The sequence below is a fragment of the Nocardiopsis alba genome, assembly GCF_000710955.1.
GTDB classification, from domain to species: domain Bacteria; phylum Actinomycetota; class Actinomycetes; order Streptosporangiales; family Streptosporangiaceae; genus Nocardiopsis; species Nocardiopsis alba.
In genome coordinates this window covers 190,445-377,801 of sequence record NZ_BAZE01000006.1, presented here as the reverse complement: position 1 = coordinate 377,801, position 187,357 = coordinate 190,445, and the positions used below count along the sequence as shown (strand labels likewise).

Genomic DNA, 187,357 nt, shown 5'->3' with positions numbered 1-187,357 from the left:
GTCCCTATCCGCTGTGCGCGTTGGAGACTTGAGAAGGGCTGTCCCTAGTACGAGAGGACCGGGACGGACGAACCTCTGGTGTGCCAGTTGTCCTGCCAAGGGCATGGCTGGTTGGCTACGTTCGGGAGGGATAACCGCTGAAAGCATCTAAGCGGGAAGCCTGCTTCGAGATGAGGTCTCCTGCCTCCTTGAGAGGGTAAGGCTCCCTGTAGACGACGGGGTTGATAGGCCGGGTGTGGAAGCCTTGTGAGGGGTGGAGCTGACCGGTACTAATAGGCCGAGGGCTTGTCCGCTGCAGATAATTGGATGTTCGCGCACATTTTTCACGGATTTTTCCCCGTGCCTGCCTGGTGGGTGTTGGTGTGGGGGTTGGTTTCCGTGGTGGTTATTGCTGGAGGGTCACACCCGGTCTCATTCCGAACCCGGTCGTTAAGTCTCTTTGCGCTGATGGTACTGCCCTGTGGTGGGGTGGGAGAGTAGGTCGCTGCCACGGTTTTTCTTGGAGGAAGGGGCGCCCCTGTTGTGGGGGTGTCCCTTTCTTTTTTGTGTGTTGGGGGGTGCCTTGGGGTGCCCCCCTTTTTTTGTGCCTGTGTTGTGGACAAGCACACCGTCCCGGCTGTCGGCTTTGGTGATGCGGGTTCGTCCCATGTCGTAAGCTGGAGGGTACGAGTACTTCTGTGCGCTGCTACTGGTCGAGGTGGCAGCGCTTTTGATTGTTGACGGACGGGTTGGATGACTGAGGACAGCCGATCGGGAGACCGCCAGGACTCCGGGGCAAACGACCACAGCGGTAGCCGCTCCGGTGGGCCTGGCGGTCGCGGACGGGGTGAGGAGTCCCGTTCCCGGTCCGGCTACAGGGACTCCCGTGACGACAGGGGCCGCGAAGGACGTCGTGACTTCCGTCGGGACGATCGCGGTGGCCACCGTGACGACCGTCGTGGGGGCTATCGCGATGACCGCGGTGGGTTCCGTGGCGACCGGGACCGTCGCGACGACCGGGGCGACGACCGTCGTGGCGGTTACCGGGGTGACCGTGACCGTCGTGATGACCGCGGTGGCTACCGGCGTGACGATCGCGACCGCGGTGGGTTCCGCGACCGCGATCGGCGTGATGACCGTGGTGGATATCGCGGGGACCGCCGTGATGACCGTGGCGGCTATCGAGGCGATCGCGATCGTCGGGACGACTCCCGTGGCGGGGACCGCGGTTTCCGCGGGGACGACCGCGGCGGTTACCGGGGTGACCGGGACCGTCGGGACGACTCTCGCGGTGGAGAGCGCCGTGATGGCGGTCGTGACTTCCGTAGGGACGACCGTGGCGGCTTCCGCGGAGACCGTCGCGATGACCGCGGCGGTCACCGGGGCCGTGACGACCGGGGCGACGACCGTCGTGGCGGTTACCGGCGTGACGATCGCGACCGTCGTGACGATCGCGGTGGGTTCCGGGGTGACCGTGACCGCCGTGACGACCGCGGTGGCTACCGGCGTGACGATCGCGACCGTCGTGACGACCGTGGCGGCTTCCGTGGAGACCGTGACCGCCGCGATGACCGCGGGGGGTTCCGCGGGGATCGTGACCGTCGTGACGACCGTCGTGGCGGTCACCAGGGCGGCCGGGATCGCCGTGACGACCGTGGCGGCTATCGGGGTCGTGACGATCGTCGTGACGGCGGCCGGGGGCGTGACTTCCGCCGAGACGACCGTCGTGGACCGCGTGAGGACCGCGACCCGGCCGACATCGCCCCGTCCCTCCCGGAAGAGGCGACCTACGACCAGCTCGACGGCGAGATCAAGCGCGATCTGCACTCGCTGCCCAAGTCCCTGGCCGAGCTCATCGGTAAGCACATCGTGGCGGCCGGCATGCTGGTCGACGAGGACCCGGAGAAGGCCTACCAGCACGCGGCCTACGCCCGCCGTAAGGCCTCTCGACTGTCCACGGTCCGTGAGGCCTCGGGCATCGCGGCCTACACCGTCGGCAAGTGGCAGGAGGCCCTGGCCGACCTGCGCGCGGCGCGGCGGATGAGCGGTCGGGACAACTTCCTCGCCGTCATGGCCGACTGTGAGCGTGGCCTGGGGCGCCCCGAGCGCGCGTTGGAGATCGCCTCCGACCCCGCCGCGGGGAACCTGGACACCGCCGACCGGATCGAGCTGCGGATCGTGGCCGCCGGTGCCCGTCGCGACATGGGCGACACCAAGGCCGCCTTGGCCGAACTCCAGGTGCCGGAGCTGAAGGAACGTCGTGCCCGCCCGTATGTGGCGCGTCTGTTCTACGCCTACGCCGACGTCCTCGAAGAGCTGGGACGCACCGACGACGCCCGTGAGTACTTCGCGAGGGCCTCGTCGGTGGACCGTGAGGGCGTGACCGACGCCGATGAGCGTCTGGCCGTGCTCGAGGGTGTGGAGCTGGTCGACATCGACGTCGAGGACGGGATCGTCTGGACCGACGTCGAGGAGGACGGTGGGTCCGAGGAGTTCGTCGAGGCTCCTCGTGACCGTCGTAACGACTCCGAGGACCGCGGCGACCAGGGTGAAGAGCGCCGTGAGAGCGACGACCGTCGTGACGAGCGTGAGGACGACGGTGGTCGGGACGACTCCGAAGAGCGTCCCGAACCCGAGAAGCGCCCCGACTCCGAGGAGCGTTCCGAGAGCGAGGACCGCTCGGAGGACGAGACCCGCGATGACCGTCCCGAAGAGGAGGTCCGAGAGGCCCCCTCCGAGGACGAGGGTCGTGAGGACGACCGGGACCGCGACAGGGACTGATCGGTATCTCGGATCACTCCGATGAAGCGCCGCCGAACGGCTTCGAGCCGCTCGGCGGCGCTCTCGTGCGTCTGGGGGAGCTCCCCGAGGAGTACGACTCGGTCGTCTGCCTGACCTATGTGGGGGAACGACCGTTCCTGGTCCGTCACCGCCGGCGGGGGTGGGAGTTCCCCGGCGGGCATCGTGAACCGGGGGAGGACCTGTACGCCACGGCGCGTCGTGAGGCTCGGGAGGAGGCCGGCGCCACTCTGGGGGAGATCCGGGTGGCGGGTCATTATGTGCTCGCCGGTGGGCACGTCACCGTGGTCACCCATGCCCCGGTCCTGGGTGTGGAGCCGTTGACCGGGCTGTTCGAGACCGTCGAGGCACGTGCCTTCGATCGTCTGCCGTCGGACGAGGAACTGTCCTGGTCGGATGGGCTGTACGCGTATCTGATCCGGGCCCTCGGGCTTCCCGGTGCTCCGGAGCAGGGTCCGACGTAGGTGGCCTCGGACCCGATCACGGTGTGACCGGGGCGGGCGGGGTCCGGGGAACGCGTCCGGTTCTCCGGTGCCCGGACCCCGCGCGGGTCAGGCCCGCTCCTCCTCGGCCTTCTTCCGAGCCTGTTCCTGCTCTCGTGCGAGCCGATCCAGCCAGTGGACGATGCCGCTCACGTTGGCCTCCGGACCGCTGAGGGTGTCCAGGACGGCGACGGTCCCGGGGGAGGCCTCCGGCGGGTTGGGGCGGTAGCGCGAGATCACCTTGTCGCGCACCATCGCGATGGCGTGGTCCAGGTCGCCTCCGGTGTCGTGGGAGTCGCGTACGGTCTCCACCCACAGGCGCAGCTCTCGCTCGGCGCGGTCCATGGTGGCCTCGACCTCCGTCAACGCGCCGAAGTGCGAGAACATCAGCCTCTGGGCGCCGATGTCCCCGAACAGCCGCAGGGTGCGCAGGCAGGCGTCCATGTCGAAGTCCGGCGGCGGGGTGGCCGGTCGCAGGTCCCCGGTGAGCGGGTTGTAGACGCCGAGGGCGTCACCGACGTATAGGTCGCCGGTGCCGGTGTCGACCAGGCCCATGTGGTGTTTGGCGTGACCCGGGGCGTAGTGCGAGACCAGGCGACGGCCGCCGCCCAGGTCGATCTCTCCGGTCTCGGAGACCGCGCGGATGCGGGTCGCCTCGGTGGGGCTCATGTGGCCGAAGAGGGTCTCCAGCCGGTCGCCCCAGACCATCGCGGCGCTGGCCATCAGCCGGCTCGGGTCGGCCAGGTGGCGGGCGCCGCGCTCGTGCACGACGATCTCGGCGTTGGGGAAGAGCGCCGCCATGTCGCCGGTTCCGCCGGCGTGGTCCAGGTGGATGTGGGTGACCACGATGGTGGCCAGGTCCTCGGGGGCCAGGCCGAGCCGGACGACGGCGTCGCGCAGCACCGTGGCGGAGGCCGCGGTGCCGACCTCGACGATGCAGGGCCGTTCGGTGCGGATGAGGTAGGCCGACACGACGCCCGGGTAACCGGCCAGCATCGTGTCGATGGCATAGATCTCGTCCCCCAGCGGGACGATCCCCTCGGGCGGTTCGCTGACGTCCACGTCCTTGTGCACGGCGGGCACCCCTCTTCTACGAACGATGTGCGGCCCGTTCGCCGGGCCGGGTCCGACTCTAGAACAAGGGTGTCATGGCTGTTCGGGGCGGGGTCGGGAGGTTGTCCACAGATTCGATTCGGGTCTTCTCCGCCGGGGTGGTTCCGGGGATCCTGGGATCAGCGCGCGCGTCAGGTGTTCCTCGACGTTAGGAAGTCCCTCGTGTCCATTCGACGTCTTCTCGCCCCGGTTCTCGACGCTCTTCTCTCGCTGTTCTCCCCTGCGATCGGCGCCCTCTCCATCGCCGGTCCCTCCGGCCCCCGTCGACTCGCCCCCGTCTCCTGTTCCGGTCCGCCACCCGGTGACGGGGGACGGAGGGGTGTGGTGTCCGGGGCGGACGAGGGGGACGGTCCGACGGCCGTCTCCGTCGTACCGGAGGTGCCCGATCGGGACCGAGGCCACCGTAACGAGGTGGTCGTGGTGGGTCGGATCACCGCGCCGCCGAGGGTGCGGACCCTGCCCAGTGGGGATCGGCTGGTCAGTTGGCGGATCGGGGTGGCCCGGCCGCGTGATCCGAGCCGTCCGGGGGCGACGGGCAGGGTCGATTCGTTGACCCTGGTCTCCTTCGAGGAGCGGATCGTGGACCGGGTCTCGGGGTGGCGTCGGGGCTCGGTGGTCCGGGCCACGGGTGCTCTACGCCGTCGGATCTGGCGGGGTGCCCTCGGGGTGCGCAGTGTCCTGGAGGTGGAGGTGGCCTCCGTGTCCCCGATCGGGGATGGGGAACGGTGAGGGCGCCGATGACCCCCGGCCGGGGCGGCGCCCGTCCGCGGAGGTCACAGGCCCAGGGCGCGCAGGGCCTCGACGACCGACGGTCCGCTGGGGTCGACCTTCTCGTCCGACCAGACCGCGACGCACAGGGCACGCAGGCCGTCCAGAGGTTCTCCGGCACCGGAGACGTGTACCGTTCCGTCGGTGGTGGTGATGGTCCAGCCACGGCACAGGGTCTGTTCGCCGTTCCGCTCCGGCGCGGGGTGGGTCCGGTTCATCCCGGAGATGTCCCAGGCGAGGTAGCGGGGGCGTCGGTGGGGCGGGGCGGCCACCAGGTCCCGTGGGGTGGCGACCCCGGACAGGACCAGCAGGCCGGCCGCGCCGTGGGTGGTGGCCCCTTCGATGTCGGTGTCCAGGCGGTCGCCGACGATGAGCGGGTCGGTGGCGCCGGTGCGCAGCATGCCCTCTTCGTGGAGGGGGCGCATCGGTTTGCCGGCGACGACCGGTTCGACCCCGGTGGCGTGCGCGATGACACGGACGAAGGCGCCGTTGGCGGGGGTGTGGCCCCATTCTCCGGGCGCGGTGGCGTCGGCGTTGGCGGCCACGTAGAAGGCGCCGCGCGCCACGGCGAGCGCCCCCTGGTCGAGGAGGTCGCGGTTGATGGAGCGGGAGTAGCCCTGGACCACGGCCACCACCGAGGGGTCGTCGACGGTGACGGGGCGCAGCCCCATGCGGCGTACGGCCTGGCGCAGGCCGGTGTCGCCGACGACCAGGACGTCGGAGCCCTGCGGGTGGCGTTCGGCGACCAGACGGGCGGCGGCCTCGGCGGAGGTGACGACGTCGGAGGGGAGGGCGGGTACGCCCAGCTGGGTGAGGTGTTCGGCGATGCGCGCGGGGGTGCGGCCGGCGTTGTTGGTGACGAAGGCGACCTTGGCGCCGGCGGCGCGGGCCTTGCCGATGGCCTCGGGGGCGGCGGGCACGGCCTCGGGGCCGATGTAGACGACCCCGTCCAGGTCCAGGAGCATCGCGTCGTGGAGTTCGTCGAGCGGGCGGTCGGCTGCCTGGAGGGACATGGAGGTCGGTCCGTCTTCTGTGCGGTGGGAGTGGTCGCCTCCAGGCTAGGCCATGGCCTTCGTCTCGTTTCCCGTGGTCCGGGCTCCTCGTGGACGGGGCCCTTCCTCCCGGTGCGGTCCGCGGTGTCCCCCGGTGGTCCCGTTTCCGGACGGGGCGGTGTGGCCCTGCCCGCACGTGTCTCAGCGTGGGCGGTGTTCGCTCAGCCAGGAGGTGGCGAAACCCACCGCCTCGGCCAGAGGGAAGAGGCGTGCTGTCGCGGCGCCCACGGGGCCGGTCGTCACGATTCCGGTCTCCTCCAGGGCCGTGCCCAGGGCGGGGAAGTCGTCGGCGTTCAGGTCCACGTCGGTGACGGTGACCCATTCCCGGCGGCCGGTCTCGGTGCCGATCGCGCAGGAGGTCTCGGCGCGGCGTGGGTTCGGGATCCGGTATTCGGCCAGGTGGAAGGCGGTGCAGGAGTCGTATCCCACGCCCAGGAGCAGGATGTGGGCCCGCTTCTGTTCCAGACGGGCCAGGGGAGAGCGCTCTCCCAGGGCGGAACCGAGCGGGTGGGGGTGCATGAGGTGTTCGGCGTCGGGTCCCAGGGCGGCGAAGGAGGTCTGGGGGTGGGGGCTGCGTACGGCGCCGGAGCGGGTGCGCACGGCCTCGGAGATACGACCCATGTGGGAACCGGGTGTGTGGAGCGGGTCGAAGGCGGGGGTGTGTTCCCGAATCGTGGGCCACCACGAGGCGGGCACCGGGGGCGCGCCCCATCCGGAGGGGTCGGTGTTGTCCGAGGTCTGGGTGGGCACGACCAGGGTTCCGTCGGGCCCGAGGGCGTCGGTCAGCGCCTGGACCACGGCCTGCTCGGATCCGCATACCCACCCCAGGGAGCGGAGGGAGGAGTGGATCAGGAGGGTCAGGCCGGGTCGGACGCCCAGTCGGGCGAGGTCTCGGGCCAGGCTCACGCGGGTTCTGGGACCCTCGGGGTCCGTGCCGGGGTCGGCTGTGGACACGGCGTCGCTCCTGTTCGGGTGGGGTGGATGTTCAGCCTGGCAGAGGTGATGGTCTCGGCGCCGGCGAATATCGCGGGGAGGGCCGGTGGAGAGGCCGCCCCGCCGGTCGGCGAGGCGGGTTCCGGGGCGGGTCAGTCCAGGGTCCGCATGACCAGGCCGGTGCGTGGTTTGGGGCCGAAGGAGGTGGATTTGCGCGGGGTCAGCTCGCCCTGGTCGGTGAGGGCGTAGATCTGGTCGATCCGCATAGGGGGGACGATGACGGCGGTGCCTCGGGTGGCGCGGGCCAGTTCCACGGCCTCGTGCGGGTCGTCGTGCACCATGCGGACCCGCCTCTCCGGGTAACGCCACAGCGGGAGCAGTACCTCGTGCAGGGCGGCGGTGGCCAGGTGTCGCCAGGCGGTGGAATGCCCGGGAGAGGCCTGCTCCAAGGTGGTCTCGTCGAACCCGTGGACCATGTGGGTCTCCCCTTCGGGGGAGGCCAGTAGGAGTGCGGGCGCCTTGGTGCGGTTCGGGATGGCGGGGTCCGGTGCCGGGACGGGTTCGACCAGGGCGACGGTGCGGGCGGCGGCCAGGGCTCGTTCGGTGTCCAGCCCGGGAAGGACACGGTGGATCGAGCCGAGTCGGGGCGGGTGGGTGTCGCTGTCCACCAGCAGGGCCAGCCCGTACCCCCAGTCGGCCTCCTCGTGTGCGGAGCGCAGGCGCCGGTAGGCGGCGTAGCGGTGGTGTCCGTCGGCGATGAGGGCGGAGCGTGCGGCCAGGTCGTCGGAGACACGGCGGTGGAGTTCGGGGTCGGTGATCGCCCAGAGCCGGTGGTGGGCGCCGTCGGCGGTGCGGGTGGAGATCAGAGGGCGTTCCCGTGGGGGGATCGTCTCGGTGATGGTCGTGGCGGCCCCGCCGCCGCCTCGGTAGATGAGGAAGATGGGTTCGAGGTTGGTGCGGGTCTCGTCCATGAGGAGGAAGCGGTCGCGGACCGGGGGTTCGGCCACGTTCTCGTGCGGGCGGACGGGGCTCGGGTCGGTGTCGTCGTCGGGGAGGCGCAGGGCGCCGATGAGTCCGCGTTGGGTCTCGCCGTTCGGGGTGACCTGTTCGTACACGTACAGGGCGGGTTCGGGGTCTCGGACGAGTCGGCCGTCGGAGATCCAGCCGTGGAGTCGTTCGGCGGCGCCCCGGTAGCGGTGGGCGGTGGTGTCCTCGCCGGCGGTGTGCCGGGACAGGGCGTAGGGGAGGGTGACCCTCGCCGCGTTGTAGGGGTCGGAGCGTTGGAGTTCGCGGGCCTCGCGGGCGTCGGGGATGTCGTAGGGCGGCGCGAGGAGGCGGGAGAGGTCGAAATCGCCGTCGATGAAGCGATCGACGTCGGGGGCCGCGTAGCGCAGTCCCCGGAAGGGGGCCAGGTCAAGAGGTCGGCGTGGCATCCCAGAAAGGTACCCTCCCGCGGGCGGCGGTCGTGGGCGGTCGGGGGAGAAGGGGGCACGGTCCCGGTCGCTCGGGGCCCTCCCGCTCGGGGAGGGCGGGTGTGCCTCTGCTCACGTGGGCGGTGGCGGTGTTCTCGGCCCGGGCGCGTCCTTCACAGGAGGCGGCGCATGCGCAGGAGGTCGCCGACGCTGGCGTTGACCTTGAGACGTCGGCTGACCAGGGCCTTGGCCGGGTCCAGGCGGTCCTCGGCCAGGGCCACGAGGTCGTCGCCGGAGACGGTCACCTTGACCTGGGCGGGGCCGCCGGGGGAGGTGAGCGGGCGGTGGACGATGTCGGTGAGTCCGTCGACGGTCAGGCGCATGTCGAAGGCGGTTCCCAGGTCGGGGACGATCACGCTGATGGTGCGTTCGCGTATGTGCTCGCGGCGTTCGGCCTCGGGGCGGGCGAGGATACGCTCGTTCGTTCGGGCGATGCCGTCCAGACACGCGTCGATGCTGCTCATAGGCTCATGATGCCCTATATGGGGATGGTTCCGCCGTTGTTCCGGGTGGAGAGGGCGGAGGGCGGGTCGGTCGGTTCGCGTGTCATGGGAGCGCCGGGCCCGGTAGCGTTGGTGTCGATCCCCGGAGCACGAGGCCCCTCCCTCCTGCCTTCGTTCCCTTTCCTTTTCTCCTTCGGCCCCATCAAGGAGTACGTCATCATGGTCGTCGACGCGGTACGCACCTATCTCGATGCCGCCAATGGCCTCACCGAACTCTCCCGCAAGCAGGCGGTCGCGGCCGCCAAGTCCCTGCTGAAGGCGAACGGTTCGGTCTCGCCGCAGGTCGCGGAGGCCGATGGTCCGCCTCCGCGTCTGGGGCAGAACATCCAGGCTCTGGCCGGTGAGTTGATCGAGACCAGTCAGGCCAACCGGGCGGCCATCGCCGATCTGGTGCGGGCCGAGGTGGAGAGCGCCCTGGAGCGGATGGACATGGTGCCGCGCTCGGAGTACGAGCGTGTGGTGCGCCGGGTCGCGGAGTTGGAGCGCAGGATGGCGGCTCGTCAGCCGGTGGAGCGGGTCGCGGCCTCGCGCGGGGAGACCTCCTCGACGTCGCCGGCCCCGGTCGAGGGTGAGGATGACCGGCGGGAGCCCGTGCCGGCGCCGGAGGCTTCGGTGGCGGCCGACTCCGAGGCGGCCGCGTCGACGGTCGGTTCCGAGCCGGTGGAGGAGACGGCGCCCTCTTCCTCAGAGTCCGCGGTCGAGGGGTCCTCGGCCGGGGAGGAGCGTTCCGAGGGTTCCGACGAGGGGTCGGAGGAGGCCGCGGAGAGCGAGGCCTCCGACGCTTCGAAGGGGGCCTCGGCCACCCGCGCCAAGAGCCGGGCGGGCAACGCCAAGACCGCCAGGGCCAAGACGGCTCCCAAGCGCGGGGCCAAGGGCAAGGGCGGCAAGAAGTAGTTCGGGTAGGGTCCCTCCGAGTGTGGTGGGACGACGGTCGTGAGAGGGCGTCCGGTCGTGGACGTGGAAGGGGGGGCGTGCCTCGATGAGCACCGAGGAGGAGGCCGAGGCCTTGGCGGAGCGTACGCTCGGCGCCACGCGGGAGCGTTTGGCGGAGTTGGACGCGCTGCCCACCCACGAGCACGTCGCGGTCTTCGACGCCCTCCAGCAGGAACTGTCCGGTGTCCTGGGAGCTCTCGGGCAGGGCTCCCAAGGCGCGCGATAACGCCCGGTACCCTAGGTGACCATGGCAAAACGTAGTCGGCTCGACGCGGAACTGGTCCGCCGCGGTCACGCACGCTCCCGAGGCCACGCGGCCGAGATCATCGAGAACGGTTTCGTCCGTGTGGCGGGGATGGTCGCCTCCAAGGCCGCCACCCAGGTCGGGACCGACCAACCCATCGTGGTGCGCACGCCCTCCGACGAACCGCCCTACGTCTCACGTGGCGCGCACAAGCTGATCGGTGCCCTGGACGCCTTCGAACTGTCGGTGGACGGTCGTCGGGCGTTGGACGCGGGCGCCTCCACCGGTGGGTTCACCGATGTGCTGTTGCGTCGTGGGGCGGCCCATGTGACGGCGGTCGACGTCGGTTACGGCCAGTTGGCGTGGGCATTGCGCAGTAATGAGCGGGTCAAGGTCATGGAGCGGGTCAACGTCCGTGAGTTGACCCCCGAGCAGATCGACGAGCCCCGTCCCGATCTGGTGGTGGGCGATCTTTCGTTCATCTCGCTGAAGTTGGTGCTGGGGCCGTTGCGCGACTGCGTCGATCCCGGTGCGGACTTCGTGATGATGGTCAAGCCCCAGTTCGAGGTGGGGCGGGATCGTGTGGGCGCGGGCGGTGTGGTGCGCGAGCCGGCGTTGCGCGCCGAGGCGGTGACGGACGTGGCCGCGCACGCGCTCACGTTGGGTCTGGGCGTGGTCGACGTGGCGGCGAGTCCGTTGCCGGGGCCTTCGGGGAACGTCGAGTACTTCCTGTGGATGAGGGCCGGGGCCGACCCGTTGGATCCGGCCCGGTTGGAGCGCGCGATCGAGGAGGGGCCGTCCTGAGGGGGCGTGGCCGCTCGTCGTAGGAGTCCGGTAACGTGACCCGGCCGGGTCCGCACGAGGCATCCGGTCTGCACCAGACCCCCTGTCGGGGCGTGAACGTGAGGGGACGGCGATGACCGGCGGACGCAGTGTTCTCCTGCTGGCGCACACCGGGAGGCCGGCGGCCGTGCGCAGCGCGCGGTTGGTCCATGAGCGGCTCAGCGGGGCCGGGTTGACGGTCCGGATGCTCGAGGACGAGGTCCGGGAGTTGGCCGCCGTGGGTTGTGAGCTGTCCCCGGTGGAGGCGGTGGCTCCGGAGGTGGCCGCTCACGGGGTGGAGCTGGTCATGGTCCTGGGCGGGGACGGCACCCTGTTGCGCGCCGCGGAGCTGGCCCGCCCCGCGGGGGCGCCGCTGTTGGGGGTCAATCTCGGGCACGTGGGTTTCCTGGCGGAGGCCGAGCGTGAGGACCTGGGGGCCACGGTGCGCAGTGTGGTCAACCGCGACTACGTCGTGGAGGAGCGGATGACCCTGGACGTGGCGGTCTTCAACGGGGGCCGTGGCGATGGGGATCCGCCGGTGCGGTCCTGGGCGTTGAACGAGGCCACGGTGGAGAAGGCCGATTCCCGCCGCATGTTGGAGATGGTCCTGGAGGTGGACGGGCGTCCCCTGTCCAGCTGGGGCTGTGACGGTGTGGTGTGCGCCACCCCCACGGGGTCCACGGCGCACGCGTTCTCCGCGGGCGGTCCGGTGGTGTGGCCGGACGTGGAGGCCCTCATGGTCGTACCGATCAGCGCGCACGCCCTGTTCGCCCGTCCCCTGGTGGTGGGGCCGGAGGCGACGGTGGCGTTGGAGGTGCTTCCGGACACCACGCCGGGCGTGCTCTGGTGTGATGGACGGCGTATGGTCGAATTGCCCGTGGGGGCACGAATCGAGATCACCCGTGCCGATACGCCGGTCCGTCTGGCCAGGCTGCATCGCGCCCCGTTCACCGACCGGTTGGTGGCCAAGTTCGGCCTCCCGGTCGCCGGCTGGCGGGGTCGGGTCGAGCACGAACGCTGAGTGCCGGCGTAGGCACACGCACAGGGCGTCAACTATTCAGGAGAGGGATCGGTGCTCGAAGAAGTCCGCATCCAAGGCCTCGGTGTCATCGACGACGCCGTGTTGGAGCTGTCACCGGGTCTGACCGTGGTCACCGGTGAGACCGGCGCGGGTAAGACCATGGTCGTCACCGGGCTGGGGTTGCTCTTCGGTGGGCGGGCCGATCCGCAGCGGGTGCGGCCCGGCGCCGGTCGCGCGGTGGTCGAGGGCCGGTTGACCGTTCCCGAGGGCGGTCGGGTGGCCACCCGGGTCCTGGAGGCCGGTGGCGACATCGACGACGACGTTCTCATCCTCAACCGTACGGTGTCGGCGGAGGGCCGTTCGCGGGCGACGTTGGGCGGGCGTTCGGCGCCGGTGAGTCTGTTGGCGTATCTGGCCGACGACCTGGTGGCGGTGCACGGTCAGTCCGATCAGCAGCGGTTGCTGCGGGCCGAGCGGCAGCGGTCCTCGTTGGACCGTTTCGCCGGGGACGACCTGGTCAAGGTCCTGAAGCGCTATTCGGTGGCCTACCGGCGGCACCGGGAGGTGGCGGCGGAGCTGGAGGAGTTGGTGGAGCGGGCGCGTGAGCGCGCGCAGGAGGCCGATCTGCTCCGGTTCGGGGTGGAGGAGATCACCGCGGCCGAGCCGGTGCCGGGTGAGGACGCCGAGTTGTCGGCGGAGGAGACGAGGCTGGCGCACGCCGATGGGCTGCGGGTGGCCTCGACCACCGCGCACGAGGCGCTCACGGGCGATCCGGCCGCGGCCGACGTGCAGGCCGACGTGGTGGGGCTCTTGTCGGCGGCCCGGCAGGCGGTGGCCTCGGTCAGTGAGCACGATGAGGATCTGGCCTCAATCGGGAGCCGGTTGGACGAGGCGTCCTACATCATCACCGACGCGGCCACCGAGTTGGCCTCCTATGCCGAGTCGGTGGAGGCCGATCCGGCCCGGCTGGCGGTGGTGCAGGAGCGTCGTGCCCTGTTGACGCAGTTGGCGCGCAAGTACGGCGAGACCACCGACGAGATGTTGGCGTGGGCGGAGAACGCCTCCGCGCGGTTGTCGGAGCTGGACGGCGACGACGAGCGGATCGAGGAGTTGCGGGCCGAGGTCGAGGAGTTGGCGGCCGATATGGCCGAGGCGGCCGGTGAGCTCACCGAGATCCGTGAGGCCGCGGCCGAGCGTTTCGGGGAGGCGGTCACCGAGGAGTTGACCGCGTTGGCGATGCCGCACGCCCGGGTGAGCGTGCGGATCACCACGGGGGAGGAGTTCGGCCCGCACGGTCGTGACGAGGTGGAGCTGTTGTTGGCCCCGCATCCGGGGTCGGCTCCGTTGCCGTTGCACAAGGGTGCCTCCGGTGGTGAGCTCTCGCGGGTGATGTTGGCGATCGAGGTCGTGTTCGCGGGCGCGGATCCGGTGCCCACGTTCGTGTTCGACGAGGTGGACGCCGGGGTGGGCGGTAAGGCGGCGGTGGAGATCGGGCGGCGTCTGGCCCGGTTGGCCCGTCGTGCCCAGGTCATCGTGGTCACGCACCTGCCGCAGGTGGCGGCGTTCGCGGACGCCCATCTGGTGGTGGAGAAGTCCACGGAGGGGCTGGTCACCGAGAGCGGTGTGGTCCGTCTGGATCGGGACGGTCGGGTGCGCGAGTTGTCCCGGATGCTGGCCGGTCTGGAGGATTCGGAGCTGGGTCGGGCCCATGCCGAGGAGCTGTTGGGCAACGCCGACCCGGATCGGGCGTATCCGAGGGCTTGAGGGGGTGTCGCCGGTGTCCTGAGCGGACACCGGCGACGTTTTGCCCCGAAAACGCCGATCGGCCGACTGTTGTAACTCTACGTGAGTGAGTTCTGACAGTATGCCAGCGATGAAGGTATCGGATGCGCTCAGCGCGACAGTCATGCGATTCCGACGCTCTCGGGCGGAGACCTCCACCGGGCTGGTCGCTCCCGTCCGCTCGGACCGTCGTACCAAGAACCTGACCAAGCGGCTGCGCCCCGGCGACATCGCCGTGATCGACCACGTCGACCTCGACCGTGTCAGCGCCGAGGCGCTGGTCGGTTGCGGGGTCGGCGCCGTGCTCAACGTCGCCCCCAGCATCAGCGGCCGCTACCCCAACCAGGGGCCGGAGTTGATCGTGGGCGCGGGGATCCCCCTGCTGGACGACGTCGATCCCGAGGTCTTCACCCGTGTGCGCGACGGGGAACGGTTGCGTCTGGAGGGCGACACCCTCTATCGGGGAGAGGAGGTCGTCGCCCGAGGCGTCCTCCAGGACCGGGAGACGGTGGAGGAGGCCATGCACCGGGCCCGTGCCGGTCTGGCGACCCAGTTGGAGGCCTTCGCCGCCAACACCATGGCCTACCTGCAACGCGAGCGCGATCTTCTGTTGGACGGGATCGGGATCCCGGCGATCGGTACCGCGATGGAGGGAAGACACGTCCTCATCGTGGTCCGCGGCTACCACTATCGCGAGGACATCGCGGCGCTCAGACCCTACATACGCGAGTTCCGCCCGGTCATCATCGGTGTGGACGGCGGAGCCGACGCGGTGATCGAGGCCGGATACCGGCCCGACATCATCGTCGGCGACTTCGACTCGGTCTCGGACCGTTCCCTGAGCAGCGGCGCCGAACTCGTGGTGCACGCCTATCGGGACGGTCGGGCGCCCGGACTGCAACGGCTGCGGGACCTGGGGCACGACGCCGTGGTCTTCCCCGCGACCGGCACCAGCGAGGACGTGGCGATGATGCTCGCCGACGGGGCGGGGGCGAGCATCATCGTGGCTGTGGGCACCCACGCCACGATGGAGGAGTTCCTCGACAAGGGTCGCGCCGGGATGGCCAGCACCTTCCTCACCCGGCTCAGGGTCGGCGGCAAGCTTGTCGACGCCAAGGGCGTGAGCCGTCTGTACCGTTCCCGCATCTCTCCGTGGGCACTGCTGGGCCTGGTGGCCGCGTGCCTTCTGACCATCGTGGTCGCCGCCTACTGCTCACCGGCCGGCCAGGTCTACCTCACCTTTCTCGCGGCGCGCTGGGACGCGTTCGTGTACTCGCTGACGGGGCTGTTCACGTGATCGACTTCCGTTACCACCTGGTGTCCATCGTCGCCGTGTTCCTGGCGCTCACCGTCGGGCTGGTCCTGGGCACCACGATGCTCCAGGACCCGCTGCTCAACACGCTCCAGTCCGAGACCGCCGACCTGCGCGGGCAGAGCGAGGAGCTCAGGGCCGAGCGCGACAGCGCCGATCGGCTCAACGAGGGGGCCGACCGTCTGGCCGACGCCGTCGGCGACGACGTGTTGGAGGATCGGCTGCGCGACGTCGGCCTGGTCGTGATCGGCGCTCCCGGGGCGGACGAGGACATGGTGGCCTCTTTGGAGGAACGGGCGGAGGCGGCGGGGGCCGACGTCCAAGGGCGGGTGTCCCTGGAGGACGCCTTCGTCGACGACGGTGGCGCCACGTTCGTCGACGAGCTCGCCCTCCAGGTGTCCCTGACCCCCGAGGACCTGACCGGCGGCCCCTACGACAAGGCGGGGGTCGAGCTGGGTCGGGCGTTGGCCGTCGGGCTCGACGAGGAGACGGAGACCCCCGAGGCCCCTGAGGAGGGGGCGAGCGAGGGCCCCCGCGAAGAGGACGTCGAGGAGAGCGCCCGCCCTTCCGACGAGGACGATTCCAAGGGCGCCGAGGCCGTCCTGGCCGCCTTCGAGGAGGGCGGCCTGATCAGCGTGCGGGGGAACCCGGCCCGGTCCGCCGACGCCCTGCTGGTGGTCGCCCCGGCCGGGGCTCCGGAAGGGGAGAGCGAGGCGGCCAACACCCTCCTGACCGGGTTCACCACGGCGTTGAGCGAGACCGTGGGCCCCACGGTCCTGGCCGGGGGCACCGAGGCCGCCGGTGAGGGCGGTCTGATCGCCCGTGCCCTGGCGGAGGAGGCCCCCTACAGCACGGTGGACGTGGCCGGTCGACCCACCGGTGACGTGGTCACGGTGCTGGCCCTGGCCGGGGCCCTGGAGGGGACCCGGGGGGCCTACGGCATCGGCGAGGGCGTCTCGGGTTTCCTGCCCGAACCGTTGCCCGGACCGATCGCGAGCGAGGACCCCGAGGCCCCCGAGGCCGACGCCTCCTCGGGCGAACAGGACGAGGCCCGTCGCTCCGCCTCCGGAGAGGAGGAGTGACCGTCGTGTTCGACCGGATCCCGACCCTGGCCGCCCGAGGGCTGACCGGGGTCGTCCTGGGCGGGCTGGCCGCCCGCTCCACCTACCGTCTGATCACCCGGGGGCCCGGACGTTCCGAGGCCTGGCGGCGGACCAACTTCCGGGGGAGGACCGTCACCCTCAAGGAGGGGCCGGCCCTGGCCTCCGGTGTGTGCGCGGCCTCCGCGCTGGCCCCGGGGGTGTCCCCGCGGGTGCGCGCGGCCTCGATCGTGGCCGCCGCGGGCGCGGCCGGGTTCGGCGCCTACGATGATCTGGCCGGATCGGACCGGGCCAAGGGGCTGCGCGGCCATCTGGGCGCGTTGCGTCGCGGCGAGGTCACGACCGGGGCGGTGAAGATGGCGGGGATCGGGGCGACCGGGATCGTGGCCGCCGCCCTGCTGCGTCGGGGTCCGTTGGACACCTTGATGGACGGGGCCCTGATCGCGGCGGGCGCCAATCTGATCAACCTGTTCGATCTGCGTCCCGGCCGCGCGGTGAAGTTCGCGCTGCTCACGGCGGCACCGGCTCTGGTCACCCCGGCCGCGCCCCTGGTGGGCCCGGTGTTGGGCGCCTCGGCGGCACTGTTGCCCGATGAGTTGGCCGAGCGTTCCATGTTGGGCGACGCCGGGGCCAACGCCCTGGGCGCGGCCCTGGGTGTGGCCGCGGTGGCCCAGGCCTCGCGCCCGGTCCGGGCGGCACTGCTGGGCGGGGTGGTCGGTCTGACCCTGGCCAGCGAGGTCACCAGTTTCTCCCGGGTGATCGAGCGGGTGCCGGCGCTGCGCCGTCTGGACCGCTGGGGGAGGAACGCTCCGGAGGTGACGGGTGGGCGGGGTACGTGAGGACCGGCCGGTTCGTGACGGCGAGGTGACCCGGGGGGTCGCCGCCGCGGCCGCGCTCATCGCCGTGGTCACGGTGGGGGCGCGGCTGGCCGGTTTCGGCCGTACCGTCGTCTTCTCCCAGACCGTCGGCGACACCTGTCTGGGCACGGCCTACGTGACCGCCAATCAACTGCCGGCGGTGTTGTTCGAGATCGTCATCGGCGGGGCCCTGACCGCCATGGTCGTGCCGGTGCTGGCCGCCGCGGTCCGCAACGGCGACAGGGACCAGGTCCGCCACACCACGTCCGCGCTGATCACCTGGGTACTGCTGCTCTCCCTGCCGTTGGCGGCGCTGCTCGCCCTGGCCTCGGTGCCGGCGATGGCGCTGATGTTGGGCGGGGCGGGCGGTTGCGACCACGCCGCTCTGCTCTCCCTGGCCTCCCGGATGCTGATGGTGTTCGCGCCCCAGGTGGTCTTCTACGGGCTGGCCGCCGTGCTGTACGGGGTGTTGCAGGCGCACCGCAGGTTCCTGGGGCCGGCGTTGGCCCCGTTGGTGTCCAGTCTGGTGGTCATCGCCGCCTACCTGGCCTTCGTGCCCCTGGGGGAGGGGCACCGTCGGGATCCGGCGGGGCTGCCGCTTCCGGCGGAGCTCGTCCTGTCGTTGGGCACCACGTTGGGCGTGGTGGCGCTGTTCGTCACGGCCCTGGTGCCGGCCCGGGGGCTGGGGTTGCGGCCGCGGCCGTGTCTGACCTTCCCGCCCGGTGTGGGGGCCAGGGTGCGGGCCCTGGCGATGGCCTCCCTGTTGCCCCTGGTGGCCATGCAGGTGTCGCTGCTGGTGGCGGTGGCGCTGGCCAACTGGGGCGGAGGCGCCGGGGCCGCGGTGCTCTACAGCTACGCGTGGGCACTGTTCACACTGCCCTACGGGGTGATCGCGGTGCCCATCGCCACCAGCGCCTTCACCGAATTGACGGTGGCCCACGCCGAGGACGACCGGGAGGGGTTCGCCCGGCTGGTGTCGGCCTCGGCCAAGGCCGCGGTGGTGATCACCGCCGCCGCGGGCACCGCTCTGGCCGGCGCGGCCGGCCCCGTGGCGTCGGTGTTCGCCCAGGTCGATCCCCTGCCGTTGGAGCGGGCCCTGCTCGCCTACGCGCCGGGTGTCGTGGGGTTCGCGCTGGTGGCCCTGCTCGGTCGTGCCCTGTACGCCTCCCACCACGGTCGTCGAGCCGCCGCCGCGCAGGTCGTGGGCTGGGTCGTGGTGATGGTGTGCGCGGTCGCGCTGGTCTCGGCGTCGCCGACGGGGTGGGCGATCGCGGGCCTGGGGGCGGGTACCGCCATCGGGCTGAGTCTGGCGGCGGCCCTGCTGTGCGTCGGGGTGGTCCGCGCGCACGGACGTGCCTGTCTGGTGGGGCTGCCCCGCTCCCTGGCCGCCGCGGTACTGGGCGGGGGCGCCGGTACGGCGGTGGGCCGGTTCGTGGCCGAGATCGCTCCGCAGGGGGGCACCGGTGCCGCGGTGGTCGCGGCGATGGGCGCCGGATGCGCGGCGCTGGTGGTCTTCGGTTCGGTCGCGGTCCTGGTGGACCGCACCGCCGTGCGAGCGGTGGCCGATCGGGCCCGGAACGTACTCGAACGTAGGAGGGGGACGCGGTGAACGACCGGATCGCGTTGGTGATCGGGAGCAGTACCGGAGGTGTGGGTCGCCACGTGCGCTCGCTGGGGGAGGGGCTGCGTCGGCGGGGTCACCGGGTGGCGGTGGTCGGGCCGCCCGAGGCCGATCGGGAGTTCGGTTTCTCCGAGGCGGGCATGCGGTTCTCGGAGGTGCGGATCGGCCCGTCGCCGTCGTGGAACGATCCGCGGGCGGTGGTGCGGCTGCGGGCCCTGTTGGGCGGGGCCGACGTGGTGCACGCGCACGGTATGCGGGCGGGGGCGTTGTGCGCCCTGGCCGGAGCGCGCCCGTTGGTGGTCACCGCGCACAACGCCCCGCCCTCGGTCTCGGGGCCGCTGTCGGCGGCCTTCCCCGTGCTGGAGCGGATCGTGGCGGCCAGGGCCGATCTGGTGACGGGGGTCTCCGGCGACCTGGTGCGCCGGCTGCGCGCGGCGGGCGCCGCGGACGCCCGACCGGCGGTGGTGGCGGCTCCGGACACGGGCGGCACGATCAAGGGGCGGGAGGAGACGCGTCGGGATCTGGCGGTGACCCCGGAACGCCCTCTGTTGTTGACCGTGGCGCGTTTGGCCGAGCAGAAGGGGCTGGACGTGCTCTTGGAGGCGGCGCCCGCGATCGCCGACCGCGCGCCCGAGCCGGTGGTGGCGATCGCCGGGGACGGTCCTCTGTGGGGGAGGCTGCACGACACCGCCGCCGAGATGGACGCGGACGTGCGCATGCTCGGGAGTCGGAGCGACGTGGCCGATCTGTTGGCGGCCGCGGACCTGTTCTGTCTGCCCTCGCGCTGGGAGGGGCCCTCGTTGGTGATCATGGAGGCGTTGCGCGCCGGGCTTCCGGTGGTGGCGACCCGGGTCGGTGGGATCCCGGACCTGTACGAGGGCACGGTGGAGATGGTGCCGCCGGGGGACGCCGGGGCGTTCGCCGCGGCGGTGGGGCGTGTGCTGGACGATCCCGAGTACGCGGCCGATCTGCGGGCGCGCTCACGCGAGGCGGCCCGGAACCTGCCGGACGAGGAGGACGCGGTGGAGGCCGCGTGCGCTCTGTACAAGGCGGTGACGCGGGGGTGAGCCCCGGTCGCCTTCGGACGGGGCGGTGGCCGGCGGAACGGTCTGGTGAATGTGTCCCCGGGGTGGCCCCGGTACCACCGGGCCGGCGATTTTCCTTACCGATCTTTTGATGGCATGCTGATCTTCGGCTCGTGTGGCGTACCCTGGTCGGGTGCGCTTCATGCGCCTACTTCACCACGTGAGGGGAGTATCCCTGTCGCGGCGGCGCCGTCATCACGGAGTACAAGGGCGTGCTCCCGGTTCCGTCGGTCCACACCGTTCCGGTGTGGGCGGGAGAGACCTCCGGTTCGTTATCGTGCGCGCACAACGCTCGCGCGCACCGACCGGAGGAGAATCCGTCCGTGAACGTTCCCCTGTGGGTCTGGGCTGCCACGATCGCGGCCATGATCCTGATCCTGACGCTGGATCTGATCATCGTCGACCACCCCTGGAGCAAGACCAAGGGTCCCAAGGAATTCGGGATCAAGCAGGCCGCCTGGTGGGCTGTCTTCTACATCGGTATCGCCGTGGTGTTCGGCCTCGGTCTCATGTACTTCGGCGGGGCGACCTCGGGCGCGGAGTACTTCGCCGGGTTCGTCACCGAGAAGAGCCTGAGCATCGACAACCTCTTCGTCTTCTATCTGTTGATGACGGCGTTCGCGGTGCCGAAGAAGTACCAGCACGAGGTGCTGCTGGTCGGTATCGTCCTGGCGATCATCATGCGCGGCGTCTTCATCGTCCTGGGCGCCCAGGTCATCAACGCCTGGAGCGAGGTCTTCTACCTCTTCGGCGTCTTCCTCATCTACACCGGCTACAAGATCGTCCGTGACCACGTGAAGGGCGACGAGGAGGAGAAGGACTTCACCCAGACCCCCGCGGTCCGTCTGGTGAAGCGCTTCTGGCCGGTCACCGACGACTACCACGGCGCCAAGCTCACGGTGAAGCTCGACGGCCGTCGTCACGTCACCCCGATGCTGCTGGTGATCGTCGCGATCGGCGTCATCGACCTGGTCTTCGCCGTCGACTCCATCCCGGCGATCTTCGGTCTGACCCAGGACGCCTACATCGTCTTCACCGCCAACGCCTTCGCCCTGATGGGTCTGCGCCAGCTCTACTTCCTGCTGGCCGGGCTGATGGACCGTCTGGCCTACATCAGCTGGGGCCTGTCGGCGATCATGGTGTTCATCGGTGTGAAGATGATCCTGCACGCGCTGCACGAGAACGGCGTCCACGTCATCGACATCGGCATCGGCACCTCGCTGACCGTCATCATCGGCATCATGACCATCACCGTCGTCGGCAGCCTGATCAAGTCCCGCTCGGACTCGAAGAAGAAGACCGAGAGCGAGGCGATCGAGGGTTCCTGACCCCGGCCGGATCCGGCCGGATCCGATCGAGGAGATCGAGCCGAACCTCGTCGTTTCGAACGGCTGTTCGTCTATAGTGGTGGTGTTCTGACGCCGGAGCGTCATGGGCACCACCACTCTCTTCTGGTGGAAGAAACCGTCATGGGCGATCGTTGGTCTTGTCGGACGGGGTAGGGATCTCCTCCTCCCCGCTTCCCCTCAGCGGCCCGGCCCCGAGGCCGAGGCGGCCCTGATGGGTCCGCGACCGCCGTACCGCGAAGCCGCACGGGTCAACCGACGTCACGCGACGTGGTTGGACGTCCGGTGCGTCACAGCCGAAGGATGTCTCACTCGATGGTCGAACAACTGGTGGTGCGTGGAGCACGGGAGCACAACCTCAAGGACGTGTCCCTGGATCTGCCACGCGACTCCATGATCGTGTTCACCGGGCTGTCCGGATCGGGCAAGTCCTCGCTCGCCTTCGACACGATCTTCGCCGAGGGCCAGCGCCGCTACGTCGAGTCCCTTTCGGCGTACGCCCGCCAGTTCCTCGGCCAGATGGACAAACCCGACGTCGACTTCATCGAGGGCCTCTCGCCCGCGGTCTCCATCGATCAGAAGTCGACCAGCCGCAACCCGCGTTCCACGGTCGGGACCATCACCGAGGTCTACGACTACCTGCGCCTGCTCTGGGCCAGGGTGGGCGTGCCGCACTGCCCCGAGTGCCACCGCGAGATCGCCCGGCAGAGCCCGCAGCAGATCGTCGACCGGGTCATGGAGATGACCGAGGGCACCCGTTTCCAGGTGCTGGCCCCCGTCGTGCGCGGCCGCAAGGGCGAGTACGTCGAACTCTTCAAGGAACTCCAGTCCAAGGGCTACACCCGCGCGGTGGTCGACGGCGAGGCGGTGCGGCTGGACGAGGCGCCCAAGCTGGGCCGCTACGACAAGCACGACATCGCGGTGGTCGTGGATCGGCTCAGCGTCAAGCCCGGCTCCCCGGGCCGGCTCACCGACTCGATCGAGACGGCGCTGAAGCTGGCCGGCGGCACGATCGTGCTGGACTTCGTCGACCTGGACGCCGAGGACCCCGAGCGCGAGAAGGTCTTCTCCGAGCACCTGTACTGCCCCTACGACGACCTCTCCTTCGAACAACTCGAACCGCGCTCCTTCTCCTTCAACGCCCCCTACGGCGCCTGCCCCGACTGCTCCGGTCTGGGCACCCGCATGGAGGTCGACGCCGACCTGCTGGTCCCCGACCCGGAGAAGACCCTGGCCGAAGGGGCGATCTCGCCCTGGTCGGGCGGGCCCAACAGCGGCTACTGGGAGCGGATCCTCACGGCGTTGGGCGAGGCGATCGGCTTCGACCTGGACACCCCCTGGGAGCGTCTGCCCCGCAAGGCGCGCAAGGCCATCCTGGAGGGGCACGGCACCCAGGTGCACGTCAGCTACCGCAACCGGTACGGGCGCAGCCGCTCCTACTACACCGAGTTCGAGGGGGTCGTCCCCTGGGTGCGGCGCCGCCACTCCGAGGTGGAGAGCGACCACACGCGCGAGCGCCTCGAGGGCTACATGCGCACGGTGCCCTGCCCCACCTGTGAGGGGACCCGGCTCAAGCCGGTGGTGCTGGCCGTGACCGTGGGCGGTCGCTCGATCGCCGACGTCGCGTCGATGTCGCTGCGGGACAGCGCCGCCTTCCTCGCCGACCTGACGCTCTCCGACCGGGACATGGTCATCGCCTCCCAGGTGCTCAAGGAGATCAACGCCCGGCTGGGGTTCCTGCTGGACGTGGGTCTGGACTACCTGAGCCTGGCGCGTTCGTCCGGTTCGCTCTCGGGCGGCGAGGCCCAGCGCATCCGGTTGGCCACCCAGATCGGTTCGGGGCTGGTGGGCGTCCTCTACGTGCTGGACGAGCCCTCCATCGGGCTGCACCAGCGCGACAACGCCCGCCTGTTGGAGACGCTCCAGCGGCTGCGCGACATCGGTAACACGCTCATCGTGGTCGAACACGACGAGGACACCATCCGCGCCGCCGACTGGGTCGTGGACATCGGCCCCGGCGCGGGCGAGCACGGCGGCCACGTCGTGGTCTCGGGCATCGTCGACGAGCTGCTCACCTCGACCGACTCGCTGACCGGCGACTATCTGTCGGGGCGGCGCGCCATCGAGTTGCCCAAGCTGAGGCGGCCGGTCACCAAGGGCCACGAACTGGTGGTCCGAGGGGCGCGGGAGAACAACCTGGACGGGATCGACGTGACCTTCCCGCTCGGGGTGTTCACCGCGGTCACCGGTGTGTCCGGTTCGGGTAAGTCCACCCTGGTCAACGAGATCCTGTACAAGGCCCTGGCCAAGGAGCTCAACGGCGCCCGCGACGTGCCCGGTCGGCATCTGCGGGTCAACGGCACCGGCAAGGTCGACAAGGTGGTGCACGTCGATCAGAGCCCGATCGGTCGTACCCCGCGTTCCAACCCGGCCACCTACTCCGGGGTCTTCGACCACGTGCGCAAGCTGTTCGCGCAGACCACCGACGCCAAGACCCGCGGCTACCAGCCGGGCCGGTTCTCCTTCAACGTCAAGGGCGGCCGTTGCGAGGCCTGCGCGGGCGACGGCACGCTCAAGATCGAGATGCAGTTCCTGCCCGACGTGTACGTGCCCTGCGAGGTCTGCCACGGAGCCCGGTACAACCGGGAGACCCTTCAGGTGAAGTACAAGGGCAAGAACATCTCCGAGGTGTTGGACATGCCCATCTCCGAGGCCCTGGAGTTCTTCGAGCCGATCAACGCGATCCGCCGCCACCTCCAGACGCTCAGCGACGTGGGGTTGGGCTACGTGCGGTTGGGGCAGCCGGCCACGACCCTGTCGGGCGGTGAGGCCCAGCGGGTCAAGCTCGCCGCGGAGCTTCAGCGCCGTTCCACCGGGCGCACCGTGTACGTGCTGGACGAGCCGACCACGGGTCTGCACTTCGAGGACATCCGCAAGCTGTTGGGCGTGCTCGACCGGCTGACCGAGAGCGGCAACACGGTGATCGTCATCGAGCACAACCTCGACGTCATCAAGACCGCCGACCACGTCATCGACATGGGCCCCGAGGGCGGTTCCGGCGGTGGCATGGTCGTGGCCCAGGGGACCCCGGAGGAGGTCGCCGCGGTCGCGGAGTCCTACACCGGTCGTTTCCTCGCCAAGATGCTCTGACCCTCTCTTCGGTCCGTTCGGGGCCCGCGTCGCCCTCCGGTGACGCGGGCCCCGCTCCGTACCCGGCCGCCCTGCCACGTGAGGGGCGGGATCGGGCACTCCGGGCGGGCTACTACAGTTCGTAGTGGACTGTCAGGCGCAGGTGAGGAGCGTTCGGTCGTGGCCGGAAAGAGGACATGCGGGTGCGGGGTGAGCAGGCGGCGTCTGCTCGGTACGGCGGGCGCGGCGGCGGCCGTCACCGCTGTGAGCGCCTGTGGCGAACCTCCGGACCCCCAGGAGATACGCCGCGGTCACGTGATCGGTCAGGTCGACGAGGTGCCCGAGGGCGGCGGGGCGGTCTTCAGTCAGAGCAAGCTGGTCGTCACCCAGCCCGAGAAGGGCGAGTACAAGGCGTTCAGCGCCTCCTGCACCCACGGTGGATGCACCGTGCAGGAGGTGGAGGACGAGGTGATCCGCTGCCTGTGCCACGGAAGCGAGTTCGACATCACCTCGGGCGAGCCGGTCACCGGGCCGGCCCAGGAGCCGTTGGAGCCCTTCACGGTCACCATCGATGGTGAGGACATCATCCTCGACTGACACGGTCGGTGGACGTCGACGCGAAGCGGCCCCGTCGAGTCGGACTCGACGGGGCCGCTTCGTACGTCGGGGAGGGGGTCAGACCTCCTCGGGGTCGCCCGAACGCGCGTCGCCCGCGTCGTCGTGGGCCAGGGCGGAGGCCGCGACGCTGCGGCGGAAGGCCGAGGTGGGGAAACGCGAGGCGTAGGAGGAGTCCTCCTCGCCGCCGACGAACTCGGTGCGCTTGCGCGGCAGGGACTCCGGGTAGTGGGTGGTCAGCCAGGTGATGAGATGTTCGCGGATCTCACAGGCGATGTTCCACTGGGCTCCGGTGTCGGCGGCGGTGGCGACCACGCGCACCATCACCTCGCCGCTCTCGCTGATGTCCACGACCTGGCAGGACCAGCTGCGCCCGTCCCAGTGATCGCTGGAGGTGATCAGACGGCCGGCCTCCTCGCGGAGTTCGGCGATGGGCACCTCCCAGTCGAGGGGGAGCTGCACCTTGGCGGTGATGTTGGTGCCCGACTTCGTCCAGTTCTCGAAGCTGGTCGTGGTGAAGTTGGCGACCGGGACCACCAGGCGGCGCTCGTCCCAGATCTTGATGGTGACGTTGACCAGGCTGAGCTCCTCGACCCGGCCCCACTCGCCCTCGACCACGACCACGTCGCCGATGCGGAGGGCGTCGCTGAAGGCGAGCTGGAGTCCGGCGAACAGGTTGCCCAGGGTCGACTGGGCGGCGACACCGGCGACGATACCGATGATGCCCGCGGAGGCCAGGAGTCCGGCGCCCAGCGCCTTCACCGCGTCGAAGGTGAACAGGATGGCGGCGATCGCCAGGACGACGATGATGGAGGTGATGACCCGGCGCAGCAGACGGACCTGGGTCTGGAGGCGGCGTGCCCGGCGGTCGGCGTCGCCGTTGCTCGCGGACAGGCGCTGGAGCACCATGTCGGTGGCGGCGTAGGCGAGGCTGATGCCCAGGGCGGTCAGCGTGCCGATCATCAGGATCTGCATCGCGTGCTGGATGGTCTGGTAGGTGCTCCAGCCGACGTCGCCCACGCTGGGCAGCGCCAGGTTGGCGCCCACCACGGCCGCGGCGGTGTAGGCGGTCACCGCGGATCGCGAGACCACGTATCGCGCCATCGGCCAGATCTTGCCCAACTTGTGGTTGAGCAGCCAGTGCAACGCGAAGACCAGGGCCATGGAGAGCGCAATGGCGATGCCGATCGCGATCCAGTGCTCGACGGTCACGATGTGGAGCCCCCTTGTCGTTCGTCTGTTCGTCGGGTGCGGGCCCGGGTGTCGGGCCGAGAGGAGGGAGGGATCCCCGCCTCGGGGAGGGTGGGTGTCGCGGGTGTCGCGGTCCACGTGCCGGAGTGGGCGAACGTGGCCATCAAGGTCTCCTCCTTGATGCTGAAAAGGCCCGATGAAAGAGGTTTTCGAGTCCTTTGGGACGAGAACGCGGTCTTTCCGGGTCGAGGTCCCTTACGTCGGGAAGTCCGTCGGTACCCGCCCAACCTAGACTATGTGGATACCCAATCGTGACGTTTGCGGGAAGGAGCACCCGGAAGTGAGACGCGGCACTGTGCCGTTCGCGCCGACGAGTGGCCGTCTGTCGCCGTGACACATCAGAATGGGGGCATGGCTGCGACTCCTCACCTACGACCCGCGCCCGGATCGATCCCCACCGAGCCGGGCGTCTACCGGTTCCGCGACGCGTCCGGCCAGGTCATCTACGTGGGCAAGGCCAAGAACCTGAGGTCGAGGCTGTCCTCCTACTTCCGTGACTTCGCGGGCCTGCATCCGCGTACCCAACAGATGGTCTCCACCGCCGACGACGTGGACTGGACGATCGTCGGCACCGAGGTCGAGGCCCTCCAGCTCGAGTACTCGTGGATCAAGCAGTACAATCCGCGCTTCAACGTCAAGTATCGCGATGACAAGAGCTACCCCTACCTCGCGGTGACGCTCAACGAGGAGTTCCCGCGCGTTCAGGTGATGCGGGGCGCCAAGCGCAAGGGCGTCCGTTACTTCGGCCCCTATTCGCACGCCTGGGCGATCCGGGAGACCGTCGACCTGCTGTTGCGGGTCTTTCCGGTGCGCACCTGCTCGGCCGGGGTCTTCCGCGGGGCGCGCAACAGCGGTCGCCCCTGCCTGCTCGGTTACATCGGCAAGTGCGTGGCCCCCTGCGTGGGCCGTGCCTCACCGGAGGAGCACCGGGACCTGGTGGAGGACTTCTGTGCCTTCCTGGCCGGTGACACCGGACGGTTCCTGAAGGAGCTCGAAGGGCGGATGAGGGAGGCGGCCGGCGAGCAGGAGTACGAGCGGGCCGCGCGTCTGCGCGACGACATCGAGGCCCTGCGCGCCGCTCTGGAGAAGCAGGCCGTGGTCCTGCCCGACTCCACCGACTGCGACGTCATCGCCATGGCCGACGACCCCTTGGAGGCGGCGGTCCAGATCTTCCACGTGCGCGGCGGACGGATCCGGGGGCGACGCGGTTACGTGGTCGACCGGGTGAGCGACGCCGACACGGGCGAGCTGATGCAGACCTTCCTGCGCCAGATCTACGGGGCGCTGGACGGGGACGAGGAGACCGAGGGCACGGGCACCTCCGTACCGCGCGAGGTCCTGGTCTCCCATGAGCCCTCCGATCGGGAGGCGGTCGCCGTCTGGTTGTCGGAGCATCGGGGATCGACGGTCGACCTGCGGGTGCCGCGGCGTGGGGACAAGAAGTCCCTGATGGAGACGGTCGATCGCAACGCACGTGAGGCGCTGGCCCGGCACAAGACGCACCGCGCGGGCGATCTGAGCACGCGGAGCCGGGCCCTCAACGAGATCCAGGAGGCCCTGGATCTGCCGGAGGCGCCGTTGCGCATCGAATGCTTCGACATCTCCAACCTCCAGGGCGAGCACGTGGTCGCCTCCATGGTGGTCTTCGAGGACGGGCTGGCCCGTAAGTCCGAGTACCGCCGCTTCTCGGTCCGCGGCAGCGGTGTGGGCGGCTCGGAACAGCACGACGTGGCGGCCATGTACGAGGTGGTCTCCCGGCGTTTCCGCCGCTATCTGGAGGAGAGCTCCCGGTCGGGCGAGGTCGCCAGGATGGGCGGCCCCGACGACCAGGGGGCCGGCACCGGGGGAGAGGAACCGACCCCCGGTAGGTTCGCCTATCCGCCCAACCTGGTGGTGGTGGACGGCGCCCTTCCCCAGGCCCGGGCGGCGCGACGCGCCCTGGACGAGTTGGGGATCGAGGACGTGGCCGTGTGCGGGCTGGCCAAACGCCTGGAAGAGGTGTGGCTGCCCGACGACGAGGACCCGGTGATCCTTCCCCGCAACGGGGAGGGGCTCTATCTTCTGCAACGGGTGCGTGACGAGGCCCACCGCTTCGCCATCCGCTATCACCGGCAGAAACGTGCCAAGGCGCTCACCGGCAGCAGCCTGGACGAGCTCGCGGGGCTCGGTCCGGCGCGGCGGAGCGCCCTCATCAAGGAGTTCGGTTCCGTGAAGCGTTTGGCCTCGGCGAGTGTCGAGGAGATCGCGGCCGTGCCCGGTATCGGCCCCAAGCTGGCCGAGGCCGTGCACGAGCACCTCTCCGGTGGCCCCACCGGAGCCGGTGACGAGGGTTCAGGGGCGACGAGAGACCGGAAGACGGACGGGGGAGGAGACACATGACGGTCGAACTGGGTGGGGAACTGCCACCCGAGGTGGTCATCGTCACCGGGATGTCCGGTGCGGGACGGAGCACGGCGGCCAGGGCCCTGGAGGACCTGGACTGGTTCGTGGTGGACAACCTGCCGCCGGGGCTGCTGCCCACGATGATCGAATTGGCGGGCCGTACCCACGGGGCGGTGCCCCGGGTGGCGGTGGTGGTGGACGTGCGTTCGCTGGCCTTCACCGAGGACCTGCTGTCCACGGTGGAGGGGCTGCGCAAGCGCGACATCGTCGCGCGCGTCCTCTACCTGGAGGCCTCCGACGAGGCCCTGGTCCGTCGGTTCGAGGGGGTGCGCCGCCCCCACCCGCTCCAGGGCGACGGGCGGCTCACCGACGGCATCTCGCTGGAGCGGGAGACGCTGCGGGCGGTCCGGGGCGAGGCCGACCTGGTCATCGACACCTCCCAGCTCAACGTGCACCAGCTCAAGGCCCGGGTGATCGGGTTCTTCGGTGAGAGCGACGAGGTGCGCACCCGCGCCAACGTGGTGTCCTTCGGTTTCAAGCACGGTCTGCCGGTCGACGCGGATCTGGTCCTGGACTGTCGTTTCCTGCCCAACCCCCACTGGGTGCCCGAGCTCAGGCCGATGAACGGGCGCGACGAGCCGGTGCGCGACTACGTGCTCTCCCAGGACGGCGCCAAGGAGATGCTGGAGTCCTACGTCGACGTCCTCAAGCTGATCATCGCCGGCTATCAGCGTGAGGGGAAGCACTACATGACGTTCGCGGTGGGCTGCACGGGGGGCAAGCACCGCAGCGTGGCGATGGCGGAGCAGTTCGGCGAGCGGTTGCGGGGTCTGGGGGTGGACGTGCACGTGGTCCACCGGGACGTCGGAAGGGAGTGATCCACGTCCGCCCGGTGTGGTGAACCGAATCGCCAAGAGTGGCGTCTTCACTTACATTGGCCCGATCGCCATCGGCCCCGGCCCGGGAGGGCCCGGGTCCGACGGGGCACGGTGGCGGGTCGATCGTTCGTACGCCGTCGAGTGACGGTAGGGGCCGGAGTGTCCGAGGGACCACGGGACGAGGGGGCAGGCCGAAGGCATGGCGAAGAGCACCGCGCCGGACGGGCCGGACGGGGACGACGACTCGCGGCCACCACGGGTGGTCGCGCTGGGGGGCGGGCACGGCCTGTACGCCTCGTTGTCGGCGCTGCGCAGGGTGACCACGGACGTCACCGCGATCGTGACCGTCGCCGACGACGGCGGATCCAGCGGGCGGCTGCGCAGGGAGTTGGGGGTGCTGCCACCGGGTGATCTGCGGATGGCCTTGGCGGCGTTGTGCGGGGACGACGAATGGGGGCACACCTGGACCCAGGTGCTCCAGCACCGTTTCCGTTCGGAGGGCGAGCTGCACGGCCACGCCGTCGGGAACCTGCTGATCGTGGCCCTGTGGGAGCTTTTGGGCGATTCGGTGGCGGGGCTGGACTGGGTGGGGCAGTTGTTGGGCGCCCACGGTCGGGTCCTGCCGATGTCCTCGGCCCCGCTGGAGATCTCCGCCGAGGTGGAGGGGGTGGACCCCGAGCGTCCGCACGAGCTCACCACGGTGCGCGGCCAGGTGGCCTGCGCGAGCACCAGTGGTCGGGTGCGATCCATCTCCCTGCTTCCGGAGGAGCCGCCGGCCAGTCCGCAGGCGGTCAAGGCGGTACGCGAGGCGGACTGGGTGGTCTTCGGGCCCGGTTCGTGGTTCACCAGTGTGCTGCCGCACCTGCTGGTGCCGGATCTGGCGCACGCCCTGGTCACCACCCGGGCCAAGAGGCTGGTGGCCCTGAACCTGTCGCCCCAGAAGGGCGAGACCGACGACTTCCGGCCCGAGACCTACCTGGAGGTGCTGCGCGAGCACGCCCCCAAGCTGGGGGTGGACGTCGTGCTGGCCGACACCGGGACGGTGGAGGACCCGCTGCCGTTGGAGGCGGTGGTGGGCGAGCTCGGAGGGCGTCTGGAGCTGGCCGAGCTGAGCATGGGGGACGGTGGCCCCCGGCACGATCCGGACCTGTTCGCCACGGCTCTGGAGCGAATCCTGGTGGATTGACGGGTTCGTCGTGACGGTCCCCGGGGAAAGGGGGCCGCATGGCCGAACAGCACCGCGTTCACCTGGAACGCGTCTACGACGAGATCCACGCCGAAGAACATCCCGACCGGGAGGGGGAGGCCCCTCCCGGTCCGCGTTTCCTCGTTGACCGGCTCTGGCCGCGCGGGGTGCGCAAGAGCACCTTGGAAGAGGTCCGGTGGGTCAAGGACGTGGCCCCCGACCCGGAGCTGCGCTCCTGGTTCGGACACGACCCGGACCGTTTCGCGGAGTTCGCCGAGCGGTATCGCACCGAACTCGAACAGCGGCCCGAGGCGCTCGAACCGATCCTGGAGGCCGCCCGTCGGGGTCCGGTGACCCTGCTCTACGCGGCCAAGGACACCAGACACAACCACGCGGTGGTCCTCCGGGACCACCTGGAGTCGCTGTTGGCCCCCTGAAAGTCGGGGGAGCAATTGACCGCACACCGACACGAAGGCCGACACGCCGCCTGTGAGCAGGGACAGCGGATCGGCAACACGCCGTCCAGGGGTCGGCGGGAAGGCCCGCGTCACGTAGTCTGCGACGAGAAAGCCGCCCGGTCCTCGGGGGTCCGGACGGCGGTACCGGTGTCGGTGTACGACACCAGGGTTCCTGGCAGCTCAAGGGGAGGATCGCAGCGATGGCGATGACCGGCGTGGTGAAGGACGAGTTGAGCCGGCTGGCGATCCTCAAGCCATGCTGCCGTAAGGCGGAGGTGTCCACCATCCTCCGCTTCACCGGGGGCCTTCACCTGGTGGGCGGTCGGATCGTGATCGAGGCCGAGCTCGACACGGGCGCGGCCGCGCGACGCCTGCGCAAGGACATCTCGGAGGTCTTCGGCCACGAGTCCGAGGTGGTCGTGCTCTCCCCGAGCGGTCTGCGCAAGGGCAACAGGTACGTGGTCCGGGTGATCAAGGACGGCGAGTCCCTGGCCCGGCAGACGGGTCTGGTCGACAACAACGGTCGTCCGGTGCGCGGTCTGCCCCGGCACGTGGTGGCGGGCGGGGCCTGCGACTCGGAGTCGGCCTGGCGCGGTGCCTTCATCGCGCACGGTTCGTTGACCGAGCCGGGACGCTCGATGTCGCTGGAGGTCACCTGCCCGGGGCCGGAGGCGGCGTTGGCGCTGGTGGGGGCGGCTCGTCGGCTCAAGGTGCACGCCAAGGCCCGTGAGGTGCGGGGCGTGGACCGGGTGGTCGTCCGTGACGGTGACTCCATCGGCGCTCTGTTGACCCTGTTGGGCGCCCACCAGAGTGTTCTGGCCTGGGAGGAGCGGCGGATGCGCCGTGAGGTGCGCGCGACCGCCAACCGTCTGGCCAACTTCGACGACGCCAACCTGCGTCGTAGCGCGCGTGCCGCCGTCGCGGCCGGAGCGCGGGTGGAGCGGGCGTTGGAGATCCTGGGGGAGGAGGCGCCCGATCACCTGGTGGCCGCGGGACGGCTGCGTCTGGCGCACAAGCAGGCCTCGCTGGAGGAGCTGGGCCAGCTCTCGGTGCCGCCGCTGACCAAGGACGCCATCGCCGGTCGTATCCGCAGGTTGTTGGCCATGGCCGACAAGCGGGCGAGCGACCTGGGCATCGAGGGAACAGAGGCGAACCTCACTCCGGACATGCTCGTCCCCTGACCCGGTGTCGGGGCCGGTCGGAGCACGAACGGCCCCGAACGCGCGATCGGCGATCGTGTGCACCTTTGTTAACTGGGAAAACTCAGGGATAACTTCCGAAAATGGTATAGACCTCTCCGCTTCACGGTGTCAGGATGGGTGCGACTCCACGAGGAGTGGAAGGGCTGTCCGCCGAGGGGGGCGAACGGGTTCCCGCCGGCACTCCGATAGGCTCTTTGTGAACACCTGTTACACGTTCACGCTGTTCAACGTGGTCGACCCGGACCGTACCGGTCGGGGTCCCGAGCGCGGGCGTACGGGTGAAACTGCTGTGCGATATATGAGGAGATTGGTTCCGTGACCATCCGTGTAGGCGTCAACGGCTTCGGTCGGATCGGCCGCAATTTCTGGCGCGCGGTCGCCGCCGGCGACAGCGACATCGAAATCGTCGCGGTCAACGACCTCACCGACACCAAGACGCTCGCGCACCTGCTCAAGTACGACACCGTGCTCGGCACCCTCCAGGGCGAGGTCGAGGTCGGCGACGACTTCATCCGCGTCGGCGACAAGAACATCAAGGTCCTCGCCCAGCGCGACCCGGCCCAGCTGCCCTGGGGCGAGCTGAACGTCGACGTCGTCGTCGAGTCCACCGGCATCTTCACCAAGGCCGAGGACGCCAAGAAGCACATCGAGGCCGGCGCCAAGAAGGTCATCATCTCCGCCCCCGCCAAGGGCGAGGACATCACCATCGTGATGGGCGTCAACGACGACAAGTACGACGCCGCCTCGCACGACGTCATCTCCAACGCCTCCTGCACCACCAACTGCGTGGCGCCCATGGCGAAGGTCCTCAAGGACGCCTTCGGCATCCAGCAGGGCTTCATGACCACGGTGCACGCGTACACCAACGACCAGGTCATCCTGGACTTCCCGCACAAGGACCTGCGTCGCGCCCGCGCCGCCGCGCAGAACATCATCCCCACCAGCACCGGTGCCGCCAAGGCCACCGCCCTGGTGATCCCGGAGCTCGCCGGCAAGCTGGACGGCATGGCCATGCGCGTCCCGGTTCCGGACGGCTCCGCCACCGACCTGGTCGTCACCCTGGACCGTGAGGTCACCAAGGACGAGGTCAACGACGCGTTCAAGGCCGCGGCCGAAGGCCCGCTCAAGAACGTGCTCGTCTACACCGAGGACGAGATCGTCTCCTCCGACATCGTCGGCACCTCGCCCTCGTGCACCTTCGACGCCAAGATGACGATGGTCTCCGGCAACACCGTCAAGATCCTCGGCTGGTACGACAACGAGTGGGGCTACTCCAACCGCCTGGTCGACCTGGCCAAGCTGGTCGGCGCCGGCCTGTAACCACGGGTCCCCACGACTCGTGGCCGCACACGCGTGACCCGGCACCCCTTCCGCCCCGCGCGGTGGGGGTGCCGTCGCGTCCACGCCCGCCCGGCCCACCGTCCGGGAGCTTCAGACCCCACCAACCCCAACGAGGAGACCAGCATGCGGACGATCGACGACCTCGACGTCTCCGGAAAGCGCGTGTTCGTCCGGGCCGACCTGAACGTGCCCCTGGACGGTGACCGCATCACCGACGACGGGCGCATCCGCGCGGCCCTGCCGACCATCGACAAGCTGCGCGAACGCGGTGCCCGCGTCATCGTGGCCGCCCACCTGGGTCGCCCCAAGGGCGCCCCGGACCCCCGCTTCTCCCTGCGCCCCGTCGCCGCCCGTCTGGGCGAGCTGCTCGGCACCGAGGTCGCCTTCGCCACCGACACCGCCGGAGACTCCGCCCTGGAGACCTCCGCCGCGCTGAAGGACGGCCAGGTCGCCCTGCTGGAGAACGTGCGCTTCGAGCCCGGCGAGACCAGCAAGGACGACGCCGAGCGCGGTGAACTCGCCGACCGCTTCGCCCGCCTCGCCGACCTGTACGTCGGTGACGCCTTCGGCGCCGTGCACCGCAAGCACGCCAGCGTCTACGACCTTCCGGCCCGTCTGCCGCACGCCGTCGGCGGTCTGGTGCTGACCGAGGTCGAGGTGCTCAAGAAGCTCACCAGTGACCCGCAGCGCCCCTACGCCGTGGTCCTGGGCGGCTCCAAGGTCTCCGACAAGCTCGGCGTCATCGACAACCTCCTGGGGACCGCCGACCGTCTGCTCATCGGCGGCGGCATGGTGTTCACCTTCCTCAAGGCGCAGGGCTACGAGGTCGGTTCCAGCCTTCTGGAGGCCGACCAGCTCGACACCGTCCGCGGCTACCTGGAGCGGGCCGAGCGCGAGGGCGTGGAGATCGTCCTGCCGGTGGACGTCGTGGCCGCCGAGAAGTTCTCGGCCGACGCCCCCCACGCCGCCGTCGACGTCGACTCCATCCCGGCCGACCGGATGGGGCTGGACATCGGCCCCAAGAGCCGGCACCTGTTCGCCGAGAAGCTCGCCGACACCAAGACCGTCTTCTGGAACGGCCCCATGGGCGTGTTCGAGATGGAACCCTACGCGGGGGGCACCCGGGCCCTGGCCCAGGCGCTCATCGACTCCGACGCCTTCACCGTCGTCGGTGGTGGCGACTCGGCCGCGGCCGTGCGCGCCCTGGGCTTCGACGAGGCGGCCTTCGGTCACATCTCGACCGGTGGCGGCGCCAGCCTGGAGTACCTGGAGGGCAAGGCCCTTCCGGGCATCGACGCCCTCGCCTGACGTCATCCCCGTCGGGCCGGTACGGGGTCCCGGCCCGACGGGTACGACCCCCGCCCCGTGAACAAGAGAAGACTTTCGAGGAAGGGACGACGATGGCCAAGCGCATGCCGCTCATCGCGGGCAACTGGAAGATGAACAACAACCACCTCGAGGCGATCGCGCTGGTCCAGAAGCTGGCCTTCGCCCTGAACGACAAGGACTACGACAACGCCGAGGTCGTCGTCCTGCCCCCGTTCACCGACATCCGCAGCGTGCAGACGCTGGTGGACGGGGACAAGCTGCGCATCGGTTTCGGTGCCCAGGACATCTCCGCCCACGACAAGGGCGCCTACACCGGTGAGATCTCCGGTGCGATGCTGGCCAAGCTGGAGTGCTCCTACGTCCTGGTCGGCCACTCCGAGCGTCGTGAATACCACAATGAGGACGACGCCTTGGTCAACGCCAAGGTCAAGGCCGCCTACAAGAACGGGATCGTCCCGATCCTGTGCGTGGGCGAGGGCCTGGAGGTCCGCAAGGCCGGTGCCCAGGTCGAGCACGTCCTGGCCCAGCTCGACGGCGCTCTGAAGGAGATCACCGCCGAGCAGGCGGAGAAGATCGTCGTGGCCTACGAGCCCGTGTGGGCCATCGGTACCGGTGAGGTCGCCACCCCCGAGGACGCCCAGGAGGTCTGCGCGGCGATCCGTGCCCGTCTGGCCGAGCTGTACTCGCCCGAGGTCGCCGACGCGGTGCGCGTCCTCTACGGCGGCTCCGTCAAGGGCGACAACGCCCCCGGCATCATGGCCAAGGCCGACGTGGACGGCGCCCTGGTGGGCGGTGCCTGCCTGAAGGCGGACGAGTTCGCCAAGGTGATCCGCTTCCGCGAGAACGGCTGACCGAACGTCTCGTCTTCCCCGCCTCGTCACGCTCCGATGTCCAAGCGTGACGGGGCGGGTGTCCGACAGGTGCGTCGTTCGGGCTAGACTTCGCTGAGGGGATGGCCGTGCCTCGCGGTTTCTCCTCCCGTGTCGACGCCGGCGCGGTAAAATCCGATAACGTCCCCGGTCTCCTCCTTCCGTGGCCCGTTCCCGGACGGCACCCCCATGTCGTTGTCGGTGCGGGTGGGGAAAGGGGGCCGAGGAGTCCATCCCCCCGCTGCGGGGTCGAGCTACGGGTGAGCGTGTGATCCTCGGTCTGTCCATCTTCGTGATGCTTCTCAGTGTGCTGCTGGTCCTCCTCGTGCTGATGCACAAGGGCAAGGGCGGTGGTCTCTCCGACATGTTCGGCGGGGGTGTCACCTCCTCGCTCGGCGGGTCCTCCGTTGTCGAGCGCAACCTCGACCGGATGACCATCGGTGTCGGGGTCGTGTGGATCGTGACGATCGTCGTTCTCGGCCTGCTGATCAACCGCGGGTAGCGCGCCACCGGCCGCGCCGGCCCCTCGTTCTAGTCAAGCTCGCCCGAGTCGTCGGTGAGCGAGTTCGCCGAAGGAGTTTTTCGTGGGTAGTGGCAGTGCCATCCGTGGCAGCCGAGTCGGAGCCGGCCCTATGGGCGAGGCGGAGCGGGGCGAGGCCGCTCCGCGGATCCGGGTTCCGTTCTACTGTGCGAACTTGCACGAGGTCGTCCCCAGCTTCGCCAGCGAGGCCGCCGTCCCCGACGAGTGGGACTGCCCGCGTTGCGGTTTCCCCGCGGGCAAGGACAAGGCCAACCCGCCCTCGCCGCCGCGCACCGAGCCCTACAAGACGCACCTGGCGTACGTGAAGGAGCGTCGTAGCGAGGAGGAGGGCAAGCTCATCCTGGACGAGGCCCTCGCCAAGCTGCGCGCCGACCGCGCCGCGGTGGAGGCCCACATGAAAGCCTCCCAGAACTGATCCTCGCGATCACCGTGTTCCGTTCGGGGTCCGCCTTCGGGGGCGGGCCCCGACGTGTGTCCGGGGATCGGGCGCGTATACGAGTCGGGTATCGATTTTCTCATTCCGGGGACCGGTGTGGTTGGTGGGGCCTACGATGACCGACACACCCCCGAAGTCCCCTTCCTGAGGAGTTGGTGTCGATGTCAACGTGCCCCACCGGCGGAGACCACGACTGGATCCTCGGCGACGATCGCAAGTTCCAGTGCGCCAAGTGCGGCGCTCAGAGCGCGAGGCGATTCTGAGGGACCTCGCCCGGCTGGGCGGTCCCCCTCTCCTCCGGTTCGTTCTTGGCCTTGGCCCGCCAGGTCACCGGTTCCCCCAGGCTCTCGGCCACCCCCTTCGCCCACCGTTCCAACGGCGCGAACCTGTCCTCGCCCTCCTCGTGGAGCATGGTCAGGCCCCGATAGACCACCCCGTCCTGGACCAGGACCTCCCCGTTCACCAGGAGGGCCGTCTCGTACTCACGTGTGCCGCGTCTCATGGCAGGACTGTAGCGTCCGACGCCGTCGGACACCGACGGTTCGGTCGGACCGCCCGTTCCCGTGAGAAGGCCGACGGAACGGGGTGTGCCGGCGCACCGAGCACACCGAAGGCTTGAAAGAATGGGGGTATGGCTTCCCCCGAACCCTCGGACGTCCCCCCTGACGAACGGGGCGTCCCCTCGGATCTGACCCGGCCACCGGCGAGCGTCTCCCACCTGCGCCGCTATGTCAGCCTGCGCGGGCCCAACGCCCGTATGTGGATGACCGCCGCCTACTTCTCCGCGTCCCTCACCCTCGGATTCCTGCTGGTCGTCGGCTCGATGCTGTGGCACGTGACGCGTGAGGAGGCCACGGTGGGCTCGGTGTCACTCTGGGCCATCGCCGGCCTGGTCATGTTCTTCCTCGGCCCGGGGAGCAACGTGTTCCTCGTGCGCGGTCTGCCCCAGCGGATCACCAGTCAGGGCATCAGCGCCGACAGCGACGGCGTCACCCTCCTCCAGGAACGCAAGTGGTGGTTCCCCGGAGAGGGCACCTTCGTCTCCTGGGAGGAGATCCGCCGGATCCGCGAGGTGCACATCGGCGGTCGCCGGGTCCTGTACTTCATCGAATTCGCGTTGGACACCCACCGCACCGACCCGGAGCTTCCCGGGTGGGCCGAGAGCGCCGAGACCCTGGATCTGGAGGCCGACCCCGAGGCGGCCACGCAGTTCTACGTGCAGGTGCCCAAGGACCGCAAGGAGCACATCCTGCGGATGGTGGAGCGCACCGCGCCCCTGCCCTCCATCGTCGAGCGCAGCGCGCCCCTACGGTGACACGCGTCCGCTCATCCGCCGGGTGAGCTCCCCGGCCGCGTCGCGCACCCGCGCGGCCAGGGCCCCCGGGGTGACCGGCCGCGCGCTCGGCACGGTGAGACTGATCGCCGCCACCGGGGTGCCGTTGTGGTCGGAGGCGGCCGCGGCCACGGACAGGTAGCCGTCGGTGACCTGTCCGTCCTCCATCGACCACCCCTGGCGGCCCTCGTCGGCCAGTATCGAACGCAGTTCTCCAGGGGTGCGCGGCCCCTTCCCGGTGCGATCGGTGAAGGCGTCGGCCCCCGGATACAGCGCGCGCACCTGTGCCCGCGGCAGCCGGGCCAGCATCGCCCGTCCCGAGGCGGTCAGGTGGGCGGGCAGTCGTACCCCCACCCCGGTGATCAGGGTGGGCGCGTGGGGCGGCTGTTCCTTGAGCAGGTACAGGGTGTCGGAGCCGTGCAGGACGCCCAGGTGGGCGGTGGCCCCGGTCGTCTCGGTGAGCTGGTGCAGCAGGGGGCGGGCCAGCCGTTCGATCCCGTCGTGGCGCAGGTAGGCCGAGCCGATCTCGAACGCGGCCACGCCCAGGCCCCACCGGCGTTCCTCCGGAAGGTGGGTCACGAACCCCTCCTCGGCCATGGCCTCCAGCAGTTGGTAGACGCTGGAGCGAGGCAGGCCCATCCCCGAGGCGATCGCCGAGGCGGACATCGGCCCGGGCCGCGCGGCCAGGAAACGCAGCAGCCGTAGAGCCCGTGTGGCCGCCGGAACATGACTCATGCCCCGATGGTCTCATGAACCTGAATTGCTTCATTATGGCGCTAGAATGCTTGTGATTTGGCGCCTTTTGTTTCCCCGATTGGGGTGAATTGTTGTTACCATGGCGCCATGGCTGCTATTCAGATCAAGGACGTGCCCGAAGAGGTCAGAGACATCCTGGCCGCGGAGGCCAAGAGGTCGGGCCGGTCGCTCCAGTCCTACCTGCTCGGTGTTCTGGAGAAGGAGGCACGGTTCGCTCGGAACAGGGAGATCGTGGAACAGACACCATTGCCCGGCGCCGATCTCAGCATGGAGGAGATCGTGGCCGCGGTGCGTGAGGCCCGAGGAGACGGCGTGACCCGGGCCGAGGACGGAGCCGCGTGATCGTCGTCGACACATCGGTCCTGATCGATCTCTATCTGGGGTCGCGAGATCACACGTCCACCCTGGCTCGCAGGGTGGTCGGAGCGGACAGTGAGTGGTACGCGCCGAGTTATCAGCCCTTGGAGCTTCTCAACTCTCTCCGAGGGCTGGTTCTCGGAGGGAAGGTCGCTCCGGGCGACGCCGAGTCCGCTCGTAAGCTCTATGGCCTACAGGCCATCACCCACGTCGATGTGGTGGGCTCCGTCGCGGACAGGGTGTGGGAGTTGCGGCACAACCTCACCGCGTACGACGCCGCCTACGTCGCGGTGGCCGAAGCCCTGGACTGCTCCCTGGTCACGGGCGACGTGCGTCTCGCGGCGGCCCCCGGCCTCAGATGTGAGGTTCGAGTGATCCGCTAGGTACACGGCGAGGTTGTCCGGGATTTCGGACGGAACCCGCGTGCCGGCACTTCCGAGGCGGTGGCCGAAGAGGTCGAATGGGGGTATGTCCACAGCAGTTTCTTCCGTCGCCGTCGGTGGAGCCCCGCTCACCCCGGCCCAGGTCCTGGCCGTCGCCCGTGACGGCGCCCACGTCGTCCTCGGTGAGGAGACCCGTAAGGCCGTCCACCACGGCCGGGAGCGGGTCGAGTCCCTGGCCCGGGCCGAGACCCCCACCTACGGGGTCAGCACCGGGTTCGGCGCCCTGGCCATCCGACACATCGCTCCCGATCTGCGCGCCCGTCTCCAGCGCTCCCTCATCCGCTCGCACGCGGCCGGGGCCGGCCCCGAGGTGGAGCGCGAAGTGGTGCGCGCCCTGATGCTGTTGCGTCTGCGCACGCTGGCCTCGGGCAACACCGGGGTCGAGCCGGTCACGGTCGAGACCCTGGCCGGGCTGCTCAACGCGGGGATCACCCCGATCGTCCACGAGTACGGCAGCCTGGGCTGCTCGGGCGACCTGGCGCCGCTGTCCCACGTGGCGCTGGCCCTGATGGGCGAGGGCGAGGTCCGCGACGCCTCCGGAACGCTCCGTCCCGCCGCCGAGGCGCTGGCCGAGGCCGGCATCGCCCCGGTGGAACTGGGCGCCAAGGAGGGCCTGGCCCTGATCAACGGCACCGACGGCATGCTCGGGATGCTGGCCATCGCCTGCATGGACCTGGAGCGGCTGCTCAAGGTCGCCGACATCACCGCCGCCATGAGCGTCGAGGCCCTCCTGGGCACCGACCGGGTCTTCGCCGCCGAACTCCAGGCGCTACGTCCCCATCCCGGGCAGGCCGCCTCCGCCGCCAACCTGCGCGCGCTGCTGGCCGACTCCCCGGTGGTCGCCTCCCACCGGGGCCCGGACTGCAACCGGGTCCAGGACGCCTACTCCCTGCGCTGCGCTCCGCAGGTCGCGGGCGCCGCCCGCGACACGCTCTCCCACGCCCTGCTCGTGGCCGGGCGCGAACTGGACAGCGTCATCGACAATCCGGTCGTCCTCGACGACGGTCGGGTGGAGTCCAACGGCAACTTCCACGGGGCGCCGGTCGCCTACGTGCTGGACTTCCTGGCCGTGGCCGTGGCCGACGTGGCCTCCATCGCCGAACGGCGCACCGACCGCATGCTCGACGTGTCCCGCTCCCACGGGCTGCCGGCCTTCCTCGCCGACGACCCCGGTGTGGACTCCGGGCACATGATCGCCCAGTACACCCAGGCCGCGATCGTCTCCGAGCTCAAGCGGCTGGCCGTTCCCGCCAGCGTCGACTCCATCCCCAGTTCGGCGATGCAGGAGGACCACGTGTCCATGGGCTGGTCCGCCGCCCGCAAGCTGCGCCGCGCGGTGGACGGTCTGACCAACGTTCTGGCCGTGGAGCTGCTCACTGCGGCCCGAGCCCTGGACCTGCGCTCGCCGCTGGAGCCGGGGCCGGCCACCGGCGCCGTGGTGCGTCTGGTGCGGGAGAAGGTCGCCGGCCCGGGCCCCGACCGTTACCTGGCCCCCGAGATCGCGGCCGTGGCGGCCCTGGTCGCCGACGGCTCGGTCGTCGACACCGTCGAGTCCGTCACTCCGCTCGCCTGACCCCCCGAAGGAGACACAGATGAGCAAGGCACGTACCGTCCGCGCCGCCCGCGGCACCACGCTGTCGGCCAAGGGCTGGCAGCAGGAGGCCGCCCTGCGGATGTTCCACAACAACCTCGACCCCGAGGTGGCCGAACATCCCGAGGACCTCGTGGTCTACGGCGGTACCGGCAAGGCCGCCCGCGACTGGCGCAGCTTCGACCGGATCACCGCCTCCCTGCGCGACCTGGAGGGCGACGAGACCCTCCTGGTGCAGTCCGGCCGTCCGGTGGGCGTCATGCGCACCCACGAGTGGGCGCCCCGGGTGCTGATCGCCAACAGCAACCTGGTGGGCGACTGGGCGAACTGGCCCGAGTTCCGGCGTCTGGAGGCCGAGGGCCTCACCATGTACGGGCAGATGACCGCAGGTTCGTGGATCTACATCGGTACCCAGGGCATCCTTCAGGGGACCTACGAGACCTTCGCCGCCGTCGCGGCCAAGCGCTTCGGCGGCTCGCTGGCCGGAACGATCACCCTCACCGCGGGGCTCGGCGGCATGGGCGGGGCCCAGCCGTTGGCCGTCACGATGAACGACGGCGTGGCGATCGTGGTCGAGTGCGACGGCAGCCGCATCGACCGCCGGATCGAGCACCGCTACCTGGACGTGCGCGCCGACGGTCTCGACGAGGCGCTCGAGTTGGCCGTGCGCGCCCGCGACGAGCGCCGACCGTTGTCCATCGGGGTGCTCGGCAACGCCGCCGAGGTCTTCCCCGAGCTGCTGTCCCGGGGCGCGCCGATCGACATCGTCACCGACCAGACCTCGGCCCACGACCCGCTGGCCTACCTGCCGCTCGGGGTTCCCTTCGGTGACTGGAAGGACCTGGCCGCCGCCAAGCCGGAGGAGTTCACCCTCCGGGCCCGCGAGTCCATGGCCGCGCACGTGGAGGCGATGGTCGGCTTCCAGGACGCCGGGTCCGAGGTCTTCGACTACGGCAACTCCATTCGGGACGAGGCGCGCGAGGGCGGCTTCACCCGGGCGTTCGACTTCCCCGGTTTCGTGCCCGCCTACATCAGACCGCTGTTCTGCGAGGGCAAGGGCCCCTTCCGCTGGGCCGCGCTCTCCGGCGACCCGGCCGACATCGCCCGCACCGACCAGGCCGTCCTCGACCTGTTCCCGGAGAACGAGCACCTGGCCCGTTGGATCCGCATGGCCCGGGAACGGGTCGCCTTCCAGGGGCTGCCCGCCCGAATCTGCTGGCTGGGTCAGGGCGAGCGGGCCGCCGCCGGACAGCGGTTCAACGAGCTGGTGGCCTCGGGGGAGATCTCCGCGCCGCTGGCGATCGGTCGCGACCACCTGGACACCGGTTCGGTGGCATCGCCCTACCGTGAGACCGAGGGCATGCGGGACGGTTCGGACGCCATCGCCGACTGGCCGCTGCTCAACGCCCTGGTCAACACCTCCTCCGGCGCCTCCTGGGTCTCCATCCACCATGGCGGCGGCGTGGGCATGGGCCGCTCCCTGCACGCCGGCCAGGTCAGCGTCGCCGACGGCACCGACCTGGCCGCCGCCAAGCTCGACCGGGTCCTGACCAACGACCCGGCCATGGGCGTCATCCGGCACGTCGACGCCGGCTACGAGAAGGCCGAGCGGGTCGCCGAGACCCACGGGATCCGCGTGCCGATGAGGGAGGGCGAGTGAGCTTCGACCGTCTCTGGGCGGATCTGCTCCCCATCGGACGCTCCACCGACGGCGGCGGCTACCACCGGTACAGCTGGACGGGGGCCGACACCGATGCCCGCGCCTGGTTCACCGAGGCGGCCGCCGCCCGGGGTCTGGACGTGCGCACCGACCGCAACGGCAACCTGTGGGCCTGGTGGGGCGCCCCGGGGCCGGGGGCCGTGGCCACCGGCTCCCACCTGGACTCGGTCCCCGACGGGGGCGCCTTCGACGGACCCCTCGGGGTGGTATCGGCCCTGGCCGCCGTCGACGAGCTCCGAGCCCGGGGGTTCGTCCCCGAGCGTCCGCTGGCCGTGGGCGTGTTCGTCGAGGAGGAGGGCGCCCGGTTCGGCGTGCCCTGCCTGGGCAGCCGCCTGTCCACCGGCGGTATCGACCCGGACCGGGCGCGTTCCCTGACCGACGCCTCGGGTGTCACCTGGGCGGCCGCGATGGAGGCGGCCGGTCTGGACCCGGAGGGGATCGGCCCCGACCCCGGCCTGGCCGAGTCGTTCGACGTCTTCGTCGAGCTCCACGTCGAACAGGGGCGTGCCCTGGCCGACACCCCGCACGCGGTCGGCGTGGCCGGTTCGATCTGGCCGCACGGGCGTTGGCGGATGGACTTCACCGGTCGGGCCGATCACGCGGGCACCACCCGTCTGGTCGATCGGGCCGACCCCATGCTGCCGTTGGCGCACACGATCCTGGCGGCGCGTGCCCTGGCCGAGAGTCACGACGCCCGTGCCACCGTCGCCAAGGCGCACATCACCCCCAACGGCACCAACGCGATCCCCTCGCTGGTCAGCGCCTGGCTGGACGCCCGGGCCGCCGACGAGGCGGCGTTGACCGCGGTGGTGGAGGGCGTACGCGAGGCGGCGGAGAAGGCCTCGCGCGACCACGGGGTCGTCCACACGATGGCGGCCGAGTCCACCACGCCCCTGGTGGAGTTCTCCCACTCCCTGCGCGACCGTCTGGCCGCCACCCTGGGCGAACGCGTCGCCGAGGCGGACGGTCCGGTACCGATCCTGCCCACCGGCGCGGGTCACGACGCGGGCGTGCTGTCCGCCCACGTGCCCACCGCCATGCTGTACGTGCGCAACCCCACCGGGGTCTCCCACTCGCCCCACGAGTGGGCCGACCCGGAGGACCGCCACGCCGGGGTCCGGGCTCTGGCCGACGTCCTCGCCGACCTGCTCTCGACGCCGGGAGGGGGCGCGTGAGCGTTCCGGAGGGCCCCCGGATCCCGGGGGAGCGCCGCTACTGGTGCGAACACGCGTGGACGGGCGGCCCCACCGCCGAGGCCGGCGTGCTGTTGACCGTCGACCCCGGAGGCCGGCTGACCTCGGTCACCGCCGGTACCGAACCCCCGATCGACGCCGAACGCCTGTCCGGGCTCACCCTGCCCGGGCTGGCCAACGCCCACTCCCACGCCTTCCACCGGGCCCTGCGCGGCCGTACCCACGCCGACGGCGGTTCCTTCTGGACCTGGCGGGAGGTGATGTACCGCGCCGCCGAACGGCTGGACCCCGAGTCCTATCACCGGCTGGCCAGGGCCGTCTACGCCGAGATGGCCCTGGCGGGGGTGGCGTGCGTGGGCGAGTTCCACTACCTGCACCACGCCCCTGGCGGACGTCGTTACGCCGACCCCGGTGTCATGGGGCACGCGCTGACGTCCGCCGCCGCCGACGCCGGGATCCGGATCACGCTCCTGGACGTGTGCTATCTGGCCGGCGGGCTCGGCGAGGACGGTGGACACCCGCCCCCGACCGGCCCCCAGCTGAGGTTCGGAGACGGCACCGTCGACGCCTGGGCCGAGCGGGTCCGCGGCACCCGGGTCGAGGGCGCCCACGCCAGAGCCGGTGTGGCGGCCCACTCGGTGCGGGCGGTACCGGCGAAGGACCTGCCCGAGGTGGCGCGCGTCGCCGACTCCGGAGGGATGCCCCTGCACGTCCACGTCTCCGAACAACCGGCCGAGAACGCCGCCTGTCTGGCGGCGTACGGCCTCACCCCGACGGGGGTCCTGGCCGAGGCCGGAGCGCTCACCGAACGCACGACCCTGGTCCACGCCACCCACCTCACCGACGCCGACGTCGACACCGTCCGCGCGCACGGCGCCGCCGTGTGCCTGTGCCCGACCACCGAACGCGACCTCGCCGACGGGCTGCCGCGTACCGGCGACCTCGTCGCCGGCCCGAGGCCGGTACCGCTGAGCCTGGGCAGTGACCAGCACGCCCGCACGGACCTGTTCGAGGAGGCGCGCGGGGTGGAACTGCACGAACGTCTGCGCACCCACCGCAGGGGCACCCTGGACGGCGGTGCGCTGCTGCGCGCGGCCACCGTCGACGGGCACGCCGGGCTCGGTTGGACCGACGCCGGGGCGCTCACCCCGGGTGCCCGGGCCGACCTGGTCAACGTCCCCCTCGACGGGGTGGGTCTGGCCGGGGCCGACCCGGACCGGGCCGTGGACGCCGTGGTCTTCGGGGCCACCTCGGCCGACGTACGTCACGTGATGGTCGACGGCGTCTGGATCGTCCGCGACGGCGCGCACACCCTCGTCCCCGACACCGCACGCGAACTCGACTCCGCGATCAAGGAGCTGCTGTGAGCCACCACAGGACCGGAGGGGCCGGCACCGTCCTCGTCGACGGCATCGCCACCCTGGTCACCAACGACCCGTCCCTGGGGAAGGGGGCGCTCGGAGAGATCTCCGACGCCGCCCTGGTCATCGAGGAGGGACGTATCGCCTGGGCGGGAGCGCGCGCCGCCGCGCCCGCCGCCGACGCCAGGGTGGACGCCGCCGGACGCTGCGTCATCCCCGGTTTCGTCGACAGCCATTCGCACATCGTCTTCGCGGGGGACCGCAGCCGCGAGTTCGCGGCCAGGATGAGCGGGGAACCCTATTCCGCCGGAGGGATCCGAACGACGGTCGCCGCCACCCGGGCCGCCTCCGACGCCGAACTGGAGGAGCGGGCGCGCCGGTTCGTACGCGAGGCCCACGGGCAGGGGACCACCACCCTGGAGGTCAAGTCCGGGTACGGGCTCACGGTCGAGGACGAGAGGCGCTGCCTGGAGGTGGCCTCCCGCGTCACCGACGAGGTGACCTTCCTCGGCGCGCACGTGGTCGCCCCCGAGTACGCCGACGACCCCGACGGCTACCTCGACCTGGTCACCGGCCCCATGCTCGACGCCTGCGCACCTCTGGCGCGCTGGGTGGACGTGTTCTGCGAACGCGGGGCCTTCGACGAGCGGGCCTCGCGGCGGGTGCTCACCGCCGGGATGGAACGCGGACTGCTGCCGCGCGTCCACGGCAACCAGTTGGGCGAGGGGCCGGGCGTCCGGCTGGCGGTGGAGGTGGGCGCCGCCTCGGTGGACCACTGCACCTATCTGTCGGCCGAGGACGTGGAGGCCCTGGCCGGGGCGGCCGAGCGTCCCGAGCCCACGGTCGCCACCCTGCTGCCGGGGGTGGATTTCTCCACTCGCCAGACCTATCCGAACGCGCGCGCGTTGATCGACGCGGGCGCCCTGGTGGCGTTGGCCAGCGACTGCAACCCCGGCTCCTGTTTCACCTCCAGTCTGGCGTTCTGTATCGCGGTGGCGGTGCGGGACATGGGGATGACCCCGGACGAGGCGGTCTGGGCGGCCACCCGAGGCGGGGCGATGGCGCTGCGCCGTACCGACGTGGGCCACCTGGCCCCCGGGGCCCGCGCCGACCTCACCCTCCTTGACGCCCCCAACCACCTGTATCTGGCCTACCGGCCGGGGGTGCCCCAGGTGGCCGCGGTGTGGAAGGACGGTGAACTCGTCTCCGGCCGCCCCTGATCGGGCCCGGAGAACGAGAACGGGGGCGGTGTCCGCCGATGGCGGTCACCGCCCCCTTCGCGCGTCGACGCGATGAGGCCGTCGTCCCACCGCTCCCTCGGGGCGGCGGGGGATGGGTTCTACTTGTCGTCGCTGTCCGCGTCGGCGCTCTCGGCCGTCTCGGCGGTCTCGGCCGGAGCCGGGGACGCCTTCTTGGTGGCGCGACGCTTCTTCACCGGGCGGGAGTAGTCGACCAGGGGCTCGAAGCGGGCCTCGTGCTCCTTGAAGCACTCATCGCAGGCGTCGACCTCGCGAACGGAGCCCTCCCAGGCGAACTGGACGACCTCAGTCGCCTCGACCTTCTCCTCGCGAACGGCGTGGGGATCGCAGTACTTGCGCGTGAAGACCTCGGTGACCACGGCGGGGATTTCCCTTCGATATGGCGTGAACAGTGCGGACCCCGTGATCATACACCTGTACGAAAGCGGAGGCCGGTGTAGAGCCGGCCTTCCGCCTTGGTGTTCGGGGTCGCCCCGAAGCCTAGCGAAGACGGAAGGGTCGCTGCGCCTTCGAGCGACGCGCGTGCCCCGGGTGACCAGGCCCTCCGTTCACGGTGTTCGGTTGTGATCCCCGTCGCGCGGCGCCGGGCCCCGATGGGTTCCGCCGTGGTTTCGGAAGGTGTTCCGTCCGATTCCCTATTTTCGGTGCGGTTATTCTCCGGTCGGCCGTTTTATGCATTCTGTGAACACGGCGGGCGGGCTGTGGTTAGTGTGATGGCCCATCGGGGCGTGACCGGCGGATACGAACGCGAACACGCCGGATCGAGACGACCGATCCGCCCCGTGCGCCGGACGCCGAGACGGCGTTCGGGCAGGGCCGTGCGCCGTGGGGGAACGGCGCGCGGGAACGAACCGGACCGTCCGCGGTGGCGGGAGCGATCGTTGGGGGACGACCGTGGTCGAATACATGGAGGGCACGCCGAAAAGGCGTGATGTGCGAGAAGGGGAACGACACCGGCCCGGAGGAGGGGAGACGCGTTCCCGTGGCGGGCTCGAGGCCGATACGGCACGCGTCTGCGAACGTGTGTCGATCGATCCGCGTTTCGTGATGCTCCGGCGGAGGTTCGCCGTTCAGACCGCCATTCTGGTCGTGCTCTTCCTCGGTGGCTACATGTCCTATCTTCTTCTTTCCGCCTACGCGCGCGATTTCATGGGGATTCCGATTATGGGGCCGATCAATGTGGCGCTGCTCCTGGGAATCGGGCAGTTTCCGCTCACCTTCCTGCTCGCCTGGGCCTTCCACCTGTTGTCCGTCCGCACCCTCGACCCGTTGGCCGAGGAGCTCCGGGTCGGGTTCGAGGAGGACGTCGAGGGGCGGGTGATCGACTGATGCCCTCCCTGCCCGCGGACCCGACCGAGGCGATCGTGGGGTCGCTCGGTGTCACCCACCTCTGGACCCTCGGACTGTGCGCCCTGTTCGTCCTGGTCACCCTGGTCATCACGGTCCGTGCCAGGCGCACCACCAAGGGCGCCGTGGACTTCTACGCCGGTGGTCGGGGCTTCTCCGGAACCCAGAACGGGCTCGCCCTGACCGGGGACTACCTGTCCGCCGCCTCCTTCCTGGGCATCGCCGGGATGATCTCGCTCCAGGGCTACGACGGTCTCCTGTACTCCATCGGCTTCCTGGTGGCCTGGCTCCTGGTGCTGCCCATGGCCCAACTGACACGCAACACCGGCCGTTTCACCATGGCCGACCTGCCCGCCTTCCGGATGCGCCGGATGCGGGTCCGGCTGGCCTGCACCATCTCCACCGTCACCGTCTGCGTGTTCTACCTGGTCGCCCAGATGGTCGGAGCGGGTGCCCTGGTGTCCCTCCTGTTGGGGCTGCGCGACGGCGGCACCTTCCTGGGGATGAGCGCGGCCGAGGCGCGGACGGGGGCGATCGTCCTGGTCGGCGTGCTGATGATCGTCTACGTCATGTACGGCGGGATGAAGGCCGCCACCTGGTTGCAGATCATCAAGGCCGTGGTGCTGCTCTCGGCCACCGGGCTGCTCACCGTCATGGTGCTGGCCGTGTTCTCCTTCGACCCCCGCGCGCTGTTGAGCGGGGCCGCCGAGGCGAGCGGTCACGGACAGGCCTTCCTCGAACCCGGGCTGCGGTTCGGGGTCGAGGTGCCGGGCGAGGGCGCACGGACCTTCTTCGACAAGATGGACCTGATCAGCCTCGGCCTGGCGCTGGTCCTGGGGACGGTCGCGCTGCCCCACATCCTCATCCGTTTCTACACGGTCCCCGACGGCAGGGCCGCCCGTTCCTCGGTCAACCGCACCATCGCCCTGGTCGGCGCCTTCTACCTGATGACCCTCGCCCTGGGGTTCGGCGCGGCCGCCCTGGTGGGTTCCGAACGCATCATGGCGGCGGACCCCTCGGGCAACTCGGCGGTCCCGCTGCTCGCCGAGGAGCTGGGTCGCAGGGCCGCCGGGCCGGTGGGCGCCGCGGTGCTGCTCGCCCTCATCTGCGCGGTGGCCCTGGCCACCATCCTCGCGGTGATCGCCAGCCTGACCCTGGCCTCCTCGTCCTCGATCGCCCACGACCTGTTCGGGCACATCCTCATGTGGGGGCGGCCGCGCGAGTCCCAGGAGATGGGGGTGGCCCGTCTCTCGGCCTGTGTGATCGGGGCGGTCGCCATCGCCCTGGCGGTCCAGGCCCAGGGGCAGAACGTCGCCTTCCTGGTGGGGCTGGCCTTCGCGATCGCCGCCGCGGCCAACCTGCCGGTCATCGTGTTGACCCTGTTCTGGCGCCGGTTCAACACCGCCGGGGTGGAGGGCGGTATCTACGGTGGGTTGGCGGCCACCCTGCTGCTCATGCTGCTCTCACCGGTGGTGTCCGGCAAGGTCGACCCGCGCACGGGGGAGAGCCTGTCACTCCTGCCGGTCGGGATCGACATCAACGTCTTCCCCCTGGAGAACCCCGCGCTGGTCGCGGTGCCGGTCGGTTTCCTCTGCGCCATCGTGTGCAGTCTGCTCTCCTCCGAGCGGGGCAACGCCCGGTTCGCCGAGATGCGGGTCCGCTCCCTCACCGGCCGAGGGGCCGACCGTGACTGATCCGGTCTCCCCGGCCCGGGCCAGCGCGGCCGTCACCTCGTCGAGGAAGGCCGGCACACCGGGCAGCCCTCGCGCGATACGGGCCCACTCCCGGCGCATCCGTTCCGTCCACTCCTGGACCGGCCGGTCCGGTGAACGGCGCAGCGAACGCAGCATCGCCCAGGTCGTCACCGCCACGAGGGGGCGGGCCAGGCCGCGTCCACGCACGTCCAGCCAGGCCTCCACCGGCCAACGCCCCTCCCTCTCGGCTCCGGGCACGGCCCGACCCGAGACGCCCACCAGGGGATGGGACACCTCCAGACGGATCGGCTCCAGATCCCTCTCGCCCGTGGCGGCCGCGAACCAGCCGGGCAGGTCGATCGTCACCTCGACGTCGACGCGCAGCATCCGGGAGCCCTCTCGAAGTAGGCCTCCCGGGGTGGGGAACCGCGTCCGCGAGCGTACGGTGAGGGTGCCGGCGGGCAGGTCGTGCTCGACCCGGCCGGTGGTGGTCGCCTCCTCGAACCCCGACCGCGCGGGATCGTCCCGCATGGCGAAGTCGAAGGCGCGCAGACCGTCCGTCTCCCAGGAGACGACGGCCAGATCGGTGCCCACCCAGCCGTCGACCTCCTCCTCGCCCTCCCCGACCTCGTCGGGTTCGGCGATCTCCGACTCGGGGACGGTCTCGGTGTAGAGGTAGCGCGCTCCGGGCGCGAGGTGTCCGCCCGACAGCAGCTCCAGGGTCCGCGTGCCGGGAACATCCTCCCGGGCGTCGTGCGGGTCGGAGGCCGACAGACCGAGTTCGCGGGCCCGCTCCTCCAGTCGCTCCATCTCGGCCTCGTCGGGGACCAGGAGTCGCCCTCGAACGTCGAAACGGGCGGCGGCCAGAGCCCGGTACACCCCGTCGATGGCGTCGAGGAGGGCCTCCCGGTCCAGGACGTCCAGGTCCAGGGTGTGGCGAGGGCGGGGCATGAGCGCTCCGTTCGAGATGGAGGATGGGCCCGCTCATTGTGGTCCCCGCGACGGGTGATGGACAAGAGTCCACCTCTTTCTGGCGAGGCAGATGTGGAAAAGTCGCCCCGAGCGGGCACCATGGTCGCGGCCGTCCCGCGATCCCGTACCGGAGGGATCGTCGTACGGGGCGGGCCGGGACTGTCCGAGAGGAGTACCCGGCAGGGCGAGCACGGCGGGCGGCCGCCGTCACGACCGCGGAAAGGGGTGGGGCCGGTGCCCAGACGGTGGACCGTGATCCTGAGGGATCGAGCGGACACGGCACGGCCGATCCGCCCGGAGGACTGTCATGGCCTGCTCAACCACTGGTGGCCCCAGTCCGAACGGGAGCACACCGCCGCCAAACGCTGGGCGATGAACGGCTGGCCCCTGCCCCTGGGGAACCGGCTGTACCACTGGACCCTCACCTGGCTGGACGACGTCTCCGCGCCGCTGGACCCCGCCGATCTGATCGGTGTGCCCCAGCGGATCGGCGACCATCTCCTGGAGCCGCTCTCGGTCACCCCGACCTTCGAACGCTCCTACGCCGAGATGCTCACCTCCGAGCCCGGCCCCGTGACCGTACGCGGGGCCGAGGTGCACGCGCTGACCCCGGTGGTGACCACCACGCGTGACAACGCGGGCGAACGGATCCCGCACATCTGGCCCACCCCGCGTCGTCTCTTCGGCGCGGTGCACCGTTCGGGCGGGGAGATCGTCGGTGGCAGCGGGGCCCTGGGCGCGGTGGCCCGTTTCGCTCCGAGGGATCTGGCGACCCCCTGGCTGGAGGAGGCCCTGGTCGAGCTGGCCCGGGTCCGGCGAAGCCCCCTGCCCGGGGAGGACGTCCGACTGGCCGAACACGCCCACGCGGAGAAACGCACCGTGCTGGGCTGGCTGGGCGGTCTCCGGCTGGACCACGGGACGGGAGGTCGACGGCCCGGACCGACCTTCGAGGTCCTTCTGGAGCTGCTCGAACTCTCCGGGATCGGCAAGTACACCGCCCAGGGTTTCGGGGCGGTCCGGGTGGACACGGTCACCGGCGGCCGCGTGACGGTCGAGGTCCCGGCACCCCGCGCCGGGAACGCCGAGCCGAACCGCCCGCGCCGGATCGGGGGCAGGGTCGACCTCGCCTCGGTCCGCTCCGCCTCCGAGCCCGAGGAGTTCGGCGGCACCCTGTTCGATTGACCCCACGACCACCGGTTCCCGCTCGAGGACGGCGGGCGGGGATCGGTGCGGTACACGGCGGACACCGCGCCGCCGTGTACCGTCGGCTCCCACCCCGTGGACGGGGGTGGGAGCCTTCCTCATGTCTCAGCCGGTCCTCTCGCCGGGAACGGTCGGCGGGCCGCCGGGGCGCTCGCGCAGGGAACGGGCCAGGTCGAGCAGGGGGGCCACGAGATCGTCCGGGACCAGGGCGGGGCCGGTGAGCTTGGTCGCGGAGGGGCGTTCCCGATCGGAGAGCCGGAGTGGTTCGGGGCGGTGTGGGGTCGGCATCGGCGGCCTTTCTCGAAGAGGCGTCCGGCGGGTCCTTGAGCGGTGCGGGGGCGGGCCCGTCAAGGTGGTCTCTCGGACAGTCACCGTCCGTGGGCGATCCCGGGGATGGCCGGAAGGGGACACCGAGATGACGGTGGAGCGCGTCTCCTGATATCCGTGGTGATGCCGGTACCACCGTCCGCGAAGGGCCTCTGGACCGTACACGCCTCCGACCCCGGAGACACGAGGAACACACCACGGTGACCCCTGCCCCCGTCCACCACAGAACATCGAACGCGCGACCGGAGGAACCTCCCCCGGAAGACGGCGTCCTCGTCGGCGTCGACCTTCGAGGGATCCAGGACTACGTCTACAGCGGTCGGCGCATCCTGGACGCGGTCGGCCGGGCGGCCCTGGTCGCCGAACTCACCGACACCTCCGACCCCGTCCACGGCGTGGCCGACCTGATCCCCGAGCGGTGTCTGATCCTGCGGGACGCGGGAGGCGCACTCACCGCCGTCCTCCCGGACCGGGAGAGCGCCCGCCACCTCGTCTCCCGCTACACACGCAGGCTCCGGGACCGGGCCGGGGAACTCACCCCCGTGGTGGCCCTCGTGCCCTTCGGCGCGCGGGGGCCGGCCGACGGGGGCGGGCCGGAGGCGCCCGACCTGGACACCGCGCTGGCCGTCTTGCCCGCGCGTCTGCGTCGTGCCCGCAGGTACATGTCGGCCCTGCACACCCCGGCGCACGGCTACGGCGTCACGGCGATCTGCTCGGTCGGAGGGGGACCGGCCGAATCGGTGGACAGCAGCCGCTCCGAACACGATCGGGTGGCGGCCGACGTGGTCCGGGCCCGGGGGATCGGGCGCCGGTGGCACCGGGAGCACAGCCGCGCCTGGCTGACCGACGCGGTCACCGCCTCGGGAGACCCGAACCTGGCCCTGCCGATGGAGGTGGACCGGCTGGGCCGCGACCACGGCGGGGTGAGCCGGGTCGCGGTGGTCCACGTGGACGTCAACGGTCTGGGCGCGACCCTGGCCGAGTACCGGGACCGGGTCGGGGATCCGGACCGCCCGGGGTCGGGGGCCCTGGCCCAGCGCTCCCTGTCCACCAGGATCGTCGGCCTCACCGAGGGGCTGGCCCGCGCCCTGGTGCGGGCGGTGGCGGCCACGGTCCGGGTCGACCCGGGGGAGGCGCCGTACGTGCCGGACCGGTGGCACGGCGGCCGCATCACCCTCGACCACGAGCCTCCCGGACCGGTCCGGTTGCCGGTCCGCCCGATCGTGGTGGCCGGGGACGACCTCACCGTCCTGTGCGACGCGCGTCTGGCGTTGAGCATGACGCGGTACGCCATGGAGTGGCTGGACGCCGACCCCGAACGGATCGAGGACCCGGAGGACCCCCGTGCGGCCCTGCACCGTGTCCTGGCCACCGCGCGCGGCATGAGCGGACGGACCGTGGTGAGGGGCGGGCGGCGTCACGTCACCTTCGTGCCCACGGTCGGTGTCGGGATCGCGGTGCAACCGGTGGGAGCGCCCCTCTCCCTCGGCTACGACCTGTGCGAGACGATGTGCCGTATGGCCAAGGACGACCGCGCGGCGCGGATCGAGGAGGATCCGGCCGCCGCCGAGGAGCACGCCGTGGCCTGGACGACCCGCTTCGACGGGGTGGACCGGGTACGAAGGCGCCTGGAGGCGGACCTGCGGGAGGAGCCTCCGCGCACCGCCCGTCCGATGAGCGGAGGCGAGTTCTTCCGCTTCCTGGACCGCTATCTGCGTGCGGGCGGCCCGCTCGCCGACGACACGGCCCGGAACCGGGGCTGGTTGGTCTCCTCCCTGGTCCCGCTGCTGGAGTCGGGGGCCGATCCCGCCCCCGAACTGGCCCGACGGGCTCGCGCCACCGGGCGTCCCGTCGCCCTCCCGAAGGACTGGAGCAGGGGGGAGCTGCTCGACGCGGTCGGTGTCATGGACCTGTACGCGGATCCCGGGCTGGCCGAGACCTCGTGCCGGGGCGGGGGAGGGGGCCGATGAGCGTACCGGATCGGATCCTGGTGCGGTTGGTCTCCCCGGCCCTGTTCGTCGGCTCCAGCGCCGATGGCACGGCCGCCGACACCGACGTGGTTACCGACGAGCACGGCCTCCCCCATCTGCCCCGCCACCGGCTGGCCGCCCGTCTCAGGGCCGGCGCGGTCTCCGCCTCCGCGGTCTTCCCGGAGTTCGCGGGGACGGTGCACCGCCTCTTCGGCCGGGGGCGTTCCCACGGGAGGGATCGGATCCTGCGGGTGGGGCACGCGGTCACCGGCGACGAGGTGCGGTCAGCGGTGGCCCACGCCCTGGCCGGTCGGTCCGAACCCCTGCGCTCCCGGCTGCGCCGTTCCGTCACCGAGGCCTACACCACCCTGGAATCGGGGGTGGAGATCGGTCCTCACGGGGCGCCCGAGGCGGGCCGGCTGCGCACCGACCGCGTCCTGTCGCCCGGCCTGGTCCTGACCGCCGCCCTGACCTGGTCGGTTCCGCCCGCCCCCGACGACCGGCGCTGTCTGGCGATGGCCTGTCTGGCCACCGCTCAGATCGGGCTCAAGGCCACGCGTGGCAGGGGTCGGGTGGACGTGCGGCTGGCGTTCCCCGAGGACCCCGACCCGCACGCCACCACCCTGGCGGAGGCCGGGATCGCGAGGTCGGGGGACGGGGAGGTCGTCCCATGACCTGCCCGACCGAGGAGACCATCGCCTACCTTCCGCTGCGCTACGTCCTCACCGACTCGGTCGCGGTACGGACCTCCTATGATCCGCTGCGTGTGGACTCCGAGGGCGTGGTGAGCGGCCGGGCCCAACGGGGCATGTTGGCGGCCGCGCTGTCCAGGGCCGGACGCGAACGCGAGCTGACCGAGTGGGTGGCGCGGGGCGACCGGGTGCGCTTCGCCCCGGCCCACCCCAGGATCGAGGGGGGCGGCGGAGCGGTGGTCGCCCTCCCGGCCCCCGCCCACCTGTACGTTCCGGGAAAGGACGGCGACACCCTGGTGGACGCGTTCGCCGGCGGCACCGACGCCCCCGGCGTCCCCTACCGGGCGCTCAGGGAGCCGGTGACCGTCGACCGTTCTCGGCGCGCGAGCGTGGACACCACCGCCGAGCGCTACCTGGGCCGTTCGAGCTCGGGGGAGCGAGGCCGGGGCATGCCCTTCTTCACCACGAGCCTGGACCCGGGGCAGGTCTTCGAGGCCCGGTGGCAGTTGCGCGGCCCCGATCCCGACTTCGTGCGAGGGCTCGCCGAACGGATCCTGGACGTGCTCGCCGAGGCCCGCGGGTCCCTCACCCTGGGCGCGGCCGGCACCCGCGCCCACGGCGGGGTCGAGGTGGGCCCGGTGGACCCCGACCGCCCTCTGTCCCCGGATCGGGTGGACCGGCCGGAGACGCCCTTGTGGAACGGCGGAGAGGTCGATCTCCTGCTGATCTCCCCGGCCCTGACCGTGGGGGAGCAGGGGCAGCATCGTCCGCACGCCCTGGTGCCGGCGGTACGCGAGCTCTGGAAGCGGCGCGTGTCCGAGGCCGATCCTCCCGAGGTGGTGGCCGCCCACGTCGAACCGGTCCTCGTGGGCGCCTACCACCGCGCCTATCGAGGCCCCATGGCGCAGCGTTGGGCCGCCGCGCCCGGATCCGTGGTCCGACTCCGGGCCGGTCGGGCGCCGACCCCGGAGCTGGTCCGGGAGCTGGAGTCCCACACGTTGGGGGAGCGGGCCGTGGACGGGTACGGCCAGTTCGTCCTCCTTCCCACGCCCCCGCCCGGAGCCGCGCCGCTTCCGGAGGCCTCGGCCCCCCGACCCGAACGGCGTGAGGGCACCGTCACCCTGACCGACGGTCGGGTCCTGCCGGCGCCCGACCCCCGTGACCACGACCGGTGGCCGGACGATCTCTACGACACCCTGCTCTGGAACGCCGCCGTCGGCCCGGTCCGCGACCACGCGCGCGCCTCGGCGCGCGCCCTTTCCACGTCCGCTCACGGAACCCTGCGTCGGCTGCGAGAGGTGATCTCCGATCCACGCCGTTCCCCGGACGAGGCGCTCACCGCCCTGCGCGCGACCCTGGACGCCTCCGCCGGGACGGGGGACGCCCTCCACCGCCGTCTCGCGGGACTCTCCGGTGGGGAGGCGGCCCTTCGCTGGTGGGCCTCCTCGCGCCCGGAGGACGCCCACGGGTCGGCCTACGCGCGGGGGATCGCCGCCGTGGACCTGGCCCTGGCCGACGGCCTGCCGCCGGCGGAACGCCCGAGCGGCCTGTCGGAGCGGGCCGAACGGTGGGAACGCCGGGACGCGGCACGGCTGTGCCTGCTGTGGGTCGCCTCGTGGCTGGCGGAGGCGGTGCGCGCCCCGCGGGAGGGCACCCGCCGGGGCGAGGAGGGACCACGATGACGGAGGTGCCCAGAGACCCCGACCTACCTCGACCGACCGCGGTGGTCTGGGAACTGACGGCCCGGCTGTGCCTGCTCACCGACGCCCACATCGGGGCGGCGCGGTCCGTGTCGGGGCACGGGAGCGAGAACGACGGGGTCCTGCCCCTGGACCGGGATCCGATCACGGACGCGCCCCGTCTGAGGGCGACCACCCTCGCCGGGCTGTTGCGACACGAGCTCACCGCCCGCGCCGACCACACGGGGGCCGTCGGCCTGTTCGGCGGCGGGGGCCCCGTCTTCGCGCCCAGCGCCCTGGACCTGGACGACGCCCACGCCGAGCGGGCCGAGGCCATCCCGGTGACGGTGCGGACGGGGATCCGGGTGGCCCCCGACACCGGCGCCGCCCTCCCCGGCCGTATGTGGAGGCGGGAGATCCTGCCCGCCGGCACGCTGTTCACCTGTCACCTGCGCCTGTGGGTCCCCGCTCTCGCCCACGAGGCCCGACTCCTGAGCCTGCTGCTCCTGGCGACCCGCGGTCTGGAGGGGGAGGGACCGGGGCTCGGGATCGGGGCCCGTACCGGACGCGGCTACGGGGCGGTCCGCGCCACCCGGTGGGCCGCGCGCCGCCACGACCTCACCGACGCGCGCGGGTGGTCCGGTTTCCACGCGCGCGACTGGGCCGAACGCCACCGGCAGGGCGTCGAGGCGCTCACCGAGAACCCCGGAAGGCTGGCCGACCTCGTGGACCTCGGTCTGCGCGAACACGGCCGGGACGCGGTCGCCGCGCACGTGGCCGCCCGGGCGGCGCTCCCGGATCGCGCGCGTCGCGCCGAGCTCCGTATGGAACTCCACGTGGCCGAACGCGCCGCCCCGCCGGCCGGGCCCCCCACCGGACCGGAGGGGTTGCGGCCCGGGTTGCTCCTGGTGGGCGGGGATCCGGCGGAGGACACACGCCCCGGGGTCGACCGCTCCCACCGTCGGCGCCCCGTGGTCACCGATCCGGACACGGGGGCGACACGGGTCGAACCCGTACTCGGGGACACGGCCCTGTTCGCGCTCCTCAAACGGATCGGGGGCCGATTGGCGCGGGACGCGGCCGAACACCTGGGCGCCCCGGGAGAACGGTGGCGGGCCTGGCACGGGAGTTGGTGGGGAGCGGACTCCGCGCGGACCTCCTCCCCCGAACCCGCCGCGACCCACCACGGCGAGGCCGTGCCCTCCCGTGTCCGGTTGCGGTCCGTCCCCGTCCTGGCCGGCGGGGCGCCGCTGACCACCGCGCGTCGGACCGTGGACGCGCTGTTCGGAGACACCGTCGACGGCCGGCTGTTCACCGCCGAAGCGCACTGCGGCGGCTCGGCCGAGGTCGTCCTGGACGTCATCGGACCCGACGACGCCGTGCGCGGGCTGCTCGCCCTGCTGGTGCGGGAACTGGCGACCGTACCCTTCGACGGAGCGGGCGCGGGGACCGGCGGCGGCAACGGGGGGCTCGTCGCCACCCGGGCGGTCCTGACCACCTACGGCGACCCCTCGTCCCCAGTGGAGACCGAAGGGGACGACGAGGGGGACCCGGTGGACCTCATGGCCGTGTTCGCCGACCCCGAGGGGGAACGGGCCCACGTCGTACGCCGCTGGGTCAGGGCCCTGCACACGCGTCTCACCGGACCGGAGGAGGACGAATCACGATGAGCCCCCACGCCCACGAGCCGCCCGCCCCGTTCGGGGTCGAGGTCGACCGGCTCGACACGGAGGAGGTCGACGGGGTCCTGGACGACGTGTTCGTCCACGGAAGGCGCTGTCGACTCCTGGACGAGTCCGGAGCGGGCCCCGGCCCCCAATGGCTCCTGGCCGAACTCGGCGACGGACGGATCACCGGCTCCTGCCCCGGAGACCGTTGGCGCCGTTCGGACGGGCCGGGCACCGCCCATCTGTCCGCTCCCTCCCTCGACCCCGGTGTCGACCGGTGGCGGATCCTGGAGGTCCTGGTCTTCTCCGCGCACGCCCAGATCCGGTTGGGCGAGGCCGCCGACACGGGATGGATCGCGATCGATTCCACCGAGGAAGGGCCCGAGTGGCTGCGTCCGCGCGACCGCTCCTTCCTCCTTCAGGGCTGGACCGGCGACGACCACGGACGCACCCTGGAGGGGGAGACACCGATGGCGATCACCCGGGAACCCTCGGGCAACGAGGCGGTCCTGCCCGCCCCTTGGACGGTGTTCTCCGGTCGCCTCCGTCACCGTTCCGGGTCGGACCGGGCCGCGCTGGAGAGCCGGGGGACCTGGTTGACCGTCCGCGAGTACTGGGCTGCGGACCCCGACACCGGCGCGGTCGGCGTGGCCTTCCACCGGCTCACCGGCGTCCACAACGGGACCAAGCCCACCGGGCCGGAGTTCGACGTGGGAACCGGCGATCAGATCGAAGAGGGCTGAGGATGGACCCCCGACACATCGCGGCCCGCGTCTCTCGGAACACCGCCCCCCGCCCCCGAGGCCGGGCCACCGCGCCCTACGGCCTGGTCCGGCTGGCCGAGGCCCCCGTTCCCGCCGCCGTCCTGCACGACGGGTACGACACCCACGACCTGCCGCGCTCCCACGACCGCACCGTCCCGGGCACGAACACGGGTTGGATCGAACTGACCCTCACCACCCTGACACCCATCTTCGTGGGCCGGACCGGGGAGGGGGAGGGGCCCTCGCGCTCCTTCCGGCTCCCGGACGGGGACCGGCTCCTGCCGGCGATCCCCGGCACCTCCCTGCGCGGACTGGTGCGCAACACGCTGCGCATGCTCACCGGTGGCGAGACAGGCCCGGTCGACACCCCCATGCTCTTCTTCCGCGCCCCGGTGAGGGAGGGCGGCGCCGACGCCTCCGCGCGCTCCCGCCGGGTGCGCGCCCGACAGCACGAGCACTACCGTCGTCGGCGATCGGGGACCCGCACCGCGCAGGGCTTCCTGTACCACTCCCCTCGGGAGGGGCGCTGGTACGTCGTGGAGGTGCCCGCCACCCCCTTCGGACGCGAACGGGGACGGGCGCTCAAACTGCCCTTCCGTGTGTTGCGGGAGAGCCTCGCGACCTGGGACTTCGGGGTCGACCACTTCCCCGATCCGCCCCGGGACGGGACCTACGTCCCCACCACCCACGCGTCGCACGGGCGCCTACAGTACCGCCGGGTGTACGCCGTCCACCGCTCCGGCCGTGACGGGGTCGCGGCCGTCGCCCCCACCGAGGAGGAGGCCCGCGCCCACCTCGAACGGGGGCGGGGCGACGGAGAGGTGGTCCCCGCTCTGATCGTGCTGACCGGGGTCGCGGCCGAGAGACGGCGCAACGCCTACCTCTTCCCGCTCCCGTCCGACCGGAGCAGGGGACGTCGCCCCGTCCCCGACGCCCTGATCGAGATGTTCGAGTCCGCGGCCCAGATCACCGACTACCAACGGGCGGCCTTCCCCGACACGTTGGGTACCGAGGAAGGCGACCCCGAACGCCCCCCGGTGGCCGGGGGGAGGGGCGGAGGCCTGCCCAGACGGGGCCTCGAACCGGTCTGGTTCGACGTGGACCCCTCCGACCGGGTCGTGTCCTTCGGCCGTTCGGGCGGTTACCGGATCGCGGTCGGCGACGAGAACCCGATCCGAAGGGCCGTCCCGGAGGCGGTCCTGCGGCCCGGGGACGACGACCCCGACCGGGCCGGTCGGACCGTGGACGTGTGCCGCGCGATGTTCGGCGACGTCGACGTGTTCGCGGGGGAGGCCGGGGCCCTCAAGGGGAGGGTGTCCTTCGGCAACGCGGTCGCGGACGACGTCGCCGCCGACCTCACCGACCCCGACCACCCCGACGGCACGGTCCTGCGGGTACGTCTGCTCTCGCCCCGACGCGGCTGCTTCGCCAACTACCTGGTGCAGGGGCCGAACGCGGACGAGGGGGAGCGCCCCGACATCGTCACCTGGTCGCACGAAGGGGACGTGCGCCTGGGCGGATACAAGATCTACCTGCACCGTCACCGGCCGGTGACGGGCCCCTTCCCCTACGACGCGCGCTCCCTGAGGGAGCTGGGGATCGAGATACCGCCGCCGGGCGGAGGAGGCCCCGGCCGGACCCACCGCGACATCGTCCCCCTGCGGGACGGGCTCGTCCTGCGCTCCCGGATCACCTTCACCAACCTCACCGACGCCGAACTCGGGGCCCTCATGCGTGCCCTGCTCCTCGACAATCCGGTCGACGGAGGGGACCCGAACGATCCCGAACACGCGCACAAGATCGGGATGGGCCGCTCGTTGGGGATGGGAAGCGTCCACCTGCGCCCCGAGTTGTACCTGGTGGACCGAGGGGCCCGCGCCGCCGACCTGTCGCTGCGACCCGACGCCGGGGTCGTCCACGCCGACGAACGCCGCGTCCGGGAACTGCTCGACGCCTTCTCCGCGGCGCTGGTGGCCCACCGCCTTCCGGGGGAGCCCTCCCCGGAACGGTGGCGGGAGGTCGACCAAGCGGTCGATTTGTGCCTGGCCACCCGGTGGCGGCGGCGCCTCCCCTGGGAGGAGACCGCGGTGATGTCGGCGGGCGGGTTCGCCGAGTACCCGGTCCTGCCGCCGCTGACCGAGCGGTTCCGGCGGGCGGGGCTCAGCCCCGAGAGGTGATCGTCTCGGCCAGCGCCTCCAAGAGGTCGGCCCGCAGGTCGGGGTCCTCCCGCGCGTCGCGCCACCGCTCCGGGACGGCGGGCCCCTCCACCAGCAACCGGCACAGCAGGAGGTCGAGCGAGCCGGTGGGGTCGGCGTCGAAGGCGGCCCGGTGGGCCTGTGCCTCGGCGGTCAGCTCCCGGGCCAGCCAGGACAACCACCGCTGTTCGTCACGGCGCAACACCTCGCGTCGATCGCCGTCCTCCTCCCACGGCGAGGTCTCGGGGACCGGGGTGTAGGGGGCGCTGCGGGCACGGCCGCGGGCGTGCTGCACCAGGGTGAAGTGCGCGGGCATGAGCGTGGACATCCGGCCCAGGACACCGGTCAGACGACGGGCCAGATCCTCTCCGGTCAGCTCGGGCAGCAGCCCGCGCAGCAGCAGGCGGCGCCGCTGGTCCGGGGTGCGCCCCGGGTCGGCGTCCTTGCCCGAGGCGAGTTCGGCCAGCTTGCGCAACAGGTAGTCGCCGGTGGCGGTCGAGACCATCGGCGGTTCCTTTCCCACGGTCATCGGTCGTCCGTACAGGTCGGCCACGGGAACGGCGCTGCCGTCCTCGGTGAAGGACACCGACTCACCGGGGGTGATGTCCTCGGGAAGGTCGGCGGCGGGGTTACCGCGCCCGGCGGTGAGCACCAGCATGGCCAGGGCCTCCTGCTCGACCACGTCGGTGGCCACGTGGGAGACGTCGCGTCGCTGGGCCCACCGGCGGGGGCGTTCGGAGAAGGCGCTGCGGGCCTTGCCGTTGGGCGCCGGGTGCGGGTAGACCCGCCGCAGGTTCTTGTACGAACGGTCACGGCGCACGTCGTCCAAGGCGTCGCGGAGCCGGTGCGCGGCGGTACGGTCCACCCCGTCGGGGCCGGGCCTGGCCCGCCCCATGCGCACGGCGAGTACCCCGTGCGGATCGCCGCCGTGCTCGGAGCACGGACAGTGTTCGACGCACAGGTCGATGTAGTCCCAGAACTGTTGGGTGTGCTGAGCGCAGCCCTGGGCGGTTCCGTCGGTGGAGCACGGCCCGCATCCGAGCACGCGGGTGAACACGCGCAGGAAGGTGGCCGAACCGTACAACTCCCAGGCGGAGCAGTGGTGCTTGCTCACGAACTCTTCTCCCCGGATACTCCGGGGCCGGGATGCCTCCCCAGCCCTTCCGGGAAGACGTGCGGACGAGTCGCGAACCCTGTGCGACACCCCCGGGTCAGCGGGAGGTCATATAACAAAATAGGGCCGATGAGGGTGAAAAGTCAATTGTCGATGGCCATTATCGAAAAGCGGGAACGCCATTTCCTTTCGTGAATCGGTCAGGACGGAACAGGGGTACCAGGGGGAACACGGGTCCGTTCCGTCGAGGTCACACGGATGTGTCCGAGAGAGTGCGGTGAGAACCGGACCGGCCGGCAGCGGGGGTCCACCGGAACGAGAGAGATCGAGAGGCCGCCGTATGAGGGTGATCAACCTGACCCCGCACGAGGTGAGAGTGGTCGACGAGGAGGCCCGGGTCATTCGCACCTGGCCCAGCGCGCCCCGCCCGGCCAGGGTGGAGGCGGCGCGGGTGCCGCTCAGGGACCTGGACGGCATCCCCCTCATGGCCGAGAGACGGACCAGGGCGGCCAACCTGCCCGAACCCCGGGCAGGGGTGTGGTTCATCGTCTCGTCCGTGGTCAGTTCGGCCCATCCCGAACGAGGAGACCTGTTGGTCCCCTCCGACCTGGTCCGGGACGGCAGAGGGGTCGTCACCGCCTGCCGTTCCTTCGTGGTCGTCTCCGATTCGGTGTGCGGGGCCCGCCCCCTCCCCTTGGCGTCGACCGCCCCCGGATGAGTACGGTGGGGGCGTCCGCGACCACCCGGAGACGATCGGCGCACGGATCGCCCCCATCCCCTGGGAGAGGAGAACGTGGACGCACCCGGAGCCGCCATCGTCCTCGTGGGCCAGAACCCCACACCGGCCCTCCTGGCCTCGTCGACGCTGCCCGTGGAACGGCTGTTCCTGGTCTGTAGCGACGGCACCTCGCCGGTGGCCCACCGCGTCGTCGACGCGGTCCACCGCCTCCACGACGACCGTTCGGCGCGCGCGCTCAGCGTGGGCCCGGATCCGCACGACCCCCGTGCCGTCACCGCGGTCCTGGAACGGATCCGCCGCGAACTCGACGGACGCCCCTGGTACCTGGACTACACCGGGGGGACCAAGATCATGAGCGTGGTCGCGGCCCTGCACCACGAACGCTCGCTCCCTCCCGGATCCCGAGGGTTGCGCCGTTACCTCGACCCGCACGGCGCCCCGTCACGGGAGGACCCCGGTCCGGACCTGAGCACGCTGGCCGCGATCCACGGCGCCCACTGGGCGGAACGGCGCGACCCCGAGCCGGTGCGGATCTACCTGCGCGGCGGCGAGGACGCCCTGCGCGAGGCCTACCCGAGGCTCCCCGAAGGCGAGGTGAACGGTATCTCCGCCGAGGGGCGCGTCCTGTCCCACCTGCGCCGCCTGACCCGCGGCCGCGACGACACCGAGGTACTGGGATCCCGCCGGATCGTCGACCCCTACCGGCCGGGCGGCTCCATCGCCGACTTCGACGTCCTCTTCCGCCACCGGCACCGGGTGCTGTGCGTGGAGGTCAAGAGCCGGGCCGAGGACGTGGTGGCCCGGGCCGGATGGACCGTGGCCAAGGCCCGCCGCGTGTTCGGCGGCGCCGCCCGGATCCTCTTCGTCTACGCGGGGCCGCCCGTCGACGACCTGCGGGAACGGCTCACCGCCTACAACCCGGCCCTGTCGGCCCGCAACGTCCACGTCTGGCACTTGGACGCGTTCCTGGCCAGGATGACCACGTTCGAGGCCCTGCGCCGCGCCTTCCTGCCCGAGAGCCCCCCTCGCCCCCGAGAGGCCACCGATCCGGAGGACCCGCGCACGCCCTCCACACCGCCGGCCCCACGACCGCGCCATCCCGCGCCGGAGGAGGGGCCCCTGCTCGTCACCCCGCTGGGCGGCAGCCGGTTGGGCGCCCTGACCGCCCTGCACGCCCACCGCCCCTCCCGGGCCCTGGTCCTGCCCTCCCGGCAGAGCCTGCGCACCAAGGTGCGCGAGGCGGCGGCCCGCACGCTGTACGCGGTCGAACACCCCGGAGCGGAGGCGCCCGACGACGCGACCCTGCGTTCGGAGGGCTACCGTGATCGGGTGCGGCTGGCCGCCGACCCGGTGGACGGGTTCGACCCCGCCGCGGTGACCCGGAGCGTGGGCGCGTGGATCGACCGAGAACGCGACGGGGACCGGCCGGTCGTCGTCGACTTCACCACCGGGACCAAGGCGATGAGCCTGGGACTGGCCGAGGCGGCGCGCGGGGCCGGAGCCTGCGCCACCTACCAACTGGCCAGGGAACGGGCCGTGGTCTGCCTGGAGCACGGGCGTCGGGAGCTTCGAGGACGCGCCCGCCCGGACTGGTCGCTGGTGCTGTCCGGTTACGAACCCCTCGACGGGGCGCTGCGCGACGTGGTGCGGGGGCCGGCGCTCGACCAGGTCGATGTGGAGTTGCTGGACCTGGCGGCGCGCTCCCTGATCGAGGCCTCCTCCACCGGGTGCCGGGTGTGGTGGGACCCCTCCCTCGCCGACGGACAGGCCTTCCTCACCGCCCGTGAACGTCCCGGCCTGGCCCTGGCCTTCGACGATCGCGTGGTGGGTCTGGCCGCCCCCGGATGGAGACGGCGCCGCACCCCCGAAGGGCCGCTCCGCGCGGTGAGCCCGGGAGGCTGGGCGCAGAGCGTGTTCGCCGCGACCACGCACCTGGCGGTCCGCTGCGACGTGGCCGGAACGCTCCTGGCGCTGACACGGCCCGGCCGTGACGTGACCAGGGCGGGGGAGCTGGTGGACTGGATCGCGCAGGGCCCGACGGGGGAGACCGCGAACGAGGGGATCCGCTTCGGGGACCCCCACCGGCCCATGGTGGTGGAGGTCGATCCGGCGGCGCCGCCCGCCCTGCTCGGCACCGACGTCGGAGGGCTCTGAACAGGGCACGGGTCTATCGGCGGATCTCCCTTCGACGGTTTCACCACCGAACGTGCTCTTCCTCCCATACCGGGAACGCAACCTCCGAAGGGGGTGGAACGTCTCATTCCCCGCGCGTCACCGGAGCACCGATGCGCGACTCTCGGAACACGGGGGCCGCGCGGACGGCGCGAGAGCGGAAGAGGAATCGAGAACGTGCGTTTCACGGGTGTCATGGTCCTGGGCGGTGTCGCCACACTGCTCCTGGCGGGATGCGCCCCGCCGAGTGCCGCTCCGGAGGAGGACGGCGGGCCCGCCGACTTCGCCTTGGGCACCATCGACTGGGAGCCCTGCAAGAACGAGGAGGAGTTGGCCGAGGCCCCCGAGTGGGACGGCGACCCCGAATGGCTGGAGACGCTGGAGTGCGGGACCCTCGACGTCCCCCTCGACCACGCCGATCCCGGTCAGGGGACCATCGGGCTCGCCATGGTCCGACGCCCCGCCGAGGGGGCGGACGAGGACCGGATCGGCTCCCTCGTGCTGAACCCGGGCGGGCCGGGCGAGACCGGGGTGGACCTGCTGGACTTCCCCATGTTCGACGACCCGATCCTCTCCGCCTTCGACCTGGTCTCCTTCGACCCGCGCGGTGTCGGTGACAGCGGCGGCTTCGCCTGCGGAGACTGGTTCGCCCTCGACGAGGCGCGTAGCGCGGTCGAGGACCCGACCCGGGTGAGCGACGCCGAGCTGGGCGCTCTGGAGGAGGCCGCCCGCGACTACGCCGACGACTGCGCCGAAGAGGTGGGGGAGGACTTCCTCGCCGCGATCGGCACGGTGAACGTGGTGCGCGACCTGGACCTGATCCGTGAGGCGCTGGGCGACGAGCGGCTGAGCTACGTGGGCTTCTCCTATGGCACCTACATCGGTGCCCTGTACGCCGAGATGTACCCGGAGAACACCCGCGCCCTGGTCCTGGACGGGGCGGTGGAGACCGAGCGTCCCAACGTCGAGGTCGCCGTCGACCAGGCCGAGGGCTTCCAGTACGCCTGGGACCTGTTCGTCGAGGACTGCTCCGCCGCGGGCGAGTGCCCCTTCTCCGACCCGGCCGCCTCCGAAGGGTGGATGGCGGACCTGCTGGAGGACCTCGACGCCGACCCGCCCATGGCGCGGGACGTCGAGGTGGACGGGGCGACCCTGATGTCGATGATCTCCCAGCAGCTCTACTACGAGAACTCCGGTGACCTGCTGGCCGCCACCCTGACCGCTCTGGACGAGGACACTCAGGGGGCGGGCGAGTACCTCGACGTCCTCTACGACGACACGTTCGCCGAGTACGAGGAGGAATCCGACGACTGGTCGGACAAGCCCGGCATGACGTGGGCGGACGAGGAGGCGGCGCTGACGGCGATCAACTGCGCCGACCGGACCGACCCCACCGACGCCGACGCCTACCGTCGCGCCGCGCAGGAGGCGGCCGTGGACTCCCCGCTCTTCGGCTCCGACCTGGTCTGGGAGCAGCTCCCCTGCGCCTACTGGCCCGACACCGAGGAGGCGCCGAGCGGCTTCACCGCGCCCGACGCCCCGCCGATCGTCGTGGTCGGCACCCTGGGCGACCCCGCCACCCCCTACACCTGGGCCGAGGAGCTGGCCGGGCAGCTGGACTCCGCGGTCCTGCTCACCTACGAGGGCACGGGCCACACCGCCTACGCCTACGGTGACCCGTGCGTGGACCCGGCGGTGGACTCCTACCTGCTGACGGGCGGGATGCCCGAGGAGGGGCTGTCCTGCCCCGCCTGGGAGTGGTGAGGACCCGCTAGGGAGAGGGCACGTCCCTCTCCCACCCGGGTAAAACACACCAGAACGGACTATTGACCCGCTTGTCGGCATGTTCGCCATGCGTGTCTCGACGATCACTCAGAGTATGTGAATCTCGGTCGTCGGGGGTCACGGATGAGGTCGGTTGTGCGGGTGCGCGTTACGAAGACGGGGGCGTTCGGGCTCGGAGCCCTGGCGGTGGTCGTGGTCGCCACGTCGATCACGGCCCACGCCGACGTCGGCGGGGACCACCCCTTCCACGGACAGAGCATCGCCTGGGAACCGTGCCTGACCCCCGAGGAACTCGCCGCCACCGAGACCGTCGAAGGCGATCCCGACTGGCTCCGCCGTCTGGAATGCGGGACGGTCACCGTCCCCATGGACCACGGCGACCCCGAAGGCCGGACCCTGGACCTGGCGCTCGTCCGCCACCCCGCCCAGGGGCCGGCCGACGGGCGCCGGGGCTCCCTGGTCTTCGAGTTCGGCGGGCCCGGGGTCTCCGGCGTCGACACCTTCCTCGCCGGCTCCCTGCCCCTGGGGCGGGAGATCCGAGACTCCTTCGACCTGGTCTCCTTCGACCCGCGCGGCGTCGGCGACAGCGAAGGGTTCTCCTGCCCCCTCCTGCGCGTCATGGACCGCCCCCTGTCCGAAGCGGACCGGATCGGCGCCGCCGAGGTGGAAGGCGACCTCCTCACCGACATGGAGAAGAGCGCCCACGCCCTGGCCGCCGCCTGCGAGAAGGAGGCCGGCGCCGACTTCCTCGCCACCATGGGCACCGTCAACGTCGCCCGCGACCTCGACATCATGCGCGACGCCCTGGGCGACGAACGACTGAACTACGTGGGCTTCTCCTACGGCACCTACATCGGTGCCCTGTACGCCGAGATGTACCCGGAGAACACCCGCGCCCTGGTCCTGGACGGCGCCGTCCAGACCGAACGCGACGTCGTTTCCGAGGCGGTCGAACAGACCGGCGGACTCCAGACCTCCTGGGAGGCCTTCGTCGCCTTCTGTCTGGACCGGGCCGAGCCGTGCCCCTTCACCGGGACCGACTCCGCCCTCCGGGAGATGGAGGGGATCCTGGACGGCATCGACGCCGAACCCCTCCGTGTCGCGGACCGCACCCTGGACCGGGACGGGTTCCTCGACCTGCTGCGCGGCGCCCTCTATACCGAGACGCTCTGGTACGACACCGCGGGCCTGCTCGCCCGACTGGCCGAGGGCGAACGCGACGACTTCGTCCACGACTACCTGCTCGGCCTGCTGCGCCGGGGCGGTGACGAGACCCCGGGGATGGAGGAATCGGCCCACCTCGCCGTCCGATGCGCCGACCACGCCGCCCCGACCGACGTGCGCGACTACCAGGAGGGCGCGATCCGCGCCACCCGCCTCTCCCCGCTCTTCGGCGGCGACGAGGTCTGGCGCAAACTGCCCTGCGCCTACTGGCCCGACACCGAGATCGCCCCCATCGGGGTCACCGCGCCGATGGCCCCGCCGATCCTGGTCGTGGGCACCCTCGGCGACCCGGCGACCCCGTACACGTGGGCGAGGGAGATGGCCGACCGGCTGGCCACGGCGACCCTGCTCACCTACGAGGGCGGCGGCCACACCGCCTACGCCAAGGGCCACCCCTGCGTGAACGAGGCCGTCGACGCCTACCTCCTCCGGGGCGAACTCCCCGAGGAGGGCACCGTCTGCCCCACGGGTTCCTGAGCCTCCCTCCCGAGTACCGATGGCCCCTCCCACGGGGCGGGAGCACCGGACGAGCGAGAATCGGAGAAGGACGACACCGAACGAGGGAGCGCGGCATGGACACCGAACGGTCGCACGAACCGATCACGAGGACCACGCCCCCTGTGTGGCTCGCGTACGCGGCCTCCGGTACCGGACTGCTCCTGGGCGCGGCGCACCTGACGGTCACCGGGGGCCTCCTGCTGAGCGAGGCCCGGAACCCCACACCCGGCTACCTGGCCTGGATGTTCGTCCCCGTCCTCATCGCCCTGGCCATCGCGGCCGTGCCCTTGACGCTCATCGACCCCCGCCGGGCCCGCTCCCCTTGGCCTCGACGTGCCTGCGGTGCGATCGCCGTCCTCACGGCGGCTCTCGCCCTCTTCGGGCTCGCGCCCCTGGCCTTCGGAGCCGCCCCGCTCTCCCTCTTCCTCGGCCCGGGACCCTACGCCCTGACCTGCGCGGTGGCCTTCACCGCCCTCACCCTGAGCACCCGCAGGCCCCGCCCGTAGGGGTGGAGGTATCTCGTAGGGGTGGAGGTATCTCGAGGCGCATCGCCTTCCCCGACTCCCTCATGTCCCTGATCCCGGGGTACCGGAACTTCATAGGTGTGGCGAGGGCACTCGAACGGGAGATCGCCGAGAGGTCGATCCGTTTCCCGAGACGGACGACGCCCACGCCGAAGAGCGTTATCGATGGGGTCTTTCCACATTCCTCGGCATTCTGGCCTCGTACAGCCTGCTCTTTCTTCTCGGCTACGTGATATTCGTCTGAGCGACGGGCGAGCCGGGGGAGGGGGCCTCCTCGTGTTCCTCTTCCCGATAACGGGCCGGTGGGACACCGAACTCCCGCTTGAACGCTCCGGCGAACGCGAACCGGGAGGCGTAACCGGCCCTGGCGGCGATGGTGTCGATCGAGGTGTCCGTCTCGCGCAACAGCCGTGCGGCGAGGGTCAGCCGCCACCAGGTCACGTAGGTCAGGGGCGGCATGCCCACCAGGGAACCGAAGCGGCGGGAGAAGGCGGCCCGGGACAACCCCGCGCGCTCGCCCAACCCCTCCACGGTCCAAGGGTGCGCCGGATTCAGGTGGACGGCCCGGAGCGCGGCGTGCACGGCCGGGTCCCGGAGCGCCTCGGTGAAACCCCGCCTCTCTCCCTCCTCACCCGTGCACTCCTCCAGGTGGGTGCGCAGGATGTACACGAGCATCATGTCCAACAGGTGCGGTACCAGGGTGTCCGCGCCCGGACGTTGCGAGCCCAGCTCCCGACCGAGCAGCCCCACCGCCAGCGGCAGTTCCGAACGTCGATCCGGGCGGGCCGCCAGATGGACCACGGAAGGCAGGTCCGCGAGCAACGGATGGGGACGGGCACCTCCGGAGTGGTAGAAGCCGCTCACCGTGACGCAGGACAGCTCACTCGCGCCCTCCTTTCCCAGGGCGCCTGAGGTGGCGGCACCGAAACGCTGGAAGGGCTGTGGCAGACGTTCCGAACAGACCAGGTTCGGGACGGGCTCACCGGGCGCGGGACTCAACAGTCCGTCCCGCCGCCGTAGGAAGTCCACGCAGCCCAGGTCGGCGGGGGAGACGTCGGGGCCACTGGCCAGGGAGTGTTCGTCGCCCCTCGGCAGGAAGACCACGTCACCGGGGCCCAAGGGGATCGAAGGCCGCCCGTCCATGAACAACCGACACGAGCCCTGGAGGATCACATGGAAGCCGGACCCCGGCGGCTCCGAGCCGGTGAAACGCATGCCCCATGGGGCGTACCACTCGACCCGGGCCGAACGGGGGTGTCCGGTGCGCACGGTGGAGACGACATCGCTGAGTACATCCATGCCCTCAACGTATCCGCGATGCCCCTTCGGAAAGACGATCACTGATAGATCGGAGCTTTTCGCGCATAGAAAGTCTCGATAGGGGGCCGTACGGTCGTAGACGTTCCGAAACGACCCGAAGGAGTGTCCATGACCGTCACCGAACCCCGCACCTCCGCCCCGACCTGGCGTCCGCGTCTGTTGGGGGTGGTCGCCGCCACCGTCGCCAACATCGTCCTCATCCTCCTCGCGCCCCTGTTCGGCGCGAACATGGAGATCATCGGCCCCGATGGGGAGACCGCGGTCGTCGGCGTCCAGCACTTCGCGCTCTTCACCGCGGTGTTCGCCCTGCTCGGGTGGGCCGCGTTGGCCTTGGCCGAACGCCTCTTGGGGGCGAGCCGCGGACGACTCGTATGGACGGTCGTGGCGGTGCTCTTCACCCTGCTGTCCTTCGTGCCGTCCCTGTCGGTCGGAGCCACCGTCGCCACCGAGGTCGTCCTCGTCCTGTCGCACGTGGTGGTCGCCGCCATCGTCGTCCCGGTGTTCCGGCGCACCCCCGAGCCTGCCTGACCCCCCGGTCCTGGCAGGGATAGGCCCCAGCCTCGGTCAGACGGGGACGGCGGCCAGGGACTCCGGTTCCTCCGTGACGGAGGCGCCGGAAGGCGCCTTCTCGAAGCGGGAGGGGAACGGGAAACGGTCCCGGAGGAAGTCGTGGACCATGCGCGTCGCGGCCTCCCGTCTCTCCGGCGGGGTGGCGACATCGTTGAGGCAGAAGAAGTCGACCTCCTCGGCCTTCTCCAAGGCCGCGAGTCTGTCGGTGGCGTCCGGGGCCCCGATGTCCACGTATCGCATGCGGTACTCGCCGGGCACGGCGCGTCCGGTGAACATCGCGTAGTGGTGGTGCATGGTCGCGGCGAACCCCACGTCCTCCAGCGACCGGAAACGGGAACGGGTGGTGCGCTCCACCTCTCGGTGGTAACGCTCCTCCAGTTCCAACGCCACCTGCCTGATCTGCGGGTGAGGGGTGTGCTTGAACTTGTGCGTGATGTGGCGGCCGAAGTCCCGGGCGAACAGCTCACGTACGTTCTTGCCGGCCGAATTCGGCGCGGGTTCGCCCGTCACCGGTTCCCCGATACCGAACTGGAAGGGGGAGAAGGGCACCCGCGCGATGCCGTTGGCGTGGAAGAACCTCTCGGCCTGCACCGGGCGGGCCAGGAACACGTCGTCGTTGAAGTACAGGTACCGCTCGGCGAGGCCGGGGATGTGGTGCAGACGGGCACCGATGGCGTGCGAGTTGAAGGTCGGTAGCGCTTCGAGGTCGAGGATCTCCCGGTGGTCCACCACGGTGATCCCCTCGGCCTCGGTGTCCAACCAGTGGGGCACCTGGTCGTCGGTGACCAGGTGGACATGGCGCACGAACGGCGCGTACATCTCCAGCGCCCGCAGGGAGTAGCGCAGCTCGTCGCGATCGGTGAACCGGGAGGCGTTGGTCGCGCGGCCGTCGGCGCCGACCGTCTCGCCGCGATGACGGGCGCGCTTGGCGGCGTGCTCGGGGTCGTCGCCGTCGACCCAGGTGTAGACGACGTCGATGGGGAAGTCGACCTCGTCGGTGAGCTTCCAGGTGAAGGGCTCGAAGGTGGGGTGCTCTCGACCGGCGACGGTCAGCGTGGCCGGCTTCCTGTGGGAGGAGGGCAGCACATCGGCGACCTTGTTGCGGGTGGGCGCCACCAGGGAATCGGCGAGCACCTCCGGCGGGGCCTGTACTCGCAGGCGCCCCAGGATCTCCTCGAAGTCCTCGCGCTCCGACAGTCGGGCTCCATCACGCCAGAACTGCACGTCGCAGCCGTATTCGAAGCCGCCCAGTACACGACCGGTCGGGGAGAGCAGGGGTTCGGCGAAACGGATGATCAACCCCGACTTGATCCGTTCGTCCAAGGCTCCGTCGACGTAGGCGGAGAAGGAGTCCACGACCCCGCCGGCCCCGGGTTTGATCGCGAAGACCGCGCTGCTGCGATACAGCTCGCGCATGGCGTCCAGGAAGGGCTTGCGGTCACGCCTCCGCAGACCGACCACGTGTCGGAGCGGAGACCGCCCCCTCACCAGGAAGTGTTCCAACCCCGCGTGTTCGAGGGCGGCGGTGACCAGCGCGAGGTTGTGCGCGGAGGCGCCCACCGAGGTGAAACGGTCCAACGTCCGGCCCAGATACTCGGCTTCGTCCAGGGCGAAGGGGGCCACCTCGGGGTCGTTCTCACGCAGTTCCCGACGGCGGGCGGCGATCTTGGCCAGGCGTCGTTCCTCGGCGGCGCGGGCGTCGGCCTCCCGCTGCTCGGCGGCCCGTCGTTCCCGGGTCGCCGGAGGCAGGAGGCGCTCTCCGGTGCGCTTGATACGAGAGGACATCGACATGGACATCGCCCCTTCCGTGGTCGGGCCGTCGAAGGTGGAGTCCATGGATGCCTGGTTCCACGCGGGCCGCAGTGAGGACGGACGGGTCGGATCATCCGTTGTCCCGAAGGTGAACGATGAGACCTTTTCTTCTCCTACGGTCCGTCGCGGGTCTCTGACCATGTGTTCATCTGTCGAGATGAGAGTGGGGTCGGGTGTCCTCTGGGATGGCGTTCAACGGGGAACTTCGGTTCGGTTTACACGTTGACGTGGCCGGATGTGGACAACATAAAGATTCCGCATGTCAAAGTGGTTCTTGGTTCCACTTTCGTTCGGCTGGAGAGACGCTCGATTGTGGCGGCTTATAGGCACTGGCTAATGTCCTGATCTGGCCCCTGGGTGCGGTCGTCGGTCCTCGGGTCCTCACATCCCTCACAACCCTGGACAGGCATCCCCCATGCGTCGCCCCTTGACCCGTGCGATGGCGGTCTCCACCGCCGGCGCTCTCGTGCTCTCCCTGATGTTCACGCCGCCGGTGGCCGCGGAACCCGATCCACCGGATCCGTCCGACTCCGAACAGCAGCAGGAGTTCGACGCTCTGGCTCTGGCCGAGCAGAGCGGTGAACCGGTGGAGATCCCTGGGTTGACCGATGAGAAGACCCGTCATCTGGCCAACCCGGACGGATCTTTGACCGCGGAGATCTCCGCGCTTCCGGTGCGGACCCGCTCCGCCGATGGCTGGGTGGACATCGACACGACACTGGTCAAGGCCGAGGACGGCATCGTGCGTCCTCGGGCCGCCGGTATGGACATCGCCTTCTCCGGCGGTGGCGATAAGGAGATGGCCCGTATCGGGATCGGTTCCAACAGCGTCTCTCTGGGATGGGTCGAAGAGCTCCCAGAGCCGACTCTGGACGGGGACCGGGCCACCTACCCTGACGTGCTGCCGGATGTGGATCTGGTCCTGACCGCGGGAGTGGAGGGTTTCACCCAGGTCCTGGTCGTGCACACCCCTGAAGCCGCCCAACTCGCCGAACTAGCCGAGCTGGAACTGCCGTTGGACACCACCGGGGTGACCATGAGCGCCGACGAGCACGGCAATCTCGACGCGACCGGTGATGCCGGTGGGCAGAGCGTGTTCTCAGCCCAGGCCCCGGCCATGTGGGATTCCACGGGGCAGGAAGAGCGGAGCCAGGGAGAGGACCCGACAGTGGCGGCGCCTTCTGGTGCCCGGATGGAGTTGGTGGACACCTCGGTGGAGATCGACCGGATCCGCTTGATCCCGGATCAGGCCATGCTGGTGGACGAGGCCACCGAATACCCGATTTACATCGACCCCTCAGTCAGCGCGAGCCGTCCCAACTGGGCCTACGTGGATCGGGCCTATCCCAACCAGTCCTACTTCAACAGATCTTCAGAGGACAGCGTCGGTGTGGGGCGGGTGGAGTGGGACCGGGTCTATACCCGCCGGGCGTTCTTCCAGTTCACCGTGATGGGGCGCACCAACCATCCGAACACCATCATCAACTCCGCTACCTTGCGCACCGAGGTCGACTGGTCGTGGGACTGCAACAGCAACTCCTACATCCAGTTGCAGCGAGTGGGAGCCTTCAACCGCAACACCACCTGGAACAACCAGCCCTCCACTCAAGGAGGGGTCCTGGACACCCAGAACGTGCGTGGCGGTTGGGCCACCTGTCCCTCGTCCAGCGGTGTGGAGTTCGACGCGACCACCGCCTATCGGTGGGGGGTCAACAACAACGCCTCCCACATCTACCTGCGGCTCAAGGAACGCAACGAGTCCGGGACCGCCGCCTGGCGCCGCTTCGATGTCAAGAACAAGCCGCCGGTGCTGGTGGTCAACTACAACCACCCACCGGAGAAGCCGGTCACCTCCACCATCTCCGACTCCCTGGGCGGGGTCTGCCAGACCGACCGCACCCAGCCTCGGTTGATCAACGACACCACGGTCAGGTTCAACGCCCAGATCCGGGACCGGGACTCCTACTGGGTGGGCCAGCAGGTCAAGTCCCAGTTCGAGTGGAAGCTCACCGGTGTCGATGAACGTCTGGGCACGGCCGACTCCGCGTACGTGACGGTCGGTAAGTGGTCGGGCGGCAGCTATCGGCCGGCGACCGCAAGAAACCTTCCCGAGCGGGAACTCATCGCCTACCGGGTACGCGGCCATGACCGCTCCAACTGGGGACCGTGGTCCTCGTGGTGCTTCATCGAGATCGACACCACCAAACCCGACACCGGACCCGAAGTCACTTCCACCGACTACCCGGCCGGAGACGAACTCCACGGGTCGGTGGGTCGTGCGGGTGAGTTCACCTTCACCAACAACGGGGTCGACCAGGCCACCTCGTACCACTACAGCGTCAACGACGCCACGTGTGCCACCGAGATCGAACTCGATTCACCGGGAGCATCGGTAACGGTGCCGATCACTCCGCGCCGGGACGGCCCCAACCTCATCCACGCGCGTATCACCGACGCCTACGGCAACTCCTCCGAATGCGCCTTGGTGTACATCTTCACGGTCGCACCGCCGACCGATCCGGTCTCCTACCTGCCTTTGGACGAAGGCCAGGGCACGACGACCGAGGATGTCATGAACGGAGATCGCGTACTGGAGGCCACCGGTGATGTGGATTGGGTGCGCGGGCGAGTAGGCCCCATCGAAAACGGCACCCAGCGACTGGAGGGCACGGCGGTGGAGTTCAACCCGGCCTCCGGGCATCTACGCACCGATGGTCCGGTGGTGGACACCAGTGAGGCCTTCTCAGTGTCGGCTTGGGTGCGATTGGAGGAGGGAGCGACCGAGAACCTCGCTGCCATTGCCCAAGACGGAGACCGTAACAGTGGTTTCTATCTCGGATATCAGCACTCCGGAGGCGGACGTTGGGTCTTCAAACAGGCCCCCCGGGACGCGGATGACACTCAGGTGACCCACCGGGCACTGTCCACCGACCAAGCACAGATCGGTGTGTGGACACACCTGTTGGGCACCTTCGACCCTGAAACCGGTGAAGTCTCTCTGTACGTGAACGGTGACAAACAAGGCACTGCGATACAGGAGACTCCTTGGAACGCCGAAGGTGACTTCGTGATCAGCGGTGCCAAGTACCGCGGTGATCACATCGGAACCTGGCTAGGCGCCATCGATGACGTCCGTGTATGGGACCGCGTCGTCTTCGACGAGCCCTTCGTCGAAACCGAAGAGGCTCGTTCCGAGGTGTGGGAGCTGGCCAACCGTCCCACCGCTTTGGAAGGGCGATGGAGGTTGGACGAGACGGAGGGAACGATCGCGACCGACTCCTCCGACCATGGCTTGGACGCCACCTTGGAGGCCGATCCCCTCACCGCGTGGAACCAGGCCATGAACGAGGTCACCTTCGCTCCCGGCGTCAGCCTGGACGTGACGGTCGAAGAGCACCTGCACACCAACGGCCCCGCCCTACGCACCGATCGCAGCTACAGCGTCGCGGCCTGGGTCCGGTTGGACGAAGTCGGTCACAACTCCACCGCGGTGGCTCAGAACGGCACCGACCACAGCGCCTTCTACCTCAGCTACCAGCACACCTTGGACTATGACAACTGGGTGATGAAACTGCCGCCCGAAGACCGAACAGGCGCAAGCGGATGGCACCGTTCCCTGTCCGAACACAGTCCGCAGTTCGGTAGGTGGACTCACTTGGCGGCTACTTACGATCACACTCTCGGCGAGGCCACCCTGTTCATCGACGGTGTCCCCCAGGAACCGGTCGAGGTTCCCGAAGCCTGGCACGCCAACGGTCCGGTGATGATCGGCGGGGCCCGGTTCGAGAAGGAGTTCTTCGATCCCTGGGCCGGGGACATCAGTGACGTCCACCTGTACCAGGGCGTGCTGACCCAGGCCGATATCAGCGGCGTGATGTTGGGATACCTGCCCGTCTCCTGACACCTACCGCCCCCCACCTGAGCCCTTTGATCTGCCCGGCAGGCACGCACCTGCCGGGCGGGAGGAACCCGCTGTGTCTGACATCCCCCGGGCCGTCACCCCTCGTCGCGGCCGCAAACCACTCGTCTCTTTCGTCTCGCTGCTGCTGGTGACCGGTCTGGTCTCGGCGCTGCCTGCCTCCGCGTTGGCCTACAACACCCGCCCGGACGTGGATCTGGGAGAGTCCGTGGACGGAAGCCCGGCGCCGGCCCCGGTGATCGAGGTCGACGCCACCGTGGCCGATGCCGCGATCTCCGCACTGGACCAGGCTGATTGGCCTGAACCGGGCAGCGTGGTCTTCGACGAGACCGACTTGGCGCCACACGCCCTCAGCGGCAGCGCTGATCAGCAGCCGGTGCGAGTGGGAGGTGCGGACGCCGAGGAATTCGAGTCCTGGCTCTCCCCGCTGCCCGAGGAGAGCGAACAGGCAGCAGAATCCGAGACGGCTGAGGAGGAACAGGAGCAGGGGCCGACCAACGAGCGTCGGGTCCCGGCCGAACCCGGGACCGAAGAGGCGGACGAAGAGACACAAGAGTCTGCGGGCGAGAGTGCTGAGGAGCCGACCGAGGCCGAGGCCGAACCACAGAGTTCGGAGCCCGCGCAGGACAGTGAAGCCGAACCGGTTGAGGAAAGTGACCTCGAAGAGCTCACTGAGACCGAAGAGGAAAGCGCTCCGGCCGGTCCGGTGGCCTCTGCCGCGGTGGAGGTACTGGATCGGGCCGAGGCCGCTGATCTGGGCCTGTCCGGACTAGCGCTGCGCGCCACCCGCACGGACGGTTTCGATCAGGCCGGACCGGTGCGGGTGGAGGTCGACTACTCGGGTTTCGCCTCCGCTTATGGGGCTGACTACGGTTCCCGGCTGGACTTGGTCGCGCTCAGCGAGTGCGAAGAAGGCACGGGGTGTTGGTCCACCCACGAGCTGGAGTCGGATAACGACGCCACTACCCAAACGTTGACCGCTCTGGCCCCGGCCACCGGTGGGGGAGTTCTGTTGGCCGCGGTGGCCTCCGGTGACGGAGAGGAGGGCACAGGGGACTACTCGGCCACCTCTCTGAGTCCCTCCTCTACCTGGAACGTGGGCATCCAGTCCGGGGGATTCTCCTGGAACTACCCGATCCAGACCCCCAACGTGGCCGGTGGCCTCCAGCCTGAGATCAGCCTGGGTTATTCCTCCCAGTCGGTGGACGGGCGCACCTCGGGCACCAACAACCAGACCTCCTGGATCGGTGAGGGGTTCGACTACCACCCCGGCTACATCGAACGCCGCTATCAGACCTGTCAGGAGGACGACACCGATATCCCCGATCAGTGCTGGTCCCATCACAACGCCACGCTGAATCTGGGAGGGCGCTCCACCGAACTGGTCTATGACGATGGTGACTGGACCCTCAAGAACGATGATGGTTCCAAGGTCGAACGCCTGACCGGAGCCACCAACGGGGACAACGACGGGGAACACTGGAAGGTCACCACCGTTGACGGCACCCAGTACTACTTCGGGCTCAACCGTCTGCCCGGCCACTCCTCGGGGGACGAGGAGACCAACTCGGCCTGGACCGTGCCGGTCTTCGGCAACGACTCCGGTGAACCCTGCTACAAGTCCAACCTGGACGATGCCTGGTGTGACCAGGCATGGCGCTGGAACCTGGACTACGTGGTGGATGTGCAGGGCAACGCTCTGGCCCACTACTACCAGGCCGAGACCAACAACTACGGCCTCAACTTCAAGTCAGACCCGGTCGAGTACGATCGCGGCGGCCACCTCAAGCGCACCGCCTACGGGCTGCGTGACGACGCCGCTCAGGCCACGGCCCCGGCCCAGGTGCTCTACACCGTGAGCGAACGCTGCGTGGACACCGACTTCGGCTGTAAGGCGGCCGACCGCAAGGAATCCAACGCCGAGTACTGGCCCGACACCCCACTGGATCAGGACTGTGAGAAGGACTGCGCAGGGCAGCACTCACCGACGTTCTGGACCACCAAGAAGCTGAACAAGATCACCACCCAGCTCCACGACGGCGACGATTACGTGACCGTGGACTCCTGGGAATTGGAGCACTCCTTCCCCGAACCGGGGGACGGCACCGACCCCGCCCTGTGGCTGGACTCCATCACCCACACCGGCCACACCGGCGAGGGCAGTGAGACCAAACCGGCCGTCACCTTCGCCGGAACCCCGATGCCCAACCGCATCGACTCCACCACAGACGGCCTGGCGCCGATGAACAAGTGGCGCATCACCGCCATCTACACCGAGACCGGTGCCCAGGTGGACGTGTCCTACGCCGAACCCGACTGTGAGGAAGGCAAGGAGCCCAAGGCGCACACCAACACCCGACTCTGCTACCCGGTGGTGCGCTCTCACCGCCCCGGGGCCGATGACATCACCGACTGGTTCGCCAAGTACGTGGTCACCGACCTGGTCGAGGTCGACCTGGTCGGCGGTTCCCCGGACGTGATCACCAGCTACGACTACGTGGGGGACCCGGCCTGGGCGTACATGGACGACGACGGGTTCGTGGACGAGGACAAACGCACCTGGTCCCAGTGGCGCGGCTTCGATCGGGTCATCGAACGTTCCGGTCACCCGGACGAGACCCGTACCGAGATCGAGCACCTGTTCTACCAGGGCATGCACGGCGACCACCAACCCTCCGGGACTCGCAGCGCCAAGGTGGTCGACTCCACCGGCACCAGCGTTAACGATGATCCGGTCTTCAACGGCCAGACCCGCGAGACCATCGTCCGCAACGGCGTGGACGGGGAGGTGGTCTCCAAGACCATCACCACACCGTGGAAGAAACGCACCGCCTCCACTTCCCATGACTGGGACCTGGAAGCCCATCTGACCAACACCGAACAAGTCGACACCTACACCGCCCTGGCCGACGGGTCCTTCCGCCAGACTCGCACGGTCAACACCTTCGATGACTACGGCATGGTCACCTCGGTCCATGATCAGGGGGATGTGGACCTCGCCGATGATGACTGGTGCACCACCACGACCTACACCCGTAACACCGGCCTGCACCTGCTCGACCCGGTGGCACGCACCCAGACCGTGACCGCGGCCTGCGGACAGGACGCCTCCTACCCCGACGACGTGGTCTCCGACACCCGTACCCTCTACGACGGGGGAGGATTCGGAGACTCGCCGACTCGGGCCAGACCTACCGAGACCCAGCGTGTGGCCGACTATGACGGCGATACCCCCGTCTACCAGACGGTCACCGAGACGACCTTCGATGACTTCGGGCGCGCCCTTGAGGTGACCGATGCCGAGGGCAATACCACCACGACCGCCTACACCTCCGCTGTCACCGGTGGCCTCGATATCAAGGTGGAGACCACCAACGCTCTGGGACACACCAGCGCGGTCGAGTACGACGAACGCTCTCAACCGATCGCCGAAACCGATGCCAACGGCAACCGCACCGAGCTGGTCTATGACCCTCTGGGCCGGATGACCGAAGTGTGGCTGGCCGACCGGCCCCGCGAGCGATCCTCCTCTCCGTCGATGCGGTTCGAGTACCACCTGTCCAAAGACGAACCCACCGTCGTGACCACGCACACCCTGAACGCGAAGGATCGCTACACCACCAGCCACCAGATCCTGGACGGGCTACTTCGCGAGCGTCAAAGCCAGGCCCCCGCCCCCGGTGGCGGCCGGGTGCTGACTGACACCTTCTACGACAGCCGCGGCAACGCCATCATCTCCCGTGAGCCCTACTTCAACGAAGACGACCCGGGCGGGGAGCTGTTCGTGGTGGCCAACCACGATGAGATTCCCCGCTGGATGCGCACCGTCTATGACGGGGCCGACCGTGCCACCGACAACGTCCAGATGTCACGCGGGGTGGAACAGTTCCGCACCACCACACAGCACCAGGGTGACCGCACTTTGGTGAGTGAACCCGAAGGCGGCACCGGCACCACTGCCATCACCGACGCGCGCGGCAACACCGTGGAGCTGCGCAAGCACCACGGCCCTGCTGCGGAGGGAGAGTTCGACTCGACCTTCTACACCTACACTGCTCGCACCGAACTGGAAACGGTCACCGACCCGGGCGGCAACACCTGGACCTACGACTACGACCTACGTGGCCGCAAAGTCTCCGAGACCGACCCCGACACCGGGGTGAGCCATATGGTCTACGACGATCTGGACCGCTTGGTGCGGACCACCGACGCACGCGGACAAAGTCTGGCCACCGTCTACGACGAACTGGGCCGCCGGACCGAACTGCGTGACGGCGATGGTGACCTGCGGGCCGAGTGGACCTTCGACACCGTGGCCATCGGTCAGCTCAGTGCCTCCATCCGCTATGAGGAGGGGCAGGCCTACACCACCAGGGTGATGGGCTATGACCCGGTTGATCGGCCCCGCGCCCACCAGATCAACATTCCCTCCAGCGAGGGCGAACTCGCGGGCAACTATCTCTTCCGCACCACCTACTACCCCGATGGCAGTGTGCAAGCCATCGACATGCCTGCCGCCGGGGCGTTGCGCGCTGAAGGGGTCAAGCACGGCTATGACGAGCTGGGCAATCCCACGACGCTCTCAGGGGCGGACCATATCGTCACCGAGACCGTCTACTCCAAGATCGGCAACCTCGCCCAACGCGAGTTCCATCGTGGGGTCCTGGGCGCCGATAAGACCTGGCAGAACTTTAACTTTGATCAGAAAACCAATCGACTCGCCTATGCCAGCGTCGTCCCACAGATGGGACAGGGCTCGCTCTCGACTCAGACCTACGACTACGACGACCGCGGCAACCTGCTCTCCATCAACGATGAGCCCACCGGCCCCGAGCGTGCGTCGGATGTGCAGTGTTTCGACTACGATCACCTGCGCCGCTTGACCCAGGTCTGGACTCCCGACACCACGGGGGAGGAGGCGTGTGCTGCCGAGCCGCAGGTGAGCGAGTTGGGCGGGGCGGCCCCGTACTGGCACGAGTTCACCTACGACGCCATCGGCAACCGGGTCCAGGAGATCCAGCACGGCCCTGGCGGCGGTATCACCCGTGACTACACCACCCCCGACGAAGGCCAGGGTCCGGCCCACGCCATCACCCAGGTCAACGAGGCCGGTAGCACCGGCAACAGCATCCACTCCTACGAGTACGACCAGGCCGGCAACATGGTCTCCCGCAACAGCGGAGATCACGATCAGAGTCTGGAGTGGGGGCCCGAGGGCGAGCTGACCAAGGTCACGGGCGATCTGTCCACGACCGAGTACGTCTACGACGCCGATGGTGAGCGTCTGCTGCGCCGGGCCAATGGCGCGACCACCCTGTACCTGCCGGGGATGGAGGTGACCTGGGACGAAGCCGCGGGAACCGAGGAGGCGACCCGGTACTTCTCCCACGCCGGTGAGACCGTGGCCGTACGGGAGAACGATGGCTCCCTGCACTGGATCATGTCCGACCACCACGGCACGGGACAGATCTCCGTGGACGCCGTCTTCTCCGAGGTCTCCCAACGACGGATGACCGTCTTCGGCCAGGATCGAGGGACCACCGGCACATGGCCCGGTGAGCGCGGTTTCGTCGACGGCATGATCGATGCCTCCACCGGACTCACCCAGCTCGGGGCACGTGCCTATGACGCCGATCTAGGGCGCTTCATCTCCGTGGACCCGTTGATGGACCTGGTCGATGCCCAGACCATGAACGGCTACGCCTACGCCAACAACAGCCCGGCGACGTACTGGGACGGATCTGGTCTATCCGCGTGTACCCCGGCCGATGGCATCTGCATGGAGATCGGTGGTAACACCACCGTTCACTACAAGAAGGGCGGGAAGAGTCACGTCCAAACCTGGAACTACCGTCCGAACACTGGGTGGCGAAAGATCACGCACACTCAGTACTGGAACTCTTCATCTGGATCCAGAACCAACTACTATAGCGCGGGGTCGGGCTGGAGTGGTTGGAGGACGGTGGTCAAGCCACCGGTTCCCAAGAAGAACCCGTTCGTTAACGCAACTGTTTCGGTTGAGGACCAGGCTCTCAACGAGGCGAAGTCAAGCAACGATTCCAATTTTTGGCAGCGTTCAGGTGATTGGGTCAATGATAATTGGGATTCCATTGCATTGGGGGTTGGTCTCGGGGTTTGTATTCTTGCAAGCGCGGGGAGCTGTCTTCTTGCTGGGCTGGGCTTGGCTGCCGTAGGGGGAGTCGTGGATCACTATCTAGGTGACGGTTTCGATCCATTGAAAACCGCAAAGAATCTCGCATGGGCATTTGCTGGAGGCGCCTATGCAAGAACTGTGTCCGGCAGTTTTAAGGGAATGTTTTCTTCGAATATTGTTCGCACCACCACGTCGAGGTGGGTGCAGAGCCCTAGGTCTGGCAACCCTCAAAGGAGAAGTGGTAGGTACGAAGCCGGTCCTTCGGTCACTGATGTGGGTGCCACGGCCCTAAATTACGGACACAATTTCGCTCAATTTATGACTTTCAATGGTCATGGAAAGTATTGATCTAGTGCAGATGTCGCGTACCTCGTTGTTCGGTGAACGGTCATGACTCTTAGAAATCCGTGGCTGTGCGTGCTGCATGTAGGCCTTGCCCTGTTGTTCTTCGTTGTCCTGCTGATTGTGGTCATGGGGGGTGCTTCGGGCTGGTCGGACGTGCTTCTTATTTCACTCCTTTCCGGTGTGTTGGTCTGGCTCAATGTCAAATACTCCTTTGATGTCTTTATTCGACTGGAGGGGGGTAGGGTTGAAGTGGTGAATTACTTCAAGAAGTATTCAATTCCGGTTTCGCTGATTGAAGAAATCGAATGCGATAACAGAATTTCTGTAAAACTGAAAGACGGAACTAATTTCGACAGTGCGGCTTTTTCCGAGTCGCTCTTCAGTCTGATTGCAGGCGGGGCCACTTCTCGTTCTGTGGGTGAAAAAATAGGAGCTTTTCTAGTGGAGGGCAAAAAGAGGGGGGGTGGGAGTGTTGGAGGGGATTTTGTGGAGATTGAATATAGAGCAAGTTTGATCTTGGGGGCTGCTTCTATTGTTTTTTCGCTTGTTGTTTATTCAATTTTCTTCGGGTTTTTGGGGGTCTAACTGAATTTTGGCCTGGGGTTGACCGTTGCTGAGGTTGAATTATTGGGGTCACCGCTCTTGATGAGCTGTCCTGCCTGGGGTGGTGTCATACAATCGTAGCAAAACCGCAGGTCGCATGGGTTGCTCATGCAAGAACGACGGATGCTTGCCCTTGCTGAACGCGAGGAGATCGCGCTCGTCCACACACGAGGCGAATGCGTACGCATTCGCCCACTTGATCGGCCGGGATCAGTCGCGAACCACGCCGTAACACCAGCAAGCGCGGATACCGGGCCACCACCGCCCACCACCGCGTCAAGACCCGCCGCACCTCCTTTGAGGAATGTCCAGCATTCATGAGCGACTGCGATGCTTGGGCCCGAAGCTTGCCGCTGCTACCCAGATCCACCCCGCCTTGGTCATGTGACAAATTGTTGCGTTTCATGCCTTTTAGGTAAGGGGCTTTGGCTGAATCGGCCGATATGGCCGGAAGGCGATAGGGCGTGCCCGGGGTCATGGGGGTCCGCGTGGCGATGTCGGGATGGCTATGGGGCGCCAGTGGGCGGACGCGGGACGGGTTCGCAGGGTCACAGAACGGCGAAGTGCTCCACGAGATGGACCTCACCTGAACTGACCTTGGACTGGGTATTCCCTCTGCTGGTTATGCTGTTAATATCGCCAGTGGTGCTACATTTGGGGATCCTGTTCCGTATGGGAACCCGTTTGCGAGGAACTAGCTTTGGCTGAGGGAAGAGAGGTTTTTCGGAGTGTCGGAACGCTGCTTCTCGGGGCGGTTGTGACATTCCTTGTCTGGCTCCTTTTCTCCTTGGCTGTGATCGGTGAGGGCTTCGGGGTTTCAGGGGTCCTTGTTATGGCGAATATTTTCGCCTTCTTTGTCTGGGTTGAGTTGAAGGTGGTGTTCTGGAGGAATGTTTCCTTGGAGGATGGCGAAGTGGTGTTGCGTGGATATTGGACAAAGACTCGTATGGGGGCTGGTCGAATTGATCGAGCCTGGGTCGGCGGAGGGGCGCTTCTGATTGAGTTGAAGAATGGTGATATATTGGATGTCTCGGCTTTTCGGGGTTCCATTATTTCCTCTATTTTTGGAAGCCCCAGTGCTTCTCGGGCTGCCGGGAGGATCGAAGAAGTCTGTAGGTCCGATGCTGTAAAGAGTGATGGCGATATATCGACTTCCTTGCATTTGAATATCTTGTATGTTCCGGTGATTTGGATTGCATCTTTTGTCTATTACTGGTTCTTGAGTGGGTTTGTTGTTCACTGGTGATTTATGTTGGGTGCTGGTGTGGGGGTGGCTCGGTTGCGGTTGGATCGCTGGCCGCGAGGGCGATGTCGAGTTCCTGTAGTAGCCCGTGGGGAGGGCGTCGGGGGCCTCTTGGGATCTAGGGGTATTGAACTTGGAGGATTCCAGATTGCGCCTGGGGGAAGTCGGCCTCCTGCGCCTTGATGAGTATGTTTGTGGATTGTTCGCGAAAAGCAGTAGAAGTCTTTCTAGGCTTTTGCTGGAAATCGAGGTGAAGGTTTATTCTGGAAGTGCCACTGCTCGGGATGCGATCTGGCTTTCGTGTATCAGGTTTGCAGTGTCTTTCTTCATGATTTTTACTGTGCCGTTGGTGTTCGGGATTATTGGATCCTTTGTTCGTGAGGTTCAGGTTGAATTGGCGCTGGTTCTTTCGGGTGTCGCTATATTTGCCGCATCGCTGAGGGGGTAGTTTTCTGCTGCCGGGTTGTTGGATCTGGGTCTGCTTTTCCTGCAGGGTCGTCTCCTGGCGGGGAAGAGAGGGTTCCGGTTCGTCGACCTTCATCGCAGGCTTCGTTTTGTTTTCCCGGTGGTTTCTCTTCTTCTGGTCGGTTATCTTTTTGTGACTGGAGGGCTGGGGGTGTTCATCGGTCTAGGGGTATGAGGTGTCCGGGTCGGGGGGATGTGGTAGCCCTGATGATCGTCGCCTTCTCGACCACCGCGGCGGGTGAGTCGGAGGTCATGTCGCGGGATTCGGGGCCTTGCTCCGAGTCCTCCGTGTGGGAAGGGTCGGGTCGCCAGGAGGTCCTGTGTGTGGCGGTGGGGCTGGGGGTGTTTCCTCGTCCACGCTCCGTCAGGGGGATCTGACCATGCGTTCATCTGCGGAGATGAGGGGGTGCGCATCGTGTAGATCCGACTTGGTTTACACGTTGACGTGGCCGGATGTGGTCGGTGTAAGGATCCCGCATGTCAGGTGTGGTTCCCGGTTCCACTTTCCTCGAGGTGCGGCGATAAGCGATTGTGGAGCCCTATAGATGCCGGCTAATGTCCTGATCCAGTTCCCAGAGGCGAGTCTCATGCGCTGGGTTCTCACATCTCCCATGAACCTGGACAGGCATCCTCATGCGTCGCCCCTTGCTCCGCGCGACGGCGATCTCCGCCGTCGGCGCCCTCGCCCTCTCCCTGGCATCGGTCTCCCCGGTGGCCGCCGAGAAGCGGGCGGACTTCGACACGACCTCGGTCAGGCCCGCTTCCGGGCCCGAGGTGACCTCTACCGACTACCCGGCCGGAGACAGGGCCCACGGCTCGATCGGCCGGGCGGGTGAGTTCACCTTCTCCAACAACGGTGTGGCCTCTGCGGCCGCCTACCACTACAGCGTCAACGACGCCTCCTGCTCGACCAAGATCACCTTGGACGAGCCGGGCGCGAGCGCGACGGTGACCATCACCCCGACCAGGGACGGCCCCAACCTCATCCACGCTCGAACCACCGACACCCACGGCAGCTCCTCGGCGTGCGAGCCGGTGTACCGATTCACCGTCGCACCGCTCTCGGATCCGGTGGCCTACTTCCCCTTGGACGAGGGCCAGGGCATCACGAGCACCGATGTGATGGATCGGAGCCGCACGGCCACCGCGCTCCAGGACCTGGAGTGGACACGCGGTCGTGTCGGAGCCCGGACCGGTCAGTCCTACCGGCTGGAGGGAACGGCCGCCCAGGTCGGTGGGAACTCCATGCTGGCCACGGACGGACCGGTCGTCGACACCAGCGGATCGTTCTCGGTCTCCGCCTGGGTCTACCTCGACGAGCTGCCGACCGGGAACGCCACCGCCGTTGCCCAGGCAGGGGAGTCGGGTTCCGGTTTCCAACTCGGTTATCAGGGTGGTGACGCCCAGAGCTGGGCCTTCGCGATGGCGTCGAACGATGGTGACCCCGCCACATGGACCTACGCCGACGCCACGACCCCGGTGGAGACCGAGGTGTGGACCCACCTGCTCGGGATCCACGATGCCGACAGTGGTGAGATCGCCCTGTACGTCGACGGTGTGGAGCGGTCCCGTGTCGAGCATGCCGGTGCCTGGAACGCCGAGGGCGAACTCCTCTTGGGCGGCGGAAAGCACGAGGGGGAGCTGACCCACCAGTGGCCCGGCGCGATCGACGACGTCCGTATCTGGGACAGGCAGGTCTTCGACGAACCTCTCGCCGGCGACAGGGAGGCGCGCTCCGAGGTGTGGAAGCTGGCCAACCGCCCCACTGCGCTCGAGGGGCGTTGGATGCTGGAGGAGACCGAGGGCACGATCGCGGCCGACGCCTCCGACCACGGCCTGGACGCCACCCTGCACGCGGACCCGCTGACCGCCTGGAATCAGGCCATGAACGACGTGACCTTCGCCCCCGGTGTGAGCCTGAACGTGGCCGAACGGGAACACCTGATCACCGAGGGACCGGCGATCCGGACCGACCGCAGCTACAGCGTGGCCGCCTGGGCTCGACTGGACGAGGTCGACCACGACTCCGTGGCGCTGGCCCAGGGCGCCTTCACCCTCGGCTATGAGCATGCTCCGGGTGGTGGGAACTGGGTGCTGAAGGTGGCCTCGGCGGACGGTGCGGGGGCGAGCGAATGGCACCGTGCCCGGTCGTCCCACCGGGCCTGGCTCGGGAAATGGACCCATCTGGCCGCCACCTATGACCACAGCCTGGGACAGGCGACCCTCTACGTCGATGGTGTGGCGCAAGGGACGGTGGAGATCTCTGAGGCTCTGCATACCGGTGGCCCGGTGACGATCGGTGGCTCCTGGTCCGAGGGCGGGCTCTCCGACCTCTGGTCCGGCGACCTCGGTGACGTCCACCTCTACCAGGGGGTGCTCTCGAGGCACGACATCAACAACGTCTACGAGGGTCTGATCCCCACGAGTTCCCTTTGAGCGAGGCTTCATAACACTTTCCGGTTCACGAAACCCGGCGGCCATGGCCGCCGGGTCTCATGTCACAGCGCATCGCTCTTCGTGAAGTGATGATCGAATGGAAATTCGCTTCTCTGGATCGGGGGATCTGATGTGAAATGGCTGAAGTCGGAAAAGGAGCCGGTCTTCGTCAGTGTTGCGATGGTCGTCTTTTTCACCGCGATGCTGTCTTGCTATTATATTTTCCGGGGAGTCTTCAACTGGACGTTCTTTTCCTGGTTGATCGTTTGGATCTTCTTGCTGGTGTTCACCATCTGGAATTATTCGACGTATGGTCGGGGTTCGAGTGATGAATGAGGTTCTCGGTGGGCCGTCTCGTGTCCCGTTCTGAAGTCGCTTCCTGGGTGCTCGGATCTCTCTGTTTCGAAGAACAAGGGAAGGATCTGCTTTGCCCCTCTTGTTGTATCTTCTCGCCTCTCTTTCGTTCACGGTGATGCTCGGATTCCTGATCGCAGAGAGAAGGGGAAGAAAGATCAAGCCGGCGGAACGCCTGGTGGTCTTGTTGGTGCTCCTCTCCGTGCTCGCGCTCTCCTTCTGGGAGCTCTACAGATATTGAACCGAGGAGATCGTCGTGGTGAATGTGGGAGAGCGGCAGAGATGAGGGGAGCCGACCGTGGCGCGTGACGAAGGAGGTGCCAGGCGAACGATCTCCCAGGCGAGGTCGACCTGGGCCGAATGGGTTGTGGCGTTTCCACCCATGCCCCCCACCCGCGGTGACATGAACGTGTTCTCCCTGGTCACCGCTCTCATGGCCCCGGCCCTGTTCGCCGTGTTCGGGATACTGGCGCTCGATCACAAGTACGGGCTGGGCTCTTATGGGAGCGGCGCTCATGTCTGGCTGGCCATTCTGGCCTTCTGGCAGATGGCGGCCTGTTGGATAGGACTCTCATCGGGGTGGGTGGGGAGGAGGTTCCCGGAGGCCGAACGCTATGCTCGCGCGTTCGTCATCGGTCTATGGGTGCTGAACGTCCCCCTTCTTTTTTTCGGGGCCTGGTTCTTCCTGACCGCGGGGGCTCCACTGCTGCGACTGATCCCTCTGGGAGTGGCGGCCCATCTCTGTCTCGCCCTCTCGGTGGTCTCCTTCTTCCTGCCGGCCTCGAAGAGGGTCGAGCCGTGAGCCCGGCGGCGGATGTCCTGATGAACGTGGTCGCGGGGCATGAAGGTCGTCGCGCCTCTGCTGAGGGCCTTGAACGGTTGACGATCGATCCCGGGAGGGTCTCTTGCGCACGATCGCCCTGCTGAACTGCGGGCTCTTCCTGTTCCTGCTGTCGCGTTTCCAGCTCGCCCACCAGCGGGAGGGGCACGGGTTCTCGCTGGTTCTGGCGGTGGTGATGGTGGTCCTGTTGCTGGTCCACCTCTTCGTGTTGCGGGACGGCCGCTTCGACCGCCGGCTCTCGGCCTGGGCGACCGTGCCCTACGGTCTGTTCGTCGCGGCGATGGGGGCGTTGGTCCTCTACGGCCTCCTGGGGGCGGAACCGTACCGGCACACGTTCGCGATCTTCGGTCTCGGAGCGTTCTTCCTCTTGGCCCCGCCGGTTCTCGCCCTCTCCGCGAAGAGAACGGAACCCCCGCCCTCCGCCGCCTGACGGCAGCGGGGAACGCGAAGGCGCCCCGGGGGGAACTCCCACCGGGGCGCCTTCGTGTGGAGGGCTTACAGCTGCGCGGAGGCCGCCTGGTCCAGCCAGAAGACGGTCCGCTCCGCGCCGCGCGCTCCGGCCACGGGGGCCCGGTCCACGCTCGCGTCGGACAGGCCCAGCCGCACGGCCTCGGCCTTGGACTCACCCGCGGCCAGCACCCACACCTGGCGGGCGGTGCCGATGGCGCACAGGGTCAGGCTGATCCGGGTGGGCGGCGGCTTGGGGGAGTCGTGGACGGCCACCACGGCCGCCTCGTCCTCGTGCACGCCCGGCAGACCGGGGAACAGCGACGCCACGTGGGCGTCCGGGCCCAGACCGAGCAGGCACACGTCGAACTCGGGCACCGGGCCCTTGCCCCGCGCGGCCACGGCCAGGGCCTGCGAGTAGGTGGTGGCGGCGCGTTCGGCCTCGGCGTGGTCGGTGCCGTCGGAGGACGGCATCGGGTGCACCTGGTGCGCCGGGATGTCGATGTCGGCGATGAGGGCCTCGCGCGCCTGGGTCTCGTTGCGCTCGGGGTCTCCCTCGGGGAGGAAACGCTCGTCGCCCCACCACAGGTGCACGTGGGACCACTTCATCCCGCAGGCCAGCGCCTCGTCGCGCAGGGCCGCGAGCGTGCGGATGCCGACCCCGCCACCGGTCAGGACCAGGTGGAAGTCGCGCCCCTCGGTCTCGGCGCTCACGATCAGCTTCGCCAACCGCGAGGCCGCGCTCTGGGCGAGCTGCTCGGCGTCGATGGTGCGGACGATCTCCGGTTCGCTCATCTCATGCTCCGCTTCCGGCGAGCATCGGGCCCAGGTGGCGGGCCGCGCTCGCGTAGGTCTCGTCGGCGTCCAGTCGGCGCAGCTCCTCGGCCAGGGCCTGGGAGGCGCCGCGTCGGGCCAGGGCCACCGTCTGGTCCGGCTGGCCGAACCTCGACAGGATGGCGACCTGGCCGTCTCTGCGGGAGATCGTGATGTCCCCCTGGTCGGTGCTCAGGCACACCTCGGTCAGCCCGGGGCCGTGCGAGGTGGCGCGCTCCACCGGGACGTCGAGGCGTTCGGACAGCCACGACGCCAGCAGTTCGGCGCTCGGGTAGTGCGGTTCGGCGGTCACCCGGGCCGAGTTCACCCAGCCGCACGGCTGGTCCATGGCGCTGGCCAGCAGCGAACGCCACGGGGTCAGCCGGGTCCAGGTCAGGTCGGTGTCGCCCGGACGGTAGTGGGCGACCCGCTCCATCAGGTCCTCCAGCGGGTTCGGGGCGCGCAGGGCGTCGGTGATCCTGCGCTGGGCCAGACGGCCGACCGGATCGTCGGCCGGGTCGAGCGGCCCCTGGCCCGGCCACCACACCACCACGGGCGCGTCCGGAACCAGCAGCGGGGTCAGGACCGAGTCGGGGTGTTCGCCCAGGGGCCCGTACAGCCTCAGCAGCACCGCCTCGCCGGGGCCGGAGGTGCCGGGCCTGCGGATCTCGGCGTCGATGGCGGGCTCGGCCTTGGGGTCGCGGCGGATCAGCGCCACGACCCGGGACGGGTGTTCGCGTCCGGCCTCGGTGGCGGCCCGGACGGCGTCGTAGTGGTCGGCCTCGTCGGTGACGATGACCAGGGTCAGAACCATGTTCATCGCGCCGCCGCCGACACTGAGACGCTCGGACATGAGCGCCTCGGTGATCTGCGCGGTGGTGGTGCGCGGCAGGTAGAGCGTCATCGGTTCCTCCCGACGCGGGCGGTCATGGGCGGCGCCACTGGCGGCCGTCCCTGGCGAGCAGTTCGTGGGCGGAGTCGGGCCCCCAGGTACCCGAACCGTATTGTTCGGGGCGGCCCTCCTTCGCCCAGTAGTCCTCCACCGGGTCCAGGATGCGCCACGACAGCTCGACCTCCTCCTGGCGGGGGAAGAGCGGCGGGTCGCCGATCAGCACGTCCAGGATGAGCCGTTCGTAGGCCTCGGGGCTGGCCTCGGTGAAGGACTGCCCGTAGGTGAAGTCCATGCTCACGTCGCGCACCTCCATGGAGGCGCCGGGCACCTTGGAGCCGAAGCGCAGGGTGACGCCCTCGTCCGGCTGGATGCGCAGTACCAGGGCGTTCTGCCCCAGTTCGCTGATGTCGGAGCGCGCGAACATCTGCTGCGGAGCGGCCTGGAACACCAACGCCACCTCGGTGACGCGGCGGCCCAGCCGTTTGCCGGTGCGCAGGTAGAAGGGCACCCCGGCCCAGCGGCGGGTGCCCACGTCGAGCCTGAGGGCGGCGTAGGTCTCGGTCACCGAGTCGGAGGGGATGCCCTCCTCCTCCAGGTAGCCGCGCACCGCGGCGCCGCCCTGCCAACCGGCGGCGTACTGGCCCCGGGCGGTGCCGGTGGACAGGTCCTCGGGCAGGGAGACCGCGGAGAGCACCTTCTCCTTCTCCGCGCGGATCGCGTCGGCGCTGTAGGAGACGGGCTCCTCCATGGCCACGAGCGCGAGCAGCTGGAGCAGGTGGTTCTGCATGACGTCGCGGGCGGCGCCGATCCCGTCGTAGTAGCCCGCGCGTCCGCCCACGCCGATGTCCTCGGCCATGGTGATCTGCACGTGGTCCACGTAGCCGCGGTTCCACAGGGGCTCGAAGAGGGTGTTGGCGAAGCGCAGCGCCAGGATGTTCTGGACCGTCTCCTTGCCCAGGTAGTGGTCGATGCGGAACACCGCCGACGGCGGGAAGACGTCGTCCACCACGGAGTTGAGGTCGCGGGCGCTGGTCAGGTCGTGGCCGAAGGGCTTCTCGATGACCACGCGCCGCCACGGGGTGACCCCGCCGGTCCCCTCGCCCTGTTCGGGCTCGGCCAGACCGGACCTCTTGAGCTGGGTGACCACGGTCGGGAACAGCTTGGGCGGCAGCGAGAGGTAGAAGGCGTAGTTGCCTCCGGTGCCGCGCGCGGCGTCCAGCTCGTGGACGGTCCGGGCGAGCTCGTCGAAGGCCGCGTCGTCGTCCAGGTCGCCCTGGACGAACCGCATGCCCTCGCTGAGCTGGCGCCACACGTCCTCACGGAAGGGGGTGCGCGCGTGCTGACGCACCGCCTCGTGGGCCTCGTGGGCGAAGTCCTGGTCCTCCCAGTCCCGGCGGGCGAACCCCACCAGACCGAAGCCCGGAGGCAGCATGCCCCGGTTGGCCAGGTCGTAGATGGCGGGGAGCAGTTTCTTGCGGGCCAGGTCGCCCGTCACGCCGAACAGCACCAGCACGCTGGGCCCGGCGATCCGGGGGAGCCTTCGGTCCAGGGCGTTGCGGAGCGGGTTGGGTACCGCTCCCGGCATCACCGGTTCTTTCAAGAGTCTCTTTCTCCTGTCGAGCGTGGCCGATGCCTCGGTGGACGGGCACCCGTGCCCGCGCGGATCGCGCACGGGCACGGGCGGTGACGAGGGTGCCTCGAGGGCCGCACGGGCTCCGGTGCGACGGAGGCCCGTGGATGCGACCTAAGCGAGCTCGTCGAGCTTCATGGTCAGCCGGCCGAGCAGGCTCTCCCAGGAGTCCACGAACTTGACCACGCCCTCGTTCTCCAGGTGGAGGACGACGTCGGCCATGTCCACACCGGCCTCGCGGAGGGCGTCCATGTCGGCCTGGGCCTCGGCGTAGTGCGCCCGGACCGTGTCCCCGGTGATCTCACCGTGGTCGGCGGTCGCGTCGAGGGTGGCCTGCGGCATCGTGTTCACGGTGCCGGGGGCCACCAGGTCGGTGACGTAGCGGGTGTCGGAGTAGGACGGGTCCTTCACCCCGGTGGAGGCCCACAGCGGACGCTGCGGGGTGGCGCCCTCGGCGGCCAGCACCTTCCAACGGTCGGCGGAGAAGACCTGCTCGTAGTCCTGGTAGGCCAGCCGCGCGTTGGCGATGGCGGCGCGGCCGAGCAGACGCTCGGCCTCGTCGGTGCCGATGGCCTTCAGTCGCTTGTCCACCTCGCTGTCGACGCGGCTGACGAAGAAGGACGCCACGGACTGGATGCGGGACAGGTCGTGGCCGTTGGCGCGGGCCAGCTCCATGCCCTCCAGGAACGCCTCCATGACCTCCCGGTAGCGCTCCAGGGAGAAGATCAGGGTGACGTTGACGCTGATGCCGTGTCCGAGCACCTGGGTGATCGCGGGCAGACCCTCGACCGTCGCCGGGATCTTGATCATCAGGTTGGGACGGTCGACCAGCCACCACAGCGACCGGGCCTCGGCGATGGTGCGCTCGGTCTCGCGGGCCAGACGCGGGTCCACCTCCAGGGAGACCCGGCCGTCCACGCGGTCGGTGGCGTCGTACACCGGGCGCAGGGTGTCCGCGGCCCAGCGGATGTCGTAGGCGGTCAGCATCCGGACGGCCTCGCCCACCGAGACACCGCGCACCCCGAGGGCGTGCACCTGCTCGTCGTAGGCGTCGCCCTCGGCGAGGGCCTTGTCGAAGATGGTGGGGTTCGAGGTCACCCCGGTCACGTGGTGGGTCGACATCAGTTCGGCGAGGTTGCCGGTGCGCAGTCGGTCCCGGCTGATGTCGTCCAGCCAGATGGACTGCCCGGCCTCGGCCAGATCCTTCAGTGCGGTGCTCATGTCCTTCTCACGCCTTCCCTGCGCTTTGTCCTGGGCCCGCGCCGCGCACGGGCGGCGGCCCCGCCGGGGAGCTCTCCCCGGCGGGACCGCTCCGTCAGCGTCCGACCTTGGCCAGACTGTCGCGGACCGCCGCGACGACCGCCTCGGAGGTGATGCCGAACTTCTCGTAGAGGGTCTGGTAGGGCGCGGAGGCACCGAAGTGCTCCAGGCTCACCGAGACGCCGGCGTCGCCGACGTAGGAGCGCCAGCCCATGGCGATACCGGCCTCGACCGACACGCGGGCGCGCACCGAGGAGGGCAGCACCTGCTCGCGGTACTCCTCGCTCTGCTCCTCGAACCACTCCACGCACGGCATGGAGACCACGCGGGTGGGGGTGCCGGCCCGCTCCAGCTCGGCGCGGGCCTCCAGCGCGAGGGAGACCTCGCTACCGGTGGCGATGACGATGGCCTCGGGGGTGCCCCCCTCGGCCTCGGCGAGCACGTAGCCGCCCTGGGCCGCGCCCTCGGCCGGAGCGTGGACCTCGCGGTCCAGGACCGGGACGTTCTGGCGGGTGAGCGCCAGCGCGGTGGGACGGTCGGTGCTCTCCAGCGCCTTGCGCCAGGCCACGACGGTCTCGTTGGCGTCGGCGGGACGGATCACGTCCAGGCCGGGGATGGCGCGCAGCGCCCACAGGTGCTCGATCGGCTGGTGGGTGGGGCCGTCCTCGCCCAGACCGATGGAGTCGTGGGTCCACACGTAGGTGACCGGCAGCTTCATGAGCGCGGCCAGTCGCACGGCCGGACGCATGTAGTCGCTGAAGACCAGGAACGTGCCGCCGTAGGGACGGGTGGGGCCGTGCAGGGCGATGCCGTTGAGGATCGAACCCATGCCGTGCTCACGGATGCCGAAGTGCAGCACGCGACCGTACGGGTTGCCGGGGAACATGCCGCTGGCCCGGTCGAAGGGGAGGAAGGAGGGCTCGCCCTTGGGGGTGGTGTTGTTGGAACCGGCCAGGTCGGCCGAGCCGCCCCACAGCTCGGGCAGGATCGGCGCGACCGCGCTCAGCACCTCGCCGCTCGCCTTGCGGGTGGCCATCCCCTTCTCGCTCGCCTCGAAGGAGGGCAGCGACTCCTCCCAGTCCTCGGGCAGCTTGCCCGACTGGAGCCGGTCGAAGAGCTCACCGTGCTCGCCGGCGCCCTTGCGCCAGGCGTCGAAGGCGACCTCCCAGGCGGCGTGGGCCTCGCGGCCCCGGTCCAGTGCCTTGCGGGTGTGCTCGATGACGGCGTCCTCGACCGCGAACGGCTCGTCCGGAAGGCCCAGGATCTCCTTGGTGGCGGAGATCTCGGCGGCACCGATGGCGGCGCCGTGGATGGCGCCGGTGTTCTGCTTGTTGGGCGCCGGCCAGCCGATGACGGTGCGCAGACGGATGAAGGTCGGACGGTCGGTCTCGGCCTTGCCGCGCAGGATCGCCTGGTAGAGGCCGTCGACGTCCTCGACGTACTCGCCGGTGGCGGTCCAGTCGACGTCCTCGACGTGCCAGCCGTAGGCCCGGTAACGGGCCATGACGTCCTCGCTGTGCGCGATGCGGGTGTCGTCCTCGATGGAGATCTGGTTGTCGTCCCAGATCATGATGAGGTTGCCCAGGTTCTGGGTGCCGGCCAGGGCGCTGGCCTCGTGGCTCACGCCCTCCTGGACGTCGCCGTCGGAGCAGAACGCGTAGACGTGGTGGTCGAAGGGGCTGACGCCCGGACCCGCCTCGGGGTTGAACAGGCCGCGCTCGCGGCGGGCGGCCATGGCCATGCCGACGGCGTTGCCCACACCCTGGCCGAGCGGGCCGGTGGTGGTCTCCACGCCGGGGGTGTGGCCGACCTCGGGGTGACCCGGGGTGAGGCTGTCCCACTGGCGCAGCGACTCCAGGTCCTTCAGGGTCAGGCCGTAGCCGGCGAGGTAGAGCTGGATGTACAGGGTGAGGCTGGAGTGTCCGATGGACAGTACGAAACGGTCCCGGCCGACCCAGTCGGGGGCGGCGGGGTCGTGGCGCATGACCTTCTGGAAGAGGAGGTAGGCGGCGGGAGCGAGGCTCATCGCGGTACCGGGGTGACCGTTACCCGACTTCTCTACCGCGTCCATCGCCAGCGCCCGAACCGTGTCGACGGCACGGAGGTCGAGGTCCGACCACTCCAGATTCTGCGGGGTGTGGGCGTTCACGGACTTTCGTTCTCCTTCTCGGGCACCGGAGGCACCCGTTTCCGGGGCGGGTGGTGGTCGTGTGTACTTGTTGTCCGCCGGGATCGACGGACGACCCGCTCGTGGGGCGGGCCGAGAGGGGTGTGCGAGGGCGGGGTCGCTCGGCGTCGGGCTGTGGACGTCACGCGGCCCCGAAGCACGTGTCCGGTCCGTGTTCGCACGAGGTCGGTGGAACACGGACGGGGCCGTCTGCGAGCCTATCGTCCGCGGCAGGGGATGTGGGTGCCCGACACCTCCCGCACCGGCTGGTGGAGGGGGCGTGGGGCCGGATCCCCGCGCTCGGTGGGGCGCGTGGCACGCTGGAAGCGTGGTGGGGCTTGTGCGACCCTTCTGTACACCCGAGGGGCGGCGAGGTCTCGGGCCGAAGGTCCCGGCCGGCGGGGCACCCGTACCCAGGGGGCAGGTCTCCGGTGCGCGCGAGGAAGTACTACAGTATGTCGTTGACGGGGTTTTCGCTGATCCTGACGCTTTGTCGGTCCGATCGACCCCGCGTGGCGAGCAGTGTCGAAATTCCCTAAGAGTTGTCGAGGTATCCGCGTGTCTGAAACCGAGCCGGCCCCCCAGGGGACAGGAGTGCTTCCGGCCGTGGGGACGCGGCACCCATGACACTCACCAACCGTTCCCCGCAGGCCGGATCGCCCACCCCCGAGGCCCCCCGTAAGGCCGCCCTGGGTGACTACGTCCGTGCCTATGTCGCTCTCTCCAAGCCCCGCGTCATCGAGCTTCTGCTCATCACCACCATCCCGGTGATGTTCGTGGCCGCCGGGGGTGTGCCGCCGCTGTGGACCGCGGTCGCCACCCTGCTGTTCGGCACCATGTCGGCGGCCAGCGCGAACGCGATGAACTGCTACATCGACCGTGACATCGACCGTGAGATGCGTCGCACCCGACAGCGTCCGGGCGCGATGGACCTGGTCACACCGAAGGGCGCCCTCATCTACGGGCTCGCCCTGGCGATCGGCTCCACCGTCGGCTTCCTGGTGTTCGTCAACGTGCTGTCGGCGACGCTGTCGGTCTTCGCGATCCTCTTCTACATCTTCGTGTACACGATGCTGCTCAAGCGTCGTACCGCGCAGAACGTGGTGTGGGGCGGCATCGCGGGCTGTATGCCGGTCCTCATCGGTTGGGCCGCGGTCACCAACAGCCTCGACTGGGCGCCGTTCGTCCTCTTCCTGGTGGTGTTCTTCTGGACGCCTCCGCACACCTGGACCCTGGCCATGCGTTACCGCGAGGACTACGCCGCCGCCAAGGTGCCGATGCTCCCGGTGGTCGCCGGCGACCGTCGCGTGCTGCTGGAGACGGTGCTGTACAGCTGGGCCACGGTCATCGTCTCGCTCATCTTCTGGCCGGTCGCGGGGACCACCGTGTTCTACGGTGCGGTCGCCCTCATCCTGGGCGCGCTCCTGGTGGTCCAGGCCCACCGCCTGCTCAGCCGCTCGATGGCGGGGGTGAGCGGGGCCAAGCTCAAGACCATGGGCTTCTTCCACCTCTCCAACGCCTACCTGGCGCTGCTGTTCACGGCGGTCACCATCGACCCCCTCATCGCGCGACTGCTCGGCTGAGCGGTCCCGTAACGACGCGGACGGCGCCCGCCCCGGATCCTCGGGGCGGGCGCCGTCGTTCGTGGGTGAGGGTCAGGAGACGGGGCGGCGGCTCCACGCGAGTACGGCCGCCCACACCACCAGGGCGACCAGGACCAGTGCCAGGGGGACATGGGCCTGAAGGGGGCCGTAGGTGCCCAGCGCGGCCTGGACGAAGCCCAGGGCGAAGGCGGCCAGGCTCAGCAGGAGGACGTTCAGATCGACGCCGGAGCCGCGGCCGGCCCCGAACCACACCATCGCCGCGGCCAAGAGCTGGACGGCGGCGGTCACGTGCACCGCGTAGGCGCCCCCGTTGTGCAGGGGCAGGGCGGTCGCGTCGAACGTGACGAGCCGTCCGGCGGTGACGAACTCCCACACGAGGGCGGCCACGGAGGCGAGGACCGCCACCCGCAGCGTCCATTCCCAACCGGAGACGGTCCTGCGCGGGGTGATGTCCTTCTCCATGCCAGAGGCCTTCCTCACGGGTTCGATCGTTCCCCACCATCCTGTCGCACGTGGGAGGGGGACCATACCGCCCCCGACCGGGGCGGACGGCACGCCCGCGAGCCCGGCAGACGATACGATCTGTGCTCATGCCCCGACTCGACAGCAAGGCCATTCTCCAGGGCCGCAGATCCCGTTATTCGATGACCCTCATCCTGGGCACCGCCATCAGCGTGGTGTGCATGCTCGGGATGCTCGGGTACCTGTGGATCCTGGCCATGGCCGGGGGAGCGGCCGCCGGGATCGACGGTGCCACGGGCTTCGTGGTGAGTCTGGTCGCGGCGATCGTCCCGGTCACGATCCTCGTCCCGCTCATCCTCATGCTCGACCGGCTCGAACCCGAGCCCGGCTGGGTGCTCTTCTTCGCCTTCGTCTGGGGCGCGGGGGTGGCGGTGCTCGCCTCGCTGCTGCTCAACAGCTGGGGCATCGCCTACCTGATGGTGCCCCTGTTCGGGCAGAGCGTGGGCGACTTCCTCGGCACCTCCATGGTCGCCCCCGTGGTCGAGGAGAGCGCCAAGGGCATGGTCCTGCTCCTGCTGCTCTGGCGGCGCCGCAACGAGATCGACACCTTCACCGACGGCGTGGTCTACGCGGGGATGGTGGCCACCGGTTTCGCCTTCACCGAGAACATCCTGTACTTTCTCGGCGCCTTCTTCGACGGCAGCCTCGTCGCGACCTTCGCCATCCGCGGGGTGGTCGCCCCCTTCGGCCACCCGATCTACACCGCCATGACCGGCCTGGGCGTGGCCTACGCGGCGATGCGCACCGGCGGTGGACGTTTCCTCGCCCCGATCGCCGGCTGGGTGCTGGCGGTGCTGTTGCACGGCATGTGGAACGCGTCGACGATCTTCGGCTGGTACGGCCTGGGTCTGGCCTACCTGGTGCTGTTCGTGGTGCTGATGGGCCTGCTGGCCATCGCCGCGCGCGACCGCCGCAGCCAGGTGGCCGCCATCGACCGCTACCTTCCGCCCTACATCTCCACCGGCCTGGTGACCCCGGCCGACATCACCATGCTCAGCTCCATGAGCGGGCGCCGTCAGGCCAGGGACTGGGCCGCGCGCAACGCCGGTGCCCGGGGGCGCGCGGCGATGAAGGACTATCAGCTGGCCGCCACCGAGCTGGCCCTGCTGCACCGCAAGATGGACGCCGGTGTGCGCCGCACGGACTGGAAGGTCAGTCGGGACTCGTTCCTGGCCCTGATGCACGTGGCCCGGGACACCTTCCTGGGGCACGTGCCCCGGCCGGTGACCCCGGGCTGGGCGGAGACGCCCACCGACTCCGGGTTCCTACGTCGCGCCGACTTCGCGCACGTCATCGCCCAGGCGCAGGCTCAACAGAGCTACGTTCCCCGGCACGGTCAGCCTCCTCGCTGACCTCCTCGCCCGGAGGGGTCAGCCGCGTGGTGGCGAAGTACAGGCGGGAGATCACGACCCAGGTCAGACCCGAACCGAGGACGTGGAGCACCACGAGCGCCTCGGGCAGCTCCAGGGCGTACTGGGTGTAGCCCAGGACGCCCTGGAGGAGGACGATCACCAGCAGGATCACGCTGTTACGGCGGGCGGGGGCCCCGGCGCCGCCGCGGAAGGCCAGGATCACCGCGGCGGCGGCGCCGACCAGGGTGAGCCAGGCCAGGGCCGAGTGCACCCGGGTGACCGAGGGCAGGTCCAGCGCCCAGCGCGGGGCGGCGGCGTCCCCGCCGTGCGGGCCGGTACCGGTGACCACGGTGCCGGCGATCAGGAGCAGGAAGCCGACGACGACCAGGCCGATGCTCACGGTGTGCAGCATGGGGCCGACCACGATCCGCGGCCGTCCCTCGGGCTCCTGGCAGCGCACGTACAGCGCGACGGTGATGAAGACCATCACCATCGACAGCAGGAAGTGGGTGGCCACCGAGGCCGGGTGCAGGTCGGTCCACACGGTGATGCCGCCGACCACGCCCTGACCGAGGACGCCGAAGGGGATGATCACGGCCAGCCGGAACAGGTCCTTGCGGCGCGGGGTCATGCGCAGGACGGCGATCAGGGTGATCACGGCGACCGCCAGGACCACGAAGGTCAGCGTCCGGTTACCGAACTCGATGGCGGCGTTCAGGGCCGCGTGACCGGTGTCGATGGGCACGAAACTGTCGGGCGTGCACTTGGGCCACTCCGAACAGCCCAGCCCCGAGGAGGTGACCCGCACGGTCGCGCCGGTGACGGCGATCCCGGCGTTGACGGCGACGTTGCCCAGCGCCCAGGCGCGCAGCGACCGCGAAGTGGGGTTCCAGATGGTGCGGGCCAGGAGGGCCAGGGCCAGGACGCCCACGAGCGCCACGGCGATCTGCCATCCCCAGAGGGGCACGCCGAGGAGGACGATGTCGTCGATCTCGTCCGCCGCGAGCGGGGGAAGGGTGTGCGCGGCCGTGGTCACGGCGGCCGGGGAAGCAAACATACGACAGACTGTAGTACATCGTTCGGGGTCGTCCGACGTGGCCCCGCCGTCCGCCGCCACCTGCGGAGACACCGGGCTCCGAGCGGACGAGCCGTCGGGGATGTTCGTGATCCGCGCGTGAGGCGGTCTCTCCACCGGATCTCTCGGAAGGAGACGTTCACCGGCCGACGGCCGAGGACCCCTTCTCGTCTCTCGGCCCGGCCGGTCGCGACGGCCGTTCCCGGCTCAAGCCGTCCCCTCCGGGGCGCTCAGCGCGTCGGAGGAGAGGCCGAACAGGGTTCCGAAGGCCTCCGAACCCTCCGGGGTCACCATGACGGCACGGGGTACGCCGGTGCGGACGATCCATCCGGAGGAGAACGCGTGGGAGCAGAACGCGGCCGCCAAGGCGCCGGCGAGGTGGAAACGGCGTTCCGTCCAGTCCAGGCAGGCACGCACCGCCGGACGACGGGCACCGGGTGCGGTCGCCAGCCCCAGCTCCGCGCTCCACTCCTCCCCGGCCGGGGTCAACGCCAGCCCCCGCCCCTCGGACAACAGGCCCCGCTCGATCATCGCCTCGGTGATCAGTACGCCCAGTCGACCGGCCAAGTGGTCGTAACAGGTCCGGGCCAGAGCCAGATGACGCCCGCGAGAGCGTGCCCTCAGCGAGGGTGACGGAGGAGCCGCCTCCGGCCCCAACGCGGCGAGGCGTTCGACCAGTTCGGCGATCTCGGGCGAGGCCAGGCGAACGTAACGATGGCGCCCTTGCCGTTCCTGGAGCAGGAGTCCGCCCGCCACCAAGGCGTTCAGGTGCCCGGTCGTCGTGGAGGCCGCCACTCCGACGTGGCGCGCCAGCTCTCCCGCGGTCCAGGCCCGTCCGTCCAACAGGGCCAGACAGAACCCGGCTCTGGTCGGATCTGCCAGCAGAGCCGCGATCTTCGCCAGCCCGGGGGCGACACGCTCGGTTTCCATGGGTCCATTGTCCCCATCGACGTTTCGGTCCGCGCCGAAACGTCCGGTCGTTAACGTCACCGTCCATGACCACCGCCACGCACCGGAACCCATCGGTCGACCCCGGATCCCACCGCGAAATCGAACCCCGCGTCCTCTACTTCGGCACCCCCGTGGCCCTCGTGTCCACGCTGAACGAGGATGGGACGCCGAACCTGGCGCCCATCTCCTCACTGTGGGCCCTGGGCATGCTTCTCGTCGTGGGGCTCGGCGCGACCGGACAGACAGCCCGCAACCTCGAGGAGCGCCCCGAGATGGTGGTGAACATGCCCTCCGCGGACCTGTGGGAACGTGTGGAGCGTCTGGCTCCGCTGACCGGGCGGGATCCCGTTCCGGAGGGGAAACCGCCGGGGTGCCGTTTCGAGGCCGACAAGTTCGGCGCGGCGGGCCTGACGGCGACGGGATCGGTCCTGGTCGGTCCGCCTCGGGTGGCCCAGTGCCCCTTGCAACTCGAGACGAAGGTCCGGCATGTGCGGGCGGACGACTCCGGCGAGCACGTCATCGTCGAGGCCCGGGTGGTGCGCGTCCACGCGGAGAAGGGCGTCATCGTACCGGGAACGCATCACATCGATCCCGCGAGCTGGAACCCCTTGATCTACAGCTTCCGTCACTACTTCGGCCTTGGAACCGAACGGGGATACTCCCATCGTTCTCAGACCCCGACCCGTGGTGCGGGCGGGCGCGCTCCGGAGCCCTCACGGGCCTGAGGTCCGCGCGGCCGTGCCGGCCGTGTCGATGGCGCGGGGGAGAAGGGGGAGAGAACATGGGAGGAGCCGCCCCCGCAAGGTGAGGGGCGGCTCCGGGCACCGATCTATCGAAGGTGCGTCAAGCGTTGTAGTTGGCGATGCACTGGCTGAGCAGGTTGAGGTCCAGGTTGATCAGCCCCAGAGCGTTCTGCTCATCGATACATGCCTGATAGACCTCGGAGTTGTGGCCACCGGCCGAGGCGGCGCCGGCGCCCATACCGAGGAGTCCCGCCGCGAAGAAAGCGGTCAGGGCGAGCTTGGCGACGATACGCATGGGTGTTCCCCTTCGAATGCGGGTGCAGGAACGGGTCGGCCTACCCACCGGCAACAATTACCGCCGGCCTCGAAGCGGAAACGCTCCGCACTCGTGGTTTGCCCTGAACATGAAGGTGTTCTGCCGAATCGATGGTCGTAGGGCCGGACCCGTGGTCGGGCATTGCCCACGCCCTTGCCTTCCCCGGCCCTACGAATCGTCGCGGCGGACCTCCCCCTGCGTGCCGGACGAGGCCTTGGCGGCCTCACGGGAGGAGGTCCGGGTCGAACCGGCGCTCGCGATGATCACACAGGCGACCGCGGCCCACTGCCACACGGTCAGCAGTTCGCCGAGCAGGAGCAGACCCACCAACGCGGCGGCGGCCGGTTGCAGACTCATCAGCACGCCGAACACGCGGGGCGGCATACGGCGCAGGGCGTTCAGTTCGAGGGTGTAGGGGACCACGGAGGAGAGCACTCCGACGGCCAGACCGAACAACAGCAGACGCCAGTCGAGCAGGGAGGCGCCTCCCTCGGCGATCCCCGCCGGGGCCATGACCAGGACCCCCACCACGCTGGCGATGGCCAGGCCGGAGGTGCCGTCGAAGCGACGTCCGGTCGCGGCGCTGAGCAGGATGTAGCCGGCCCAGGCCACCGCGGCCAGTACCGCGAACAGCACGCCCAGCGGGTCGAGGGAGCGGAACTCCACGCCGAGGGCGGCGACGCCGAGCCCGGCCATCCCCGCCCACACCAGGTCGACACGGCGCCGCGAGCCCACGATGGCGATCAGCAGCGGCCCCAGGTACTCGATGGTGACCGCGATACCCAGGGGGATGCGGGCGAAGGCCTGGTAGATGAAGAAGTTCATGGCGGCCAGGGCCACGCCGTAGCCGACGACCACCATCCAGTCGGCCCGGGTGCGTGCGCGCAGCACCGGCCGGGCGACGAGGACCAGAAGGATCGCCGAGGTGAGCAGACGCAGCCACACCACGGCTGCCGGTGGCAGCGCGTCGAACAGGTTCTTGGCCACCCCGGCGCCGGTCTGGACCGAGACGATGCCGACCAGTACCAGCCAGACCGGGGGCAGAGAGTCCAGCAGGTTACCGCGGGTGGGGGCGGCCGTCGCTTCGGTCCGAGAACGCATAATGGGTCATCCTACGTTTTCCGGTGTCCGGTCGGCCTCCCCCGGGTCCCTTTCGACGGGAGCGGGCGCCGGTACGCGCGGTTCCCACACCAGCGCCAGCAGGAGCAGACACCAGGCCGACGCCACCAGCGCGGGCTGCAACAGGGTCATGACCAGGCCGATCACCGTCAGGTCCCCCCGTCCGAAGAGGGTCTGGAAACCGAGCCAGAGGAACGGCAGCGCCGCCGCGAACAGGTTCACGACGAGGGCTGTCCAGGCCAACCACGCCCGCGCGGGACGACGCCACCACAGGAGGACGCCGCCCACCAGTACCAGGAACAGGGGAGGGCCCAGATAGCGGACCACGATGAACCAGGGCACTCCGATGCTCTCCATGGGCGATCACCCTATCCACGATCGATCGTGGCCCCCGAACGTGCGTGAGGTGGGGGATGTGGTGTGAAATGGTTCGGTTTCATCCCGAAGGAACGTCCCCGCCCGCAGGAGAGCCCCGCCATGTCCCGAAGCAGCGCCCGCCCGGACGACCTCCAGGACCGGGAACCGCCCCGGTGGCCGGTTCTGGCCGGGGCGACCGCCCTGCTTCTGCTCGCCGGTCTCGGCGGCTACACCGCCGGTGTGTTCGTCTCCGAGAACCGCGCCCAGGTCGAGGAGATGTGCGTGGTCTCGGGCATCCTCGTCCAGCCCGAGGGCGCCCCTGACGAAGCCGAGGAACCGGAGGAGGAGCCCGAGGAGGAGACCCACCCCGCCGGGATCGACCCCGAGGTCTCCTACGCCCTGCTCAGCGTGCACGGAGGGCGGGCCGTGGACGTCGCGGGCGCGGCGCAGGACAACGGCGCGCACGTCCACCTGTGGGACCGCCACGACGATGAGCATCAGCAGTGGCGCTTCGTCCCGGTCGACGACGGCTTCTACGAGATCCTCGGCGTGGCCAGCGGCAAGCTGCTGGAGTTCCCAGCGACCCCCGATCCCGAGACCGGTGAGGGTGCCTCGCTGCTCAGCCGCACCGGCGCCCCCGAACAGCAGTGGCGGGTGATCGAGGTGGGCGACGGCGTGGTCCGGCTGGTCAACCGGGCCGACGGGCAGGCCCTGGGGAACCAGGACGGTGAGGAGGAGAACCGGACGCTCCTCACCCCGGCCGAGGACGAGGGCCACCCGCACCAGCAGTGGCGTTTGGTCCCGGTCGGCTGACCCCTCCAGGGGACCGTGTTAGAGTCCGGACCGTGTTCTCCCTCTGTGCGTAGATCGACGCCCCGCCGCGACACCGTGTCGCGGCCCTTCGGCGTCCACGCACCTCCGCGGCGCCCGCGCGCCGCCTCTCCATGGAGAACACCATGTCCTCGCCTGCCCCGGGCCCCTCCTACCGTGCCGTCCTGCGTGTCACGGGGGCTTGCCGTCTCCTGATCCCTGCCCTTGTGGGCCGATCGTCCTACGGCCTCGTCTCGCTCGCCCTGGTCCTGTCCGTCGTCCACGCCACCGGCTCCTACGCCCACGTGGGGGTGGTCGTCGGGGTCTTCGGCGCGACCGTCGCCGCCCTGTCCCCGCTGCGCGCCCGTCTCATCGACCGCCACGGCCCGTGCGCCGCCCTGCCACCGATGGCGGCCCTGTTCGCCCTGACCCTGCTCGGTCTGGCCGTGACCACCTGGAGCGAGGGAACGGGCCCCGGCGTGCTCGTGGCGCTCGCGGCGGTGGCCGGGGCCTGCGCGCCGCCATTGGGGCCGGTCACCCGGAGCCTGTGGAGCCACCTGATCGCCGAGCGGGCCCTGCTCCAACGTGCCTACAGCCTCGACACGGTGGTGGAGGAGCTCATCTTCCTGGGCGGTCCGCTCCTGCTCGGAGCCCTTCTGCCGTGGTGGCCGCCCCCGATCGGTCTGGTGGTCGGCGCTCTGCTGGTGTCGACCGGAACGTGGGGGCTGGTCACCTCTCCGGTGGCGCGTTCGCTGTCCCGAAGGTCCCCGGAGAGGTCGTCGGCCCCGGCCCCGGCCCCGGCCCTGGATACGGACGTGACGCCGCGTCCCGTCGCCCGCGGCGGCCTTCTCACGGCGGTCGCCCTGTCCGGGGCGGCCGGTATCGCTCTGGGGGCGACGGCGCTGATCAACGTCGCCTTCGCCGAGCAGCACGGGCGGGTCGAGACCGTCGTGTTCCTGGAGGCCCTCCAGACCGCCGGCGGGGTGATCGGCGGCCTTCTCTACGGGGCCGTCTCCTGGCGGGCCGGTTCCCGGACCAGGCTCGTCCTGATCTCTCTGGCCCTGGGCGGGGGAGTGGCCGCCGCGACGTTCGCGCCCGGCGTGGCAGCCCTGACCGCGTTGCTCTTCGTGGTCGGTGTCGTCGGAGCGCCCCTGATCACTACCTCCTATCTGCTCGCCGACGAGTCGGTGGCGGCGGACCGCCGGACGCGTGCGGGGAACTGGGTGAACACCGCCCATAACGCGGGGTCCTCGGCCGGCGGGGCCGCGATCGGCGCGCTCCTCACCCTGGTCCCGCCGAGTACGGCCTACACGGCGGCGGGCGGGGTCCTGGTCGTGGTGGCGGTGGTCGTCCTGCCGTTCTCGATCCCTCGGAGGCGCGTACGCCCCCTCAGGGGATCATCATGGGCCGTACCGTCCGCCACGTCCGCTCGTCGGCGGCGGTGAGCAGGAGACGACCCTCGCCGTCGGGCCGGTAGGGCTCTCCTTCGGGACGGAGACAGACCCCGCCGGCCTCGGTCAACAGCAGGCTTCCGGGGGCGTGGTCCCAGGGCCGGGTCCCGGAGAACAGCATGAAGTCCAGCCCGCCCTCGGCCAGACGGGGGTAGTCCACGCCGACGCAGCCGGATCCCCGCTCGAGCCCGGCGAGGGCGGGCGCGGACCCCTCCACGTGCGCGCGTTCGGCGGTCGACAGGGAACGGCCCCGCGCCGCCCCGCGCAGAAGAGCGGGGTCGGCGGGCGCGGGTTCGCGTCGGACTCTGCGCCCGTCGCACCAGGCCCCCGAGCCGAGCTCGGCGACGTGGACACGGTCCAGGGTCGGGCGCAGGATCCAGGAGACGATCGACCGACCCCGGTAGACCAGCGCGACCATGACGGCGAACCTCTCGTCGCCGTGGACGAAGTTGCGGGTCCCGTCCAGGGGGTCGACCACCCAGACCCGGGGTTCGGCGAGCAGGGCCCGCGTCAGGCCGGGGTCGGAGGAGGCGGCCTCCTCGCCCACCACCGGCACGTCGAGGATCTCGCGCAGCCTGCGGGAGATGATCTCCTCGGCCTCTTGGTCGGCCACGGTGACCAGGTCGCCGGGCGCCTTCTCGGACACCTCGCCCTCGGCCAGTCGACGGAACCGGGGGAGGACCACCGTCTCCGCGGTCTCACGGAGGATCTTGGTCACGGTGTCGATGTCGATCGTCATGGCCGACAGACTACGGCCGTGGCGCGGTACGGGCCGGTGCCGGGCCTACTCCCAGCGGAAGAGGCGGGAGGCGGCCAGGCCGCCCACGACGGTCCACACGGCCAGGACCGCGAAGACGCCGAGCCCGGGGGCCGCCCCGTGGGAGAGCACGTCGCGCAGCCCCGAGGCGAGCGCGGTGATCGGCAGGACGGACACGGCCCGCTCCATCACGGCGGGGAAGCCGGTGGTCGGGAACAGGACGCCGCCCAGCCCCAGCATCAGCACGTACACGAGGTTGGCGCCGGCCAGGGTCGCCTCGGCCCGCAGTGTTCCGGCCATCAGCAGCGCGAGCGAGCTGAAGGCGGCGGTGGCCAGGAGCACCAGGGCGACGGCGGAGAGCACCCCGGTGAGGGAGAGCGCGGGGGACCAGCCCAGGAACAGCGCGACCACGGTCAGGACGGTGATCTGGATGGTCTGCACGGCCAGCACGGCCAGGGTCTTGGCGGCCAGCAGGCCGAACCGCGACAGGGGGGTGGCCCCCAATCGCTTGAGGACCCCGTAGCGCCGTTCGAAGCCGGTGCCGATCGCCAGCCCGGTGAAGGAGGTGGACATGACGGCCAGGGCCAGGATGCCGGGGGCGAGCGTGTCGACCCGGGGCCCCTCGCCCACGTTCAGGACGTCGGTGAGGCTCAGACCCACCAGCAACAGCACGGGGATGACCATGGTGAGCAGGAACTGCTCGCCGTGGCGCAGCATCACCCGCAGTTCCATCCCGGCCTGGGCGGCGACCATCCGCCACATCGGCGCGGCCCCGGGGTTCGGGGTGAACAATCCGGGGTCGGAGGCGAGGGTCGGTGTGTCGGAGGCCGTCGGAGCGGCCGTGCCATAGGTGTGCTCGGTCATCAGTCGCGCAGTTCCCGGCCGGTGGTTTCGAGGAAGACGTCTTCGAGGGTACGCCGTCGTACACGCAGGTCCTCGGCGAGGACGCCGGCGGAGGCGCACCAGGCGGCGACCGTGGCGAGGAACTCCGGCCCGGGGGCCTCGGCGGCGTGCGTGGCGACGGTGTACTCGTGACGGCCGCCGGCGACGATCGACGTCACCTCGCCGCCATCGGGCAGGGCGGCGCGCAGGGCCTCGGAGTCGATCGGGGTCTCGGTGGAGAAGCACACGTCGCGTCGGCCGCGGGTGAGCTCGGCCGGGGTCCCCTCGGTCACCACGGAGCCGTGGTCGATGATCACGACGTGGTCGGCGAGACGCTCGGCCTCCTCCATGTGGTGCGTGGTCAGGATGACCGCGACACCGGCCGCGCGCAGGGCCGAGACCAGGTCCCAGGTGGCCATGCGCGCCTGCGGGTCCAGACCGGCGGTCGGCTCGTCGAGGAAGACGATCTCGGGGCGGCCGACGACGGCGCAGGCCAGGGAGAGGCGTTGCTGTTGGCCGCCGGAGAGGCGGCGGAACGGGGTACGACCGGCCGAGGTCAGCCCCAACCGCTCCAAGAGCAGGTCGGGGTCGATCGGGTGGGCGTGGAAGGAGGCCATGAGGCGGAGCCATTCGGCGGCCCTGGCACCGGTGGGCACCCCGCCGGACTGCGGCATCACACCGACGCGGGGCTTGAGCTCGGCGGCGTCGGTCACCGGATCCCGACCGAGGACCCGCACGCTGCCCCCGTCGGCATGACGGAAACCCTCGCAGATCTCGATGGTGCTGGTCTTGCCCGCTCCGTTGGGGCCGAGCAGGGCGGTCACCGCGCCGCGGCGCGCGGTGAACGAGAGGCCCGTGACGGCCGTGGTGGCGCCATAACGCTTCACCAGGTCGACGACCTCGAGGGCGGGTGTGTCCATGGGGCCTGAGTTTACGTGCGTCCCGGTGCCGGGCTTCACCACCCCGCCCGGAGGGGGAGAGGCGTGATCCGGGGCTCGGGGGATCGTGGGGCGGACGAGACCGGGTTCCGGGGGAATGGCTCCGCCCGCTTTCCCGTTGTTCACATCCGTTGACCCGTTTCCCCTGGTCCCCGCGGAGTCGACACGGTGCCCCCTGAGAAAAATTCGCTCGAATGGCGAGACCCGAGTCTTGTCATTCGAGAAAGCACGTGCGGAGGAAACCGCTCGTGAGAGGGCTCCGGGCGGCCGGCTCGAGCGAATCTCCAGCTTAGGCAAGCCTGACCTTCGTGATGAAGCGCATCGTATCGGGTTTGCCTCGGTGGACTTATTTAAGCCACACTGATGTTGTCAAAACCACGAGCCGGTAGCGAACGAGGGGGGAGGAGCATGTCCGAGGCACGCCATGCCCCCCGTCCCCTGAACGGGCCCGACCACGGTACCCGCGCCCGCGTCGCCCGGCTCATTCTGGAGAAGGGTCCGATCACCGCGTCCGCCCTGGGCGAGCGGCTCGGTCTGACCCCGGCGGCGATCCGCCGCCATCTCGACCACCTGGCCGGCGAGGGCATGATCGAGGCCCGTGACGCCCGACCGGTGCACGGACGTCGACGCAGAGGGCGCCCCGCCCGCGTCTTCGCCATCACCGAGGCCGGACGCGACGCCTTCGTGCACGCCTACGACGACCTGGCCACCGAGGCCCTGCGTTTCCTCGCGAGGACCGCCGGACCCGAGGCGGTCGGGGAGTTCGCCCAGAGTCAGGTCGCCGACCTGGAGCGGCGCTACAAGCCCATGCTGGACGCGGTTCCCCCGGAGCGACGTGTCCTGCTACTGGCCGAGGCGCTCTCCAACGACGGCTACGCCGCCACCGCCGGCCGGGCTCCGGCCCCCGGAGGCGGCGACCAATTGTGCCAACACCACTGCCCCGTCGCGCACGTGGCCGCCGAGTTCCCGCAGCTCTGCGAGGCCGAGATCGAGGCCTTCGCGCGGCTTCTGGGCACCCCGGTGCGCAGGTTGGCCACCATCGCCCATGGCGACGGTGTGTGCACCACACACGTCACCCCCCGGGGAGACGGCGACGGCGGGGAGCACCACGTCCCCGCGACCAACACCGCTCGCCGTACGGCGAGCGGAGGATCGCAACACCACAAGGACGTCTGAGTCCAGGAGGAGTCCGCGCATGACTTCTGTCGCGCACCCCGAGCTCGAAGGGCTCGGAACATATGAGTACGGCTGGGCCGACTCCGACGAGGCCGGGGCCACGGCCCGTCGTGGTCTGAACGAGGAGGTCGTCCGGGACATCTCGGACAAGAAGAGCGAGCCGGAGTGGATGACCAAGCTCCGTCTGAAGTCGCTCCGGCTCTTCGACAAGAAGCCGATGCCCGACTGGGGCGCGGACCTGTCCAAGATCGACTTCGACAACATCAAGTACTTCGTGCGGTCCACGGAGAAGCAGGCCACCTCCTGGGAGGACCTGCCCGAGGACATCAAGAACACCTACGACAAGCTGGGCATCCCCGAGGCGGAGAAGCAGCGTCTGGTCGCCGGTGTCGCCGCTCAGTACGAGTCCGAGGTCGTCTACCACCAGATCCGCGAGGACCTGGAGGAGCAGGGTGTCATCTTCCTGGACACCGACACCGCGCTCAAGGAGCACCCGGAGATCTTCGAGGAGTACTTCGGCTCCGTGATCCCGGCCGGCGACAACAAGTTCGCCGCGCTCAACACGGCGGTGTGGAGCGGTGGCTCGTTCATCTACGTGCCCAAGAACGTGCACGTGGAGATCCCGCTCCAGGCCTACTTCCGGATCAACACCGAGAACATGGGTCAGTTCGAGCGGACGCTGATCATCGTCGACGAGGGCGCCTACGTCCACTACGTCGAGGGCTGCACCGCGCCGATCTACAAGTCGGACTCGCTGCACTCCGCGGTCGTCGAGATCATCGTCAAGAAGAACGCCCGCTGCCGTTACACGACCATCCAGAACTGGTCGAACAACGTCTTCAACCTGGTCACCAAGCGCGCCATCGCCGAAGAGGGCGCGACCATGGAGTGGGTCGACGGCAACATCGGCTCCCAGGTCACCATGAAGTACCCGGCCGTGTACCTGATGGGCGAGCACGCCAAGGGCGAGACCCTCTCGATCGCGTTCGCGGGCGAGGGTCAGCACCAGGACACCGGCGCCAAGATGGTGCACTGCGCGCCCAACACCTCCTCCAAGGTCGTCTCCAAGTCGGTGGCGCGCGGTGGCGGTCGCTCCTCCTACCGCGGCCTGATCCAGGTCCAGGAGGGGGCGCACCTCGCCAAGTCCTCGGTGGAGTGCGACGCCCTGCTGATCGACACGATCAGCCGTTCCGACACCTACCCCTACAACGACCTGCGCGAGGACGACGTCGAGCTCGCGCACGAGGCCACCGTCTCCAAGGTCAGCGAGGACCAGCTCTTCTACCTGATGAGCCGGGGGATGGGCGAGGAAGAGGCCATGGCCATGGTCGTTCGAGGATTCGTGGAGCCCATCGCCCGGGAGCTCCCGATGGAATACGCGCTGGAGCTGAACCGTCTGATCGAGCTCCAGATGGAAGGATCGGTGGGTTGAGTTGACGACCACGAACACGGAGCCCAAGGCGCACAGCCACGGCCTGGGACAGATCCCGGTCTCCAAGCTCGACACGCACGGCTCCAGCGACGTGAACGACTTCCCCGTCCCGAACGGGCGCGAGGAGGAGTGGCGCTTCACCCCGCTGCGCCGCCTCAAGGGTCTGCACGACTGGAAGGGGACCGCCGACGGCACCGACGAGCTCGTCATCGACGCCCCCGAGGGCGTCACCGTCGAGAAGGTCGGCCGTGACGACGAGCGTCTGGGCAAGGCGGGTCTGCCCGTCGACCGCGTGATCGCGCAGGCCTACAGCTCCTTCGAGCAGGCCACCGTCGTCACCGTGCCGCGCTCGCTGGTCGCCGACAAGGCGATCACGATCGACCGCAAGGGTCTGGGCGGCACCGCCTTCGAGCAGATGGTGATCGACGTCCAGCCGATGGCCGAGGCCACGATCATCATGACCGCCACCGGCACCGGTGTGCGGGCGGGCACCCTCGACATCCACGTCGGTGAGGGCGCCAGGCTCACCCTGGTCAACCTCCAGGAGCAGGACGACGACGCCGTCGAGGTCGGTCAGCACAACGCGCGGATCGGCAAGGACGCCAGCTTCAAGTCGGTCGTCATCACCCTGGGCGGCGACCTGATCCGTCTCTCCCCGCGCGTGTCCTACGAGGGCCGCGGCGGCAACGCCGAGCTCTACGGGCTCTACTTCGCCGGGGACGACCAGCACCACGAGCACCGCTCGCTGATCGACCACAACCTGTCCCACACCCGGTCCCGCGTGGACTACAAGGGCGCGCTCAGCGGCGCCGGGGCCCACACGGTCTGGATCGGTGACGTGATCATCGGCGAGGGCACCGAGGGCACCGACTCCTACGAGCACAACCGGAACCTCCAGCTCACCGACGACACCCGTGTCGACTCCGTGCCGAACCTGGAGATCTTCACCGGTGAGGTGCAGGGGGCCGGACACGCCAGCGCCAGCGGTCGGCTGGACGACATCCACCTCTTCTACCTGTGCTCGCGCGGCATCCCCGCCGAGGAGGCCCGGCGTCTGATCATCCGGGGCTACTTCCTGGACATCGTCAACCGGATCGACGACGAGGACCTGCGCGATCACGTCATGGAGAAGGTCGAGCGAAAGCTTGCCGCACATGAGTGAGACCGACGGCTGGACCAAGGTCGCCGAGCTCGACGAGATCCCCGAGGAAGGTGTCCTGGGGATCGAGACCGACGACGAGACGCCCATCGCGCTGGTGCGCACCGAGGGTGAGATCTACGCGCTGCGCGACGTGTGCTCGCACGCCGAGGTCCGCCTCTCGGAGGGCGAGGTCGAGGACGGGACCATCGAGTGCTGGCTGCACGGTTCCTGCTTCGACCTGAAGTCGGGGGCGCCGATCAACCCGCCCGCGACCCGGCCGGTTCCCACCTACGACGTGAAGATCGACGGCGACGACGTGCTCGTCTCGCTGGATGAGAAGAATTCCTGAGGCTTGAAATGACGAAGTTCGAAATCCGCGGTCTGCGTGCCGACGTCCTCATCAGCGAGGACGAGCGGCAGGAGATCCTCAAGGGCGTCGACCTCACCATCAACTCCGGTGAGACCCACGCCATCATGGGCCCCAACGGCTCCGGCAAGTCCACCCTCGCCTACGCGATCGCGGGCCACCCCCGTTACGAGATCACCGAGGGCGAGGTCCTCCTCGACGGTGAGAACGTCCTGGAGATGGAGGTCGACGAGCGGGCGCGCGCCGGCGTGTTCCTGGCGATGCAGTACCCGGTCGAGGTCCCGGGCGTCTCCATGTCCAACTTCCTGCGCAGCTCCGTCAGCGCGGTGCGCGGCGAGGCCCCCAAGCTCCGGCAGTTCTCCAAGGAGCTCCAGGGCGCGATGAAGGACCTGTCCATCGACTCCTCCTTCGCCGCCCGCGGCGTCAACGAGGGCTTCTCCGGTGGTGAGAAGAAGCGTCACGAGATCCTTCAGCTCGAGCTGCTCAAGCCGAAGGTCGCGATCCTGGACGAGACCGACTCCGGCCTGGACGTCGACGCGCTCAAGATCGTCTCCGAGGGCATCAACCGCGCCCAGGCGGCCAACGACATGGGCGTCATGCTCATCACGCACTACACCCGCATCCTCAACTACGTGAAGCCCGACTTCGTGCACGTCTTCGCGGAGGGTCGCATCGCCGAGTCCGGTGGCCCCGAGCTGGCCGCCGCGCTGGAGTCCGAGGGTTACGAGCGGTTCGTGAAGGCGGGCGCGTAACACATGAGTGATCGCGAGCTGGGACGGCTCGACGTCGCGGCGATCCGGGAGGACTTTCCGATCCTGTCCCGGACCGTCCGTGACGGGCGCCCGTTGGTGTACCTCGACTCCGGGGCTACCTCGCAGAAGCCCCGTCAGGTGCTGGACGCCGAGCGTGAGTTCTACGAACGCCACAACGCGGCGGTGCACCGGGGCGCGCACCAGCTCGCGGAGGAGGCCACCGACGCCTACGAGTCGGCCCGTGAGACCATCGCGTCCTTCATCGGTGCCGACTCGGGCGAGGTGGTGTTCACCAAGAACGCCACCGAGGCGATCAACCTGGTGGCCTACGCCATGAGCAACGCGGCCACCGCCGAGGACGGGCTGCGACGGCTGAAGGTGGGCCCGGGCGACGAGATCGTCGTCACCGAGATGGAGCACCACGCCAACCTGGTGCCCTGGCAGCAGCTCTGTCAGCGCACCGGCGCGACCCTGCGCTGGTTCCCGGTGACCGACGAGGGTCGCCTGGACCTGTCGGACCTGAACGAGATCGTCAACGAGCGCACCAGGATGGTGGCCTTCGCGCACCAGTCCAACGTGCTCGGCACCGTGAACCCGGTCGCCCCGATCACGGCGCGGGCCCGCGAGGTCGGCGCGCTGGTGCTGCTGGACGCCTGCCAGTCGGTGCCGCACATGCCGGTCGACGTGGCCGCCCTGGACGTGGACTTCCTCGCCTTCTCCGGTCACAAGATGCTCGGCCCCAACGGGATCGGTGTCCTGTGGGGACGGCGCGAGCTGCTGGAGGCGATGCCTCCGTTCATCAGCGGCGGCTCGATGATCGGAGTGGTGCACATGGACCACTCGACCTGGGCGGAACCGCCTCAGCGTTTCGAGGCCGGTGTGCCGATGGCCCCGCAGGCCGTCGGTCTGGCCGCGGCCTGTGACTACCTGTCCAAGGTGGGTATGGATCTGGTCGCCGATCACGAGCGCGCGCTCACCGAATACGCCCTGAAGCAGATCGGGGCGATCGAGGGCGCGAGCATCGTGGGGCCGAACGAGATCGCCGACCGGGGCGGCGCGGTGTCGTTCGCGGTGGAGGACATCCACCCGCACGACCTGGGCCAGGTCCTGGACGACAGGGGGGTCGAGGTGCGGGTGGGCCACCACTGTGCCTGGCCGCTGCACCGTAAGCTCGGCATCGTCGCGACCACGCGCGCGTCCTTCTACCTCTACAACACGATGGAGGACGTGGACGCGCTCGCGGAGGCGATCCGGGCCGCCCAGAGGTTCTTCGGGACCCGGGCCTAGTAATCGAGGATTCTGCCTGATCATGCAGTTGGACGCGATGTACCAGGAGATCATCCTGGACCACTATCGGAACCCGCATCACAAAGGGCTGCGGGATCCGCACGACGCCGAGGCGCACCACATCAACCCCACCTGTGGGGACGAGGTGACGCTGCGGGTGGCGTTGACGCCCGCCTCCGGGGCGACCGGTCTGGACGAGAAGGCGATCGTCAGCGACGTCTCCTATGAGGGGATGGGCTGCTCGATCAGTCAGGCCAGCACCTCGGTGCTCACCGACCTGCTGATCGGCCGGTCGGTGGCCGAGGGGATGGAGACCCTGAACGCGTTCACCGAGATGATGCAGTCCAAGGGCAAGGGTGAACCCGACGAGGACGTGCTGGAGGACGCGGTGGCGTTCGTCGGCGTGTCCAAGTACCCGGCCCGGATCAAGTGCGCCCTGCTGGGGTGGATGGCCTGGAAGGACGCGGTCTCGCAGTCCTTGGAGAAGGAAGGCGCCTGAATGAGCGAGAACGAGAGCACGACGACCGAGACCGCCGAGAAGCCCGAGGCCGCTCCGCTCTCTCCTGAACAGGAGAAGCTGGCCGAGGAGATCGAAGAGGCGCTCAAGGACGTCATCGACCCCGAGCTCGGGGTGAACATCGTGGACCTGGGTCTGCTGTACGGGGTGAACGCGGACGACTCCTCGATCACCCTGGACATGACCCTGACCAGCGCGGCCTGCCCGCTGACGGACGTGATCGAGGACCAGGCCAACAGCGCCCTGGACGAGTTCGAGCGCGACGTCAAGATCAACTGGGTCTGGATGCCGCCGTGGGGTCCGGACAAGATCACCGACGACGGTCGGGACCAGCTGCGCATGCTGGGCTTCAACGTCTGATCCGATCCGACGTGCGAACGGGCCGGGACCTCATGAGGTCCCGGCCCGCCGTCGTTCCTCATGAGGCCCCGCGCCCCGGGGCCGCGAGGGGGTGGGGCAGGATATCGCCATGGCCCCCTCCGTCGCCGTGTCCGGCGCCTCCGTTCGACGATCGACCTCCGCCTGGTGGATCCCCGTGTGGGTGCTGTCCGCCCTCGCCTCGTTGGGCGTCGCCCTGGTGACCCAGGGCTCCCTGTTCCTCGTCTCCCAGGACCACCCCGCCTGGTGGGGTCCGTGGGTCTTCTTCTGGCTGTGGCCCACGGTGTGGCTGCTGATGACGCCGGTCGGTGTCACCCACTTCGTTCTGGTGTGCACGCGCCGTGCGAGCGTGATGCGCCGTCGCCTGCTGATCGCGCAGGTCGTGGCGATGTCCCTCTACCAGGTCACGAGCTGGGGTCTCTTCGCGGCCGTCGGACTCACGGAGGGCTTCTACGCGGCCTGAGGGCGATGCCGATGGGCGTCCGTATCGTTCGAGTGCGCCGGGCCCGGGGTCTCACCAGAGGGGGGGGAGTGGGCGAGTTCGTGGACCCGGTGCGCGACCTCGTGCGGGGTGCGGGCCGGGCGGTGGAAGGGGATCAGCACGTCGTGGTCGCCATCGGACCCCTCCATGCGGAGGCGCAGCCCGTAGCGGTCCACCCCCAGGGGACGTGGCCGGCCCTCGGGCAGGGGGACCGGGCAATGGCGGACGACCGCGTGCAGCAGGTCGCCGTGGTCCCGCTCCAGGTGGCGGAGCCAGGGGCCTTCCCAGCGGTCGAAGGGGTCCGCCCGCAGGGAGGTGAACTCCTCCGGGGACAGCAGGTGGCAGCCGTCGTTGTCGGAGTACATGATCAGGTGGGGCTCCAGGACGACCATGGTGCGTCCGTGGCCCAGGTCGAGGAGGCGTTCGTCGGGATCGTCCTCCACCGCCTCGAGGGCCAGGTCCCGGGCCCGCCGGGCGGAGGGCAGCCGCAGGTTCCCGTTGATCCAGAGCAGGGAGCGGACCCGGTCGCGCAGGTCGACGGGGGCGGTGTCGGTGAACTCGATGGTGACCTCGTGGCCCTCGGGGCCGAGCAGGGCCAGGAGACGGTGCCGGTCCGGGATCAGCAGGGTGACCTCGCCGTCGGGGCCGGTGTGACAGGCGGGGCCGGTCAGGTGCAGGGACGCCTCGGAGGTCGTCACGGTCGCCGGGTTCGGGCGGGCCAGGACGGAACGGGCCCGCTCGACGGGGGACGGGGCCAGGGTGTTCGGGGACAGGAGGATCACCTCAGCTCTCTTAGGTAAGGCTAACCTACATCTTCCCTCGTGCTCTGTCACGCCCGGAACGTGACGAATCGGCCCGTGAACACCGCGAGCACGACGAAGGCCCGCGACCGATACGTGGTCGCGGGCCTTCGACGAGACGGCTCTAGCGAGCGGCGAACATGCCCGAACGCAGCTCACCGGCGATGTCCTCGTCGCCGCGCAGGGACAGGACGTCGAGCAGCGCCCGGGGCTCGGCCAACGACTCGTCGCCGTTGTCGGTCACCCGGCGGGAGAGGATGCGCAGGGCCTCCTCGGTGGACGCCGGAGCGGTGTAGCCGATCAGGTGCAGGGCCCGGGCGGCGGGGGAGTGGCCGCTCAGATCGCTCACCGGCAGCTTGCGCGCGTCCAACCGATCCCCGGTCACCGTGATGAAGATACGGTCGCCGGGCTGGGCCGCCTGCCGACGCAGGAGCGGACGCAACGAGTCGAAGGCCGGTTGGTCGCGCCAGACCAGCACCAACAGATCGGCGCCCGGGGCGGTCAGACACAGCAGACGACCCGGCTGGAGACCCAGGTGGGTGGCGTACCCGGGGGGCACCGCCACCGGGGCCCCGTTGAGGTGATCGGCGGTGATGTCGATGCGGTGCCACCAACGCCCGTCCGGGGCGCGGAAACAGCGGGCCGACAGGGCCGGTTCACTGGCTCCGCGCGGCGGCGGGTCGTGGACGAGCCCCACCGGAGGGACCGGAGCGGGCGGGGCCATCGTGTTCGCGCGCAGCGGCGGGGCCGTCCCCTGGATCTGGTCGGGTCTTTGCGGGGGCCCGGTCCGTACGGGCGGAGGGAAAGCGGGCTCGGGGGCCGGGGCCTCCGGGCGGCGGCGGATCGGCAGCCCGTTCTCGGTGGTGGCCCCGGACCCGTCCGGGGAGTGGTCGCCACCGGGGGCCTCCACGGGCACGGAGGTGTCCACGTGCACACGGCCCTCGCGCAGGCTCACCCCCGGCGTGCTCAACAGCCAGGCGCGCAGCTCCTGTTGGCGGACACCGATCCGACCCAACCGGATACCGGCCTCGGTGAGGTCGGGGGCGTCCCCCAACAGCTCACGGGTCTGAAGGCGCAGACGGTTGGGGTCGTCGGCGATGAGCCACCCGTTGTGCATCCGCCGATCGGTGAACAGGGTGATGATCACGCGCCACAACGGGGTGTGCAGCGTGGGCACGTCCACCGGATGATCGGGGTGGGCGTTGATGAGCCGGTCGATGGTGGTGGCGGCGCCCAACTGTTCGGACAGCTCGCGCAGGTGTTTGGTGATGGCCGCGCCCTCGGGAGAGGCGAGCCAGCGCAACAGCCGCTCCTCGACCTTGCGCTGGGCGCCGCGGATCTCGGTGACGTCCACCGAGATCTGCTCGGACAGGACGCGGATGCTGATGGGGTCGGTGGCGAAGAGCCGTTCGGCCGCCACCGTCCGCTCCAACTCGGGCCAGGAACGGACCATCTCCTCGACCAGGTCCACCAGTGGGTGGCGTCCCAGGACGGGTGCGGGCGGCTGTTCCTCGGGCTGGTCGCGCATGGCCTTGGGCGGGCCGAAGCTGGGCCGGCGCAGGGTGCGTCCGGGGCCGAGCAGGGAGCTGCGGAACTGGGAGCGCAGGTCGCCCAGGCCCGAACCGGAGGGCTTCTCGGGTTCGGGTGCCGGGGTGGTGCCGGGGATCATCGCCGCCGAGCTCACCATGCCGCCGCCGACCCGATTCGGGGAGGGCGGAACGGTGTCGCTCGAGGAGGGCATGGTCTCGGCCGCGGAGCCGGACACCTCCTCGGGGGACCGCTCCCGCTCGCGCTGGTCGCGATGGGCCCGGAGCGCGCGAAGGGTGCGGATCGCCCGGGTGGCCGGGCTCTGCGGCGGGTTCGACCCCTCCGCGCCCTCCTCGGGCGAGTCCGGGACACCGCTCGCCCCGGTGGCCGCGTCGAGGTAGTCGAGGGCGCTGCGCACGTGTTCGGGCGCGGTGTCGGGGAGCCAGTTCGAGATGGTGCGCACGGCCTCCAGCATCAGGGCGGGAGAGGGCGTGGGGCCGCTCGGCAGTTCACAGCAGGGTTGGAGGGCACGCCAGGCGACGGTGCTGACGATGTCGAGGACACCGCATTCGTCCAGAGACCAGCCGGAGATCTCCTGAGGGGTGGCGGAGATCAGGTGGTCCCAGTCGCCGGCGGTGGCCACGACCGCGCCGCGTACGGGTTCGGAGAGTTCGGAGCAGTCCACGGGTCTGCTGCGCAGACTCGGGAGGAACTCCTCTAGGGGGACGTGCTCCCACTGCTCGACGGCGAGCCTGGCCAGGCCGTGAGCCAACCAGGGAGGACCGGCGATGTCCAGGACGCGGGTGACCGGAAGGGAGCGCCACCAACCGTCGATGAGCCGGTCGTGTCGGAGCAGGGGTGCCACGTCCGGCGACCTCGACCAGCGCAGTGCCGGAGCGAGGTCGACGAGGCAGATCGGAGAGACGGCGTTCATCCGCTGGGGACCTCGACCTCCTGGTGTCTGCACGTGAATTGGGGAGGAACCGCACGGGCCTTCGGTTCGATGCACCACAGTACGCGCCCTGAGCCCTGAGGGGGGACGGGCCGGTGAGTGCTCCGAGCGGGTCGCGTGGGGGAACAGCGGGTCGGAGTCGACGGTGCCGTGAGTGCTTCACGAGATCGTACGTGCCCGGGACGCACATGGGTAGTCCCGGGGGACCCGGTCGACGGAAGATGGATCGTGACCACGGTGTGCGGTCTCCGTGACGGAGGGGATCCACGATGAGAGCTCAACGAAATGTCGAAAAGGTATGTGAGCTACCCCATAGGCGTCCTGAGGCTCTTCACGTGTCCTTCGTCCGTTGCCCGTACAGAGAGACCCCGCTTCTCCGACACGACGCCCGGAACGAGTACGGGCGCGTGCCGAGAACCAGGGCGAACAGGGCGGTCCAGTGGTCTCCGACACGCACGAATCCGGCTCGCCGATGTCGAGCGAGGGTATGCTGGATGGGCACTTTCCTCGCCCGAGCGCCGTTCGGTTCCGGTGTCCACGGCCGGTCCCGGACCGACGGCGCTCGGACACGCACGGGGCAGCGGCAGACCGCGACCCGCCACGACTTCCGCTCCCTCGCCCCGGTGCTCGACAGGCGTGGGGCGGTCGATCCGGATGATTGGTTGACGTGACAGACCTTGAGATGAATCCCCCCGCTGCCGGTGCCGTGGACAGACCGCAGGTCATTCGGTCCTACGTCGCCATCGGCGACAGCCTCACCGAGGGGATGGAGGACGACAGCGGACCGGGCGGCGAGTACCGGGGTTTCGCGGACCGTCTCGCCGAGCACCTCGGCACCCTGACCCCGGACTTCCGTTACGCGAACCTGGGCGTGCGCGGCCGGCGGATGCGCCACATCTTCGGCGAACAGCTCGAACAGACCCTGGAGTGGAAGCCCGACCTGGTCACCGTGCTGGCCGGGGGCAACGACGTCCTGCGGCCCGGCAACGACCTGGACGAACTGGCCGAACAGTTCGAGCAGGGCGTACGCCGTCTGCGCGACGCGGGGATCCGTGTCGTGATCCTGGCCGGACACGACACCGGTTGGATCCCCGTCCTGCGCCTGTACCGGGGGCGTATCGCGGTCTTCAGCATGCACATGCGCGCGGTCGCCGAACGCACCGGCACCGAGATCGTCGACCTGTGGGCCCTCAACGCCCTCAACGACCCTCGTGCCTGGGGCGACGACCGCCTGCACCCCAACGGCGCCGGCCATCAGATCGTCGCCGCCCGGGTCGCCGACCTGCTCGGACACCCGATGGGACCGCGCGAGTCCTGGACCGACCCCTGGGCCACGCCGCCCCGCCAGCTTCCGCGCATCCTGCGTCGTCGGGAGAACCGCCGCTGGGCACGCCAGTACCTGGTGCCGTGGTTGCGTCGTCGCGCCATGGGCCGCTCCTCCGGCGACGGTCTGCTTCCCCGCCGCCCCGAGCTGGACTACCTCTACGACGAGGAGACCCGCGAGCGACTGCGCCGGGAGCTGGAGCGGGCCGAGGCCCTTCCCCGACAGGACGATCGCTCCGTCGAGGACGCGCGGCCCACGATCAGCCCCTCGGGGGTCAAGGGGCCCGAACCCCTGCGCTGAACGCCTCACCACGGCCGACCGACGGGTCCCGCGCCCCACCGGGCACGGGACCCGCGCGCGGTCGTGGGCCGGAGCGGCCGTTCAACGTCGGGACAGGGACTGGATGAGGTCGCTGACGTGCACGACCCCCAGGCACTGGCCGTAGGGGTTGGTCACGATCAGGTCGTCGTAGACACGCTCACGGTCCTGGCCCGCCACCCGGAGGGCGGCGATCGCCGAGGTCCAGGCGGGAACGGTCCGAGGGGACTCGGCCAGGCGCAGGGCCGGGCGCTTGGCGTGCAGCGCGTGGCCGTACCGTCCGGTCACCGACAGCAGGAACCGCGTCCGGTCGATCACCCCGATCGGTTTGTCCTGGTGGTCGATCAGCACCACGCTGTTGAGCGCGGTGTCGCCGGTGAAGGCCTCCAACACCTGCCCACCGGTGGACTCGGCGTCGAAGTCGACCGGGGGGACCATGAACTCGGTGACCCGGGGCCCGGCGTCGGAGTCGTCCAGGGCGGCGGCCGTCGGCTCGGGCACCGGCGTCACCTTCTCGCCGGGGCGCCAACCCGGATCGGCGAAGAAGTCGCCGCTCCCCAAGCGGACCCCGCACGCGCGCAGACGCACGACCTCCTCGCTTCGGGACACCTCGGCGGCCAGGGCGTACACTCCGCCGCTGCGGCCGATCCGGGTCAGCCCCTCCACGATCCCGCCGTTGCGCTGATCGCCGTCGATCCCCGACACGAGTCGCGGGTCCAACCGGATCAGGAAGGGAGCGGCCTCCACCACCAGATCCGGCCGGGCCATCGCGGTGCCGAAACCGCACCGGAACCCCCGGGCGCGCAGCCCGACGACCCCGGCCAGGATCCGTCCACGGGGCAGATCGACCAGGTCGGGTGTGAGCATCAGGGTGACGTCGCGCGGACGACGACCGGCCCGGCGCAACGCGCTCTCGGCCAGGGAGGGCAGATCGGCCCGGTCGGCGAGGGCCGCCGAGGGCAACGGCAGGATCAGCGGGAGGGGACTCTCGGCCCCGACACCGGACCTGACCAGGGAGGAGAGCCATTCGGTCGAGAGCGAGGCCACGCGCCCGCTCCCGTCGGCCCGTTCCAACCCTCGCGGTACGGGGACCACGATCTCCACCGCCACGACGGCGCCGGAGTCCAGATCCACGATGGGGCGGAAGGAAGGGCCGCGGCCGGACCCCGATCCGCGTTCCACGGCGTCGGGCCCCGGGCGTGTGTGCTGGTTGCGCAGGGTGGACACACCACCATCGTGGCCCGAGGACGGCACCGACCTGAAGCCCTGTTCGCGGCTGTTCAACGGTTCTTGGCCCGCGGGGCCACACCCGTTCACCGCCCGAGGGGAGGACCGGTGGGATACGACGATGGGCGCCACCGGTGAGGGTGACGCCCATCGGGTCGCCGTGGATCGCGCGCGGGGTCAGGCGCGGCGGAAGGCCAGGGCGATGTTGTGTCCACCGAACCCGAAGGACTCGTTGACGGCGGCCACGTCGCCGCCGGGCATCTCCCGGGGCTTGTCGCGGACGATGTCCACGACCACCTCGGGGTCGAGCTCGGAGATGTTGATCGTCGGCGGGATCAGACCGTCGTGCAGGGCCAGGATCGTGGCGATCGACTCCACCGCGCCCGCGCCGCCCAGCAGGTGGCCGGTCATGGACTTGGTGGAGGTCACCGAGACCCGGTCCGCCACGGAGTCGCCCAGGGCCGCGCGGATCGCGCGGGTCTCACCGACGTCGCCGGCCGGGGTGGACGTGGCGTGCGCGTTGACGTGCACGATGTCCTCGGCCTTGAGGTCGGCGTCGGCGAGCGCCTGGGTGATGGCCCGGGCCTGACCGGCGCCCTCGGGGTCGGGCTGGACGATGTCGAACGCGTCGTCGGTGTACCCGACACCGGCGGCGTGCGCGTAGACGCGGGCACCGCGCTTGGCGGCGTGCTCGGCCGACTCCAGGACCAGGATGCCGGCGCCCTCGCCCATGACGAAGCCGTCGCGGTCCTTGTCCCAGGGGCGGGACGCGGTCTGCGGGTCGTCGTTGCGCGTGGACAGCGCCCGCATGGAGGCGAAGGAGGCGATGTTCAGCGGGTGGATCGCCGCCTCGGTGCCGCCCGCGATGACGATGTCGGCCCGCCCGGCGCGGATCATGTCCACGGCGTTGCCGATGGCCTCGGCGCTGGAGGCGCAGGCGCTGACCGGGGCGTGGGCGCCGGCGCGCGCGGTGAACTCCAGGGCCACGGCGGCCGAGGGGCTGTTGGGCATGAGCATGGGCACGGTGAACGGGGAGACCCGCTTCCAGCCCTTCTCACGGAAGGTGTCGTACTGCTCCAGGATGGTGAGGATCCCACCGATACCGCTGGAGACCACCACACCCAGACGCAGGGGGTCCACCTCGGGGGCGCCCGCGTCGTCCCAGGCCTCCTGGGCGGCGATGAGGGCGAACTGCTGGGTGCGGTCGAGTCGACGCAGCCGGGGGCGCGGGAGCTTCTCGGAGGGCTCCTGCGCGATCTGCCCGGCGAAGTGCACCGGAAGCTTCTCGTGCCACTCCTCCGGCAGCGAGCTGATACCGGACCGGCCGTCGAGGAGCGCGGACCATGTGGTCGAGACGTCACCCCCGAGGGGGGTGGTGGCGCCGAGGCCGGTGACGACGACATCGGTCTTTGGCATGATCCGATCGCCCTTCTCGTGGGTCGTTCCCGGGCGGGGCCGGGAGTCGTGGCGGATGAGGTCGCCCCGGGTCGGGGCTGTGGGGCCGCCGTGACCCGGTAGGGGTCGGCGGCGGCCCGGACAGGCTACTTCTGGATGAAGGTGACGACGTCCTGGACCGTCTTGAGGTCCTTGAGCTGGTCGTCGGGGATCTCGACGTCGAACTTGTCCTGGGCGGCGACGGCGATCTCCACCATGGACAGCGAGTCGATGTCCAGGTCGTCGACGAAGTTCTTCTCCGGGGTGACCTCGGAGGCCTCGGTGCCGACGATCTCCTCGATGATCTCGCCGAGGCCCTTGAGGATGTCCTGCTCGCTGTATTCGGTGGCCATGTCTTGTTCTCCTTGCTTGACGAGTTCGATGTCGGGAACGGGCCCGTGCGCCACGGGGACCCCGTTTCCTCGGGTCAGGGGACGCGAATCACCTGAGCGGCGTAGACCAGGCCCGCGCCGAAGCCGAGGGTGAGCACGATGCTCCCCGACGGCAGCTCTCCACGCTCGACCATGCGCGAGAGCGCGAGAGGGATCGACGCGGAGGAGGTGTTGCCAGCGGTGACGATATCGCGGGCCACGAGTGCTCGGGGCGCGCCCAGCTTGCGGGCGATGGACTCGACGATCCGCAGGTTGGCCTGATGGGGGACGAAGGCGGTGAGCTCGGAGGGCTCCACGCCCGCCCGCTCCAGGGCCTCCAGGGCGACCTTGTACAACTCGGTGGTGGTCCACCGGAAGACGGCCTGCCCCTCCTGGTAGAGGTACTTGCCCTCGCGCAGGAAGATCTTGTCGGCGCGCTCGCCGGACGAGCCCCACACCACCGGCCCGATCCCGTGCTCCTCGGAGGCCGAGACCACCGCGGCGCCGGCGCCGTCGGCGAAGATCACACAGGTGGAGCGGTCGTCCCAGTCCACCCACTCGCTGAGCTTCTCGGAACCGATGACCAGGACGTTGCGGGCGCTGCCCGCCCGAACCGCGTCGGAGGCCAGCCCCAGCGCGTAGCAGAAGCCCGCGCAGGCGGCGTTGACGTCGAAGGCGCCCGGGGCGGAGATGCCCAGCGCGGCGGCGACGGTGGCCGCGGTGTTGGGGATCTGCTCCTGGACGGTGCAGGTGGCGACGATCACCAGGTCGATGTCCTCGGGGGACATCCCGCCGGTGGCCAGGGCCTTGCCGCCGGCGGCGATCGCCATGCTCGCCACGGTGTCGTCGGGGCCGGCGATCCGGCGTTCCCTGATACCCACGCGGCTCTGGATCCACTCGTCGCTGGTTTCGACGCGCTTCTCCAGGTCGGCGTTGGTCACCACGTTGGAGGGCTGGTACTCGCCGAAGGCGCGGATCGAGGCGCCGCCCGGGGTGCTCGGGACGTGGAACATGGTCAGCCTTCCTGGGTGGTGCCCGCGGCGGGGGCGCCCGCGTGCTCCTTGATGAGGGCGCCGGCGCGCTCGAGGTCGTCGGGCGTCTTCACCGCGAGGAGCTCGATGCCGCGCAGCGCGCGCTTGGCCAGACCGGTGAGCGTGCCGGCGGGGGTGAGCTCGATGAGCGCGGTCACCCCGAGGTCGGACAGCGTCCGCGTGCACGCGTCCCAACGCACCGGAGAGGAGATCTGGGAGACCAGCCGGTCCAGGTACTCGGCCCCGCTGTCGACCACGGCGCCGTCGGCGTTGGAGAGCAGCCGGACGGTGGGGTCGGAGGGCGTCGTCGCCTCGGCGGCGCTTCGCACCCGCTCCACGGCCGGGGCCATGTGCTCGGTGTGGAAGGCGCCGGCGACGGCCAGGGGGCGCAGGCGGGCCCTGGCGGGCGGGTTCTCGGCGAACGCGGCCAGTCGCTCGGCGGTGCCGGCCGCCACGATCTGGCCGGAACCGTTGTCGTTGGCGGGGGTCAGCCCGGCGGCCTCGATGGCGGCCAGGACCTCCTCGCGGTCGCCGCCCAGGATCGCGGTCATACCGGTCTCGGTACGGGCGGCGGCGTCGGCCATGCCTCGACCGCGCTCGGCGACCAGGGACAGCGCCTCCTCGGGGGAGAGGACACCGGCGAGGGCCGCGGCGGTGAACTCGCCCACACTGTGGCCGGCGGTGGCGTCCACCTGGTGGGGGGCGGCGGGCAGGGATCCGAGCAGGGCGGAGGCCGCGGCGAGGCCGGCGCCGACCAACAGGGGCTGGGCGACGGCGGTGTCGCGGATCTCGTCCGCGTCCGCGGTGGTGCCGTAGCGCACCAGGTCCAGACCGGTCACCTCCGACCAGGAGGCGAACGTCTCGGTCATGCCGGGAAGTTCGAGCCACGGGGAGAGGAAGCCGGGCACCTGGGCGCCTTGGCCGGGAGCAACGATTACAAGCACGACATCAACCTTGCCCTGTAGGAGATCACCAGTTGGATGGGGAGGGACACGAAGTTCGCACGACCCCGTTTGTAGAGGATCCACAAAACATGGTCATGAGCCGGTTCGTTCCCTCGAAACCGGTGGAAGAGGTCACTTCTCGACGTTACGCCCCCCGCGCGGGTCCCGATGGAGTCCTCGCGCCCGACGCGGGTGACGGTCGACACGTACTGAGGGGGAGGAGGCGGGACCTCGAGGGATGCGAACCTAGGACGGTGAACACCGAATCCGAACAGCCCGAGGCCCGTGGGCCCGAGGACGGGGCGGACGAGCCGGTCGGGGGAGTTCCCGAGGACGAGATCCGCGCGGAGACCGTACGCCGTCTGGAACGCTCCATGGGGACCCTGGGCACCGCCGCCGTCGCCCGTATGGAGGAACGGCTCTCATGGTTCCGACGGATGTCGGCCCAGGACCGGTCCTGGATCGGGTTGGTGGCCCAGTCCGGTGTGGCGGCCTTCGTGGACTGGTTCCGCGACCCGAGCCGGGGGCGTCCCGCGATCACCGTGGAGGTGTTCGGCACCGCCCCCCGTGAACTCACCCGTTCGGTCTCCCTTCAACAGACCGTCGACATGATCAGGGTGGTCATCGAGGTCGTGGAGGGCCAGGTCGACGATCTGGCCGCCCCGGGGGGCGCGCAACAGCTCCGTGAGGCCATGCTGCGCTATACCCGGGAGGTGGCGTTCAGCTCCGCGAAGGTCTACGCCCGCGCGGCCGAGGCCCGGGGCGCCTGGGACGCCCGGCTGGAGGCGTTGATCGTCGACGCGCTCCTGCACGGGGACCGTGAGGACGGTCTCCAGACCTGGGGGTCGGCCCTGGGGTGGTCGCACACGCCCGTGATCGCGATGGCCGGCGACATCGGCGACGAGGACGGGAACAAGGTCCTGGACGACCTGCGCGCCGCCGCCCGACGCCTGGGGCACGACGTGCTCGCCGGACTCCAGGGACGCCGTGTGGTCATGGTGGTGGGGGTGGGGGACCGCTATCCGGCCGAGGACCTGCCCGCGGCCGCCGCCGAGCCGCTGGCGGGGCTCTTCGGGCCCGGGGCGGTGGTGGTCGGGCCGGCCGTGGCCGACCTGCGTTCGGCGGGCGCCTCGGTCAGCGCGGCCGTCAACGGGTTGCGCTCCGCGGTGGCCTGGCCGGACGCGCCCAGGCCGGTCCTGGCCGACGACCTGTTGCCCGAACGCGCTCTGGAGGGGGACGTCGAGGCGCGGCGCCAGTTGGTGGAGGAGGTCTATCTGCCGTTGCGGGGGGCCGGCTCTCCACTGTTGGACACGCTCTCGGTGTACCTGGAGCACGCCTCCTCGCTGGAGGCCACCGCGCGGATGCTCTTCGTCCACCCCAACACGGTGCGCTATCGCCTCAGTCGCATCGCCGAGCTCACGGGGCACCCGCCCTCGGACGGCCGGGGGTCCTTCGTGCTCCGCGTCGCGGTGGCGCTCGGGAGGTTGTCCGAAACCCGCAATGAATGACTCGAATGACCGATATCAGCCAAAAGCGCGACAACCGAAAAGATCCGTCGTAACCTGATCGTTGTCTGTCAGAACAGCGCCCTTGAGGAAGTTTCACCGGCGTCGGGTATGTCTGTGACTGCCCGTGTGCGCCCGGGGACTACGCGAAAAGGGATAGCTTTGATACAGGCGGGTCGCAGGAGGAGCCGCGGAGACGACGAGGATACTCGGGCGCCGCTCCCCTCCCCGCTTCGTCACGACGTTCTTGGGGGGTCCAACGCTGTGGTCGAGCGACCGAGGAAGAGGTTCCGGGTACTGCGCCCGGTGATCGATTACGTTCTTCAGCCCACTCAGGAGGGGGAGCTCCGCAGAAGGGTCCTGTTCTGGATCCCGGCGCCGCTCCCGGTGGTCGGGCTGGTCTACTTCCTGGTGGGCGGTGACCTCTCCGCCCCCGGATGGACGATACTGCTCGCCGGAAGCGTGGGCGTGGGGACCCTGGTCATGGCCATGGTCGTTCCCCCCACACCGCTGCCGGAGGGGCTGGCCCCGCCGGTCTCGGCCCGCAGGTCGTTGCACCGGTACCGACAGTTCGTCCAGTTCAGGGTCGCGCTGGCCCTGGTGCCGATGGTGGTCGGAGCGCTCGCCGCGCTCTCCGGCGGCGGGATGTACCCGCTGTTCGTCGCGCTGGCCCTGGCCTGGCCGCAACTGTTGCTGGCCCTGCCCACCTTCTTCACCATCACCCGGGCCCGCCGGGCCATGGAGTCCCGGGGCACCACCGCCTACCTCTGGCACGCCCTGTCCCGCCCGGCCAAGGTCACCTGGCCGATCGCCACGCCGCTGGCGCGCTCCTACCGCTCCTGGCGTGTCGAGCGGGCCCGTCGCCTGGCCCAGGAGAAGGAACAGGACATCGAGCGGGACCGGGCCTGGAAGGAGGCCGTCGACTCCGAACGCGCCGCCCCGACCGAGCCGGTCGTCCCCTCCGCCGAAGAGGCCGAGGCGGAGAACGGCGGACTCCGACGTACCCGCAGACTGCACGCACTGCCGGAGGAGAACGCCGACGCCGACAACGAGCCCACGGCGCTGATCCCGCAGCCCGAGCACCTCGGTGAGGAGGGAAAGGGAGCAGAGGGTGAGGACACCTCCTCCCGGACCTTCGGGGCGGGCTCCACGGTGCACCGCGCGGCGAGCCGGCTCCTGGAACAGGGCGGTGCCCTGAGCCTGAGGGTGCGCGACCGGCGTCGCGGCCAGGCCAACCGTCGTCCGCCCTCGCACAAGCCCTGAGGCGGACCGGCCTCGGACTTCGACCCCGTCCGACGGTCATCGCGGCGGCGCCCCGATCCGGGGCGCCGCCGTTCGCGTGTTCGGGGCCCGTCTCACAACTCCAGGACCGACCGGACCCGGGGCGGGGCGCCGTTCTCTCCCCCGGGGCAGTGGTACCAGCGGGCGCGGGCCCCGCGACCGTCGAAGTCCACCTCCCCGATGGTGTTGTCGAAGTAGGGACGATCGGTCAGCCGCCAGGTCAGAGAAGGACGGCGTACCCCCGCGGCCCGGGACATGATCGCGCCCGCCAGGTGGAACGGCGCGCTCGCCGACAGCGCGGCCACCCTTCGCATGACGGGGGAGAGCCGGTTGCACAACGCGGAGGAGACCAACTGGGTCACCCGGGAACCGTCCTCACCCGCCGTTCGGAGCCGGACCCGCGCGGCGTAGGAGAAGTGCACGTCCCCGCTCAGGATCAGGACGGTGGCGGGCGCCGGCCCGCGCTCGCCCCGGGCGACCTCGGAGATCGCGTCGGAGAGACGGTGGAGGGAGTACTGGAAGGCGCCCCAGTGCTCCAGGTCCAGGGCCTGCCGCAGCCGTTCCCCGGGGCCGCGGGCCGCCCGACCCCAGGCTCCCGCGCACACGGCCTCGTTCCAGGCCTCCAGATGCTGCACGGCCGGCGGCAGCAGCACGGGGACGGTGGAGGCGACGACCACGTGTTCGGGGCCGCCGGTGAGGTGCTCGTCCAGCCAGTCGTGCCCCTCGGCTCCCAGGATGGAGCGTGAGCCGTCGGAGGGGTCCCCCTCGCCCAGAGCCCGTCCGCAACGCGTGTCGAGCATCAGGACGCGCACACCGCCCACGTCGTACCGGTGGCTCCAACGGTAGGAGGAGGGGTCGTCGTGGGCCCTCGAAGCGAAGGAGTCGAGGGTGTCGGCGGCGTCGGTACCCCGGTCACGGTGCTCGCACAGGGCCGCCCACAGGGGGTCCTCGGCACGGGCCGCGGGGGAGAGATTCCCCACGTGCTGGTAGATCCAATAGGCGCCCAGACCGGAGGTCGCCCTCGTCCGCCACCAGGGGAGGGCGTCCATGGACCGGCGCCAGGCGGCCGAGGTGTTCCAGTCGTCGCGGACGTCGTGGTCGTCGAAGACCATCAGGGTGGGGACCGTCGCGAGCAGTCGGCGGACCAGGGGGTCGGACCAGGCCTGGCGGTACAGCTCGGCGTACTCGTCGTAGTGCACCACCTCGTCCTCGGGCGCGCCGTCCCGGTCCCGCTCGCGTACACGCCGCAGGAAGGCGCGCATGGGCTCTCGGAGCTCGTCGGCGTAGACCTGGTCGCCGATGAGCAGCAGCACCAGGTTGCCCTCGACCTCCTCGCGGGCGAGCCGTCGGGCGGTGGCCCGGAGCAGATCGGGGCCGTGGCGCTCCGCCTCCTCGGCGGAGCCCTCCTCCGTGGGGGTGCGGCAGGAGCCGTACAGCAGCCGGGTGGTCGCCTTCTCGTCCAGGGTGCGCAGGACGGCGGGCGGGAGGTCGTCGTCGGAATCGGTCTCGGGCCAGACCCGGATCCCATCGAGGAGGACCTCGTAGGGCAGGGTCGCGCCCGGCCGAAGATCCTCGATTTCGCAGACGGCGTAGTGGTGGCCGTGGACCGTGAGGGTGCGGGAGGTCCGGACCCCGCGGCCGGACACGCGAATCCCTACGTCACAAGGGGCGTCCGTCTCCACCCACACCGTCGCCGTGCTGGTCCCCACGTGTCGGAGCAAGGGGCCCAGACGTAACGAGGCGGTCATCCTCTCCCCTTCGTTTCGCCTGATTTCTCACATGTTGTCGATGAGTATGGCCCCCATCGGGAGCGTCCGTCATCCACGGGTTTCCCCCGGGATGGTTGCACCGGGGGCCCGGCTGCGCGAAGGTGGCGCTATGCGGACACAGATCCTTGAGCTGCACACCGGTGGATCGGAGAGCATCACCGATATCACCGGGGCATGCGGCGACTTCGTGGCCGAGAGCGGAGGCGACGGACTGCTCAACGTCTTCGTCCCGCACGCGACGGCGGGCGTGGCGATCATCGAACTGGGGGCGGGGTCGGACGACGACCTCCTGGCCTCCCTCGACGACCTACTGCCCGCCGACGACCGATGGCGCCACAAGCACGGATCCCAGGGGCATGGACGCTCACACGTCATGCCCGCCTACATCGCGCCCCAGACGACGGTCCCGGTCATCTCCGGGCGGCTCGAACTGGGGACCTGGCAGTCCATCGCCATCGTCGACCTGAACGTGGACAATCCGGACCGCAGGGTCCGGCTGTCCTATCTCAGGTCCGGGTAGCGCCTTCGAGGCGCACCCCATCCCGTGCCCACGGAGTTCGTACACGCGTTGACGGGGAAAGGCACTAGCGTGTGAACTAGGCCATCAGCGATGGTTACGGACCCACGCGACGGGCGGTGAAGAGCCCGACATCGTTGTGACAACTGCTTCGTGCAGGCAAAATTGAGAAAACCCATCTGTGGAGGAGAACTTTCGTGAGCGCGACCGCGGGCCAGGCACAGAGCGAACGCGGCTTGGCTGACCGACTCGGATTCAAGCCGGGTCAGGTGGTGCAGGAATTCGGCTTCGACGACGACGTCGACGAGGGACTGCGCGCATCCATCGCCGAACTCACGGGCGAGGCGCTGGTCGACGAGGACTATGACGGCGATGTCGACGCCGCGCTGCTGTGGTGGCGGTCCGATGAGGAAGACGACCTCACCGACGCGCTGATGGACACGGTGACCACCATCGCCGACGGGGGGACCATCCTGGTCCTGACCCCGAAGGCCGGGCGTGAGCTGCACGTGTCCCCCAACGACGTCGCCGAGGCGGCCACCACCTCGGGGCTGTCGCAGACCAGTGCCGTCAGCATCGGAGCGGACTGGTCGGGTACCCGACTGGTCGTCCCCAAGCGGTGACGGACCTCGCCCGCATCGGGTGAGAGCGGCGTCGCGCGCCCCCATGGGCGCGCGGCGCGTACGGGGCGCCCGCCGAGCGGCGGGCGCCGAATCCGGCCTGCTCCGACCAGAACGAAACGGACATGACCGTCATCAGCACGGGCGCGGCCGCGCCCGATTTCACGCTTCAGGATCAGTACGGCCGGGACACCACCCTGTCGGCGTCGAACGAGGGCCCGACCCTGGTGGTCTTCTATCCGTTGGCCTTCTCCGGAATCTGTTCCGGAGAACTCTCCGAACTGCGCGAGCGTCACTCCGAGTTCGTCGAACTCGGGGCCACGATCCTGGCGGTGTCGGTGGACTCCACCTTCGCCCTGCGCACCTGGTCGGATCGTGAGGACTTCCCCTTCGCCCTGCTGTCGGACTTCTGGCCGCACGGTGAGGTGGCCCGGCTCTACGGGGTCTTCGACGCCGAACGAGGCGTGGCCCGTCGAGGCACCTTCCTCATCGACGCCGAGGGGAACGTGCGCTGGTCGACCCTGACCCCCATCTCGGAGCCCCGGAACGTGGACGAGTACCTGGAACGGATCCGCGCCCTGGCGGGGTGAGCCCCGCACGGCGGACGGCCCCACGAGAAGGATCCTCCGCCCTCCCCGCGGGGCCGTCGCCCCGGAGGCCCTACTCGATCGTCCAGGTGCCCCTGCGGTGGTTCCTGGCGTTACCGTCGGGGTCGTAGCCGCCCTCGACGTTGCCCGCGACGTCCACCGCGAACCAGTGGACGGTGGTGGTCTCCTCGATGGTCAGGCTCTCCGGCCCTCCGCGCACGCCCGTCAGCTCCAGCCGGGGCGAATCGAAGGTCGGGCGGCCACCGTCGAGCGTGTAGTAGATCTCGGCGGTCTCGTTGGTCCCGAAGGAGATCTCCACCGGACCGTCGTACCCGCCCGGACGCGGCGTGACCTCCGAACGCGGCCGATAGCGGTCGTTCTGGTGCTCCAGCGCGACCTCCAACATCCCGTACAGCCCGTCGGCGTACTCCATGCCCTGGGCGTGGGCCTCCTCCCACGGAGGCTGGAAGCCGGCCTGGCCCAGCTCGAAGTTCCAGGCGAAGACGTCGTGCTCGTACCAGAGGTGGTCGCCGGAGTTGCCGGCCGCCGAGTACATCACGTCGATGATCGGTCCGGTGCGCGCCGGGGTCACCACCGTGCCCCGGTGCCCCTTGATCGCGCCCAGGATGCTCTCCGAGGCCTCCCAGAAGTAGGTCTCCTCCATGGCCGAGGGCCGAGGCGTGGAAACGCGTCCATCGGCGATGTAGGCGCCCGGGGACCACATGAAGTAGTCGCCCGAGGAGTGGATGTTCATCGAGAACGCGATGTTGTCGTGGGTGTCGACCAGCCAGTCCAGGTTCCGGCTCTCCGGCTGCGACAGCGGCCCCTCCTCCTCGGGGCCGGCGAAGGTGCCGCCGGTGCAGTCGAAGGACGCCCCGGCGTAGCCGTCCCACAGGGTGTAGGTGCCGTAGTTGCGGTTGATGTCCACACCCCACTGGCCGCCGCCCTGGACGGCCCACTGGTCACGGGGGCCGTCGGTCGGGCAGTGGTTGACCATGTTCTTGCGCTGCATCGGGGAGTCGTAGAACGAGTGCTTCGCGCCGTCGGGGTTGACCGAGGGCAGCAGGAAGATGTCCAGCTCGTCCACCAGCTCGGTGGTGGTCTCGTGGACGCCGTAGTTGCGCACCAGGCGTTCGGCGGTCTCCAGGGTCACCAGCGGGGTCTGCCACTCGCGGGCGTGCTCCTGGGAGTAGCCCAGGACCCCGGTCTTGGAGCCGTCCCGGGTGGCGCCGATACGCAGTCCGTACACCGTGGCCGGTTCGCGGGAGACCTCCTCGGGCGCGCCGAGACGGTCGTCGGCCCGGACCCGCTCGGCCTCCACGACCCCCTCACCGGGGTCGCCCCGGAAGGTGAAGGCACGGACCAGATCGCCGGCCTCGGCGTTGACCGCCGCCACGACCTCGGCCGCCGTGGTGGTGATCGCGCCGGTCCCGTCCGTGGCCGGCCGGACGAGGATCTCGTCGCCCTCCACGTCCACCGACAGGGCCGCGTCGGGCTCACCGTGGTCGATCAGGTCGACGACGATGTCGTTGCCGCCCTCGTGCCCGTAGGCGAGCGACTCCACGATCACACCGCGCTCGGCGCCCCGCCCGTCGGGCCGCACACCGAGGATCGCCTGGGCGTGCCGCCGGTAGCCGTCGGTCAGATGGGGGAGCTCGACGACCTCGGCGATGTCGGGGTACTCGTCGGCGATCCGGTGGATCCGGTCGTAGAGCTCGTCCGGGGTCATGTACGCGTTGACGAAGTCGGTGTAGGGCAGCGGGTCCCCGGGGGTCTCGGGGTCCGGTAGCCAATCGGTGACCTCGGCCTCGGCGGTGGCCCCCGAGGGGTCGGTGACCCGGATCCGTTCCGGGCGTTCCTCCACCTCGGCCTGGCCGCGGTGGTACAGGTACACGCCGACGTCGACGAAGGGGGCCAGGGTCTGGGAGCCGCCGTCCCCGGGTTCGGTGCCCGGACCGGCGTCCCGCTCCACGGTCAGCCGGAAGTCCTCGTCCTGGCCGAGGGCGGAACGGACCTCCACCGACAGGAAGTCGCCGGCGCGCCCCTCGAAGTAGTCGGCCCTCAGGATCTCCAGGTCCTCGCCGGTGGACCTGATCCCCACCTCGCCGTCGGAGTCGCCCTCCGACCGCAGCCGCTCGATGGTCGCCTCGCGTTCGGCGAGACGCTCCTCGGCGTCGGACTCGGTGTGGACCACGTCTCCGAAGGTGAAGTCGGCGTAGACGTCCTGGTCGTAGGGGCCGACGACGGTCCGGGCGACGAAGCCGCCCCCGTCCACCGGATCCAACTGGGCGATGTCGCCGCCCAGTTCGACGAGTCGCTCCAGCTCGTCGCGGTCCTCCAACAGGATCTCCACCACCGACGTCTCGTCGAGGTCGAGCGTGGGCTCGGCGGCCACGGGCACGGCGGTCGGCAGCAGCAGGGCCGCGGCCGCTCCGAAGACGAGCCCGGTCCGGCGCGCACGCCGGGTCCCGGTCGATGTCACAGGCAGTCCCATCCGGGTCCTTCCCGCTCGGCGCGGAGTGGACGTGGCGCCCCTCCGCGAGATGTGACGCCCCCGCCGTTCGGGCGGGGGCGGAGGGGTACGGACGGACCCGGCCGCGGCACCACGGGACTGCGCTCACACCATGGACAGGGGCGAAGGGGCTCGGGAGGGGAACGGGGGAACGGGGGGACGTGGGGGAGCGTCCGGGTGACGGCGCGGCCGCCGTCGTGTACCCGAGAACGGCTGTGCGTTCGAGGCTGCCGTGCCGTCAGGGGTACGTCAAGACCGGTGAACGCGAAAAGTCGCCCCGGATCCTCGCGCGGTCAGAGCGCGCCCAGGGCACCCGCGCCGAGGAGGAGACCGAGCCATCCCAGACCGATGATCAGGGTGACCCGCTGGATCAGCCCCGCGTTCGGCGCCTCCTTCTCCCAGGCGTTCGCGAAGACGAGGGTGCCCGCGCCCACGACCACCCCGGTGACCCCCGAACCCCAACGCCAGACCGGATCCTGGAGGGCGAACGCCGCGATGAGCGCCGCCGCCGGCAGTGAGAAGAAGACCACGGCGCCCAGATTGTCGTGGATACGATGCGCGCGCCCGGTCTCCTCCGGGGTCCCCTCGGGGGCACCCGGCGGGTAGCCCCACATCGGATCCATCCGGAACACCCCGGACAGCAGCAGCCCGACCCCGAACAGGCCGATCGCCGCGGAGAGCGGCCAGACCGCCCAAGAGCCGGAGCTCACGGCCCAGGGCACCGCCACCGAGGACACCGCCACGAGCAGACCACAGACCAGGAAGTCGACCGTCTGGATCCATCCGCGCGGCCCCAGCGCCAGGGCGCTGACCGGGTGACGGAGGGGGTCGTAGCCCGGACGGGTGAGCCCGTCCACGAGGAAGACCACCACGAAAAGGAGACAGCCGGCGGCTCCGGCCCAGAGCATCGGGATCATAGGGCCGCCTCCGAGCGGGCATGAGCGGGGGAGGGACGCGACGGGGGGTCGGTGCGCATGGCGGGATCCTACCCGGGCTCCGTCCACTCGGCCGGGCGGGAGGGAACCGGGCACAACGGGCGCCGCGAAGGGGTATGATCACTCGCGACGCATCGGGCGCGTAGCTCAGTTGGTCAGAGCAATTGCCTTACAAGCAATAGGCCAGGGGTTCGAGTCCCTTCGCGCCCACCGAACGCACGAGGCCCGGGTCACCACCACGGTGGCCCGGGCCTCGGTCGTTCCCGGTCAGGCCGCCGCCTCCAGGTCCAGAAGGGTCCGCTTCGCGTCCAGGCCGCCGATGTAGCCGCCCAGACCCCCGTCGGTGCGCAGGACCCGATGGCAGGGCACCACGACGGGCAGCGGGTTCGTCGCGCAGGCGGTGCCCACGGCGCGGACCGCCCTCGGGTTGCCGACGAGCTCGGCGACCTGCTTGTAGGAGCGGGTGCGGCCATAGTCGATGTGCGGCAGCCGGCGTTGCACCTCCCGGCGGAAACCGGACGACAGCGCGAAGTCCAACGGCACGTCGAACACGTGCCGTCCGCCCGCGAAGTACTCCTCCAGTTCCCTCGCCACCGTGTCCAACCGGCGTGGCGCCTCCAGCACCCGTGGGCCGACCCGCTCCGCCAGGGTCTCCAGGGCCGCGTCGAACCCCTCGCTCTCGAACGCGACCCGTACCAGGCCCCTCTCGGTCGCCGCGAGCAGCAGCGGCCCGACGGGGGTGTCGAGGGTGCGGTAGGCGACCTCGAGCAGACCGAGGTCCTCGGCCGCCCCGGACAGGCGGGCCCGCAGCCGGGCCAGATCGCCGTCGGCCACCGGGAACAGGGTCCGCGTGTCCGCTCCGGTACCGGTCGTCCGAGGCCCGTCGTCGTTCGTCATGCCGGTCATCGGGATGCCCCCTTCGTTCGTTCCGCCGCGCGGTAGGTCCGTCTCAGGCTCTTGACGCCGTCCGCCGCCGCGCGACGTACGGCGTCGGCGCCGCCGCCGATCAGCGCGGCCGTTTCCGCGTGGGGGAGGCCGCCCAAGTAGTGGTAGGCGACGGCGAGCCGTTGCCGCTCGGGAAGGGCAGCGACCGCCTCCCACAACCCGTACTCGTCGCCGTCGGCGGGATCCGGGGCCGAGGGAGGTTCCGGTGGCTCGTCGGTGGGGACCGCCCGCCGCTCCCGGGCACGGACGACGTCGACCGCCCTGCGGTGGGCGACGCGCACCAGCCAGGCCTCCGCGTTCGTGTCCTCGTCCAGATCGGGCCAGGCCCGCAGCGCGGCCAGGAAGGTCTCGGACCAGGCGTCCTCCGCGTCCGGCCCCGGCCCCAGGACGGCACGGCACACCCGCAGCACGGTCGTGCCATGCCGTTCCACGGCCACATCGAACGGAGTTCTCATCCTCACCGCACCCCAGGTCGTGTCTTCTGGACCATTCCTCCACGGCCTCCTTCTTCGTTCCTCACCCTGTAGTCGTCTCCGGGCACCGGAACGTGAGACGGGATCGTCGGGTTCTCTCGGATCGCCCTCTCGGGAACAACCCCGCGTCGGCCGTCGCTGTGGCGATCGCGGGCATCGAGAGGAAGGACCCGGATGGCAACCCCCGAACACGAGGTCGACGTCGTGGTGATCGGCGCCGGTCAGGCCGGACTGGCCGCCGGCTACTTCCTGAGGCGGGTCGCGCGCCGTGAGGATCTCGACTTCGTCGTCCTGGACGCCGGGGCCTCCCCGGGCGGCTCCTGGACGCACTACTGGGACTCGCTGCGGCTGTTCTCCCCGGCCGAGCACAGCATGCTCCCCGGATGGTGGATGCCCCCGGAGGAGGGGCACGAATACCCTTCCGCACGTCATGTGGCCCGCTACCTGGCCGAGTACGAGAGGCGTTACGATCTGCCGGTCCGACGCCCGGTGCGGGTGGGGCGTGTGGAGCGCTCGGGGGAGCGGCTCGCCGTGGTCTCGGAGCAGGGGACCTGGAGGGCCCGTCGAGTGATCAGCGCGACCGGGAGTTGGAGCGCGCCCCACGTCCCAGCCCTGCCGGGCCGTGAGCTCTTCGAAGGGGAACAGGCGCACACCGTCGACTACCGGAACCCGGATCGGTTCGCAGGACTCCGCGTCGCCGTGGTCGGCGGCGGCAACTCCGCGGCGCAGATCCTCGCCGAACTCTCCCTGGTCGCCCAGACCACCTGGATCGCCTCCCGGCCGCCGCGTCTTCTGCCGGACGACGTCGACGGCCGGGAACTGTTCTCCATCGCGACCCGGCGTCAGCGCGCGGCGGAGGAGGGGCGAAGGGTCGAGGGGGTCGAGGACCTGGGCGACGTCGTCGCCGTGCCGAGCGTGCGCGAGGCCCGTGACCGGGGCGTTCTCGAGGCCGAGCCGATGTTCGAGAGGTTCACGCCCACCGGCCTCCTCTGGGCCGACGGCACCGAGCGGAGGTTCGACGCGGTGCTCTGGTGCACCGGCTTCCGCCCCTCCCTGGGCCACCTGGCCCCGCTCGGTGTGCTCGACGCCGACGGCCGGGTGGCGGTCGAGGGCACCCGATCGGTCCTCGAACCCCGGCTGCACCTGCTCGGATACGGGGACTGGACCGGCGCCGCCTCGGCCACGATCATCGGCGCCGGACGCACCGCCAAGGGCGCCGTCGCCGAGGCCACCGACCCCCTGGTCTGAGGCCGGGGGTCGGCGTGTGGTCGTCGAGAACGTCTCAGGCCCTCGTTAGTCTCCGAATCGGTCACCGAGAACACATGGAGGTCTTCGATGTCCATCGTCACCACCGATATGGCCATGTCCCTCGACGGGTACGCCGCCGGGCCCCGGCAACGGCGTGAGGCCCCCTTCGGAGACGGTCCGAGCGGCGAGATCACGCGCTGGATGTTCGACGCCGCCGAGGCGAACGCGGCGGAGCTGGAGGCGGTGACCGGAGCCGCGGCGTACATCATGGGGCGCAACATGTTCGGGCCCGACCGGGGCGAGTACGACCTCGACTGGCGGGGGTGGTGGGGGCCGGAACCGCCCTACCACGCGCCGGTCTTCGTGCTGGGACACCATGAGCGGGAACCGCTCACGCTCTCCGACACCACGTTCACGTTCGTCACCGGGGGGATCCACGAGGCGCTCGATCTGGCCCGAGAGGCGGCCGAAGGAGGGCGTATCGACATCGCGGGCGGTGCGCGGACCGTGAACCAGTACCTCGCCGCCGGTCTGATCGACGAGATCCGCGTCCACGTGACCCCCGTGATCATGGGCGAGGGCACCCGGTTGTTCGAGGGGGTGCGCGGTGTACGCCTCGAGCAGGTCGCCGCCCGCGGCTCCGATCTGGTCTCCCACATCACCTACCGGGTCCTGCGGGACTGAGCGCCCGGCCTCGGCCACATGGCGTCGTCATGCGGATGTCCCGCGCATCCGGGAGCCGTGGCCGGGCGGCGTAGGATGGGCCCGAGAACGTGGCGAGGAGGACATGGTGCCGCTCAGCAGGGCCCGACGACAGGAGCTCAACCGGGCCAAGGTGCTCGCCGCCGCGCGGGAGGAGTTCTCCGAGCGCGGGTTCCGCGACGCCGGCATCGACCGCATCGCACGACGGGCCGACCTGACCCGAGGGGCCGTCTACTCCAACTTCCCGGGCAAGCGCGCCCTGTACTTCGCGGCCCTGGCCGAGGCGGCCGAACAGGTCCCCTCCGGGCGGGCCGGGGCCACAACCGAGACCGAGGCGCTCGGCGCCTACGCCCGGGCCTGGGTCACCCGGCTGCCGATCGGGGGCACCGACGAGCGGGCCGGGGCCGAGTTCATGTCCCAGATCACCGCGGATCCTCGGTTGGGAAAGGTGTTCGCTCAGCTCGTCGCGGTGGAATCGGTGCTCCTGGGCACGGCCCTGGAACGGTTGGGTCCCGGCGGCCGGCGGGTCCGATTGGCGCGGAGCGTGCTCACCACCCTGCACGGGGCCGGACGCCTGGCCGTCGCGGCGCCGGGGTTCACCGACCCGTTCACCGTCATCCGCGCATGTGAGCACCTCGCCGAACTCGACTTCGAGGACGAGCGTCCGCTGCCGCACCTGGCCCACGTCCCGGAGGCCCGGCCGGTCGACGAACCGTGGGAGCCGTGGACCGTCCCCGACCTTCTGACGAGGAGGCGGGCGAAGGTGGCCGAGGGCGTCCTCCTGGTGTTGGGGCTGCACCGGCTGGAGGCGTTGGAGGACGCCTTGAGCGCCGTGCCCGAGGGCACCCCCGTCACGTTGGTCCCGGTCACCTCCGAACCGGGCGAACTCCTCCCCCTGGTCCGTCTCTCCCTGGCCGAGATCCGGGTCCGGCTGTCCCGCTCCGTCCCGGCCTCCGCCCGCCCGGCCCCGCGCATCACGCTCGACCAGGACCTGGCGGCCTTCGCCGGGGTGGTCGCACCCGACGACGAGACGGAGGAGGCCCTGCTGCTGCGCGGCGGCCGGGTGGTGGCACGGGCCTCGGGGCGGGGCGCGGGCCACGCGGCGGCGGTGTTCCGCGACGGTCTCGTCCCGGCCGGGCGCTGAAGGGGCGCGTCGCCCGGGTCTCTCCTCCGAATGACACGCCGAGGGGAACACGGTCCTCCGGCCTCCCCGGTGTGAGACTGGGGTCCGGGAGGTGACGGTATGGACGGGGCGACCCCGCTCAGCGAGAGCGAACTCCTCTTCGAGGAGCTCGTCAGGTCCGTGCACGCCTGCGAACCCATCGAGGTCCTGGAGGCCGCGGACCGCTACGGCAGGGCGATCGGTCTGGGCAAGATCACCGTCCACCTCGTCGACCTGCAACAGCACCTGTTGGTGCCGCTCACCGGCGGGCCCATACTCGACATCGCGACCACCGTCGCGGGGGAGGCCTACCGGTACGACGCCCTCAGGTTGGTCGAGGGCGGCGCCGAGGAGCTCAGTCTGTGGCTGCCGCTCAAGGACGGGGCCGACCGCATGGGCGTCCTGCACATCCGTACCCCGTCCCTGGACGAGCCGACCCTGCGTCGCTGCCAGACGCTCGCCGCGCTCCTGGCCCTGGTCATCACGTCCAAACGCGCCTACAGCGACACCTACGTGCGCCGTACCCGTGCCCGTTCGGTGCGGCTGCGCACCGAGATGCTGCGGGCCTTCCTGCCGCCGCGCACCCTCGGCACGGCCCGCGGGGTCTCCACCGCGGTCCTCGAACCCGCCTACGAGCTCGGCGGCGACGCCTTCGACCATTCGGTCACCCGCGACGAGCTGCACGTCGTCATCCTCGACGCGATGGGGCACGATCTGGCCTCGGGGCTGACCGCCTCGGTGGCCATGGCCGGGGCCCGGGGCGCCCGCCGTAACGGAGCCGACCTGTCGCAGTTGACCGACAGCGTGGAGCAGGCCCTGGTCACCTGGTTGCCCGAGCGTTTCTGCACGGCGGTCTTCGCGACCCTGAACCTGGCCGACGGCCTGTTCTCGTGGTCCAACTGCGGGCACCCCGCGCCCCTTCTGATCCGCGGTGGCTCCCTGGTCGACGGGGCCATGTGCCGCACGCCCGAGCTTCCACTGGGTCTGGACGGCCTCGTCCCGAACACCCCGCCCCGCACCGTCCATCGGATCAGGCTGGAGCCCGGGGACCGGGTCCTGCTCTACACCGACGGTGTCACCGAGGCGCACGATCGGGAGGGGCGGATGTTCGGCCTGGAGCGTTTCGCGGACTTCGTGATCCGCGCCGCGGCCGCCGAGGAGCCACCGCCCGAGACCCTGCGCCGTCTCATCCACTCGATCCGCGATCACCAGGGGGAGAGCTTCACCGACGACGCCACGATCATGCTGGTGGAGTGGACACCGGAACGGCGGGTACCGCCGCCTCGGAGCGTGTGAACGGACCCCGGACGGCGGTACCCGCCGTCCGGGGCGTGGGGGGCTTCACCAGAGGGCGAGGACCCGGCTGGGTCCGCCCGAGGCGTCCAGGCCGGGCAGTACGCCCACGGTGAGCAGGGCGCCGAGCGGCGGCAGCCGGTCCAGCCCGGTCAGCGCCTCCAGCCCCCAGCGGTCCGCGCGCCCGATCACCTCGTGCGCGGGGAAGTCGGTCGAGACGCCGGGGTCGGAGCTGAGGGTGTCGACGCCGAACCCCCTCACGCCCCGACGTTCGATCAGGTACTCGCAGGCCTCGGGGGAGAATCCGGGGAAGTGCCATACGCCGTTCTCGTCCACACCGCGGACCGCGTCGTCGCCCTCGGACCAGCGCTCGCTCCATCCCGAGCACATGAGCACCGCCGAGCCCTCGGGGATCCGTCCGTGCAGACGCTCGAACGCCGTCACGTCGTTCACGCCCACCGTCGTGTCGGGGTCCTCGGCGACGCGTTCGCGAACGTCGATCACGACCGCGGGGACGACCAGTTCGGCCGGGTCGATGTCGGGGACCAGTCGCCCGCCGCCGATCACGTGCCCCGGGGCGTCCAGGTGGGTGCCGCTGTGCTCGGTCAGGGTCCACTTCTGGACGTAGAACCCGAACTCCCCGTCGGCGGGCGGAGGGGAGAGGGTCTCCCGCACGGGCTTGTTCTCGTCCCAGGAGGGCATGCCCGGGGCGAGGGTGTGGCTCAGGTCGGCCACGTGACCGAAGCCGCGGTGCGGGGGCCGTGCACCGACCCGGGGCGGTGACGTCTCACCGGGCGCGGCGTCACCGGTGCGCGAACGTACGGTCTCACCTGTTCCGTGCAGACACATGGCTCTTCCTGTCTCTCGTGTGCTCTCGGGGCGCTCCGGCCGAGCCGTGTCCGTCAACCCGACGGGGACGACGATCGATCGGAGGGGTCGGGATCGCGTGGCCTCGGCGGGGGCGGGGACACCGCGGTCAGCTCGCGCGCGGGCCGCAGCGCCAACAGCGCCGTTCCCACCAGCAGGGTCGCCACTCCGCCCGCCAACAGCACCGTCCGCGTTCCGAGCACCGCGGCGACGGGGCCGGCCAGGGCCTGGCCCACCGGGAGCATCGCCACCGAGCCGGCCACCTCGTAGGCGTGGATGCGTCCCAGGACCGGCCCCGGGACCTGCGTCTGCACGCTGGTCATCCACATCACCCCCCAGAAACCCATGGCGGCGCCGCTCACCACCGCGCCCAGGGCCAACCACGGGGCACCCAGTCCCAGGCCCACCGTCACCGAGTACACACCGGCCCCGAAGAGCCCGATGGTCCCGGCGCGCAACGGATGGCGCGGGCGGATCCGCATGGCGAGGACCCCGCCCAGAGCGGTGCCTCCGCCCAGGGCGGCGCTCACCAGACCGTACACCTGTGCCCCGTGCCCGAGGATGATCTCCGAGGAGGTCAACGGGATCTGTGGCCCCCACAAGGTCACCATGAGCACCATCCACAGCAGGATCACCGACCACATCCAGGTCCGTGATCGGAACTCGTGCCACCCCTCCACCAGGTCGGCGAGGTACCCGGGTCCCTCTCCACGCCGTCGCGCGGGCTCGCGCAGCCGGATCAGACCGAGCAGGAGAGCGCCCACCGCGTAGGTGCCCGCGTGCACCGCGAAGACCCCGGCCGCCGACACCGTCGCCACCAGGACCCCCGCCACCGCCGGGCCGATCAGCATCGCCAGCGCCTCGGCGGTGCGGATCGCGCCGTTGGCCCCCTGCACGTCCCGGACCACCCTCGGCACCACCGAGGCCACCCCCGGCTGGAAGGCGCCGGCCGCGATCCCGTTGACCGCGCCGATCAGACAGATCTGCCACAGGACCACGTGACCGGTCAGGAACAGTACGGCCGCCGTCCCCTGGGTCACCACGCGTACCAGGTCGGCGGCGACCATCATCCAGCGCGCGCCCCAGCGGTCGGAGAACACCCCGCCGAAGATCACGAACCCCACGAAGAACACGGTGAAGGTGGCCATCGCCAGACCGACCCCGCTCGCCCCCATCCCGTGCGCGAGCAGGCCCGCGGCCAACGCCACCGGGAGCATGCCGTCCCCGGTCTTGGCCACCGCCCGTGCGGCGAAGAAGAGGGTGAAGTTCCGCGACCACACACGCGGACCGGCCTCCTCGAGCGGTTCGCGAACCCGGGCGACGTCCCGGTCCGGCTCTTCCCCGGCTTCAGCTCCGCCGTGCTCCATGGGCGCCTCTCCGTCGCCCCCGCGTCGGTCGTGAGGGCCCGTGCACCCTACCGGTCCAGACCGGTCCACTCCAGGGATTTACGACCTCGGCGATCACCGCGCGGAGCCGCCGCGATTCCCTTCCCCAACGGGTGCCCGGAGCGATTGAATGGGGGCCGACCACGAGAAGAGAAGGAACCCATGCCCGAACCCAGCGCCGAATGGTGGAAGTCCGGAGTCGTCTACCAGATCTATCCGAGCAGCTTCAACGACAGTGACGGCGACGGTTTCGGGGATCTGCCCGGGATCATCGAGAGGTTGGACCACCTGGAGCGCCTGGGCGTAAGCGTGGTGTGGCTGTCGCCGGTCTACCCCTCGCCGTGGGACGACAACGGCTACGACATCAGCGATTACACCGACATCGACCCCCGCTTCGGGACCCTGGACGACTGGGACCGGCTGCGGGACGGGCTGCACGAACGCGGCATACGTCTGGTGATGGACCTGGTGGTCAACCACACCAGCGATCGGCACCCGTGGTTCACCGCCTCGCGGGCGGGGGAGGACGACAGACGCGACTTCTACTTCTGGCGCCCCGGCCGTGAGGACGGACCGCCCAACAACTGGGGCGCGGTCTTCTCCGGGCCGGCCTGGAGCCGGAGCGAGGGTGACGACGAGTACCACCTGCACCTGTTCAGCCCCTCCCAGCCCGACCTGAACTGGGAGAACCCCGAGGTGCGCCACGCGGTGCACGATGTGGCCCGGTGGTGGCTGGACCGGGGCGCGGACGGTTTCCGGATGGACGTCATCAACTTCATCTCCAAGAACCCGGCCCTGCCGGACGGGCCGGTCGTCGGCGATCACGGGCTCTTCACCGAGCACTCCATCAACGGCCCGCGCCTGCACGAGTTCCTGCACGAGATGCACCGGGAGGTCTTCACCGGACGGGACACGCTCACCGTGGGGGAGATGCCCGGGGTGAGCGTGGAACAGGCCCGGATCCACACGAACCCGGCCAACCGGGAGCTGGACATGGTGTTCCAGTTCGAGCACGTGGACCTGGATCACGGTCCGGGCGGCAAGTTCGACCCCCGCCCGCTGGATCTGGTGGAGTTCAAGGCCTCGATGAACCGGTGGCAGAAGGGGTTGGGCGAGGTGGGCTGGAACAGCCTCTACCTGAACAACCACGACCAGCCCCGATCGGTGTCGCGTTACGGCGACGACGGCCGGTACCGGGTGGAGTCGGCCAAGACCCTGGCCACCACGCTCCACATGATGAAGGGCACCCCCTACATCTACCAGGGGGAGGAGATCGGCATGACCAACGCCCACATGGACGACATCGCCGACTACCGGGACCTGGAGACCCTGAACCACTACCGCACCATGGTGGCGACCGGGCGGGTCGACCACGAGACCGCCATGGCCGGGATCTCCCGGATGAGCCGGGACAACGCGCGCACCCCCATGCAGTGGGACGCCTCGGAGCAGGCGGGCTTCACCTCCGGTACCCCCTGGATCAAGGTGAATCCGAACCGCACCGAGATCAACGCCGAGGCGGCGGTGGCCGACCCGGACTCGGTCTTCCACCACTATCGGCGTCTGATCGAACTGCGCCGCGAGGACCCGATCGTGGTGTACGGGCGCTACTCGCCGCTGATGGAGGACGACCCCCGGGTCTTCGCCTATACCCGTGAGTGGGAGGGACGGTGCCTTCTGGTGCTGGCCAACTGGAGTGATCGGGAGGCCTCGGTGGAGGAGGTCGAGGACGTGGTGCGACCGGAGGGCCGGATGCTGCTGGGCACCCATCCCGAGCCCGAACGGGTGCTCGCCCCGCTCCGCCCCTGGGAGTCCCGCGTCCACCTGTTCGACTGATCCTCGGGGCCGCCGTCGGGCCGTGCCCGGCGGCGGCCTCCCCGATCCTCCGTGGAACCGGCACGCGGAGCCGGTCCGTCAGTACGGTGTCGGTATCAGGACGAACGTGGAGGGAACCGTCATGAGGGTCGTCATCGTCGGAGCGGGGGTGGGCGGTCTCGCCCTGGCCCGAGGGCTGGTCGGGGCCGGGCACGAGGTGGAGGTCCACGAACGCGAGGGCGGTCCGCCGGCCGTCGAGGTCGGGATCGGGTTGCGGTCGAACGGCGTCGCGGCCCTGGACGCCCTGGGAGTGGACGTGTCCGGCCTCGGCCGTCGCCTGGACGGGATCGAGGTCAGGGACCCCTCCGGGCGGGTGCGGCACACGCTCGACACGGACGCGATCGGCGCGCGTTTCGGGCACGCGTGGCGCGCGATGCCCCGCCGGGACCTGTTGGAGACGATCGCCGACGGTCTTCCCGAGGGCACCGTGCGCTCCGGTCGGATCTGCACGCGGGTGCGGGAGAACCTCGACGGTACGGTGAGCGCCCTGTTCGGGGACGGCAGCGCCGCCACCGGCGACGTCGTGGTCGGGGCCGACGGTGTGCGCTCGGCGGCCCGGCGCGACCTGTGGGACGGAGACCCCTCCCGTCCGACCGGTCGGGCCGGCTGGCACGGGCTGACCGCCGTACCCGGCGAGATGGCGTCGGGGACGGTCGCCGCCGTGGTCCGGGGGCGTCAGGGCGAGTGCGGGATCATGCCGGCCGGGGACGGTCTGGTCCGATGGTGGTTCGACGTGCGCTGGCGTCCCGGGCTCCGGGCGCCCCGTTCTCCGATGGGCGTGCTGCGCAGGCTGTTCGCCGACTGGGACGACCCGTGGACGCGCGCGGTCCTGGACCAGGGCGACGGCGTCGAGCCGGCGCTGTTCGAGTACGTGCGGCACCGGGTGCCGAAGGTGTGGGGGAAGGGCGGGGCCACCCTCCTGGGCGACGCGGCGCACCCCTTCTCCTCCGCGGACTCGCCCGGTCCGGATCAGGCGTTGGAGGACGCCTGGGCGCTCACCGAGGTCCTCGGCGCGGCCGGGGCCGGGGACGATCCGGCCGAGGCGCTGCGCCGGTACGAGCGTGACCGTCGAGGCCGGGTGACGCGCGCGGCGGCGTCGGGTGCGGAGTTCCTGTTGGAGCTGCCCCCGGCGCGGGCCCTGGGACCGGAACGTTCGGGGGCCCTGGTCACCCGTCGGCACATCGACCTTCTGGAGAGGACGAGCGGCGTGCTCACCGGCCGCCGTCCCTGAGGTCGGGCGAGGAGGGACACGGGGTCGGTGCGGTGGGGTCGCGTCGGCCCCGTCCTCGTGCGAGGGGTCCTTCGAGGGAGGCCCACGGTCCTCGTTCTGTCCCGGGGAGGATATTGAAATCTCTTGGGGTTAGGTTAGACTAACCTACATTCCTGTCGGGTTCAGCACGATATGTGCGTCTTTCAGTGCTGCCCGAACATGGGTGTCCCCCCTACGCGGCAACGGTCCACCGGTCATGGTGCGACCCATCCCCATGACGAAGAGAGCAGTGAGCATGAACCCCACCCTGCGCCGCGTCGGCGGCCTCGGACTCACCGCGGCCCTGGCCCTCGGCCTCGCCGCCTGCGGACCCGAGAGCGACGACGACCGGGCCCCCGCCTCCGCCGACGGTACCTTCCCCGTCGAGATCGAGAGCGCCCTGGGCACCGCCGAGATCCCCGAGCGGCCCGAGCGGGTCGTCACCCTCGGACAGGGGTCGGCCGAGACCGCCATCGCGCTGGGCACCGTGCCGGTCGGCATCGAGAGCTACGAGTGGGGCAGCGACGACACCGGCTACCTCCCCTGGATCCACGAGGCCGTCACCGAGGCCGGCGGGGAACTCCCCGGACAGTTCACCGGCGCCGACGACATCGACTTCGAGGCCGTCATCGAACTCGCCCCCGACGTCATCCTCGCCCCCTGGTCCGGGATCACCCAGGAGCAGTACGACGTCCTGTCCGACATCGCCCCCACGGTCGCCTACCCCGACCTGCCCTGGAGCACCGACTGGGACCAGCAGATCCGGACGATCGGCGAGGCGCTCGGCCAGTCGGAGGAGGCCGAGGTCCTCATCACCGAGATCGAGGACCGCTTCGAACAGGCCGCCGAGGACAACCCCGAGTTCGCCGACCTGACCTTCTCCTACATCTACACCGACGGCCCCGGAACGCTCGGCGTCTTCCTCCCCGACGAACAGCGCGTGGCCATGGTCCGCGGCCTCGGCCTGGAGGTCGACCCGGCCGTGGAGACCTTCCCCGAGACCGAGGGCACCGACTCCGCCCTCATCGGGCTGGAGAACGCCGCCGACCTCTCCGACAGCGACCTGATCTTCACCTTCTACACCGACCCCGAGACCCGGGCCGAGATCGAGGCCCAGGACCTGTACGTGGCCATCCCCGCGATCGAGCGGGGCGCCGTGGTCGCGGCCGAGGACAACTCCTTCGTCACGGCCTCCTCGCTGATCAACCCGCTCACCGTCCCCTGGGTCATCGACCGCTACGTGCCTCTCATCGAGGAGGCCGCCGCCCGTCTCGACGACTGAACGTGTCCTCGGTGAATCTCAGGACACGCCCGCGCCGGATCGCCCCGACCCGCACCGCGCTCATGTTCGTCGCGGCCACCGCGGCGCTGGCGGGGGCGGTCCTCCTCAGCCTGGTCGCCGGCAGCAGGCCCACCCCGCCCGCGGAGGTCTGGAAGGTCTTCGCCGGCGGGGCCGACCCCTACACCGTCACCGTGGTGGAGAGCCGGATCCCCCGGACCCTCGCGGGGATGGTGGCCGGGGCGGCCCTGGCCCTGGCCGGAACCCTCATGCAGGGCATCACCCGTAACCCGCTGGCCGACCCGGGCCTGCTCGGGGTGAACGCCGGCGCGGCCGCCGCGGTGGTCACCGCCACCGCCGTCCTCGGCCCGACCTCGGTCACCGGCACGGTCTGGTGGGCTCTGCCCGGGGCCCTCCTGGCCGGGCTGGCCGCCTACACGGTGGGCACCCGGGGCGGCGACGGCGGCATGGTCCGTCTGCTCCTGGCCGGAGCGGTCGTCTCGGCCGTGCTCACCGCCTATGTGCAGGCGGTGGCGCTGAGCCTGCCCGACGTCTTCGACAGCTACCGCTACTGGGTGGTGGGCTCGCTGGCCGGGCGCGGCACCGAGGTCGTCGTCGCGGTGCTGCCGGTGATCGTCCCCGGCCTCCTCATCGCCCTGGCCGTCATGGGCGGGCTGAACGCGCTGGCCCTGGGCGAGGAGGCGGCCGTGGCCACCGGGGCCAACGTCACGCTCACGCGCGGGGGCGGACTGGTCGCCGGGGTCCTGCTGGCCTCGGGGGCCACGGCACTGGCCGGACCCATCGCCTTCGTCGGTCTGGCCGTACCCCACGTGGTGCGCGCCCTGGTGGGGGTGGACTTCCGTCTCCAGGTGCCCTTCGCGGTCCTGGTGGGCCCGACGCTGCTCCTGGTCGCCGACGTCGTGGGCCGCACCATCGTGCGCCCCACGGAACTCATGGTCGGGGTGGTCACCGCCTTCGTCGGCGCCCCGGTGCTGTTGTACGTACTGCGCAGGACGAAGGGGAACACGTGAGCCGCACGATCCCGACGGGGCCGCGCCCCGACGTCGCGCCACCCGGCCCGGACGAACGTCCCACCGGCCGGATCCTGCGCCTGGGGCGACGCGTCGCGCTGCCCGTCCACACCCGATCGCTCGTGACGTCCGCCCTCCTTCTGGCGGTCCTGCTCGTGGCCGCGGCGGCAACCCTGAGCCTGGGCCGCCTCGGGATCCCCCTCACCCGGCTTCCCGCCGCGCTGTTCGGCGAGGGCGAGACCACCCACCTGTTCGTCCTCGAACGCCTGCGCGGCCCTCGACTGGCCGTCGCGGCCGGGACGGGGGTCGCCCTGGGCCTGGCCGGGGCGCTCTTCCAATCGGTCACCCGCAACCCCTTGGGCAGCCCCGACGTGATCGGTCTGGGGGCCGGAGCCGGGGCGGGCGCGGCGGTGGCCGCCCTCATGCTGCCGGGCGTCGTCCCCGTGCCCCTGGGCGCGTTGGCCGGCGCGACCCTGGCGATCGTCGTGGTCGCCCTGGTGACCGGGACCGGCCTGCGCCACCCCGGGCGGCTCATCGTCGCCGGGATCGGGGTGGCCGCCATGGCCCAGGCCTTCACCCACTTCGTGGTCTCGGTGATGGCCCGCGACCAGGCCGGGGTCCTGTCGGCCTATATCAACGGCAGCCTGGGCGCGCGCTCCTGGGAGCACGCCGCCACCATCTGGCTCGTCGTCCTCCTGGCGGTACCGTTCGTCCTCGCCCTGGCCGGGCCGATCACCGTCAACGAGATGGGCGACGAGCTCGCCGAGGCCCTGGGCACCCGCGCCACCGCCACGCGTACCGGCGCGGTCGTCCTCTCCGTGGTGCTGTCGGCCGCCGCCGTGAGCGTGGCCGGACCGATCGCCTTCATCTCCCTGACCGCGCCCCAGATCGCCCGTCGGCTGAGCGCCGCACAGGGGCCGAACCTGGTGCTCTCCGGCCTGGTGGGGGCCCTGTTGTTGGTCTGCGCCGACCTGGCCGTGCAACAGTCGCCCATCGGCGAACGGCTGCCGGTGGGGATCTTCACCCTGGCCCTGGGCGGCGTGTACCTGGGATATCTGCTGATCCGCGAATGGCGAAAGGGAAGTCTGTGAGCGTCGAGGACGTGCGCGGGACCACCGCACCGGTACTGGCGGCAGAGGGGCTCACCCTGGGGTACGGGGGCGATCCGATCGTCCGCGACCTGGACCTGGAGATCGACGAGGGCGGCTTCACCGTGATCGTCGGTCCCAACGGCTGCGGAAAGTCCACCCTCCTCAAGGCCCTGGGGCGGGTGAACAGGCCGGTCCGCGGACGGGTGCTGCTGCACGGGACGGACGTGCGCTCCCAACGTCCCAAGGCGGTCGCCCGACGGCTGGCGCTGCTCCCGCAGAACCCGCTGGCCCCCGAGGGCATCACGGTCCGGGCGTTGGCCGCGCGGGGACGCTTCCCCCACCACACCCTGCTGCGCCAGTGGAGCCCCGAGGACGAGGAGGCCATCGCCCGCGCCCTGGAGCTGACCGGTCTGTCGGACCTGGCCGAGACGCACGTCGGATCGCTCTCCGGAGGACAGCGCCAACGCGCGTGGGTGGCGATGGTGCTCGCCCAGGACAGCCCCCTCCTGCTCCTGGACGAGCCCACCACCTTCCTGGACATCGCCCACCAGTACGACCTCCTGGAACTCTTCGCCGAACTGCACCGGGAAGGACGCACGGTCGTCGCGGTCCTGCACGACCTGGCGCAGGCGGCGCGGTTCGCGACCCGTCTGGTGATGATGCGCGGGGGAGCGGTGGTCGCCGACGGGCCGCCCGAGGAGGTGGTCACCGCCGACCGGGTGCGCGCGGTGTTCGGCCTGGACTGCGACGTGATCCCCGATCCCCGCACCGGCACCCCGCTGGTCGTCCCGCACGAACGCGCGGTCGCCCGGAAGGCCGCGGAGCGTCCCGGGGTCGAGACGGTCCGGTCGAGCTGACACCGCGGGCCGGACGGCCGGCCGAGGCTCCCGCCGCCGCCGCGTACGCGTGCCGGGTACCATCCGGTCGGTATGCTGTCCCGGTCGATGGTCGACCACCGCCGGGGGGCGGGACACGGGGGTGAGCGTGGAGAAGGGGAGAGGGGCCGACAGAACGGGGTCCCCGAACGGTTCGGTGCCCGAACGGCTCTTGAGCGCCGCCACCCGCCTGTTCGCCGAGCGGGGGTACGAGAGCACCTCGGTCCAGGAGGTCGTCTCCGCCGCCGGCGTCACCAAGGGCGCCATGTACCACTACTTCGGCTCCAAGGACGATCTGCTCTACGAGATCTACGCCCGCGTGCTGCGGATGCAGACCGAACACCTCCGTGAGATCGCCTCGCGCGACGAACCGGTCGCCGACCTGGTGCACGCGGCCGCCGTCGACGTCATCGTCACCAGCGTGGACAACCTCGACGACAGCACGATCTTCTTCCGATCGATGCACCAGCTCCCTCCGGAGAAGCAGCGCGGCGTGCGCGCCGAACGCCGGGAGTACCACGAGCTCTTCCGCGCCATGATCGAACGGGGCCGGGCCGAGGGCGTCTTCCGGGACGACGTGCCCGCCGACCTGGTCGTGGACTACTTCTTCGGCTCGGTGCACCACCTGAGCACCTGGTATCGCCACGACGGACCGCTCACGGGCCGGGACGTGGGTCGCCACTTCGCCGATCTGCTGTTGGCCGGTCTGCGCCCCTGACCGGAGGCCGGCCGGTCCGGGGCGGAGGGCCGCACGCACCCCCGCCCCCGGAACCTCACGCGTACTTGCGCAGCTCCGCCCGGGCCAGTGAGCGAAGGTGCACCTCGTCGGGCCCGTCCGCCAAGCGCAGCGAACGCACCCCCGCCTGCCAGGCGGCCAACGGCAGGTCCTGGCTCAGGCCGGCGGCCCCGTGCGCCTGGACGCACTTGTCCAGGATCCACTCCACCGTGCGCGGGGTGGCGATCTTGATCGCCTGGATCTCGGTATGGGCCCCCTTGTTGCCGACCGTGTCCATGAGGTAGGCGGTCTTGAGGACCAGGAGCCGTAGCTGCTCGATCCGGACCCGGGCCTCGGCGATCCACTCGCGGACCACGCCCTGCGCCGCCAACGGACGCGCGAACGCCTCCCGCTCCAGCACCCGCCGGCAGGTCAGTTCGAGGGCCCGCTCGGCCATGCCGATGGAACGCATGCAGTGGTGGATACGGCCCGGCCCCAGACGGGCCTGGGCGATCGCGAACCCCTCGCCCTCGCCGCCGACGAGGTTCTCGACCGGCACACGCACGTTCTCGAACCGGATCTCCGCGTGCCCGCCGTGGTCGCCGTCGTCGTAACCGAACACGGTCATCCCGCGTTCGATGGTCAGCCCCGGGGTGTCGCGCGGTACCAGCACCATGCTCTGCTGCCGGTGGCGGTCGGCCTCGGGATCGGTCTTGCCCATCACGATGAGGATCTCGCACGCCGGATCCAGGGCCCCGGTGATGAACCACTTTCGGCCGTCGATCACGTACTCGTCGCCCTCGCGGACGATCCGGGTGGTGATGTTGGTGGCGTCGGAGGAGGCGACGTCGGGTTCGGTCATGGCGAAGGCCGAGCGGATCCGCCCGTCCAGGAGAGGCTCGAGCCATCGCCGTCGCTGTTCGGGGGTGCCGAACATCGTCAGCACCTCCATGTTGCCGGTGTCGGGGGCCGCGCAGTTGAGGGCCACGGGGGCCAGAGCGGGGCTGCGCCCTGTGATCTCCGCCAGGGGCGCGTAGCGCAGGTTGGGCAGTCCTCCGTGTTCGGGATGTCCGGCCAGGAAGAGGTTCCACAGCCCCCGCTCGCGGGCCTCGGCCTGGAGCTCCTTCACGATGGGCGGGGCGGACCAACGGTCCTCGCGTTCGGCGAGCTGGGTGCGGAACACCTCCTCGGCGGGGTGGACGTGCTCGTCCATGAACTCCAGGAGCCGCCGTCGCAGCTCCTCGGTCTCGGCGTCGTGGGCGAAGTCCATGCCTAGTCCTCCTCCAGTACCCTGTGCGCGCGTGCCACCAGTGGGGCGACGACGTCGCCGATCCCGTCGAACCCCTGGCCGACGGTCAGTCCTTGTGTGTGCCGCAGATGGATGCCCTCGGCGATCACCGCGAGTTTGAAGCAGCCGAAGGCCACGTACCAGCCCAGGCGGGAGACATCGCGACCGGTGGCGTCGGCGTACATCCGGACCAGCTCGGACGAGGCGGGGAACCCCTCGGCGGAGGTGGCGGCCGCCCGACCTCCGGTGACCGGCTGCTCCCGATAGACGAGCATCAGCCCCAGGTCCACGAGCGGATCGCCCAGGGTGGCCATCTCCCAGTCGAGGACCGCGGACGGCCGTCCGTCCTCGGTGATCAGCACGTTGTCCAGCCGGTAGTCGCCGTGCACGATGGCGGGCGCCGACTGCTCGGGCAGGCCGGCCGCCAGCCGGTCGCGCAGTTCGTCGATGCCGGGCAGCTCACGGCTGCGGGAGGCCTCCAACTGTCGGCTCCAGCGCCGCACCTGACGTTCCAGGAAACCCTCGGGGCGGCCGAAGTCGCCCAGCCCGACCTCCTCCGGGTCGACGGCGTGCAGGTCTCCCAGGGTGGTGATCAGATGTTCGGCGACCGAGCGGACCCCGTCGGCCCCCAGCGGGGCGATCTCGTCGAGGGTGCGGAAGGGCGTCCCCGCCACGTGTTCCATGACGTAGAAGGGGGCGCCCAGCACCTCGGTGTCCTCGCACAGGAGGTGGGTACGCGGTACCGGGACGTCGGTGGGGGCCAGGGCGGTCATCACCCGGTACTCGCGGGACATGTCGTGCGCCGTGGCCAGGACGTGTCCCAGCGGAGGCCGGCGCACCACCCAGGATCCGTCGCCGTCGGTGACCACGTAGGTCAGGTTGGACTTGCCGCCGGTGATCATCCGGGCGGTGAGCGGCCCCGAGACCAGACCGGGGGCCGCGCGGTCCAGGTGGGCGCGCAGCCGTTCGGTGTCCAGACCGGGGGTCTCCTCGCTCATGTGCTCTCCTCGTTCGTGGGAGCCCGGAGGGGCGTCGGTGCGCGCTCCATCCGGGCGTGGTCGTGGGGTGATGCCCTTCCGGTGGGGTAGGGGCGGGGGCTCACATGCCCCCGGTGAGGGTCACCCCGCCGTCGAGGACGAGGGTGCGTCCGGTGATCCAGGAGGCGTCGTCGGACAGGAGGAAGGCGGCGGCGCCCGCGACGTCCTCGGGGGCGCCCAGCCGGCCCAGGGGGTACCGGGCGGCGACCTTCTCCTCCCGGCCCTCGTACAGCGCCTCGGCGAAACGCGTCTTGACCACGGCCGGGGCGACGCCGTTCACCCGGATGTCCGGGCCGAGTTCGACGGCGAGCTCCTCGGTGATGTGGGTGAGCATGGCCTTGGTGGCCCCGTAGAACCCGATCCCGGGGGCGGGCTTGACCCCGGCGATGGAGGAGACGTTGAGGATGGCGCCCCCGTGTTCGGCCATCCAGGCCCGGTGGACCTTCTGCACCCAGGAGATCGCGGAGAGGGCGTTGACCTCGAAGATCTTGCGCGCGGCGTTCAGGTCGAGGTCGACCATGCGGCCGTAGACCGGGTTGATGCCGGTGTTGTTGACGAACAGGTCGACACCGCCGAAGGCCTCCAGGGTGGCGGCGATCGCGGTGTCCTGGTGCTCGGTGTCGTCGGCGCGGCCGGGGACGCCGATGGCGTGCTCGGGACCGCCCAAGGCCTCGACCGCCTTCTCCAGGGATTCGGGGCCGCGCGCGGTCACGCAGACACGGGCCCCCTCGGAGACGAGGCGCCGGGCGATGGCCAGACCGATGCCGCGACTGGCGCCGGTGATGATGGCGGTGCGTCCGCCGAACCGCGAGGACATGCGTACTCCTTAAACCGACCGGTCGGTATGTCAGGGAGACCCTATGCCCACCGGACGCGTGCCGCAAGGGGGAGGCGGTGCCTCGGGCGGGGACAATGGCTCTGCGCGGAGGCCTCCGCGCGTGACGAGAGAAGGGCCGCCATGGCGACAGAGGTCACCGACGTACCGGACCGTCGGCGTTACGAGATCACCTCCGACGGGGAGCTCGCCGGGTTCGCCGAGTACATCCCGACCGGCGACATGCTCACCTTCACCCACACCGAGATCGATCCCGCCTTCGAGGGGAAGGGCCTGGGCGGCACCCTGGTCCGCGAGGCGCTGGACGACGTACGCGCGCGAGGGCTCTCCATCCTGCCGATGTGCCCCTTCGTCAGGGACTGGATCGGCCGTCACCGTGACTACGTCGATCTGGTCTACCGCTCCTCCGGAGAGTGAGGACGGCTTGGGGGTCGCGCGGTCGGGGAAGGACCTTCGGAACCGGGAGGTATGACGATGGGCATCGACTACGGACGTGAGATCGGCTTCGGGGTCTTCCCCACGCCGGAGGCCTCGGCCCTGGAGCGGACCTGGGCCGTCGTCGACGCCGCCGAGCGCGGCGGCCTCGACTTCGTCGGCATCCAGGACCATCCCTATCAGCGCCGACACCTGGACACCTGGGCGCTGATGGCCACCGTGCTGGCCCGTACCGAGCGGCTACGGGTCTTCCCCGACGTGGCCAACCTGCCCCTGCGACCGCCCGCCCTCATCGCGAAGAACGCGGCGAGCCTGGACGTGCTGTCCGGCGGGCGCTTCGAGCTGGGGCTGGGAGCGGGAGGGTTCTGGGAGGCGATCGAGGCGATGGGCGGCCCTCGGCGGGCTCCGCGCGAGGCGGCCGACGCCCTGCTGGAGGCGATCGAGGTGATCCGCCTGCTGTGGTCCGATCGACGTTCGGTGCGCTTCGAGGGCGAGTACTACCGACTGGCCGGGGTCAAACCCGGTCCGGCGCCCGTCCACGACATGGGGATCTGGCTGGGGGTGCTGGGCCCCCGTCTCCTCAAGGAGGTCGGGAGGGTGGCCGACGGCTGGGTGCCCTCGCACGCGTACGCGGGTCCGGAACGTCTGCCCGAGATGCACCGGAGGATCGACGAGGGGGCCGCCGAGGCGGGTCGCGATCCTGCCTCGATCCGTCGTGTCTACAACCTGTGGGGCACGATCGGCGGATCCGGTACGGAGGGCGAGCCGATGAGCGGTCCCGTGTCCGCCTGGGTGGAGCGGATCACCGGGTTCGTCCTGGAGTCCGGGATGGACACGTTCGTCCTCGGTCCCGCGGGGGAGTCGGCCCGGCAGGTGGAGCTGTTCGCCGAGGAGGTCGCCCCGGCGGTGCGGGAGGCGGTGCGCGAGGCCCGTTCCTGACCTTCGAGGTCGCGTCGGAGTCTTGCACCTTATGTCCGATATGTAATCTACGTCGTCAAGGTGGCCTTTGGGAGAAAACCACGATTTCCGAGGGCCTTCGGCCGGCCGTCGACCACGGGTACCCGGCCGTCGACCGGGCACCCGTGGGAGCGTCAGCGGTTACGACGCGAGGAACCACCGGAGGAACGACCCCCCGAGGAGCGGCCGCCACCCGAGGAACGACCGGAGGAACGCGAACTCCGCGAGGCGCCCCCGGAGGAACGGCCGCCGGACGAACGGGAGGAGAACCCGCCCGACCGCTTCGAAGCCGCCTTGGAGAAGGAGGAACGGGACGCGCCCCCACGGGAGGAGGACGAACGCGCACTCGAACCCGACGAGGAGCGCGAACCCGACGAACCCCCGCCGAACAGGCCGCCCACCCGATTCGAGGAGCCCCCACCGCGCGGAGAACCGGCGCTCTTGGCCGCCGCGCCCTGCCTGCCGGCCCCCGCCCTCTTTCCGGACGCGCTCTGCCGCGCCGCGCCGCTACGACGCTGACGCTCCCGGCGGGCGGCGGCCCCCGAAAGCGGACTCTCGGAACGTGAGGCGCCGCTCGTACGGTCGCGACGGGGAGCGGCGGCCTCCGAACGCGAAGCGAAACCGCTCGAACGGCGGGGTGCGGCCTCCGAACGCGACGCGAAACCGCCCCCACCTCGACGGTCGACGCGCGGTGTCGCCGCACGGCCCGCTCCGGCGGAACGTGACGGGGCCTCCGACCGGGAGGAGAAGGTGCGGTAGCCCCCTCGCGACTCGACCGCACGTTCGCGGACGGGGACGTACCCCCTCCGTCGGACCGGTTGGAAGGTGTGGTGGACGAGCAGGGGAGGACGGCGGCGATGGGACACCATGTAGCCGCGCCTGGGGTGGTGCCAGTGATGACGGGGCCGGTAACCGTACTCGGGGTAGCGCCGGAAGTCGGCGTAGTGGGAGTGGTAGAACTCCGGTTCGCGCTCGTGGAGCAGCACGTCGATGGTGAGGGCGGCGGCGAGCACCAGTCGACGTAGCGGCCAGGGCAGGTCGTAGGCGAACTCCAGCGCGTAACGGTCCTCGGTGGTGAAGAAACCGCCGAGCAGTCCGGGGTGCTCCTTGCCCACCCGGGCGATCTCGATCCCGGCCCGGTCCAGGAGGGTGAAGTCCCAGCCCTTCCAGTCGCCGCGGATCTCGGCGATCGTGTGGCCGCGCGGGTCGCAGAGCCGGAATCGGGAACCCGCGAAGGCCCGATCCTGGACGATGCCTCCGTAGGGTTCCCCGTGCGGTCCGGTCACCTGGATGTGTGGGCGGCCCCTATTCCAGGGCTTGTCCAGGGTGAGCAGGGGGTGTCCACCGGTGTCGTAGACGGTGAAGCGGTGGGGGCGGTGCGGTCCCCGCCGGTGGGACCGGGCGTTCATGTGCTCGTTCACGTAGGCCAGTGGCCGCCCGGACTCATCGAGGACCTCGTAGTGCCCTTCGGTGGCGTACAGGTGCCGGGGCTGCTCGACGAGGAGCACGGGGGCCGTGAACAGGGGTGCGTGCATATGGGGGCCTTTCCTGCGCCGCCGCCCGGGAGAGGCGGCGGGGTCGGCGTGGGCAGGCGGAGAATTCGGGAGAATACTGGTGAAACCTATCTTCCGCGTTCGACGCCCGAAGCGCGTGCCCGGTTCCTGGCGGGGTTCTCGAGGGTGTTCACACTGGTGGTGGGGGCCCGATCGGGCTTCTTCGGGCCCGGCTCCCGTCTTCGAAGCCCCCCTGGACTTCGGTAACCTCGAAAGTGACCTCGCGGTCCTCCTGTGCGGCGATGGGCCCGGGAGGGGCGGGATCTTTCCGGCGCGGTCCCGTGGTCCGCGCCTCGCGAGGGTGGACGACGTCCGGCCGTGGGGCCGGTGGTGCGGGGGAACTGCTGTGGTGGACGACGTTTCCGAGGTGTTGCTGGAGACACGTGACGACGTCGCGCGTTTCCTCATGGCGTACAAGTTCGCCATCGACACGGTGATGGCGAAGGTGAACATCCTCAACGAGGAGTTCCGCTACACGCACGACCACAACCCGATCGAACACGTCGGATCCCGACTCAAGACCCCGGCGAGCATTCTGGAGAAGGCCCGTCGACGCGGTGTGCCGCTGGACCTGGAGAGCATCGCCGAGTCGATACTCGACATCGCGGGGATCAGGGTGACGTGCAGTTTCGTCTCCGACACCTACGCCATACGCGACATGCTCGCCGGGCACGAGGACATCCGGGTGACGGAGGAGAAGGACTACATCCGCGCGCCCAAGCCCAACGGTTATCGGAGTCTGCACCTGCTGGTGTCCACCACCGTGCGGATGTCGGATCGGAGCGTGGAGGTCCCGGTGGAGATCCAGATCCGCACGATCGCGATGGACTTCTGGGCCAGCCTGGAGCACAAGATCTACTACAAGTACGCCAAGGCGGTGCCTCAGGACCTGCTGGACGAACTGCGGGAGGCGGCGGAGACGGCCCACCGCCTGGACGAGACCATGGAGCGGTTGCACGGTGAGGTCCGTGAGCTGGGGGACCGGGAGCGGTTGCCCCTGCCGGGCCCGGACGACCTGCGCCGGATCCCCCTGGCGGAGGGGTTGTTGCAGGTCCTGGCGGATCGGGTCAACTCCCGTCGCACCGACTGAACCGGGCTCTCCGGGAAGATCAGGCCTCGGTGCGCGAGGTGACCTTCGAGGAGAGCAGGATCCGTTTCTCCCGGGTGTCGGCGGTGAGCACGGTGAGGAACTGGCTTCCGTTCTGGACGACGTAGGCGTGGAGCACCTCGTCGCCCATCTCGATGCGCTCCTCGGGTACCCACACCTCGTCCACGAGGGCGGCGCCGAGCATGACCGCGCCCATGGCGAGGATCCCGATCCGGGCGAGGAGGCGGTGGACGAAGACGCGGACGGGGCCCTCCCGCAGGTCGACGGCGACCAGGAACGCGAGCCAGACCAGGGCCGCGACCAGGGCGGGCCAGGCGGAGAAGGAGAGCACGGCCGCCGCGAAGACGACCGTCAGGGCCAGGACGACGAGAAGCGATCCGGGGGAACGTCGGCCCTGACGGAAGTGGCGCAGGTGTCCGGCCGCGCTCAGCGGTAGGAAGAAGGCCAACAGCCACAGGGTGAACAGCTCCGCGCCGAGGAAGGTGCCCACGACGATGGTGATGGCGTCGCCGAAGTCGATCGCGTCGGCCAGCCCGAACGCGGTCGGCCAGTCGTAGTGGGTGACCGCCATGAGGCGCAGCAGGATGAACATGAGGGCGGCGCCCGCGGCCGTGATGCCGGCGGACCATACGTGGCCGCCGTCGCTCTCCTCGGTGGTTCCGCCGCCGGTGTCGGTCTCGGTCGTCTCGCCCATGGGTCCCCCGTGCTCGGTCGAGCGGACGGCGGGTCCGCTCACGGCGCTCACGCTAGCGAGAGCGGCTCCGACGTGCGTGGACGCCGCACCGGGGAGAGGCAGGACGCACCTCGGGCGGCGGGGTGCGCACCCCGCCGCCCGAGGTTCGAGGGGTCGGTCAGCGGCTCAGGCCGGCGCGGCGCAGCGCGTCGGCCATGGCACCCGAGGGGGCCGGGGCGTCGCCGCGTCCGCCGCGACGTCCGCCGCCGCGGTTGTCCCCGCCGCGTCCGTTGCCGCCCTTGTCGCGACGGCGCTCACCGCCGCGTCCGTTGTTCCGGTCGCCGCGCTCGCCGCGACCTTCGCCCCGCTTGGGGGCCTCGTCGTCCAGACGCATGGTCAGCGAGATGCGCTTGCGCGGGATGTCCACGTCCTGGACCTTGACCTTGACGATGTCGCCGGGCTTGACGATCTCGCGCGGGTCCTCCACGAACTTGTGGGACAGGGCCGACACGTGGACGAGGCCGTCCTGGTGCACGCCCACGTCCACGAAGGCGCCGAAGGCGGCCACGTTGGTGACCACGCCCTCCAGGATCATGCCCTGTTCCAGGTCGTCCAGCTTCTCCACGCCCTCCTTGAAGGTGGCGGTGGTGAAGGCCGGGCGGGGGTCGCGGCCGGGCTTGTCGAGCTCGCCGAGGATGTCGGTGACGGTCGGCAGTCCGAAGCGGTCGTCGACGAAGTCCTGGGGGCGGATGCCCGCCAGGGCCTTCTTGTCGCCGATCAGGGAGGGCAGGTCGGTGCCGACGGTGTCGAGGATGCGTCGGACCACGGGGTAGGCCTCGGGGTGGACGGCCGAGGAGTCCAACGGGTCGTCTCCGCCCGGGACGCGGAGGAAGCCCGCGCACTGTTCGAAGGCCTTGGGGCCCAGCCGTGGCACCGATCGCAGCGCCTCACGGGTGCGGAAGGGGCCGTTGGCGTCGCGGTGGGCGACGATGTTGCGGGCCAGGGAGGAGGTCACGCCGGAGACCCGGGTCAGGAGGGGGACCGAGGCGGTGTTGACGTCCACGCCCACACCGTTCACACAGTCCTCGACCACCGCGTCCAGGGAGCGGGAGAGCTTGGCCTCGGCCAGGTCGTGCTGGTACTGGCCGACGCCGATCGACTTGGGGTCGATCTTGACCAGCTCGGCGAGCGGGTCCTGGAGGCGACGGGCGATGGAGGCCGCACCGCGCAGGGACACGTCCAGGTCGGGCAGTTCCTCCGAGGCGTAGGCGGAGGCCGAGTACACCGAGGCGCCGGCCTCGGAGACCATCACCTTGGTGAGCTTCAGTTCCGGGTGGCGCTTGATCAGGTCGCCCGCCAGCTTGTCGGTCTCGCGGGAGGCGGTGCCGTTGCCGATGGCGACCAGTTCGACGGAGTGGGCGGCGCACAGCCTGGCGAGCCGGTCGATGGAGCCGTCCCAGTCCCGGCGTGGGGCGTGCGGGAAGACGGTGTCGGTGGCCACGACCTTGCCGGTGGGGTCGGTGACGGCGACCTTCACACCGGTGCGCAGGCCGGGGTCCAGGCCCAGGGTGGCGCGGCTGCCGGCGGGCGCGGCCAGGAGCAGGTCGCGCAGGTTGGCGGCGAAGACGTTGACGCCGTCGTCCTCGGCCTGCTGCCACAGGCGCATGCGCACGTCGATGTCGAGGCGGACCAGGATGCGGGTGCGCCAGGCCCAGCGGACGGTGTCCTGGAGCCAGCGGTCGGCGGGGCGGCCGCGGTCGACGATGCCGAAGTGGGAGGCGATGGCGTTCTCGAAGCCGCTGCGCGGCACGGTGCCGTCGGGGCCGGGTTCGGGGGTCTCCTCCGGCTCCAGGGCGAGGGTGAGGATCTCCTCCTTCTCACCCCGGTACATGGCCAGGACCCGGTGCGAGGGCAGGGCGGTGAGGGGTTCGGAGAAGTCGAAGTAGTCGGCGAACTTGGCGCCGGCCTCCTCCTTGCCCTCCCGGACGGTCGAGCCGAGACGGCCCTTCTCCCACAGGCGTTCGCGCAGACGGCCGGTGAGGTCGGCGTCCTCGGCGAAGCGTTCGACCAGGATGGCGCGGGCACCGTCCAGGGCGGCCTTGGTGTCGGCGACGCCCTTGTCGGCGTCGACGTAGGCGGCGGCGACCTCCTGCGGGTCCTGTCCGGGGTCGTCGAACAGGCCGTCGGCCAGGGGTTCGAGGCCAGCCTCGCGGGCGATCTGGGCCTTGGTGCGGCGCTTGGGCTTGTAGGGGAGGTAGATGTCCTCCAGACGGGCCTTGGAGTCGGCCTCGTTGATCCGGGCCTCCAGCTCGTCGTTCAACTTGCCCTGGGAACGGATCGACTCCAGGATCGCGCCGCGTCGTTCGTCCAGTTCGCGCAGGTAGCGTAGGCGTTCTTCGAGCGCGCGCAGTTGGGCGTCGTCCAGCGCCCCGGTCACCTCCTTGCGGTAGCGGGCGATGAAGGGCACGGTCGATCCGCCGTCGAGCAGCTCGACGGCGGCACTGACCTGGTGCGCTCCGACGCCGAGCTCCTCGGCGATGCGCTGGTCGATCGTGGGTGTCACAGGGGTCGTCACTGGTTAACGTCCACTCTTAGGCTGTTCGGTGCGCGGACATTCTCGCCGTACGCAGGGGTGTTGTCACCCCGGCGCGTCGCCGTTCCGCACCTCCCAGGTTCCCGCACTCGGGGGCGTGGTCGGTCCCGTGGCCGGATCAGGGGTTGCCGTTGCCGTCGAGGTAGTCGGGGGCGTAGTACTCGTCGACGGGCATGGGGCCGCGGTAGCCCTGGCACATGCACTGCCGGTAGGTGGAGTCGGCCTGTCCGGTCCAGCGGCCGGGGATGACGACCTGGGTCCGGCAGAGCTTGGTCTCCTGGTCGTGGAAGACGAGGTTGTGGCCGCAGCCGCAGATGGGCTGGGGGGTCGACGGCCCGACGGCGCGGGGGTCGGCGCGGTGCTGTTGGAGTTCCTGTCTGGCGCGACGACCTGCGGTGTGGCGACCCACGAGGTATCCGCCGACCGCGATCGCCACCCCGATGACCATGGAGAACGGATCCATCTGGTGGTACGCCCCTTCCTTCGTCGATCACGCCCTGTCCGTAGAGGGCGTCGATGTCCATTGTCACTCATGCGGGGCACGGCCCGGCGGGGGTGTCGTCGGGATGAAAGTGGGCGGGTTCTTCGGGAAATAATCGCAAAGATCTTTTTGCAAAGAACTCTTTGCGTTAATGTCGTCGCATGAGCGAGACACCCGAGGACCCGAACGAGGCCGGCCGGCGCCCCCTGGAGGTCGAGGGCGAGGCGCTGCGCGGCCTGGCCCACCCCCTGCGCGCCCGGATCCTGGACGAACTCCATATGCGCGGCCCCGCGACCGCCACCCTCTTGGGCGAACGGCTGGGGGAGAGCAGCGGCTCGACCAGCTACCACCTGCGCCAGCTCTTCCGCTACGGGTTCATCGAGAACGACCCCGAGCGTTCGGGGGGCCGTGAACGCTGGTGGCGTTTCCGCCCCGCGGGTTGGCGTATGCGCGGCGGTGAACTGCTGCGCGGCCCGTCCACCCGCGAGGCGACGGAGGGGATCCTGGCCCGCTACTACGGAGGTCGTCGGGAACGGCTCGACCGGTGGAACCGACTGGTCGATGAACGGCCGGACGATCCCGGGGTGCGGCGGTGGAGAAGGGCGGCCGGGGATTCGGTCGCCCACGTACGGATGACCCCGGAGGAGACCGAGGAGTTCGGCCGCGACCTCCAGGACTTCATCCGAGAACGACTCCGCCCCTTCCAGGGACGCACCGCCGAGGACCGCCCCGGGGCCGAACCGGTCGAGTTGCAGACCGACCTGTTCCCCAACCTCACCGGAACGGACACCGACCCCGAGGACGGGCCCTCCGCGCGGTAAGGCCCTCCACCCCCCACATCCAGGAGCCCCCCCATGGTCGCCTCACCCCCCACGACCACCCGGCCCCCACGTCTGAGCGGCGACTTCCACCGCTTCTGGGCGGCGGGGACTTTCACCAACCTGGCCGACGGCATGGCCGCCGTCGCCCTGCCTTTGATCGCCGCCACCCTCACCCAGGACCCTCTCCTGGTGTCCGGGCTGATGGTGGCCCGCTTTCTGCCCTGGCTGCTGCTCGCCCCGCTGTCCGGGGCGCTCATCGACCGTGTGCACCGGATCCGCGCGATGATCGTGTCCAACACGGTCGCCACCCTGGCCACGGTCGGCCTGCTGGTGGTCCTGGCCACCGGGAACCTGTCGATCCAGGCCCTGTACGCGACGATGTTCGTGCTGATCTGCTGCGAGACCGTCACCGACCCGGCGAGTCGGATCGCCGTGGTCTCCCTGGTCCCGGCGCGGCTGTTGGACCGGGCCAACGGCCGATCGGAGGGCGGCCGGCTGGTCGCCCAGGACTGCCTGGGCCGGCCGGTGGCCGGCTTCCTGTTCGCCGCCGGAGCCGCCGCCCCCCTCCTGGGTATCGCGGGCTCCTACGCCCTGTGCGCGCTACTGCTGTGCGCCCTGCCGCTGGTGTGGCGTCGCCCGGTCCTCGAGGAGAGCGCGTCCACCGCCCCCGAGGGGTTCGGGCGTTCCACCCGTGAGGGGTTCCGACTGGTTTTCGAGGACCGTCTCCTGCGCGGCAACATGCTCTGCAACGCGGGCCTCATGGTCGGTCTGAACATGGGCTTCGCCGTGCTGGTGCTCTACGTCCAGGAGGATCTGGGCGTTCCGCTCGCCCTCTTCGGCGTCTTCACCCTGTCGTCGGCGCTCGGCGGCGTCGTCGCCACGCTGGTGGTCGACCGGCTGATCCTCCGGCTCGGCCGGAACGCGGTCGTCTTCGGCGGCTACCTGGGGATGGCCGCCTGCTCGGTGGGCGTCGCCCTGGTGTCCGACCCCTACACGGCCTTCGTCCTCTTCACCGCGCTCGGCCTGTGCATCGTGGCCTCCAACATCGCGGCGAGCCCCTACCACCAGGTGGTGGTCCCCGACCGCGTGCGCGGCCGTGTCGCCGGTGTCTCCAGGATGATCGGCTGGGGCGTCACACCGGTGGGGGCGCTGCTCGGTGGGCTTCTGGGCCGTGTCGATCTGGCGCTGCCGTTCCTGGTCGGCGGAGCGATCGTCGTCGTCACCGCGCTGCTCGCCCGCAGGGTCGTCGCCGAGACCGCGCTGCGGGCCGATCGTGCCCTGGCCGAGACGGCCGGGCCGTGAACGGACCGGGCCCGTCGGAGCGGAGGCCTCGACGGGCCCGGCTGTCGTCAGGCCTCGGAGCGCAGACGCTTGAGGGTGGCCACGTCCTCGGCGTGCGGACCCTCCGGCCCCGGGGTCTCCAGGGTGATGGGGATCCCGGCGGTCACCGGGTGTCGGAACAGCTCGGCGAACGGTTCGGCGCCGATGTGGCCCTTGCCGATGTTCTCGTGCCGGTCCTTGTTGCTGCCGCACGGAGCCTTGGAGTCGTTACCGTGGATGAGCTTGAGCCGGTCGGCGCCCACCACCTCGCCGAAACGGTCCAGCGCCTCGCGCATGCCCTCCACGGTGGAGATGTCGTGCCCGGCCGCGAACATGTGCGCGGTGTCCAGACACACGCCCACGTTGGGGTGCCACTCCAGCGCCTCGAAGTAGGGCACCAGGTCGTCGATGGTGGCGCACAGGACCTGGCCCTGCCCGGCCATCGGCTCCAGCAGCAGCGGCGGTACGTCCTCGCCCAGCCGTTCCAGCATGGGGATCAGCCGCTCGTGGACCCGGGCCAGCCCGTCCTCGCGGGTCCCCGACACCGCCGAACCGGTGTGCATGACCACGCCCAGGGCACCGATCTCGGCGCCGCGTCGCAGCGCGTGCTCCATCGAGGTGATCGACTTGCCGGCGGTCTCCTCGCTCGGGGTGCCGGGGTTGATCAGGTAGGGCGCGTGCACGAATTTGGGCAGGTCGGCGCGTTCGCGCATCATGGCGTCCTGCGCCGGGTCGCCGCCGTTGGTCGCCCAACCCCTGGGGTTGGACACGAAGACCTGGACGGTCTCGGCGCCGATCTTCTCCGCGTAGGCCAGACCCTTGGTGGCCATACCGCCCGCGACCGGAACATGCGCTCCGACCGGGGACGAGGGTCGCTCTTCGGTGTTGTTCATCGCCCACCGACTCTAGGGGATCGTGGCGTCGCGCACGGGCCGGCCCCGATCGAGTCGTCCGGCCCGTGCGCGTGGATCCCTCAGACCGTGGGCGGGAGCGGCCGGTTCGTGTGGATCCGCCGGTGCGGGTCCATCCGGTCGCGCAGTTCCACGAGCCGTCGCAGGGTGGCGGGTTCGTACATGCTCCTCACCCGCTCGGCCTCCACCGGGCCGAAGCTCAGGTTGGACGAGGTGCCCAGGGCGTGGTCGGCGAAGAGCCCGGCGACCTCGGAGCGCAGGTCGGCCATGGCGGCGGTATCGACGCCGTCGGGGCCGGTGAAGGTGAGGGCGCTCAGGGCGTGGGAGGCGTCCCGGTGGCCGACGGCCGACGGGGTCCGGGGCGGACGCGCCATGGCCCCGCCCAGGTGGCGCAGCCAGACCACGCGCATGAACGGCCGGTCGGCGAGGACCGTCCGGAGCAGGGCGGTCAGGGCCTCGGGCCCGGGGTCGCGCACCATGAGCCCCTCGCCGCGGAACCCGGCCCGGTCGTCGTGGTCGTCGAACACGGCCCCGGAATCGGCGTAGGGGAGTTCGCGCAGGGTGTCCATGAGAACGGGCGCCGCCGAACGCAGCGGCGCCAGAAGGGCGGGGCCCCGTTCCGGAGGGCCGGACCAGGCGGCGGAGATCTGGACGATCGGCCGCCCGCGCAGGTGGTCGGGTACGCCCTCCATGTCCGGGTAGCGCAGGGCCGAGACCCCGGAGGTCATCTCCTCGGGGGTGTCGTCGGCCCAGCGTCGCCACAGGTCCAGGATGTCGGGGGTGTCGGTCGCGTCCAGGTACAGGCCGCCGCCGTACAGGCGCGCCACCGGGAACAGGTCGAACTCCACGCCGGTGACCAGACCGAACGAGGATCCTCCACCGCGCAGGGCCCAGAACGTCTCCGGTCCGGTGTGCTCGTCCACCCGCGTGTGCTCGCCGTCCGGGGTGACCAGGTCCAGGCTCCGTACGTGGTCGGCGGCGTATCCGTGGCGGCGTCCCAGCAGGCTCAGACCTCCGCCGAGAAGGTAGGAGACCACGCCCACGTCGGGCGAGCTCCCCGACAGCGGGGCCAACCCGTGGGGGGAGGCGGCCTCGATCACGTCCCGCCAGGTGGCCCCGGCCTCGACGCGCGCGGTGCGCCGTTCGGGGTCGATCCGGACCCCGGACAGACGCCGGGTGTCCACCAGGATCCCCTCGTCCATCCCGACGCCGTGGCCGTGCCCGGTGCGCTGGGCCGCCACCGGGACCCCGTGCGCGGCGGCCACCGTCACCGCCGCACGCACGTCCTCGGCCGTGGCCGCCTCCACGACGGCGTCCGGTTCGTGTCGGTCCATCAGCTGTATCCCGGTCCGGCCCTTCTCATGGCCCTCGTCCCCGGGGGTGTGCACCGGTCCGACGGTCCGCGCACGGAGCGCGCCCGCCAGGTCCTTCGCCCTCATGACCTTCGTGTTCTCGCTCATGGGTCCACCGTAGGAAGCGATGCGGTCACATCCTGGCCGCGATGACCGTCAGTATGGGAGCCATGAGCGAACGGACGGTCCGAGGCACCCTGCCCCAACGACTCCTGCGCCTGTTGTCCCTGCTCCAGGTCCGGCGCGAGTGGAGCGGGGCCGAACTCACCGAACGGCTCGGGGTCAGCGCCCGGACCCTGCGCCGCGACGTCGAACGGCTGCGCGATCTCGACTACCGGGTGGAGGGCACCCCCGGAACGGCGGGCGGCTATCGGCTGGTGTCGGGGCGCGATCTGCCGCCGTTGCTGCTGGACGACGAGGAGGCGATCGCGATCGCCCTGGCCCTGGCCACCGCCACGGAGGTCGAGGACAGCGCCCTGCGGGCCCTGGCCAAACTCGAACGGGTCCTGCCCGCGCGCCTGCGCCCGCGACTGGCCGCGGTCGCCGGCGCCGCCTCGATCGTGCCCTACCCCGACACCCCCGCCGTGGACCCCCTGGTGCTGGGCGTCCTGGCCGCCTGCCGGTACGAACGCGCGGTCACCGACTTCGTCTACCGCGACCGCTCCGGTGGTGAGAGCGAACGCCGCGTCGAACCCCACCACCTGGTCTCCCACGGCGGCCACTGGTATCTGATCGCCTACGACACCGACCGCGACGACTGGCGGACCTTCCGGCTGGACCGTCTGCGCGACCCGCGCCCCACCCACGGCCGGTTCCCCCTTCGGGAGACGCCCGAGTCCGACCCGGCGACCTTCCTCACCAGCCGGTTCGCCCAGGGCACCTACCGGTACACGGTCACGATCACCCTGGAGTTGTCCGCGGAACGGGTCCGTGAACGGCTGTACGGCCCTCTGCCCGGGCGGATCGAGGCCAGGGGGACCGACCGCTGCGAGGCCCGGATCAGCGCGGAATCCCTCGACCTGACCTGCCAGTACACGGCGGCGCTCCTGGCCCTGGGTGTCGACTCCGCCATGGAGGCCCCGCCCGAGGTCGCCGACCGTCTGGGGGCGATGGCCGCGCGTCTGGCCGACCGAACCGGCTCCGAGGGGTGAGGACGTTTTCACGCCCGGCACGGGAGAGCGTTAGTCTCGTGCCCGTGAACACCTCGACCACGCCCTCCGTCACCCTGTCCGACGTCACCGCCGCCTTCGAGGAGGTCTACCCCCTTCGGTGGGCCGCCTCCTGGGACGCGGTCGGCCTGGTCTGCGGAGACCCGGAGCAGCCGGTACGGCGGATCCTGTTCGCCGTGGACCCGGTGGACGCCGTCGTCGACGAGGCCCTGACCGGGGACGCGGACCTGATCATCACCCACCATCCGCTGATGTTGCGCGGGGTCACGAGCGTGGCCGCGAACACCCCCAAGGGACGTATCGCGCACCGACTGATCCGGGCCGGGGTGGCCCTGTACACGGCGCACACCAACGCCGACACCGCCTCCCCCGGGGTCTCGGACGCCCTGGCGCGCGCGGTCGGGCTCACCGGGCCGCTCCGCCCGCTGGACCCCGACACCACCGACCCCGACGGCGCGCGCGGCATCGGCCGGATCGGTGAGCTCGCCTCCCCGCTCACCCTGCGCGACTTCGCCGACCGGGTCGCCCGCGCCCTGCCCGCCACCGCGGCCGGTATCCGGGTGGCCGGCGACCTCGACCGTCTCGTGACCGGGGTCGCGGTCTCCGGCGGTGCAGGCGACTCCCTGCTGGAGGCGGCCCGGGCCGCGGACGTGGACGTCTACGTCACCTCCGACCTGCGGCACCACCCGGCCTCGGAGTTCGTCGAGCGTCCCGGGAGCCCCGCCCTGATCGACACCGCCCACTTCGCGAGCGAATGGCCCTGGCTGGCCGACGGGGCGCGGCACCTGTCCGAGGCTCTCGTGCGCAGGGTCGGCCCGCAGGGGGCTAACGTGGAGATCCGCGTGTCGACCACCGTGACGGATGCCTGGTCACAGACCTTCCAGCACGTGTAGTACCCGCTTCACCGACCACAACTGCACAGGGCGCGGGTGGCCCTCCCCGGCCTCCCAACCGCGATTCTCAGGAGACCCCAAGTGAAAGCCGACCCCGCCGCTCAGGCCAGACTGCTCGACCTCCAGGAGCTCGACACCCGGCTTCAGCGTCTGGACCACCGCCTCCGGAGCCTGCCGGAGATCGCCGAGGCCGCCCGGCTCAAGGAGCGCGCCGACGCCTTGGACGCCGAGCTGATCACCGCCCAGACCAAGGCCTCCGACGTCGCCCGTCACCAGCGCAAGGCCGAGAGCGACGTCGACCAGGTGCGCTCCCGCGCCGAACGCGACGTCAAGCGCATGGAGTCGGGGGCGATCACCAACGCCAAGGAGCTCCAGAACCTTCAGTCGGAGATCGAATCCCTGGGCCGCCGCCAGGCCGAACTGGAGGAGGTCGTCCTGGAGGTGATGGAGCAGGCCGAGGCGGCCGAGTCCGAGGTCGACCGCCTGACCCGGGAACGCGAGGCCGCGGTGGCCGAGGCCGCCGAGGTCACGGCGCGACGGGACACCGCCGCCGCCGAGATCCAGTGGGACCGTACCCGCCTGAACCAGGACCGGGAGCGGGTGGCCGCCGACATCCCCGAGGCCCTGCTGACGTTCTACGACAAGCTGCGTTCGCAGTACGACGGTCTGGCGGCCTCTCCGCTGCGCTACGGCCGCTGCAACGGCTGCAAGCTCGCGCTGAGCACCGTGGAGCTCAACGAGATCCGTGCCGCCGCGGCCGACGAGATCGTGCGCTGTGAGAACTGCCGCCGCATCCTGGTGCGCACCGAGGAGTCGGGGCTCAAAGAGCCGGCCGCCGAATGAGCCGGGGCTGGGGGGCTCCCGACACCGAGCCGACCCGCCTGACGCTGCTCCGCCACGGGCGGACGCCGCTGTCCGTCGAACGCCGTTTCGCCGGTCGCGGTGACATCCCGTTGACGGAGGAGGGTCACGCCCAGGCCGAGGCGGCCGCGCGCCGCCTGGCCGGGGCGGGGATCGACGCGGTGGTCTCCTCGCCGCTGCTGCGTACCCGGCAGACCGCCGGGTACGCGGCCGACCTGCTCGGTCTTCCCATCGAGGAGGACGAGGGGTTCGTGGAGACCGACTTCGGAGCGTGGGAGGGGCTCACCTTCGGCGAAGCCTCCGAACGCGATCCCGAGGCGGTGCGGCGTTGGCTGGCCGACCCGGAGACGGGCCCGCCCGGAGGGGAGTCCTTCGCCGAGGTCGCCCGCCGGGTCGGAGCGGCCCGCGACGCGCTGCTCGAACGGCACCGGGGCCGTCGGGTTCTGGTGGTGTCCCATGTGACCCCGATCAAGATCGTCGTGCAGCGGGCGCTGCTCGCCCCGATCGAGGCGCTCTACCGGATGCATCTGGACACGGCCTGCGTGACCGAGGTGGATTGTTACGCGGATGGTCCCCAGGTGGTGCGCTCTCTCAACGACACCTCCCATCTGGACCGGCTAGACTGACCTTTGAGGGGGAGTCGGCCAGACGGTCGCGGATCCGCGCTCGACGCGGGTTCGAGGAAAGTCCGGACTCCACAGGGCAGGGTGGTCGGTAACACCGACCCGGGGCGACCCGCGGGACAGTGCCACAGAAAACAGACCGCCACCGCTCGCGGTGGTAAGGGTGAAACGGTGGTGTAAGAGACCACCAGCGGCCGGAGTGATCCGGTCGGCTGGGTAAACCCCACCCGGAGCAAGGTCAAAAAGGGAACCTTCGGGTTCCCGCGCGGATGTTCGAGGGCGGCCCGCCCGAGTCCGCGGGTAGACCGCACCGAGGTCGCCGGCAACGGCGGCCCCAGATGGATGGCCGTCCGGTCCATCGGACCGACAGAATCCGGCTTATCGGCCGACTCCTCCTCTTCCACCCCTTCGACCTGCGGTGACGCGCGGGGAAGTCGGCCGTGTTTGCTCTGTGTTTGCTCCGGTGGTTCAGCCCGAGCGCAGGAGCAGGTCGATCGCTCCCCGCCCGAGTTCCTCGTGTTCGGGGAACAGATGCCCGTAGGTGTCGAAGGTCTCGGTGATCGAGGCGTGCCCCATCCGGTGCTGAATGGCCTTCGGGTTCACCCCGGCGGCGATGAGCGCCGAGGCGTAGAAGTGCCTCAGGTCGTGGAAGCGGGTGCCCTTGGGCAGTCCCGTCTTCTCCACCGCCTTGGACCAGGCAGAGTTGAACGCAGACGGCTTGGCGACGGCCTTCCACCTGTTGCTGATCAGTACCTGCCCGGGCGCCGGTTCGTAGAGTTCCATGTGCTTTCGGATCTCTTCGAGCACCAGGTCGTCAACGGGCACGATCCGCCGGGAGTACTTGGTCTTGAGCTCCACGAGTTCGCCCTTCTGCGCTTGGACTCGTACGTCCACGTGGCGTTTGGCGAAGTCGATCCGCGGAACGGCGAGCCCCAGAGCCTCACCGCGCCGAAGGCCGGCACCGGCACCGAGGAAGACCGCCACTCGGTAGCGAGGACTGATCGCGTCCGCCAGGGCGAGGACCGCATCCGCTGGAAGCGGGTCGATCACCCGGTCCCCGATCTTGGGCAGCTTGACCCGTGAGCACGGGTTGGCGGTGATGATCTCGTCGTCCACGGCGGCCTGCATGAGGATGCGCAACGTCGCGAACGCCGTGTGCACGGTACTCGCCGACAGGCCCGGGTCACCGGCCAGCCGGGCGACGAAGGACTTGGCGTCGGCACGGGTCACACCGCCGATCTCGCGTCCGCCGAACATCCCATAGACCCGGTGCCGCAGGTGTCGCTCATACGTCTCACGGGTGCCGGCACTCACGTGCACGAGTTGGGGGAGCCAACGGGTCTCGGCGTACTCCCGGACCGTTATCCGACCGGCGCGGGGGTCCACGTAGACACCCCGAAGCCGATCGGTCTCCATGACCGAGATGTGCTTTTCCGCGTCCACCTTGCGCCGGAAGAGCTGGCTGGCGCGTTCTCCGCTGGGATCCCTCCAGACGGCGAGATACCGCTTGCCCTTGCCGTGACGGGAGGTCTTGTCACCCGTACGGGTTTTCCACAGATCCTGTACATGTCCCACGGGTAGACCTCAGTCCTGTTCCAGGACCCAGGCGCGGACCTCGGTCGGTTCGTAGCGGACGTGACGGCCCACCCGGTGAGAGGGGGGACCGGTTCGCAGATAGCGCCACTGGTACAGGGTCTTGGGAGGCACCCCTAGGTAGGCGGCCGTCTCTTCGAGGGTCCACAGGCGTTCCAGCGTCTTCACCGGGACACCTCCGCAGTCTCGGTGGGGCGGCCCATCCCGGCGACCATGGAGGCCAAGGCCAGTTCTCCCTGTGTGAGGCCCTGACCGAGGTAGTGCCAGTTGGTCAGGGTCAGCGTCGAGTCCTCTGCCTCCTGGATCACGAGGGGGGTGAAGGTCTCGGTGTCCCAGGGGCGTCCGGCGGCGTAGTCGGCCCGCACCTGGCGGAGCTTACCGAGGGTGGTGGAGTAGCGGCGCGACTTGGTGGAGAAGTGGCCCCGGAAGCCGAGCATGTGCGCCCAAGTACGGAGCTTGAGGTGTTCGAGCTGGGGGTACAGGCGAGCGTTGCCCAGACGCCAGCAGGTGTAGATGAGCTTGCCCGCGTGCGGCCGTACCTGGGTCATGTCCACCTGGTCGATGTCATGGATACGCCGGTCCAGCGTGCCGGTGTCCTCAGCGGCCTTGGTCGCGTACTTGGCGATGTACCCGGCCACCGCCGTGTCCGTGAGTGCTTGGTCAGGGCCGAAGTCCTCGATGGGGCGTACGTCCACCTGGTCACCCCACGACAGCGTCCAGGAGCGGCCGTTGACCTCCGGGGAGGTGACCGAGACCGTCCGGGCGGCCGATTCCACAGCCGCGGTGAGCATGTCCATACCGACCCATACCGGAGGCGGCGGCCAGGCGTTGGGGTCCTGTGTGTAGCCGTCCAGACGGATGACCGCGTGGAAGTGCACCGCGCCCCGGGTCTGGAACTCGGCGACCTTGGCGTAGGAGATGCGCACACGCTTGGAGAAAGCGGTACGGGAGAGCCCGGCGGCCGAGGCGAGGTGGTTGCGCAGGTACAGGGTGAAGCGCCGCCACAGCTCCCCGCTGTAAGCGTGCCAGAGCACGTGTCCGACGTAGTCGTAGGCGGCAGGGTCGAGGGGCTGCCCGATGAGGGGGTCTTCGGCTCGGTGGTACTTGAAGCAGGCCGCACCGGATCGGCGCGGGTGGCAGACCCTGGTGCGGCCGTCCTTGCCCGGACCTCGGTGGACCGGACCGAAGGAGGGCGCGGTCAGGGTGACGAAGGCGCGGGGATGGAGCCCCACGGAGGTGGGGACACCCTTGTCTCCGCCGACGAGTCCGGCCTTGATCAGGTGGTAGGTGTCCGCGCGGTATTCCTCAGAGCAGGAGGGGCAGCGGGAGGCACGGCGGTTCTTGCACCGCATGAGCAGTTCGTTGCCCGGTTCTGTGGCGGTGGAGTAGTGCGAGAGCAGTTCCCCGGTGGAGGCGTCCACACGGGTGGTCTCGCCGGTCAGGCGGACGGGGCAGGAGCAGCCGCGCAGGGCACGGGCGCGGGCGATCCACCGGTCAAGGTGGTTCTCGTCCATGGCGGTGATACGGGCCAGTGTGGGGCCGATGAGTCCGCCGATGTGTTCGGGTTCGGGCATGGCGAAGCAGACCTTTCGTGGATAGGTGAGGCCCCGGTGCGGTGGGTGTTGTGGAAGCAGCACCGACACCAGGGCCGCGAAGGAGTTCAGGGGGTCAGCGGTGACCAGGCCACCGTCGTGATGGGACAGCTCATGACCGGTCATCACCGGAGGTGACCACGAGCGCGGCGGCGAACAATGCGGCGTGGTGCATGGCCTGGTCAACGTGTGGGGCGCCTCCGGCCTCGTAGAAGGCCGCCGAGCCAGTACGGGTCATCCACCAGCGCACCGGCCAGCGGCGGTCGATCACCGAATGCGTCACCCAGGACACAGCCATCCCAGCGGCCAGGCGAACGGGGGACAGCCGAAGGCCGAGGACGTGGGAGGCCAAGCCGACGGCGGTGAGCTGGGCGAGGTGGTAGCTGGCCACGTGCGCCTGGTTGGCAGCCCAGGACTCGGGCTTGTGCTGGGCCTGGTGGTCGTTCTGGAGGAGGTAGTCACCCACGTGGTGCGCGGCCGTCATCGCGGCGAGCACGGTGGGGAAGGCGGAGGATGTCATAGGCTGATCGAGCCCCTTTCGTTCCTGGCATTCGCGTGTTGGGTTCGTTGGGTAGGTGAACCGGGATGCGGCGGGTGTGTGGAAGCAGCGCCGCATCCCGGCATTTTTTGTGTTCTAGGGCCGGTCCGGGCAGTGGAAGCACCGCTGGGGGACGGTGCCGAGCGGGCCGCTATAGCTGACCGCCGATCCGCAGTTGCGGCAGGTCTCCTCGCGCCTCATCGGACCGGCTTGCCCACGGTCAATTTGGTGTCCTCGTCCTTGGCGGACTTCTCCCAGCAGTTCACAGTGTTCTCCTTCGTTCGGTTTCGCGTGTTGGGTTGGTTGGTCAGGTGAATCGGATGGCAGGTCGGCTGGTGTGTGGAAGCAGTGCCGTCTGCCGGGTCAGGTCGAGGTGTGGCCTTGGCCGGAACAATCGCGGCAGGTGTCGCCCTCACTGGTGACGCCGTGTCCGTAGCAGGCCCCGCATTGGCGGCTGTCGGCAGTCATCGGGTGACCGTCCTGTCGGTGTCAGTGTCGGTGCCGTTGCAGGTGGGGCAGGCGTGGTACTTGCGGGCCAGGAGCCCCAGGCCCCACCGCTTGGTCAGGACTCGTCCCTGACCGTCGCAGTCCAGGCATTTCAGGGTGCGCATGCCGTGGTCCTTTCACTTGGTGATCTGGTCACGCAGGGTCGAGGCGACCGCTTCGGAGACGCCCAGGCGGGAGCGCAACGCGGTCACGGTGATCTCACGCCCGTGGGTGACGCGGTAGTCCTGCGCCAGCTGCGCGGCGTAGGAGGCCAGGGGGTGCCCTTGTCCCACAGCGGCCGGCACCGGTTCGGGACCTGATGTCACCGGAGCGGGAGCAGGTTCGGCAGCCGGGACGGGTGTGGTCTCGGTCTGCTGCCAGTGCACCTCGGTGACCCGCACCTCTTCCCGGTCGAGTCCGGTTGATTCAGCGGGGGCCGACTCCGACTCGTCCTGCTGGCGGGGCTGGTGTGCGGCACGGCGTTCCAGCATGGAGACCGCGACGAGGAAGGCTGCGGCCGGAACAGCGGCCATGATCCAGCCCCACACCGTGGGTTGTGCTGTGGCCAGGTTGGCGGCCAGGGTCAGCACCACCGCACCGATGAGGACCACGGTCGGCCATGTGAGCCCGTCCGAGGCACCACGGGCCGCGTCCCGCTGTCGTTCCCGTGCGGCCATCACACAGGTCAGGTCGATGGAGACCGCAATAGCCCAGGCCATCCACCCGTGCTGTCCGGACTTCTCGGCCAGGTCGCGGATGTGGGTGAAGGAGCCCGCGGCGGCGATGGTGGCCAGGACCAGGATCGGACCCCAGTCCGCCATGACAGCCCATGCCTTCTTCACCGGTCACCACCCCCTTTCGATCTCGCGGTAGTGGGTCTCGCACACCCACTCGTCAGTGCTTGTGGTCTTGGTGTAGGCGGTGTTGCAGCAGTGCGAGCACCAGTAGGAGAGCGCCACCGCCGATCACATCCACTTGCGGAACCCGTGCAGGTCCCCGTCGAAGTTGGCTTCCATGTCGGAGTAATGGGCGTTGCACACCCAGGACGACTCACCACCCGAGATCGCGCGCGTGGTCGCGGTGTTGGTGCAGAATTCGCAGGTCATCAGGCCATCTCCTCTTCCAGTCGGTTCCAGTCGACGGTGTCGGCCGGAACGGTTTCCTCCGCCCGGCCAGAGACCAACGAGTCCCAGTCCGGGGCCATGTGGGAGTACTCGGCGGCGGCCTCTTCGGCCATCTCCTCTGTGGTCAGGTCCGCGCGTGCCCGGTACCAGCGCCCGTCCGCGCCTACCGTCACGGCGACACCGGGCATCTCAGCGGGGATTTTCAGGGCGGCCGACAGCGAGTCCGGAGCCAGGTCGCCGAGCGCCATCTTGGCCGTCTCACCGTCGTTGACCCGGTGACAGATACGGCCGGTGATCTGCGCCCGCAGCGCCGTCACACCCGGCCCCAGGTCCGAGCCGACCCGCTGTCCGGCCACCACCAAGTAGAGGCCGAAGGCACGGCCGAGCTGGGCGTTGCGCAGGAGCAGCGTGGAGGTACGCGCGATCTCGTCCTTCTCGGACTTGTCCGTCATCAGGTACAGCTCAGCGACCTCATCGACCACCGTCACCACCGGAGTGGGCCGGACCTCTTCGGAGAGCTGCCAGATGTTGCGTACCCCTGCTTCCCGGCACAAGCTCATCCGGTCGGTGAGCATGGTCATCAGGTCATCGAGCAGGCCGACACATTCGGCGCGGGTCGTGGCCAGCTTCGACATGCGCCGGGTGTAGGGGGTCAGCTCCACCCCGCCCTTGAGGTCGAGACCGGCCAGCGCCACCGGTTGGGGCGCGAGCTGGTACACCAGTGCGTTGATGTCGGTGGACTTGCCCGATTGGGTCGCGCCCATGATCAGCCAGTGCGGCACCGCGCGAAAGTCGATCACCCACGGGTCACCGGTTTCCAGAACGCCCATGCGGACCTTGAGCAGCTCCCAGCCACCGCCCAGAGGTGAGGCACTGGTCACGGTGCCCAACGGATCACGACGCGAAGCGGCCAGCTCCACCCACCCGGGACCGGAAGTGCGAAGCCGAACGGAGTCCACCCGCCAAGCATGCGCGAGCCGGGTCAAGGCTTCGGCGTAGTCATCGGGGGTCTGCCCGTCGTGCAGGCGGGCACGAACCCGGAACCCGTAGGGGGTGGGGCGGAACCTGGACAGGCGCGGCTTCTTCTCCACCGTCACCCTTCGGACTCCGCCCTTGACCTTGGTCTTGCGGCGGGTGTGTGACAGTCCGCATCCCTGAGCCACGTGCTCCCAGGTCAGATGTACCCGCAGCGCGGAGCCGACCAGCCCGGGGCCGTAAGACCAGGTGGTGGGTGACCAGTGGTGCCACGCCGCGGCCGACAGCGGCACCGCAGCGGCGGCCGGAGGTACCGCCCACAGAATCTCGGGGAACATCTCAGTCCTCCATCAAGTCCGCGCAGGACGGTCCGTTGTTGCCGTAGCTGTTTCCACAAGGGCCGCCACCGGTGGGGGCTCCGCAGTTGGGGCACTCGTTGTCGTAATCAGGCATGTTCTTCTCCTCTTCTCAGGGGGTTTCGCCTTTGCCTTGGCAGCAAGGGCACAGGGTGAGTTGGTAACCGGGCATGTGTCGGACCTCCCCCGTGCCCACGCATACCGAGCAGTTGGGCATCACTCAGCGGCCTTGCGCATGTCCAGGGGAGCGACCGAGGAAGCGGTGAAGGCCACGCCGTGGCGGCCGTTGTGCTCCCACGGGATCGCGGTCAGGCCCTGCACGGTCAGCGGGGTGCCCAGGCGCGCGGTGATCGCGTTCGGGGACGGGAAGCTGATCAGCAGCGGTTCGCCGTCGTGGTCCTCAACCTGCGCCAGCACCTTGAGCTGCCAGATTGGGGAGCCGTCCGCGTTGTACTTGATCTCGCCGGTCTGACGGTCCTTGAGCTTGGGGCGCGGGGACCCGGCAGCCATGAACGCCATCCGGGACGTGTCAACGGGAATGTTTCGCACGGAATGCCTCTTAGCGGTTAGGTGTTAGGTAGATCGAGGGTTGGCCGCCTACGGCAGGCGACCTAACACGAACCTAACACATAGCGGCTAGGCGTCAAGAAGTATTGAGAAGCTACCTACTAGTAACTTCTCAGTGAACCGCTAGCCTTTAGGTGATCGGTAGAGGAAGGGATACATGCTGGAGAGGCCGAAGTCGCGCTACGAGCAGGTTGCCGAGCGCCTTCGTAACGACATCAAGCAGGGCAAGTACCCGCCTGGCGAGAGACTGCCAAGCCAGACACAGTTGGCCCGTGAGTACGGTCTGGCGCAGACTTCCATCGGTCGTGCGATCGCACGTCTCAAGAACGAAGGTCTGGTGCGAGTCGAGGACGGCAAGGGCGCCACGGTTCTTGAAGTGCCCACCGTCAAGCGTGTTCGGCGAACCCCCTACCGAGGGAAGGGTGGCAGCTTCGCCCAGGCGATGCGCGAGGCCGGTCTCGAACCGCACACACCGTTGGCTGCTGGACCAGAAGTAGTCACCCCGTCGGCAGAGGTGGCGACCTGCCTGCAAATGGGCGAGGGCCAAGTGATCCGGCGCGAGCGACACATGTTCGGATCGGGCCACCCGATGCAGATCGCCGTATCCCACATCCCGCTCAGCGCCGCCGGTTCCCTGGACATCGCCGATACCGACACCAACCCCACAGGGATGTATGAGCGGTTGGCTCAGCGCGGCCACAAGGTGACGCGCTTCCAAGAGCGCATTGAGGTCCGCCGCCCTACCGAGAAGGAAACGGTGTTCTTCGGCATCACCGACAGCACCAACGTCCTGGAAGTCGTGCGCATCGCCTACGACCAAGACGACAAGCCGGTTGATGTGACGTTCAACGTCTTTCCTGCTACCCAGTGGGCCCTGACCTACGAGTGGAACGCCCATGAGTGAACTACCGCGCCACTCGGTTAGCGTCACGGGTGTGGTCTTCAACGATGACGGCCAGGTCCTCGCGATCGAACGTGAGGATGACGGCCGATGGGTTCCCCCGGGCGGAGTCCTGGAACTCCATGAAGACCCTCGAGACGGAGTTGTCCGAGAGGTTTTCGAGGAGACCGGAGTCAAGGTCAAACCGGGCCGACTAGTGGGGATCTACAAGAACATGCCGCTCGGTGTGGTGAGCATGGCGATCACGTGCAGTGTTGAATCTGGGGAGCCCCGATCCTCGGATGAGGCAAGGGTGGCTCGCTGGATCAGTGTGGAGGAAGCCCGGGAACGGATGCCGGAAGCGAGGCTGATTCGTGTCTTGGACGCTTTGCGAGATGACGGCCCGTTCATCCGCTGCCACGACGGTACGAAACTGGTGTGAACCAGAGCAGGAGCCCGGAGGGCCTTGAAGCCTTCCGGGTTTCTTCATGCCCGGAGCCGGGTGATGAGAAGTTTCCTTACGTCTTCAAGCCCGCACCTGCGGTGCGGGAGGCCTCGGGTGGGGTCGGTGGCGTTCAGACTTTAGGCACCTCTCCGGGGCGGGTCCCTCCTGAACCACCACCAGGGGGCCGGAGGGGGAAATACGGGGTGAGGGGGCGAGCCCCCTCCCCATTGGCGGAGCAAGCGTAATGGCCCCCTGGTGGTGGTTCAGCCCACCCCGGACAGGACACCGCCCAAAGTCTGCCCACCACCTTCGGGCCGAGGGGAAGCCGCGGGAGAGGACGGGGATGGGGTGGGGAGGGGTGTGGGTCCTGGTTCCTTTGCTGGTTCGACCCGGGCGGGTCGAAGCGCCGGGCGGTGAGGCAAGCCGGGCCGGATGTGAGGGAGCGGACGCGAGAACAGGACGCGAGGGCTGGCGGGGTGTTTCAGGAGGACGGACGCGAGGACCCGGGTGTGAGGCACGCGGGTGTCGCGGAGTATGAACCACCGGGGATTCTCTCCAGCGGATCAGTGCGAGCGTTTTGATGTACCGAGCAACCAGAGTGTGCAAGCGCGGTTGCTGGACACCCTGACGGGTGTCCGGCGGTAGGCGCGCCGCGTCCGCGCTCGCCAGCGTCCCGCGCGGCGCGTCCTCGCGCGCCCCGCCGTGCTCAAGAGGTCGGGCACGGCGTTCGTCCCAGGGAGTCGAACCAAAGGCAGCAAAATTCCAGGGACCAAAGGGTGGACTGGACCGACAAGCGGTAAGGCCGGGGCTGGCGGGCTCCAGAGAACCAGGCCAGGGCAGCGGGCGCCGGGCGCAGGACACCAGTAAGCAGGGCCTCAGGGAAGCGCAGAAGACAGAGAAGAATGCGGAAGGTAGTGATTGAACGAGAAGCGATTGGCGACACAGCGCTCATTTGGTCGCATAGGGCTCTTATGGTCCCTTTCTTCGTGTGTGGACATATATCACAGCACTTGTTGTGTCTTGCCGTCTCTCTGGGTATATGATCCCCATGTGAATTGGATTGAGTTCTCTTCTTCTGTTATCGGCCACCTGATTTCATGGCCAGTTGTAGTATTTTTTATTGCCATGATATTTCGCAAGCCGATCGCAAATCTTATTGCAAACGTAAAATTTATCAAGAGCCCCATCGGGGATGCTGAATTCGGTCGTGATGTCAAAGAGTTGGAGGAGCAGCAGCGAGAGCTATCATCCGTGTCGCAGGAGAAGCATGAGTCAGATGACTCCTTCTCTTCCGCTGGCCTCTATGAAGAAGTTGCCCCGATAGCGGAGCACTCTCCTTCGGCGGCGGTAGTTGAGTCCTGGAGGCGCATCGAGCAGGCCTTGGTGGATTTGTGCAAGGCCCAGGGGATTGAAGTCGAAAATCCTCAGCGCACTTACGATGTGTTGCGCCAGTTGGGTGAGAACAACATATTTACCTATGAGCTTTCTAGGCATCTCGACAGTTTGCGCAAGACGAGAAATAGCGTCGCGCATAGTAAAGAGAAGCCCACCGCTGGCGAAGCTATGGCCTATGTTGATATTGCGAGTTCCGCCTACGCAGAAATTAAGAACTTGAGCAGGACCTAGGGTGAATTATTTGGGAGCGTTGTGGGGTGCGTGGAGGCGGCAAGCGGCGAGTGGTCAGAGTCCCAGGTCGCTGACTCATCGGACCGAGGGTCCGAGGCTGGCAGTTCACCGAGTCGCTTCCTGGCATGGTGGTATTGCTGGTGTTTGCTCTGTGCTTGCTCAGACGCCGGGGAACATCGAGGAACAGCGAGAAGCCGCGAGACCTGTCATCGCAGGTGGCGCGGCTTCTATGGGTATCGCTCGAGGTCAGTGGAACGGGTGTGATGGAATCCGGCTTATCGGCCGACTCCTCCTCTCTTCGATCCCCACCCCGCGCCGCCCGGGCCGGAAGAGGCGTACCCCTCCCGGCCCGTACGCACGGCCCCGGGTCCGGGCCGGGGCCGTGGCCGTGGGTCAGCCGACCAGGGCCCTCCAGGTGATCGCCCCGGCCTCACCGTCGACGACCAGGCGGTTGAGCCGCTGGTAGTCGCGTACGGCGGTGTTCATGACCGGTCCGAAGTTGCCGTCGACGGCCAGCCCGGCGCTGCGCTTGTTCATCGCGGTCTGAAGGGCGCGCACGTGGGAGCCGTCGCGGACCCCGCTCTTGAGTGTGTAGACCAGGTGCGGCCAGGTCTTGGGGCCGACCTGACCGTCGGCGACCAGACCCTTGCTCCGCTGGAAGGCCTTGACGGCGTTGACCGAGGTGGGACCGTAGTAGCCGTCGGCCACCAGCGAGGTGCCGCGCTGGGTCATCAGGTGCTGGATGACGGTGACCGTCGCGCCGCGGGCCTCCGGGTCGATGCTCGACCAGCCGCCGCCCAGGTCCACGCCACGGTTGCGCATGAAGGGGACCGGGTCGGTGATGCCGTTCAGACGGCCGGTGTGGGTCTCGAAGTGCAGGTGGGGGCCGGTCACGTTGCCGGTGGCGCCCATGTCGCCGATGCGCTGACCGGCGCTGACCTTGGCGTTGAGCGAGACCCGGTAGGCGCTCAGGTGACCGTAGTAGGTGTACACGTTGTTGCCGTGGGAGATGACGATGGCCTCGCCGGTCCGGCCGGGGAAACCTCCTCCCCAGGCTCGACGGATCACGGTGCCCGCGGCGGCCGCGTAGACGGCGGTGCCGGTGCTGTTGGTGATGTCCTGGCCGGCGTGGGTGCTGCCGCCTCGGGGGGCGCCGTAGTGCCCGCCGGAGGGGAAGTAGCCCAGGGCCGGGTTGCACCAGGCGGCGTTCATCGCCGAGGCGGCGTGGGCGGTGGCGTTGCCGCCCACGCCGGTCAGGGCCACGGCGGCTCCCAGACCGGTGCCGAAGAGCATGCGGCGGGGCCAGGGGGAGGAGGGCTGTTCACAGGCGCGGGGGTCGGAGACGGGCGCCGTGCAGGACTCGCACATCTTTTCTCCTGTGAAGAAATATGCCGAAGAGGGGGGACGGAGAGGATGGTTTCCTTCAATCCCCTGGAGAGTAAGGCGCGCGGTCCGTTTCGTACAGGGGTGTTCACCGCTCTTTCGGGAAAGCCTCACCAGGGTGTAAGAGGGGATCATGGGGTGGTCCGACGGATGCGGATCAGGGGGAGCCGCCGGTTCGGAATGTGCGCCGGGGACACATTCCTGAGTCGCCGTGGTGATGGTCGGCTCGCCTTGTGGGGCGGTAGATTGACCCTTGCGCTCCGTACCCCGGGAGCCCCGGAGCGCGAACGTCCGTGGGCCGAACCGGGGTGGACGGCCCGACGGACATCCGCGTTCACGGGAATGGGTGACTCTTGTTCGACTCCACCGCCTTCTGGGTGGTCCTCTTCGGCCTGCCGATCATGGCGATCGTGGCGATCATCCTGCTCGCCGCCTATCAGGCCTCAGGTGTTCAAGAGGACGGGCGCGACGACGCCCCCGACGACGATTCGGCCACCGGCTGATCCGGGCGGGGTGACGGTACCGGCTCTGGCACGTCCTGGACGTTCTGCACGGGGGTGAACTCCCCGGTCTCGGCGTCCAGGAGGTGGACCCTGGCCGTCTCCAGGTCGTAGTACATGCCCGACAGGGTGAGTTCGCCCGAGGCGACCCGTTCCCGGACGGTCGGGTATCCCATGAGGTTGCCGAGCTGCTCGATCACGTTGGCCTGGGAGAGTCGGCGCAGCGCCTCGGACTTGGGCAGGCCGTCCAGGACCCCCTGGTCCACGCCCGCCCGGTGCAGGCTTCCCTCGCCCCTGAGCAGCCAGCGGCGCAGGTGCGCGGTCTCCACGGCCTCGGGCTCCTCGTGGGCCTTGTCCAGCAGGGCCTGGAGCGCCCCGCAGTGGGAGTGGCCGCAGATCACGATCGAGGGCACCCGTAGGACGTTCACCGCGTATTCGATGGCGGCCCCGGCCGACCCGTCGGAGTCGTGGTGGGGCGGTACCAGGTTGCCGACGTTGCGCAGGGTGAACAGGTCGCCCGGCCCGCTCGCGGTGATCAGGTTGGGCACCACCCGGGAGTCGGCGCAGGTGATGAACAGCGAGGTGGGGTGCTGGCCGTTCGCCAGTCGGCTCATGAGCGAACGCATCCGGTCCGCGGTGCCCGAGTGGTATTCACGGGCGCCGGCGGTGAGCAGGCCCACCGGGTTGACCTCTCGACGGTCCCCGGCCTTCTTGCGCATCTCCCAGGGCGCCCACCAGCGGCCCTTGGGGACGGTCTTGGCCGCGGGGGCCGAACGTTCGGAGCTGCGGGCGTACCACTGTTCGTGGACCTCGTCGATGTCGACGCTGCCGCCGGTGCGCTCGTGGTCCACGCGCCACGCGTGGATGGCCTCGAAGGCGGCGTGGTCCATGAAGTCCACGTGCAGGTCGAGGTCGACCCGGGCCCCGGAGGGGATGGTGCGCAGCACGTGCGCCAGACGGGGCACCCCCAGGAAGGTGAGCGAGCCGTCCACGGAGACGTGGACCCGGCCGTCGCGCTCCTCGGTGACCACGGTGAGCCGGGTCAGTCGGCGCAGGGAGACGATCATGGCCAGGGCGAAGCCGATGAAGACCCCTTCCAGGAGTCCCAGGAGCACCACGCCGAACAGTGTCGCCAGGTAGACGCCGGCCTCGTGATGGCGGTTCAGGTCGCGCAGATGGGCCAGCGACACCATCTGGACACCGATGAACACCAGGAGCGCCGCCAGCGCGGCCATCGGGATCAATTCGACCACGTGCGCGAAGAACGCCACGAACAGCAGGATCCACACGCCGTGCAGGATCGTCGAGAGCGGGCTGCGGGCGCCGGCGCGCACGTTGGCGGTACTGCGCACGATCACACCGGCGATCGGCAGACCTCCCAGGGCACCGCTGACGGTGTTGGCGGCGCCCTGGCCGCACAGTTCCCGGTTGAGCTGGACGCGGCGGCCGCTGTGCAGGCGGTCGACCGCGATCGCGGCCAGGAGCGATTCCACGCTGGCGACCATGGCGACGGCGGCCACGGCCAGCGCGATACCGTGCCACTGGCCGGACTCGGGCAGCATCGGCCCGTTCCAGGCGTCGGCCAGGGAGGCGGGCAGGACCACCGTCTCGACCTCCCAGCGGCCCAGGGTGGCGATGGCGGTGGCGGTGCCGACCGCGACCAGCGCGGCGGGGATCATGCCGGGGCGGAACCGGCCGATGCCGGGCAGGCGGTTCCAGCCGAACATGATCGCGATGGTGATGACGCCGACGGCGACCGCCGCGGTGTGGTTGTGGGCGATCTGGTCGGGCAGGTCGGCGATGTTGGCCAGGGCCGAGCTCTGCGGTTCACCGCCCAGGACCACGTGGAGCTGGGCCAGGGCGATGGTCACGCCGACCCCCGCGAGCATGCCGTGGACCACGGCGGGCGAGACGGCGAGCGCGGCCCGGGCGATCCGGAAGGCGCCCAGGGCGAGTTGGACCAGTCCGGCCAGCAGGGTGATCAGGCAGGTGACCCGCCAGCCGTAGGTCATGATCAGGTCGGCGACGATGATGGTCAGGCCGGCGGCCGGGCCGCTGACCTGGACCACGGATCCGCCGACCAGGCCGGCGACGATGCCGCCGACGACGGCGGCGATGATCCCCGCCACCAGCGGGGCTCCTGAGGCTACGGCGATCCCCAGGGACAGGGGGACGGCGACCAGGAAGACCACGAGGGAGGCGCCGACGTCGGCGCCGATTCCCTTGCGATCCGTGTGAGGCCCGGGAAGAGGGGAGGATTCCCCTTTTCGTCCGGGCGGTGCTCCCTGGGCGTCGTTGCGCATGGTTACTCCGTTCGGGTTGGACCAGGCAGATGTACGTAGGCGCACGGGGGCGGCGGTGTCCGGCGAAGAACGCGGACACGTGACGGGAGAACTCGAAGAGTGCTCCACCTGTCACCAACTGTAGTCAATCCAGATGACTCAGCGTTACTGAATTTTGAGCTCTTGATTACTCTTGTCCCGACTTGATGGCTTTTGTAGGCCCACTGAGACAGAAAAAAACCGTGGTGGCGAGAGGATCTCGCCACCACGGTCGTGATGTTCATCGGCAGGTCGGAGCCTCGACGGCCGCCGGCGCCCGATCACCGTGTGTCATGGGTCTCCATCACGGGGCCCGGTCCGGTCAGTGGAAACGCCCGTTGTCGTAACCGCCCTCGTAGTACGGCGGCTCGTGGCCGGGGAGAGGGTCGCGACCGTAGGGATCGCGCCCGTCCCGGGAGTCGGGCGCGCCGTGGCGCGGGCCCCCGGGGGAGGGGGGCTCCTCCATGGGCGGGTACGCGTTCGGTCGGGGGAAGCCGCCGCCCATCGGATCCGGCGTACCGCCCGGGGCGGGGGCCTGCGGGATCGGGCCACCGGGAACGCCCGGAAGGCCCGGGCCGCCGAACTCCTGCGGGCCGTCCCGGAAGGGCGGGGAGGAGAAGGGCGACTCGGGGCCGGGCACGCCCGGACGGGGCAGGGAGCCCCCGTCGGCGGGACCGAACCGGTGGGCGCCGGAGGGGTCCCCTCCCTCACCCGGGTATCCGAACCCCTCGACGGGCGAGGACGAGGCGGGCGTCCCGGGGCCGAAGGGCGTCATGGGGCCGGAGGGCCCCCGCCCACCGGCGTCGTGACCGGGGCGTCCCGGAACGCCGTACGATCCCGACCCCTCGGGACGCTCCCAGAGCGGGGCCGTGCCGGGCGCTCCGGGGATCCCGGGCGCACCGGGGGAGCCCGGCAGGCCCGGAGCGCCGAACGGGTCGGAGGCGCCGGAAAGCCCGGGAGAGCCGGGGAGCGGTCCCGGGTCCGGGCGGCGATGCGTGCCGGTGTCGTGTTCGGGACGCCCATAGGGGGCGGCGCCGTACCCGGAGCGGTCGAAGGAGCCCGTGTCATAGGCGGGACGGTGGTGGGCGCCGGTGTCGTGTTCGGGGCGTCCGAAGGAT

At 70.0% G+C, this 187,357-nt stretch carries 164 protein-coding genes, 1 tRNA gene, 2 rRNA genes, 1 other RNA gene and 2 pseudogenes; 107 read left to right on the top strand and 63 right to left on the bottom strand.

Going from position 1 to position 187,357, the window contains the following annotated elements:
- The 4 genes from TR33_RS14070 to TR33_RS14055 all read left to right on the top strand — a co-directional run.
- Nucleotides 1-293, top strand: a 23S ribosomal RNA gene (locus tag TR33_RS14070); the annotation flags it as partial.
- A gap of 84 nt (nt 294-377) precedes the next feature.
- Nucleotides 378-493 (top strand): 5S ribosomal RNA (rrf, locus tag TR33_RS14065).
- A 239-nt stretch (nt 494-732) separates the two neighbouring features.
- On the top strand, nt 733-2,760 hold the full coding sequence (locus TR33_RS27255; protein WP_042283522.1) for a tetratricopeptide repeat protein: 2,028 nt from the start codon (nt 733-735) through the stop codon (nt 2,758-2,760).
- A 65-nt stretch (nt 2,761-2,825) separates the two neighbouring features.
- Nucleotides 2,826-3,242 carry an NUDIX hydrolase gene (locus TR33_RS14055; RefSeq protein ID WP_042283518.1) on the top strand — a complete coding sequence of 139 codons (417 nt, stop codon included), beginning with the start codon at nt 2,826-2,828 and terminating at the stop codon, nt 3,240-3,242.
- Nucleotides 3,243-3,329: 87 nt separating this feature from the next.
- On the opposite strand, the gene TR33_RS14050 is transcribed toward TR33_RS14055, so the two are convergent.
- Nucleotides 3,330-4,334, bottom strand: coding sequence for an MBL fold metallo-hydrolase (locus TR33_RS14050; RefSeq protein WP_014913395.1), 1,005 nt, complete (start codon nt 4,332-4,334; stop codon nt 3,330-3,332).
- A gap of 201 nt (nt 4,335-4,535) precedes the next feature.
- Here TR33_RS14050 and TR33_RS25705 point away from each other — a divergent pair, with 201 nt between their 5' ends.
- The gene (locus TR33_RS25705; protein ID WP_052358165.1) at nt 4,536-5,102 is read left to right on the top strand and encodes a single-stranded DNA-binding protein; all 567 of its coding nucleotides are present in this window, start codon (nt 4,536-4,538) and stop codon (nt 5,100-5,102) included.
- A gap of 44 nt (nt 5,103-5,146) precedes the next feature.
- On the opposite strand, the gene TR33_RS14040 is transcribed toward TR33_RS25705, so the two are convergent.
- The 4 genes from TR33_RS14040 to TR33_RS14025 form a co-directional block, all read right to left on the bottom strand.
- Nucleotides 5,147-6,154, bottom strand: coding sequence for an HAD-IIA family hydrolase (locus TR33_RS14040; RefSeq protein ID WP_017535452.1), 1,008 nt, complete (start codon nt 6,152-6,154; stop codon nt 5,147-5,149).
- A 180-nt stretch (nt 6,155-6,334) separates the two neighbouring features.
- Entirely contained in the window at nt 6,335-7,147 is an 813-nt protein-coding gene (locus tag TR33_RS14035; RefSeq protein ID WP_014909745.1) for an AAC(3) family N-acetyltransferase, read from the bottom strand.
- Nucleotides 7,148-7,278: 131 nt separating this feature from the next.
- A complete protein-coding gene (locus TR33_RS14030) occupies nt 7,279-8,559 on the bottom strand; it encodes a DUF1015 domain-containing protein (RefSeq protein WP_017535450.1) in 1,281 nt (426 codons plus the stop codon).
- Nucleotides 8,560-8,711: 152 nt separating this feature from the next.
- Complete coding sequence (locus TR33_RS14025) at nt 8,712-9,062, bottom strand: SCP2 sterol-binding domain-containing protein (protein WP_017535449.1); 351 nt, start codon at nt 9,060-9,062, stop codon at nt 8,712-8,714.
- 198 nt (nt 9,063-9,260) lie between these two features.
- On the opposite strand from TR33_RS14025, the gene TR33_RS14020 reads away from it, so the two are divergent.
- The 13 genes from TR33_RS14020 to TR33_RS13960 all read left to right on the top strand — a co-directional run bounded on the left by TR33_RS14020 (nt 9,261) and on the right by TR33_RS13960 (nt 24,950).
- The gene (locus tag TR33_RS14020) at nt 9,261-9,995 is read left to right on the top strand and encodes a membrane fusogenic activity family protein (protein ID WP_041562309.1); all 735 of its coding nucleotides are present in this window, start codon (nt 9,261-9,263) and stop codon (nt 9,993-9,995) included.
- Between the two features lie 85 nt (nt 9,996-10,080).
- On the top strand, nt 10,081-10,260 hold the full coding sequence (locus tag TR33_RS14015; protein ID WP_014909622.1) for a hypothetical protein: 180 nt from the start codon (nt 10,081-10,083) through the stop codon (nt 10,258-10,260).
- A gap of 21 nt (nt 10,261-10,281) precedes the next feature.
- Nucleotides 10,282-11,082 (top strand): TlyA family RNA methyltransferase, encoded by an 801-nt coding sequence (locus tag TR33_RS14010; protein ID WP_014912305.1) that lies wholly within the window; start codon nt 10,282-10,284, stop codon nt 11,080-11,082.
- 112 nt (nt 11,083-11,194) lie between these two features.
- Nucleotides 11,195-12,121, top strand: a complete 927-nt coding sequence (locus tag TR33_RS14005) for an NAD kinase (RefSeq protein ID WP_017535446.1) — start codon at nt 11,195-11,197, stop codon at nt 12,119-12,121.
- A 51-nt stretch (nt 12,122-12,172) separates the two neighbouring features.
- The gene (gene recN, locus TR33_RS14000) at nt 12,173-13,885 is read left to right on the top strand and encodes a DNA repair protein RecN (protein ID WP_014909220.1); all 1,713 of its coding nucleotides are present in this window, start codon (nt 12,173-12,175) and stop codon (nt 13,883-13,885) included.
- 142 nt (nt 13,886-14,027) lie between these two features.
- Nucleotides 14,028-15,200, top strand: a complete 1,173-nt coding sequence (gene steA / locus TR33_RS13995; protein WP_014912133.1) for a putative cytokinetic ring protein SteA — start codon at nt 14,028-14,030, stop codon at nt 15,198-15,200.
- Nucleotides 15,197-16,297, top strand: a complete 1,101-nt coding sequence (locus TR33_RS13990) for a copper transporter (RefSeq protein ID WP_014912520.1) — start codon at nt 15,197-15,199, stop codon at nt 16,295-16,297. Before steA ends, TR33_RS13990 begins: the two co-directional genes overlap by 4 nt.
- Entirely contained in the window at nt 16,294-17,154 is an 861-nt protein-coding gene (locus TR33_RS13985) for a hypothetical protein (RefSeq protein WP_017535445.1), read from the top strand. Before TR33_RS13990 ends, TR33_RS13985 begins: the two co-directional genes overlap by 4 nt.
- Entirely contained in the window at nt 17,138-18,781 is a 1,644-nt protein-coding gene (gene murJ, locus TR33_RS13980) for a murein biosynthesis integral membrane protein MurJ (RefSeq protein ID WP_042283512.1), read from the top strand. Before TR33_RS13985 ends, murJ begins: the two co-directional genes overlap by 17 nt.
- Nucleotides 18,778-19,860 (top strand): glycosyltransferase family 4 protein, encoded by a 1,083-nt coding sequence (locus TR33_RS13975; protein ID WP_014913624.1) that lies wholly within the window; start codon nt 18,778-18,780, stop codon nt 19,858-19,860. Before murJ ends, TR33_RS13975 begins: the two co-directional genes overlap by 4 nt.
- 341 nt (nt 19,861-20,201) lie before the next feature.
- Complete coding sequence (locus TR33_RS13970) at nt 20,202-21,206, top strand: TerC family protein (RefSeq protein ID WP_014912469.1); 1,005 nt, start codon at nt 20,202-20,204, stop codon at nt 21,204-21,206.
- 333 nt (nt 21,207-21,539) lie between these two features.
- On the top strand, nt 21,540-24,374 hold the full coding sequence (uvrA, locus tag TR33_RS13965; protein WP_014910945.1) for an excinuclease ABC subunit UvrA: 2,835 nt from the start codon (nt 21,540-21,542) through the stop codon (nt 24,372-24,374).
- A 189-nt stretch (nt 24,375-24,563) separates the two neighbouring features.
- The gene (locus TR33_RS13960) at nt 24,564-24,950 is read left to right on the top strand and encodes a Rieske (2Fe-2S) protein (protein WP_014911936.1); all 387 of its coding nucleotides are present in this window, start codon (nt 24,564-24,566) and stop codon (nt 24,948-24,950) included.
- Between the two features lie 78 nt (nt 24,951-25,028).
- Here the strand turns inward: TR33_RS13960 and TR33_RS13955 are convergent, their stop codons facing one another.
- A complete protein-coding gene (locus TR33_RS13955; protein ID WP_014908560.1) occupies nt 25,029-26,180 on the bottom strand; it encodes a mechanosensitive ion channel family protein in 1,152 nt (383 codons plus the stop codon).
- Nucleotides 26,181-26,570: 390 nt separating this feature from the next.
- On the opposite strand from TR33_RS13955, the gene uvrC reads away from it, so the two are divergent.
- The 10 genes from uvrC (at nt 26,571) to TR33_RS13905 (ending at nt 36,820) form a co-directional block, all read left to right on the top strand.
- Nucleotides 26,571-28,598, top strand: a complete 2,028-nt coding sequence (gene uvrC / locus TR33_RS13950) for an excinuclease ABC subunit UvrC (RefSeq protein ID WP_014913314.1) — start codon at nt 26,571-26,573, stop codon at nt 28,596-28,598.
- The gene (rapZ, locus tag TR33_RS13945; protein WP_014913217.1) at nt 28,595-29,479 is read left to right on the top strand and encodes an RNase adapter RapZ; all 885 of its coding nucleotides are present in this window, start codon (nt 28,595-28,597) and stop codon (nt 29,477-29,479) included. Before uvrC ends, rapZ begins: the two co-directional genes overlap by 4 nt.
- Nucleotides 29,480-29,678: 199 nt before the next feature.
- The gene (locus TR33_RS13940; RefSeq protein WP_017535441.1) at nt 29,679-30,665 is read left to right on the top strand and encodes a gluconeogenesis factor YvcK family protein; all 987 of its coding nucleotides are present in this window, start codon (nt 29,679-29,681) and stop codon (nt 30,663-30,665) included.
- 38 nt (nt 30,666-30,703) lie between these two features.
- Entirely contained in the window at nt 30,704-31,102 is a 399-nt protein-coding gene (locus TR33_RS13935) for a DUF488 domain-containing protein (protein ID WP_014911309.1), read from the top strand.
- Nucleotides 31,103-31,323: 221 nt separating this feature from the next.
- Nucleotides 31,324-32,304, top strand: coding sequence for a DNA-binding protein WhiA (gene whiA / locus TR33_RS13930; protein ID WP_014910031.1), 981 nt, complete (start codon nt 31,324-31,326; stop codon nt 32,302-32,304).
- Nucleotides 32,305-32,640: 336 nt separating this feature from the next.
- The gene (gene gap / locus TR33_RS13925; RefSeq protein ID WP_014911115.1) at nt 32,641-33,645 is read left to right on the top strand and encodes a type I glyceraldehyde-3-phosphate dehydrogenase; all 1,005 of its coding nucleotides are present in this window, start codon (nt 32,641-32,643) and stop codon (nt 33,643-33,645) included.
- 144 nt (nt 33,646-33,789) lie between these two features.
- The gene (locus tag TR33_RS13920) at nt 33,790-34,974 is read left to right on the top strand and encodes a phosphoglycerate kinase (protein WP_014909709.1); all 1,185 of its coding nucleotides are present in this window, start codon (nt 33,790-33,792) and stop codon (nt 34,972-34,974) included.
- Between the two features lie 92 nt (nt 34,975-35,066).
- Complete coding sequence (gene tpiA / locus TR33_RS13915; RefSeq protein WP_014910514.1) at nt 35,067-35,846, top strand: triose-phosphate isomerase; 780 nt, start codon at nt 35,067-35,069, stop codon at nt 35,844-35,846.
- A 286-nt stretch (nt 35,847-36,132) separates the two neighbouring features.
- Nucleotides 36,133-36,366 (top strand): preprotein translocase subunit SecG, encoded by a 234-nt coding sequence (gene secG, locus TR33_RS13910; RefSeq protein ID WP_014908716.1) that lies wholly within the window; start codon nt 36,133-36,135, stop codon nt 36,364-36,366.
- A gap of 82 nt (nt 36,367-36,448) precedes the next feature.
- Entirely contained in the window at nt 36,449-36,820 is a 372-nt protein-coding gene (locus TR33_RS13905; protein WP_017606310.1) for an RNA polymerase-binding protein RbpA, read from the top strand.
- 262 nt (nt 36,821-37,082) lie between these two features.
- Here the strand turns inward: TR33_RS13905 and TR33_RS13900 are convergent, their stop codons facing one another.
- Nucleotides 37,083-37,343 (bottom strand): hypothetical protein, encoded by a 261-nt coding sequence (locus TR33_RS13900; RefSeq protein ID WP_026125158.1) that lies wholly within the window; start codon nt 37,341-37,343, stop codon nt 37,083-37,085.
- Nucleotides 37,344-37,472: 129 nt separating this feature from the next.
- Here TR33_RS13900 and TR33_RS13895 point away from each other — a divergent pair, with 129 nt between their 5' ends.
- A complete protein-coding gene (locus TR33_RS13895) occupies nt 37,473-38,156 on the top strand; it encodes a hypothetical protein (RefSeq protein ID WP_014911661.1) in 684 nt (227 codons plus the stop codon).
- Here TR33_RS13895 and TR33_RS13890 read toward each other — a convergent pair.
- Nucleotides 38,148-38,909 carry an IclR family transcriptional regulator gene (locus TR33_RS13890; protein ID WP_014910603.1) on the bottom strand — a complete coding sequence of 254 codons (762 nt, stop codon included), beginning with the start codon at nt 38,907-38,909 and terminating at the stop codon, nt 38,148-38,150. The two genes, TR33_RS13895 and TR33_RS13890, sit on opposite strands and share 9 nt — an antisense overlap.
- 108 nt (nt 38,910-39,017) lie before the next feature.
- On the opposite strand from TR33_RS13890, the gene TR33_RS13885 reads away from it, so the two are divergent.
- From TR33_RS13885 to hutI, 7 genes are all read left to right on the top strand, one after another.
- Nucleotides 39,018-39,272 (top strand): FitA-like ribbon-helix-helix domain-containing protein, encoded by a 255-nt coding sequence (locus TR33_RS13885; RefSeq protein WP_014908595.1) that lies wholly within the window; start codon nt 39,018-39,020, stop codon nt 39,270-39,272.
- Nucleotides 39,269-39,670, top strand: a complete 402-nt coding sequence (locus TR33_RS13880) for a type II toxin-antitoxin system VapC family toxin (RefSeq protein ID WP_042283505.1) — start codon at nt 39,269-39,271, stop codon at nt 39,668-39,670. The genes TR33_RS13885 and TR33_RS13880 overlap by 4 nt, the downstream gene beginning before the upstream one ends.
- An 85-nt stretch (nt 39,671-39,755) precedes the next feature.
- A complete protein-coding gene (gene hutH / locus TR33_RS13875) occupies nt 39,756-41,303 on the top strand; it encodes a histidine ammonia-lyase (protein WP_042283502.1) in 1,548 nt (515 codons plus the stop codon).
- A 19-nt stretch (nt 41,304-41,322) separates the two neighbouring features.
- Nucleotides 41,323-42,981: a urocanate hydratase gene (gene hutU / locus TR33_RS13870; protein ID WP_042283500.1), complete on the top strand. Its 1,659-nt coding sequence runs from the start codon at nt 41,323-41,325 to the stop codon at nt 42,979-42,981.
- Nucleotides 42,978-44,216, top strand: coding sequence for an allantoate amidohydrolase (locus TR33_RS13865; protein ID WP_017535435.1), 1,239 nt, complete (start codon nt 42,978-42,980; stop codon nt 44,214-44,216). The genes hutU and TR33_RS13865 overlap by 4 nt, the downstream gene beginning before the upstream one ends.
- Complete coding sequence (locus tag TR33_RS13860) at nt 44,213-45,601, top strand: formimidoylglutamate deiminase (RefSeq protein ID WP_017535434.1); 1,389 nt, start codon at nt 44,213-44,215, stop codon at nt 45,599-45,601. The genes TR33_RS13865 and TR33_RS13860 overlap by 4 nt, the downstream gene beginning before the upstream one ends.
- Complete coding sequence (hutI, locus tag TR33_RS13855; protein WP_042283496.1) at nt 45,598-46,815, top strand: imidazolonepropionase; 1,218 nt, start codon at nt 45,598-45,600, stop codon at nt 46,813-46,815. Before TR33_RS13860 ends, hutI begins: the two co-directional genes overlap by 4 nt.
- A 119-nt stretch (nt 46,816-46,934) precedes the next feature.
- On the opposite strand, the gene TR33_RS13850 is transcribed toward hutI, so the two are convergent.
- The gene (locus TR33_RS13850) at nt 46,935-47,213 is read right to left on the bottom strand and encodes a hypothetical protein (protein ID WP_014913543.1); all 279 of its coding nucleotides are present in this window, start codon (nt 47,211-47,213) and stop codon (nt 46,935-46,937) included.
- A gap of 535 nt (nt 47,214-47,748) precedes the next feature.
- Between TR33_RS13850 and TR33_RS13845 the strand changes: the two genes are divergently transcribed.
- The 3 genes from TR33_RS13845 (at nt 47,749) to cas6 (ending at nt 52,049) form a co-directional block, all read left to right on the top strand.
- On the top strand, nt 47,749-48,183 hold the full coding sequence (locus tag TR33_RS13845; RefSeq protein ID WP_042283492.1) for a DUF485 domain-containing protein: 435 nt from the start codon (nt 47,749-47,751) through the stop codon (nt 48,181-48,183).
- Nucleotides 48,183-49,895, top strand: coding sequence for a monocarboxylic acid transporter (locus TR33_RS13840; RefSeq protein ID WP_042283490.1), 1,713 nt, complete (start codon nt 48,183-48,185; stop codon nt 49,893-49,895). Before TR33_RS13845 ends, TR33_RS13840 begins: the two co-directional genes overlap by 1 nt.
- Before the next feature lie 1,206 nt (nt 49,896-51,101).
- Nucleotides 51,102-52,049, top strand: coding sequence for a CRISPR system precrRNA processing endoribonuclease RAMP protein Cas6 (gene cas6 / locus TR33_RS13835; RefSeq protein WP_042283487.1), 948 nt, complete (start codon nt 51,102-51,104; stop codon nt 52,047-52,049).
- Nucleotides 52,050-52,175: 126 nt separating this feature from the next.
- On the opposite strand, the gene TR33_RS13830 is transcribed toward cas6, so the two are convergent.
- Nucleotides 52,176-52,358 carry a hypothetical protein gene (locus TR33_RS13830; protein WP_014912436.1) on the bottom strand — a complete coding sequence of 61 codons (183 nt, stop codon included), beginning with the start codon at nt 52,356-52,358 and terminating at the stop codon, nt 52,176-52,178.
- Nucleotides 52,359-52,597: 239 nt separating this feature from the next.
- Between TR33_RS13830 and TR33_RS26630 the strand changes: the two genes are divergently transcribed.
- From TR33_RS26630 to TR33_RS13800, 6 genes are read left to right on the top strand one after another with little or no spacing between them, the layout of a single operon-like run.
- Nucleotides 52,598-54,367, top strand: a complete 1,770-nt coding sequence (locus TR33_RS26630) for a hypothetical protein (RefSeq protein WP_042283486.1) — start codon at nt 52,598-52,600, stop codon at nt 54,365-54,367.
- Entirely contained in the window at nt 54,364-55,041 is a 678-nt protein-coding gene (locus tag TR33_RS13820; RefSeq protein ID WP_017535427.1) for a hypothetical protein, read from the top strand. Before TR33_RS26630 ends, TR33_RS13820 begins: the two co-directional genes overlap by 4 nt.
- The gene (locus tag TR33_RS13815; protein ID WP_042283483.1) at nt 55,038-56,741 is read left to right on the top strand and encodes a hypothetical protein; all 1,704 of its coding nucleotides are present in this window, start codon (nt 55,038-55,040) and stop codon (nt 56,739-56,741) included. Before TR33_RS13820 ends, TR33_RS13815 begins: the two co-directional genes overlap by 4 nt.
- Nucleotides 56,738-58,408, top strand: a complete 1,671-nt coding sequence (locus TR33_RS13810) for an RAMP superfamily CRISPR-associated protein (RefSeq protein ID WP_042283482.1) — start codon at nt 56,738-56,740, stop codon at nt 58,406-58,408. Before TR33_RS13815 ends, TR33_RS13810 begins: the two co-directional genes overlap by 4 nt.
- The gene (locus TR33_RS13805; protein ID WP_017535424.1) at nt 58,405-59,148 is read left to right on the top strand and encodes a hypothetical protein; all 744 of its coding nucleotides are present in this window, start codon (nt 58,405-58,407) and stop codon (nt 59,146-59,148) included. Before TR33_RS13810 ends, TR33_RS13805 begins: the two co-directional genes overlap by 4 nt.
- Before the next feature lie 2 nt (nt 59,149-59,150).
- The gene (locus TR33_RS13800; RefSeq protein WP_042283480.1) at nt 59,151-61,346 is read left to right on the top strand and encodes a TIGR03986 family type III CRISPR-associated RAMP protein; all 2,196 of its coding nucleotides are present in this window, start codon (nt 59,151-59,153) and stop codon (nt 61,344-61,346) included.
- Here the strand turns inward: TR33_RS13800 and TR33_RS13795 are convergent.
- Complete coding sequence (locus TR33_RS13795; protein ID WP_042283478.1) at nt 61,330-62,478, bottom strand: hypothetical protein; 1,149 nt, start codon at nt 62,476-62,478, stop codon at nt 61,330-61,332. The two genes, TR33_RS13800 and TR33_RS13795, sit on opposite strands and share 17 nt — an antisense overlap.
- Before the next feature lie 340 nt (nt 62,479-62,818).
- On the opposite strand from TR33_RS13795, the gene TR33_RS13790 reads away from it, so the two are divergent.
- From TR33_RS13790 to TR33_RS13770, 5 genes are all read left to right on the top strand, one after another.
- Nucleotides 62,819-63,196 (top strand): hypothetical protein, encoded by a 378-nt coding sequence (locus TR33_RS13790; protein ID WP_014912296.1) that lies wholly within the window; start codon nt 62,819-62,821, stop codon nt 63,194-63,196.
- A 75-nt stretch (nt 63,197-63,271) separates the two neighbouring features.
- A complete protein-coding gene (locus TR33_RS13785; RefSeq protein ID WP_042283476.1) occupies nt 63,272-65,371 on the top strand; it encodes a CRISPR-associated protein in 2,100 nt (699 codons plus the stop codon).
- A gap of 195 nt (nt 65,372-65,566) precedes the next feature.
- The gene (locus TR33_RS13780) at nt 65,567-67,153 is read left to right on the top strand and encodes an alpha/beta hydrolase (RefSeq protein WP_042283475.1); all 1,587 of its coding nucleotides are present in this window, start codon (nt 65,567-65,569) and stop codon (nt 67,151-67,153) included.
- Nucleotides 67,154-67,297: 144 nt separating this feature from the next.
- Nucleotides 67,298-68,875, top strand: coding sequence for an alpha/beta hydrolase (locus TR33_RS13775; protein WP_042283473.1), 1,578 nt, complete (start codon nt 67,298-67,300; stop codon nt 68,873-68,875).
- A gap of 95 nt (nt 68,876-68,970) precedes the next feature.
- A complete protein-coding gene (locus TR33_RS13770) occupies nt 68,971-69,402 on the top strand; it encodes a hypothetical protein (protein WP_042283471.1) in 432 nt (143 codons plus the stop codon).
- A 243-nt stretch (nt 69,403-69,645) separates the two neighbouring features.
- Here the strand turns inward: TR33_RS13770 and TR33_RS13765 are convergent, their stop codons facing one another.
- A complete protein-coding gene (locus tag TR33_RS13765; protein WP_042283469.1) occupies nt 69,646-70,719 on the bottom strand; it encodes an AraC family transcriptional regulator in 1,074 nt (357 codons plus the stop codon).
- A 129-nt stretch (nt 70,720-70,848) separates the two neighbouring features.
- Between TR33_RS13765 and TR33_RS13760 the strand changes: the two genes are divergently transcribed.
- Nucleotides 70,849-71,268 (top strand): DUF6069 family protein, encoded by a 420-nt coding sequence (locus TR33_RS13760; protein WP_042283467.1) that lies wholly within the window; start codon nt 70,849-70,851, stop codon nt 71,266-71,268.
- A gap of 36 nt (nt 71,269-71,304) precedes the next feature.
- Here the strand turns inward: TR33_RS13760 and TR33_RS13755 are convergent, their stop codons facing one another.
- Entirely contained in the window at nt 71,305-73,101 is a 1,797-nt protein-coding gene (locus TR33_RS13755; RefSeq protein ID WP_042283567.1) for a stealth family protein, read from the bottom strand.
- Nucleotides 73,102-73,537: 436 nt separating this feature from the next.
- On the opposite strand from TR33_RS13755, the gene TR33_RS13750 reads away from it, so the two are divergent.
- From TR33_RS13750 to TR33_RS26620, 5 genes and pseudogenes are all read left to right on the top strand, one after another.
- Nucleotides 73,538-77,023, top strand: a complete 3,486-nt coding sequence (locus tag TR33_RS13750; RefSeq protein ID WP_042283465.1) for a LamG-like jellyroll fold domain-containing protein — start codon at nt 73,538-73,540, stop codon at nt 77,021-77,023.
- A gap of 73 nt (nt 77,024-77,096) precedes the next feature.
- On the top strand, nt 77,097-83,543 hold the full coding sequence (locus TR33_RS13745; RefSeq protein ID WP_084570254.1) for an RHS repeat domain-containing protein: 6,447 nt from the start codon (nt 77,097-77,099) through the stop codon (nt 83,541-83,543).
- A gap of 69 nt (nt 83,544-83,612) precedes the next feature.
- Nucleotides 83,613-84,125: a hypothetical protein gene (locus TR33_RS26625; RefSeq protein WP_159068791.1), complete on the top strand. Its 513-nt coding sequence runs from the start codon at nt 83,613-83,615 to the stop codon at nt 84,123-84,125.
- A gap of 126 nt (nt 84,126-84,251) precedes the next feature.
- A pseudogene (locus TR33_RS27565) lies at nt 84,252-84,436 on the top strand (IS30 family transposase); the annotation flags it as partial.
- Nucleotides 84,437-84,843: 407 nt separating this feature from the next.
- A complete protein-coding gene (locus TR33_RS26620) occupies nt 84,844-85,389 on the top strand; it encodes a hypothetical protein (RefSeq protein ID WP_159068790.1) in 546 nt (181 codons plus the stop codon).
- 115 nt (nt 85,390-85,504) lie between these two features.
- Here TR33_RS26620 and TR33_RS26615 read toward each other — a convergent pair whose 3' ends face one another.
- Entirely contained in the window at nt 85,505-85,927 is a 423-nt protein-coding gene (locus TR33_RS26615) for a hypothetical protein (protein WP_159068789.1), read from the bottom strand.
- A gap of 557 nt (nt 85,928-86,484) precedes the next feature.
- Here TR33_RS26615 and TR33_RS13735 point away from each other — a divergent pair.
- From TR33_RS13735 to TR33_RS13725, 5 genes are all read left to right on the top strand, one after another.
- Nucleotides 86,485-88,287 (top strand): LamG domain-containing protein, encoded by a 1,803-nt coding sequence (locus TR33_RS13735; RefSeq protein WP_042283458.1) that lies wholly within the window; start codon nt 86,485-86,487, stop codon nt 88,285-88,287.
- Nucleotides 88,288-88,419: 132 nt separating this feature from the next.
- Nucleotides 88,420-88,623, top strand: coding sequence for a hypothetical protein (locus TR33_RS26610; protein ID WP_159068788.1), 204 nt, complete (start codon nt 88,420-88,422; stop codon nt 88,621-88,623).
- Nucleotides 88,624-88,714: 91 nt separating this feature from the next.
- Nucleotides 88,715-88,882 carry a hypothetical protein gene (locus tag TR33_RS26605; RefSeq protein ID WP_159068787.1) on the top strand — a complete coding sequence of 56 codons (168 nt, stop codon included), beginning with the start codon at nt 88,715-88,717 and terminating at the stop codon, nt 88,880-88,882.
- Between the two features lie 162 nt (nt 88,883-89,044).
- Nucleotides 89,045-89,443 carry a hypothetical protein gene (locus TR33_RS13730; RefSeq protein ID WP_234305843.1) on the top strand — a complete coding sequence of 133 codons (399 nt, stop codon included), beginning with the start codon at nt 89,045-89,047 and terminating at the stop codon, nt 89,441-89,443.
- Nucleotides 89,444-89,546: 103 nt separating this feature from the next.
- Entirely contained in the window at nt 89,547-89,912 is a 366-nt protein-coding gene (locus tag TR33_RS13725) for a hypothetical protein (RefSeq protein WP_042283456.1), read from the top strand.
- A 65-nt stretch (nt 89,913-89,977) separates the two neighbouring features.
- Here the strand turns inward: TR33_RS13725 and pgl are convergent, their stop codons facing one another.
- The 5 genes from pgl to tkt all read right to left on the bottom strand — a co-directional run bounded on the left by pgl (nt 89,978) and on the right by tkt (nt 96,673).
- On the bottom strand, nt 89,978-90,724 hold the full coding sequence (gene pgl, locus TR33_RS13720; RefSeq protein WP_014909374.1) for a 6-phosphogluconolactonase: 747 nt from the start codon (nt 90,722-90,724) through the stop codon (nt 89,978-89,980).
- 1 nt (nt 90,725) lies between these two features.
- Nucleotides 90,726-91,646 carry a glucose-6-phosphate dehydrogenase assembly protein OpcA gene (locus TR33_RS13715; RefSeq protein WP_017535413.1) on the bottom strand — a complete coding sequence of 307 codons (921 nt, stop codon included), beginning with the start codon at nt 91,644-91,646 and terminating at the stop codon, nt 90,726-90,728.
- Between the two features lie 22 nt (nt 91,647-91,668).
- Nucleotides 91,669-93,219, bottom strand: coding sequence for a glucose-6-phosphate dehydrogenase (gene zwf, locus TR33_RS13710; RefSeq protein WP_014911782.1), 1,551 nt, complete (start codon nt 93,217-93,219; stop codon nt 91,669-91,671).
- Nucleotides 93,220-93,378: 159 nt separating this feature from the next.
- Nucleotides 93,379-94,485 carry a transaldolase gene (tal, locus tag TR33_RS13705; RefSeq protein WP_042283453.1) on the bottom strand — a complete coding sequence of 369 codons (1,107 nt, stop codon included), beginning with the start codon at nt 94,483-94,485 and terminating at the stop codon, nt 93,379-93,381.
- 94 nt (nt 94,486-94,579) lie between these two features.
- On the bottom strand, nt 94,580-96,673 hold the full coding sequence (gene tkt / locus TR33_RS13700; RefSeq protein ID WP_042283451.1) for a transketolase: 2,094 nt from the start codon (nt 96,671-96,673) through the stop codon (nt 94,580-94,582).
- Between the two features lie 641 nt (nt 96,674-97,314).
- Between tkt and TR33_RS13695 the strand changes: the two genes are divergently transcribed.
- Nucleotides 97,315-98,274, top strand: a complete 960-nt coding sequence (locus tag TR33_RS13695) for a heme o synthase (RefSeq protein WP_017535410.1) — start codon at nt 97,315-97,317, stop codon at nt 98,272-98,274.
- A 72-nt stretch (nt 98,275-98,346) separates the two neighbouring features.
- Here TR33_RS13695 and TR33_RS13690 read toward each other — a convergent pair whose 3' ends face one another.
- Nucleotides 98,347-98,757, bottom strand: a complete 411-nt coding sequence (locus tag TR33_RS13690) for a hypothetical protein (protein WP_042283449.1) — start codon at nt 98,755-98,757, stop codon at nt 98,347-98,349.
- A 128-nt stretch (nt 98,758-98,885) separates the two neighbouring features.
- Here TR33_RS13690 and TR33_RS13685 point away from each other — a divergent pair, with 128 nt between their 5' ends.
- Nucleotides 98,886-100,169 (top strand): PrsW family intramembrane metalloprotease, encoded by a 1,284-nt coding sequence (locus tag TR33_RS13685; RefSeq protein ID WP_026125155.1) that lies wholly within the window; start codon nt 98,886-98,888, stop codon nt 100,167-100,169.
- Here TR33_RS13685 and TR33_RS13680 read toward each other — a convergent pair.
- Both TR33_RS13680 and TR33_RS13675 read right to left on the bottom strand, forming a co-directional pair.
- The gene (locus tag TR33_RS13680) at nt 100,108-101,226 is read right to left on the bottom strand and encodes a COX15/CtaA family protein (protein WP_042283447.1); all 1,119 of its coding nucleotides are present in this window, start codon (nt 101,224-101,226) and stop codon (nt 100,108-100,110) included. The two genes, TR33_RS13685 and TR33_RS13680, sit on opposite strands and share 62 nt — an antisense overlap.
- 225 nt (nt 101,227-101,451) lie before the next feature.
- Nucleotides 101,452-102,174 carry an ArsR/SmtB family transcription factor gene (locus TR33_RS13675; RefSeq protein WP_042283445.1) on the bottom strand — a complete coding sequence of 241 codons (723 nt, stop codon included), beginning with the start codon at nt 102,172-102,174 and terminating at the stop codon, nt 101,452-101,454.
- A 65-nt stretch (nt 102,175-102,239) separates the two neighbouring features.
- On the opposite strand from TR33_RS13675, the gene TR33_RS13670 reads away from it, so the two are divergent.
- On the top strand, nt 102,240-102,920 hold the full coding sequence (locus TR33_RS13670; protein WP_042283443.1) for a flavin reductase family protein: 681 nt from the start codon (nt 102,240-102,242) through the stop codon (nt 102,918-102,920).
- 118 nt (nt 102,921-103,038) lie between these two features.
- Here the strand turns inward: TR33_RS13670 and TR33_RS13665 are convergent, their stop codons facing one another.
- The 3 genes from TR33_RS13665 to TR33_RS13655 all read right to left on the bottom strand — a co-directional run bounded on the left by TR33_RS13665 (nt 103,039) and on the right by TR33_RS13655 (nt 104,730).
- Entirely contained in the window at nt 103,039-103,233 is a 195-nt protein-coding gene (locus TR33_RS13665; protein WP_014912625.1) for a hypothetical protein, read from the bottom strand.
- A gap of 189 nt (nt 103,234-103,422) precedes the next feature.
- Nucleotides 103,423-104,355, bottom strand: a complete 933-nt coding sequence (locus tag TR33_RS13660; protein WP_042283440.1) for an EamA family transporter — start codon at nt 104,353-104,355, stop codon at nt 103,423-103,425.
- Between the two features lie 6 nt (nt 104,356-104,361).
- Nucleotides 104,362-104,730, bottom strand: coding sequence for a hypothetical protein (locus TR33_RS13655; protein WP_042283439.1), 369 nt, complete (start codon nt 104,728-104,730; stop codon nt 104,362-104,364).
- A gap of 120 nt (nt 104,731-104,850) precedes the next feature.
- Here TR33_RS13655 and TR33_RS13650 point away from each other — a divergent pair, with 120 nt between their 5' ends.
- Nucleotides 104,851-105,543: an RICIN domain-containing protein gene (locus TR33_RS13650; protein ID WP_199806138.1), complete on the top strand. Its 693-nt coding sequence runs from the start codon at nt 104,851-104,853 to the stop codon at nt 105,541-105,543.
- Between the two features lie 143 nt (nt 105,544-105,686).
- Nucleotides 105,687-106,985 carry an MFS transporter gene (locus tag TR33_RS13645; protein WP_042283435.1) on the top strand — a complete coding sequence of 433 codons (1,299 nt, stop codon included), beginning with the start codon at nt 105,687-105,689 and terminating at the stop codon, nt 106,983-106,985.
- Here the strand turns inward: TR33_RS13645 and TR33_RS13640 are convergent.
- Genes TR33_RS13640 through TR33_RS13630 form a run of 3 tightly spaced genes read right to left on the bottom strand, consistent with a single transcriptional unit; the run spans nt 106,930 to nt 109,550 of the window.
- On the bottom strand, nt 106,930-107,730 hold the full coding sequence (locus tag TR33_RS13640; protein WP_017535399.1) for an inositol monophosphatase family protein: 801 nt from the start codon (nt 107,728-107,730) through the stop codon (nt 106,930-106,932). The genes TR33_RS13645 and TR33_RS13640 overlap by 56 nt on opposite strands.
- Nucleotides 107,731-107,775: 45 nt before the next feature.
- Nucleotides 107,776-108,612, bottom strand: coding sequence for an ABC transporter permease (locus tag TR33_RS13635; protein WP_017535398.1), 837 nt, complete (start codon nt 108,610-108,612; stop codon nt 107,776-107,778).
- A complete protein-coding gene (locus tag TR33_RS13630) occupies nt 108,612-109,550 on the bottom strand; it encodes an ABC transporter ATP-binding protein (RefSeq protein WP_042283433.1) in 939 nt (312 codons plus the stop codon). Before TR33_RS13630 ends, TR33_RS13635 begins: the two co-directional genes overlap by 1 nt.
- A gap of 426 nt (nt 109,551-109,976) precedes the next feature.
- On the opposite strand from TR33_RS13630, the gene TR33_RS13625 reads away from it, so the two are divergent.
- The 9 genes from TR33_RS13625 to TR33_RS13585 all read left to right on the top strand — a co-directional run bounded on the left by TR33_RS13625 (nt 109,977) and on the right by TR33_RS13585 (nt 117,081).
- Entirely contained in the window at nt 109,977-110,744 is a 768-nt protein-coding gene (locus TR33_RS13625; RefSeq protein WP_014910548.1) for a helix-turn-helix transcriptional regulator, read from the top strand.
- Nucleotides 110,745-110,763: 19 nt separating this feature from the next.
- A complete protein-coding gene (gene sufB / locus TR33_RS13620; protein WP_014912019.1) occupies nt 110,764-112,176 on the top strand; it encodes a Fe-S cluster assembly protein SufB in 1,413 nt (470 codons plus the stop codon).
- A gap of 1 nt (nt 112,177) precedes the next feature.
- On the top strand, nt 112,178-113,338 hold the full coding sequence (gene sufD, locus TR33_RS13615) for a Fe-S cluster assembly protein SufD (protein WP_014909925.1): 1,161 nt from the start codon (nt 112,178-112,180) through the stop codon (nt 113,336-113,338).
- On the top strand, nt 113,331-113,666 hold the full coding sequence (locus TR33_RS13610) for a non-heme iron oxygenase ferredoxin subunit (RefSeq protein ID WP_014911922.1): 336 nt from the start codon (nt 113,331-113,333) through the stop codon (nt 113,664-113,666). The genes sufD and TR33_RS13610 overlap by 8 nt, the downstream gene beginning before the upstream one ends.
- A gap of 8 nt (nt 113,667-113,674) precedes the next feature.
- Entirely contained in the window at nt 113,675-114,436 is a 762-nt protein-coding gene (gene sufC / locus TR33_RS13605; protein ID WP_014912613.1) for a Fe-S cluster assembly ATPase SufC, read from the top strand.
- A 3-nt stretch (nt 114,437-114,439) separates the two neighbouring features.
- On the top strand, nt 114,440-115,723 hold the full coding sequence (locus tag TR33_RS13600) for a cysteine desulfurase (RefSeq protein WP_014910315.1): 1,284 nt from the start codon (nt 114,440-114,442) through the stop codon (nt 115,721-115,723).
- A 22-nt stretch (nt 115,724-115,745) separates the two neighbouring features.
- Complete coding sequence (gene sufU / locus TR33_RS13595; protein ID WP_014910223.1) at nt 115,746-116,222, top strand: Fe-S cluster assembly sulfur transfer protein SufU; 477 nt, start codon at nt 115,746-115,748, stop codon at nt 116,220-116,222.
- A complete protein-coding gene (locus TR33_RS13590) occupies nt 116,223-116,600 on the top strand; it encodes a metal-sulfur cluster assembly factor (protein WP_014910639.1) in 378 nt (125 codons plus the stop codon).
- A gap of 109 nt (nt 116,601-116,709) precedes the next feature.
- Nucleotides 116,710-117,081, top strand: a complete 372-nt coding sequence (locus tag TR33_RS13585; RefSeq protein WP_042283430.1) for a hypothetical protein — start codon at nt 116,710-116,712, stop codon at nt 117,079-117,081.
- Here TR33_RS13585 and TR33_RS13580 read toward each other — a convergent pair.
- Nucleotides 117,069-117,881 (bottom strand): DUF2470 domain-containing protein, encoded by an 813-nt coding sequence (locus TR33_RS13580; RefSeq protein WP_234305842.1) that lies wholly within the window; start codon nt 117,879-117,881, stop codon nt 117,069-117,071. The genes TR33_RS13585 and TR33_RS13580 overlap by 13 nt on opposite strands.
- A gap of 142 nt (nt 117,882-118,023) precedes the next feature.
- Nucleotides 118,024-120,360, bottom strand: coding sequence for a hypothetical protein (locus tag TR33_RS13575; protein WP_017535394.1), 2,337 nt, complete (start codon nt 120,358-120,360; stop codon nt 118,024-118,026).
- Nucleotides 120,361-121,060: 700 nt separating this feature from the next.
- On the opposite strand from TR33_RS13575, the gene TR33_RS13570 reads away from it, so the two are divergent.
- On the top strand, nt 121,061-122,002 hold the full coding sequence (locus TR33_RS13570) for an SGNH/GDSL hydrolase family protein (protein WP_042283428.1): 942 nt from the start codon (nt 121,061-121,063) through the stop codon (nt 122,000-122,002).
- Nucleotides 122,003-122,083: 81 nt separating this feature from the next.
- On the opposite strand, the gene TR33_RS13565 is transcribed toward TR33_RS13570, so the two are convergent.
- The 5 genes from TR33_RS13565 to TR33_RS13545 all read right to left on the bottom strand — a co-directional run bounded on the left by TR33_RS13565 (nt 122,084) and on the right by TR33_RS13545 (nt 126,952).
- Entirely contained in the window at nt 122,084-123,247 is a 1,164-nt protein-coding gene (locus TR33_RS13565) for an EAL domain-containing protein (RefSeq protein ID WP_042283559.1), read from the bottom strand.
- Nucleotides 123,248-123,424: 177 nt separating this feature from the next.
- A complete protein-coding gene (gene fabF, locus TR33_RS13560) occupies nt 123,425-124,663 on the bottom strand; it encodes a beta-ketoacyl-ACP synthase II (protein WP_014908356.1) in 1,239 nt (412 codons plus the stop codon).
- Between the two features lie 125 nt (nt 124,664-124,788).
- On the bottom strand, nt 124,789-125,034 hold the full coding sequence (locus tag TR33_RS13555; protein ID WP_026125152.1) for an acyl carrier protein: 246 nt from the start codon (nt 125,032-125,034) through the stop codon (nt 124,789-124,791).
- 74 nt (nt 125,035-125,108) lie between these two features.
- Nucleotides 125,109-126,065: a beta-ketoacyl-ACP synthase III gene (locus tag TR33_RS13550; protein WP_042283427.1), complete on the bottom strand. Its 957-nt coding sequence runs from the start codon at nt 126,063-126,065 to the stop codon at nt 125,109-125,111.
- Between the two features lie 2 nt (nt 126,066-126,067).
- Entirely contained in the window at nt 126,068-126,952 is an 885-nt protein-coding gene (locus TR33_RS13545) for an ACP S-malonyltransferase (protein WP_042283557.1), read from the bottom strand.
- A 329-nt stretch (nt 126,953-127,281) separates the two neighbouring features.
- On the opposite strand from TR33_RS13545, the gene TR33_RS13540 reads away from it, so the two are divergent.
- Nucleotides 127,282-128,535: a PucR family transcriptional regulator gene (locus TR33_RS13540; protein WP_042283424.1), complete on the top strand. Its 1,254-nt coding sequence runs from the start codon at nt 127,282-127,284 to the stop codon at nt 128,533-128,535.
- 261 nt (nt 128,536-128,796) lie between these two features.
- Nucleotides 128,797-129,795, top strand: a complete 999-nt coding sequence (locus TR33_RS13535) for a hypothetical protein (protein ID WP_017535387.1) — start codon at nt 128,797-128,799, stop codon at nt 129,793-129,795.
- A 92-nt stretch (nt 129,796-129,887) separates the two neighbouring features.
- Here TR33_RS13535 and TR33_RS13530 read toward each other — a convergent pair whose 3' ends face one another.
- Nucleotides 129,888-131,561: an alkaline phosphatase D family protein gene (locus TR33_RS13530; RefSeq protein ID WP_042283422.1), complete on the bottom strand. Its 1,674-nt coding sequence runs from the start codon at nt 131,559-131,561 to the stop codon at nt 129,888-129,890.
- A gap of 130 nt (nt 131,562-131,691) precedes the next feature.
- Here TR33_RS13530 and TR33_RS13525 point away from each other — a divergent pair, with 130 nt between their 5' ends.
- From TR33_RS13525 to TR33_RS13515, 3 genes are all read left to right on the top strand, one after another.
- Entirely contained in the window at nt 131,692-132,102 is a 411-nt protein-coding gene (locus tag TR33_RS13525; RefSeq protein ID WP_042283419.1) for a secondary thiamine-phosphate synthase enzyme YjbQ, read from the top strand.
- 194 nt (nt 132,103-132,296) lie between these two features.
- On the top strand, nt 132,297-132,722 hold the full coding sequence (locus TR33_RS13520; protein ID WP_014913212.1) for a DUF3052 domain-containing protein: 426 nt from the start codon (nt 132,297-132,299) through the stop codon (nt 132,720-132,722).
- 122 nt (nt 132,723-132,844) lie between these two features.
- A complete protein-coding gene (locus TR33_RS13515; RefSeq protein ID WP_042283416.1) occupies nt 132,845-133,309 on the top strand; it encodes a peroxiredoxin in 465 nt (154 codons plus the stop codon).
- A gap of 70 nt (nt 133,310-133,379) precedes the next feature.
- Here the strand turns inward: TR33_RS13515 and TR33_RS13510 are convergent, their stop codons facing one another.
- Together TR33_RS13510 and TR33_RS13505 are read right to left on the bottom strand one after the other, a co-directional pair.
- Nucleotides 133,380-135,800, bottom strand: coding sequence for a M14 family metallopeptidase (locus tag TR33_RS13510; RefSeq protein WP_042283413.1), 2,421 nt, complete (start codon nt 135,798-135,800; stop codon nt 133,380-133,382).
- A gap of 311 nt (nt 135,801-136,111) precedes the next feature.
- The gene (locus TR33_RS13505) at nt 136,112-136,735 is read right to left on the bottom strand and encodes a DUF998 domain-containing protein (RefSeq protein ID WP_014910355.1); all 624 of its coding nucleotides are present in this window, start codon (nt 136,733-136,735) and stop codon (nt 136,112-136,114) included.
- Between the two features lie 154 nt (nt 136,736-136,889).
- On the opposite strand from TR33_RS13505, the gene TR33_RS13500 reads away from it, so the two are divergent.
- Nucleotides 136,890-136,963: transfer RNA gene (locus TR33_RS13500), tRNA-Val, on the top strand.
- A gap of 57 nt (nt 136,964-137,020) precedes the next feature.
- Here the strand turns inward: TR33_RS13500 and TR33_RS13495 are convergent.
- Nucleotides 137,021-137,659, bottom strand: a complete 639-nt coding sequence (locus TR33_RS13495; protein ID WP_084570253.1) for a methylated-DNA--[protein]-cysteine S-methyltransferase — start codon at nt 137,657-137,659, stop codon at nt 137,021-137,023.
- The gene (locus TR33_RS13490; protein WP_042283552.1) at nt 137,656-138,153 is read right to left on the bottom strand and encodes an RNA polymerase sigma factor; all 498 of its coding nucleotides are present in this window, start codon (nt 138,151-138,153) and stop codon (nt 137,656-137,658) included. The genes TR33_RS13495 and TR33_RS13490 overlap by 4 nt, the downstream gene beginning before the upstream one ends.
- A gap of 192 nt (nt 138,154-138,345) precedes the next feature.
- Between TR33_RS13490 and TR33_RS13485 the strand changes: the two genes are divergently transcribed.
- From TR33_RS13485 to TR33_RS13470, 4 genes are all read left to right on the top strand, one after another.
- The gene (locus TR33_RS13485; RefSeq protein ID WP_042283412.1) at nt 138,346-139,419 is read left to right on the top strand and encodes an ArsO family NAD(P)H-dependent flavin-containing monooxygenase; all 1,074 of its coding nucleotides are present in this window, start codon (nt 138,346-138,348) and stop codon (nt 139,417-139,419) included.
- 87 nt (nt 139,420-139,506) lie between these two features.
- On the top strand, nt 139,507-140,103 hold the full coding sequence (locus tag TR33_RS13480; protein WP_042283410.1) for a dihydrofolate reductase family protein: 597 nt from the start codon (nt 139,507-139,509) through the stop codon (nt 140,101-140,103).
- Nucleotides 140,104-140,206: 103 nt separating this feature from the next.
- Nucleotides 140,207-141,265, top strand: a complete 1,059-nt coding sequence (locus TR33_RS13475) for a TetR/AcrR family transcriptional regulator (RefSeq protein ID WP_042283407.1) — start codon at nt 140,207-140,209, stop codon at nt 141,263-141,265.
- 99 nt (nt 141,266-141,364) lie between these two features.
- A complete protein-coding gene (locus tag TR33_RS13470) occupies nt 141,365-142,579 on the top strand; it encodes a PP2C family protein-serine/threonine phosphatase (RefSeq protein ID WP_042283405.1) in 1,215 nt (404 codons plus the stop codon).
- Between the two features lie 45 nt (nt 142,580-142,624).
- Here TR33_RS13470 and TR33_RS13465 read toward each other — a convergent pair whose 3' ends face one another.
- Complete coding sequence (locus TR33_RS13465; RefSeq protein ID WP_042283403.1) at nt 142,625-143,425, bottom strand: cyclase family protein; 801 nt, start codon at nt 143,423-143,425, stop codon at nt 142,625-142,627.
- A 53-nt stretch (nt 143,426-143,478) separates the two neighbouring features.
- Nucleotides 143,479-144,810 (bottom strand): MFS transporter, encoded by a 1,332-nt coding sequence (locus TR33_RS13460; RefSeq protein ID WP_042283401.1) that lies wholly within the window; start codon nt 144,808-144,810, stop codon nt 143,479-143,481.
- Nucleotides 144,811-144,990: 180 nt separating this feature from the next.
- Here TR33_RS13460 and TR33_RS13455 point away from each other — a divergent pair, with 180 nt between their 5' ends.
- From TR33_RS13455 to TR33_RS13425, 7 genes are all read left to right on the top strand, one after another.
- The gene (locus TR33_RS13455) at nt 144,991-146,664 is read left to right on the top strand and encodes a glycoside hydrolase family 13 protein (RefSeq protein WP_042283400.1); all 1,674 of its coding nucleotides are present in this window, start codon (nt 144,991-144,993) and stop codon (nt 146,662-146,664) included.
- Between the two features lie 121 nt (nt 146,665-146,785).
- Nucleotides 146,786-147,934, top strand: coding sequence for an FAD-dependent monooxygenase (locus tag TR33_RS13450; protein WP_042283550.1), 1,149 nt, complete (start codon nt 146,786-146,788; stop codon nt 147,932-147,934).
- Between the two features lie 274 nt (nt 147,935-148,208).
- Entirely contained in the window at nt 148,209-149,234 is a 1,026-nt protein-coding gene (locus tag TR33_RS13445) for an iron-siderophore ABC transporter substrate-binding protein (RefSeq protein ID WP_042283397.1), read from the top strand.
- Between the two features lie 62 nt (nt 149,235-149,296).
- Nucleotides 149,297-150,262: a FecCD family ABC transporter permease gene (locus TR33_RS13440; protein ID WP_199806140.1), complete on the top strand. Its 966-nt coding sequence runs from the start codon at nt 149,297-149,299 to the stop codon at nt 150,260-150,262.
- Nucleotides 150,259-151,353: a FecCD family ABC transporter permease gene (locus tag TR33_RS13435; protein ID WP_042283395.1), complete on the top strand. Its 1,095-nt coding sequence runs from the start codon at nt 150,259-150,261 to the stop codon at nt 151,351-151,353. The genes TR33_RS13440 and TR33_RS13435 overlap by 4 nt, the downstream gene beginning before the upstream one ends.
- On the top strand, nt 151,332-152,210 hold the full coding sequence (locus tag TR33_RS13430; protein WP_042283393.1) for an ABC transporter ATP-binding protein: 879 nt from the start codon (nt 151,332-151,334) through the stop codon (nt 152,208-152,210). Before TR33_RS13435 ends, TR33_RS13430 begins: the two co-directional genes overlap by 22 nt.
- Nucleotides 152,211-152,337: 127 nt before the next feature.
- Nucleotides 152,338-152,946 (top strand): TetR/AcrR family transcriptional regulator, encoded by a 609-nt coding sequence (locus TR33_RS13425; RefSeq protein ID WP_026125146.1) that lies wholly within the window; start codon nt 152,338-152,340, stop codon nt 152,944-152,946.
- Between the two features lie 55 nt (nt 152,947-153,001).
- Here TR33_RS13425 and TR33_RS13420 read toward each other — a convergent pair whose 3' ends face one another.
- From TR33_RS13420 to TR33_RS13410, 3 genes are all read right to left on the bottom strand, one after another.
- Nucleotides 153,002-154,213: an acyl-CoA dehydrogenase family protein gene (locus TR33_RS13420; protein ID WP_042283392.1), complete on the bottom strand. Its 1,212-nt coding sequence runs from the start codon at nt 154,211-154,213 to the stop codon at nt 153,002-153,004.
- A 2-nt stretch (nt 154,214-154,215) separates the two neighbouring features.
- A complete protein-coding gene (locus TR33_RS13415) occupies nt 154,216-155,229 on the bottom strand; it encodes a phosphotransferase family protein (RefSeq protein WP_042283391.1) in 1,014 nt (337 codons plus the stop codon).
- A 100-nt stretch (nt 155,230-155,329) separates the two neighbouring features.
- Nucleotides 155,330-156,085 (bottom strand): SDR family oxidoreductase, encoded by a 756-nt coding sequence (locus TR33_RS13410; protein ID WP_014908622.1) that lies wholly within the window; start codon nt 156,083-156,085, stop codon nt 155,330-155,332.
- Between the two features lie 141 nt (nt 156,086-156,226).
- On the opposite strand from TR33_RS13410, the gene TR33_RS13405 reads away from it, so the two are divergent.
- Both TR33_RS13405 and TR33_RS13400 read left to right on the top strand, forming a co-directional pair.
- The gene (locus TR33_RS13405; protein ID WP_014911861.1) at nt 156,227-156,520 is read left to right on the top strand and encodes a GNAT family N-acetyltransferase; all 294 of its coding nucleotides are present in this window, start codon (nt 156,227-156,229) and stop codon (nt 156,518-156,520) included.
- Nucleotides 156,521-156,577: 57 nt separating this feature from the next.
- Complete coding sequence (locus TR33_RS13400) at nt 156,578-157,477, top strand: LLM class flavin-dependent oxidoreductase (RefSeq protein ID WP_199806135.1); 900 nt, start codon at nt 156,578-156,580, stop codon at nt 157,475-157,477.
- Nucleotides 157,478-157,629: 152 nt separating this feature from the next.
- Here TR33_RS13400 and TR33_RS13395 read toward each other — a convergent pair whose 3' ends face one another.
- Nucleotides 157,630-159,030 carry an LURP-one-related/scramblase family protein gene (locus tag TR33_RS13395; protein WP_042283386.1) on the bottom strand — a complete coding sequence of 467 codons (1,401 nt, stop codon included), beginning with the start codon at nt 159,028-159,030 and terminating at the stop codon, nt 157,630-157,632.
- 424 nt (nt 159,031-159,454) lie between these two features.
- Here TR33_RS13395 and TR33_RS13390 point away from each other — a divergent pair, with 424 nt between their 5' ends.
- Nucleotides 159,455-160,138 (top strand): GTP pyrophosphokinase, encoded by a 684-nt coding sequence (locus TR33_RS13390; RefSeq protein ID WP_081536586.1) that lies wholly within the window; start codon nt 159,455-159,457, stop codon nt 160,136-160,138.
- 19 nt (nt 160,139-160,157) lie between these two features.
- On the opposite strand, the gene TR33_RS13385 is transcribed toward TR33_RS13390, so the two are convergent.
- The 3 genes from TR33_RS13385 to TR33_RS13375 form a co-directional block, all read right to left on the bottom strand.
- Nucleotides 160,158-160,892 carry a hypothetical protein gene (locus TR33_RS13385; RefSeq protein WP_234305840.1) on the bottom strand — a complete coding sequence of 245 codons (735 nt, stop codon included), beginning with the start codon at nt 160,890-160,892 and terminating at the stop codon, nt 160,158-160,160.
- A gap of 115 nt (nt 160,893-161,007) precedes the next feature.
- Complete coding sequence (locus TR33_RS13380; RefSeq protein ID WP_199806134.1) at nt 161,008-163,392, bottom strand: Tex family protein; 2,385 nt, start codon at nt 163,390-163,392, stop codon at nt 161,008-161,010.
- Between the two features lie 148 nt (nt 163,393-163,540).
- Entirely contained in the window at nt 163,541-163,885 is a 345-nt protein-coding gene (locus TR33_RS13375; protein WP_014910924.1) for a hypothetical protein, read from the bottom strand.
- 179 nt (nt 163,886-164,064) lie between these two features.
- Between TR33_RS13375 and TR33_RS13370 the strand changes: the two genes are divergently transcribed.
- A complete protein-coding gene (locus TR33_RS13370) occupies nt 164,065-164,724 on the top strand; it encodes an ArsR/SmtB family transcription factor (RefSeq protein ID WP_042283383.1) in 660 nt (219 codons plus the stop codon).
- A gap of 33 nt (nt 164,725-164,757) precedes the next feature.
- Nucleotides 164,758-166,026, top strand: a complete 1,269-nt coding sequence (locus TR33_RS13365) for an MFS transporter (RefSeq protein ID WP_042283381.1) — start codon at nt 164,758-164,760, stop codon at nt 166,024-166,026.
- A gap of 47 nt (nt 166,027-166,073) precedes the next feature.
- Here TR33_RS13365 and TR33_RS13360 read toward each other — a convergent pair whose 3' ends face one another.
- Both TR33_RS13360 and TR33_RS13355 read right to left on the bottom strand, forming a co-directional pair.
- Nucleotides 166,074-166,937: a deoxyribonuclease IV gene (locus tag TR33_RS13360; protein ID WP_017535364.1), complete on the bottom strand. Its 864-nt coding sequence runs from the start codon at nt 166,935-166,937 to the stop codon at nt 166,074-166,076.
- An 80-nt stretch (nt 166,938-167,017) separates the two neighbouring features.
- Nucleotides 167,018-168,415 (bottom strand): FAD-binding oxidoreductase, encoded by a 1,398-nt coding sequence (locus tag TR33_RS13355; RefSeq protein WP_042283380.1) that lies wholly within the window; start codon nt 168,413-168,415, stop codon nt 167,018-167,020.
- Nucleotides 168,416-168,477: 62 nt separating this feature from the next.
- Between TR33_RS13355 and TR33_RS13350 the strand changes: the two genes are divergently transcribed.
- The 5 genes from TR33_RS13350 to rnpB all read left to right on the top strand — a co-directional run bounded on the left by TR33_RS13350 (nt 168,478) and on the right by rnpB (nt 172,250).
- Nucleotides 168,478-169,458, top strand: a complete 981-nt coding sequence (locus tag TR33_RS13350; protein ID WP_042283547.1) for a helix-turn-helix transcriptional regulator — start codon at nt 168,478-168,480, stop codon at nt 169,456-169,458.
- A gap of 38 nt (nt 169,459-169,496) precedes the next feature.
- Complete coding sequence (locus TR33_RS13345) at nt 169,497-170,369, top strand: Nif3-like dinuclear metal center hexameric protein (protein ID WP_014912365.1); 873 nt, start codon at nt 169,497-169,499, stop codon at nt 170,367-170,369.
- An 81-nt stretch (nt 170,370-170,450) separates the two neighbouring features.
- Nucleotides 170,451-171,212 carry a zinc ribbon domain-containing protein gene (locus TR33_RS13340; RefSeq protein WP_042283379.1) on the top strand — a complete coding sequence of 254 codons (762 nt, stop codon included), beginning with the start codon at nt 170,451-170,453 and terminating at the stop codon, nt 171,210-171,212.
- Entirely contained in the window at nt 171,209-171,856 is a 648-nt protein-coding gene (locus tag TR33_RS13335; protein ID WP_014912289.1) for a histidine phosphatase family protein, read from the top strand. The genes TR33_RS13340 and TR33_RS13335 overlap by 4 nt, the downstream gene beginning before the upstream one ends.
- A gap of 10 nt (nt 171,857-171,866) precedes the next feature.
- An RNA gene (gene rnpB, locus TR33_RS25710) (RNase P RNA component class A) lies at nt 171,867-172,250 on the top strand.
- Nucleotides 172,251-172,321: 71 nt separating this feature from the next.
- On the opposite strand, the gene TR33_RS13330 is transcribed toward rnpB, so the two are convergent.
- The 9 genes from TR33_RS13330 to TR33_RS13300 form a co-directional block, all read right to left on the bottom strand.
- Nucleotides 172,322-173,428 (bottom strand): tyrosine-type recombinase/integrase, encoded by a 1,107-nt coding sequence (locus TR33_RS13330; protein WP_042283378.1) that lies wholly within the window; start codon nt 173,426-173,428, stop codon nt 172,322-172,324.
- A gap of 9 nt (nt 173,429-173,437) precedes the next feature.
- Nucleotides 173,438-173,614: a helix-turn-helix transcriptional regulator gene (locus TR33_RS13325; protein WP_042283377.1), complete on the bottom strand. Its 177-nt coding sequence runs from the start codon at nt 173,612-173,614 to the stop codon at nt 173,438-173,440.
- Nucleotides 173,611-175,164, bottom strand: a complete 1,554-nt coding sequence (locus TR33_RS13320) for a replication initiator (RefSeq protein ID WP_234305839.1) — start codon at nt 175,162-175,164, stop codon at nt 173,611-173,613. The genes TR33_RS13325 and TR33_RS13320 overlap by 4 nt, the downstream gene beginning before the upstream one ends.
- Entirely contained in the window at nt 175,151-175,558 is a 408-nt protein-coding gene (locus TR33_RS13315; protein ID WP_042283375.1) for a DUF3307 domain-containing protein, read from the bottom strand. Before TR33_RS13315 ends, TR33_RS13320 begins: the two co-directional genes overlap by 14 nt.
- A gap of 482 nt (nt 175,559-176,040) precedes the next feature.
- Nucleotides 176,041-176,187, bottom strand: a complete 147-nt coding sequence (locus TR33_RS26390) for a molecular chaperone DnaJ (RefSeq protein WP_108914139.1) — start codon at nt 176,185-176,187, stop codon at nt 176,041-176,043.
- A 12-nt stretch (nt 176,188-176,199) separates the two neighbouring features.
- Nucleotides 176,200-176,883, bottom strand: coding sequence for a DUF2637 domain-containing protein (locus TR33_RS13310; protein WP_234305838.1), 684 nt, complete (start codon nt 176,881-176,883; stop codon nt 176,200-176,202).
- A 144-nt stretch (nt 176,884-177,027) separates the two neighbouring features.
- Nucleotides 177,028-177,168 carry a hypothetical protein gene (locus TR33_RS26600; RefSeq protein ID WP_159068786.1) on the bottom strand — a complete coding sequence of 47 codons (141 nt, stop codon included), beginning with the start codon at nt 177,166-177,168 and terminating at the stop codon, nt 177,028-177,030.
- Nucleotides 177,168-178,499 (bottom strand): FtsK/SpoIIIE domain-containing protein, encoded by a 1,332-nt coding sequence (locus tag TR33_RS13305; RefSeq protein ID WP_042283372.1) that lies wholly within the window; start codon nt 178,497-178,499, stop codon nt 177,168-177,170. Before TR33_RS13305 ends, TR33_RS26600 begins: the two co-directional genes overlap by 1 nt.
- A 234-nt stretch (nt 178,500-178,733) precedes the next feature.
- Nucleotides 178,734-179,066, bottom strand: a complete 333-nt coding sequence (locus TR33_RS13300) for an SCO3933 family regulatory protein (protein ID WP_042283371.1) — start codon at nt 179,064-179,066, stop codon at nt 178,734-178,736.
- Between the two features lie 175 nt (nt 179,067-179,241).
- On the opposite strand from TR33_RS13300, the gene TR33_RS13295 reads away from it, so the two are divergent.
- From TR33_RS13295 to TR33_RS26030, 3 genes are all read left to right on the top strand, one after another.
- On the top strand, nt 179,242-179,988 hold the full coding sequence (locus TR33_RS13295; RefSeq protein WP_042283369.1) for a GntR family transcriptional regulator: 747 nt from the start codon (nt 179,242-179,244) through the stop codon (nt 179,986-179,988).
- Nucleotides 179,981-180,406, top strand: coding sequence for an NUDIX hydrolase (locus tag TR33_RS13290; protein ID WP_042283367.1), 426 nt, complete (start codon nt 179,981-179,983; stop codon nt 180,404-180,406). Before TR33_RS13295 ends, TR33_RS13290 begins: the two co-directional genes overlap by 8 nt.
- Nucleotides 180,407-181,459: 1,053 nt before the next feature.
- Nucleotides 181,460-182,035 (top strand): DUF4145 domain-containing protein, encoded by a 576-nt coding sequence (locus TR33_RS26030; RefSeq protein ID WP_159068785.1) that lies wholly within the window; start codon nt 181,460-181,462, stop codon nt 182,033-182,035.
- A 393-nt stretch (nt 182,036-182,428) separates the two neighbouring features.
- Here the strand turns inward: TR33_RS26030 and TR33_RS13285 are convergent, their stop codons facing one another.
- Nucleotides 182,429-183,403 (bottom strand): peptidoglycan DD-metalloendopeptidase family protein, encoded by a 975-nt coding sequence (locus TR33_RS13285; protein WP_042283366.1) that lies wholly within the window; start codon nt 183,401-183,403, stop codon nt 182,429-182,431.
- A gap of 368 nt (nt 183,404-183,771) precedes the next feature.
- On the opposite strand from TR33_RS13285, the gene TR33_RS26900 reads away from it, so the two are divergent.
- A complete protein-coding gene (locus tag TR33_RS26900) occupies nt 183,772-183,921 on the top strand; it encodes a hypothetical protein (RefSeq protein WP_187294506.1) in 150 nt (49 codons plus the stop codon).
- Here the strand turns inward: TR33_RS26900 and TR33_RS13280 are convergent.
- Nucleotides 183,870-186,221 carry a SulP family inorganic anion transporter gene (locus tag TR33_RS13280; RefSeq protein WP_017535358.1) on the bottom strand — a complete coding sequence of 784 codons (2,352 nt, stop codon included), beginning with the start codon at nt 186,219-186,221 and terminating at the stop codon, nt 183,870-183,872. The two genes, TR33_RS26900 and TR33_RS13280, sit on opposite strands and share 52 nt — an antisense overlap.
- A gap of 340 nt (nt 186,222-186,561) precedes the next feature.
- Nucleotides 186,562-187,357: pseudogene (locus TR33_RS26895) on the bottom strand (hypothetical protein); the annotation flags it as partial.

Coding starts and splice junctions, on each gene's coding strand:
- TR33_RS13450 (WP_042283550.1), top strand. CDS start 146,786: ATGAGGGTCGTCATCGTCGGAGCGGGGGTGGGCGGTCTCGCCCTGGCC.
- tpiA (WP_014910514.1), top strand. CDS start 35,067: ATGGCCAAGCGCATGCCGCTCATCGCGGGCAACTGGAAGATGAACAAC.
- TR33_RS13755 (WP_042283567.1), bottom strand. CDS start 73,101: ATGTCGATGTCCTCTCGTATCAAGCGCACCGGAGAGCGCCTCCTGCCT.
- TR33_RS13715 (WP_017535413.1), bottom strand. CDS start 91,646: ATGACGCTCTACCTGCCGCGCACCACCACCGCGCAGATCACCGAGGCG.
- tal (WP_042283453.1), bottom strand. CDS start 94,485: ATGAGCACCGCACTGAAGGATCTGGCCGAGGCCGGGCAGTCCATCTGG.
- TR33_RS13890 (WP_014910603.1), bottom strand. CDS start 38,909: ATGAGTCATGTTCCGGCGGCCACACGGGCTCTACGGCTGCTGCGTTTC.
- TR33_RS13840 (WP_042283490.1), top strand. CDS start 48,183: ATGCCCTCCCTGCCCGCGGACCCGACCGAGGCGATCGTGGGGTCGCTC.
- TR33_RS13685 (WP_026125155.1), top strand. CDS start 98,886: ATGCCCCGACTCGACAGCAAGGCCATTCTCCAGGGCCGCAGATCCCGT.
- TR33_RS13670 (WP_042283443.1), top strand. CDS start 102,240: ATGACCACCGCCACGCACCGGAACCCATCGGTCGACCCCGGATCCCAC.
- TR33_RS26600 (WP_159068786.1), bottom strand. CDS start 177,168: ATGACCTGCGAATTCTGCACCAACACCGCGACCACGCGCGCGATCTCG.
- TR33_RS13660 (WP_042283440.1), bottom strand. CDS start 104,355: ATGCGTTCTCGGACCGAAGCGACGGCCGCCCCCACCCGCGGTAACCTG.
- TR33_RS13575 (WP_017535394.1), bottom strand. CDS start 120,360: ATGAACGCCGTCTCTCCGATCTGCCTCGTCGACCTCGCTCCGGCACTG.
- TR33_RS13405 (WP_014911861.1), top strand. CDS start 156,227: ATGGCGACAGAGGTCACCGACGTACCGGACCGTCGGCGTTACGAGATC.
- TR33_RS13515 (WP_042283416.1), top strand. CDS start 132,845: ATGACCGTCATCAGCACGGGCGCGGCCGCGCCCGATTTCACGCTTCAG.
- TR33_RS13430 (WP_042283393.1), top strand. CDS start 151,332: ATGGCGAAAGGGAAGTCTGTGAGCGTCGAGGACGTGCGCGGGACCACC.
- TR33_RS13490 (WP_042283552.1), bottom strand. CDS start 138,153: ATGAGAACTCCGTTCGATGTGGCCGTGGAACGGCATGGCACGACCGTG.
- TR33_RS13790 (WP_014912296.1), top strand. CDS start 62,819: ATGAGGGTGATCAACCTGACCCCGCACGAGGTGAGAGTGGTCGACGAG.
- TR33_RS13625 (WP_014910548.1), top strand. CDS start 109,977: ATGTCCGAGGCACGCCATGCCCCCCGTCCCCTGAACGGGCCCGACCAC.
- TR33_RS13280 (WP_017535358.1), bottom strand. CDS start 186,221: ATGCGCAACGACGCCCAGGGAGCACCGCCCGGACGAAAAGGGGAATCC.
- TR33_RS13415 (WP_042283391.1), bottom strand. CDS start 155,229: ATGAGCGAGGAGACCCCCGGTCTGGACACCGAACGGCTGCGCGCCCAC.
- TR33_RS13445 (WP_042283397.1), top strand. CDS start 148,209: ATGAACCCCACCCTGCGCCGCGTCGGCGGCCTCGGACTCACCGCGGCC.
- TR33_RS13650 (WP_199806138.1), top strand. CDS start 104,851: ATGTCCCGAAGCAGCGCCCGCCCGGACGACCTCCAGGACCGGGAACCG.
- TR33_RS13470 (WP_042283405.1), top strand. CDS start 141,365: ATGGACGGGGCGACCCCGCTCAGCGAGAGCGAACTCCTCTTCGAGGAG.
- TR33_RS13630 (WP_042283433.1), bottom strand. CDS start 109,550: ATGGACACACCCGCCCTCGAGGTCGTCGACCTGGTGAAGCGTTATGGC.
- TR33_RS13510 (WP_042283413.1), bottom strand. CDS start 135,800: ATGGGACTGCCTGTGACATCGACCGGGACCCGGCGTGCGCGCCGGACC.
- TR33_RS13900 (WP_026125158.1), bottom strand. CDS start 37,343: ATGAGACGCGGCACACGTGAGTACGAGACGGCCCTCCTGGTGAACGGG.
- TR33_RS13355 (WP_042283380.1), bottom strand. CDS start 168,415: ATGAGCGAGAACACGAAGGTCATGAGGGCGAAGGACCTGGCGGGCGCG.
- TR33_RS13585 (WP_042283430.1), top strand. CDS start 116,710: ATGGCCCCCTCCGTCGCCGTGTCCGGCGCCTCCGTTCGACGATCGACC.
- TR33_RS13335 (WP_014912289.1), top strand. CDS start 171,209: ATGAGCCGGGGCTGGGGGGCTCCCGACACCGAGCCGACCCGCCTGACG.
- sufU (WP_014910223.1), top strand. CDS start 115,746: ATGCAGTTGGACGCGATGTACCAGGAGATCATCCTGGACCACTATCGG.
- fabF (WP_014908356.1), bottom strand. CDS start 124,663: ATGCCAAAGACCGATGTCGTCGTCACCGGCCTCGGCGCCACCACCCCC.
- TR33_RS13370 (WP_042283383.1), top strand. CDS start 164,065: ATGAGCGAGACACCCGAGGACCCGAACGAGGCCGGCCGGCGCCCCCTG.
- TR33_RS13375 (WP_014910924.1), bottom strand. CDS start 163,885: ATGGATCCGTTCTCCATGGTCATCGGGGTGGCGATCGCGGTCGGCGGA.
- TR33_RS13920 (WP_014909709.1), top strand. CDS start 33,790: ATGCGGACGATCGACGACCTCGACGTCTCCGGAAAGCGCGTGTTCGTC.
- TR33_RS13530 (WP_042283422.1), bottom strand. CDS start 131,561: ATGACCGCCTCGTTACGTCTGGGCCCCTTGCTCCGACACGTGGGGACC.
- TR33_RS13690 (WP_042283449.1), bottom strand. CDS start 98,757: ATGGAGAAGGACATCACCCCGCGCAGGACCGTCTCCGGTTGGGAATGG.
- TR33_RS13460 (WP_042283401.1), bottom strand. CDS start 144,810: ATGGAGCACGGCGGAGCTGAAGCCGGGGAAGAGCCGGACCGGGACGTC.
- uvrA (WP_014910945.1), top strand. CDS start 21,540: ATGGTCGAACAACTGGTGGTGCGTGGAGCACGGGAGCACAACCTCAAG.
- TR33_RS13475 (WP_042283407.1), top strand. CDS start 140,207: ATGGTGCCGCTCAGCAGGGCCCGACGACAGGAGCTCAACCGGGCCAAG.
- sufC (WP_014912613.1), top strand. CDS start 113,675: ATGACGAAGTTCGAAATCCGCGGTCTGCGTGCCGACGTCCTCATCAGC.
- TR33_RS14020 (WP_041562309.1), top strand. CDS start 9,261: ATGGTCGTCGACGCGGTACGCACCTATCTCGATGCCGCCAATGGCCTC.
- TR33_RS13590 (WP_014910639.1), top strand. CDS start 116,223: ATGAGCGAGAACGAGAGCACGACGACCGAGACCGCCGAGAAGCCCGAG.
- TR33_RS26615 (WP_159068789.1), bottom strand. CDS start 85,927: ATGAAGGTCGACGAACCGGAACCCTCTCTTCCCCGCCAGGAGACGACC.
- TR33_RS13600 (WP_014910315.1), top strand. CDS start 114,440: ATGAGTGATCGCGAGCTGGGACGGCTCGACGTCGCGGCGATCCGGGAG.
- TR33_RS13290 (WP_042283367.1), top strand. CDS start 179,981: ATGAGTGAACTACCGCGCCACTCGGTTAGCGTCACGGGTGTGGTCTTC.
- TR33_RS13675 (WP_042283445.1), bottom strand. CDS start 102,174: ATGGAAACCGAGCGTGTCGCCCCCGGGCTGGCGAAGATCGCGGCTCTG.
- TR33_RS14030 (WP_017535450.1), bottom strand. CDS start 8,559: ATGCCACGCCGACCTCTTGACCTGGCCCCCTTCCGGGGACTGCGCTAC.
- sufB (WP_014912019.1), top strand. CDS start 110,764: ATGACTTCTGTCGCGCACCCCGAGCTCGAAGGGCTCGGAACATATGAG.
- TR33_RS13320 (WP_234305839.1), bottom strand. CDS start 175,164: ATGACCGGTCATGAGCTGTCCCATCACGACGGTGGCCTGGTCACCGCT.
- TR33_RS13765 (WP_042283469.1), bottom strand. CDS start 70,719: ATGGATGTACTCAGCGATGTCGTCTCCACCGTGCGCACCGGACACCCC.
- uvrC (WP_014913314.1), top strand. CDS start 26,571: ATGGCTGCGACTCCTCACCTACGACCCGCGCCCGGATCGATCCCCACC.
- TR33_RS13805 (WP_017535424.1), top strand. CDS start 58,405: ATGAGCCCCCACGCCCACGAGCCGCCCGCCCCGTTCGGGGTCGAGGTC.
- TR33_RS13455 (WP_042283400.1), top strand. CDS start 144,991: ATGCCCGAACCCAGCGCCGAATGGTGGAAGTCCGGAGTCGTCTACCAG.
- TR33_RS14025 (WP_017535449.1), bottom strand. CDS start 9,062: ATGAGCAGCATCGACGCGTGTCTGGACGGCATCGCCCGAACGAACGAG.
- TR33_RS13735 (WP_042283458.1), top strand. CDS start 86,485: ATGCGTCGCCCCTTGCTCCGCGCGACGGCGATCTCCGCCGTCGGCGCC.
- TR33_RS13800 (WP_042283480.1), top strand. CDS start 59,151: ATGGACCCCCGACACATCGCGGCCCGCGTCTCTCGGAACACCGCCCCC.
- TR33_RS13640 (WP_017535399.1), bottom strand. CDS start 107,730: ATGACGATCGACATCGACACCGTGACCAAGATCCTCCGTGAGACCGCG.
- TR33_RS13635 (WP_017535398.1), bottom strand. CDS start 108,612: ATGACCGAGCACACCTATGGCACGGCCGCTCCGACGGCCTCCGACACA.
- TR33_RS13360 (WP_017535364.1), bottom strand. CDS start 166,937: ATGAACAACACCGAAGAGCGACCCTCGTCCCCGGTCGGAGCGCATGTT.
- hutU (WP_042283500.1), top strand. CDS start 41,323: ATGAGCAAGGCACGTACCGTCCGCGCCGCCCGCGGCACCACGCTGTCG.
- TR33_RS13570 (WP_042283428.1), top strand. CDS start 121,061: ATGAATCCCCCCGCTGCCGGTGCCGTGGACAGACCGCAGGTCATTCGG.
- TR33_RS13350 (WP_042283547.1), top strand. CDS start 168,478: ATGAGCGAACGGACGGTCCGAGGCACCCTGCCCCAACGACTCCTGCGC.
- TR33_RS14010 (WP_014912305.1), top strand. CDS start 10,282: ATGGCAAAACGTAGTCGGCTCGACGCGGAACTGGTCCGCCGCGGTCAC.
- TR33_RS27255 (WP_042283522.1), top strand. CDS start 733: ATGACTGAGGACAGCCGATCGGGAGACCGCCAGGACTCCGGGGCAAAC.
- TR33_RS13695 (WP_017535410.1), top strand. CDS start 97,315: ATGACACTCACCAACCGTTCCCCGCAGGCCGGATCGCCCACCCCCGAG.
- rapZ (WP_014913217.1), top strand. CDS start 28,595: ATGACGGTCGAACTGGGTGGGGAACTGCCACCCGAGGTGGTCATCGTC.
- TR33_RS13395 (WP_042283386.1), bottom strand. CDS start 159,030: ATGCACGCACCCCTGTTCACGGCCCCCGTGCTCCTCGTCGAGCAGCCC.
- TR33_RS13750 (WP_042283465.1), top strand. CDS start 73,538: ATGCGTCGCCCCTTGACCCGTGCGATGGCGGTCTCCACCGCCGGCGCT.
- TR33_RS13390 (WP_081536586.1), top strand. CDS start 159,455: ATGGCGTACAAGTTCGCCATCGACACGGTGATGGCGAAGGTGAACATC.
- TR33_RS13760 (WP_042283467.1), top strand. CDS start 70,849: ATGACCGTCACCGAACCCCGCACCTCCGCCCCGACCTGGCGTCCGCGT.
- steA (WP_014912133.1), top strand. CDS start 14,028: ATGCGATTCCGACGCTCTCGGGCGGAGACCTCCACCGGGCTGGTCGCT.
- TR33_RS13495 (WP_084570253.1), bottom strand. CDS start 137,659: ATGACCGGCATGACGAACGACGACGGGCCTCGGACGACCGGTACCGGA.
- TR33_RS13550 (WP_042283427.1), bottom strand. CDS start 126,065: ATGTTCCACGTCCCGAGCACCCCGGGCGGCGCCTCGATCCGCGCCTTC.
- TR33_RS14040 (WP_017535452.1), bottom strand. CDS start 6,154: ATGTCCCTCCAGGCAGCCGACCGCCCGCTCGACGAACTCCACGACGCG.
- whiA (WP_014910031.1), top strand. CDS start 31,324: ATGGCGATGACCGGCGTGGTGAAGGACGAGTTGAGCCGGCTGGCGATC.
- TR33_RS13545 (WP_042283557.1), bottom strand. CDS start 126,952: ATGACCGAGACGTTCGCCTCCTGGTCGGAGGTGACCGGTCTGGACCTG.
- TR33_RS13465 (WP_042283403.1), bottom strand. CDS start 143,425: ATGTGTCTGCACGGAACAGGTGAGACCGTACGTTCGCGCACCGGTGAC.
- TR33_RS13815 (WP_042283483.1), top strand. CDS start 55,038: ATGACCTGCCCGACCGAGGAGACCATCGCCTACCTTCCGCTGCGCTAC.
- TR33_RS13365 (WP_042283381.1), top strand. CDS start 164,758: ATGGTCGCCTCACCCCCCACGACCACCCGGCCCCCACGTCTGAGCGGC.
- TR33_RS13645 (WP_042283435.1), top strand. CDS start 105,687: ATGTCCTCGCCTGCCCCGGGCCCCTCCTACCGTGCCGTCCTGCGTGTC.
- TR33_RS13420 (WP_042283392.1), bottom strand. CDS start 154,213: ATGGACTTCGCCCACGACGCCGAGACCGAGGAGCTGCGACGGCGGCTC.
- TR33_RS13410 (WP_014908622.1), bottom strand. CDS start 156,085: ATGTCCTCGCGGTTCGGCGGACGCACCGCCATCATCACCGGCGCCAGT.
- TR33_RS14005 (WP_017535446.1), top strand. CDS start 11,195: ATGACCGGCGGACGCAGTGTTCTCCTGCTGGCGCACACCGGGAGGCCG.
- TR33_RS13680 (WP_042283447.1), bottom strand. CDS start 101,226: ATGTTTGCTTCCCCGGCCGCCGTGACCACGGCCGCGCACACCCTTCCC.
- pgl (WP_014909374.1), bottom strand. CDS start 90,724: ATGAGCGAACCGGAGATCGTCCGCACCATCGACGCCGAGCAGCTCGCC.
- TR33_RS13400 (WP_199806135.1), top strand. CDS start 156,578: ATGGGCATCGACTACGGACGTGAGATCGGCTTCGGGGTCTTCCCCACG.
- TR33_RS13665 (WP_014912625.1), bottom strand. CDS start 103,233: ATGCGTATCGTCGCCAAGCTCGCCCTGACCGCTTTCTTCGCGGCGGGA.
- zwf (WP_014911782.1), bottom strand. CDS start 93,219: ATGCCGGGAGCGGTACCCAACCCGCTCCGCAACGCCCTGGACCGAAGG.
- TR33_RS13810 (WP_042283482.1), top strand. CDS start 56,738: ATGACGGAGGTGCCCAGAGACCCCGACCTACCTCGACCGACCGCGGTG.
- TR33_RS13310 (WP_234305838.1), bottom strand. CDS start 176,883: ATGGCGGACTGGGGTCCGATCCTGGTCCTGGCCACCATCGCCGCCGCG.
- TR33_RS13895 (WP_014911661.1), top strand. CDS start 37,473: ATGGCTTCCCCCGAACCCTCGGACGTCCCCCCTGACGAACGGGGCGTC.
- TR33_RS13610 (WP_014911922.1), top strand. CDS start 113,331: ATGAGTGAGACCGACGGCTGGACCAAGGTCGCCGAGCTCGACGAGATC.
- TR33_RS13480 (WP_042283410.1), top strand. CDS start 139,507: ATGTCCATCGTCACCACCGATATGGCCATGTCCCTCGACGGGTACGCC.
- TR33_RS13655 (WP_042283439.1), bottom strand. CDS start 104,730: ATGGAGAGCATCGGAGTGCCCTGGTTCATCGTGGTCCGCTATCTGGGC.
- TR33_RS13295 (WP_042283369.1), top strand. CDS start 179,242: ATGCTGGAGAGGCCGAAGTCGCGCTACGAGCAGGTTGCCGAGCGCCTT.
- TR33_RS13940 (WP_017535441.1), top strand. CDS start 29,679: ATGGCGAAGAGCACCGCGCCGGACGGGCCGGACGGGGACGACGACTCG.
- TR33_RS13830 (WP_014912436.1), bottom strand. CDS start 52,358: ATGCCGACCCCACACCGCCCCGAACCACTCCGGCTCTCCGATCGGGAA.
- TR33_RS13935 (WP_014911309.1), top strand. CDS start 30,704: ATGGCCGAACAGCACCGCGTTCACCTGGAACGCGTCTACGACGAGATC.
- TR33_RS13315 (WP_042283375.1), bottom strand. CDS start 175,558: ATGACATCCTCCGCCTTCCCCACCGTGCTCGCCGCGATGACGGCCGCG.
- hutH (WP_042283502.1), top strand. CDS start 39,756: ATGTCCACAGCAGTTTCTTCCGTCGCCGTCGGTGGAGCCCCGCTCACC.
- TR33_RS13885 (WP_014908595.1), top strand. CDS start 39,018: ATGGCTGCTATTCAGATCAAGGACGTGCCCGAAGAGGTCAGAGACATC.
- TR33_RS13305 (WP_042283372.1), bottom strand. CDS start 178,499: ATGTTCCCCGAGATTCTGTGGGCGGTACCTCCGGCCGCCGCTGCGGTG.
- TR33_RS13505 (WP_014910355.1), bottom strand. CDS start 136,735: ATGATCCCGATGCTCTGGGCCGGAGCCGCCGGCTGTCTCCTTTTCGTG.
- TR33_RS14015 (WP_014909622.1), top strand. CDS start 10,081: ATGAGCACCGAGGAGGAGGCCGAGGCCTTGGCGGAGCGTACGCTCGGC.
- TR33_RS13555 (WP_026125152.1), bottom strand. CDS start 125,034: ATGGCCACCGAATACAGCGAGCAGGACATCCTCAAGGGCCTCGGCGAG.
- TR33_RS13285 (WP_042283366.1), bottom strand. CDS start 183,403: ATGTGCGAGTCCTGCACGGCGCCCGTCTCCGACCCCCGCGCCTGTGAA.
- TR33_RS26390 (WP_108914139.1), bottom strand. CDS start 176,187: ATGCGCACCCTGAAATGCCTGGACTGCGACGGTCAGGGACGAGTCCTG.
- TR33_RS13770 (WP_042283471.1), top strand. CDS start 68,971: ATGGACACCGAACGGTCGCACGAACCGATCACGAGGACCACGCCCCCT.
- TR33_RS13820 (WP_017535427.1), top strand. CDS start 54,364: ATGAGCGTACCGGATCGGATCCTGGTGCGGTTGGTCTCCCCGGCCCTG.
- TR33_RS13525 (WP_042283419.1), top strand. CDS start 131,692: ATGCGGACACAGATCCTTGAGCTGCACACCGGTGGATCGGAGAGCATC.
- TR33_RS13485 (WP_042283412.1), top strand. CDS start 138,346: ATGGCAACCCCCGAACACGAGGTCGACGTCGTGGTGATCGGCGCCGGT.
- TR33_RS13440 (WP_199806140.1), top strand. CDS start 149,297: ATGTTCGTCGCGGCCACCGCGGCGCTGGCGGGGGCGGTCCTCCTCAGC.
- TR33_RS13775 (WP_042283473.1), top strand. CDS start 67,298: ATGAGGTCGGTTGTGCGGGTGCGCGTTACGAAGACGGGGGCGTTCGGG.
- TR33_RS13730 (WP_234305843.1), top strand. CDS start 89,045: ATGAACGTGTTCTCCCTGGTCACCGCTCTCATGGCCCCGGCCCTGTTC.